Origin of the sequence: Halosubterraneus shenae, assembly GCF_050510935.1 — an archaeon.
In the GTDB taxonomy this organism is placed as follows: domain Archaea; phylum Halobacteriota; class Halobacteria; order Halobacteriales; family Haloferacaceae; genus JBDGPU01.
The window spans coordinates 281,125-506,314 of the sequence record NZ_JBNLVO010000003.1; the positions used below are offsets into that span (position 1 = coordinate 281,125).

Sequence of the window (225,190 nt, forward strand, 5' to 3'; positions counted from 1 at the left end):
CAGCCTCCTCGGCGTCGCCGGCGTCGACGTCACCCTGTACACGGTGACGACGGACGTCGTCGCGCGTGGGCTCGGCGGGCTACTCCTCGTCGGTCTCGTCGCGAAGCTCCGCGGGATCGGCCCCGTCGCCGAGGCCTGACTCGGCGCTAACGCCGAGGCCTGACCCGGCGCCACCACCGCTCTTTTATAAGACGATTTCACGCCAGGGGCAGCCACCGTATCGCGCTCACTCAGCGACGGCCGCGCTCGTCCCCGCCGGCGGCTCCCAGCGAATCACGAGCAGCACCAGGAACGCGCCCACGACAGCGATGCCTGCGAGCAACAGCCAGCTCGCCCGATAGCTCGTCGTATCCGCGAGGAAACCGAACGCCGGCGGGGCCACCAGCGCGCCGCTCGTCAGCGCGAGCTGGCCGCCGGCCGTGGCACCGCCCATGCCGTCGGCCGGGACGAGCGTCGCCATACAGGAGTAGTAGACCCCGGTACAGCCCAGGATGAAGAAGCCGAGCGTGGAGAAGGCGACCGCGGCCCCGAGTTCGGAGGTCGTCGACGCGACGCCGACGAACAGGCCGGCGCTGGCGACGAGCTGGCCCAGGAGCAGCCCGCCGATCCGGACCCGCGGTTCGCCGGGGAGCGCGTCCGAGAGCCACCCGAACAGCAGCCGGCCCGCGCTCCCGAACAGCTGGACGCTGGCGAGGACGACCCCGCCGTACGCGACGGTCGAGCCGACCGATTCGTGGACGTAGAGAACGGTGTACCCGGTCGTCGTGAACAGCGCCGCGCCGACGAACACGCCCGCGGCGACCAGCGCGAGGTACGGGCGGTTGTCCAGCAGCGTCCGGAAGTCCGGCAGCTCCGCGGCCGCGCTCCCGCCGCTGCCCCGGTAGAAGGTATAAAAGGCGCCCGCGACGACGACGCCGACGGCGCTCGCGACGAGGAACCCGGCCTGCCAGGCCCAGTAGCCCGCGAGCCCAGTCACGAGCAGTGCGCTGAGGCCGCTGCCCCCGGTGACGCCCACCTGCTTGATGCCAATCGCGGTGTTTTGTTTTCCGGCAGCGACGTTGTCGAAGATGGCCTTGTTCGTGCCCGGGATGGCGGTCCCGTAGACGGACCCGAGCACGAAGACGGCCGCGAGCAGTAGCGCGTACGACGGGGCCCCGGCCACGAGCAACGTCCCCGCCGCGAGGCCGAGGAGGCCGAGCGAGAGCGTCCGCCGCTCGCCGTAGCGGTCCGTCGCCACGCCGAGCGGGAGGAGAAACACCGCATAGCCCAGCGTGAGCGTCGTCACGACGAGCCCGACCTGGAAGCGTGTCAGCCCGAACGCCTCCCTGAGGAACGGCGTCGCCGCGAAGACGGTGTAGTAACAGAGACTCGCCGACACCTGCCACAGCGTCACCAGCGACACCCTTCGCCAGTACGCGCGGTCCATCGAGTATCGGTCCTTACCGGAGGGGGCCTCTGAGTATGTCGGTGACGGCAAGCGTCTCGCCGTCCGCTCGTCCCTCCTGACGACTGGTCGCTCCCGAACGAAACGACCATTAGCTGGGGTCGCGTTCGCTTTCGGCATGTCACTGGCAGCCGAGACCCGGGCGGCCGCCCGCGAGCGCCCGTTCCTCGTGACGGCGTTACGGGCCGGCGTCGTCAACTTCACCGCCGCGGCGGAGTGGCTGGCCGACGAGGTCGCGCTCGACGGCGACACCGAGGCGGTCGCGACGGCGCTCAGCCGCTTCGCCGACGACCTCCCCCCGCTGGAAGCGACGGGCCGTCGCGTCAGCGTCGCGATGCGGAGCGGCGTCGGAATCGTCGACATCGCGGACGGTGGAGCGGCCACCGGCGACGACCGCGACGGCCCCCCACTCCTCCGCGTCGGCGACACGGCCGTCGTTCCCGAGGGGGACCACACCGCCATCGTCGCGACCGGGGACGTCGACGCGGCCGCGCTCGCGAACGCCCTCGCCGTCGTCGCCACCGCCGACGTCGAGGTTCGCGCTGCCGGCGTCGGCGGCTCGACGCTGGTCGTCGTCGTCGGTCGCCGCGACGGCGCCGACGCGGTCCGGAAGGTGGAGGCCGCCCTCGAGCGCGTCCCGGATTTATAAGCGGAGTGGGGCGTCGTCGGTAGCGCCGTCGCGACCGCCGCCCTCGCGGTGCTTTACGTCCTTCCCGCCGACGACTTGCCACAGCTTTCGACATTTTCAAACGTCGGACGCGGGAACACATCCACGATGCCACTTTCCGTGACCAACACCCTGACAGGCGACACCGAGGAGTTCACGGCCGACGACGACGTCCTGCTGTACGTCTGTGGGTTGACGGTCTCGGACGACCCGCACCTGGGCCACGCCCGGCTGTGGGTTCACGCGGACATCGTCCACCGCTGGCTCGCTCACCTCGGCTATGACGTGCGCCACGTCGAGAACGTCACGGACGTCAACGAGAAGATCACCGCCCGCGCCGGCGAGCGCCCCGAGTGGGGCGGCGAGGCCGACGTCGCCGAGACGTTCACGGCCGAGGTGTTCGAGGCGATGCGCGGCCTCAACCTGGAGCGCGCGGAGGTGTACCCCCGCGTCTCCGAGCACGTCCCGGAGATCGTCGACCTCATCGAGACGCTCGTCGAGACGGGCCACGCCTACGAGGCCGACGGCTCCGTCTACTTCGACGTCACCAGCTACGAGGAGTACGGCAAGCTCTCGAACCAGGAGCTCGAGGAGCTGGAGGCGCAGGGCGAGCCGGACGAGCGCGCCGAGAAGCGCCACCCCTCCGACTTCGCGCTCTGGAAGGCCGGCGGCGTGAGCGAGGAGGCTGTCGAGGAGCACGCGAAACACGAGCACGAGGGCGCGCTCCCCGAGGGCCAGACCTGGGACTCGCCGTGGGGCGAGGGCCGCCCTGGCTGGCACATCGAGTGCTCCGCGATGTCGACGACGCACCTCGGCGACACGCTCGACATCCACATGGGCGGGCGCGACCTCGTCTTCCCGCACCACGAGAACGAGATCGCGCAATCGGAGGCGGCCACCGGCGAGCAGTTCACCCGGTACTGGCTCCACGCCGGCCTGCTGTCGATGGAGGGCGAGAAGATGTCCTCCTCGATCGGCAACTTCTGGACGGTGCCGGACGCGCTCGACGAACTCGGCGTCAACGTCATCCGGACCTTCTACGCCGGCGCGGCCTACCGGTCCGAGCAGGCGCTGACGGACGAAACCATCACGGAGGCCGAGCAGCGCTGGGAGCGCCTCTCACGCACCTACGACAGCGCCGTCGAGGCCGTCGACTCCGTGGACGCGCACACGAAGGTCGAGGACCACGCGCTCCGTGGCGCCGTCGAGGACACCCGCGAGGAGTTCACCGCCGCGATGAACGACGACTTCAACGTCCGCGAGGCGATGACCGCGCTGCTGGACCTCACCGACGCGGTGAACCGCCACCTCGACGAGGGGACCGAGTACGACTACCGCGGGCTGCGACGCGCCGTCGAGACGTTCGAGGAGCTCGGCGGCGACGTGATCGGCCTCCAGTTCGGGACCGAGACCGCGGGCGAGGCCGAGCTCGCCGAGGAGCTGGTCGAGCTCGTGCTCGACGTCCGTGAGGCGGAGCGGGAGGCCGGCAACTACGAGCGCGCGGACGAGCTCCGCGACGCGCTCGAGGAGGTCGGCGTCGAGGTGCAGGACAGCCCCGAAGGCCCGACCTACCGGCTCTCCTGAGACGGCCACGGGAGCCCGGGCGCGGAAGGTGACCGGGCGGCGGCCGGGTTTCGAATCACCATCCCGAACGGCGACAGCTACTTATTCCGACTCGGGCAACACGCAGTCGATGCGAAAGCGGCTATCGGCGTTCCGGGCCCGGGTCCGGGGGGAACTCGAGGCGGCCATCCGGGAGTCGCACACGCCGAGTGAGATCTCGGCGAGCTTCACCTTTGGCGTCTTCCTCTCGGTGTTCCCGACGCTCGGGCTCAACCTGGTCGTCTTCCTGCTGCTCGCGTGGCTCTCGGACCGGGTGAGCAAGGTCGCCCTGTTCGCGTCCGTCGTCGTCGTCAACCCGGTCGTCAAGTGGGGCCTCTACGTGGCCAGCTTCGCGGTCGGCGTCGCCATCCTCGGGAGCGTCGAGGGCGTCGCGATCGCCGACCTCTCCTTCCGGGCCGGCCCGGACGTCCTGACGCGGCTGCTCCTCGGGAGCCTGATCATCGCCGTGGCGGTCGTGGCTCCCTGCTACGCGCTGACCCACAGGTCGGTCGTCGCCTACCGCCGGACGGACGCGGCGGTCGTCGCGGAGGCTGCGGAGCTGATCGAACCCGAGGCCGACGTCGAACCGGTCATCGCCGAGCCCGAGGAGTGAGGCGGGGGTCGACAGCGCGGGCGGCGGCGCGCGGGTGGCGACGGCGACGGCGGTGCCGACGCTGGCGGCGACTGCGGCGACGGTGCCGACGCTGGCGGCGACTGTGGCGACGGTGCCGACGCTGGCGGCGACTGTGGCGACGGTGCCGACGCTGGCGGCGACTGTGGCGACGGTGCCGACGCTGGCGGCGACTGTGGCGACGGTGCCGACGCTGGCGGCGACTGTGGCGACGGTGCCGACGCTGGCGGCGACTGTGGCGACGGTGCCGACGCTGGCGAATACGCCTCGCGCCAGCGCTGGCCGGGACGAACGCCTCGGCAACCAACGTTTTCCACCAGCGTGACGGCAGGACCGACCATGAGCGAACCGTCGGCGGCGGAGTTTCGCGAACGGTGCCAGTCAGTGGTCGCGCAGCTGCGGCGCGCGCTCGGCGGTCTGATCACCCCCATCGAGCGACGTGTGACGCCCGGGCGGACCGCAGGCGTCGGGCTGGCCGGCGTGGTCGCCGGGCAGTACCTGCTCTACGTCGATCCCGCGACGACGATCACGTACGCGACGACGCTCTGGGTCAGCGTCCTCCTGTTGACCGGCGGCCTCCTGCTCGGATACGGAGCCGGAGCCGCGTAGGCCAGGCACTCGACTCGCCGCAGTCGGCGTTTTTATGTCGCCGCCGACCGTCAATACATGCATGGATCGAACGCTCTCGGACTTCGGCGTGTACGTGCTGGCTGGAGCGTTCGCGCTGGCCGTCTTCGTCGTGGCGCTTTTCACCCTCTCCTCGCGACTTGCGGGGGGCCTCGACCTGCGACAGGTGTTCGGGTTCGGCGTCGGCTTCCTGCTGTTCGTCGGCGTCTACTTCACCGCCTGGTGGATCTACACCGAGATCGACGCCCGTGAAGGGAATCCCCGGGAGTAGGGGCCGCGGTGCGGTCGGCTTACAGTCGCGACCGGGCCCGGTCGATCGCCGGCAACTGCACGTCGATGACCTCCGCGAGCGCGTCGGCCGCCCCGAGCAGCCACTCGACGCGCTCGACGCGCGACTCCAGGTCACCGGGCCCGATCCGGAACTGCTCGACGAGCTCCTCGACGCTCGCCCCGTCGATCCAGGCCGCGAGCAGCCGGGCCGTTTTCACGGACTCCAGCCACGCCTCGAAGTCGTCTGCCTCCGTCATCCCCGTCGTCAGCTCGGCGGCGTGCCGCCTGGCGAACTGGTACATGTCCGCGCGCTCCTCGTTGCCAAGGTAGGTGTCCTGCATGTCCGGCGTGTCGCAGACGACCTCCAGCACGGTGAGTACGGTCGCCTCCTCCATCGCGGCCGCAGTCCGGAGCCCGTCGACGATCCGCGTCCCGGTTTCGGGGCGAACGTACTGCTTCGACACCTGCGAGCCGAGCTCCGTCGCCGTCAGTGTCGGCTCGCCGGCCGTCTCGCGGACGACGAGGTCCATCTCCACGAGGTCGTCGACGGCCGTCGTCACGGCGTCGGCGAGTCCCGCGGCCCCGGCCTCCCGGGCGTAGAAGGTGGCTTCGAGGAGGTCGAGGATGCCGGCGTGGGTGTCCGCGAAGCCGCTTGCGACGACCGAAAGGACGTGCGTTCGGAGCGCGCCGGGGTCCGCGAGCTTCGACTCGACGGCCTCGGGGTCGGCGCCGACGTACCGCTCCGTCAGCTCCCCTTTCGTCGACTCGTCGCCGACGAGGACGGCCTCGCCATAGGGATCGAGCCCCGGCCGACCCGCCCGACCGCACATCTGCTGGACTTCGAGGACCGGCAGCGACTCCATCTCCGAGCCGGTGTACCTGGTCAGGTCACGGACGACCACGCGGCGTGCGGGGACGTTGACGCCGGCCGCGAGCGTCGGGGTCGCACAGAGACAGGCCACCTTCCGGTCACGGAAGGCGGCCTCGACGACGGACCGGTGCTCCGAGCGGAGCCCCGCGTGATGGAAGCCGACGCCGGCCCGGAGGCAGTCGGCGAGCCGCTGGCCGGTGTTCGTGCCGTCGAGGTCCGCCACGTCGTCGCCGACGGTAACGGCCGCGTCGCTCGCGTCCATCCGGGCGGCGAGGTTCTCCGTCGACAGGCGCTCGGCGAGGGCCTCGGCTTCGGCCCGGGAGCTGACGAACGCGAGACACTGGCCGCCGCCGTCGACGGCGTCACGGACGAGCGCCGCGGTCGCCTCCGTGTCGAGGTCGCGACTGTCGGGGAGTTCCTCCGCGGCAGGCACGTCGATAGTGAGTGTCGAGCCGTCGTCGAACTCGACGTCACCCTCGGCGTACACCCCGGTTCGGAGGTCGACCGGGCGCCACGTCGACTCGACGAGCTCGGCGTCGAGCCAGTCAGCGATCGCGTCGGGGTTGGCGACGGTCGCCGAGAGCGCGACGGTCTGGACGTCTGGCGCGCGCCGGCCCAGGGTCGCGAGCATCACCTCCAGGGTCGGGCCCCGACCCTCGGCACCGAGCAGGTGGACCTCGTCGACGACGACGCAGGCGAGGTCGTCGACCCACGTGGCGCCGTTCCGGATCGCGGAGTCGACCTTCTCCGAGGTGGCGACGACGACGTCGTTGTCGCCGAGGGCCGCGGCCTCCGAGTCGTAGTCGCCTGTCGAGATGCCGACGTCGACGCCCGGGAGCGCCGAGAACTCCTCGTACTTCTCGCTGGCGAGCGCGCGCAACGGGCAGACGTAGAGCCCCGGCCCGTCCGCGGTCAGCAGGGCCAGCTCCGCGATGAGGGTCTTCCCCGAGGCGGTCGGCACCGCGGCGACGACGTTGTCGCCGCGACAGACGCCGGCGTCGACGGCGGCGGCCTGTGGCGGGTAGAGCTCGTGGATACCCTCCGCCTCGAAGTGAGCGACGAGGTCGGCGGCGATCGGCAGGTCCCGGACGCGCATCTACGGGTATGTGGTGCGTGATCATTGATAAAGGCATGGCGGGACAGGGGTGAAAAGCCGGGTTTCTCAGTCGTCGAGCGTGCCTCTCTCGACGCCGGGGCCCTCCTCGACCCCGCGCTCGACGTGTCGCTCGCGGGCCTTCTCGACGAACTCCTCCGGCAGTTCGTCGATCTCGCCGGCCTGGACGCCCCAGAGCTTGGCGTAGAGTCCGTCGCGGTCGATGAGCTCGTCGTGCGTGCCGCGCTCGACGATCTCCCCGTCCTCGACGACGAGGACGTTGTCGGCGTCCTTGATAGTCGACAGGCGATGGGCGATAGTGAACGTCGTCCGGTCCTCGGAGAGCCGGTCGAGCGACCGCTGGATCAGCATCTCGGTCTCGGTGTCGACGGCGCTGGTCGCCTCGTCGAGGATGAGGATCTCCGGGTCCTGGAGGATGGTGCGGGCGATGGCGATCCGCTGGCGCTGGCCGCCGGAGAGCTTCACGCCGCGCTCCCCGATGCGGGTGTCGTACCCCTGCGGGAGCGACGAGATGAACTCGTGGGCCTCCGCGGCCTTCGTCGCCTCGATCACCCGCTCGCGCATCGCCTCGCTCTCGACGTCGTGGTCGACGCCCGTGAATCGGCCGTAGCGGATGTTCTCCGCGATGGTGCCGTCGAAGAGGTAGGTGTCCTGCGAGACGTAGCCGACGGCGCCCCGGAGGCTCTCGAGGGTCACGTCGCGGATGTCGTGCCCGTCGACGCGGATCGCGCCGTCGGTAACGTCGTAGAGGCGCAGGAGGAGCTTCAGGAGCGTCGACTTCCCGGCGCCGGTCGGTCCCACGAGCGCGACGGTCTCGCCCGGCTCAGCCGCGAAGGAGACGCCGTCGATGACGTACTCCTCGGCGTCTTCGGGGTCCTGCAGCGCGTTCTCCACGTAGGCGAAGGAGACGTCGTCGTACTCGACGTGCCCCTCGACGCCCGCCGAGTCATCGTCCCCATCATTGTCACCCTCACCGGCGGCCGCGAGGTCGACGGCGTCGGGGTCGTCGGTGATCCGCACCGGGATGTCCATCAGGCCGAACACGCGCTCGGAGGAGGCCTTCGCGTTCTCGTACTGGTCGATGATGTTCGAGACCTCGGCCAGCGGCGCGACGAACTGCTGGGTGAGGAAGATGAACGTGACGAACGTCCCGACCGAGAGGGTCGCGGTGAAGGGCCCCGGCGGCCCGCGGAACAGCCAGATGCCGCCGACGACGAAGGTGGCCGCGAAGGCGACGCCGGCGAGCAGTTCCATCCCTGGCCGGTAGACGTAGTTCAGCTTCAGGATGTCCATCGTGCGCCGGAAGTACGAGTAGGAGACGTCCTCGACGCGGTCGGTCTCGTATCCCTCCGTGTTCGAAGTCTTCACGAGCTCCACGCCCGAAAGCGCGTTCTCGAGGGCGGTGTTGAGATTGCCGACGACCTCGCGCTGTTCGACGTAGCGCGGCTCGACGGCGCGCATGAACCAGAACGTCAGCGCGAACATCAGGGGGACGGCGACGAGCGTGACGGAGGCGAGCTGTGCGTTGTAGTAGACGAGCACGCCCGCGATACCGAGCACCATCACGCCGAGGCGCGCGGAGTTCTGGAGCGCGTTGTCGAGGAACACCTCCAGGTTCGACGCGTCGTTGTTGAGGACGGACATCACTTCCCCGGTCTGCTTGTCGTCGAAGAACGTCATGTCCAGCCGCTGCATCTTCTCGAAGGAGTCGGTCCGGACCGCGTGCATCACGCGGTGCGCGAAGTTGTTCGCCGCGATGCCGTAGATCCACGTGAAGACGGCGGTGACGACGAACGCGCCGCAGATGAGGGCAGCCGAGAGGGTGAACTGTGCGAACTGATCGGTCGGGAGCCACGCGTCCGGGACGACGGGAAGCGTGTACGCCCCCTCGCCGGAGAAGATGGCGTCGATAGCGACGCCGAGGACGATCGGTGGGACGAGGCTCGCGACGCGCGCGACGACGTTCGCGAGCATCCCGAGGACGAGCCAGTGGGCCTCCGGCGCGCCGTACTCGCGGAAAAGGCGTACGAGCGGGCGGTCGACCTGGTCACGATAAACCTCGAACGCGCTGTCCTCGTCTGCTGCCATTGTCGATGAGACATCACGCACGCGTTTGTATCCGGCGGACCCGGAGATGGACGCGGCTTCCGGCCGACGGCGTGAACCGCCCGCGACCGGCCGTCGACCGAGACGGTCCTCGAACTATCCACTCCCACAAGGGATTTATTCAGGGGTGTCAAGGTAGAATTATGTTCTCTCGAAGACGCGCGTTACTAACGATGGCTGGCTCGGTCACGCTCGCCGGCTGTTCGGGCACGGATGACTCCGAAAGCACGAACGACGCGGGCACTTCCGAGAGGCGAACGGAAGCCACGACGACGGAAGTTGGGCCGAGCTGGCTGGATGGGACCGAAATCGACGGGGACGAGCTGCACGATCGCCACTACGAGTCCGTGTCGGCGGGCCATCCACCACTGCGGAAGCAGCTCCGCGTCGAGCGCACTGACGGCAATGCCGGGCTCGGTGAACTGGACTCGATCCACTATCGAACGGACATCACGGTGGACATCGGCCGGGCCCGCGACGAGGGAAAGCCGCCGTTGCGGTTCGAGGACGAGTATCGCGAGCGATCGGACGAGACGCGCGGCTACCGGTTCGCCTTCGGCAACAGCATTACGTACGACGTCAATGCCGAGGGTGACCCCGAAAGGGGCACAGCACAGTACAGCCAGTACGATCTCAATCAGGAACCACTGACGGGTGGCTGGCGGAATCTCGTTCTCTCGTATCACACGTTCACCTACGATGGCCAGGAGAGCCTCGACGGGACCGAGTACCACCGGTTCGTCAGCGACGAACTAGGCGACGCCGACGGCCTCGTCGCGCTCGTTGAGGACTCGGGCCAGCTGCGCCGCCTCTCCGGGACGACGCTCGTCGACGGCAACAACCGGACCGACCCGGATCCGGCCTCCGACGCCACTGCCGTCGTCGAGTTCGACTTCGACCTAGTCGCGAACGTCCCGGAGCCAGAACCGCCGGAGTGGGCGAGGACGGCGCCGTGGCTCCGCATTCGGGGGACCGACACGGCGGGCGTCTACGAGCTGTCTCACGAGGGTGGCGCGACGGTGCCGGCGGGCGGGTCCTTCGAGATCAGCTCCCACGACGCGAACGGCGAGGCCATCTCGTGGACCCGAGCAACCGACGCGGACTGGACGCCCGACGAGTCCCGGGTGCTCGCCTTCGTCGAGCGGAACGGCGCCGTCGAACCCCGGCTCGGTAGTGAGGTCCCGGACGGGACAGTCGAGCCGGAAACACCCCCGACCGTGCAGCGCGAAACGGCCGAGTACAAGCTAGGGATCGACGCTCGTTAATCCTGGGAGAATCAGCGGCCGCGGCTACTCGTCGACCGGCCGGTGCGGGTGGATCCGCGGGCCGTCGGGCGCGTCGGCGTCGACGCTCGCGACGACGCCGAACACGTCCTCAAGCAGCGCCTCGGTGACGACTTTCCGGGGCGGGCCCCAGTCGTACACCTCGCCGTCCTTCAGCGCGATGAGGTTGTCCGCGAAGCGGGCGGCCTGCGCGATGTCGTGGAGGACGACGGCGACGGTCGTGTCCGCCTCCTCGTTGAGCGTCCGGACGACGTTCATCACCCGGAGCTGATGCTGGAGGTCGAGGAACGTCGTCGGCTCGTCGAGCAGGAGCACGTCGGTGTCCTGCGCGAGCGTCATCGCGATCCACGCGAGCTGCTTCTGCCCGCCCGAGAGGTCGCCGACGGTCTTCTCGCGGAGGTCGTCGATGTCCGTCAGCTCGATAGCGCGGTCGACGGCCGCATCGTCCTCGGCCGAAACGGCGTCGAAGAAGCCGCGGTGGGGATACCGACCGTGGTACACCAGCTCCTCGACCGTGAGCGAGCCGGGCGCCTCGTTCTCCTGGGAGAGCAGGCCGACCTCGCGAGCGAACTCCTTGGAGTCGTAGTCGGCGACGTCGATGCCTTCGAGCATTACTGTCCCCGCCTCCGGCTCCAGCTGCGCCGAGAGCGTCTTCAGCAACGTCGACTTGCCGGACCCGTTCGGGCCGACGAGCGCCGTGATCTCGCCCGAGGGGATGTCGACGCGGTCCGTTTCGACGACCGGCGAGTCCGTGCTCGGGTAGCCGATGGCGAGCTCCGTCCCGTACAGCGCCGGCGTCCTCGCGTCAGCGGCCTCCTCGGCGGATTCGGCGGCACCGCGTCCGTCGCTGGCGACGGCGGTCGCGTCGCCATCGGTCGCGTCGCCGTCGGTCGCGTCGCCGTCGGTCGCGTCGCCGTCGGCGTCCGTGGAATCAGTATCAGGGGTGGTCGCGTTGGACTCGACATCAGTCGACGCCTCCCGTTCACTTCCGACGCCGGTCGCGTCAGTGCTGTCACCACTCATCAGAAATCACCCAGGTTCTGTTCGCGGCGCATCAGGTAGAGGAAGTACGGGCCGCCGACCAGTCCGGTCACGATGCCGACCGGGACCTGCGTCGGCGCCAGCGCGAGGCGCGCACCCACGTCGGCCGCGACCAGGAGGGCCGGGCCGACGAACAGGCAGCCGATCATCAGCCGTCGGTAGTCGGAGCCGATGAGGTTCCGGACCACGTGCGGGACGATGAGCCCGACGAAGCCGACGATGCCCGCGACGGCGATGGCCGCGCTCGCCGCGAGGATGGCGACCGCCGACAGCAGGAAGCGCGTGCGCTCGACGGACATCCCCAGCGACCGGGCGGTCTCCTCGCCCAGGAGCAGGACGTTGAGCTGGCGCGCCCCCGCGACGGCGAGACCGACGGAGAGGACCGTCCAGGGCAGCGCCGTCCGAACCTGCTCCCAGTCGGTGCCGGTCAGCGAGCCCGTCGTCCACGCGATGGCCGACTGGACGACGCCGACGTCGTCGGCGAAGAAGAACAGCCCCGTCTGGAGCGAGCCGAAGACGGTGCTGACGATGACGCCCGCGAGGACCAGCCGGACGGGGGAGGTACCCCCCTTCCACGCGATGGCGTAGACGATGAGGAAGGCGAGCGTGCCGCCGCCGGCCGCGACGAGCGGAAGGACGGAGGAGAGCCCGCCGAAGACGACGAGCGTCAGGAGGATGGCGAGGCCCGCACCGGAGGAGACGCCGAGGATGAACGGGCTCGCGAGCTCGTTGCGCGTGACGGCCTGGAAGATGGCGCCGGAGACGGAGAGACTCATCCCGACGAGGATGGCCACGACGACGCGCGGAAGTCGGATGTTCCAGACGATGAGCGACTTCCGCGAGAGGTCGACCTCCGTCTGCCAGCCGAACGTGTTAGCGAGGGTGTTCGCGACGTTCTCGCCCAGAAAGAACCGCGCCAGGAGGCCGGGACTTCCCCACACGGCGGGGTCGAGGACGGCCTGCCAGGCGTCCAGGACGGTCATATCGTAGGTCCCGAAGCTCACCTGTACCAGGCCGGCGAGCACCACGACGAGCGTGCTCGAGAGGGCGACGTAGACGAGCGGGTCGCCGAGGCGCGACGGCAGACCACCGACGCGGTCGAGCGGAGAAACCGCGGTATCGTCCGTCGGTTCGCCGCTCACACGACCACCTCCGTCGATGTCGGGTCGGTCCTCATGCGATGCTGCTTCATGCTTTTAGGCGGCCCTAACAACCAAAAAGGGCTTCGGTCCGCGGCATCGGCCGGAGTCGGATCGGAACGGAGAGCCGTACGCGAGAAGTCCGGAAGAAGAACCGTCGGCTGAAGGGGAGTCGCGTCGGGCGAAAGGAGGGCCGGGTCGAGCTGTCCGTTCGTTACTCGCCGTCGACGATGATCTCGGCGACGCGGTCGCGGTCGAACAGCTCACCCTCGAACGTATCGGGGAACAGCTGCTTGGCGGCGCGCTCGAGGTTGAACAGGTGCTGGATCGGGCCCTGGTAGATGGGGCCGCCGCGGAACACGCGGTCGTTCTTGACCGCGGTGAGGTCGCTCGCGACGTTGTGGTCCTTCATGTAGGAGACGACCGTGTCCTGGAACTCCTCGCGCGTCTTCGTCTCCTGGCCGCGCATGAGGATGACGTCCGGGTCGACCTCGAGCATCGTCTCGTAGTCGATGTACCCGCGCTCCGTGGTCGAGAGCCCCTCGATGCCGGTGCCGGCGAGTGCGTCCGAGATACCCAGGTCGTGCCACTGCTTCTTGTTCGTCCCCTTGTCCGTGAGCCGGTAGGGAGCGAAGGAGTCGGGCTCGTCGCCGGCGCCGAAGGTCAACAGGGCGTTCGGGCGCTGGTCGGCCGACGGGAGCTGGGACTGCACCTCCGCGACGTAATCGTCGTGGAAGGATTTGAACGCCTGATAGCGCTCCTCCTCCTGGAAGATCTCCGCGACCTTCTCGAAGGCCTCGTACAGGGAGTAGTAGCGGTAGTCGTGCCAGGTGTCCGTCCGGCGGAAGATCGTGTTCCCGATGAACGGCGAGACGTTCGACTCGATATCCTCGACGTCGTCCTCGCCCAGTCCGAAGAAGCTGTTATTCGTGAGCCATTTGGGGTCCGTCAGGTGAATGTCGACGCCGAGCTCGTAGTAGAGCTCCTTGTCGATCCCGCCGTCGCCGACGAGCTGGGTCAGCTCGTCTTTGTTGATCGAGACGCCTTCGAGCTCGTCGTACGCGTCCGTGTGATACCGCGGGACGTTGCCGACGGCCTTGAGTCCCTCACTGTGACCGAGTGCGACGCCCATGTCGGCGTAGCCCGGGAAGTAGGAGAGCCAGGTCTCCGGCACGGCGTCGAACTCGACGTCGCCGACCGGCGCCATGGAGACCGAGTACGGCTCAGTTCCGCTTTCGGTGGTCGTTTCCGTGGCCGCTTCGGTCCCGTTCCCGTCTTCCGATCCAGTGCAACCAGCCAGAGCCGCCAGCGTTCCGGCGCCGAGCGTGAGCGCCTTCCGCCGCGACACTCGATTGTCACGCATACTGTTTAGGCCACCCTAAAGAAATAAAAGGGTTGTGAATTTTAGGTTCGCCTAAATAGTCGTGCAAGATGTCCCATCGATGGGTTACCTCGTCGAATCCGCCCGGAAATCCGTTGACTAAGGGTTCCGGGTGGAGCTATTTGAGAGCCATGCTTCGGCGTCGTCCGTGCCCGAAGAAATTCGCGATCCGGTTCACGAACGTCCAGTATCGATCCGCCAGAGGCCCGGGTTTAACAGTCGCCGTCCATTACACGGAGCGTGGACGAACTCGTCGTGCGGACGGAGGTGTACGCCCCACAGCAGGAGGTGTACGACCTGCTCGAGGACCTGGAACGATACGACCAGTATTCGGAGCACCTGCGACGAGTACGCCGGTTCGACGGCGATGGGGGTGCGGGGACGCGCTACGCGCTCGAGTTCGCCTGGTGGAAGCTCACCTACACTGCCCACTCGGAGGTCACCGACGTGGACCCGCCGGACCGGATCGACTGGCGGATCACGAAGGACATCGACGCGCACGGGCAGTGGCGCGTCGAGTCCACGGACGGCGACGGTAACCGGGGCGAGGACGGAGACGAGACGGTGTGCGAGGTCGTCTTCGAGGTCAACTTCGATCCCGGCTCGGCCAACTCCGGCGCGCTCGACCTTCCGCTGATGGTCTCGTTCGACTGGGTGCTCTCGAAGGCGATCCCGCTGTTCCAGACCGAAGCCGAGCGCATCGTCGAGCGAGCGGTCGCGGACCTCGAGGGCCGCGAGCGGGACGTCGACCTCGACGTCAGGGTCGATTCCGACCACATCTAGGGGGTCGGTGGACGAGCCACCGCGGGCAACCACCGTGGGGCTGCGTGGCGCGGGCACCGCGAGTCGAAGCCCTTATACTTCAAACCGGGATACGTATGGATGCGAAGGCGGGCTCGTAGATCAGTGGTAGATCATCCCCCTGGCACGGGGAAGGCCCGGGGTTCAAATCCCCGCGAGTCCACTATCGTTTCTCATCGCAGTTAGGACATAGGTTACTCGTGACCAAGCTACAGCTATCCGGTTTTATAAGGAAAACCTCCAGGGTTATCCTCGATAGTGGGCACGATATTTCGTCGAGAGCTTTCTCTCTGCTACAGCTATAAAACGAGGTGTGGCTTCAATTATTTTCTACCACACCATAAACGTGGTAGTATTTTTATAGGATCCGTTTGATTCACGCTTCATGGGCCTATTCAGCAACGATGACACCAACGGCCGAGCAGAGAGGTTGGTTGCCAATGCACAAGGAAATTCTGTCACCTCAGACCGTCTTACCACGACGTCAACGGGGATGATGCAAAAGGACCTGTTTGCCGACGATCCTCTTTTATCTCATCTTCGTCCGGATGAGCAGCCGCAGTACTTCCTTTACAATGACACGAAAGGGATTACCCGGAATGGTACCACTGTAGGGGGTGGTAACGACGCTTCGTACCGGAGTATATGTCTCGTTACCGACCAACGAATTCTCTTTTTTACTGACGGTACAAAAGGCGAATCCCTCTCTGCAGCTCCGATTACGACTGTCGAGACCAAGAGTGGTCACATGAAGCACCGACTCACGATTATGACGCGGGAAAACGAGTACACGTTCTACGCAAATAATTCGCTAGATGAGGCTGAGCTACGGGCTTGTGGCGAGTACATCGAGTATCTGAGTGGAGCGACCGAAGCTAAAGAAACAGGCGAAGAGACAACGACTATCGAAGGACTTTCCGGAATTTGGGCAGGCGTCACCGAGACAGGACCGGTCGCTGAAGAGGCGATGGATGCGGAACCACAGGGTGCGTACGTCACGAGAGAGAATTTCGAGAAGGTGAAGAGTGTTTTGGATCCTGACGAGAAAATCCATTTCATAACCCGAGGGTCGACTGTTGACGTAGAAGGGTCAAGTGCTGGAAATTCACTGTTTGGGGACGATCGAAGCCGGAAAAGCGGCACCAAGGGGTGGGTTCGAGCCATTATAACGGACAAGCGAGTGGCGATCAAGGTACCTCAGGTGCTAGGAACCGACGAGCGCTCCGTTCCATACCCGAGCATCACCAGTGTCGACCTGGACACGGGCTTGGTCAACAAGCGATTAACACTCCAGACAGCAGGGCAGACCTATCATATAGAAGCTCATGAACCCGACAAAAGCGAGGTCCGGCAAGCTGTCCGATTCATTCGAGAGCAAATCGCAAAGGCGAACCAGCCAGACGTCGTCCAACAAGCCCCGGAATCCGAACCAGACCCGCTGGACCGCATCGAGAAACTGCAAGAACTCAACGAGACTGGTGTCATTTCCGACTCGGAATTCGAGGAGAAAAAACAAGACTTGCTAGATCAGGTGTAGATTGTCACACTGTGGACCCTCGACCTCCTGGTCAGGGATTAATGTAAGGGAAACCCGGCGCTTAATCCACCCAGGGTGACGGCGCTAACCTGGTAAGATAGTCGCCAACCTGCACCGTATACCTCAATTATTTGGGAATCTGGGTCAGATCGAATTCCAGTCAGAGCTCGAACTCCAGCCGGTCACCGACCTCGACGCCGTGATCCGTCGTCCAGTCGTAGACGACCTCCAGCACGTACTGACCGCGGCCGGGGTACTCCTGATCGTTGCCGTCCTCGTTCGGCCCGGGTGCGGGCGCGTGATGGATCTCTGTGATCACGCCCTCGTCGTCGGCGTAGACGATGTCGATCCCGAAGTCCATCTCCCGCATAACGTACGTGTGGTCGCCGACCTCGTCGTAGACGAAGATCATCCCCCGGTCCGACGGGAGCGACTCGGTGTCACTGAGCCCCGTATACCGGAGCTCCGGCGTGTCGGCGATGGCCGCCGTAACGCTCCCGAGCAGGGCGCCGTCCGGCGTTCGGGCGTCGACCTCGGTCGTCTCGTAGTCGGCATGCAGGCGTTCGGTCGCCGTCGACGCTCCGGAGGACGGGTTCGACTCCGCAGGCGTCTCCGTCGCGGTCGTTTCGCCGTCGCCCTCGGCGGGCGCGACGTCGCCTTCGAGACAGCCCGCGACCGAGGTTGCCGTTACGGCCGCGAGAAACGCGCGACGGGAGCGTCCGTCGAAGGGGGTGCCCATTGGGAGGGCGTTACGCGCGGCGACCCCTAAGCGTTGCCCGGGCGGCCGTCCTGAGAGTTGCCCGGGCGGCAGCCGTACTGGTACGAATCCGGTGGAGGCTCCGTCGAACGTCGGACATGGGCCGATCCGGCAGATGTCTGTCAACGGGAGAACTACTTCGAGCGAAGGCTTTTGCGTCGCCGCGGTTTTCTTGGAGGTATGAGATGCCGTGGGCAGTCGGAGGTACTCGGGTTCATCCTCCTGCTCGGGCTTGTGACCGCCGGCGTGACGGGCGTCGTCGTGCTCGGCTCCGAGGCCGTGAGCGACACGCGCCAGTCGATCACGAGCGGGACTGCCGAGCACGCGATGACGCAGTTCGACTCGAAAGCGTCACTCGTTGCCCACGGCGACAGCAGCTCCCAGAGCGCGACGCTCGCGGGGTCGTCGTCGGCCACCCGAACCGTCGATCCCGACCGCGGGTGGATGAACGTCACCATCCGTAACGAGAGCGATTCCGACCAGATCGAGGCACAGCTGATGAACGTCACCCTCGGCGCGGTCGTCTACGAGGACGGCGAGACGACGATCGCCTACCAGGGCGGTGGCGTCTGGCGGTCCGACACCGGCGGGAGCCAGATGGTCTCCCCGCCGGAGTTCCACTACCGCGGAACGACGCTGACGCTCCCGCTCGTCACCGTCGACGGCGATGGCAGCGTCAACGAGGACGTCCAGATCACCCAGAACGGGCCCTCGGAGAACGTCTACCCGAACGGGAGCTACTCGAACCCCCTCGAGAACGGCAAGATCGTCGTCGAGGTCCACAGCGAGTTCTACGCGGCCTGGGCCCGGTTCTTCAGCGAGCGAACCGGCGGGGAAGTCACGATCGACCACGAAAACGAGACGGCGACGATCACGCTCGTCACGCCCGCCGAAACGGAGCCCGTCGGTGCGGCACTCAGTTCGAGCGCGGCGGGCGACGAGCTGGAATTGTCAGGTGGAGGAAGTGGTGAGGATAAGCAGGCCTATGTCGACAGTTACAATTCATCAGGTGGAGGGAACTACAGCACCACCAAAACGGGGAACGGCACGGTCCGGGCCGCGGGTGACGTCGACATGTCGGGGAACGCGAAGATCCTCGGCAATATCCGCTCGGGTGGAAGCATTAGTCTGGGCGGCTCCGCGAACATCACGCGGACGGCGTACTGGACGACCGGATTCAACGTCAACGGGAACAAGGCGGAATACGGTGGCGAAGAGCAGATCAGCGGTGTCGAGGAAGCGAACGACGTCACGCCCTTCGTCAATAACCGGCTGGACAGTCTGGCCGAGGACAACGACAACGCGAAGACCTCCGCGATCGACACCAGCAGCGGCGACAGCTACCTCAACTTCTCCGGTAGCGATTCGGTAACGCTATCGGCTGACGACGGCACCAGGTACCATCTGAACAAGATCGATGCCGACAGCAAGGAGATCGTCATCGACACCAACGGGGAAGAGGTCGAGATCGCGGTGTCGGGCGGCATCTCGCTCGACGGCTCGACGATCCGGGTCGAGGGCGACGGTGTCGTCCGGTTCTACCTCGACGACGACCTCTCACTGTCGTCCGGCGCCGAGGTGACGGTTCCCGACGAGCGCTCGGAGGGGATGTGGATGTACGGCACGACGAACACGGACGTCAGCATGGAAGGGTCCTCGAGCGAGGAGAATCACATCCGCTTCGTCGGGGTCGTCTACGCCACGGGGCAGAGCGACTTCGACGTGAAGCACATGGACCTCTACGGCGGCGTCATCGCCGGCGACATGGACGTCGGCAACGGGGGGAGTATCCACTACGACGAGGCACTGGAAACGGCCCAGACCCTGCCCACTGACGCCGCGGTGCCGCGAGTCACGTATCTCCACATCTCGACGACAGAGATCCGCGTCGAAAACGACTGAGCGGTTCGCGGAAACGACATCGATCCGGGTTTGGCTTATAGAACGGTATTTCGGTGAAGGGGTCGACAGGAAGCCGGATCGCCCGGCCGGTCCGAGTTACCGTGAGGAGACGCGAACCCGCCGCGAGGTCGTCGCCACGGGGCCGGGAAACGTTCCGACGAGAATGCGGCACCCGACACGACGGTGACGACGCCGACCGCAATGTGGCTGGTCAGGAACTGAACTCGACGTCGATGACGCGTTTCGGGAGCGTGATGCTGTCAGTTTCGAACCAGTAGCTCACGTTGCCATCCGACGGATCGGAGTCTATCGCGTTCATCCCGCGCGATTCCATGTAGCGGCCCCACGCGTCGGCGCGTTCGGAGCTGATCGTCACCGTGACGTTCGCGCGAGCGGCGGAGCCGTTCGGCTCGAAGGAGCCGGTGACGCCGGGCGGGCGACCACGCCCGACGACGAGCATCGTTCCGGAACCACCGATCGACGTCTGGCCGTCCCCCTGAACAGTCAAGAGGAAGGGGATCACCGTCCGCTGTTCGTCGACGATCCAGTTCGGTCGCGATCGGATCACGGCATTGCCGCGGTCGCTCCGGACGATCGCGCCGAACGCCAGGGCGAACTCGGTCTCCTCCGTGGAGTAGACGATGGGCCGCGTCGAGGCGCTGAAGCTAGTGTTGCGACTGGTGTTGCTCGTATTTTCGACGTAGACGTCTATCGTCGTCGTGTCTGTCACCGAGAGCTGGCCGCCGGAGAGCTTGATCTCGGTCGCGCGACTCGGTGCGCCGTGATAGACGATGTCGTCGAAGTTGTCGTCGAGGACCTCGAAGGCGCGCTCCATGTTCGACGTCTGCTCGGCGTCGCGCGCGTCCTGCATCGCCGGGAACCCGACCGCGTAGACGGCGCCGATGGTCATCACGATCAGCGAGAAGACGAAGATGAACCCGAGCGTCTCGGTCTGTGCGCGATTCATGCCGAGCGCACCTCCAGTTCGCCGTCCGTGAGCACGATGCGCGCGTTGCCGCCGCGGAACGAGGTGTCGACGACGGGAGTGTCAACCGGCACAGTGACGGTTACGTCGACGTCGACGTTCCGCGCTTCGAGCCGGAGCGTCGCGGGATCGCCGTCCGAGACCGTCACGCGATAGCTCGACCCCGCAACCTGGCTCGGTGCCGTCAGTTCGACGCGAACCGTTTCCCCGCCGTTCGTCGCGAGCCGGTCAGCGGCGAGCATCTTCGAGGCGAACTGCTGGCCGATGACCTTCAGCTCCTCGTCGACGACGCTCTGCTGGCGACTCTCGACGGTCGAGCCGGCCGCCAGGATGAGTCCGCTCGCCAGCAACGCCGTTATCGACAGCGTCAGGACGTACGACAGCGTCGTCGAGACGGCGCGGTCGCCGTCCGTCGAGATGGTGCGGTCGTTACGCATCGGGCTCACCCCGCGCGACCCGCACGGTCGCTCTGTACTCGAGATCCGGCGAGCGGTAGGTGAGCTCCAGGTGAACGCTGTAGACGGCCGGGACGAAGCGCGGCGACGCGGTCGAATCCTCCAGGAGGAGGTCACCGATGTCGAGGCCGTCCTCGGTGCCGTTCACCGTGACCTCGTAGGTCCCGTTGGCCGCGTCCCCGTTCGCATATTGAAGGGTGTACGGATCCGCGATCGACTCACCCCAGTTCAGCCCGGGGCACTCCTCGCCGTTGATCGTCCCCGCCGTGAAGTCTATCGTCGCGTTCGTGGTGCTGACGGAGCACACTTCCTCCGCGTTAGCGGCGTTCACACCACCTGGCTTGACGGCGAGGGCTATGTCGTTCGTCGTCCGGTTCTCGTAGACGTACGCGTGCCATTCGTCGCCCGAATCTCCATCGAGAACGACGTGGAACGCGCCGTCGCTCGACGCGTTGGACGCGTTGGTGAGGACCAGACGGTCCTGCTCGACGGTCGCGACGTAGTTGCGCGTGTCCGTGACGTTCCCAGCGAGCGTCCAGTCCGTCGATCCGTCCTCCGCGGTGAAGTTCCGGCTGCTGTCGTTGTGGATGATAAGTCGCCCCTGCGAGTACGACGCTGCCGAGAGGTTCATCGACGCGATGATGCCGTTCTCCAGCCTCGTCCGTTCGAGCTGTCCGTTCAACACCTCGACGCTCGCCGAGACGTTCGATCGCACGTTGTCGTACGTGTCGTACTCGTTGGCGTTCTCGCGGTCGACGACGCCGCCAACTCCGTCGACGACGGTCGCCTCGTACGCCAGCACCTCCTCGTCGCCGACGTCGGGGTCGCGCGTCGCGAGGTTCTCCGTGTAGATAGCGGCGTTGACCAGCAGGACGAGCGCGATGAGCGCGACGCCGAGGATCAGCGCCGTCACGAGGACGAGCTGGGCTCGCTCGACGTCCGGGCCGTCGCGGCCGCGCGGAAGCCGTGACATTATATCCGCCATACGACGATGCGCACCTCCATGACGTTGAACAGCTCGCCGTCGGGGTCGACGTCCTCGGCGTAGTAGTCCCCCTGCGCCGACGCGTTCGCGACGGTCCGGTTCGTACCCTCGATAGTATCGTCGTCGAAGAGGACCACCGTCCGCGACGCCGTCGCCGCGTTGTCGCTCGGCGTCCCCATGTCGACCATCGACACCGTGTTCCGGCTCTCGTCGGGCGACCGGTAGACGACGTCGACGTTGAACGCGATGTTCCCGTCACCGAACGTCTCGTTCAGCGCCGCCCCGAACGGGGTCGGCGGGCCGCCGTTCGAGAACGTGCCACGGGGGCCGGAGTCCCGAAACTCGTTCCGGCTCGTGTTCCAGTACAGGACGGCCGGCTTCAGCTCGCCCTGCTCCGCGAGCGTCTCCAGCAGGCTCTCGCTGATCGCCATCTGCTGGTTCTCGATCTGCTGGTTCGACGTACTCGCGGACAGCGGCGTGACGGCCGTCGCCTGCAACGCGAACGCGACGGTGCCGAGGATGACCAGCGAGGCGACGAACCCCTCCAGCGTGTGTGCTTGCGCCCGCATCGTTACCACACCCTCACCTTCAGGTAGCCGCGGGTGTCATCCAGCAGGACGACGCGCTTCGCGGAGACGACGTTCGCCCCCGGACGCGGCGTGCCGCCGGCGGCAAGCCGGGTGTTCGCGTCGCCGACCTCCCTGATCGTGCCGTTCCCGTCTCTGATAGTGACGTTGAACGAAACCCCGGGGCTCGACACGTTCAGCGCCGCCGGCAGGTCCTCCGCGTCCATCCCGAACCGACAGCCGTCCGGCGCGGCCCCGTCGGCGTCGAAGAAGCCCTCCGTACAGGTGGCGTTGAGCGAGTACGCCGTTGGCGCGTCGATGAGCATATCCTGGGAGAGCTGGTCCGCGCTCCGGTCGGCGATGAGCGGGCGGTCGCTCGGCTCCGCCGTGAACGGGCCGACGATGGAGGGGATGAAGGCGAACACGAAGCCGACGACGATGAGGAAGCTGGCGACGCCGACGGCGTAATCGAGCGTCGTCTGTCCGCGACCCCGGGCGTCCCCGCCGCCGCTGGTTCCTGCCGCCATCATCCGACGTACACCCACGCTCCGAGTGCGAGCGTCATCAGGATCACGACGAACTTCACGCCGGAGATGATGTCCGCGCTGCGGATGTAGCCGCTGATGAAGCCGGAGAGGATCGCCTGCAGGGTGACGGCGTGGAAGAACAGCATCGACAGGAGGTCCGGGTCGACGCCGCCGCCGAAGTCCGGCCCCTGGCTGCTGGCGCTCCCGCCGCCACCGCCCCCGCCGCCGGCCTGCGAGGTGAGGTCGGCCATCACGTCGATGAACTGCGTCTGCAGGATCGCCATCACGCCGAGCAGCGTGACGTACGTCATCAGGATGATGGCGACCTGCATCCGGGTCCGGGAGATGCGCTCGCGCTGGATGTCGTCCTGGTTCTCGGAGGCCTGCGCCGCCGTTGTCAGGACGTCCGTGATCTGCGAGGACGCCTCCTGCGCCTCTGAGATGAGCTTCATCGTCCGCGCGAGCCGCGGGATCCGGTAGCGGTTGTTGAACTCGACCATCGCGTCCCGGAGGCTCATCCCGTAGTCGACCTTGGCGTACATGATCTCGAACTCGTCAGCGAGCTTGCCCGAGGAGGTGTCCGCGACTGTCGATATCGACTCTAACAGCGTCTGGCCCGTGTCGTTCGCGGACGAGAGCTTCCGCAGGTTATCGGAGAGCTTCCCGATGATCGCGTTCCGGGAGCGCTCGTGCCACTCGTGGAAGAACGCCAGCGGCACGAGGGTGAGGTAGATCGGCATGTACACCCAGATGAACGTGCTCCAGATCGGTCGCGAAACCCACGCATCCAGGGACAACGGTGCTTTCCCCGAGAGAAACGCCACCGAAACGAGCACGGTCGCAGCCGGCACCGTCAGCGCCAGCGAGTACAGCGGGTTCTCCTTCAGGAAGATGTGGGGCTCGGAGAGCAGCTGTCTGGTCTTGTAGCTCCCCTCACGGCTCTTGATCCGGTCGAAGACGCCGAACTTCCCGACGAAGCGCTCGATGAGCCCGAGGTGGGACAGCCCGCCCTTGCTCGACTCCTGCAACCGGGCGCTGCCCCCTTTCGGCTGGAGGACGCCGTCGCCGGGCTCGTCTTGCTTGACCGTCGAGACGAGGACCAGGAAACCGATGCCCGTCATCGGGATAAGGACGTAGACGGTCCCGTACAGCAGCATGTCCTGCCCCTGGCCGAGCATGCTCATGATGACGAGGATGATGATGAGCAGGAGCGGGAACAGCGAGAGCGTCATGTACATCTCGCCGAACAGCTCCAGCGTCTCCAGCGTCATCTCCTGCTGCTGTTTGGCGGTCCGCATGTGCTTGTCCTTCTTGTCGTTGAGGAACTGCTCCATGTCACCGCCGGAGTTGACGATGGAGAGCATGTCCGTCAGGAACTGCGAGAGCTCGTCCGACGGCGTCTCCATCGACTGCTTGCGCAGCGCGTTCCGGTAGTCGGTGCCGAAGTACTCCGTCTCGTTGACGATGCTCTGGAACTCCTTGGCCACCTCGCCGTACGTGTCCTCCGCGCCCGCCATCGCGCGGAGGATCTCCAGCTGGTTGAGCCCGCCGACCGAGAGCGCGTACATGAACGAGACGGAGTCGGCAAGGAGCATGTTGATCTCGCGTTCGCGCGCGGACGAACGGGAGTACGGCACCGCCAGGAGCCCGCCGAACCCGAGCGCGAAGCCGATGCTCCCGAAGACGAGCCCGCTGACGAGGACGGTCGACGGCACGACGAGCGCCCGGAGCTGCTGGGCGACGGCCTCGTTCGGCGCGGGGATCCCGATGGAGAACGCCTCCGGGGAGACGAGCCCCAGCGCGAAGATCGAGTAGCCGACCAGCGTGCCCAGGATCCAGAGGAAGAGCCCGACGATGAGGCCGATCCCGATCGCCCGCGACATGTACAGCTCGACCGTGTCCGCCATCCGCGACTCCGTCAGCTTCGTTTCGACGTCGGCGACGAAGTCGCCCTCGGGGTCGAACAGGAGCTGGAAGACCGGGTAGAACAGGTCCGCGAGGAAATCCGAGTCCCCGGATCCGCCACCGAAGCCGGACTCGAGACTCATCGCTCAGTCACCTCCGGACACGTAGCGACAGTGATCGCAACGGCGTCCGTGTGGAAGGTCGGTGCCGACATCCTTACTCCTCCTCGTCGGCGACGTCGCCGAAGCCCCACTCGTCGATGTCCGGTTCCTCGTCGGTGGTACCCGTGTCGCCCGTGTCGCCTGTGTCGCCCGCTTCCTCCCCAGCGCCGTCCGCATTGGTGTCTCCGGACTCCTCGTCGGGTTCCCCGATCGTGAACGGTTCGGGCCCGTCGCCCTCGTAATCCGAGGGTTCGGACGTCGACGCGTCGTCGGGATCGGCTGGCTCGAACGGGTCGGACTCCGCGGGGGTATCGAAGGCGTCGTCGGACTCCTCGTCGGCGTCGAGAACAGGATCGAACTCCGTGTCGCCGCCGATTATCGGGTCCGCCTCCGTCGACGCGTCGCCACCGAATTCGTCTGGCGACGTGAAGGGGCTATTCGCGTCGTCCTCGACGTCGCCCTCGTCGGTCGCCGGTGTCGAGTCCGAGGCTTCCGCCGAATCGGCGGCGTCCGCTGGGCCCGTCGCGTCCGCCGAGTCCGTAGCATCCGCCGAGTCTCCGGCGTCCGCGGAGTCAGCTGTGTCCCTTGGCTCCGCGGACTCGTCCGGCGCGTCTTCGCCGGACGCCAGCTCCGGCGTCTCGTCGCTCGCCTCGATCGAATCCCGCTCGGGCGGGACCGGCTCCTCGCCGGCGGTCGGGTCGGCGCCGCTGGGACCCTCTTCACCCGGCTCTTCGCCCGGCACCGGCTCCTCGTCGGCGAGTTCCTCGAGCGCGGGGCGGTCCGCCGTCGGCTCGGCCTCGACGTCCTGTTCCGGTTCGAGGTTCAACAGCGCCTTCGCGACGGACTCCGGCTGCTCGCCGCGGTACTTGTCGAAGAGGTCCTGGGCGTCCTCGAGGATCTCGGCCGCCTCCTTTTTCCCCTCCGCGTCCGGCTCCGGCCGCGGGACCATCTCCTCTTTCTCCTGATCGACGTTGATCAGGACCGACTCCATCTCGCGGAGGTCCTCCAGGGACCGTTCGAGCCCGTCGTTGGCCATCAGCGCGAGGATCGTCTCCGGGTCGTTGATGAACGCCTGGAACGTCGCGGCCACTTGCGCGTACGTGTTGAGTCCGCGGTCGATGAGGTACGCGAGGATCACCTGCCGTTTGAAGATCTCGTCGTCGAGCGTCTCCTGGTCCCACCCGCGGTCGAACTTGATCTCCTCCAGCGTGCTGGAGTCGCCCATCTTCAGGAACTCGTCCGTCTCAGCCTGCCACTGGAAGACGTCCTGGACGTTGATCTCGTCGTTCTCGGCGTCGTAGTGGTTGATCTCGGTGATCGTCTTCGACCGCCGGACCTTCTTGCCCTGCACGCGCGTCGACGACTGGATCGAGACGAGGTCCAGCGCCGTGAACATCGTCTTCGAGACGTTGATCGGTTCCGTGGTGAACCGCTTCAGGACCTCGCCGACGGAGTCGGCGTGGAAGGTCGTGTACGTCGTGTGTCCCGTCGACATGACCTGGAAGGCCGTTCGCCCCTCCTCGCCACGGATCTCACCCATGACGATGTAGTCGGGGCGCTGACGGAGCGCGGCCTCCAGCAGGTCGAACTCGTCGACGTCGCCCTTGTCGCCCTCGGTGAACGACGGGCGCGTGACGGAGGCGATCCAGTTCCGCTGGGGGAGCTCCACCTCGCGGGTGTCCTCGATGGAGACGATCTTCGAGTTCGACGGGATGAACAGCGAGACGGCGTTCAGGCTCGTCGTCTTCCCTGACGCGGTACCGCCGGCGAAGATCAGGCTCTTGTGGTTCTCGATACAGAGCCAGAGGAACGCCATCTCGTCCAGCGAGAAGGTGTTCCAGTTGATGAGGTCGATGGGCGTGAACGGGACGTCCTTGAACTGGCGGATGGTGTAGTTGGTTCCGTGGTCGGAGACCTCCCGGCCGAGCGTCAGCTGGGCACGGGAGCCGTCCGGCAGGGTACAGTCGACCTGTGGCGACCGCTTCGAGATGCCCTTCCCCGACCGCTGGGCGAGCTTGACGACGAAGTCGTCGAGCTCCTCCTCGCCGTGGTAGATGTTCGTGATGATCTGCTCGTAGTCGGAGTGGTAGACGAAGACGGGGGAGTTGTACCCGTCACACGAGATGTCCTCGACGTTGATGTCGTACTTGACGGGGTCGACGCGCTCGTAGCCGACGAAGTCGCGCTTGAGGAAGTACAGCAGCTTCTCGACCTGGTACTCGTTGAGCTCCTCGGGGTCCTCCTCGAGGACGGCCCACTCGGGTCTGGCCTCGATCCCATCGAGCCCGCTCTGGTCCTCCCACGGTGCCTCGTACCCCAGCGTCTCCGCGAGCTTCTTCCCCATCCCCTCGGTCGGGTCGATCCCGAACTTGTCGACGAGCGCGTTGCCGAGCCCGGTCGTGCGCTCACGCGAGTAGAGGTCGTATCGCTCCAGCAGTCGGTAGGTCTCGTCGTCGATGACGGACCGGCGGTGGTCCTCGTCGCCGCCGGCGATGGACTCGTCGGAGTACTTGATCGAGGTCCGGAGCTTGCCGGTGAGGTACTCCTGCAGCTCGTCCTCGATCTCGTTCATGTACGGCTGGATCGCGTAGTACTTCTTCTCGTTCTCCTTGGTCGAGTGGAAGATGACGACGAACGAGTAGGGCTTGTTCGCCCAGTAGCGCTCCTCCTCGCGGAAGTGCGACTTCTTCTCCAGTGGCACCGCCTTCTCGAGGTCGTAGCGGTTCACGAGCGTCGAATTCCCGGCGGCGTCGGTGAAGAACTCGTCCTCGTCCAGTTCCGGGTTGACGTCGACGGTCCTGTCGTCGACGACCTCCTTCAGTTCCTCACAGCGCTGTCCGGCCTGGGCGAGGGTGTTCTCCGTCAGGTCGGCGTCGAAGCCGAGCGCGTCCGACCTGTCGAACGGTTCGATCTCCCCATCGCTGTCGCGCGGGCGCGACCCGTCGTCCTCGTAGTAGTACTCGTGTTTGTAATGTTCCCAGAGGTACTCGCCTTTCGTGACCGGCGTCGTCTCCGGGTCCACGTACGACTCGAAGTACTCCTGGAACGACTCGGCACGGCTGCCGGCGCGACCGACGACCTCGCCCGTTTCCGTCGGGTGAAACCCGAGGAACTGCTCGGGGTCGACGGCGGTTCGGTCCCAGTCGGCGGCGGTGAGCCCAGCACTGCCGTCGCCCGGTTCCTCCCCCCAGCGGTCGCTGCCCGGCGCCGCGTCGAACCGTTCGTAGAGCGCGTCCGCATCCGACTCGTGCCCGTACTCACGCAGATAGTCGTCCCACGTGTACTCCCCGACGGTTGCGCCGCCGTCGGGGAACCTGCCCGTTTCCTCGCCCGGGGCGTCGCTGGCGTCGGCGTCGCCAGCCGCCGTTTCGCCTTCGAGCTCCGGGGTCTCGGAGCTATCGGCGTCCTCGGTAGCCATTACCGGAACCATTCGTTCGGCAGTCAAAAAGGCTTCCACCGTATCACCATGCCTCCTGACACGAACGGAACCCCTGCCGACCGACCCCAGCTGGCTCAATACCACGGCGAAACGACACCTCGTTTGCCCGAGGGCCAGGATTTATCAACTGAGTCTGGTTTAGGAGAGATACAGTTACGCTACCGAAGAGATGAGCGACAGCAGCCAGTCACTGATCGCGACGCTGTATGCCATCGACGTGGACAGCGAGGTCGTTGTCGAAACCGAAAGCGGCGACCGAATTACCGGGAAACCGTCGCGGATCGAACGCGACGAGGCCGGCGTTCGCGTGGAGCTCTGCCCGTACGACGGAAACGCCCCGCAGTATCGCGTTCGTGCGGATCGGACCCCTCTCGGCTGGCGGGCCATCACGGTCGAGCGGCGACCGCTACACGGCGACTGGAGCGAATGCGGACGACTCGCCGACCTGGTGGTCTGAGTATGCCGGTGAACACTCCCGGTTGGAGGAACGACCACCCGGAGAAGAACTCGCGAGGGCCCGGCACCGCAAGCGGCCTTTTAAATGTCGCGTACCGCCCCGGTCATAATCCAGAGACGGAAGGTGTTTCTCGATAACAGCTATGTCCGAACGCGCCGAGAACCAGGCCGACCCGGATGGGACTGATAAACCGGTGACCTCCCTCTTCGAACTCTATCGGAACCCGACCGCGGCACCGCTGGCTACCCTCGCGGCGACCGTCATTCTCGGGGCGTTCGGCTACCAGGCCGTGATCACAGCTCGAGCGACGTCGTGGTGGATGGGCGGGGTCGTCCTCCTGACATGCTATCTCGCGTATCGAATCGCCAGGGTCGGCTGGCGCTTCGAGAACGAGTTCGTCCGTGCCGAACTGCGAGCCGAATGCGTCGACGTCGACGACGCCGCGAGCGGGCATCCCGCGGACGACTAGCGTCGACCGCCGTCGCCGTCACCCTCGATAGGGAGTGCGCTCCCGCCTGTATCGCTGCGCGTGCCTGGCAGGGTTCGACTCCCGTTCCCCGGTGCTGTCGCTCACGGACAGCTCGCGACGGCATGGGCGTGGTGGAATTCGAACCACGGTCGTTCCGTTCGCTCCGCTCACTCAACTCTCTGATTCGAATCCCATTCCGGTTCGTTCCACGGTTCGCTCCGCTCACCGTTTCACTGCACGGGCGTGGTGGGATTCGAACCCACGATCTAGAAGTTAGGAACCTCTCGCCCTGTCCACTAGGCCACACGCCCAGGGGTGGTGTGAGGTATCGCGAGAAAACGGCCCGGGACGGCAGTACGCTTACTTCTCGGTCGCTTCCTCGGTTTCCGATTCGGAGTCGGACTCCGACTCGGACGTCGAGGATTCCTCGGTCGTGGACTCCGCGGAGGTCGAGTTCTCCTCCTCGGTCTTCCCGTCGCGCATTTCCTGCAGCTCTTCCTCTACCTCCTCGCGGCCTTTCTTGAACTCGCCCATCGCTTCACCAGTCGAGCGGGCGAGCTTCGGGATCTTGTTCGCACCGAAGAGCAGCACCAGCACGAGCAGGATGATGAGCAGCTCCGGGCCGCCGGGAATCGGGCCGAACAGTGGAATCGCGGTTACCATCTCTACCTCGCAGTAGCCCGGTCCCAATTATATGCTTTTTGCCTTTCGCAGTGGGAATCAAAATCCGGGGAGAGCCGTCCGTCCGTTCGAAATCCGGCGATTCGATCCGGCTTCGCCGAAGCCGAACGCCGGCCGTCCAGCAGGTTTCCCCTGTCGAAACGCTGAAACGCCGTTCGCACGATGACCGCGTATGGTTGCCACAGGCGACGACGCACCGACCTTCACCGCCGCCGTCGCGAACGGCGACATCGAACGGTTCGACCTCGCGGAGCACCTCGGCGACGGCCCGGTGGTGCTCGCCTTCTATCCGGCCGCGTTCTCGAACACCTGCACGGACGAAATGTGCACCTTCCGCGACGAACTGGACCGGTTCGCGGACGTCGGCGGGCAGGTCTTCGGGATCAGCACGGACCTCCCGCACGCGCAGCAGGCCTACCGGCAGCAGTACGACCTCCCGTTCCCGCTCGTCGCGGATCCGGACCACAACGCGATCGAGGCGTACGACGTCATTTCGGACTTCGCCGACCGTGGCGTCGAGGTCGTCGCCCAACGGTCCGTGTTCGTCGTTGACAGCGACGGCATCGTGACCTACCGCTGGCTCGCGGAACACCCCGGAAAGGAACCCGATTACGACGCAGTCGCGGACGCCGTCGCCGACGCGGTTTGAATATCGGTTTTTTAAGTTGGATTTCGCGGAATCAGTCGTTTCTTTATATACCACTCGGCGTGCGCAGCGAGCCGCAGCCACTGAGACGGTTGCTTTTATATGTAGTCTGGTATCTTTGCTCGTGACACCACTCAGAATGCCTTGAAAGCCCCAGCCGCTGAGCGGTCGCGCTGCTCGCTGCGCTCCTCACCCGGCTCACTCGCTACGCTCGTTCGCCGGGTTGCGGTGCTTACGTCGCAGGGCGTCCCGCGCAGCGGCTGCCCCTTTCAGTCCCGCCCGAGAGTGGTAGCCGGGCGTCGCGACCGGCGGTTCTTCGGCGGACGACGCTCGCCGGTTCCCCAGCGAGCGGTGCGGCTGCGGTTGGCGCGCGCGAGCAACGCGTGCGAGGGAGGCCGGTGGCGCGCCGCGCGGTGCGTGGCCGGCGCGCCCCGGCCGAGGCTGGGGAGGACTGAGGTGTTGCGGTTGCTGTGCGGTGGCGTCGCGATCGCGGTGCTGTTGCTGTCGCGGTTGCGGTGCTGTCCTGGTGGACTGAAAGGGCGATGGCCGGTCGCGGTGTAACGGAGTCGCTGCACCGACCTCTATCCACGGCGGGCGGTGCTGAGAGCCGTGGATATGTCGTGCAGCGACCGCGAGCGGCCGAGGGCTTTCTGGGTGTCTGCGTTGCTGTCGAGACTAGCAGCGTCTACACCTGTACAGCCAGTTTATAAGCAAGAGCGGCCGAGGGCTTTCTGGACGTTTGCGGTGCTGTCGGGAGCGAAACCGTATCACCTGTTCAAACCATTTAAAATAGCTGAGGAATATCCGAACTGGAACCTCGGCGACAGTAGAACCCCCGAAAGAGAAACCTCGATCTGGCAGTTCTCAAGAAAACGTCGCGCAGTTACAGCTCGACGCCGGAGGGGATCAGGCTCTCGCCACGCAGCAGATTGCCCTCGGCGTCGTAGACGAGGAACGTGCTCTTGTCGTAGGCGACGAGTTCCTCGCCGTCGACGACGATCTCCACGCGGTAGCGGCCCTCGTCGTCCGCCGACTGGCCGTACTCGCGGGCGGCGTGGATGAAGCGGAGGACGTCGTCTGCCTCCTCGTTCAGTTCGAGGATGAAGTCGCCCGTGACGCGGTTCGTGACGCCCACGACGCCCGCGGCGTCGGCGTCAGTGTCGAGCGACTCGCGGAGCCGGAACGCGACGTCGATCTCCTCGGCGTCGAGGAGATCGTCGTCGTGACCGGCGAACTGCTCCTGGAGGAGCCCCTCCGGACCGTGGAAATCGATCCGGACGAGCGGTTTCCGGGGTTCGCCACCCTCACGGACCCAATCCACGTTCTCGACCGCCAGATCGAAGTAGTCGCGCCGCATTAGATACGCGAATCTTGGCAGCGCTAATGTATGAACGTAACGCCCTCGGCGGTTGGTGCGACTCGAGCCACCAGCTCCCCGGCTCGGCCACGAAGCCCCCTTTCGCCGTCGTCGCCGACGGCATCTTTTATAAGGCCGCCCGGCTCCCTCCCTGTATGGTCTGGGTACGGTCGGAGTACGCCGGTGAACTCGCCGTCGTCTCCGCGTGGCTCGCGGCGGTCGTCCCGTGGAACGTCACCTACGCGTCCGCGGAAGGGCTCCCGGGGAAGATCCTCTATCTCCGCTTCCCGTTCTTCGAGGTACAGTACCTGATCGACTTCGAGATCAACGAGAACCAGTTCTTCCTCAACACGATCGGCGACGCGGTGAGCCAGCAGATCGGCCAGGGGGTCTTCGTCGCGTACGCGACGTGGCTCGCGGGCGCGGCCCTCGTCGGCCTCGCCGTGCTCGTCTCGATCGCCTACTACCTCGAGGAGGAGCGCGTCGAGGCCGGCCCGGTCGACCCGGTCCTGCTGATCGGCGGGCTCCTGACCGTCGCCGGCGTCGTCCTCGCGGTCGCCTCCTACCTCTTCGTCGCGCGCGGGATCCCGGGGTACCCGCTTCCCGTGGGCACCGTCCTGCTGCTCGTCCTCGGCGGAACCCTCCTGCGAGTCGACCAGCGGGAGGACGTCGATCCGGAGAGCGTCGACACCGAGGCCTGACGCGGCGGGCCGACGCCGGGACCGAACGCGGCGGGCCGACGCCGAGGCCTGACGCGTCGCGTTCGGTCATCACCCGTCGCCGCGGGGGCGATTTTAAGTCGGTCCCTCCACGAAGGAAGCACAACCAAGCGATGTCGGGTGATACCCGTGGGACGACCGGCGAGGAATCCACGTTGGAGACGCTTCGCCGCCGTGCCGTCCGAACGTGGGAGATGCTGCGTGGGTCCGACGTCGACGTCCGACCGTTCCGCCCGGACGAGGACGGCCCCCTTGCCACGTTCGATCCGCCGGAAGACCAGGAGGAGGTCGACCGCTACTGGGTGAACGCGCCGTACGCGTACGTCGTCATCACCTACGACACCGAGGAGAGCGAGCACCGGTACTACGCCGTCGAGCCGGAGATGGACGATTTCGAGCTGACGCTGCTCCGGCGCATCGTCGACGACATCCGCGACCCGCTGCTCTACCGGGAGGGCGTCGGCAACACGACCGAGGAGACCCTCAAGGACGAACTGGAGTCGCTGCTGGAGCAGTACGGCGTCGACGCCGGGATGGACACGTTCCACACCCTGCTTTACTACCTCTACCGCGACTTCCGGGGCTACGGGAAGGTTGACCCACTGCTAAACGACGGTCACATCGAGGACATCTCGTGTGACGGGTACAACCTCCCCATCTTCGTCTATCACGACACCTACACCGACGTCGAGACCAACGTCCAGTTCAGCGAAGAGGAGCTCGACAACTACGTCATCCGTCTGGCCCAGCAGTCCGGCCGCCACATCTCCGTCGGGAACCCGATCGTGGAGACGACGCTCCCGGACGGCTCCCGCGCGGAACTCGCGCTCGGCGAGGAGGTGACCCCTCGCGGGTCCGCATTCACGATCCGCCAGTACGCCGACGAGCCGTTCACCCCCATCGACCTGATCAACTACGACACCTTCTCCATCGAGCAGATGGCGTACTTCTGGCTCTGCATCGAGCACAACAAGAGCCTCATCTTCGCCGGCGGGACAGCCTCGGGGAAGACCACGTCGATGAACGCCGTCTCGATGTTCATCCCGCCACGGGCGAAGGTGCTCACCATCGAGGACACGCGCGAACTCTCCTTATACCACGACAACTGGCTCTCCTCGGTCACACGCGAGCGCCTTCACGAGGGGACCGACATCGACATGTACGACCTGCTCCGGTCCGCGCTCCGCCACCGGCCGGAGTACATCATCGTCGGCGAGGTCCGTGGCGAGGAGGCCGTCACGCTGTTCCAGGCGATGAACACCGGCCACACCACGTTCTCGACGATGCACGCCGACTCCATCGAAACGGTGATCAACCGGCTGGAGAACGAGCCGATCAACGTTCCGCGTGCGATGGTCCAGTCGCTGGACATGCTCTCGATCCAGACGCTCGTGCGCCAGGGCGACGAGCGCGTCCGTCGGGCGGAGGTCATCGGCGAGATCGGCGGGATCGACCAGCGGACGGGCGAGCTGGACTACTCCTCGGCATTCCGCTGGCGGCCGGAGTCGGACACGTTCGAGGCGAACGACTCCGAGCTGCTCTCGGAGATCCAGGAGGACCGCGGCTGGAGCCAGTCGAGGCTTCTTCGCGAGATCGACCGCCGCGAGCGGTTCCTCGAGCTGCTCCAGTCGCTCGGCGTGACCGGCTACCGCCGGTTCACCGCCCTGGTCAACGAGTACTACGCGGACCCCGAGCGGGTGATGGACAACCTCGAGGCGGAAGCCGAGTCGTCATGATCTGGCTGCTGCCGCTCCTCGTCGCGGTCGGGCTCTGTGCGGTCCTCGTCGTGCCGCTCGTCAGCCACCGGGCCAACCTGTTCGTCTCCCGGGTCGCGCTCTCGGTGTTCGGGGACTACGTCGCCGACGAGAGCCCGCGCAAGCAGGAGCAGCAGTCGGCGATGCGGGCGGCCCACACGGGCGGCACCCACCGGGTGTACGCGTCACGGACCCTCCTGTACGCCGGGGTCCTCGGCGTCGCGGGCAGTATCCTCGGGATCTACGTCGCCGGCGCGTTCCTCATGGTGATGCAGGTCAGCGTGGAAGCGATGCGGATGGTCCTGCCGTCGGCGCTCCACTTTCTCTCCAACCTGGCCCGGATCGAGCAGCTCGGTGCGGGGCAGATCTTCGTCCTGCTCCTCTTCTTCTCGGCGACGGTCGGGTCGCTGCTCGCGTTCGGTACCTACTACGCGCGCTGGGAGATCCTGAACCAGCGGGCGTACGCTCGCGGCTCGGAGATCGAGGCGTCGCTGCCGCGGACGGTGGCGTTTACCTACGCGCTGTCGCGGTCGGGCATGTCGTTCCCGGCGGTCATGGAGACCCTCGCCGAGAACGAGAAGGTGTACGGTGAGGCGGCCAAAGAGCTGAGCGTCGCCGTCCGCGACATGAACACCTTCGGCACCGACGTGCTCACGGCGCTCCAGCGCACCTCGGAGCGGACCCCGAGCGAGAACATGGAGGAGTTCGCGGAGAACCTCGCGAGCGTCCTCGGCTCCGGGCGGTCGATCTCGGAGTTCCTCCACGACCAGTACGAGCGCTACCAGGAGGAGGCCGAGGCCCAGCAGGAGCAGTACCTCGAGCTGCTCTCGACGTTCGCGGAGGCGTACGTCACCGTCCTCGTCGCCGGCCCGCTGTTCTTCATCACCATCCTCGTCGTCATCGGGCTCGTTCTCCAGGACACGCTGCCGATCCTCCGGATCGTCGTGTACGTCGGCCTCCCGCTGGCGAGCGGGGCGTTCATCGTCTACGTCGACAGCGTGACCGGGACCTATCGCGGGTCGAGTGGATCGGCGGTCGAGGGCGAGGGGATCGAGGAGGGGGAGTTTACCCTCCCCGACGGCGGGTACGGACCCAACCACGGGCCCCGCGACGTCGGCGACGAGTGGCTGGCGAGCCGCGAGCGGCTCGCGGAGTACGACCGACTCAAACAGGTCCTGCGGTGGGCCTCGCGGCCGAAGGAACTGGCCTACAGCGCGCCGGAGGTGTCGTTCATCGTCACCCTGCCGGCCGCGTTCCTCTGGATCGCCACGACGGCGACCCCGGTCCCGACGGACTCCGTCGTGGCGGCCGTACGCCGACTCGACAGCCCGTTCGTGCAGGCGACCATCTTCGTGCTCGGCGTCTACGCGCTCGTCTACGAGCTCCAGAAGCGCCGGACGCGCAACGTCGAGGCGGCGGTCCCGGACTTCCTCGACCGGCTGGCCTCCATCAACGATGCCGGGATGACCGTCGTCGCCAGCTTCCGCCGGGTGACCGGGTCGGACCTGGGCGCGCTGACGCCGGAGCTCGAGCGGACCTGGCGCGACATCCAGTGGGGCGCCGACGTCGAATCCGCGCTTCGTCGCCTCGAGCACCGCGTGGATTCGGCGATGGTCTCCCGGTCGGTCGCGCTCATCGTCAACGCGATGCAGGCCAGCGGCGACATCGCGCCGGTCCTGAACATCGCCGCCGACGAGGCGCGCGCCTCCCGACAGCTCCGGAAGGAACGGCGGCAGGTCATGCTGACGTACCTCATCGTCATCTACATCTCCTTCCTCGTCTTCATCGGCATCATCGCCGCCCTGACGGTCGCGTTCATTCCCGCCGTCGAGGAGGCTAGCCTCGGGGCCAGCGCGGGCGGCGTTCCCGGCGGGGTCGGTGGCGGGATCACCGAAGGACTCGGGGATATCGACGTCGACGCCTACGAGCTGATCTTCTTCCACGCGACGATCGTTCAGGCGACCTGCTCCGGTCTCATCGCCGGCCAGCTCGGCGAGGGGACCGTCCGGGACGGCGTGAAACACAGCGTCATCCTCCTGATCCTCTCGTACGTCTCGTTCATCTTCATCGGGCTGGTCTAGCGACGAACTCGGCCACCGGAGGGCCTCCTCCCGCGTTCCGAGGGCTCCCGCGTTCCGCGACCTCTTTGTGCGCCGGCGTCGAATCGGGAGGCATGGACCCGTCGCCGGCGCGGACGTACGACCGCATCGCTGGGCACTTCTCGAAGACGCGGGAGTATCCCTGGCCGGAGGTCGAGACGTTCCTCGACGGGCGGTCCGCGGACCGCGCGCTCGACGTCGGCTGCGGCAACGGTCGGCACACGGAGCTGCTGGCCGACTGCGCGACCGAGGCCGTCGGGCTCGACGCGAGCCGCGGGCTGCTGGCGGAAGCCACGTCGCGGGCGGCAGAGCGCGACTTCGGCGTCGCGGCCGCGTTCGTCCAGGGCGACGCCGCGACCCTGCCGCTGGCGACGGACGCGTTCGGGCTGGCGACGTACGTCGCGACGATCCACCACCTTCCCTCCCGGGAGGCGCGCGTTCGCAGTCTCGACGAGCTGGCGCGCGTCCTCGACGCCGACGGCGTCGGGCTCGTGAGCGCCTGGAGCACGGCCCACGAGAAGTTCGACCGCGAGGAGGGGTTCGATACGACCGTCGACTGGACGCTCCCGGGCGGCGAAACCGTGCCGCGCTACTATCACATCTATCATCCGGACGAGCTGCGGGCGGACGTCGCCGACAGCGACCTGGACCTGTCCTCGCTGTCGATCTCGAGCGGGAACTGTTACGCCGTCGTGCGGCCGACCGCGGAGAGTTCTCAGCAGTGATACTCGCGGCCGAAGCTTGAGGTACCCCGGTCGGCCCCTTCGAGGTAATGGTCGATTCGGACCGGTCCCTTCGCGAGCTGCTGCCGGCAGTGATACGTGAGAACAGGCTCCTGAAGTTCGGGCTCGCCATCGGGCTCGTCGTCGTGCTCATCGGCGGCGTCGGTGCCGTGACGTACGTCGAAACCACGGATCATCTCGAATCCGCGGCGGAGTCGGACTACACCGCCGTCGCCGAGCTCGGGGCGACGGAGATCAGCGCCTGGCGCGGGGACCGCAAGTCGTACACGAGCAAGGTCGCCGACAGTTACACGCTGTTGCAGGGTGGGACGTCGGCCCGGCAGTACCTGAACGACAAGCTCGAGACGGCGCCGGACGACGTCGTGGCGCTCCACTACGTCCGGAGCCGGGACAAATCCGTCGTCGCCTCCACGACGAACTCCATGGAGGGGACGACGTACGACCCGGACTGGCTGAAACGGGGCGAACACCTGCAGGACGGCGTCTCCGTCTCGGTTCCGCATCACCGGAACGGGCAGCGCCGCGTCGCCTTCGTCACCGAGGCCGGGTCCAGTCACGTGCTCGTCGTCGAGACCCACTTCGAGCCGGTTCTCGACGGGGTCCGGACGCCGACCGACGGGTCCTTCGTCACGATCGTGGACGAGAGTGGCCGGGTCCGCGCGGCCGACCGCGCGGACGTAGTCAGCTCCGAGTATCAATCGGAGGCGACCTGGGCGGCGATCTCGTCCGGGTTCGACGGGAAAACCGGCTTCGTCGCCAACTCGAAAGGCGATCTCGTCGAGGAGGACTACCTCATCGCGTACACTCAGGTTCCGAACACGAACTGGGTGCTGACGATCAACGTGCCGGAGTCCGAGGCGTACGCGCTCTCGGGGACGATCGCGGGATACCTCCTGCTCATCGTCGCGATCAGCATCGTCGGGCTCGGCGCGTTGGGCGTCGGCCTCGTACGTCCGACGGTCCGAGAGCTGGACCGCCTGGGAAACCGAGCTCGCGAACTCGAGCAGGGGAACCTCGACGTCGACCTCGAGACCGACCACGAGGACGAGATCGGCCGCCTGTACGCCTCCTTCGGAACGATGCGCGACTCCTTGCGGGAGCGGATCGCCGAGAGCGAGCGTGAACGCGAGCGGGCCCGCGAGGCGAAGGCGGAGAGCGAGGCGTTCGCGGAGCGGCTGGAGACCCGGGCGGGGGCGTTCGGCGACACGATGGCCCGATGTGCGGACGGCGACCTGACGGCGCGGCTCTCGGTCGAGCCGGACGACCCCGACGCACTCAGGGAGGTCGCGGACTCGTTCAACGAGGCGATGGCGGAGCTTGAGGCCACCGTCGCGGAGGTCGACGCCTTCGCGAGCGAGGTCGCGGCGGCCAGCGAGTCGGTCACGACGAGCGCGGCCCAGGCCGCCGACGCCGGCGAGGAGACGAGCGCCGCGGTCGACGAGATCTCCGCCGGGGCCGAGGAGCAGAGCGAGCAGCTCGCGGCCGTCGCCGGCGAGATGGAGGACATGTCCGCGACGATCGAGGAGGTCGCCGCCTCCGCGGACCAGGTCGCGAGCACCTCCCGAGCCGCCGCGAGCCTGAGCGAGGAGGGGCGAGCGGAGACCGGCGAGGCGGTCGCGGAGCTCCACGACATCGAGTCGCGGAGCGAGTCCGCGGCGGAGACGGTCCGAGAGCTCGAATCCGAGATGGAGGAGATCGGCACCATCGTCGACGCGATCACGGACATCGCGGAGCAGACCAACATCCTCGCGCTGAACGCCTCCATCGAGGCCGCCCGCGCCGGGGAGGCCGGCTCCGGCTTCGAGGTCGTCGCCGAGGAGGTGAAGTCGCTCGCGGAGGAGACCCGCGACTCGGCGGGCGAGGTCGAGACGCTCATCGCGGACCTCCGCGAGCAGACCGACGAGACGGTCGCCGAGATGACCGCGATCCGCGACGGCGTCGCCGAGGGGGTCGACACCGTCGAGAACGCAGAGGAGACCCTCGAACGGATCACCGAGCGCGTCGAGGAGGCCGACGACGGCGTTCAGGAGATCTCCAGCGCGATGGACGCGCAGGCGAGCTCCGTCAACGACGTGACCGGCGCTGTCGACGACCTCGCCGGGATCAGCCAGCAGACGACCGCGGAGGCGTCGACGGTCGCGGCCAGCGCCGAGGAGCAGGCCTCGACGCTCGGCGACGTATCCGCGCAGGCGCGCGACCTCTCGGACCGGGCCGCCGACCTGCAGTCGCTCGTCGACGAGTTCGACGTGGAGGCCGAGAGCGTGGACGTCGACGTCGCCGCCGACGGTCTCGAGAGCGATTCAGCCGTCGACAGCGACGGATACGCCGTCGGGGACGGGGGATCGACCGAGTTCGACTGGGCCGACGGCGAAGAGTAAGGCCCTTATTGGGGCGGTGATTTTGTCTACGTGCGCACCGGTGGTCTAATGGCAAGACCTTGGCCTTCCAAGCCAATGATCCGGGTTCAATTCCCGGCTGGTGCATTTTCCGAACGAAGTGAGGAAGATCGCCGAGCGGGATCTGTACCCTGAAAGTCGCAGCCCGAACCCGTCCGTCGAAGACGCAACGGAAGGTCCGGACCGTCTTTCTCCGGTTCAATTCCCGGCTGGTGCATTCTCCTAACCGGTAGTCGGAACTACGGTTTCTTTATTCAGAAAAGGGCTGAAACAGCCAGCACAATGTGACTGCTTATCGTTCGATAATTGGATGTAATTTTATATAGTCAAGGGGGCTACAATTGTTATGGGAGCCACCCGAAACACGAATGTCCGATACCCCGGTGGCCGCCGAGCGGCTTGGGGAGCACTCGGATTCATCATCAGCTACGTTCTCTGTTTGCCGGTGGCCATTATCAGGGGACCTCAATTGTTTAAGAACATAACTGTCTCCGTTCAAGATGAAACATTCCCGCTTAGCGATTTCGTGGCACCGGACCAGATCGCAGAGTGGGTTATCGCAGGTGGGTTGTTTTTCAACGCACAACTCGTACCGCTGTCGATCCCGATTGAGTATAATTCGCGCTCGGTTTCTGTGTGGGTTAACCTACTCATTGAAAACGGCGGTATCTATCTCATTGTCTTGCTAATCCCCGCGATTGTCTACGGTATTACGGGGGCATTAGCAACCCGTGACGAGGATACGACTAATCCGATCCGCAGAGCAAAACGCGCTGTCCTCCAATTCACAGGGTGCTTACCGTTGACTGTGATTGCCTTGTACTTGTTTAGTTTTCCCGTATCAGAGATGAGCGGAGGACCCGTCTTGCTGTGGGGACTCGTTATCGTTGGATTCCTCTATCCTGCATTATTCGGTGCTGTTGGAGGATATATCGCGGTTAAACGGGGGATGTAATGTGGGTTGGATGGTGATTGGTCGTGCGTTCCTCCGTTATACGGTGGTGTATGCAGGTACAATCGTCGGAGCCACAGCACTTGTCCTCCGAAACGAGTTGGCTATGCTCGGTATAGTTGGAATTGGGTTCTTTGTTCTCATGGTTGCTGGGAAAGGTGTTGGAGGAATTCAGTCTAGCACAATCGGGACAACCGCTGAATCCGCAATGTTCGAGTCAGGGAATATCAAGGCAGAACCCGCGAAGTCTATTCCGGGGGATGAGAAGCTGCTGTTATTTGGATGTGGGGTCGTTCTTCATGGATTTGCTGGACTAGTGCTGGTTGGGGAGCTGCTGATATAATCCACCAGATATCAAAACAGGACAATCAGCGCGCCTCTGACAAATGATTAAGTTGGCCCTCGGTTAAGAACCTCCGCAATTTATTCCTCAAGTAACCCGAGGAAGGTAATTTTCTTGGAGATAGGTTAATCAGGGTTAGACTTTACCTCAGCGTTTGACGACATATCCTCTACCTGCTGTCCGTAAAACTCTAATCCGAACTCCGCTGGTGCAGCGCCTGCCAAGCCAAGTAGAGCAAACTGTAACGAGGTGGCTGCAACGGTTCCAAGACCGACTGCGAGTGCAAACCATGACTGTACAATAAACAAATTGGAGGAACCGTTGATCAAACCAATAGCGAGCAACCAGAATAGATTGCCGACAGCTCCTCCCACCGCAAAGATACTGATTACCAGCGAATAGTCTTGTCCCACGTCGAGGTTCTTACCGAGCATGAATCCAAGGACCGTGATCATCGGAACTGCCAGGAGGAATGTTATTGTCTGACTCGCCATCGAATAGAATTGAATGGTCTGTCCGGTGGTTTCGAGATGTGGAAACCAGTGAACACCTCCTCCTCCCTGCTGAAGCGCGTTTGTGAATGCAGAGATGGTATATTCCAGTAGTGGTATGACAATTGCAAGAACAGCAGTCAATATCCCGGCTATTTTGACGTTCATGATTCCTCATTTAATTAGGATATATGAATAGATTGTCTCGAAATCGGCTCACTAAAAGAGGTATTTCCTTCCCAAAATAGATAGTAGACAATACCTTATCTGTTTGGAAAGCGTTCTGAAACAATCCGACAGAAAGGCTGTGCTTTGATCAGAATTGATTTGGTACGAGCTATGTACTTCTATTTATCAGTAGTCGGAAACACGGTTTCTTTATTCAGAAATAGCCTGAAACAGCCGTCACAGTGACACTGCAAATTCAGTAGTCCTTCAAAAACATTCTGTGGGTATTCCCTGCTCTATCGGGCCTGGAGATAGTTTCGACTCGTCCTGTTTGTACCCGCTTTCTACTGCCCGAAGCACCACCTTTTCATCAGTATAGTAGGAGGCGTAGATCGTAGACGAGTCTGCCTCAACTTGTCCATCATCTTGGTCTACCGAATAGCCATACTGGTACTTTAGCCGTCCACTTGCCATCGCGTTCGTGGTCTCATGGGCCCATGTTTCTTGAATGAAGACGCCTGCGGAGTCAAGGTCATTCCCATGTTGGGAATATAGGTCGTTCAGACGGTATGCGCGTTCGTACCCTTTCACGTAGGTGAGTACTGCCGATTCATCCGACAGAAACTCCGGTCTCTGTGGGTAGGTATACCGGTCGTACTCTCCTGGAGGATCGGCGTTTGGTGATGGCAAATCTGGTCGGTCTACGTCGTCACAATCATATATTGGCGTCTCTGTTACGGTACGATTCTGTGTATTACTATCGCTCTTATTCTTTGTCCCCGTCGCTGGCTCGGAGTTTGCACCCATGCACCCACTCAGTAGAGCGCCGACACAGGTGCTTCCGGCAACGAGAGCATCGCGTCGTTTCATTAATTTATCGTCACGGGGCGCCGGTAAGTGCTTTCCCCGGGCGATTTAAAACTATGAGACCGGTTAGCTCTCTACTACTGTTTTGCCTCCTCCTCGTTCAGTCACTTCTACAATATCCGGAACTGGTCCGTCGATACCAACCGTGACTCGATAAGAAACGTACTGAGCTATATCCTCGCACGTGTCGCTACCGTCATGTCGTCGGGCAAGGTGAATATCTAATCTATCATTCTCCTCGTCGTAGGTAGGCTCCTGAAGATCGGCCTCGTAACAAGAATTACCGATAGGATAGATTCCGACCGCGTGGACTTCATCCTCCTCGATACTAACTTCGGGGTCGTCATCCCATTCCTGGTTTACGGCAACGCCCGTCTGGAACTCGACGGTCGAGATGGGATCTGCTCTCCCTACTTGATCACCAAGACACCCAGTTACTGCTATTGGGAGGGCGGTTGCGAAGCCAGCGAGAACCTTTCGCCGATACATGTTAGCCCCCAAACATTCGGTAGTTAAATATTTTGTTCAGACTACGCAACTGGTGAGATTATCCACGAGGTAGAGGATTTTTCAGTACTACAAGAACTACGTCGAATTCGATTGGCTAAGATGGCCGGTTTGGACAGAGACCTCAAGTTGCAAGAATAACTTCCAAGTCCTCATTTGACATATTCAATAAAATTATGAAGGATCAGGCGCCACAAGGAATTAATTAGTAACGGATGTGTATAGTTTTATGAGAGAGCTGTTGAGAGCTAGAAACGCTGTCGCAGCACTGGGAATGCTTTTACTAACGGCACCTTGGAGTCTCCCAGCACTTGCTGGAATCGTGCTTCCTCGGGGCCCCTACCTGCTCTTTCTAACGCCTATTCTCGGGATGGCTGGGATCGTCTATCTTACAGCGGTCTGTTGGCAGTACTTCGTGGTCGACTCCGGGCAGTCGCCCAACCGCGCAGTTCAATTTACAATTGTCATTTTCCTTGCCATCAGCGCGGCAGTTGCGGTAAGTTGGGCTGGGGAACCGACTGTAGCTTTCGGACTCGAATTCTGGTCGTTGTTGCTCCCAATCCCGGTTCTCTTTATGTGGCTTTTTGCAGGAACAGCTCTTGCTAACGACAATGTCCAACAAGGTGCGTTGCTTCTCGGAATTCCGTCGGCCTTTGGTGTTCTAAGTGTCGGATTAGAAGGATCGTTCGGGCTGTTTATGATCTTTCTCTATATGTTTTTATACGGAGTACTCGGTCTTCCAGTCTTACTGCTTGGCTTCGCGAGAACACCTCATCTGTGAACCGGGTACCGAAAAGAGAGGTGCCTTCCGGACCAATATATCAATATCCGTTTAGTCAACGCAGGACTGGAATTGCCTCTGGGGTTGGATTACAGGCGGTAATTCACAACACTACTTTCGGTTATTATATTGCTTGACACCCTCTGTGATTACCATCGGAAATGTGACTTCCAAAATAATGGATTCCGAAATCGGAAAGAGACTGTTCGAGGATTCAAGCAACCACTGTGAATATACTTATTTCGTCTTCTTTTACGTAGACTCTCAGACCGTGGTTGTCGTCGACGGTATCTCCCGACCAATCGTGTTCCGTCTGCCTCGTGTAGCCCGATCCGGCCTCGACTCCTATAGTTATGTGCCCCGGTTCATCGAAAAGTGAAATATCGGCTCGAATGAACGAGGCAGACTCTGGGAGTTCCTTCGTCAGCACCAACTTTGGATCTTTTCCTTCGGGGACGAAAGTCACTCTGATCGTGATCTCAGCGGCGAGTTCGTTGCTTATTTTCAAATCGCGCGACGAATTATCTCGCCTCTTCGTTGAATCCGTCCTTGTCGATTTTTTTGTGGGCGGGTCTGTTTGGTTGGTTTCCTCCCTAGATGCACAACCAGCGAGACCAGCAACAGCAGTAGTAACACCGAGGAGGAATCGGCGGCGGTGCATGACTGGCGACTCTCTCGACTCAGGTAAGTACTTTCCTGAGCTGACTAATTCATCGGAGCCAATTCGCTGAAATATGTTAAGAGTAGAAGCTACCAAATATGAATTAATTACCGTTTGATCGCCAAATAGCACTTATAGAGTGGAATACACATCCAATCGTGCATAGGCGTCGACTGCTCTCCATCGTCGCTGGAAATTCCGTCCTCATCGACTGTTCAGGACGAGACACATCTTCAGAGACCGACGCCGCTGGAATCACTCCAGCAACGAAAGAGACAGACACCGAAGAAAATCAGTTCTCGGGGCTCGAAAGAATTTTTCCGGGTAGAACCCCACAAAGATTTTACCGGTATTGAATAATATTCTGACAATGATGCAACCTGAACGCCGGCGTGTATTGGCAGCTTTGGCTGGAATAACTACACTGGGAGGGTGTTCAACTAGTTCGGAATCTAACCCAACGAGTCCGAAACCGAACTCTACCGAAATAGAAACGACAACGCAGACGAGGCACCAGACAAAAACTGATACCCCGACACCCGAGGAAAAGAAAAAACATCTCTCCGATTCCGATCTGGAATTTCTCGTCACTGTTGTTCGTCAGCCAAGTGAGAATTCACCGGGGCGCATTCGCGCGGCGCTTACTAACCACATGAATGTCTCGCTCGAAGTCACTGGGGGCGACCCACTTCCAGTGGGAAAAAATATTCTTGATGCCGATAGAATAGACGCGTCGTCCCCTTTGATGTTGTTTCCTCAGCAGTCAGATACGAAAAACGAGTATATGAGTGCGGATTCTGGGGATCCGTTATCTATTGAGGATGCAATCTATGGAGACTGCTGGGCTATGCCTGACAATATACTTCAGACAGCTGCCGGAATGGGCCTGATTCTCTCGCCTAATGCTAGTGTGGTTGCAGATTATTTCCCACTGGCCCATCCCGGGGCTGATTGTCCAAAAGGAACCTACAGGGTGTACGGCGAGATAGCCATTGAGTCAGAAAATCGGTCTCAGGAAATTGTTGAAACAGAAATGGAAGTGGCCGTTGGAAAAGAAGATCTTCTTTCCGTTGATGGAACACTGTCGCTTCCAGAATCTTGAGACAAATTACGTATTCGTATCTGGAGAAGCGCACCGTAACGCCCGCAATTTGTCTATACTATCCATTTGGAATACTCTGTCTCACCCTGTGGATTGAATTGTAGAGTCACATTCCCGACAATTTATGTCCCCAAATACTCAGAAGTAGCCGTTGCAGGAAGCATGTGTACTGTTCAATCTCCCCTCTGTACTGACCGATTCGGGAGAACCGGTTTCGTTATCTACACTGAATATAGAAATCGGATTTCCCAGCTACTGTTACTGTAAACAGCGGGCCCCGAGCAGTGTGCAGATCTCGAAAGGAGCAGGATCCGGGACCGGACAGCCGGATCAGTCGCCGCCGCGCACGACGTGACCGTATTTAAACAGACCCACGAAGACGACGCCGCCGATCGCGTTGCCGATCGTCGCCAGCGACAGGAATATCCCGTAGTCGACCCAGGTGATCGTCGGTGACAGGAACACGCCGAACAGCACTTCGACGTTGCCGGCGATCGAGTGCGGCAGGTGGAGGAGCCCGATCGAGGCGGTGACGATCAGGATGACGACGATCCGGTTGACCGTCCCCTGCGCCGCCGTGAGGAGCCAGGCGAGCAGCCCCATCAGCCAGCCGGCGAGGATCCCGGCGACGAGGAGCCAGCCGGGGTCGTGGTCGACGAGCTTGTGGGCGATCTCGATGAACGCCTCCGGGGCGGCGACGCCGAGGTTCGGCATGAGCGTCACGACGAACAGCGTGAACAGCGCGCCGCCGACGATGTTGCTGACGAACACCAGCCCCCACAGGCGCGCCAGCTCGGCGACGGACGCTCGCCGGTCGAGGACCGGCATCACGGCGATCGTCGTGTGCTCCGTGAACAGCTCCGACCGACCGAGGATGACGAAGATGAACCCGACGGAGTAAGCGCTCGCCAGCATGATCTCCGTGCCGAGGTCGCCGTAGCCGCCGGCGGACAGCGTGAGTAGCACTGCCATCAGCAAGGGGCCGAAGCCGATGTCGAGGCCGGCGGACAGCCCGGCGAGGAAGACGCCCTTCGGGTCGCGCTTGATCTCGTGTTTCCCGGACTGGATCAGCGTCTCCAGCATCTCCGAGGTCGACGTATGGTCGACCGTCTGCCGGGTGTCGCTGCCTGAGTTGCTCACTATACGATCCGTAGGCGGCCTGGCCTCATGAAAGTAGCCAAACGGACGCCGGAACCGCCGGGAAGGCGACCGCCCTCCGGGAGCTCCCGGCCCCCGTTCGGTGCCGGTCAGCGACGACCGCCAGCGAGCTCGTTCGCCTCCGGGCGGAGCCGGAGCCGCAGCATCGAGATCGTTCCCACCAGCGGCCCGATCGCGAGCGGGACGAACGCCCACCGCCACCCGACCACATCCGCGACGAGGGGGATCAGCTGGATGGAGATGGTCGTCAGCAGGAACCCGATAGCCGTCTGCAACGTGAGCGCCGTCCCGACGTACGACTCCTCCGACAGCTCGGCGACGGCCGCGGAGAACTGGGCGGAGTCCGCGACGACCGCGAAGCCCCAGACCAGCAGGAACGGGACGAGCACGGCCAGCGACGAGCCGAAGACGACCCCCGCGGCGAGACAGGAGAGGCCGCTGACGACCATGCTCGCGCTGGTGATGTTCACCCGACCGAGTCGGTCCGCCGCCGATCCGGCGACCACGGCACCGCCGCCGCCGACCGCGATGGTGCCGAACGCGAGCAGCGAGGCGGTCGACGAGGGGTCGCCACCGCCGCCGTTCGCCGCGAGGCTCGCGAGGAGGTACGCCGGGATCCACGTCCAGACGGCGTACAGCTCCCACATGTGGCCGAAGTAGCCGCCGTTGGCCAGCATCGTCCCCCGGTCACGGAGGATCCGACCGATCGCGCTCGGGTCGAACGGCGCGGCCGGGGCCTGGTGCGGTCCCGGCTCGATCAGCAGCGCGAGCAGCCCACCCACCGTCGCCAGCGCGGCCGCGCCGTACAGCACGAAGCGGGGTTGCCCGACGCCGCCGACGGCCCGGATCAGGTGCGGCAGCGCCGACCCGACGGTGAGCGCGCCCACGAGCACGCCGATCGCGTACCCCCGGGCCTCCTCGAACCAGCCGGCCAGGATCTTCATCCCCGGCGGATACACGCCCGCGAGGACGATCCCGGTCAGGAACCGGAGCACGATAGCCGGCGTCGGCGAGTCGACTAAAGCCGCGATAACCGCGGTGAACGCCGCACCGGCTAGCGCCGACCCGGCGAAGAGGTAGCGAGGCGGGAGGGCGTCCGAGAGCGTAAGGACGGACGAGACGAACGCGCCGACGACGAACCCGAGCTGGACGGCGATGGTCAGCCAGGCGGTCTCGGTCGCCGTCATCCCCCACTCGGTGGCCAGCTCGGGGGCGGCCGCGGTCGCGCTGAACCAGAGCGACATCGCCAGCAGCTCCGCCACGGCAACTAAAAGCAGGGCGCGGCGCTTCCGGAACTGCGAGGGCTGGTCGCGCATCGAACATGTGTCGATCCCGGGCGGCACTGAAAAAGACCGCGCCGCCGAGCCCGCCTAGTCCGTGTCGGGGGCGACGTCGTCGGGGGTCGCCTCCGCCGCCAGTCCGGCCCTGTACGCCCCGCGCGCCTGCCAGGCGAACGCCGTGGTCGCGAAGGCGATGAAGCCCGCCGCGAGCAGGAAGCCGGCCTCGGTGGTGACGAAGTCCATCGTCGTGCCGACGAGCACCGGCCCGGCGATCTGGCCCACCTTCCAGGAGATCGAGCGCAGCGACATCGCGGAGGCGACGGAGTCGTACTCCTCGCCCTCCTCGACGAACAGGGCCATGCTCGCCGGGAGCCGGAGCGAGTCGGCAATGCCGAGCATCGAGTATGCGCCGAAGAGGGCGAAGAAGGCCCCGCCGAGCGTCTGCGTGTCGCCGAAGTACGTGACCGTCACCGGGTCCAGCGTCCCCTCGGCGGTCGCCGCGAGCGGGATCGCCGCCGTACCGACGCCGTAGAGGAACGCGCCGAGGGTGACGAAGTGGTGTTTGCTCCCGTATCGGTCAGTGAGGTCGCCGACGAACCCCTGCGTGAGCGACTTGGTCAGCTTCCCGCCGGCCATGATCCAGCCGATCGCGAACGCCGAGATGCCGAACGAGGTGCGCGCGTAGATGGGGAGAAAGATGATGACCGCCATTTTCCCCACGCTGAACGTGAGCCGGAAGGTGGCCAGCGCTCGCAACATCGGCAGCCCGAGCAGCGACCGGAACGTCTCCATGCCGCCGGCCTCCTCGGCGTCCTTCTGTCCGCCCGGGTTGTCGCGGAGGAACGAGAGGACGAGCAGAAACGTGGCGATCGTGACCACCGTCAGCACCACGTAGGTTTCGGTGAAGCCGTAGGCGTACAGCAGATAGCCCCCGATGACGTCGCCCGAGAGCGAGGAGAAGGAGGCGAACTGGTTGTAGGAGCCGAGCCAGCGGCCGCGTTCCCCCTCCGGACTGATCTCGCCGATGATCGTCGCGCCCGTGATCCACAGGACGCTCGCCCCGAGCCCCTGCACCATCCGGATCAGGACGATGTGGATGGCGTTCTCGACGAGCATGAACCCGAGGAAAACGACGACGTTGATGGCGAACCCGGCGAGCAGGTACCGCTTCGCGTTCCCGGTGTCGACTTTCCGCCCGAGCGGGAGGACGATGAGCAGCTGGACGAGGGCGAACCCGGTCCCGAACAGCCCCTCGACGAACCCGGTGGTGCCGAACAGGTCGGCGTACAGCGCCAGCGCGATCAGGATGGTCGAGAACGCCTGACTGCGGGCGAAGGCGGTCCCGGCCAGCGCCGCGAACTCCTTGTTGCGCAGGAGCCCGATCGAGTTCCCGAATCGTGTCACGGTAGCGGGTGAATCGACTGGTGGCTATTTAAAAAGACTCTCGATGCGATCGCGACTGTGGAGGGGTTCACACGTTACACCTTGCTAGCACCGGGGGAAGGGGTAACTCGATCGGATCCGGTGGATCGTTCCGGTTCGTTTCGCCTGAAACCGAGCGGGTTGGCCGCCGCCCCCTCCGACATCCGGGGTCTCGACGGCGCTCGGGGCCGCGCGGCGGCGAACGGGAAGACGCGCGGCGAGCGGGAAGACGCGCAGCGGCGAGAGGTGCCGGATGACGGCGAGCGCGAAGCCGCCCGACGGCGAGCGGTGCCGTTTCGCCGGCTACAGCTCGATCCGCTCGACCAGCGTGTCGCCGCCGTTGCCCTTGGTGTTGACGGCGACGATACGGATGTTGTCCTCCAGCATCGAGTCCCGGAGCTTCGCCTTCAGGAGGTTGTCGACCTGGTAGACGCCCGCGGCGTTGTTCATCTCGATCTCGACGCAGACGACGCTGTCGTCGCCCGAGCGCAGCGTCACCTGCTCGATCGCCTGCGAGGAGATGGTGTTGATACCGCGGCCGCCCTTCTCGTAGGGGATCCGCGACCGCCCGCGCTCCATGTCGAGCCCGTCGGCGATCCGGATGACCCCCGCTTCGCGGGTGAGCGGTTGCTCCTCGGTGTGGTGACAGAGGATCGCGTGTAACACCTCGGCCTTGACCCGGACCATCGCCTCCGTCTCGTAGAACTGCGGCAGGAAGCGGTCGAGCAGGTCCGCCGCGAGCGGGATCGAGTAGTAGGAGTGGTCGTCGCGGTGGACGACGTGGCCGATGTCGTGGATCGTCGCCGCGAGCGCGACGATCACCGCCTCGTCGGCCTCTTCGAGCCCCTGCTGGCTGGCGCCGTTGAACTCCACGCCGCCGCGTTTCAGCAGGTCGTAGAGCCGGAGCGCCCGGTTCCGGACGATCTCGATGTGTTTCGCGCCGTGGTCGTTGTATCCCATCCGCTGGACGGCGTTGACGTTTTGCGCCCGCAGGTACGTCTGGATCTCGGGGTCGTCCAGGAGGACCGACAGCACGTCGTTCACCTTCTCGTCCGGGAATGCATGGTCGGCGTCGGGGTCGTACTCCCGACGCTCGACGCCGTCGTCGTCGTCGAGGTCCGTCGTATCGCTCATGTCCCGACTCGACGCTCGCTGGAGTTAAAAGGGATGGCGTGATGCCTGGAGAGTTCGAGCCGTCGGGGCGGTTGTGCTTATAAATGAGGGCGTCTAGCGTCGCCGGCGACACCATTCAGAACACCCAGAAAGCCTAGTTGATGAGTGTTCTTGCTTATAAATAAAGTGGAGCGTCGCCGTCAGCGACGCCACTCAGCATGTCTTGAAAGCCCCAGCCGCTGAGCGGTCGCGCTGCTCGCTGCGCTCCTCACCCGGCTCGCTCCCTCACTTCGTTCGGTCGCTCGCCGGGATTGCGGTGCTAGCTTCGCAGGGCGTCCCGCTCAGCGGCTGCCCCTTTCAGTCCCACCCCGGAGTGGTTGCCGGGCGTCGCGACCGGCGGCTCTTCGGCGGTCGTCGCTCGCCGGCTGGCCGTCGTGCGGTGCGTGGCGGTCGGCGCGCGCGAGCAACGCGTGCGAGGGAGGGCGGGGCGCGCCGCGGTGGTGTCCTCGTGAGCGGAGCGAACGAGGGGCCGGAAGTCGCAGCCCGGCAGCCCGCTACCGCAGGCAGCTCGGACCGTCTTCCGAGGCGGTGCCGGCGCGCCCCGGCCGAGGCTGGGGAGGGCTGAGGCTTGCGGCAGCTGTGCGGTCGCGTTGCGGGCGCCGTTGCCGTCGCGGTTGCGGTCCTGGCGGACTGAAAGGGCGACGGCCGCTCGCGCCGGAGGGGAGTCGCTGAGACAGGCACTATCTGCGCGGGCGGTGCGGAGAGCGCAGATATCCTGCTTCGCGAGAAATCGAAGATTTCTCGGAGCCCGAAAATCTTCGATTTTCGGGACAGCGACCGCGAGCGGCCGAGGGCTTTCTGGGTGTTCGCGGTGCTGGCAAGCGCAGCAGCGTCTGCACCTGTGGATCCAGTTTATAAGCAAGAGCGGCCGAGGGCTTTCTGGACGTTTGCGGTGCTGTCGAGAGCAACAGCACCTGTGCAACGATATACAGCTTATAAGCAAGAAAGAACTCTCCAAAGGCATACGTCGCGGTCGAACGCGACAGCAACCCAGGCGACAGATCCGAACCGACCCAACCGGATGCGCTTATAAACCACGACACACTACGGGAAGGCGTGCGAAACGTAACGGATCGGACGCGGAATCCCTTCGGAATGACGCCGCCCTGTAGCGCGTACGTTCCCGGATTCGGCGACGCGAACGCGGATTTCCACGTCGTCGGGGACCACCCGGGCGTCCACGGCGGCCTCGACGACGCAGTCCCGTTCGCCGGCGAGCCGTGGTCGGCGGCCTTCTTCGACGCGCTCGTTCGCGGCGGGCTGCTCCGAGACGCGACGACGGGTGACCACCTTGCCGCCGACGAGGCACACGAGGCGGACGACGACGCCGCGGACAGTGCGGACGCCGTGGACGCCTTGGACGCCGCGGAGGCCGCGGACGGCGACCAGGCACTCGCGAGCGACGGCGACGGTCTGACCGACCGGACCGGCGAGTATCCGGTGACCGTCGACCGCACCTTCCTCTCGTACCTCCACATGTGCCTGCCGGAAGGCGAACCGTCCGCGGACGACTACGCGGACATGGACCGCTTCTTCGACGCGGAGCTCCGCGCCATCGCGGCCCACGTCCTCCTGCCCGTGGGCGAACGGGCAACCGAGCACGTCCTCGAACAGTACACGGCTCGCGCCCGCGACACCGAGGTCGACATGGAGACGCTCCACGGCCAGGAGATCCGGGGCTCGGGCTGGCTCGTCGTTCCAATCCGCGACCCGAGCGAGTGGGAGGCCGGCGACGCCGACCGACTCGTCGAGTCGCTACAGGAACTCCAGCGGACCGACTACCACCGCGAGGCTGACCTCGGACGGTTCCTTCCTGGCGACGAGCCGTATCTGGTCCGGTAGCTTTTATAACGCGTTTCCAGCGACGCGCATCGTTCGATCCGATCCCTCAGCCGCGCAGGTAGCGCCCGACGTCGACGAGGAACCAGAGCGCGGCGAGCAACGGGACGACGACGAGCGCGACCAGGTCCGCGGCGAGCGGCGCCGCGACCGCGGTCCGCGCGCCGACCCAGACGAGCGGGACCACGACGCCCGCGCCGTAGAGGTACGCGGTCCCCTGCCCGAACCTGACGACCGAGACCGTCACCGTCAGCGGCAGCGCCACCAGCCCGACCGGCACGAGCAGCGCCGGGATCACCTTGCCGGCCGTCGCCGCCTCGATCGCCGCGAGCGTGATGGCTACCGGGTCCGCCAGCGGCGACGGCGCGGTGAGTGCCCCGACCGGGTTCGCCTGCAGGGCCGCGATCGCCGCCGACGCGCCGTCGCTGGCGACGGTCGCGAACGCGCCGAGCCCCGCGAGGTAGCACAACAGCGCGACGATGGCCGCGATCCAGCCACGACGGAGTCCGACCCGGCGCGGACTGGGTGACGGGGAGGTCGTCCGGCCGGTCGACTGCCGGGTTCCGGTCCGGGTCGACGTGGACGCCCTGCCGGCCCCCGTCGAACCTGTGGAGGCTGTCGATCCGCTTCCGGTCCCGGTACGGGACGCCCTCGACGACGCGGAACCCGACGTGGAGCCCGACGCCGACGTCGATCTGGTGCTCGACGAGCGGTTCGACGAGGTATTCGTCGAGGTGCTCGTCGAGCTGTTCGACGACGCGCCCGCCGAGGATCCGCTGGACGCGCCGGCGCCGGATCCGGGACTCGACGTTCCAGAGGCGCTCCCGGTGGCTCCCGAACGAGTCCGGTTGGTCGCGGTCCCGGTGCCGCCGGTTCCCCGGCCGTACTCGGGCGAATCACCGTCGGAATCCGAGCCCGAGCCGGTGCCGGTAGTCTCATCGGCTCCGCTCCCGTTCTCGTCGCTCGAATCGGCCTCCTCGTTCTGGCCCGGGCGGGTCATCGTCGGGAGCCCGTCGAGGTGCTGGGCGACGTAGTCGCGGTGGCCGAGGCGGTCGTATCTGGCGCGCTCCTTCGAGCTGGTCAGCACGTCGCGCGCCTTGTTCAGCGTCGCGAACTGGTCAGTGGCCCGCGGGTCGTCGTTGACGTCCGGATGGTAGCGCGTCGCCTTGTCGCGGTAGGCGCGCTTGATCTCGTCCTCGGAGGCGTCCTCGTCGACCTCCAGCAGGTCGTAGAAGTCCGCGGGCATTCCCGCGTCGCTTGCCGCTCGGGACGTTAATAGGTACCGCCATCCAACGGCGGGCCGACCGGGAGCCCGACGAAACGTGGTCCCCGCCGGCAACGATTCAGACGTCGCCGGCGACGAGCGCGTCGACGTACTGCCCGACGTGGTCGTCCATCCGGCGTTTGAATCCCGCCTGCCTGGCGAGCCGGTCGAGCTCGCGGGAGACGTAGGTGCCGTACTGGACGGCCTTCTTGTCGGCGGTCCGGACCGACTCCGGGACGTCGCCCGCGGCCGCTCGGCGGAGGGCGATCTTCCGCTCCCCGGGCGTGGCGAGCAGGCCCTCCGGAAGGCGCAGCGCGGCGTCGACGACGACGTCGGCCAGCAGCGGCGTCACGGGCTCGACGCCCGCCGCCCGGAGCGCGAGCACGTCGCGTTCGAGCTGGTCGGGGAGCGTTCGGACCGTCTCCGTGCGCGCACCCCGGACCGTCTCGGCCGCGACCCGGTCGTCGTCCTCGGGCTCGACGACCTTGCTGTAGCCGCCGAACAGCTCGTCGGCGCCCTGCCCGAGCGCCAGCCGGTCGTACCCGTCGGCAGCGACGGCCTCGGCGGTCAGGTAGAGCGGCAGGGCGATATTGAGGTCCATCGGATTGCGGCGGCCGGTCGCGGCGACGAGTTCCGGGACGGCACGCCGGAGGTCCTCGTGGGTAATCTCGACGACGCGCAGGTCCCGGTCCATCTCGGCCGCGGCGTCGCGGGCGGCGGCCACGTCGTGACACCCCTCGAAGCCAGCGACGTAACAGGGGGCGTCGGGCACGCCACCGGCGACGAGCGCGGAATCGACGCCGCCGGAGAAGGCGACCGCGAGCCCGTCGGCGTCGGCGTTGGCGCCGACGGCGGTCGTCGCCTCCGTCAGCGCCGACTCGACCGCGTCCATCGCATCGGTCGGCTCAGCGGCGGGCGGATCCGGTAGCGCCAGCGCTTGCCGGCCACCGGTCCGAGTCAGGACTGCCCCCGCCGGGACTGACCGCGGGTCGTCGAGGTCGGTCGGGTCGAAGCTCCACGCTCCGTTCCCGTTCTCGTACTCGTCCTCACCCTCGTCATCGTCGGTCGCGGACTCCGGGGCCGCGAGCGACTCGGCCTGGTCGGCCTCGACGAACAGCGGCTCGCGGCCGAGAACGTCCCTGACCAGGGCCGGCCCGTCCGCGGTCGGCGGGTTCCGCAGGAGTCCCGCGAACCCGTCGCTTCCGGAGAGCGGCGTCGCGGTAGCCAGCGCCTCGCGGACGGCGTCGGGCGACGCACCGCGGAGCCGGGTCATCGAAGCTCCCGGAGCTTCCGGATGACGCGGCGCTTCGCGCCGCCGGCCGCCTGGCGGAAGGAGACGTGCCAGGGCGTGCGGCGGCCGAGGACGCTCGTCTCGCCGGCGGCGATGGCGTCGAGGATGGCCTCCGCGGACCGCTCCGTGGCGTCGACTTCGGTGACCGCCTGCCCGACCATCTCGGAGACGTGGGCGTCGCTGCCGGCGGTCATCGGCACGTCGTGAGCGACCGCGAAGCGCTCGGCCTGGCGGTTCGAGCGCCCCGTCAGCAGGCGGGAGTTGTACACCTCGATGGCGTCCGCGCTGGCGAGTTCCGCATCGGAGATGTGCGCGGCGACGCCGTGGCGCGACTTCTGGAAGGGATGGGGAACGACGGCGATCCCGCCCTGTTCGTGGATGCGGTCGAGGGTTTCCGTGTACGGGAGCCCGGAGGGGACGAGCTCGTCGATGCCGAACGCGAGCACGTGGCCGGCGGCGCTCGTCACCTCCATACCGACGATGCCGACGAGGCCGTAGTCGGCGGCCTTCTCCGCGGCCTCGCGGCTCGCGTCGATCTCGTCGTGGTCGGTGACGGCGATGGCGTCGAGGTCGACCGCTTCAGCCTGCGCTAACAGCATGTCGACCGGGTCGCGGCCGTCGTGCGAGAGCTCGGAATGGGTATGCAGCTCGACCGATAGCACGGGCGTCGCTATGGCAGGTTAGTTCAAAAGCGGTGCGGTCCGGGGGCTGTTTTCGCGCCGGGTCGAGAACGATTCGGCTTTCGTTCCGGAGTCCGAGCCGCTGTAGGGACTCCAACGACCTTTTTAAAATCTTGGCGTCGGCGTCGCCGGTATCATTATGCACCGTCCGCGTGCGGCTTGCGTATGGGCGATTCCTCGGAACGCGCACTGGCTCGCGACGACGTCACCTTCGAGTCCGCGTTCGCGTACGCGTTGAGCCCCGACATGCGGCGTCTCGTCATCGTGTTCCTGTTCGGCTGGCTGCTGTCCTCACTCGGTCTGGCGCTGTTCCTCCAGCCCTGGGTCCTGGTCGGTCACGGGGGGACGCTGCCACAAACGATAGCGATGATCGTCGGCCTCGTTGTGACCGTCGCCGGCGCTGCCCTTCTGTTCGGCGGACTCATCGGCGCGCTGTTCAAGACGATCGTCGACGCGAACACCCTGGCCGCGCACGCGGACGAGTAAATCTGGACACCCCGTAGCAGTCTCGATCCCGAACACCCCGTAGCAGTCTCGATCCCGAACACCCCGTAGCAGTCTCGACCCCCTTGTAGCGGCGACGGAGGACGTCGCGTTCGGCGGTTTCGAAAAACGATCCACGGACGTGGGTATGGAAAAGCATTAGAGTGGCCGAAGTAACCATACAAGTGAATGAGCCTGCCCGAATCGGATCGCGAGCTCGTGACCGCGGAGCTCGACCGGGAGCCGACGGCGGCGGAGGCGGCGCTGTTCGAAAATCTCTGGAGCGAACACTGCGCGTACCGCTCCTCCCGCCCGCTGCTCGGCGCCTTCGAGAGCGAGGGCGACCAGGTCGTCGTCGGTCCCGGCGACGACGCGGCTGTCCTCGCCCTCCCCGAGCCCGACGCCGCCGACCAGCCCCCGAGCGAACGCGACGCCGACGACTACGGCGATACCTACGTCACGTTCGGCGTCGAGAGCCACAACCACCCCTCCTACGTCGACCCGTTCGACGGCGCCGCGACGGGCGTCGGCGGCATCGTCCGCGACACGCTGTCGATGGGCGCATACCCCATCGCGCTGCTCGACTCGCTGTACTTCGGCGACTTCGACCGCGAGCACTCCCGCTACCTCTTCGAGGGCGTCGTCGAGGGCATCTCCCATTACGGCAACTGTATCGGCGTCCCCACCGTCGGCGGCAGCGTCGCCTTCCACGCCGGCTACGAGGGGAACCCACTCGTCAACGTCGCCTGCGTCGGCCTGACGGACGAGGACCGACTGGTCACGGCGACCGCGAAGGAGCCGGGCAACAAGCTCGTCCTCGTCGGCAACGCGACCGGGCGCGACGGCCTCGGCGGCGCCTCCTTCGCCTCCGAGGACCTCGCGGAGGACGCGGAGACCGAGGACCGGCCCGCGGTCCAGGTCGGCGACCCCTACTCGGAGAAGCTCCTCATCGAGTGTAGCGAGGCGCTCGTCGACGAGGACCTCGTGCTCGCGGCGCGGGACCTCGGCGCGGCCGGGCTCGGGGGCGCCTCCTCCGAACTCGTCGCCAAAGGCGACCTCGGCGCGGACATCGAGCTGGAGCGCGTCCATCAGCGCGAGCCGAACATGAAGGCGCTGGAGATCCTCCTCGCGGAGTCTCAGGAGCGGATGGTGTACGAGGTCGCGCCGGAGAACGTCGACCGCGTCGCCGAACTTGCGGGCCGGTTCGACCTCGGCTGTTCGGTCATCGGCGAGGTAACTGCGGGCAACTACACCTGCACGTTCGAGGGCGAGACGGTCGTCGACGTCGACGCCGAGTACCTCGCGGAGGGCGCGCCGATGAACGACCTCGCGAGCGAGGAACCGACCCAGCCCGAACGCGACCTGCCCGACGTCGACCTCGCGGACGCGTTCGAGGCGGTCGTCTCGAGCCCCTCCACCGCGAGCAAGCGCTGGGTCTACCGCCAGTACGACCACGAGGTCGGGGCGCGGACCGCCCGCAAGCCAGGCGACGACGCCGCCATCATGGCCATCAGGGAAGCGGGCGCGACGCCCGCCGAGAGCGACGACCCCGACGCGGGCGTCGGCCTCGCGCTCTCGTCCGGCGCCGTCCCGAACTGGACCGAGGCTGCACCCTACGACGGCGCTCGCGCGGTCGCGCTGGAGAACGCGACGAACCTCGCGGCCAAGGGCGCGGTACCGCTCGCCGCGGTCGACTGTCTCAACGGCGGGAACCCCGAGAAGCCCGACGTTTACGGCGGCTTCAAGGGCATCGTCGACGGCCTCGCGGAGATGTGCGCCGACCTCGATACGCCGGTCGTCGGCGGCAACGTCTCGCTGTACAACGACTCCGAGGCCGGCCCCATCGCGCCGACGCCGACGCTCGCGCTCATCGGCACGAAACGCGGCTACGACGCGCCGCCCGCGGCGCTCGCCGGCGACGCCGTCGACGACGCGGAACTGCTCCTCGTCGGCGCCGGCGGGGACGCGCTCGGCGGCTCGGAGTACCTCGCCCAGGTCGGCGGCGAGGACGCGTTCCCCGCCCTCCCCGACGAGCCGGGCTCGCTCGTGTCGACGCTCGCCGAGATCGCTCGCCACGACGCGACGCTCGCGACGCACGACGTCAGCGACGGCGGCCTCGCCGTCGCGCTCGCGGAACTGATCACCGAGGAAGCCGGCGCCGACGTCGAGCTTCCGGACCGCGTCGCGGCGTTCGACGAGACGCCCGGCCGGCTCCTCGTCCAGACGACCGATTCGGAAGCGGTGGCCGACCTCGCGGGCGACGTGCCCGTGCTCCGCCTCGGCGACCTGACGACCGACGGCACGCTCGACCTCACGGTCGGCGGCGACTCCGTGTCGGTCTCGGCAGATACGGTGCGGGAGCTACGCGACGTCATCGAGCGCGAGCTCGCCTGAGCCGTACCGCCAGTTGGCGTGGCTACGCCCCGCCGTCAATTCTCGTGGCTGAGCCACATCGGTTGAGGGAATCGAAAAATGAGGGGAACGAGCGTGCGAGTTCGGAAATTTCCGCCCGCGTCGCAGTGGTACCCACGCAAGTCCGGCGGTTCTGCCTAACTTCGGAGTTTTGCACCGATCCGTCGTCGCTCGGACCGATGCGTAGTGATCTTGTGAGTGAATGCCAAAAGATCTAATGGCCAGCAGTGCCGGCTGGATTTCGGCTCGCGTCCGCCGGGCCCAGCTGCTGGGTTCGGACCCACCCTTGCCGGCGACGGTCGCCGACGACCATCCGGCGTGTTCGAGCGTCGATGTTCGCGGACGACGCCGAGTAGCTCGGCGTTCGTCCTTCAGTCCGCGAGGGCTTCGGGTTCGGCGAACTCGACCGTGGTCCCCTCGTAGCGGCAGTCCTCGAGCGCATGTTTGGCGGCGATGCCCGCGTCGTGGGCGTTCGCACCGTGGCCGACGCCGACCTTGAGGTCGACACCCGCCTCCTCGTGCACGTGGTCGATAGCGCCCTGGTAGTCGGCTTCGGTCAGGTCCGGGCAGACCGAGATGATGTTGTCGCCGCCGACGAAGAAGGAGAGGGCGCCGTGTTCCTCGCGCATGTAGCGCATGAGGGAGGCGTATCCCTGCTCGATCTGGATGAAGGAATCGAACTCGTTGAGCTGGTCCGTGTACTTGCCCGTCGCGTCGTTCACGTCGAAGTGCGCGATGGCGAGGTCGTCGGCCGTGGTTTCGGCGAGGTACTCGCCCGCGAGCACCTCCGTCCGCGACTGGTCCTGGGCGCTGCCGGCCTCCTGGACGCGCTCCGTCGCCGCTTCGAGCGCCTGGATCGGCGACTCGGCGACGTTGACGCCGAGGCTGATCGTCACCGGGTAGCGGTTCCGGATCGACTCCTGGAGCTTGGCGTGCGCGTCGCGGTCGAGCCCGTTCGTCACCGCGACCATGTTGTCGAACCGGGTGAAGAAGACGTACGCATCGCGAGAGCCGACGAACTGCGCGAGGTCGGCGAACAGCCGCGACTGGAGCGTCTGTAGATCCATCTCTCGTCGGGGCTCCGGCGTCACCGTCCAGGGACCGTAGTTGTCGATCTGGACGAGTGTCAACTGGGTGGTCGTCACTGTGCCAGCGCTTGGACCTGGGGTCGTTTTACCCTTCCGTTATCCCCTCCTTGTGACGGATCACGCATCTGGAAAACATTGCCGGCGTCCGGGATCGGCACGGTAAACGGTTCGGGAGGAATGCTACCAGCTACCAAAGGCTTATTATCGAACGTCGAAACGTTACCCATATGGATGGGTTCGACTTTCCCTATGTCTGGCGCAGTAGCCCGGAACGTGAGGAGGCCGGCGACTTCGCGACCGACGAGGAAGACGAGGTCGTCGTGGTAGAAGGGCGCGTTACGCGCCCCGAAAGCCACGGGTAGCGCCGCCTGGAATCCGTCGAACGCTTTCCCGAAGCGAGAGCGGTTGACAACGGGGGAAGGGTGGCTGGCTGGGTGGCTGTCTGCCTGTCTTACTGTCTTACTTTTAAACCCCCGAGCTGCAGCCGTTCGATCGAGAACGAAAAAATCGGTGGCCGATGGCCGCGGCGGTGTCGCCGTTAGAACGCGCCGCCGTGGACGGAGACGTCCGCTTCGAGTTCGTCGCGCAGCGCGTCGTGGACGTGACAGATGCCCTCCGCGCGCCCGACGATCTCGTCGAAAGTTTCGTCGTCGAGGTCGGCCTCGACGTGGAGGTCGAAGTCGATCGACGCGAGGTCGTCGTCGTCGTCGAGTTCGGCCGAGGCGTCGATCTGGAGCTTGCCGAGGTCTTCCTCACCGCGCTGCTGGGCGCCGACGCGGAACGCCGGGATGAAACAGGAGGCGTAGGTGGCCACCAGCGCCGCGTTCGGGTTCGGCCCGGTTTCGTCGGTGGCGTCGATCTGGAGGTCGAAGTCGCCGACCTGGCTCGTACACGCGTACCCTTCCTCGCTAACGGTGGTGGTTTCGATGTCGGACATGACGACTGGATGCTTGGTCGCCGACCGCCTAAAGGTTGCTATGCGTCGCAGTAGCACGAGAAAAAGTCGGTGTCGACGGGGCGGGTCGACAGAGTGGGTCGACGGGTGACAGGGGACGGCCAAACGACCGACGACGCGCGGTCAAATGACTGACGACGCGCGGTCCACAGACCGACGCGGCGGGGTCGAACGGCCTACAGCCTGAACGTCTCGTCGCCGTCGAGGACGACGGGCTCGGCGACGGCGGCGCTGGCCCTGACCTCGCGCTGGAAGTCCTCCGTCTCGATTTCGATCGGCGGGAACGTGTCGTAGTGCATCGGCAGCACCGTCTCCACGTCGAGCCAGTCGGCGGCGACGGCGGCCTGTGCCGGCCCCATCGTGAAGTGGTCGCCGACCGGGAGCGCGGCGACGTCGGGTTCGAGGTACGCGCCGATGACCTCGCGCATCTCCACCATCAGGCTCGTGTCGCCGGCGTGGTAGAACGTCTTCGTCTCGACGTCGAGCTCGTGGGTCGGTCGCCCGTCGGAGATGACGTAGCCGGCCGGCATCCCGGCGGAGGTGCCGTAGCCGGTTTCGATGCCGTTCGAGTGGTCCGCGCGGACCATCGTCACGAAGGCGTCGCCGACCTCGACAGTGCCGCCGAGGTTCATCCCCATGCCGCCGACGGCGTCCTCGTAGTCGTAGTTGTCCTGCATGTAGCCGACCAGCTCGGGCGTCGCGATCAGCGTCGCGTCCTCGTAATGGTTCGCGTCGCTGATGTGGTCCGCGTGCCCGTGGGTCAGCAGGACGTAGTCGGGATCGAGCTCCTCGGGATCGGTGTCCGTTTTCGGGTTGTCGAAGAAGGGATCGATCAGGAGTTCGGTGTCGCCGACCGTCACGTGCCACGTCGAGTGGCCATGCCAGGTGAGTTCCATGAGTCGATTGGTAGTTTACGGCGAATCCTTATAAAAGTCGACTCCGGGTTGGCGTGGTTTTCCCGGTGAGATTGCCGCGTGAACTGAAGGTGGTAGTCGACTCACCTGACCACGGCCGCGAGCGTTCTTTCTTATAAATGGGATGGGGGTCTTCATTGTGGACGCACTCAGTACACCCGGAAAGCCCAGTCGATGACTGGTTGTGCTTATAAACAAACGTCGACGAAGCAGGCGACACCACTCTGCATCCCCAGAAAGCCCCAGCCGCTGACCGGTCGCGCTTATAAACAAACTTCTCTGTCGTCGCCGGCGACACCACTCAGCATGCCCAGAAAGCCCCAGCCGCTGACCGGTCGCGCTGCTCGCTGCGCTCCTCACCAGCTCACTTGCTCCCTTCGGTCGCTCGTTCGCTGGCTGCGGTGCCTGAGGCGAAGCCTCAGACTAGCGAGAGCTTCGCTCTCGCGTCGCTTGCGTCGCAGGGCGTCCCGCTCAGCGGCTGCCCCTTTCAGTCCCGCCCAGGAGTGGTGGCCGGACCTCGCATGTGCCGGTTGGGTGGCCGTCGACGCTCTCCGGCTTCCCGGCGTGCGGGGCGGAGCGGTCGGCGCGCGCGAGCAACGCGTGCGAGGGAGGCCGGTGGCGCGCCGAGGCGGTGCTGTTTCGGCGCGCCTCCGGCCGAGGCTGGGGAGGGCTGAGGTATTGCGGTTGCTGTGCTGTCGCGGTTGCGGAGCTGTTGCGGTCCTGGCGGACTGAAAGGGCGCGGCCGGTCGCGCCGCAGGGGAGTCGCTGAGACGGGCCCTATCCGCGGCGGGCGGTGCGGAGAGCCGCGGATATCCCGCTCAGCGACCGCGAGCGGCCGAGGGCTTTCATGCTGTTCTGGTTGAGTGTAGCAGCGTCTGCACCGGTCCTTCCAGTTTATAAGCGCGAGCGGCAGCAGCGTCTGCACCCGTTCTTTCGATTTATAACCGAGAGCGGCCGAAGGCTTTCCCGGTGTTTGCGGTGCTGTCGAGAGCAAGCCCGTATCACCTGCTCAACCCCGTTTATAAAGTGCGGCCGAGGTCTTCCCCGACGTTTGCTGAGCTTACAGTAGCCAGTCCCCCTGGTTCCGGGCATCCATCACCAGAAATTGCACTTCGCAAACCACAGTCGAGTACTCCCCGGAACCGGACGTCGACCGTGTCGCCGCAAGCCGATCCCTTTTGCCGGATGGCGTAGACGGGTACGTATGCACACCGCGCGATTCCGCGACCCGGCCGGATCGGTCCGTGAAGGAACCTACGACACCGACACCGAGACCGTCGCCTTCGGCGGCGAGGAGTACGCACTCGACGAGGTCGACGTTCTCCCGCCCGCGGACCCGACGAAGATCGTCTGCGTCGGGCTGAACTACGCCGACCACGCCGCGGAGCAGGACTCGGAGATCCCCGACCGCCCGCTCCTCTTCTTAAAACCGCCGAACGCGCTCTCGAGCCACGGCGACACCGTCGCGCTCCCCGCGGGGAAAGACCGCGTCGAGTGGGAGGCCGAGCTCGCGGTCGTCATCGGCGAGCAGTGCCGCAACGTCGACGCCGACGACGCGATGGACGTCGTCGCCGGCTTCACCTGCATGAACGACATCTCGAACCGCGACGACCAGCGCGTCGAGCAGAACTGGGTTCGCGGGAAGGCGTTCGACAACGCCGCCCCGCTCGGGCCCGTGCTGGCGACGCCTGAGGAGGTCCCCGCCGACGCGTCCGTCGAACTCCGGGTCAACGGGGAGACGAAGCAGGCCTCCTCCCGCGAGGAGTTCATCTTCGCCGTGCCGGAGCTCATCGAGGAGATCACGACCTACCAGACGCTCGAGGAAGGCGACGTGATCTCGACCGGCACGCCCGCCGGCGTCGGCCCGCTCTCCGACGGCGACACGGTCGAGGTCGAGATCGAGGGCGTTGGCGTGCTCGAACACGACGTCGTCGACCCCGACGAACACTGAGGGCTACCTCTTTCTGCGCGACTGCCCGTCGCCACCGGCCGAACCACATCGGGCACCCTTAAGGGCGCTCCCCTGCCACGTACGACCATGCAACCACGGGATCTCTCGACTCACTCGGAGTACGTTCCCGGCCGCGGCGTCGAGGAGGTCGCTCGCGACCTCGGCCTCGACCCCGACGAAGTCATCAAGCTCTCGTCGAACGAGAACCCTCACGGCGCCAGCCCGCAGGCCGTCCAGGCCATCCGGGACAACGCCGAGAAGATCAGCGTCTACCCGAAGGCCTCCCACACGGACCTGACCGAGCGACTCGCCGCGCAGTGGGGCGTCGCCGACGAGCAGGTGTGGCTCTCCCCGGGCGCCGACGGCTCGATCGACTACCTCTCCCGGGCAATGCTCGAACCGGACGACGACGTCCTCGCGCCGGAGCCCGGCTTCGCCTACTACGGGATGAGCGCGCGCTACCACCACGGCGACGTGAACAACTACGCGCTCTCGAAGGCGGACGACTTCGCGCAGACCGCCGAGACCGTCCTCGAGTCCTACGGCGGCGAGCGCATCGTCTACGTCACCTCCCCGCACAACCCGACCGGCTCCGCGATGCCGGTCGATGAGGTCCGGAAGCTCGCGGCGGCGACGGCCGAGGAGACGCTCGTCGTCGTCGACGAGGCGTACGGCGAGTTCGCCGAGGTCGACAGCGCCGTGTCGCTGGTCGAGGAGCGCGACGACGTCGCCGTCCTCCGTACGTTCTCGAAGGCGTACGGGCTGGCCGGGCTCCGCGTCGGCTACTGTCTCGTGCCCGAGGACTGGGCCGACGCGTACGCACGTATCAACACCCCCTTCGCCGCGAGCGAACTGGCCTGCCGCGCGGCCCACGCCGCCCTCGACGACGACGACCACGTCGCAACGAGCGTCGAGACGGCCAGGTGGGCGCGCGAGTATATCCGCGAGGAGCTCGACGCGCCGACGTTCGCCTCCGAGGGGAACTTCGTGCTCGCCGAGGTCGGCGACGCGGAAGCGTTCAGCGAGGCGGCCCAGCAGGAGGGCGTCATCATCCGCGACTGCTCCTCGTTCGGGCTGCCGGCCTGCGTCCGCATCTCGACCGGCACGCGCGAGGGGACGAAAGCAGCCGTCGACACGCTCAACGACGTCCTCGCAGCCCTCGAACTCGGGGTGCACGCGCAATGAAGCTCGCCGTCACTGGCACGCCCGGCACGGGCAAGACCAGCGCGACGGAGCACCTCGAGGACGAGTACGACGTCATCCACCTCAACGAGCGCATCAAGGACGACGAGTCGCTCTGGATCGAGCAGGACGAGGCGCGCGGCGGCTCGCTCGTCGCCGACCTCGACGCCCTCGCCGCGGAGCTGGGCGACTGGTCCGGCATCCTCGAGTCCCACCTTGCGCACTACTTCGACGCCGACGACGTGGTCGTGCTGCGCTGTACGCCCGAGCAGATCGAGACGCGCCTGCTCGAGCGCGGGGAGAGCGAGGCGACGGCCCGGGAGAACGCCGAGTCCGAGGCGCTCGACGTCGTCCTCACCGAAGCAGTGGAGGAGCACGGCGAGGACCACGTCTACGAGATCGACACGTCGGAGCTAACGCCGGAGGAAGTCGCCGCCGAGATCGAGCGCGTCGTCGCGGGCGACCGCGAGCCGAGCGCCGGCGAGGTCGACTTCATGGAGTACCTATGACGGGGCCGGGGGAGCGAACGCGACCGGACCGCACGGGGGGCGACCGATGACCCTCGACCAGCTCCGCCCGCTCGCGGACCGCCTGCTCGGGCCCTGGGTGACGGCCGCCGACCGGATCGGGCTGACCCCGGACCAGGTAAGCGTCATCGCGTTCGGCGCGGCCGTCGCCGCGGGAATCGCGTTCGCGGTCGCGACCCCCGTCGCCTACGCGCTCGGCGCGTTTCTCGTGTTCATGAACGGCTGGCTCGACATCGTCGACGGCGCGCTCGCGCGGAAGCAGCTCGTCGCCAGCGAGGGCGGCGACCTGCTCGACCACGTGCTCGACCGCTACGCCGACATCCTCATCATTGCCGGCCTCGCGGCGGGCGTCGACGCCTACGCGCTCGGCCTCGCCGCGGTCACGGGGGTGCTGATGACCTCCTACCTCGGGACCCAGATCCAGGCGGTCGGGCTCGGCCGGGAGTACGGCGGCCTCCTCGGGCGCGCGGACCGCCTCGCGCTCGCGGGCGTGACCGGCGTCGTCGCCGCGATCCACCCGGATCCCTTCGTCGCCGACCTCGGGGTCGTCGGCCTCCTGCTCGTCCTGTTCACCGTCGTCGGGCACCTCACCGCGTTCCAGCGGTTCTGGGGCGCCTGGCAGGACCTGTAGGGCCGCGTTCCCGCCGATTTTGTGGAGGATCCGACCCAATGGGCAGTTTGATCAGTCCTCGGCAGAGTTCCAGCCAAGAACCACGCGGAACCGGGGGTTCAAAAGGCTCCATCAACTATCGGTCGGTATGGCGACATTCGAACTCAAACTGTCCGACGACGTCTACTCGGAATTCCAGCAGCTCGCGGAGCAGGAGTTCGTCTCCGAGGAGCAGGCGGCCGAGGAGCTCATCTCGTCGGGGATCGAGGCGTATAACGTCACGATCGTCGACGACGACCGCGAGACGGATATGGTGACCGGCGCGGAAAACAACCTCTTCGATACGGCCGAGGACCCCGGCAGCATCGAAGACGACCGCCTCTAGGCCGACCCATTGCTGCTTGCGCGACGGTGCATACCGAGTAGCGACTGCTATTTTCGTACCGTTGCGGCCTGGGCTACGTATAGGCAGGTGGACTGCCGAGTTGACCGACGGGTGCGACACCACTCGGCACGCCCAGAAAGCCCCAGCCGCTGAGCGCTCGCGCTGCTCGCTGCGCTCCTCACCCGGCTCGCTCACTGCGTTCGTTCGCCGGGTTCCGGTGCTTACGTCGCAGGGCATCCCGCTCAGCGGCTGCCCCTTTCAGTCCCACCCGGGAGTGGTGGCCGGGTGTCGTTCGCGGCGGCCACCGGGCCAGCGTCGTGCGCCGGGCAGCCGGAGCGCGTTGCAGCTGCGGTTGCGGTGATGTCGCTGTCTCGGTCGCGGTAGCGGTGCAGTCCTGGCGGACTGAAAGGGCGACGGCCGCTCTCGTGAGCGAAGCGAACGAGACCATGGAAGACGCAGCCCGGACCTGTCCGTCGGGCGGTGCGGAGAGACGCAACGGAAGCCCGGACCGTCTTCCAGTGGTCGCGGTGTAACGGAGCGACCGCGAGCGGCCGAGGGCTTTCTGGGTGTTTGCGGTGCCGTCGAGCGCAGCAGCGTCTGCATCTATTAAACCGGTATATAAGCAAGAGCGGCCGAGGACTTTCAAGAAGTCTGCGTTGCCATCCAGCACGACAGCATCTACACCTTGGCAATCAGCTTCAAACGAAGATTGATCCAGTACAGCAGCCACTCCACCGAAATACACACTAACCCGATACCAAACCCCGAATTCGAGCACGTACTCGAATGCTCCTCAATATTCGTCCAACATCGCCTACCCTTTTTACGTGGAGACGGACTATCCGTATCTATGAGCGGGAAGCCGTCGGTCGACGAGTACATGACGCGGGACGTCGCCACCGTCACGCCCGACGATACGGTTGCGGAGGTTTCGAAGCGGATCGTAGAGAGCGAGGGCCACAACGGCTTCCCGGTAACGGAGGGGAGACAGGTTCACGGGTTCGTCTCGGCGCGGGACCTGCTGCTCGCGGACGACGACGCACTGATCTTCACCGTGATGAGCGACGACCCGGTCGTCGCCCATCCCGAGATGAACGTCACCGACGCCGCGCGCGTCATCCTCCGCTCGGGGATCCAGAAACTGCCCGTCGTCGACGACGCCGGCAACCTGGTCGGGATCATCTCGAACACGGACGTCATCCGGTCGCAGATCGAGCGCGCGACGCCGGAGAAGGTCGGGAAGCTGATGCGCACGCTCCAGCAGATCCACAGCGTCGACCTCGACCAGGAGCGCCGGGAGGTCGAGCTCGACGAGCTCACGCCGACGCAGGCGAAGGTGTACGCCGACGAGCTCGAAGGGCGGCGCTACGAGCTGGAACACGGACTCGCGGAACCGCTCGTCGTCATCGACAACGGCGGCGAGCTCTACCTCGCGGACGGCCACCATCGCGTGATGGCGGCCAACAAGACGGGCCTCGAGGAGATGGACGCCTACGTCATCGTCCTCGACGAGCCGGTCGAGCTCGGCATGGCGACGACGGCCGAGAACGAGGGGCTCGACTCGCTCGAGGACGTCGAGATCGTCGACTACGCCCGCCATCCGCTCGTCGAGCGGACGAAGCGGTTCCAGTGATCGAGGGCCCGCCCGAAACCGTAGCCGAACGCGGTATCGCTACTTCTCGAGGTCGTACTCGGCCTGCCACTTCTCCACGAGCGCGTCCGCGTCCGGCTCCTCCGAGAACGATTGCCGTTCGTACCGTCGTTCGTCTTCGGCCTGCTCCATCACGTCGAGACGGACGACGAACCCGCCGTCGCCGCGCTCGCGTTTACGGATCGTCGCGTAGTCGTCGCTGCGCTCCCACTCGGTGACGTGCTCGGAATCGCGCTCCAGCGTCCAGCTCATACCCGACAGTCGCGGCCAGTCCGGTAAAAAGGCCGGATTCCGGGGCCGACTCGTCCCGCGCCGCTCCTGTGCCGCTCCCGCGCTGTTGTTCAGGACCGGCGCGGTGCAGTCCCCTGCCGGCAGAACGGACAGACGGCGTAGCCCAGGTCGTCGTACGGCACCTGGGTCGACGCCGCGGTCACGTCGCAGTTCTGGCATTCGAAGGTTCCCACACCATCCGATGACATAGGTGAATTGACAACAGCAACGCACATAATGAGATCGGCCAACAGTCTTGGGAGCGACGGTAACGACCGTCAACGGGTCGATCACTCCGTCTGCGATCGTGGGGTCGCCGTCCCGGAAGTTTATAACCGAACACGGGCCCAGGGTATCCCATGACCACCTCCAACTCGGCCAGCGGCCCCTACGCTCAGCGGATCGAGGCCGCGAAGCGTCGCCTCCGCGACGGCGCCGGCGACGCGATCGTCCTCTTCCCGAGCAACAACCTCCTGTACACGACCGGATTCGACGAATCGCCCGGTGAACGGCACCTGTTCCTCGTGATTCCCGCGGACGGGGACCCCGTCTTCTTCGCCCCCGCGCTCTACGAGACCCAGCTTCGCGAGGAGACGACCGTCGCGGACCTCCGGACGTGGACCGACAGCGACGACCCCGCCGACCGACTCCGAACCCTCCTCGCCGAGCTGGACCTCCGGGATGGCCACCTTCTCGTCGACGACGAGATGTGGGCGCTGTTCACCCAGGACCTCCGCGAGGCCGCGCCCGAGGCGACGTTCGGGCTCGCGAGCGAGGTACTGGCGGACCTGCGCGTCCGGAAGGACGAGGCCGAGCTCGACGCGATGCGACGGGCCGCCGACGTGGCCGACGCGGTCGTCGACGATCTCCGAGCACTGGGCGACGACGCGATCGGGATGAGCGAGACTGCGCTCGCGGAGTACGTCGAGGACCGGCTCGAGGCACACGGTGGAAGCGGCGTCTCCTTCGCGACGATCGTCGGCGCCGGGCCGAACGGCGCGAAGCCGCACTACCACCACGGCGAGACGGAGATCCAGCCGGGCGAACCCGTCGTCCTCGACTTCGGCACCCGCGTCGACGGCTATCCCTCGGACCAGACGCGGACACTCGTGTTCGGCGACGAGCCCGACGACACCGTCCGGGAGGTACACGACCTCGTCCGCGAGGCACAGCACGCCGGCGTCGACGCGGTCGAACCCGGCGTCACGGCCGCCGACGTCGACCGCGCGGCGCGCGAGGTCATCGAGGATGCGGGGTACGGCGACGAGTTCATCCACCGAACGGGTCATGGCGTCGGCCTCGACGTCCACGAGGAGCCGTTCATCGTCGCCGGCAACGACCGCGATCTCGAACCCGGGATGGTGTTCTCCGTCGAACCCGGCATCTACCTCCCGGACGAGTTCGGCGTCCGGATCGAGGACCTCGTCGTGGTGACCGAGGACGGCTGCGAGCGGCTCAACACAACCGACCGCGGCTGGAAAACCGCCGGACCGAACTGAGCCGGCGCCGTCGGTCCCTCGAACGAGCGCGGCGCCGTCGAGGGGGCGGTCGACCGCGTCCGCACCGACCGGGAGGTCGGCGTACAACGCCTCGTCCGTCACTACGACGTCGAGTACTGCGCGTCGAGATACGTCCGGACGAGCTTCGCCTCCACGCGGCGGAGATGCTCGTGAAACGTCGGTGGCGAGATGTCGAGGGTCGCGGCGATTTCCTTCGCAGACGCGGTGCGGGGCCACTCGAAAAAGCCGGCGTGATACGCCGACTCGAGGACCTCCTGCTGGCGGTCCGTCAGCGACTGCTCGAGGCCCGTCCGGAGCTGGGCGTCCGGTGGCCCAGTGCGCGCCCGCTCCGCCTTGGCCCGGAGCTGCGTCGCGGGATAGACGGACCGGATCCGGTCGAGGATCGAGCGGACGTCGACGGCTCCCGGTAGCTCGACGGTCGCCTCACCGCTGCCGTCCGTTCCGGTTGCGCCGACGAGGACGCCACCGCGGTCGGCGACGATCTCGGCCACGGTCCGCCGCTCCGGAACGACGCGCACGACGCACTCCTCGCCGCCCTCGGTGACGACAGTGAGATCGGCGCCGACCTCGGCCGCGTGACGCCGAAGCGCGTCGAGGTCACTCGCGTCGGCCCGGAGGAACGCGGCCAGCGAGTCCCCGCTCTCGACGACGCCCTGGAGTGACACCTCGCCGTCCGTCGCTTCCGACGCCGCGACGACGAAGGGGCCAGGCTCCGGGAACGCGAGGTCGAGTTCGACGACGGTGTCGCTCAACAGGGCACGCCGCCGCTCGGCGACGCTGATCGCGTAGGCGATCGTCTCCCCGAGTTCGCCGAGGACGGTCCGCTCCGTCTCGGCGAAGGCCTCGGGTCGGGGCGCGTACACGCAGAGGGCGCCGTACGAGCGCCCGCGGTACGACAGCGGGATCGCGGCGGCTGACTCGAACCCTCGCTCGATCGCCGCGTCGCGCCAGGCCGCGTAGTCGGGGTCGTCAGCGATGCGCTGGGCGACGATCACCTCGTCTTCCGCCACGGCGGTCCCGGCCGTCACGTCGTCACTGTTTCCGGCGTCCGTCGGCCGCACGTCGAGGTAGTCAGCGCCCTCGCCGGCCGCCGCTTTCGGCTCGACGCCGGCGGTCGTCGGGTCCACGTCGCCGATCCACGCGAAGCGATAGGGCTCGGCGCTGGCGAGGTGCTCGCAGACGGCCCGCTCGATCTCCTCGCGGGTCTCGGCCCGGACGAGCGCCTCGTTCACGTCGCGGATGACCTGGTTGACGTGGTTGAGCTCCCGCAGGCGCTCGGCCTGGCGTTCGAGCCCGCGCTCGCGACGCCGGCGCTCCGTGACGTCGCGACCGATCCCCGCGAGCGCGACCGGTTCGCCGTCGACCTCCAGCAGCTTCCCGGTGAACTCGTAGGGGATCCGGTCGCCGTCGGCCGTCAGGATCCGCCCGGTCTCCTTGACCTCGCCTGCCCGCAGCACCTGTTCGATCGCCGCCCGTATCTCGTCGCGGTCCTCCTCGACGACGAACTCGACCGGCGCCATCTCGGCGACGGCGTCGTCGTCGTAGCCGGTCACCCGCGTCAGCGTCTCGTTCCAGGCCAGCATCGACCCCTCGAAGTCGATGACGTACAGCATGTCGGAGAGGTGGTCGGCCGCTTCTAACAGCAGGTCGTCGACGTCGAGGTCGACACCCGCGGAACCTTCTGCGGGCGACTTCCCGGCAGGCTCGGACCGACTCGCTGTGTCGACCAGGCGTTCGATGACCGCGTTCGCCTCCCGGGCGACGGCCGCCGAGTCGCCGTCGATCCGGACGACGGCGTCGGCGCCCGCGTCGAGCGCGCTTTCGGCTTCCGCGCCCGTTTCGTGAAAGCCGACGACCGGCGTCTCCGGAGGCTCGTCGCTGCCAGCGTCGATGAGGCGGCCTTCCGGAGTCGCCAGCACCGAAGCAGGGGCGAGCAGACAGGAGATTGCCCCGTCGATAGCGTCTTCGAGCTGGGCATCGACCGGGTTTCGTCGAATTCGCCACTCGTGCGTCGTCGCGAGCTCGTCGAGAACGGCCTCCAGCCGCTCGTCCGCCCCGACGGCGAGCACGGTGTTCCCGGAGACCATGGGCGCCGTATCGGTTCGAACGGCATAAGTTGCACTCCGCCGGCAGCGAGGGACCGGAAACAGCCGGCGAGAGCTCGTTACTCCCGTTCCGGCGCCTCGGGATCGACGGTGACCGCCATGTCGACAGCGCGAACGGCTGGTCGGTCGGCATCGGGGTCGCCGCCTGGTGGCAACGCGACGAGCGGGTTCACGTCCAGCTCGGTTATCGCCGGGAAGTCGGTCGTGTCCAGACCGGCCTTGTTCCCGAACGAGACGACGTCGAGGACGGCCGACGGCGGCGTCGCGACGACCGCGAGGTCCGCGTCGGTTTCGCCAACGTCGTCGACGGCGGGGACGCCGAGCACCTCGTTGTGAGCGGGCGTGACCGGGACCACGTCGCCCGCGAAGTCCTCGAGGAGGTTGGCCGTGACCGCGCGGCCAACGGCGCCCTCGCGCGGCGTCGCACCGACGACGGCGACGGAGTCGGGGTGGAAGAGGGCCGAGATCGATCCCATTGGATCGAGTCTTCGCGGGACGGCCGGTAAAAAGGGCTGGCCGGTATCGACGGCGCGGCCCCAGACTTTCGTGGGACTATTTACCCCCACCCATCCAACGCTCCCACAATGCTATCGGGGGTCAACGTCGCGCTGGGCGTGACGGGGAGTATCGCGGCCGTCACCACCGTCGAACTCGCACACGAGCTCCGCCGCCGCGGCGCCTCGGTCCGCGCGGTGACGACGCCGTCGGCGACGAACATCGTCCACCCGTGGGCCCTGGAGTTCGCGACCGAGCACGACGTCGTCACGGAGGTCACCGGCGACGTCGAGCACGTCGAGCTCTGCGGGCGCGACGGCTGGGCGGACGTCCTCCTGATCGCGCCGGCGACGGCCAACACCGTGGGCAAGATGGCCGGCGCGATCGACGACACGCCGGTCACGACCTGTGCGACGACCGCGCTCGGGGCCGACACCCCCGTCGTCGTCGCGCCGGCGATGCACGAACCGATGTACGACCACCCTGGCGTGCTGGGTGCGCTGGACACCCTCGAATCGTGGGGCGTGACCTTCGCCGACCCCCGCGTGGAGGAGGGGAAAGCCAAAATCGCCGACGAGGAGGCGATCGTGACGGAGGTCGCCCGCGCGACGACGCCGGATTCGCTCGCGGGCAACCACGTCGTGGTGACCGCGGGAGCGACCAAGGAGTACATCGACCCCATCCGGATCATCACGAACCGCGCCTCGGGGAAGACGGGCCGCGCCGTCGCCCGCGCGTGCTACGTCCGCGGCGCGGACGTGACCCTCGTCCACGATGGACCGGAAGTCCCGTACGCCGACGTGCTCCGGGTCGAGACCGCCGACGAGATGCTGGAGGCGACGACCGCGGCGTGTGCGACCGGCGACGCGCTCGTCTCCGCCGCGGCCATCTCGGATTTCACCGCCGACGCCGTCGGGGAGAAGATCCGGTCCGGGTCGCCGCTCTCCCTGAACCTGGAACCGACGCCGAAGCTCATCGACACCGTCCGGGAGCAGTACCCCGACCTCCCCATCGTCGGCTTCAAGGCCGAGACGTCCGGCGACGACGCGGCGATGATCGAGGAGGCCGTCAAGCTCCGCGACCGCGTCGGGCTGGCGTTCGTCGTCGCCAACGACGCGAGCGTGATGGGGGAAGACGACACGCGCGTCCTGCTCGTGGGCGAGGCTGCAAGCGAGACGACGCAGGCCCAGCTCGTCGGCGAGGGCGACGCGGCCGGCGTCGAGGTCGTGTCGGGGACGAAGAACGTCGTCGCGGGCCGCGTCGCCGACAAGCTCGGACGCGTGCTGGCGGCGGAACCGTAACCACGCGTCCGGTCACGACCGGTCGCAGGTGGAGTCAGGGGTGACCGTAGTCGGAGAGATAAGAAGTGTTTTGACCGTGCCGAAAGACTCCCCGTGTGAGAACTATTCATGGAATCCGATCTATCGATCGCCGACCAGTACGGGGGTGATCCCGGTGGCTGATTCCGGGATCCTCGTGCCGGTTGAGCAAACCGGCACGTTGCGTGCGACGGTCACGCACGCGGTCGAAGCGGCTATCTCCGAAGGGCCACCGGAGATCCATTTCGTCTACGTCGCGTCCTGGCGCAACGAGGACCCGGGTTCGGAGCGTCGACTCAGCCAGGCACAGGAGCTGCTCGACGACGCGGTCCGCTGGGCCGAGTACGACCAGGAGGAGGCGGGCGCGGACGGCGACGTGACGCTCCAGACCGCGATCGTCGGCACCGACGAGTACCTCTTCGGCGCGGAGCAGTACGCCGAACAGCTCGTCGCGTACGCCGAGGAACAGGGGCTCGGCGAGATCGTCCTCGACCCGGAGTACTCGCCGGTCGGCACCCGCGCGCTGCTGCGGCCGCTGGAGTACGAGCTCGCGCGGTCGTCGATCGACGTGCGGGAGGCGCCGGTCGACCGGCCATCCCGCCGCGCACAGCTGGTCAGCGAGATCAACTTCGTCCGGTTCGCCTCGATATTCGGCGTTTCCTTCGTCTTCTACTTGATCCTGGGCGACCCGACGTACACGTTCGACCTCATTACGGGCGTCGCGTCCGCGACGATGACCGCCATCGCCCTCTCCCGCGTCTCGCTCAGCAGCGACCCGACGTTCCCGGGCTCGTTCATGCGGCTGGCACGACTCGCTATCTACGTCCCCGTCCTCCTCTTCGAGATCCTCAAGTCGAACGTCGTGATCGCGGCGGTGATCCTTCGGCCCTCGATGCCGATCGAACCGCGGATGACCCGCGTTCGCTCGCTCGTCGGGAGCGGGCTCCCGATCACGACGCTGGCGAACTCGATCACGCTCACGCCCGGGACGCTTACCGTCCGCGCTCGCGACGAGAACCTCTACGTCCACGCGCTGATCCCCTGGGCCCGCGAGGGGCTGTTCGCGGGCTCGCTGGAGCGATGGACCCGCTTCATCTTCTACGGCCGGTCGGCCGCTCGGCTGCCGACCCCCGAGGAGCGCGGCGACTGTCACGTCCTCCAGGGGCCCGAAGCCGACGAAGCGCTGCCGGACCCGACGCGCGCGAGCCGGACGCCGGCCACCGACGGCGGGCAGTCGGCGACCAGCGATGCTGACGAGACCGTCGAAGGCGACGATGGCGACGGCCACGGCGACGGCCACGGCGACGGAGGTGCCCGATGAGCATCGCCGACGTGGCCGTGGTCGCCGGCTACACCGTGGGCGACCTGCTGCTGGCGACGGCGACTGGGCTGGTCGTCATCGCCATCGGCATGTTCTACCGGGCGATCCGCGGGCCGACGACGCAGGACCGCGTGCTGGCGGTCAACGTGCTCGGCACCAATACGGTCGTCATCCTCGCGCTGCTCGGGGCCGCCCTCGAGGAGCCGACGTTCCTCGACATCGCCCTGGTATACGCGCTGTTGAACTTCCTGATGGCGATCGCCATCTCGAAGTTCACCGTCGAACGGGGTGGTGTGCTGTGAGCACGCTCGAGCTCGTTCGGGTCGGGCTGGTCGTGATCTTCGCGGCCGCCGGCCTGTTCTTCACGTTCGTCTCGATGGCGGGCGTGATCCGGCTCCCCGACGTCTTCGCGCGGGCCCACACGGCGTCGCAGGCCGACACCCTCGGGGCCGGCTTCGGGCTGGCCGCCGTCGCGCTGGTGATGTACCCCGACCCGGGCACGGTCAAGACCGTCCTCCTGCTGTTCTTCATCTTCGTGACGAACCCGACGGCCGCCCACGCCATCGCGCGGGCCGCCTTCGAGGACGGGCACGTCCCCTGGACGGAGACGCCCGGGGACGAACCCGACCGGGGCGCGGTCGGTCAGGGGTCCCAGGCTGGAGAGACGGGACCCGAGGAACCGGAGTCGAAACCAACTGCGACCGACGTTCGAACGGAGGGTGAATCATGACCGTCCCGCTACAGTTCGCGGTGACGCCTATCGAGGCCTCGCTGATGCTCTTCGTCCTGTTGACGGCGATCGTGACGGCGCTCGCCCGGGACGTGCTCGCCGCGATCATCGTCTTCGGCGCGTACAGCTTCGGGATGGCCGCGCTGTACACGTTCTACCGCGCGCCCGACGTGGCGCTGACCGAAGCCGCGGTCTCGGCGGGGATCACCACGGTCCTCCTGCTGCTGACGATCGCGAAGACGTCGCGGATCGAGCACGAGGTGACCTACAGCTCGATCAACTGGCCGGCGCTGGGGGCGGTCGCGCTGCTCGGCGTCGCCATCGCGTCGACGCTGTCGTCGATCCCGGCCGTCGGTGACCCGACCGCCGCGGTCTGGTCGGACGAGGCCGTCACGCAGTACTACATCGCACAGACGTACGCCGACACCCACGTCGACAATACGGTGATGGCCGTGCTGGCCGGCTACCGTGGGTTCGACACCTTCGGCGAGGCCGTCGTGGTCTTCGCCGCTGGCGTCGCGACCATGCTGGTACTCCACAGGGAGAGCTTCACATGACCGACGACGAGACGAACATCGACGAGAGTGGCTCCGGCGACGGTCCGACCGACGGCGACTCGGCCGAACGCGACTCGGCCGAACGCGACTCGGCCGAACGCGACTCGGCCGACAGTGACCTCGCTGACGAGGGTCGAGAGCCGACGATATCGCCCATCGAGCGCCAGCGGAGCCCGTACACGGAGAGCCAGGTGATCATGTCGGCTGTGAAGGTGATGGCCCCGTTCGTGTTCACGTTCGGGCTGTTCATCACGTTCCACGGGGCCGACTCGCCGGGTGGTGGCTTCCAGGGCGGGGCGATCATCGCGGCCGTCATCCTGATGATCGCGTTCGCGTTCGGCATCGAGGCGACCCGCGAGTGGCTCAGCAACGCCGTCGTCGTCGCGCTCGCGGCCGGCGGCGTCGTCGTCTTCGGGGGTATCGGCGTCGTCGCGCTCGCGCTCGGCGGCAACTTCCTCGAGTACGCGCGGCTCCCGATCAAGAACCCGGTCAAGTACGGGATGGAGGCTATCGAGATCGGCGGCATCGCCGCCATCGTGAGCGGCGTCCTCGTCGGGCTCTTCTTCCTGCTCGCGGCCGGCTTCGCCACCGCGGAGGTGAACGAATGATAGAGATCCTCGCAACCAGACACGCCTACGCGACGTTCACGATCCTGCTGTGTATCGGCCTCTATATGATGATCGCCAACAAAAACCTCGTGAAGAAGATCATCGGCCTCAACCTGTTCCAGACGGCCATCTTCCTGCTGTTCATCGCCTCGGCGTACGTCCAGGGCGGGAAGATCCCAATCGTCCCGAAGGGCAAGGTCGCCGGCGAGACGTTCGTCAGCCCGCTGCCCCAGGTGCTCGTGCTGACCGCCATCGTCGTCGGCGTGAGCCTGACTGCCGTCGGCCTCGCACTCTGTATCCGGATCCACGAGGAGTACGGCACGCTCCGCACCGACGCGCTCCGGGAAGCGATGCGCGAGGAGGACGTCCTGCCGGGCGAGGAGTCCGCCGCCGAACCGGACGTCGTGACCGACGGCGGGAACGTCGCTGACGGCGGGAACGTCGCTGACGACGGAAACGCCACCCACGACGGAGGTGAGTCCCGATGATCGAGGCCCTGATCCCGCTGCTCGTCGTAGTTCCCATCCTCGCGGCGGTGATCCCGCTCGTGGCCGGCCTGTGGTACGAGAACGTCGGCTGGTCGATCGCGGCAGTGACGGCGACGGTCCTGTTCGGGCTCGCGGCGTGGATCGCCCGGAGCGTCTTCGCCGGCGGGCGCATCGTCCACGAGCTCGGCGGCTTCTCCCGGCCCATCGGCATCGAGCTGGTCGCCGACGAGCTCTCCGCGATGCTCGTCCTGCTTAATGCCGCGGTCGTCCTCGGCGTCCTCGCGTTCGCCCGGACGGCGGGCCCGCGCGGGAACGCCTTCTACTCCGGCTACCTGCTGCTGGCCGGCGGCGTGATGGGCGTCGCGCTCACCGGCGACGTGTTCAACCTGTTCGTCTTCCTCGAGGTGACGAGCCTGACCACGTACGCGCTCGTCGCCTCGGACCGGTCGGGCGCGAGCGCCTACGCGTCGCTGAAATACCTCATCGTCGGCACCGTCGGCGCTTCGCTGTACCTCATCGGCGTCGGCTACGCGTTCCTCGCGACGGGGACGCTGAACATGATCGACTTACGCCAGCAGCTCGCCGCGGTCGGCTACGGCGACCCGCTGGTGCAGGCCGCGTTCGGCTTCGTCGTCGCCGGCTTCCTCATCAAGATGGCCGTCTTCCCGGTCCACGTCTGGCAGCCGGACGCGTACCAGCGCGCCCCCGACACCGTGACGACGTACATCTCCGCGCTCGTCTCGACGGGCGCCGCCTACGCGCTCATTCGCGTGACGTACGGCGTGTTCACCGTCGAGTTCCTGCGCGCGAACGAGGCGTTCACCACCGCGATGCTCGTGGTGGCCGGGACGAGCATCGTCGCGGGCAGCACCCTTGCCGTCACGCAGACGGACCTCAAGCGGGTGTTCGCCTACTCCTCCGTGGCGCAGTTCGGGATGATCGCCGCCGCCGTCGCCATCGGTAACCGGACGGCGCTGCTCGGCGCGATGATCCACCTCGTCGGCCACGGCCTGCTGAAAGGCGGGCTGTTCCTCGGTGCCGGGCTGCTCCGGCAGACCTACGACGTGCGGACGGTCGACGACCTCGCCGGCCTCGCGCGGACGGCCCCGTACACGGCCGGCGGTATCTCGGTGCTCGGCCTCGCCTTAGTCGGCGTCCCGCCGTCCGTCGGCTTCGTCGGCAAGTGGTACATGGCCCTCGGCGCCGTCGAGGCCGAGGCCTGGGGGATCGCAACGGTGATCTTCCTGAGTACGCTGCTGTCGCTGCTGTACGTCGGGCGTATCGTGGAGCAACTGTACTTCGGGGAGGCGAGCACCGACGCGGCGGCGACGGAACCGGAACCGGCCCCGGCGTCGAGCGCGTCCGACCAGCGACCCGCCAGCGACGGCGGCGTCCGGGCGCCCGCCGGTGACGCGTCCATCGCCGAGATGGCGTCGCCTCGTGTGCCGCGTGCCGGGCTCGCCGTGCTGGTCCTGGCAGTCGTCGCCGCCGTCGCGCTCGGCTTCGCCGGCGTGGCATTCGCGGACGTCCTCGACCCGGTCCTCGGGAGGTTCTTCGCATGACTGAAGTGATAGATTATCGTCCCCTGGCTGCGGTGCTGGTATCGCTGCTCGCGACCGTGTTCATCGTCGCCTCCTACCGGCGACCGAACCTCAGGGAGGCGTGGACGATCCTCGCGGCCGTGACGAAGTTCGGGCTCATCGCGTCGATGGTCCCCGGCGTCCTCTCCGGGACCGTCTACGTTTCGCCCATCGCGTCGTTCCTGCCCGGGATCAGCCTCGCGCTGCAGGCCGACCCGCTCGGGCTGCTGTTCGCGATGCTCGCGAGCCTGCTGTGGATCGTCACCTCCTTCTACAGCATCGGTTACATGCGCGGGCTCGACGAGCACGCGCAGACGCGCTACTTCGCGTCGTTCGCGGTGTCCGTCTCCGCGGCCGTCGGCGTCGCGATGGCGAGCAACCTCCTCGCGCTGTTCGTCTTCTACGAGCTGCTGACGGTCGCGACGTACCCGCTCGTCGGCCACGACGAGACCGACGAGTCCCGGGCCGCCGGCCGGAAGTACCTCGCATACACCTTCGCGGGCGGCGTCTCGGTGCTCGCGGGCACCGTCGGCGTCTACTTGCTGACGGGCACGGTGACGTTCACGCCCGGCGGCATCGAGGGCCTGAGCGCGGTCGACACGAACGTCGCGCGCGCCCTGTTCGGCCTCCTCATCGCCGGCTTCGGCGTGAAGGCGGCGCTGATGCCCGTCCACTCCTGGCTGCCGGACGCGATGGTCGCGCCGACGCCCGTCTCCGGCCTGCTGCACGCCGTCGCAGTCGTCAAGAGCGGTGTCTTCGGCATCGCACGGGTCGTCCTCGAGGTCTTCGGCCCGGACACCGTGAGCGCGCTCGGCGTCGGCGTCGTGCTCGCCGCCGTGGCCGCGTTCACGCTGACCGTGGCGAGCGTGATGGCGCTCCGGCAGGACAACCTGAAGCGCCGGCTGGCCTACTCGACAGTGAGCCAGCTCTCGTACATCGTCCTGGGGCTGGGCATCGGCGTGAGCGCCGGCGGGACGAACGCGCTGATCGGCGGGCTGCTCCACATCCCGGCGCACGCGTTCATGAAGCTCACCCTGTTCTTCTGTGCGGGGATCCTCCACGTCGAGACGCATACGGACGCCATCAGCGACATGGCCGGCATCGGGAAGCGGATGCCGCTGACGATGAGCGCCTTCGCCGTCGCCGCGGCCGGGATGGCCGGCATCCCGCTCGTCGCCGGCTTCGTGAGCAAGTGGTACCTCCTGCTCGGCAGCGTCGGCGCCGGCGGCGCGGTCTTCGCCGTCGTGCTGCTCATCTCCGGCGTCCTGAACATCGCGTACTTCTGGCCCATCGTCTACACGGCCTTCTTCGAGTCCCCCGACGACAGCGACACCAAACCGCTACTCTCCGGCCCGTTCGGCGGCCGCTTCGCGCTGGCGACGGACGGCGGCAAGTTCACGCTCGTGACCGACGGCGGGAATCCCGTCGACGTTGAGGACGAAGACGACGAAGACGACGAAGACGACGAAGCCGCGGAGCTCGAGGACGTCGACGCCGGCGTTCCGGTCGACGACGCCGAGGAACTGGAGGAAGCGCTGGAGGATGTCGACATTGAGAACGCCGACGCCGACACGCCAGAGGAGTACCTCCAGGACTCGCCCGGCGAGTACGCGGTCGATCGCTACCCGAGCGACCACATGACCGGGAACTCCGGGGACGAGGAAGCGGCAGCCGGTGACGCCGCGGGCGAGGTCGGTCGTGCAGGCGACGACGCCGCAAGCGACCACCACGACGACGCCGGCGACCACCACGACGACGGCCACCATCACGGCCCACCGCCTGGCGGCTGGACGGAGTCGAACTGGCGCGGCGGCGAAAGCACCTGGTTCATGCTGGGGCCGATCCTCGCGGCCGCAACGGGGTCGCTCGTGCTTGGCGTCGTTCCACACACGGCGGTGTTCCTGCGGATCGTCGAGCTCATCGTCGCGAACGCAACGGGGGTGGCCGTCTGATGGCGGCTGACTCCCTGCTCACGGCGGCCTTCCCGGCGCTGCTCGTGCTCGCGGCGGCCGTCGTCCTGCCGCTGCTGAGCCGGCGCGTCGGCCACGCACTCGGCGCGCTGGTGACCGGCGCCGTCGTGCCGTGGAGCGTCCTGGCGCCGGCCGGCGCCCACCTGCCGGTCAGGCTATTCGGCTTCGAGGCGTACCTGTTCAACGTCGACCCGTTCTCGCGGCTGATGGGGATCATCTTCGGCCTCATCGGCGCCATCGCCATCCTCTACTCGTACGCGAGCGAGGCCGAGAACGTCCAGACGGCGTTCGCGATGTCGTACGTCGGCTCCAGCCTCGGGGCCGTCTTCGCGGGCGACTGGCTCTCGCTGTTGTTCTTCTGGGAGCTGATGGCCGTCACCAGCACACTGCTCGTCTGGCACTACGGCGGCATCGCCGTGCGCGCCGGCTTCCGGTACGCGCTGCTGCACGGTATCGGCGGGAGCCTGCTGATGGGCGCGATCATCTGGCATTACGTCGAGGTCGGCACGTTCCTCTTCGCCTCGGTCCCCGGTGGACCCGAGGTAGCGGGGATGGCCGCGGGTGTGCCCCAGCTGCTCGCGGCGCTGGGCATCGGCGTCAACGTCGGCTTCATCGGGCTGCACGCCTGGCTGCCCGACACCTACCCGCGCCCGCACATCGCGGCGAGCGTCTTCCTCTGCGTCTACACCACGAAGACCGGCGTCTACGGGATGTACCGCGCGTTCCCGGAGGGCCAGCTCGCCATCGCGTACATGGGCGGGGCGATGGCCGTCTTCGGCGCCGCCATGGCGCTGCTCCAGAGCGACATGCGCCGCCTGCTCTCCTACCACATTCAGTCGCAGGTCGGCTACATGGTCGCCGGCGTCGGGATCCCGAAGGCGCTGGCGACCGCGGGCGCGTTCGGCCACGTGTTCAACCACATCCTCTACAAGAGCCTCCTGTTCATGACCGTCGGCGTGGTCATCTACCGCACCGGCGAGGAGAGCCTCAAGAAGGTCGGCGGGCTCGCCCGTGAGATGCCGATCACGGCGATCACCTTCACCATCGCGGCGCTGTCCATCGCCGGCTTCCCGGGCTTCAACGGCTTCGTCAGTAAGGGGATGGTGATCGGCGCGGCCCACAAGAAGCACCTCGACGTGCTCTGGTACCTCCTGCTGGCCGGGGGCGTCGGCACCTTCCTCTCGTTCATCAAGCTCGGCTACCACGCCTTCCTCCACGGCGAGTACGAGGGGACCGTCGCCGACGCGAACCGCGGGCAGTCGGTCGCGATGATCAGCGTCGCGGCCCTCTGTGTGGTCTACGGGCTCGTCCCGGACCTGCTGTTCGACATCATCCCGCTCTCCGGCGAGTTCGAGTTCCACGTCTTCACCGTCGGCCACATCGTCGAGGGGCTCGTGCTGGCACTGCTCGGCGTCGTCGGCTTCGCGGTCCTGAAGAAGCCGCTGAAGAGGGTCGGACGCGTGCCGGACGTCGACGCGCTGTACAACCGGGCGGCCTTTTACGGCGGCCGCGCGCTCGTCGTCGGCGTGACCGAGACGTACGCCGCCGTCGACCGCGGCGTCGTGGGCACCGTCAAGAGCGTCGAGCGCGTCGGCGCGAACCCGCGCTCGTACGCGAAGCAGATCGGCATCACCGAGGACATCCGCGCCGGCATCGGTCGCGGCGTGATGATCGTGACGGTGGTGACCGCGCTGGCGCTGCTGGTCCTGCTGAACCTCTGATTCGTCGCGGTCGACGCTTTTTGGGTGGGTTCGTCGTTTTTTATCGTTAGCTGAAGCGTCGTTTGCGGGATCTCTCAGCGTGGTTTAAATCTCCGAGTCTCTGCGCGCTCGCGCTTATAAATAAAGTCAGTAATCGTCGGCAGTGACACCACTCAGCCCACGTAGAAAGCCCCGACGGCGAGCAGCTCGTGCTTATAAACTAAGACGACCTTCAGCACTAGCAACACCACTCAGCATGCCCAGAAAGCCCCAGCCGCTGAGCGCTCGCGCTGCTCGCTGCGCTTCTCACCCGGCTCGCTCCCTTCGGTCGCTCGCCGGGTTCCGGTGCTTGCGTCGCAGGGCGTCCCGCTCGCCGGCTGCCCCTTTCAGTCCCGCCCCGGGAGTGGTGGCCGGGCGTCGCTCGCGGCGGCTGAAGCGCCGACGACGCGAGCCAGCTGTCCGGCGTGCGGTGCGGGGCGGCCGGCGCGCGCGAGCAACGCGTGCGAGGGAGGCCGGCGCCGAGGCGGTGTCCTCGTGAGCGGAGCGAACGAGGGGCCGGAAGTCGCAGCCCGGACCCGTCCGTCGTAGACGCAACGGAAGCCCGGACCGTCTTCCGAGGCGATGCCGGCGCCGGCCGAGGCTGGGGAGGGCCGAGGCTTGCGGTAGCTGTGCGGTCGCGGTGCGGTTGCCGTCGCGGTCGCGGTCCTTGCGGACTGAAAGGGCGACGGCCGGTCTCGTGAACAGCGAGAGACCGGAGGTCTCTCGGGCAGCCGGCGCGCCGTCGCCGCGCCGGCGACGAAGTGAACGAGAGCTTGGAAGTCGCAGCCCGGCAGCCCGCTACTGCAGGCAGCCCGGACCGTCTTCCAGCGGTCGCGCCGAAGGGGAGTCGCTGAGTCAACCCCTATCCGCGCGGGCGGTGTCTTCGCGAGCGCAGCGAGCGAAGGCCAGAAAGTCGCAGCCCGGACCCGTCCGTCGAAGACGCAACGGAAGCCCGGACCGTCTTTCGAGGCGGAGAGCCGCGGATATGTCGCGGAGCGACCGCGAGCGGCCGAGGGCTTTCTGGGTGTTTGCGGTGCTGTCAAGCGCAGCAGCGTCTGCACCTGAGCTTCCGACTTATAAATAAGAGCGGTCGAGGGCTTTCTGGGTGTTTGCGGTGCTGTCAAGAGCAAGTCCGTATCACCTGACCAAATCTACTTATAAAGAGAGACCGGACGCTTGCCGGCTTTGGCTCTTCAGAACGATTCATTCGCTTCGCAATACAGGACCCGCATCCCCAAAATCCGATCTCGCTCACTGTCAGCCCCTCGCATCGGGGGCCGATGATCGTCAGCTTTTATCCTCCGGTTGGTGTACCTGCGACATGGACCAGTTGCGGCAGTCGCTCCTCGACGCGCCGATCATCGAGAAAGGAGATTACGAGTACTTCGTCCACCCGATTAGCGACGGGGTTCCGATGCTGGAGCCGGAGCTCCTCCGCGAGATCGTCATCCGGATCATCCGGAAGGCGGAGCTCGAGAACGTCGACAAGATCGTCACGCCGGCCGCGATGGGGATCCACATCTCGACCGCGCTGTCGCTGATGACGGACATCCCGCTCGTCGTCATCCGCAAGCGCCAGTACGGCCTCGAGGGCGAGGTCCCCCTCTTCCAGGAGACGGGCTACTCCGAATCCGAGATGTACATCAACGACGTCGCCGAGGGCGACCGAGTCCTCGTGCTCGACGACGTGCTCTCGACGGGCGGCACGATGAAGGCCATCCTCGACGCGCTCACGAACGACGTCGGCGCGGAGGTCGGCGACGTTCTGGCAGTGATCAAGAAGGCCGGCGAGAACGAGCTCGACGACACCGACTACGACGTGAAGACGCTGATCAACGTCACCGTCGAGGACGGCGAAGTGATCATCGTCGACGAGCACGGCGACGGATAGGTCGAACCGGCCCGGACTGGATCGGTCCGGACTGTACCGGATCCCGACTGCGGACGCCACCTTTTCGCGGTCGCCGACGTCGATCCCGTACTGTCGAGAATACGAGTAGTTGGCGTCAGTCCACCCGATCGATTGACCGATATCCGCGCACAGGCGCCGTGCCGTTATGTCGCTGAACGTCCTGACAGATCCTGGAACAACGCCGTTTTTGAGTCTCCCGCCCCGTGATCTATCCGTATGACAAGCGCACTGTTCGTCGTCAGCGAGGACGGCTACTGGGGCGAGGAATGTATCGAGCCGCTCACGTCTCTGGAGGACGCCGGCGTCGACGTCACCGTGGCGACGCCGACCGGCTCGCCGCCGGTGGTCGACGAGCGCTCCGTCGACCCCGACACCGTCGGCGAGGAGACGGCCGAGGAAGTACTCGACGTCCACGAGAACCACCCCGGCCTCAACAACCCGGAGCGGGTCGCCCGCGTCTCCGCGGCCGACTTCGACACGGTGGTCTTCCCCGGCGGCCACGGCACGGCGTGGGACGTCAATCAGGACCGGCACGCGCGCCAGCTCCTCCTCGACGCCGTCGCCGGCGACGAGGGGAACGCGCTGGTTGTCTGTCACGCTGTCGCCATCCTCGCGTTCACGCGCGAGGCCGACGGCTCGTTCCTGGTCGACGGCCGCGACGTCACCGGCTTCCCGAACGCATGGGAGGAGGACATCGTCGACGAGGACGACCTGATGCCGGACGGGCGCAAGCTCCCCTACTGGGTGGAGGACGAGGTGAAGGCCGCCGGCGCGAACTGGGACGCCGAGCTCGACGCCGACACGAGCGTCACCGTCGACGGCGACCTCATCACCGCCCGTGGCCCCGGTTCCTCCGCGGCCGCGGCCGAGACGCTGCTCGAGGAACTCGGCATCGACGCGTAAGCTGTCCGGAGCGTCCGCTTTTTTGAACGCCGTCGCTATCCGGTGAGCGACTGCCGTCGCGATGGGCGAGAACCGCCGTCGCGATGGGCGAGAACCGCCGTCGCGATGGGCGAGAACCGCAGTTGCGAACCGCGAGAGTTGCTATCGAACGGGGAGTTCAGGCAGCGTCGAGGCCGACCTCAGGCCTCGGATTCGATCGTGAACGCCGGCTCCGCGATGTTCTCGGATTTACACTCCGGACAGCGGGAGGGGTAGTTCACCGGGTCGTCGAAGCGGTCGAACCCGCAGTCGTTACACGCCGGCGTGGCGACGAGGAACTCCTCGTCTTCCTCGACCGACTGCGCGACGTGTTCGAGGTGCTCGTAGACGACCGGCGTCGGCAGCGCCAGCGTCTCGGCCAGCTCGCTGGCCGTCGCCGGCGACTCGCGTAGTTCCTCGGCGATGCGCTGGCGCGTCGTCGACTCCATGCCCCCCGTTCGTGACTCGGGGTTATAAACCGCCTGTCGAGGGGCCAACCGCACGCGGCAAGCGGGCTTCGAGTCACAAGAACCATAACGTCGGATTTGAAAGGAAGACCATGAAGGCGGTAGTACTGGCGGGAGGGTACGCAACACGTCTGTGGCCGATCACGAAGCACCGACCGAAGATGTTTCTCCCGGTCGGTGAGAACACGGTCATCGACGAGATCTTCGCGGACCTGGAGGCCGACGACCGGATCGACGAGGTGTTCGTCTCCACGAACGACCGGTTCAACGGCGAGTTCCAGGCGTATCTCGACGAGAGCGACTTCGAGAAGCCCAAACTGTCCATCGAGGACACGACCGAGGAGGACGAGAAGTTCGGCGTCGTGGGCGCGCTCGCCCAGCTCGTCGACCGCGAGGGGATCGACGACGACCTCGTCGTCGTGGCCGGCGACAACCTGATCAGCTTCGACGTCGGCGAGTTCGTCGACTTCTTCCAGGCGAAGGAGACGCCGACGATCGCCGCGTACGACGTCGGTAGCCGCGAGCGGGCGAAGTCCTACGGGCTCGTCGAGCTCGAGGGCGACGAGGTCGTCGACTTCCAGGAGAAGCCCGACGACCCGAACTCCACGCTCGTCTCCATCGCGTGTTACGCGTTCCCCCAGGATTCTCTCTCACTGCTCCAGACGTATCTCGAGGAAGGCAACAACCCGGACGAGCCCGGCTGGTACATCCAGTGGCTCCAGAATCGGGGCGACGTCCACGCGTTCACGTTCGACGGCGCCTGGTTCGACATCGGCACGGCCGAGAGCTACCTCGACGCGGTCGAGTACGAGCTGGGCGGCGAGGCGCTCGTCGACGACGCCGCGACCGTGACGAACAGCGAGATCGGTGACAACGTGCAGGTGATGGCCGACGCCACCGTCGAGAACTCGGAGCTCGAACGCGCCGTCGTCTTCCCGGGAGCGACGATCCGGGACTCGGCGATCGAGAACTCCATCGTCGACACCGAGGCCCACATCGTCGACGTCGACCTCGCGGGCTCGCTCATCGGCGAGCATACGACGATCACGCCCGGCGAGGGCTTCTGAGGGCCTGGCGGTCGCCTTCGCGAACCGAGTAGAGTTGCTCTTCCGCCGCCTACTCCGCCAGCGACGCGTCGGTGATCTGCAGGTGCCCGCGCGTCCCGTCCCAGACCGTGTCGTACTCGAGGTCGATGGCGCGGTCCATGTGGGGGCCGTCGGTGACGAACGTCTCGAACTCGCCGCCCTCGCCGATGACGTGGACGCCGTACTCCTCGTTCAGTTCCCGGAGCTCGTCGAGGGCGCCGTGGTCGAGCGTTCGCCCGAGCCACGACTCGTCGAGCCCGTACGCCGCGACCTGGATGATCGTGATCTCGAAGCCGGCGTCGATCATCTCCTCGGCGAGCGTTTCGGGATCGCGCTGCCACAGCGGGGCGAACAGGTCGATACCGAGCCGGTCGCACATCGCCTCGATGCGGCTGGTCTGGAACTCGCTCTCGACGGCGCCGGCGGTGACGCCCGCGAGGTCGATCTCGGTCGCCAGCTCCCGGAGGGCGGCTTCCATCGGCTCGACCTCCGCGTCGCCCTGGGCCCCGGAGTCGCGGACGTCGTCGGCGCCGAAGTCGTCGGGCTCGACGTCGACGAGCTCGATGCCGATGCTCTCGGCGGCGAGGCTGGCGAGCTCCGTCGCCGGCGTGTGGTACATGTAGGAGTCGCCCTCGGGATGCACGGTCAGCAGTCGCGACACGTCCATCCCCTCCTCCAGCGCGCGGTACAGCGCCCACGAGGAGTCCTTCCCGCCGGAGAACAGGCTCACCCACTCGCCATCGTTCATACCGAGCGTACGCGCAGGGGCGTTAAACAGCCAGCGGTCCGATGGCGACGGCAGCACCGTCCGATGGCGACGGCAGCGCACGAAAAACCCGGACCGCGTCAGAACAGCCCGACGTTGAGCGCGTAGGGCCACGGCGCCCCGCCGATCGCGAGGAGCGCGAGGGCCGCCCCGAACCCAGTGACGTTCTTCAGGAACTGCGTCATCTCCGACTGCTTCTCCTCCGGGTCCTCCATCGTCCAGAAGTCGTGCATCTGGACGGCACCGACGAGGAGGAACGTGGCCAGCGCCCCCGCCGACAGGACGGGGAACGCGCCGACGGCGATACCGAGGCCACCGAAGAGCAGCATCCCACCCGAGACGAGGACGGCCGCACGCGGGTAGGGAACCCCCTTGAACTCCGCGTAGCCGACCATGCTGTCGGTGTCCATGAAGTGGTTAAGCCCCATGAACGCCAGCACGCCGCCGAACAGCAGTCGGCCCAGCAGGAACAGCTCGGCCGCGCCCGTACCGCCGAAGGCTTGCACCACGACCGCGCTCATCGATCTCCACCCCTCGTTATCGCTGGTTGTCGGTTTCGAGACATTCCAGCCGGAATACTCCGGTGACACTTAAATCATTTATTGCAGATCGGTGTGAATGTTTTATATCTCCTGCAGATATTGTGTCGGAACTGCTTCTTTGTTCAACCGGGATCCTTCCGGAGCGGAGTTCCGGAGCGGAGTTCCGGAGCCGGTGGGCGGGAGCGAAGATCAGGAGGAGTCCGCGGCCGCCTCGCGACTGCTCTCCAGCGCGTCCGGGTGGACCTCGGCGGCGTCGACGGCGACCTCGCGGAACGCGGGCCAGTCCTCGTCGTCGACCGCGGCCGCCGCGGAGAGGTCGCCGCCGGCGATCCGCTCCAGCGTCCGCCCGTACTCGCCTTTCAGCGTCACGAAGGCGTCGCTCAGCTCCGGCGACAGCTCTTCGGGATGTTCGACCTCCAGCCGCTGTCCCTGCTCGACGTTTCGGATGATGAGCTCGATCTCGCCGGCGTCGATCGCGTCCGCGATCCGCGCTACCGCTGATTCGTCGTCCATAGCGGAGGCCACGTGGGGCGGACCTGTAAAAGCGACCGCCGAACGGAGCGTACCAGCGTCCCGCCGGCGCTCTCACTCGACGTCGACGCGGGGGTCGAGCCACACGTACAGCACGTCCTGCAGCAGGTTCCCCAGCACGCCGAGAACGGCGACGAGCAACGTCGCCGCCAGGACCACGCTGATGTCGCGGTCATGGATGGCGCCGTACGCGAGGGCACCGGCTCCGGGGAGCCCGAAGACCGCCTCGACGACGTAGACGGTGACGAGGAGGAGCGCCACCCCTTCGATACAGAACAACGAGACGAGCGGGAGCGCGGCGTTCCGCAGGACGTGGCGGGCGAGGTCCCGGGACCCGGCCCCGCTGGCTCGCAGGGTCCGGACGAACTCCGCGGGCACGTACTCCAGCGCCTCGGCCCGGGTGTACCGTGCTTGCACGGCGAGCAGGTTCGCACAGACGACGGCGGCGGGCAGGATCATCGACTGGAGGTTGTCGGGGTGCCAGAGCCCGTACCGGTCGTCCCACGCGACCTCGACCCAGCCGAGCTCGTGGACAGCGACCGCGATGGACATCTCGCCGAGCCAGAACACGGGGAGGCCAAACCCGGAGTAGACGGCCGCCGCGATCGCTTTGTCGAGGTAGCCACCGCTCCGCATGGCGGTATAGATCCCGGTCCCGACGCCGACGACCGTCGACACGAGAACCGCCGGCAGCACGTAGAGAGCAGTCACCGGGATCGTCTCGCGGAAGGCCTGGGTCACCGGCTTTCCCCCGAGCGTCGTGCCGAGATCCAAAACGAGATACGAGGAGAGCCACAGCCAGTAGCGCCTGTACAGGGGCAGATCGTAGTTGCGGGCCTGGCGGTACGCCTCGACCGCCTCGCCGCCGGCAACCCACGCTACGAGCACCTCGTTCGGGTCGGGCGTGAGCGCCACCAGCAGGAACGTCCCCGAGATGACGACCCAGACGGCCACGATCGACCAGACGAGGCGTTTGAACACGTATCGTCGCATTGAACGCTGGGGGAACCCAGTATCAGGTGTTCCATAAGTCCCCCGGTGACTGTAGGCCGGATTTTACCTTTGGGAGTATTTAACACTCATAACCGTGACTGCCGGATACATGTGCGGAGATACCGAACGCGAGATAGTTGCAAACGGTCCGCAACGGACACCGTAAGTCGATGACGGCGAGCGACGACGGGTCGGCTGGGTCGGGCCACGCCGTCGAAACGGCGTCGACGGCCGACGCCCAGCCGACGTTCGAAACAGTCGAGCTGGGTGAGGGAACGACCCGGTGGCGGCCGGCCGCGACGACGGCCACGTTCGTCGCCGGCGCGACCGTCCTGGTCGCGCTCGCGACCTACCACCTGCGGGTCCTCCCCGAGGGAACACCGCTGTACGGGTCCTTCGTGCCGTCGATCATCGACTGGCTCTACTGGCTCTCCACGTGGTCGATCGTGTCGTATCTGGTCGTTCCGATGATCCGAAGCCGGGGGCTCGTGGCCCACTACTGGCGTCACCTCCGGCGCAATCGCGTCGCCGTCGCGAGTCTGATCTACCTCGGCCTGTTCGGCGTCGTCGCCACCGTGGGCCCCCACGTCGTCGGGGGGCCCGCGGAGCCGGTGTTCGGAACGGCAGGCGCGCGGGAGCCACTCCCCTCTCAACCGCCCGTCGGGTTCAGCGTCTCGAATTCCCTCGTCTTCTGCGGGGAGAACCTCGTCGATGGCCGGTGCGTGGGCACCTGGCAGTACCCGTTAGGGACCACGGCCACGGGCGACGACGTGCTCAGCCGGATCGTCCACGGGATGAACGTCGCGCTCAAGGTGGTCGTGATCTCCGGGACGCTGATGGTCCCGCTCGGCGTCGGCGTCGGAACCATCGCCGGATACGTCGGCGGACGCGTCGACGACGCCCTGATGCGTTACGTCGACGTCCAGCAAGTGCTTCCGGCCTTCTTCATCGTGCTCCTGTTCCTCGTCATCCACGACGGCGGGCTGCTCCTGCTCGTGCTGGTCTTCGGGCTGCTCAACTGGGGCGGGATCGCCCGTCTCGTCCGCTCGGACGCGCTGAAGACCCGCGAGGAGGGGTTCGTCTGGGCGGCGCGGAGTGCGGGCGCGCGTCCCCTCCGGATCGTGCGTCGGCACATCGTCCCGAACACCTCCAGTACGATCCTGACGGCGATCACCCTGCAGTTGCCGCTCATCGTGATCATGGAAACGACGCTGGCGTACCTGTTCTCCCGGGGCCGGGTCGGGGCCGCACGCGCCTCCATCTGGCAGGTCGACCTCTCGTGGGGGTGGACCATCGCGCTCGGCTTCTCGGATCGCGCCTTCCCGACGCTGTCGTGGTGGGTCGCACTCGCACCGGGGATCCTGCTGCTGGCGACGACCGTGAGCCTCAGCCTGCTCGGGGACGCCATGCGGGACGCGCTCGACCCGCGGGTGGAACGATGACCGACCCGCTGCTCGCGGTCGAGGACCTCCACGTCCAGTTCGACACGCCGGACGGGACGCTCCGCGCCGTCGACGGCGTCTCCTTCACCGTCGACCGCGGCGAGACCGTCTGTCTCGTCGGCGAGTCGGGGTCGGGCAAGACCGTCTCCTGTGAGGCGCTCACCGGCCTCCTCCCGACGCCCCCGGGTGAGGTCACGCAGGGGACGGTCCGGTTCGACGGCGCGGACCTGACGACCTACTCCGAGACGCAGCTCCGAGCGGTCCGCGGCGACCGCATCGCGCACGTGTTCCAGAACCCGCAGGGCGCGCTCGATCCGGTGTACACCGTCGGGGAGCAGCTCGTCGAGGCGATCGGGTACCACCGGGACGTCTCGAAGGCGGCCGCCCGCGAGCGCGCCATCGACCTGCTGGACCGGGTCGGCATCCCCACGCCCGGCACGCGCGTCGACGAGTACCCCCACGAGTTCTCCGGGGGGATGAAACAGCGCGTCGTCGTCGCGCTCGCCCTGACGTGCGAACCCGACCTGCTCGTCGCGGACGAACCGACGACGGCGCTGGACGTGACGACCGAGGCGCAGCTGCTCGACCTCCTCGCGGACCTGCAGGCGGAGTTCGACATGGCGATCCTCTTCGTCACGCACGACCTCGGCGTCGTCGCCGAGATCGCTGACCGCGTCGTCGTCATGTACGGCGGCAAGGTGATGGAGCAGGGCGACGTGTTCGACGTCTTCGACCGGACCGCCCATCCCTACACGGCCGCGCTCATGAAGGCGCTCCCGGGCAAGGGCGCGCTCCAGCCGATCGGCGGCGACCTCGTCGACCCCGTCGACCCGCCGGACGGCTGCCGGTTCGCGCCCAGGTGCGAGCACGCGACGCCCGCCTGCACGTCCGGCGGCCAGCCCCCCCTCTACGCCACCGGTGACGGACGACGCGCGCCCGCGGACGACGAGGTCCACGGCGACGCCACCGCCGGCCACAGCGCCTCCTGCGTCTACTACGGCCCCCACCACGACCGCGACGACCTCGACCTGGAGAGTGATTCCGATGCGTGATCCGACTCGGGGCGACGGCGACGGCAACGGCGACGGTGACGGCGACGGCGGTTCCGAGCCGCTGCTCCGCGTCGACGACCTGGAGAAGCACTACCCGATCACGAGTGGGCTCCTGCAACGGGAAACGGGACGGGTCCGCGCCGTCGACGGCATCTCCTTCACCGTCGACCGCGGCGAGACCGTCGGGATCATCGGGGAGTCCGGGTGCGGGAAGTCGACCGCGGCGACCTCGCTGCTCCGCCTCGAGGAGCCGACCGGCGGCCGGATCGCGTTCGACGGCGAGGACGTTCGCGGCTTCGACGACGCCGAGCTGCGGGCGTTCCGGCGGCGCACCGGCATGATATTCCAGGATCCGACGGGGAGCTTCGACCCGCGGATGACGATTGGCGAGTCCATCGCGGAACCGCTCCGCGTTCACGGCGTCGCCGACGCGGGGACGCGCCGGGCGGTCGTCGAGGACCTGCTCGAGCGCGTGGAGCTGCCGACGGAGACGTTCGACCGATACCCGCACAAGCTCTCGGGCGGACAGAAGCAGCGGGCCGCGCTGGCCCGGTCGCTCGTCGTCAACCCGGACCTGCTCGTCGCCGACGAACCCGTGAGCGCGCTCGACGTGAGCGTGCAGGCGGAGATCCTCACGCTGCTCGACGAGCTCCAGGCCGACCTCGGGCTGGCCACCCTCGTCATCAGCCACGACATCGGCGTCGTCCGCGAGATCTGTGACCGGGTCCACGTCATGTACCTCGGCGAGATCGTCGAATCCGGGCCGACCGAGGCCGTCCTCGCGGACCCACAGCACCCGTACACGCAGGCCCTGGTCGCCTCGGTGCCGACGCCGGACCCCCACGCGCCGGACCGCGACGTGACCCTGTCGGGCGACGTGCCCGACGCCGCGAACCCGCCGAGCGGCTGCTCGTTCCACCCACGATGTCCGTCCGTCGTGCCGCCGGCGTCGCTGGAGCTCCCCGAGGAGCAATGGCGACCTGTCTACGACTTTCGGCTCACGCTCGCCGCCGAGGACGTCGACCGCACGGCGCTGGCGACGAGCGCCGGCGTCGACCCCGCGGCCCTCGACGTGGCGGCGCTTCGCGCGGAGTTCGCCCTCCCGGCAGAGCTCCCGGACGAGTCGGCCGACGAGGCGCTGGCGGACGCGCTCTCCGCGGCCGTCGCCGGCGACGTCGACGACGCGCTCGACGCGCTGTCCCCGTTCGCCTCCATCTGCGAGCGCGAGGACCCCGACCCGCGACCGACGCCCGCGGGCCGGTCCGTGCCGTGTCACCTGTACGAGCCGGAGGGTGAGTGAGAAAGGGCTGCGTCGCGCCGAACGGCGAAACGCCGGGTCAGGCCTTTTTAAATCCGGCCGCGGCGCCGACGGCGAACCCGCCGCCCATCGGGATCGCGTTGGCCATCTCCAGCAGGTAACCGCTGGCCTGTGCGTCGATCTGGCTGGCCTCCGGCGTGATACCGGCGAGCTTGCTCCAGTTCATCTGGAGGACGCCGCGCGTTTCGAGGTACGTGAACATGGCCAGCTGGAGGCCGGCGAGCACGGCGATGACCTTGGCGATCTTCTTCGCGGCGTAGCCGGTGACGAAGCCGAGCAAGCCACCCATCGTGATCTCCCCGCCCACGGGGAGTAGTGATTCGATGCCTACCATGTTGCTCCTTCAACAGCCGTACGGCAAAGGGGTTTGGTCACAGTCTCGGCGTCCGGGATGGGCCCGAGAAGGGGGTCGACGTCGGCGCCAACGTCTGACCGAGAGCGACGGCAGTGGGTCGTCGTGGTCGAGCGTGCTGATCTACGCACGGAGGGAGAAGGCGGCTACGCACGGAGGGAGAAGGCGGCTACGCACGGAGGGAGAAGGCGGCTACGCACGGAGGGAGAAGGCGGCTACGCACGGTGGGAGAAAGCGGCTTCGCTCGGGGTATCTGGCGCTCTACAGAGGAGAACAGCAGAGAGCTGTCGTCCGGTTACTCGGAGATGAACTCGTTGTCGCGCCAGTCGACGCCGCCGTTGCCCTCGCCGTTGCCCTGGGGGCTCTCGACGACCTCGACGGAGGCGGGCCGGTCCTCGCCCTCGACGATGCGGGTGGCGGAGAGCTCGCCGTCCTTGTCCGTGATCGCCGTGAGCGTGCCCTTCTCGGCCTGGAGGGCGATCTCGCGGAGGACGAGGAACATCGGGTACTGCAGCGCCGTGTTCTGGAGGACCGTTTCGCGGTCGCCCTTGAAGCAGGCGAACTCGACGAGCTCGGAGGGAATCTCCTCCTCCTCGTCGTCCATCCACTGGGGGCCACCGGCCCGCGGCGGCTCCTCCTCGTAGACGCGCGTCTCCGTGACGGAGGCCTTCAGCTGCGCCGTGGGCGTGTACTTGCTGATGGACTCGTCGTCGGAGACGGCCTTGATGATGAGTGTGTTGTTACGACGAGTGATGTTCACGTCGTCGATCTCCGGGGGTAGCTCCGGATCGTTCTCGAAGTAGTCCTCTACGTCTTCGAGTGGCAGTTCGAGCGTCGAGTGAAGTCGGAACACGCGGCCTGACATGGGTAATGTGGAATGGGTGGTCGGATGATCGAGACACCGAAGTGACGACCGTACCTACCAGAAGTACGGCTCGTAGCCTTATAGGGTCTGTCCTTAGGGACACTCCGGGAACGCCGTTTCAATCAGACGGTCGAAACCTCGCGCCAGCGGGCGTCGAACGACTACTCGACGTCGAGGGTCTCCTCGAGCTCGCCGCGCTCGTCGAGCTCCGCGAGCACGTCGCTGCCGCCGATGAACTCGCCGTCGACGAACGCCTGCGGCGTGGTCTCCCAGTCGCTGTGGGATTCGAGTGCCTCGCGAAACTCCGGGAGCGCCGGCAGGACGTCGACCGTTTCGAACTCGTCGACGTACTGCGAGATGAGGTTGACCGCGCGCTGGGAGTAGCCGCACTGCGGCATGAGCCGGTTCCCCTTCATGAACAGGACGACGTCGTTGTCGGCGATCGCCTCGTCGACCCGCTTTTGAACCTCCTCGGCAGACAGCTCGCTCTCGGGACTGAACGTCATACCTATCCATAGGCGGCCGGACAGGAAAGGGGTTGCGCTGTCAGCCGTCGAGGCCAACTACTCCACCCTGGACACCCACTGCTCGGCCAGCATTTCCTCGAGACAGGCCTCACAGAGCTCCAGCTCGAGGCGCTTCGACTCTCCGCGCTGGCGCTCGAAGTGGAGACGATGGACACCCGAATCCGCCTCCCCGCCACAGTTGATACAGGTCATTGCTCACTGGACTTCACATTTAGTTACCTACTTGTCACTTTCGGTCGCAAATGCTGTGACGTCGCTGCCGTCGCCGACTCGGTCTTCGCTGCCGTCGCCGACTCAGTCGCCGCGTTCGACGCGGACGACGTCGATCAGCGAGTAGACCGGAACGCCGTCGATCTCCTCGGCGCCGCCCTTGTCGGCCAGCACGCAGCAGGCGACGGGGTCGCCGCCCTCCGCGCGGATCGCTTCGACCGTCTCCTGCATCGTCGTGCCCGACGTGACGATGTCGTCGACGACGTAGCACTGCCGGTCCCGGATTCCGGCGAAGTTCCGGGAGAAGCCGCCGCCGCGTTCCGCGATGGCGCCCTCCTCCCACTGGTGTTTGGCCGGCGCGTAGGTCGCGATGTCCGTGTCGAGCGCGCGACCGATGGCCGTCGCCAGCGGGACGCCGGCCTTCTCGATGCCGACGGTGAGATCGACGACGTCCCCGTCATCGCCCCCGTCGTCCCCGGCGGCGCCGTCCTCGACGCCGCCGTTCTCGGCGGCCATCAGGTCCGCCATCGCCTTCGCGGCGTACGTGAGCCGCGAGGAGTCGCGACCGATCGCTGACCAGTCGACGTGGATGTCCGAGGTCGGAGTGGGCTCCGTGCCGGTCTGGACCTCCGTCGCCTCGGTGGTGTCGGCCCGGTCGACGAGCCAGCTCGCCGTCTCGCGGGAGACGTTCAGTTCGTCCGCGATCTCGCCTTTCGAGAGCCCGCGACCCGCCAACTCGGCGGCGCTGGCGATGAGGTCGTCGACGTTCTTCATGTGACGTGCGTTCGACGGCCGATTTAATAGGCGTGTCGTCGGCGATAGGCGAGTTCGTCTGTGTGCGTCGTTCTGTAGAGAGTGGAGAGATAGCTGGAGGTCCTCAGCTGCACGTTATAAGTAGGTTCGTTCGGGTGATACGGTCTTGCTCTTGACAGCACCGCAAACGCCCAGAAAGCCCTCGGCCGCTCGCGGTCGCTGAGCAGGATATCCACGGCTCTCCACACCGCCCGCCGTGGATAGTGCCTGTCTCAGCGACTCCCCTCCAGCGCGAGCGGCCGTCGCCCTTTCAGTCCGCCAGGCCAGCACCGCAACCGCGACAGCGACAGCACCGCACGGCTCCCGCAAGCCTCGGCCCTCCCCAGCCTCGGCCGGGGCGCGCCGGCTCCGCAACGCACCGCGCGGCGCGCCCCGCCCTCCCTCGCACGCGTTTCTCGCGCGCGCCGACCGCCCTGCACCGCGATAGTCTGGCAACCGCCGCTCGCGACGCCCAGTCACCACTCGCGTGCGGGACTGAAAGGGGCAGCCGCTGAGCGGGACGCCCTGCGAAACTAGCACCGCAACGGCGAACGAGCGAAGCGAGTGAGCCGTGAGGAGCGCAGCGAGCAGCGCGAACGCTCAGCGGCTGGGGCTTTCTGGATGTGCCGAGTGGTCTCGCCCGCGACGATAACCGATTTTATTTAAAAGCGCGAGTATTCAGCAGTTGGGTTTGAGGATCATGAGTCCAGTCGCTAAAGACGACGAACCAACCCGTTCATCGATTCACGTGTTCGAAAACCTCTCACGGCAGGACAGACTTTTGTAACCGTCGTGGGCAAACGTAGTAGACGTGTGCACGCTCGTTCTCGCCTGGCAGGTGTTCGCCGACGCGCCGGTCGTCGCCGCCGCGAACCGCGACGAACGGTTCGACCGCCCAGCAGAGCCGCCGTCGGTTCGGGAGGGTGAGTCGACGCGGGCGGGCGAGCCGACGGTCGTCGCTCCCCGCGACGCCGAGGCCGGCGGAACGTGGGTCGGCTGCAACGACGCCGGCGTCTATGCGACCATCACGAACCGCTGGCTCAGCGAGGACCGCGAGGGCGACCGGTCACGCGGGCTGCTCGTCGACGACTGTCTCGACCACGACTCCGCGGCGGCGGCCGTGCGCGCGGTCGAGCGCGAGCTCGACGAGCGCGAGTACGACGGCTTCCACCTGGTCGTCGCCGACGAGTCCGGCGCGTTCCTCGTCGCCAACGACGGCCGCGTCGACGTGACGCGGCTCGACCCCGGTGTCCACGTCGTCGTCAACGTCGGCGGCGTCGTCAACGGTCGCGGCCGCTTCACCATCCCCGAGCGTCGGCAGGCGGTCGGCGAGCGACAGGCCGAGAACGCCCGGCGGCTCGGCGACCGCCTCCGGCCGGATCCCGGCGAGGCGGCCGACGACTGGCTCGACCGCGCGGGGGCAGCACTCGGCGACCACGACGCCGGCGTCTGCATTCACCGCGAGGGATTCGGGACGCGATCGAGCTCGCTCGTCCGGGTCGGAGCTGGCGGCGAAACGCGGTTCGAGTTCGCCGATGGGCCGCCCTGCGAGACCGCCTTCGAGCCGGTCGACCTCCCGCGGTCGTTCGGAGACGGCCACTGACTCGCCCGGCGCGAAACGCGGACCGCAACGCCGGCGACGACCGCGAAGGTCACCTTTAAGCGAATCGCGGCCGGCCTACAGAACATGAGTGTTTCCGACCTCGAGGCCGACCTTTCCGAGGACGAACAAGCGGGGCTCGAGCTCATCCGCGAGACTGGTGGGATCCACCAGAGCAACTTCTGGAAGGAGCTGGACGTGTCCTCGCGCAAGGGGAGTCGGATCGCGGAGTCGCTGGAGGAGTCCGGCCTCATCAAGCGCGAGGAGACGGTCTTCGAGGGGCACAACACCTACTACCTGGAGCCCGCGGCCCGGGACCTCGACTTCTCGCTTTTGATGGCGGGCGACATGCTCTCCCCGTTCATCGGCGAGGAGGAGGTCGACGAGCAGTCCGACTCGTTCTCGCAGTGGCTGATGAACCTCGCGTACGAGGAGTACTGAGCCGTCGCCTCGGCCTGAAGGGTTGTTTTTCCGCCGTCGACCGTTCCCGCCCGCACAGCGCCCACACAGCCACCGCTCAGTCCGTCGGGAACTCGTCCGAGGTCGGCGCCATCGTCGGCGGCGACGGCGCCTCCTCCAGCGTCTCGAAGAAGCGCCCCGCGATGATGTCCTCGATGATGTCCCGGAGCGTCTCCTGTGAGTCCTCGTCGACGTCGCCCAGGATCCCCAGCGGGACCTGCGCGCCGGCCATGTCCGCGTGCCCGCCCGCCGAGCCGACCTGCCCGAGCGCCTCGCGGAGGGCCTCGCCGACGTCGACGTCGGCGCCGCGAGCCCGCGCGGACGCGTAGACGACGCCGTCCATGTACCCGTAGACGAGCGTGATCGTGACGTCCTCGAGGTTGAGTAGCTTCTCGGCCGCCTGGGCCAGTGTGTCGCGGTCGCCGATCGACCCGACGCAGGACGCGACGGCCGAGCCCTGGATCTCGCGGTTGCGGATCGCCTCCGCGAGCGTGTCGAGCGTGTCCGGGCTCACGCTGGGGCTCTCCACGCGCTCGAGCGTGTCCTCGTCGGCCTGCACGAGCAGCTCCGCGCCGGCCTCGAAATCGGCCGTGGACACCTCCCGGACGAAGTCCTGTGTGTCGACCCGGATGCCGAACAGCAGCGCCGTTGCCAGCTCGCGATCGGGGTCGATACCGAGCTGGTGGAAATACTCCGCGATTTGAGTGCTCGTCGCGCCGATCTCGGGCCGCACGTCGATGAACGTCGCCTCCACCGGCCCGCGTGGCGGGTGATGATCAACGACGACGTCGACGGCCGTCTCCTCCGGCAGGCTGTCGTTGATCCCGGGACGGGAGTGGTCGACGAGCGCGACGCCGTCGTAGTCCGCCAGGTCGATCTCGTCGAGGTGCCGGAGCGGTAAGTCGAGGAGGTTCACCAGCGCGCGGTTCTCCTGGTGGGCGATCTCGCCGCCGTAGCAGGCGACCGCCTGCACGCCGACCGCCTCCGCGATCCGGGCCAGCCCGAGCGCGCTCGCGATGGCGTCCGGGTCCGGATTGTCGTGCGCGACGACCGCCAGCGGCCCGGAAAGGTCCCGGAGCACGTCGAGGAGCCTGGCCATCCGTTCGTCGGTGTCCGGCCCGGCGGCCTCGACCACGCTGTCCGCAAGCGTTCTGACCGGGTCGATCACCTCGTCGGCGAGCTCGGCCATCGCCGCCCGCTGGTCGGTGGTGGGGTCCGCGCCGGTGTACCCGATGACCATCGCCGCCGGGAACCGCTCCCTGGCGCGCTCGGCGGCCGCCAGGTTGCGCTCGGGGTCGTCGCCGGCGACGATGACCACGTCGACGTCGGCGGGGTACGCGTCCGCGTCCGTCGGCGCGGCCTCCGTCGCGGAGACGTTCTCCTCGCGCAGCGTCGTGATCCAGCCGGTGTCGTCGGTCACGACGAAGAGCTCGCCGGCGCGCTCGCTCGCGCGCTCGACGAGCGTGTGGCCCACCGAGCTACAGCCGAGGACGAGCCGCCGTAACATAGCCGAAGTGAGTCCCTGCGTGCCCTAAACGCTACCGTCCTCGCTATTCGTGAATCGCGGAGGTTCGGATTGTGTAGTGGTTGTTGTGGGCGGTAGCAACTGGGACGACGGGCGATGTGGAGATGCCGAGCGTTTGTACTTATAAACAAATCCGGCTATCTCAGCTTGTGACGCCACTTGGCACACCCAGAAAGCCCCAGCTGGCGAGCTGTCGCATTTATAAACATATTCGGTTAGCGTCGCTGACGATACCACTCAGGATGTCCAGAAAGCCCCAGCCGCTGACCGGTTGCGCTGCTCGCTGCGCTCTTCACGGCTTACTCGCTTCGCTCGTTCGCCGTTGCGGTGCCTGAGTCGAAGACTCAGACTAGCGAGAGCTTCGCTCTCGCGTCGCTTGCGTCGCAGGGCATCCCGCTCAGCGGCTGCCCCTTTCAGTCCCACCCGGGAGTGGTGGCCGGGCGTCGCTCGCGGCGGCTCTTCGGCGGTCGTCGCTCGCCGGCTGGCCGGCCTGCGGAGCGGTTGGCGCGTGCGAGGGAGGCCGGCGCCGAGGCGGTGCGGTTCCGGCGCCGGCCGAGGCTGGGGAGGGCCGAGGCTTGCGGTAGCCGTGCGGTGCTGTCGCTGTCGCGGTCCTGGCGGACTGAAAGGGCGATGGGCGCTCGCGCCGCAGGGGAGTCGCTGCGCCGACCCCTATCCACGGCGGGCGGTGTCTTCGCGAACGCAGCGAGCGAAGGCCAGAAAGTCGCAGCCCGGCAGCCCGCTACTGCAGGCAGCCCGGAACGTCTTTCGCGGCGGAGAGCCGCGGATATGTCGCGCAGCGACCGCGAGCGGCCGAGGGCTTTCTGGGCATTGGCGGTGCTGTCGAGAGCAAGACCGTACCACCTGTTCAAACCGGTTTATAAAGAGCGGTCGATGGCTTTCTGGGCGTTTGCGGTGCTGTCGAGACCGATACCGTACCACCTGTTCAAATCAGTTTATAAAGAGCGACCGGTGGATTTCTGGAAAGCTCCGCTCACGTCACCGACATCTACCGCTCAGCTGGTTTTTAAATAACATTCAGACCTCGTCAAAGTCATTATCGCCCACCCGAGTCGACTTCTCTCAACCTTCAAGAAAAATCCGCAACCCTCGAAAAAGAGGAATTACGGGAAGATCGCGGCCGCGACCGACTGCGCGGTCTCGATGACCGGCCCGAAGCCGGGCAGGATCAGCACGGTCGCGACGGCGGCGAACAGCACGGCGGCGTACAGCGCGGTCGGGCGGTCGTCGAGGGCCGACAGGTCACCGGATGGCTCCTCGATCCAGAGTGCCTTGACGACGCGGCTGTAGTAGTACAGCGAGAGGACGCTGTTCAGGGCGCCGACGGCGGCGAGCCACCAGAAGCCGTTGAACACGGCCGCCATGAACAGGAAGTACTTCGAGAAGAACCCGCCGAACGGGGGGAGCCCCGCCAGCGAGAACATGAAGACGGTCATCGCGAGGGAGGCGATCGGCGCCTTCGTCGCGAGGCCGTTGTAATCCTCGAAGGTCCGGCCGACGCCCCAGTGCTCGACCAGGGCGACGAACAGGAACGCGCCGGTGTTCATGAACCCGTAGACGAGCAGGTGCGCCATCGCAGCGCCCATCACGTCGCCGTTGTGGGTCCCACCGGCCGACAGCGCCGCGAGGCCGATGAGCGCGTAGCCGGCGTGCCCCACGGAGGAGTACGCGAGCATGCGCTTCACGTTCGACTGCACGGCGGCGGCGAAGTTCCCGAGCGTCATCGTCGCGATGGCGACGACGGCGAACGCGAGGCCCCAGTCGATGCCCGCGGCGGTCGCGGCCCCGAGCGGGAACGCCTCGACGAACACGCGGAAGGCGACGGCGAAGCCGGCCGCCTTCGACGCCGAGGAGAGGAACGCGCTCACGGGGGCGGGCGCGCCCTCGTACGCCTCCGGCGCCCAGAAGTGGAACGGGACGGAGGCAGTCTTGAACGCGACGCCACCGAGCACCATCACGACGCCGAGGCCGGCGACGCCGGCCAGGTCACCGATGTCCTGGAATGCGGCGGCGACGTCGCCCAGGATCAGCGAGCCCGTCGCGGCGTAGACGAGCGAGATACCGAACACGAAGATGGCGGAGGAGACGGCGCCGACGAGGAAGTACTTCAGTCCCGCCTCGACGCTCCCGCGGTTCTCCTTCAGGTACGCGACCAGCGCGTACGACGGCAGCGACGCCATCTCCAGCGCGACGAAGATGACCGCCAGCGAGTTCGCCACCGAGAGCAGCGCCATGCCGGTCGCGGCGAACAGCATGAGCGAGTAGAACGCGCCGGGGTCCTCGTGGTCGGCGAGGTAGTCGTGGCTCGCGACGACGACCAGGGCCGTCACGGACGCAAAGATGGCCGTGAAGAACAGCCCGAGGCCGTCGACCTTGATCGCGTCGGCGAACAGCAGGATCTCGCCGCCCGTCGCCGGCTGGCCCGTGCCAGCGGCGAGGAACCAGGCCGTCAGGCCCAGCGAGGTGAGCGCGCCGACCGTGCCGACGACGGCCAGCGGCGTGTTCGAGCGGTTGTCCGGGTTCAGCGTGTCGGCGAGCAGCAGCACCAGCCCGGTGACCGCGAGGGCCAGGGCCGGCGCCAGTGCCGTCCATTCAGCGAGTTGGGTAGCCATTAGTTGGCACCTCCGTCGATAAGCGGCGTGACAGCGTCACGGATCATCTCGAAGAACAGGTCCGGGGCGACGCCCAGCACGATGATCGCCAGCAACAGCGTCGCCAGCGGGATCGTGTCCTGCAGCGGCGCCTGCCCGACCTCGTAGTCGGTTTCGAGCTCGTAGGGCCCGAAGAGGACGCGCTGCATGGCCAGCAGCAGGTAGCCGGCGACGATGACGATACCGAACATCGCGGCGGCCGTGAAGACGGGCATCAGCCCGCCAGCGACGGTGGAGCCGAAGGAGCCGACGAAGATGAAGAACTCCCCGGCGAAGCCAGCCATCAGCGGGAGGCCCATGTACGCGAACGCGCCGGCGACGAGGATGCCCATCGCGACGGGCATCCGGTCGGCCAGCCCGGACATGTCCCCGACCATCCGCGTGTGCGTCTGGTTGTAGAACACGCCGACGGACATGAACATCAGCCCCGAGATGAGGCCGTGCGCGACCATCTGGAACGTCGCGCCGCCGAGCCCGTACTCGGTGAACGCGAGCAGGCCCAGGATGACGTACCCCATCGACGAGACGGAGGAGTACGCGACGATGCGCTTGAAGTCCTTCTGGGCCAGCGCCAGCATCGCGCCGTAGATCACCGAGATGACGGCGAGGGCGGCGATGGGCACGGCGAGCGTCTGCGCCTGGTCCGGCAACATTGTGAAGTTGAACCGGAGCAGCGCGTACGTCCCCATCTTCAGGAGGACGCCGGCCAGCACCACCGACACCGGCGTCGGCGCCTCGACGTGAGCGTCCGGCAGCCAGGTGTGAACCGGCACCATCGGCACCTTCACCGCGAAGCCGAAGAACATCGCGACGAACGACGCGAGCGCGACCGTCGACGGCGCGATGCCGTAGAACGAGCCGATCCCGCCGTCCGCGATCGCCTGCGTGATCGCCGGCAGGCCGAACGTGCTCACGCTGTCGCCCAGCGAGAACACGAGCGACGTGAAGCCGATGAACATGATCAGCGAGGCCGCGTTCGTGTACACGAAGAACTTGATCGCGGCGTACTTCCGGCGCGGGCCGCCCCAGACGCCGATGAGCAGATACATCGGGACGAGGACGGCCTCCCAGAAGATGAACCAGACGAAGAAGTCCAGCGCGGTGAACACACCGATCAGGTTCGCCTCCATGAACAGCATCAGGCCGTAGAACTGGCCGAGCCGCTCGCTGATGGGCGTCCACGCCGACAGGATCGCCAGCGGGACGAGGAACGTCGTCATCACGATCAGCGGGAGGCTGATGCCGTCGACGCCGACGAACCACTGCATGGTGTAGCCGCCGACGGTGAGCCAGTCCTGCTGTGTTGCGAACGCGATCTCGCCGCCCGTCAGGGCGTTGCCGACCGCGTCGAACCGGGACCACATGTAGAGACTCCCGACGAAGGGAATCAGACTGAGCGCGAACGCGAGCTTGTGTGCCCACTCGTCCGGAGCGAGCATCACGAGCAGCGCGCTCACGAACGTGACGGCGATGAGCGTTTCGATTATCACAGGAACCACCCCCCGAGAACGCCCAGGACGACAATGAGCCCGATGAGGCCGATGGTGAGCATCGCCGCGTAGTTCGTGACGATGCCGGTCTGGATCTTCCGGATGCGGTCACCGCCCGCGAGGCTGACCGAGGAGATCCCGTTGACGACGCCGTCGACGATCCCCTGGTCGAACGTGTCGGCCACGCCGGCGACGTCCTGCGTCCGGTAAGCGAGCCACACCTGCAGTTCGTCCTGGTAGTAGTTGTTGTACAGTACGTCCTTGATCCCGCCCAGCTTGGCGGTGTGCTCCGTCGGCTGCGCGACGTTGTAGAGCTTCCACGCGACGAGCAGCCCGAGCACGGCCAGGCCGAGCGAGAGGCCAGCGCCGATGAGCATCGTGGCCGTCTCGCCGCCGGCGATGTACGACGCGTGGTACGGGCCGACCTCGTGGTAGTGGTGCGAGGAGAGCCCCTCGATGCCGCCGAAGTCGTTGTTCAGCCAGCGGTGGAGGAAGTCGATGTCCTTCAGGCCGAACAGCTTCTTCACCGGCACCATGTTGACGACGCCGGCGACGACCGCCAGCGAGCCGAGCACCGTGAGCGGCCCCTTCACGTTCCAGCCGACCGGCTCGGGATCACGCGCCGTGTCCGAGCGTGCGTCGCCGTGGAACGTCAGGAAGACCATCCGGAACGTGTAGAACGCGGTGACGGGCACCGCGAGCAGGCCCATGATCCAGCCGCCCAGGATGAGCGGCGTGTCGAGCCCGTGAACGAGCGCCTCGAAGAGGATCTCGTCTTTCGACCAGAAGCCGGCGAACGGGAAGATGCCCGCGAGCGCGAGCGAGCCCGCGAGGAACGTGTAGTAGGTGACGGGCATCTTCGACTTCAGCCCGCCCATGTCCCACATGTCCTCGTTGTGGTGCATCGCGATGATGACCGACCCGGCGCCGAGGAACAGCAGCGCCTTGAAGAACGCGTGGGTCATCAGGTGGAAGACCGCGGCCACGTAGCCGCCGGCCCCCAGCGCGAGCATCATGTAGCCGTACTGCGAGATCGTCGAGTACGCGAGCACCTGCTTCAGCTCATCCTTGACGACGCCCATCGTCGCCGCGAACAGCGCCGTGAAGCCGCCGATGAAGGCGATCACCGCCATCGTCGTCGGCGTCAGCGCGTAGAAGCCGTACATCCGCGCAACGAGGTAGACGCCGGCCGCGACCATCGTCGCTGCGTGGATGAGCGCGGAGACGGGCGTCGGACCCTCCATCGCGTCGGGGAGCCAGGTGTGCAGCGGGAACTGGGCGGACTTGCCGACGACGCCGCCAAGAATCAGCAGGCCGACGACGGTGAACCACGACTGGGCCGCCATGCCGAACGGCGTCCAGGCGTCGAACTCGCCGTTGAGCGCCTGCTCCGCGAGGTGCGGGAAGGAGTGCTCCCCGGCGAAGCCGGCGGAGCCGAAGGTGACGAACACCGCGACGACGCCGACGAGGAAGAAGTAGTCACCGAAGCGGGTGACGAGGAACGCCTTCTTCGCCGCCGACGCCGGCCCCGGCTGTCGGAAGTGGAAGCCGATGAGCAGGTACGAGCAGAGCCCGACCAGCTCGAAGAACATGAAGGCCAGAAGCAGGTTGTCGGCGACGACGAACCCGAGCATCGAGGCCGTGAACAGGCCGAGCCCGGCGTAGTACCGCGGCAGTCCCGTCTCGCCCTCGTCGTTCATGTAGCCCAGCGAGAAGACGTGGACCAGCGTCGCGACGAGCGTCACGATGACGAGCATCAGCGCCGACAGCGGGTCGATAAGGACGCCGAACGTGAGCTCGAACTGCTCGCCGCCCGCCCACGTGTACAGCGTCTCGTTGTACGCGTCGCCGCCAGCGACGGCCGCGGCCGCCCACAGCGACAGCACGAACGAGCCGGCCGTCGCGGCGATGCCGGGGATGGCACCGCCCTTCGGCAGGGCGTCGCGGAAGGCTAAGGCGACGAGGAACGATACGAACGGCAGCAGGACGATCGCCGGCACGTAGTCGAACGCTACCATTTCACCACCTCATCTCCGTTGGAACAGTCACGTCTGTGTCACCAAAGTTGCGATACAGCACGAGGATAATGCCGATCCCGATGGCGACCTCGGCGGCAGCCAGCGCGATCACGAACAGGGCGAACACCTGACCGGTCAGGTCGCCGTAGAACTCCGAGAAGGCGACGAAGTTGATGTTCGCCGCGTTGAGCATGAGCTCGACGCTCATCAGGAAGAAGAGCGCGTTGCGCCGGGTCAACACGCCGAAGAGGCCGATACAGAACACGGCCGCGGCGAGCACCAGGTAGTACTCCGGCGGGAGCATCAGCGCTCACCTCCGTCGTCGACCTTCCGGCCGCGCGTGAACGCGCCGCCGACGGCCGAGATGACGCTGCCGCCCTCCTCGCGCTTCGCGAGGTAGAGGGCGCCGTCAACGGCGACGTCCAGCGTCAGCGCGACGATGATGAACGCCGCCAGGAAGCCCTCGGTGGCGGCCGCGAGACTGCCGACCTCGAGGTCGAGCAGGGCGTACCCGATGTTGTGGGTGATCGTGTCGGCGGCCTCGCCCGACAGCTCGAAGCCGGTCGGCGTCCCGAAGTCGGCGCCCACGAAGACGGCGCTCATGACGCCGAACAGCAGGAGCGCCGCGAGCCCGGGCACCAGCCCGCGCTCCTCGACGCCCCCGACGTCGCCGGCGCCTTCGGCAGCGGCGCCCGCGTCGCTGGCGTCCGAGTCGCTACTCATGCGCTACTCACCTCCGTTTCGTTCGATCGCGTGAGCATCACGGCGAACGTGATGAGAATGAGGACCCCGCCCACGTAGACGAGCACCTGCATGGCGGCGAGAAACTCCGCCTGTAACATCACGTAGTGCACCGCGACGCTCAATAGGGCCGCACCCAGGAGGAGGGACGCGTGGAACACGTCCTCCACGAGTACGACGCCCAGGCTGGCCGCCACTGTGACCAGGGCGAACAGCGCGAACGCGATGGTTTCAAGGACCATTGTATGTGTCTCCTTTGAGATTCCCTTTGAAGATTTCGAGAACGGCTCGCTGCCGTTCCCGAAACTATTGGTAGTCGACCTCCCCGTCACCCTCGCCGACCCACGCACTGCGGTCGGGGTTGCGGGAGTTGAGCGGGTCGATCCCCTTGTACCAGGGGACGTTCTTCAGCTGTTCTTTGTTGTACACGAAGTCGTCCTTCGTGTCCGCGGTGAACTCGAAGTTCTGGGTCAGCAGAATGGCGTCGACGGGACAGACCTCCTCGCAGAGCCGGCAGTAGATACACTGGCCGATGTGGAGGTTGTACTCCTCGCCGTTCCGCTGGTCGTCCATCACGATCTGGATCGTGTCGTTCGGACAGACGTTCTCACACTGCCGACACCAGATACACCGCTCCTGACTGAACTTGTGGACGCCACGGAAGCGCGGGCTCACCTCCGGAGCTGTCTCCGGATACTCGACCGTGAAGGTCTTGCCGTTGAGCGCGTGCTTCATCGTGGTTGCCATGGATTTGAGCAGTCCGATCATTAGACGATCACCCCCACGAGTACGGCCGTGAGGACCAGGTTCGCGAACGACAGCACGAGCATTCCCTTCCAGCCGATCTCGATCAGCTGGTCGATGCGGACCCGCGGCAGCGCGGACCGGCACCACTGGGTGAACAGGAAGAAGGCCCAGATCTTCACCACGAACCAGATGAAGCTAATGCTCTCCGGGCCGGGGCCGGCCGCGCCCCCGAGGAACGCCGTCGTCATGATGGCGCCGCCGAGGAACACGTGGAGGAACTCGCCCAGGTAGAACAGCACGAAGTAGACGGAGGAGTACTCCGTCTGGTACCCGGCGATGATCTCCGTGGGCGCCTCCGGGATGTCGAACGGGTTCCGGCCGATCTCCGCCATGTTGGCGACGAGGAACAGCAGGAACGCGAACGGGTTCACGAACGCGTACCAGGACGGCACGGCGAACCCGGCGACGGTGAACAGCGTCTCCTGCTGCACGGCAACGATCTCGCCCATCCGGAGCGAGCCCGCGAACACGACGACGGACATCGCCGTCACGATGAGCGGGATCTCGTACGCCAGGTTCTGCGCGACGGCGCGGAGGCCACCGAGCAGCGAGTACTTGTTGTTCGACGCGCGCCCGGCCATCACCAGCGAGAGCGAGGCGATGGAGGCGAACGCGAACACGACCGCGAGCCCCGATTCGGGGTCCGCGAGGTGGATGTTGAACGGTCCGAGGTGGCCCATCGGAATGACGGCGAACCCAAGCAGGGCCGACGCCGGCAGCACGATGGGCGCGAGGTCCCAGGTCGGGCGGTCGACGCCCTCCGGCACGATGAGCTCCTTCGAGAGGAGCCGGACCGCGTCGGCGACGATGATGAACAGCCCGAACGGGCCGATGCGGTTGACGGCGATGCGGTCGGTGAACGCCGCCGTGATCTTCCGTTTCGCCCACGGGCCGGCGACGCCGGTCATTGCGAGCATGATATTGCCGACGACGAACGCGGCGATGGCCGCGCCGACGAGCTGCCCGGCGAGGCCGGAGAGCCCGAGCAGGTTCGCGATCTGCTCAGGGAACAGCTGAGCCGGCACCGCACCGGCGGTCACGACGCCCCCGGTCATTAGCGGTCGACCTCCCCGAGGACGATGTCCAGGCTGCCGAGCGCGGCGACCACGTCGGGGATGTACTCCCCGTTCGCCATCTCCGGCAGCGTCTGCAGGTTCGAGAAGCACGGCGAGCGGATCTTGAAGCGACCCGGCTTCTCCGTGCCGTCAGAGCGCATGTAGATACCGAGTTCGCCCTTCGCGCCCTCGACGGCGCGGTAGATCTCCTTGTCCTCGTCCGGGCGGATGGTCCGCGGGACGTTGGCCTGGATGTTCCGCTCCTCCTCGGGCCAGTCCTCGAGCAGGTCGACACACTGCTCGATGATCTTCGCGGACTCCTCGACCTCGCGCAAGCGGACGAGCAGGCGCGCGTAGTTGTCGCAGCCGTCCTCGGTGACGACGTCCCAGTCGAGCTCGTCGTAGTAGCCGTAGGGGTCGTCACGGCGCAGGTCGTAGTCGACGCCCGAACCGCGCAGCACCGGGCCGGTGGCGCCGTAGTCCTTCGCGACCTCCGGCGGCAGGATCCCCGTGTCGATCGTCCGCAGCTGGAGGATCTCGTTGGAGGTGATCATGTCGTGGAACTCCTCGACCGCCTCCGGAAGCTCGTCGAGGAAGTCGCGCGTGTTCGAGAAGAACTCGTCGCGCGGCTCCGGCAGGTCCCAGACGACGCCGCCGAGCCGGAAGTAGTTGAACATCAGCCGCTGGCCCGTCAGGTCCTCGAGGATGTTCTGGACCTTCTCGCGCTCGCGGATGGCGTACATGAAGATGGCCGTGAAGTCGCCGTAGACGTCGAGCGCGAACGTCCCGACTGCGAGCATGTGCGCGGCGATCCGGCACAGCTCCGCGCCCATCGTCCGGATGACCTGGGCGTACTCCGGCACGTCGATGTCGGCCATGTCCTCGGCCGCGCGGGCGTAGGCCCACTCGTTGAGCAGCCCCGCCGAGATGTAGTCCCAGCGGTCCGGGTACGGCATGATCTGGTACCGGTAGGTGCTGTTCTGGGCCATCTGCTCCTCACAGCGGTGGAGGTAGCCGATGTCGGACTCGACGTCGGCCACCTGCTCCCCGTCCAGCGTCGTCTTCAGGTGCAGGACGCCGTGGGTCGCCGGGTGGTGCGGCCCGATGTTGAGGAACATCGTGTCCGAGTCGTCCTCGGCCTCGTGGTCCTCCTGCAGCGGGTTCGCGTGCTCGCGCAGGGGGACGATCTGCGGGTGGTCCTCGTCGTAGTCCTGGCTGAGCGGGTGGCCCTGCCAGGTCTCCGGCAGGAGGATGCGGCGCAGGTCGGGGTGGTCGTCGTAGTCGATCCCGACGAGGTCGTACGCCTCACGCTCGTGCCAGTCGGCCGTCCGGAACACCGGTTCCGCGGACTCGGAGACCGGGTTCTCGGGGTCGGCGGGGACGACGACGCTGACCTCGTCGGTCGGGTCGTCGAACTTCTTCAGGTGGTAGATCGACTCGTACCGGTCGTCGTACTCCTGTGCGGAGACGCACGAGAGGTGGTCGTAGCCGGCCTCCTCCTTCAGCGTCGAGAGCGTGTCCTGGACGGCGTCCGGGCGGATGACGAAACCGGGCGCATTGACGTGCTCCTCGCGGTCGAGGACGTTCTCGCCCAGCAGGGCGGCGAGCTCGTCGGGCTCGTCCGCGGTGAGTTCGGCGGTGCCCACGTCCGTCTCGGATTCTGGTTCTTCCAGGCTCATGGCGAATCAGCGAAGTCGTATCGCATCACGAGGTCGTCCTCGTCGATCTCGTCGGCGAGCTGGTCGACCAGCTCGTCGCGCTCCAGATCGGAGAACTGTTCGAGCTCGTACGGCTTCACCGTCACCGGCGAGGACTCGCCGTTGGCGACGCGCTCCTGCAGCTTGGCGACGCCGTACACCAGCGCCTCGGGGCGGGGCGGACAGCCCGGGACGTGGATGTCGACCGGGATGACCTCCTCCGCGCCCTTGATGACGTTGTAGCCATCCTGGAACGGGCCACCGGAGATGGTACACGAGCCCATGCCGATGACGAACTTCGGCTCGGGCATCTGGTCGTACACGCGCTTCATCCGCGGGGCGAACTTCGAGACGATCGTCCCGGGGACGATGATCACGTCCGCCTGCCGCGGGGACGCGCGTGGCACACCGGCGCCGAAGCGGTCGAGGTCGTGTTTGACCGCGTAGGTGTGCATCATTTCGATGCTGCAGCAGGCGATCCCGAACTGCAGCATGAACATCGAGGACCCGCGGACCCAGTTCATGAACTTGTCGAACTTCGTGAGGATGAACGGGGAGGAACCGAGCGTCTCACGCAGCCGCGAGTTGAACCGGTTGTCCTGGCCCGACATCCGGGCCTCTCGGGTCTTGGTTTCTACGGCAGATTCGTCCGTACGGAAAGGTTGGTCACTACTCATGTCTGGTCACGCTCCGTCTTGCGGCGCGTTGCACGGGGACTGCGAGTCCATTCGACTGCTCCGTTGCGCCACGCCCACACGAGCCCGATAGCGAGGATTCCGACGAAGGCAAGCATCGGCCAGAGAACCCGCGTCAGCGGGACCCCTGCATCCAGCGCGGGGCGGAAGACGACGGCCCACGGGAACAGCAGCACGGTTTCGATGTCGAACACGACGAACAACAGCGCAACCATGTAGTACTGGATGTTGAACCGGGCCTGTGCGGGACCCGTCGGTACCTCACCGGACTCGTAGACGGCCTTTTTCCCTTGCTCTGGCACACTCGGACGGAGAAGCGCTGACACTGCCATCATCCCTAACGGAATGACCAGGCCAACGACCGCCAGTGCGCCGATAGCTATCCAATCGCTCATATAGGTCTCCGTAACGTGCGCGACTTTGACTGGCCGGTACATAAGCGTTGATTCTCGCACGCGCGGGCATACCGCCGGACTCAAGAGGACTCTCCGCTATTCGGGTCGAGATGACTGGGTATCGGTCGTTTCAGAGCGAGGAAACGATGTGAGCGCTCGCGGTGGTCTTGCTTATAAACAGAGTATTCTGAAAGATGGGGTACGGCTATCGCAGAAGCCCTCGGCCGCTCTTGCTTATAAACTGGATCTGCAGGCGTAGACGTTGCTGCGCTCGACGGCACCGCAAACATCCAGAAAGCCCTCGGCCGCTCGCGGTCGCTGAGGGACATATCCGCGCCTCTCAGCACCGCCCGGCGCGGATAGGGGTCGCCTCAGCGACTACGCTACGCCGCGACCGGCCGTCGCCCTTTCAGTCCACCAGGACCGCAACCGCGACCGCGACAGCCACAGCACCGCAAGGCTACCGCAAGCCTCGGCCCTCCCCAGCCTCGGCCGGCGCCGGAACCGCACCGCCTCGGCGCCGGCCTCCCTCGCACGCGTTAATCGCGCGCGCCACTGCAACCGCGCAGTGACCGCCCGCCAGCCGCCGCGAGCGACGCCCCGGCCACCACTCCGGGGCGGGACTGAAAGGGGCAGCCGCCGAGCGCGAAGCCCCGCGACGCAAGCACCGAGCCAGCGAACGAGCGAAGCGAGTGAGCTGACGAGGCGCGCAGCGAGCGGCGCGAGCGTCTCGGCGGCTGGGGCTTTCTGGGCATGCCGAGTGGTGGCGACTTCGGAGCCAGCCGGTTCTGTTTATAAAAGCGACCGCTCAACGACTGGGGCTTTCTGGGCATGCCGAGTGGCATCGCTCACGACGACCCAACAGTATCGTCACGATCCATCCCCTTCCACGGACTCCTCCTCGATCTCCTCGAGTCGGTCCTCGAGTTCGTCGAGTCCCTCCTCGTCGACGCTCCCCCAGTACGCGACGACGACGATCGAGATCAGGAACACGATGCCCCAGCCCAGCGTCTCGTACGCCGCGGGCACGTACTCCGTGAAGATCCCGTCGATGACCCCTTCCAGCGAGAAGACGATGATCACGGGGCCGACGACCTCCCGCGGCAGGAAGTGGTCGACGTACGCTCGCAGCTTGCGCGTGGTCGTGCTCATACCGACCCATCCGAGGCCAGGAATAAATGATCCGCCGTCCTCCCCCGCTCAACCGAGCCCGCCCAGCCGCCGGCGACAGAGGAGGTCGGTCAGACGTCCTCGGGGGTCACGCCCGGCGGCACGAGCAGGCAGAGCCCGAGCATGCCGGCAGCGATGCAGCCCAGCAGGAGAAACGCCTCGTCGAAGAAGCCGGCGTCCGCCAGCGCACCCACAACCGTCGGACCGCCGGCCCCGACGCCCATGTAGCCCGTTCGCAACGCGCCGAGGCCGGTGCCCTGGACGGTCTCCGGGAGCGCGTCGGTGAGGAACGTCAGCGTGACCGTGCCGTACCCGAGCACGCTGCTCGCCAGCGCCGTGACGCCGACGACGGCGACGAACCCGTCGACGAACGGGAGCAGGAACAGCGCGACCGTGATCCCGACCAGCAGCACCGGCAGCGACCGTCGCAATCCGTACTCGTCGTACGCGGACCCCGCAAGCGGCTTGACGAGGATCCCGAGCGCGAAGAAGCCCCCGAACAGCGCCGTCGCGGTCGTCGGCGCGATACCCTTCGCCTCGACGAGGTACGTCGGATAGAAGGCCGTAAACGACTGCCAGACGGCGTATCCGAGGGTCTGGATGGCCACGACGAGGAGGACCGGCTGGCTCCGGAACGCCGTCGCGAGTCGGGCGACCGTGTCCCGGAGCCCGTCCGGATCGTCGCTCCCCGGAGGGTCCTCCCCGTCCGGATCGTCCGCCCCATCCGGGTCGGCGTTGCCACCTGAACCGTCGCCGCCGTCGCGGACGTTCCCGTTCGAGACCACGAGGTGGAGCGCGACGGCGGCGACGAGGAACAGCGGCACCGCGACGGCGATCCCGGCCTGCCAGGCGACAGCGACGGCGAGCAGGCCGGCAGCCGGGGGTAACACCGAGTTGCCGAGGTCGCCCGCCGCCATCGTCAGCCCGATAGCCGTGCCGTCGTGGTCCGGGTAGAGCTCCGAGAGGAGCGTGAAGCGGGCGACGCCGTACAGCGCGGTTGCGAACCCGAAGGCCAGGGTCGCCCCAAAGACGAGGGCGACGCTCCCGGCCGCGACGACCGCGGCCAGCAGGACCGCGGAGACGACCGAGCTGACTACCAGCACCCGCCCCTCGTCGACGTGGTCGTCGAGCATCCCGCCCGGCAGCTGCCCCAGCGCGTATGCGGCCCAGAGCCCGCTGATGAGCAGGCCGGCGGTGGTCAGGTCCAGCTCGAAGGCGGTCCGGAGATGCGGGAGGACCGCCGGGTACATCATCCGGACGCCGAGCGAGAGGAACCAGCCGGCGGCGACCGCGACGAGGACCGGCCCGCGTCCCCCGCGCCACAGCTCTGCGGCGACCTCGGGGACGTTCGCGAGCCACTCGATCAGGCGTGACGGCACGCTCGAAGGAACCCACCGGTACCCCGTTACGTTTGTGGGTACCGGTGGGAATCGCCACGCTGATCGGTCCTCCGGGAGGGACGGCCGCACTGGGTGTCCCCGCCCCCGAGAATACAGATCGACGGCTACGGGGCCTCGATCGGACCCCGACGGTGTGCGCGCGGGCGACGTGTTACTCAGTTACGCAAAACAGTATCTGGTCGTGAAGAAGGCACTACTTAATACGTATATGAAAAGAACCTCCGACCCAATGCGTCCCTGCGACAACTGCGAGCGAGAAGATCGCGTGGCGGATACCTACTTTCTCGAGCTGGATACGGTCACTGACGGACCGCGGGAGCTGGAACTGACGCTTTGCGACCGGTGTGCGGACGAGTTTCTCTCTGAGGAGTGGATAGAGGAGAGGGAAGCCGGACCCGCTCGCTGACCCAAACCGACCCGTACGCGGTCGATCGGCGGCCATCCGAATTCCCTGCCGCTCACCCTCCGAACTGCCCCCTCGACGTCGCTCCGCCGCGCCCTACCGCTTCGACATCGCGCTCCCGTCCGCAGTTACTCCTCGCTTCGCTGGCGTCGCTGGAACGCCTCGATACCTTCGTCGTGTAACGCCGCGGAAACCTCGGCGACGTCGCCCTTGAGGTCCTCGTGATAGCCGACGAGGCGCTCCTCGATCGCCTCGTGCTCGCGGGCGAGGACCTGCGCCGCCGACAGGCCGGCGTTGAACGACTTCCCGGCGTCGACGGCGACGAGGGGCGCGCCCGTCGGCATCCCGATGACGCTGTCGACGGACTTCTCCTGCACCGGGACCCCGATGACGGGGACCGGGAACGCCAGCGAGGCCGTCATATTCGGGAGGTCCGCCGACTTCCCGCCCGCGCCGGCGATGATGACGTCGATCCCGCGGTCCGCCGCAGTCTGCGCGTACGCCTCCATCAGCTCCGGCGTGCGGTGCGCGGAGACGACGTAGCTCTCGAACGTGAACCGCTGGGCGGGCGGCTCCTCGAAGTCGGTCTGCTCGGCGAAGCCGAGCTCGGTGAGCGCGTCGAACGCGCCCTCCATCGTCGGGAGGTCCGAGTCCGAGCCCATGATGATCCCGACGTCGGGGGTCGTTTCCGGGTCGGCGTGCTGTGCGGCTTCGGCTTCCAGTCGGTCGATGAGGTCCTGAACGGTGGTCATGAGGGTATGTGGAGTCACTCAGCGATATTTGATAAACGATTATCGGTCGTCGTCAGTCGCGTTCGAAGGTCAGGCCGTCGCGGAGCGACCGCGCACGAGCGAGCAACTCACCGGGGTCGACGGCGGATCCGGTGAGCGTGAGGTGGCCCATCTTCCGAAGCGGGTACACCTCGCGCTTGCCGTACCAGTGCATCGCGGCGGTGTCCTCGTCGAGCACGCCGTCGACGCCGCGGAGCGTCGCCGTCGTGCGCTCGTCGACGTCGCCGAGGACGTTGGCGGTGACCGCGGGCGCGACGAGATCCGTCGAGCCGAGCGGCCAGCCGAGGACGCCCCGGACGTGGTTCTCGAACTGCGAGGCGCGGGCGCCCTCGATGGTCCAGTGGCCGGAGTTGTGGGGTCGCGGCGCGATCTCGTTGACGAGGATCTCGCCTTCCGTCGTCTCGAACAGCTCGATACCGTAGGTGCCGCGGCCGTCGAGGAGTTCGAGCACGTCGCGCGCGACGGACTGCGCGCGGTCGCGGACGGGGTCGGTCGCCCGCGCGGGCGACACGCTCTCTCGGAGGATCTCGTCGCGGTGGATCGTCTCCGTCACCGGGTACGTCCGGATCTCGTCGGCGCCGACGACGCCGATGACCGACAGCTCGCGCTCGAAGTCGACGAGCCGCTCGGCCATCGCGTTGCCGCCGATCTCCTCCAGGGCCGCTTCCGGGTCGTCGCCGGGCTGGACCGGCAACGTGCCCCGACCGTCGTAGCCGCCCTCCCGCGCCTTGAGCATGACGCCGCCCATGTCGTCGACGGCGGATTCGAGCTCTCCGGGTGTATCGACACCGACGAACTCGGGGACCGGGATCCCGGCATCCGCGAGCGTCTCCGTCTGGACGAGCTTGTCCTGGATCGTGCGGAGCGTCGCCGGATCCGGGTGGACCGGCACGTCGTACTCCTCGCTGACGGCGTCGAGGACGTCGGGGTCCGCGAGCTCGATCTCGAACGTGAGGACGTCCACGCGCGATGCCAGCTCCCGGATCGTGTCGGGGTCGTCGAACGCGCCGACGACCTGGTCGCTCACGACCGGCGCGGCGGGGCAGTCCGGCGTCGGGTCCGACACCACGACCTCGACGCCGAGCGGCGCTGCGGCTTCACCGAGCATCCGACCGAGCTGGCCGCCGCCAACGACGCCCAGCGTCGGTCCTGGTAACGAGACCGTCACACCGGGAAATGGGCTACAATACTGTATAAATCTTCCCACAGTCGACGACAGAATAGGCACAAGTATGGATCGAGATGCGGACAGGGTCGATCGCCAGCGACGTCGGTCCGAGTGGCTCACCTCGTCACTGCCGCCGTGGCGAACACTCGGAAACGCAATCGCTAGCGACGTCGTGAATCCAGAGCGGACCGGCCGGCTCGCCGCCGAACCTGACTGCCCCAAGCCTCTCAGGAGTCGTCGGAGACGGCCTGCAGTTCGGACTTCTCGAGGTAGAAGGTGACCTCGAAGCCCCACTGGCGGAGCTGGTGGGACCGGGCTTCGTACCCCTCCAGGTGCGGGTCGACCTTCTCCCGGTTCGAGGTAACGACGATGACGACGGGCGGTGCGTCGTCGAGGGCCGTCCGCATGTTGCTGGTGGCGGAGACGCTGCTCACGTTCGCGTTCGCGCGTTCGAGGTACCACGGGAGGGGAAGCCGGTCGTACCAGCCGCCCGCGGCCGGCTGGCGGTCGGCGAGGGACTCGTTGCTCAGGTAGAACGCGTTCTCGCGCGTGCTCGTGTCGCTGCCGACGAACAGCACGTCGACGCCGTCGTCGTGGTTGGCCGCGATCGCCTCGATGTCGGTGATCGTGTCCTTCGCCTCGTTGTGCGGCTGGGCCCACTGGATCATCGCCTCGTGGTCCGGGTTCGTCGAGTTCCAGTAGGCGGCGTTCGGCGCGACGACGCCGGTCGTCGCGACCAGCAGCACCAGCGCCGCGAGCGCGGCGGTCTCCCGGTCGGCGGCGTCGAGCGCGGCCCGCCCCTCGCGGACGACGTACGTCAGCCCGACCGCCGCGGGCACCGTCAGCGGGAGCACGATGTGGACGCCCGACCACGGCGCGTTGATGTCGGTCGCCGCCGGGTAGCCGACCAGGCTCGCGAGCGCCCAGTACGTCGCGAACGCGACGAACGCCCGGTTTCGCCCGGCGGGAGTACCCTCGCCCGAGCGACCGTACCCGTCGACGACGAAGCCGACGAGCGCGAAGACGATGGCGACCGCGGCGCCGTGCGTCAACGTCGTGATCTCGTGGAAGAGGTAGGTCAGGTACGGGTTCTCCTGCATCTCGCCGGAGAGCCAGAGGTTCCCGAGCTCCTCCGCGGCGCCGATGGTCGCCGCGTGGAGGACGCCCGACCACTGGCCGGGCGACGCCAGCGCCTGCGAGAGCTCCGGGCGGGGCGCGTAGAAGAAGACGGTTACGGCGAGGAAGGTGAGGGCGACCCCGACGACGTGGACGGCGACGAACGCGAGCGGGTGGCGGGCCGCCACCGGGTGCTGCGCGCCGGCTGCATCCGCGACCGCGCGCTTCAGGCCGGCCCACCACGACCACACCGTCTCGCGGACGCTCGCGCCCCCGTGCGTCGCGCGAACGAGTCCGTGGTCGGTGACAAGCGCGCCGGCCCCGAGGAAGCAGAGCACGTAGAGGATCGTGTTCGCCTTCGTCGCCAGCGACAGCGCCAGGAACGCGGCACCGGGGTAGAGGTACCACACCCGGCGCGTGTCGATGGTCCGGACGGCGAACCCGAGCGCGACGACGGCGTAGGCGCCCACCAGCACGTCGTTGCGCATGAACCGCGAGTAGTAGACCAGCAGGGGGTTGACGGCGAGCAGCGTCGCGAGCGCGACGAGTTCGCCCCGGTCGAGGTGTTCGCGAAACAGCCAGACGGCGAGCGGGAGCAGCCCGCCGGTCAGCGCGACGACCAGCCGCGCGGTGAAGTCGGTCGCGCCGAGGAGGTTGAACACCGGCCCGTTGACGACGCGGAGGAACGGGCCGTGGATGATCGGCGCGAACTCCATGTGGCCGGTCTTGGCGTACCGCACCGCCCAGTACCCGACGCGGCCCTCGTCCCAGTGGAAGATGCGTTCGCCCAGCTCGACGAGCCGGAGGGCGAGCGCGAGGACGGTGACGCCGACCAGTGCGAGGAGCGTCCGCTGGTCGGCGGAGAGTCGATCCGGGAGGGAGGGCCCCGACTGCGACATTACCCGTGGGTCCTTTCGAGGGAATACAACTCTTGTGTTCCTGCCCGAGTACGTCCGGGAAGCGAAGGACGAGGATGGCGGGTAGATGGGGAGGTAGCGTGGCCGGGCTTACCCCGGGGCGACGATCTCGATCTTTACGTCGTCGAAGCCTCCAGAGTAGAGCGCGTAATATCCTGGTCATCTGGCGATTAGTACTTAAAAGAAGACACGTTCGGTCCATCGCGGGCCATCGCCGGGGGTCGTCGACTTCCCGTTATTCCGTATATCGCAATTCAGTTTGTGGAGCACCATGAGGAGACGGGCGCTGCTGTGCTTGACAGCATCGCGAACTCGCGGTAAGCCCTCGATCATTCTTTATAAGCTATTTAAACAGGTGATACGGTCTTACCCTCGACAGCACCGCAAACACCCAGAAAGCCCACGGCCGCTCTTGCTTATAAACTGGATGCACAGGTGCAGACGCTGGTACACTCGACAGCACCGCAAACGCCCAGAAAGCCCTCGGCCGCTCGCGGCCGCGCCCTTTCAGTCCGCCAGGACCGCGACAGCACCGCGATAGAGACAGCACCGCACGGCTACCGCAAACCTCAGCCCTCCCCAGCCTCGGCCGGCGCCGGAACCGCACCGCCTCGGCGCCGGCCTCCCTCGCACGCGTTACTCGCCCGCGCCACCGCAACCGCGCCGCGACCACCCGACAGCCGCCGCGAACGACGCCCGGCCACCACTCCTGGGTGGGACTGAAAGGGGCAGCCGCTGAGCGGGACGCCCTGCGACGTAAGCACCGAGCCAGCGAACGAGCGACCGAAGGGAGCGAGTGAGCTGTCGAGCGCGCAGCGAGCAGCGCGACCGCTCAACGGCTGGGGCTTTCTGGGTGTCCCGAGTGGTGTCGCCAGCGACGACGGCCGACTCTGTTTATAAGCGCGACCCAGAATCGGCCTGGGAGTAGCGGTCCGACGAGTATTCTAACACGTAACCAGGTTACGAAACGGAAGAACCGCTACAAAGACAGACGGAAACCCGGCACCAAAATCGCAATCAGTCGTGCCTGAACGCGCGGTCGCCGGTGAACACCATCGCCATGTCGTGCTCGTTCGCGGCCTCGATGACGTCCTCGTCGTTCACGGAGCCGCCGGGCTGGATGACTGCCTCGATGCCGGCCTCCGCGGCCTCCTCGATGGCGTCCGGGAACGGGAAGAAGGCGTCCGAGGCCATCACGGCGCCCTCCGCGGACTTGCCCTCGGCGTCCTTCTCGGCCTTCATTGCGGCGAGCGTGACCGCGTCGACGCGGGAGACCTGCCCCATGCCGACGCCGACGGTTTCGGTGCCCGTCGCGAAGAGGATCCCGTTGGACTTCACGTGCTTGAGCGTCTTCCAGGAGAAGACCATCGTCTCGAGCTCCGCGTCGGTCGGCTCGCGCTCGGTGACGACCTCGAGGTCGTCGGCGGTCGGTGACTGGAGGTCCCGCTCCTGGACGAGCCGCCCGCCGACGATGGGCTTCTCCGTGTGCTTCTCGGTGAATCGCTCGTCGCCCTCGCCGAGCGGGCCGACGTCGAGGACGCGGAGGTTGCTCTTCTCGCGGAGCACGTCGAGCGCGGCGTCGGTGTAGCCGGGCGCGACGACGACCTCCTTGAACGACTCCGTGATCGACTCGGCGGTGTCGACGTCGCAGGTGCGGTTCAGGGCGACGATGCCGCCGAAGGCGCTCTTCGCGTCGGTGCGGAGCGCGCGGTCGTACGCGTCCGCGAGCGAGTCACCAACGGCGCAGCCCGCGGGGTTCGTGTGCTTGATAACGGCCGCCGCCGGGTCGTCGAACTCCTTGACGAGCCCGAGCGCGGCGTCCGCGTCGTTGTAGTTGTTGTAGCCCATGCCCTTCGCGCCCTCGTTCAGCTGGGGCGCGTCGACGACGGTCGCCTCCTCGCAGCTTGGGTCGGCGTAGAGCGCGGCGTCCTGGTGCGGGTTCTCGCCGTAGCGAAGCTCCTCGGCGCGGTCCTCGGACGTATACCGGCGCTGCGGGAACGCGCCACCAGTGTCCCCCTCGACGGTCACCGTCGCGTCCTCGACCGTCACGCGGTCCTCGGCGAACCAGCGCACGGCCCGCGGGTAGGCGGTGAACTCCGCTTCGTATAGCACTCTTTCCTTTAACGCGTCCACGTCGTCGTCCTCGTACACCGGCACGGGCTCCTGGGTGACGATGGGCCCGCCGTCGACCTCCTCGGTGACGACGTGGACCGTGCAGCCGGAGGTTCGAGCACCGGACTCCAGGACCTGCTCGTGGGCGTCGGTACCGGGGAACGCCGGCAGGAGCGAGGGGTGGACGTTCAGCGTCGTCGGCGCGTCGTCGAGGAACTCGTCCGTGAGGACGCGCATGTAGCCGTCCAGACAGACGACGTCGAAGTGGTAGCCGTCGAGGCGGTCGAGGATCCGTCGTTCGTGGGCCTCGCGCGATTCGCCCGCCTCGCGCTCGACGACCTCCGTCGCGATCCCGCGCTCGGAGGCGCTCTCGAGCACGGGCGCGCCGTCATTGTTCGACAGCACGACCGACAGCTCGGCGCCGCCGGGCGCGACGTCGTCGAGGTGAAGCAGGTTCCGTCCGCGGTTGCTGGCCAGACCGGCGATCTTCATATTGCATCGATCCGGCGCGCCGGTGATAGGGATTGCGGTCGAAGCCGGGTAAATACACACGTACGCGTATAACAACTACACTGTACTCCCAAAGATGCGGACAACATACCCACAAACGTGTGTTTCACCATCGACACGCTTTTGCGCCGTCCGTGGGGACACTCGACCATGACAGAGCCGAACGACGCCAACGCCGACACCGACACGGATACCGACGCCGGCGGCGCGGGCGACGCTGTCGAGTTCGCCGATCTCCCCCGAAGCGACCCGCTCTCGGCCGTCTCGCCGCTCGACGGCCGCTACGCCGGCCGCACGACCCCGCTGGTTCCGTACGCGAGCGAGGCCGCGCTCATGCAAGCGCGCACTCGCGTGGAGGTCGAGTACCTCATCGCACTGGCCGATCTCGACGCGGCGCCGCTCGTCCTCGAGGCCGACGCGCGGGCCGCACTCCGCGGACTCTACGAGGAGTTCGACGGCGAGGACGCCCAGCTCATCAAGGACCTGGAAGTCCGCGGTGCCGAGGGGTACAGCGCGACGAACCACGACGTGAAGGCGGTCGAGTACTTCCTCCGGATCCGCCTTGACGAGGCCGAGGCCGCCGGCGTCGTCGCGGACGCCGAAGCCATCTACCCGTGGATCCACTTCGGGCTCACCAGCGAGGACGTGAACAACCTCGCGCAGCGCCTGCTCGTCAAGCCGGCCGTCGAATCGGTGCTCGTGCCCGCCATCCGGGAAGTCCGGGACGCGCTCGTCGACCTCGCGCACGACTACGGCGACGTGCCGATGCTCGCTCGGACCCACGGTCAGCCCGCGACACCCACCACGTTCGGCAAGGAGATGGCTGTGTACGCCTCGAGGCTCGGACACGCGCTCGGACGCCTCGCGGACGCGACCGACGACGTCTCCGGGAAGCTCGCCGGTGCCTCCGGGACCTACGCCGCCCACGACGCCGCGTACCCGGACGTCGACTGGGAGGCGTTCTCGGCGTCGTTCGTCCGGAATCTCGGCTTCGAACACGAACCGCTGACGACGCAGGTGAACCCCTGTGACGACCTCGCGGCCGTCTTCGACGCGCTCCGCGGCGTCAACAACGTCCTGCTCGACCTCGACCGCGATATCTGGCTGTACGTCTCCGACCGCTACCTCGGCCAGCGCACCGTCGAGGGCGAGACGGGATCCTCGACGATGCCGCACAAGGTGAACCCGATCGACTTCGAGAACAGCGAGGGCAACCTCTCGAAGGCGAACAGCGACCTGACGTTCCTCGCTGACTACGTGACGACCTCCCGGCTCCAGCGCGACCTCTCGGATTCGACCGTCAAACGGAACATCGGCGCCGCGTTCGCCCACTGCCTCATCGGCTACTCGAAGACCGAAAGCGGGCTCGGGAAGATCGTGCCCAACGAGCAGGTGATGCGCGAGGAGCTGGAGGCGACCCCGGAGATCATCGGCGAGGCCGTCCAGACGATCCTCCGCCGCGAGGGCGACACCGACGCCTACGAGCGCGTCAAGGAGCTCACTCGCGGCCGCGAGGTCACGCTCGCGGACTTCCAGGCTCTCTTCGACGACCTCGACGTGAGCGAGGACGTCCGCGCGGAGCTGAAGGCGCTGACGCCGACGGGGTACACCGGCGTCGCCGACGAGCTGGCGGATTCGGTGGAGTAGCCCATCGGTAGGCCGTTCTCGCGTCGTCTTCTCAATCCCTTCAGAAGCATCGCCGTCGAGTCAGCCGGACGCGATAAATCGCATACCACGATAGCAAATCTGCAATACCTCGGGATGGCACCCTGTTTCGGCAACTGCTCGAAGCGACAGGTCTGCCGGGCCGCTACTCCCACTCGGCGACCGCCCTGACGGGCGCGCCGTCGCCCTCGCGGACCGGAAGCGGAAACGCGTACAGCGTGAACCGCTCCGGCAGCGACGCGAGATTCCGCAGGTTCTCGACGATGGGAAGCCCGGCACCGAGCAGCTCGTGGTGCGTCGGAACGCCGGTCGGCTCGTCGGCAGCCGGTTCGACCGAAGTTCCACTCACGCTGGGCGTCGGGTCCGGACCGAACGTGTCGAGCCCCACGCCGACGCCCGCCTCGCGACAGCGCGCCGCGAATGCCCGAGTCAGATACGGGTGGTCGCGGTAGCGCGGCTCGTTCCAGTGGTCCTCCCACCCGGTGCGGAGCACGAGGAGGTCGACGTCGCGGTCACCGTCCGAGCCGAGCCCGGACGGAAACGCATCCGAATCGATCGCTTCTCGCGGATCACACGGCGCGAGGTCGACGAGTCGGGCTTCGAACACCCACTCGTCCACGTCGCGCTCGTCGAGCGTCTCGCCGTCGGGTTCGGTGTGCCGGGGCGCGTCGACGTGGGTCCCGGTGTGACTCCCGCAGCGGAGCGCCTGCACCGAGTAGCCGTCGCTCTCGTGGGTTGCGTGCGCCGACACCGACACCTCGGGGTCGCCGGGGTACGTCGGCATGCCCGACTCGATCGACCGTGAGCAGTCGCGGAACACGTCCGGGAGAACGGGCGGCTACGGGAAAAGCCCCCAGCGACCTCACTCGAGGTCGTAGATAGCGGGCCGCCGGTCGCCGAGCGCGTCGTCGTACTCGGTAAAGGCCTTCTCGCGCGCGACGTTGACGTCGACGGTCCCGGTGAGGGTCGCGTCGCGGTCGACCGGGGCCGGCCCCGCGGAAACCATCGCGTCGGCGTCGACGACGAGGCTCTGGCCCTCGAAAGTCGTGCCGCGCTCGGTCCCGGTCCGGTCCGCGCAGGCGAGCCCGACCCGGTGCGAGCTCGCGCGGGCGACGGCGAGGTGCGCGCCGCGCGTCCAGCCCCCCGGTCGCTCCTCCCCCTCGACGGTCGGCCAGTTCGTCGGGAGCGCGATCAGGTCGGCGCCGGCGCGCGCCTGCGTCGTCGTCGCACCGGGGAACCAGACGTCGTTGCAGATCTGCACGCCCAGCCGGCCGAAGGGCGCGTCGAAGACGGGCAGCTCGTCGCCGGGCTCGAACCACCGTTTCTCTTCGTTCCAGAGGTGCGTCTTCCGGTAGACACCCTCGAGCCCGTCGGGGGAGACGACTGCGGCAGAGTTGTAGCGCGTGCCGTCGCTGCCGAGTTCCGGAAACCCGCCGACGACCCACGCGCCCGTGGCCGCCGCGGCATCGGTCCACGCCTCTATGGACGGGCCATCACGCGGTTCCGAGAGCTCGCGGACCTCCTCGTGGGACTCGAAGACGTAGCCGCTGGTGACGAGCTCGGGGAGGACGACGAGGTCGACGTCGCCACGATCGTCGGCATCGCCGCCGTCGCCGGCGGCGTCGTGAATCGCTGCAACCGTCCGCTCGCGGTTGGCCCCGACGTTCCCGAACTCCGGCGCGAACTGGACGGTCGCGACGGTGACGTCCTCTGGATTGGGGGAGTTGGAGGAGTCCTCGGTCATGAAATTTCAGGAAAGCAGCTCTCGAAGGGCCCGCGTCGCGGCGTCAGCGGCCCACTCGACCTCGCGTACGCGGACGTACTCGCGCTCCGAGTGCGCGACGGCGCCCTCGTCGTCGGCGAGGTCGCCTGGGCCGAACACGACGGTCGGGGCCGGGGCGAAGTAGCTCGCTTCCGTCGCGGCGGAGAAGGGGCGAACGTCGCCGCCGCGGTCGGCTGCCGCGTCCGGCGCCGTCGTCTCCCTCGCCGCCTCCGCAGCGTCGGCGACGACCTCGACGAGCTCGTGGGTCGGCTCGGTCGCGAACGCCTCGAGGAACGGCGACTCGCGCTCGGTGAACGCGAACGCGACGCCGACGTCGTCGGCGACGGCGTTGGAGACGGCTGCCTCCAGGTCCTCCCCGAACTCGTCGGCTGTCTCCGGTGGCACGCTCCGGCGGTCGACCGTGATGGCGCAGTCGGCCGGGACCTGGTTCGTCGCGCCGCCGCCCTCGACGACGGTCGGCGTGAGCTTCGGGGCGCCGAGCTGGTCGTGGGGGGTCGCGTCGGCGTCGAACGTCCGGATCGCGGCCAGGGCGTCCTCCGCGGCCGCGATGGCGTTGACGCCGGCCTCCTCCGCGGCGTGCGCGGTGACACCGGAGAGGTGGACCGTCCCCTCGAAGCGCCCCTTCGCGGCCGAGCAGACGTCGAGACCGGTCGGCTCGCCGACGACGTAGCAGTCGCCGTCGAGCGAGGGCGCGGTGTCCGGGAGCTGCCCGGTCAGCGCCGCGGCGCCGAGCGAGAGCGTCTCCTCGTCCGGCGTGATCGCCAGCGAGAGTTTGCCCCACTCGGGCTCAGTGCGGAGGAACGCCGCGACGAGCGTCGCGATCTGCGCCTTCGCGTCACAGGAACCGCGCCCACGGATCACGTCGACGCCGGACTCGCCGGCGACGGTCGCGTCCGCGTCGCGCTCGAAGGCGACGTGCGGCGAGACGGTGTCGACGTGTGTGTTCAGGACGACGTGCGGGCCCGCGTCGGGGTCCGGCGACGATTTCGTCGCAATCACGTTGCCCGCGTCGTCGACAGTCGCGTCGATACCGAAGTCGCCCAGCGTCGCCACGAGGAAGTCGCGGGCGTCGGTGACGCCGTCGTGTGAGGGGATCCGGACGATGGATTCGAGAAAGGCGATCGGATCGAACGCGTCGCCCGAGAGCGGCGGGTCCCCGGGGTCGCGGTCCTCGGGATTGCGGTCGTCGGAATCTCGGTCCTCCGGAGTCGTGGCAGGGGGTTCCTCGCTCATCGGTTGCCAGCATCGAATTCACCGGCTCCGTCGCGGACGACCGGGCCGGCGAGCGTCGCGGGCCCCGTCTCCGGAACCGTCGTTTCGAGCTCCCCGCCCGGCGGTCGCGTGCGGACCGTTTCATCGTCGACGAGTCCCAGGTGGGACGCGACGGCGGCGACGGCGACGGCGCCGGTGCCGCAGGAGCGCGTCTCGCCCTCGACCCCACGCTCGTACGTGCGCTGGTCGAAGGTCGGGACGTCCGTCGTTCCCGCCGTCTCGGCGCGGCTCGCGAAGTTGACGTTCGCGCCCTCCGGGAACACGTCGGCGTGCCGGATCGGCTCGGCGGCGTCGTCGACGTCGACGGCGTCCACGTCGTCGACGAACGCGACGGCGTGGGGCACGCCGGTGTTGACCGCGGTGACGGTGAAGCCGCCGAGGTCGCGCTCGACGAACCCCTCGTCGCTCTCGACGGGGACGCGGGCGGGGTCGAACGCCGGTTCGCCCATCTCGATCTCGACGTGGTAGCGGTCTTTGTCAGCGTCGGCAGCGTCGGTGGCGTCGGCGTCGCCGTCTTCGCCCTCGACAGGTTCGATCGTCGCGTGACGCGTGCCCGCCTGCGTGTCGATCATGAACTCCGTTTCCCCGGTGCGTTCGTGAGCCCAGGCGGCGACGCAGCGCGCGCCGTTGCCGCACATCGCGGCCGTGGAGCCGTCCGGCTGGACGAGCGTCATGTTCACGCGCGTCGGCTCCCCGGTCGACTCGATGTCGAGGAAGAGGACGCCGTCGGCGCCGCGTCGACCGTCGACGACGGTGCCCGTGTCGCGGTCGCAGTGCCTGCGGGCGAACGCGCGGCGGTTCCGTAGCGGCGCGTTCGCGTCGACGATGAAGAAGTCGTTGCCCGTCCCGTGGTACTTCGCAAACGGGACGATGGAGCGCTGGCTCATCGTTCCACCCGGGTGAGGTCGTCGAGGGTCTCGCGGCGTCGGACGACCCGGGCGTCGCCGTCCTCGAGGGCGACTTCCGCGGGTCGTGGACGCGAGTTGTACTGTGAGGCCATTTCGTATCCGTAGGCGCCCGCGATCCCGATGGCGAGGAGGTCCCCGCGCTCGGGCTGCGCGAGCGGTCGCTTCGTACCAAAGACATCGGCGCTCTCACAGATAGGTCCTGCGACTGTGACAGGGGTTTCCTCGCGGTCACCGCCCGAGAGGTTCCGGATCGGGTGGTAGGCGTCGTACATCGCGGGCCGGAGCAGGTCCGTCATCCCGGCGTCGACGCCGACGACGGTCTCCTCGGCGGTCGGCTTCGTGGTGTTGACCGTCGTCAACAGAACGCCGGCGTCGGCGACGACGTAGCGGCCGGGTTCGACGGCGAGCGTGGCTTCCGTGGGGGCGCCGTCGGCATCAGCGTCGGCAGCCGTGTCGGCACGCGGAACCCGTCCGAGCGCCGAGCGCGTCGCCTCGGCGACGTCCTGCAGGTCGAGTGGCGGCGCGTCCTCCTCGTACGGCACGCCGAAGCCGCCGCCGACGTCGACGTACTCGAGGTCGACCGGGTCGGCCCCGGTCGCGTCCCCCGCCTCGTCCGGCGTCGCGAGCGAGCGCGCGAGCTCGCCCATCCGCGAGACGAGCTCGCGGTGGCTGTCGAGCTGTCCCGCGTCGATACCGGAACCGGCGTGGGCGTGGATGCCGACGACGTCGAAGCGCTCGTCGGCCTCGCGGACAACCTGTGCCGCGCGGTCGTAGGGGACGCCGAACTTCACGTCCGCGCCCGTCCGCACCTTCTCGTGGTGGCCGGCGCCGACGCCGGGATTGACCCGGACGCAGACGCGCCCGTCGTAGCCGCGCTCCGCGAGCCGGTCGAGCGTGTCGGCGGCGCCGACGGTGATGGTGAGGCCGGGTTCCTCGTTCCAGGCCGAGACGGCGTAATCGAGGTCCCGCGCCGGGGGGTTCACCGCGGTGTAGTGGACGCGGTCGCCCGGGAAGCCCGCCGCGAGCACGCGGTCGAGCTCGCCCGCGGAGGCGCACTCGGCGTCGAGGCCGGCCTCGCGGACGGTCTCGAGGACCGCCTGGCCCGTGTGGGCCTTCACCGCGTAGCGCACGTCGGCGTCCGGGAACGCGTCGCGGAGTCGCGCGCAGTTCTCGCGGACCCGGTCCAGGTCGACGACGTACAGCGGCGTGTCGTGCTCGCTCGCGAGCGCCTGGAGGCGGTCTGCGTCCCAGTCCGCGAGCCGGCGAACGGACGGATTCTCGTCGGTCGCTGTCGATGCCGCCTCGGAGGTCGGGTCGCTCATTCCCGGAGCGCGTCCTCGCGCTGGGTCGCCTCGAGCGTCTCCTCCTCGACGTGGGTCGCGACGACCGCGGGCTTGTACGCGCCGCCCTCGATGAGGTCGTGGTCGCCGACCGAGGACTCGACCATCCGCGTGAACGCGCGACGGTCGCTCGGCAGGTGGCCGTAGTAGACCTCCTCGTCGACGAGGTCGTAGACTGGGATGCGCGGCGTCAGGAGCGTGTTCTCCCCGACGACGGAGTTCTCGCCGACGCGGAAGCCGGAGGTGACCCGGCAGCCCGCGCCGAGGGAGACGCCGTCCTCGATGATGACCGGTGCATCCTCGACCGGCTCGAGCACGCCGCCGATGAGCGTGTTGGCGCCGAGCTTGACGTTCTCGCCGAGCTGCGCGCAGGAGCCGACCGTGTCACAGGAGTCGACGAGCGTCCCGTCGCCCACGTACGCGCCGACGTTGACGAACGAGGGGCTCATCATGATACAGTCGCTGCCGAGGTACGCGCCGCGGCGGATCGTCGTCCCGTCTGGCGTGTTTCGCGTGCCGCGTTCGCCGAGGTCCTCGGTCTGGCGCAGGGGGAGGACGTCGTAGTAGGTGACGTCGCCGTACTCGCGGGCTTCGGTCTGCCGAAGGCCAAAGTTGAGCAGGATGCCCTCCTTCACCCACTCGTTGGCCTCCCAGGAGGTGACGTCGTCGCCGGTCTTCTCCGCGGCGCGGACGTCGCCGGCCTCGATCGCCTCGAGGAAGGCGTCGAGGACGGCCTCGTCGTCGGCGGTGGTTTCGTCGGCCGTGAGGCCGTTCTGATAGCGATGCCAGAGGTCGGATACGTCGGCTTCGAGTGTCATGTGTACGTGTGTGGAGAGGCGGCGTTTTTACCCGTCGATGCGGTCACGTGTTGCGGCCGGCTGGCGGGCCGGCGCGCGGGCCGGGCGAGCGGTCGAGCATCGTCGCTCACGAGTCGACGACGTCGTCGAACCCGTACCAGCCCGGCTCGCGCCCGGTCAGCCAGACGGCGGCGTCGAGCGCGCCGGCGGCGAACACGCCGCGGTCGCCAGCGCGATGGGTCAGCTCCAGCACTTCGTCGTTGCCCGCGAGCAGGACCTCGTGCTCGCCGGTCACGTCTCCGGCGCGGCGCGCGTGAACGCCGATCTCGGACTCGCTTCGGGGTGCTTCTCCCTCGCGGCCGTGGACGCGCTCGTCGAGGTCCGTGCGGACGTCCTCCACGTCGTCGAGCAGCGTGTTCGCGGTGCCCGAGGGCGCGTCGCGTTTGCCGTTGTGGTGGGTCTCCGTCAACTCGACGTCGTAGCCGGGGACCGCTGCGACGGCCTCGCGGACCGCACGCCGGAGGGCCGCGATACCGCGCGAGAAGTTGGCGGCCTTCAGGACGGGGACCTCGTCGCTTGCGTCCCGGACGCTGTCGAGTTTCGCGTCCGAGAAGCCGGTGGTTCCGGTGACGAAGGCGACGCCCTCGTCGGCGCAGATCTCGGCGTAGTCGACGGCGGACGCCGGGCCCGTGAAGTCGACGAGGACGTCGGCCTCGACGGCCGCCAGGCGGTCGGCGAAGTGGTCGGCGAGTTCGACCTCGACGCCGGCGACGGCGGCCGTCTCAGAGCGGTTGACCGCCAGCACGACTTCGACGTCCTCGCGGTCGACGGCGGCCTCGATCACTTCCGCGCCCATGCGACCGCCCGCGCCGGTGACCGCCAGGCGGACGACCTCGGTACGAGTCTTCACGTCCGGGCGGTCCTCGACGTCGGCGTCGCCGATCGTGTTGCCGTCGGCGGTCGCGTCCGCGTGGTCCGTTGTGTCCGCGCTATCGGTCGTCTGGGCGCCGTCCGTCCCGTTCGCCTCGTCGCCGGCGCCGGGGTCGTTCGCGCTCATCGCGCGACCTCCGTCGGGTCGGGCTCGCCGCCCTCGTACTCGGCGAGGAGGTCGGCGAGGGCCTCGCGGTGCTGCTCGGAGAGCCGCGTCAGCGGCGAGCGGAGCGACGGGCCGCCCATCCCGCGGATGTGCATCGCCTCCTTCACCGGGATCGGGTTGGTCTCGACGAACAGCATCCGCATCAGCGGGCCGAGCTCGTGGTGGAGGTCGCGTGCGCGCTCGTAGTCGCCCGCGAGCGCCGACCCGACCATCGCGCAGAAGCGCTCGGGCTCGACGTTCGCGGTGACGCTGATCGTTCCCGTGCCGCCGACGGAGAGAACCGGCAGCGTCATGCCGTCGTCGCCCGAGAGGACCGAGAAATTCTCCTCGCGCGTGCGCTCGACGACCTCGCTGATCAGGTTGAGGTCGCCGGAGGCGGCCTTGTAGCCGACGACGTTCTCGTGTTCCGCGAGTCGGGCGGTGACGTCGACGGGGATCGACTGGCCCGTGCGCGAGGGGACGTTGTAAACGATCTGCGGGAGGTCGACCGCGTCGGCGACCGTTGTGTAGTGCTCGTAGAAGCCCTCCGCTTCGGGCTTATTGTAGTACGGGGAGATGAGCAGGAGGCCGTCCGCGCCCGCGTCGGCCGCGCGCTCGGACAGCGAGAGCGCCTCCGCGGTGTTGTTCGAGCCGGTGCCGGCGACGACGGGGACGTCGTCGACGGCCGAGGTCACGGTCTCGATGACGTCGATGTGCTCGTCGTGCGAGAGCGTCGCCGACTCGCCGGTGGAGCCAACGGGGACGACGCCGTCGACGCCCGCGGCCTCGAGGTACTGGGCGTTCTCGCGCATCTGTGCGTGGTCGATGTCGCCGTCCTCGGTGAACGGCGTGGTCATTGCCGGATAGACGCCTTCGAAGGGTGTGTGTGTCATGTGTCTGGTGTCGACTGCGATGGGTGGTAGTTGTGAACGGAACGAGCGCGCGCCGAGATGCCCGGAACGGGGTCGCCACTCCCGCCTGAGGGCTCGTTACGCGCGTTTTTTCGAGAAGAACCGCGTCGCTTCGGGGGTCGGCGTGTCGGGAGTGGACGCGGACACTGTCACAGATAGCGAAACGGCGGTATCAGTCTTATAAGTTGTGTCTGCTCCCGGATTTCGCGGCAGAAATTGTGATCCGCGAGTGGGTGCAGTTTGATTCTGGTCGCTCTTGCTTATAAATCGAGAGTTCAGGTACAGACGCCGCTACACTAAACGCCAACAGCGGGAAAGCCCTCGACCGCTTTTTATAAGCTGGTTTAAACAGGTGATACGGGCTTGCTCTCGACAGCACCGCAAACACCCAGAAAGCCCACGGCCGCTCGCGGTCGCTGAGCAGGATATCTGCGCTCTCCGCACTGCCCGCGCAGATAGTGCCTGTCTCGGCGACTCCCCTCCGGCGCGACCGGCCGCGCCCTTTCAGTCCGCCAGGACCGCGACAGCAACCGCGACCGCGACAGCACCGCCACCGCAACCGCGACGGCACAGCAACCGCAGTTCCTCAGTCCACCCCAGCCTCGGCCGGGGCGCGCCGGCACCGCACTCCACGGCGCGCCCCGCCCTCCCTCGCACGCGTTGCTCGCGCGCGCCGACCGCCCAGCACCGCACGCCGGACAGCCGGGTACGACGTCAGCCCACCAGCCGCCGCACGCGACCCCCGGCGACCACTCAGTGGGCGATACTGAAAGGGGCAGCCGCTGAGCGGGACGCCCTGCGACGCTAGCACCGCAACCCGGCGAGCGAGCGACCGGAGGGAGCGAGAGAGCCGGGTGAGGCGCGCAGCGAGCAGCGCGACCGCTCAACGGCTGGGGCTTTCTGGGCATGCTGAGTGGTCTCGCAGGCAACGCCAGCCGGATTTATTTATAAGCGCAACCGCTCAGCACCGGAGGCTTTCCCCGCATGCTGAGTGATGTCGCCTGCGACGGCGACAGAGCGAACGAAGTCTTGAGGTCGCGCAACGATCTGAAACTCCCGTCACGATAATCGCCCGCACATTTATGGTGGAATCCGCGGGAAGGTTCCACGAACACCGTTCCCATTTACCGATGTCCGACCACGATCCATCCGACACACTCCCAGATCTCTCCGGTAGCACAGCTATCGTCACCGGCGGCGGCCGCGGCATCGGCCGCGCGATCACCCTCGGGCTCGCGGAAGCGGGCGCGGATGTCGTCCCCTCAGCACGGACGAAACGCGAGGTCGAGACCGTCGCGGAGGAGGCCCGCCAGATCGGCGTCGACGCTCACGGCATCACCGCGGACGTGACCGACGACGACGCCGTCGACCGACTCGTCGCGGACACCGTCGAGGAGTTCGGCGGCGTCGACGTCCTCGTCAACAACGCGGGCTTCAATCCCGGGCACGCGCTCGGGACGCCGGGCGAAGCCAGCGCGGAGGGCGTCGAGGACGTCCTCGACGTCAACCTCCGCGGCGCGTTCCGGACGGTCCGAGCCGCCGCGCCGCACCTGACGGAAGCGAACGGTTCCGTCGTCAACGTCGCCAGCGTCGCGGGGCTCGTCGGTCTCCCGCGTCAGCACCCCTACGTCGCGTCGAAGCACGGCCTGGTCGGGATCACCAAGAGCATGGCCCTCGACTGGGCGCCGGACGTGCGCGTCAACGGCGTCGCGCCGGGCTACGTCGCCACGGAGCTCACCGAATCGGTTCAGGAGAACGAGGACGTCCACCAGTCCATCGTCGACCGCACGCCGCTCGACCGCTTCGCGGACCCGGCCGAGATCGCCGGGCCCGTCGTCTTCCTCGCGAGCGACGCGGCGAGCTTCGTTACCGGCGAGACGCTCGCCGCGGACGGCGGCTGGACCGCGCGCTGAGAGCGCCCGATGACCGCTCTCCACGCGACATCCAGTTCTTATATGCGAGTCCGGCGAAAACTTCCGATATGACCGAGATTCATCCGAATCAGCGCGTCGCCGTGCTGGCGGACTCGCAGAACCTCTATCACTCCGCGCAGTCGATGTACTCGCAGAACATCGACTACTCCGCGCTGCTGGAGAAGGCCGTTCAGGACCGGAACCTCACGCGCGCCATCGCGTACGTCATTCGCGCCGACTCGCCCGAGGAGGAGAGCTTCTTCGAGGCGCTGCGCGACATCGGCTTCGAGACGAAGATTAAGGAGATCAAGACCTTCCCGGACGGGACCAAGAAGGCCGACTGGGACCTCGGGATGAGCCTCGACGCGGTTACGCTCGCGAATCACGTCGACACCGTCGTGCTCTGTACCGGCGACGGCGACTTCGCCCGGCTCTGCTCGCACCTCCGGCACGAGGGCGTCCGCGTGGAGGCGATGGGCTTCGAATCATCGACAGCGGACGAGCTCGTCGAGGCCGCCGACACCTTCATCGACCTCGCAGAGCGCAAGGAGACGTTCCTGCTGTGAGCCGACGCGAGCCGGACCGCGTCGATGCGCTGCTCGAGCGCCTCGCACTGCCCTTCGTCTTCGGCATGGCACTCGGTGTCGCCGTCGGCCGACAGCTCGGATCGAGCCTCCTCTCGGTCGCGCTGTTCAGCCTGGTGGTCGGCACGGTGCTGTTCGCGCTCTTCGCCTGGCTCCGCCTGCGGATCGCCGACCTCCCCGAGTGACGACCACCCGAGGACTCGAAAGCGTCCGAAGCGTCCGAAGCGTCCGAAGCGTTCGGAACCGCTTTCCGCGGCGCGCCGGTAGCCCGATCCATGACTGACGCGGAAGATCTCGCGGATCTACGGGTGAGCGCCGACTACCAGTTCGGTGCGGGCGCGGGCGACGCGCTCTTCCCCCCGGAGGAGGCGCTGTCGATCCGGCGGTCCAGCGGCGGCCGCCCGCGACAGGTCCTCGCCGGCGACGTCGACCCCTCCGGCGGCGACGAGGGGCAGCGGCTCGTCTCCTACGGCACCGACGGGCGGTTCACGCTCGGACTCGCGGGTGGCAGACGGCTCAAGAAAGCCCTCGATCCGCCCGCCTACCGGGTCGTCGTTGGCGAGGAGAGCGAACCGTTCGTGCGCGACGGGAAGAACACGTTCGCGAAGTTCGTCCAGCGCGCCGGCGAGGAGATCCGGCCGGGCGACGAGGTGCTCGTCGTCGACGACGAGGACGAGCTGTTCGCCGTGGGGCGCGCGGAGCTGGCCGGCAGCGAGATGCTGGACTTCGACAGCGGCGTCGCGGTCAAAGTCCGGAAAGGCGCGAGTCGGGAGTAACCGCGAGTCGACTTCCGCTTCGTCGCGTTCGAGGTGGATCTCCGCTTTAGATCAGGCTCGCGAGGCCGACCGCTTCGAGGAGGGGAACGCCGGCAACGACCGAACCGACCAGGTAGCCCGCGATGGACCCGCCGTTGAGCAGGGGGAGCCCGGCCTGCGCGCGACCTTTCATCACGAAGTGCATCAGCACGAGTAGTCCGGCGATCGTGCCGCCCATGGCGAATACCGCCGGGAGGTTGAGCGAGACGAGCAGGAGTTCGAACGTCGGCGCCGGCGAGAAGGAGACCGCGCTGGCGACGAGGACCGCCGGGATGACGGCGTCGCCGAGGCCGATGAAGAACGCGTCGCGGTCCGGCTCCTCGGGGGGTTCGCCCTCGGGCTCGGTGGCCCAGTCGGGCTCCTCGTCCCCTACCTCGACCTCCGCGTGCGTGGTTATCTCCGCTTCCGCCCTCGTCGCGGGTTCCGTCTCCGTGTCGGCTGCCGCGTCCGTTTCCGTCTCGGCTGCCGCGTCCGCCTCTGTCGGCACCTCCGTCTCCGTTTCGGCCTCCGCTTCCGTCGTCTCGTGGACGTCCGCCGCCCCCGAGAAGTCGTCCTCGAACAGCGAGTAGGAGGCCGTCAGCGGGATCACGAGCACGACCGGGATCTGGAGGTCCATCACACCCTCCGCGAGCGAGAGCATGTGCTCGGTGCCGTAGACCGAGATGGCGTCGTAGACGGCGAGCGCGGTCAGGAGGATGAGTGCCGGGAGGAGGCCGAAGGAGATCCCGAACAGCCCCGCCGCGCCAGCCCCCATCACGATACCGGCCGCGTCGATGACGTACCACTCGGGATAGACGAGCAGGGCGAGCGAGACGGCTGCAGCCGGCAGAACGCCGAGCGTCGGCGACAACAGCGCGCCGAAGACGTACCAGGCCATGAGGCCGGAGACGGCGACGATCACGAGGCGGACCGCCCAGTCGAGTTCGAACCGGAACGCGGCGAGCATGAGCACGGTCGCGCCGAGCACGGCGCCGATGTAGACGACGCTGTTCGCCGGGTCCTGCGGGTTCTCGACGGGCTCGTAGCCGCTGGCGACGAACTCCGGCACGAGCGCGAGCGCCCCCAGCTGGATCAGCACGAACAGAACGACGGCGAAGCCGACGCCGCGGTACTCGCGAGGAAGCATCTACCGGAGTCTCGGTATGCTCCCGCTTTGTAGTTGTGTTCTGGAACAGTTAGGAACCGTGTGGGACGCCGCCGGCGCGACGACGCTACGGACCGCCTAAGTCGCCGTTTACGAACACTCTCCTTTATAAATGGGGACGGTCGCAGTCGCGAGCGACACCACTCGGCACATCCAGAAAGCCCCAGCCGCTGAGCGCTCGCGTTTATAAACAAATTCGACTGGTGCTACTTGCAACACCACTCAGCATGCCTTGAAAGCCCCAGCCGCTGAGGCGGTCGCGCTGCTCGCTGCGCGCCGCACCCGGCTCGCTCCCTGCGGTCGCTCGCCGGGTTGCGGTGCTTACGTCGCAGGGCGTCCCGCGCAGCGGCTGCCCCTTTCAGTCCCGCCCACTGAGTGGTCGCCGGGCGTCGCTTGCGGCGGATGGTGGACTGTCGCGGTGCGGGGGCGGTTGGCGCGCGCGAGCAACGCGTGCGAGGGAGGGCGGGGCGCGCCGCGGCGGTGCTGAGCCGGCGCGCCCCGGCCGAGGCTGGGGAGGGCTGAGGTATTGCGGTTGTGGTGCGGAGCTGTCGCGGTGGCGGTTGCTGTGCGGTGTCGTCGCGGTAACGGTTGCTGTGCGGGGTTGTCCTGGCGGACTGAAAGGGCGATGGCCGCTCTCGTGAGCAGCGAGAGACCGAAGGTCTCTCGGGCAGCCGGCGCGCGTCGCGCGCCGGCGACGAAGCGAACGAGACCATGGAAGTCGCAGCCCGGCAGCCCGCTACTGCAGGCAGCCCGGAACGTCTTCCAGTGGTCGCGCCGAAGGGGAGTCGCTGAGCCGACCCCTATCCGCGCCGGGCTGTGTTTTCGTGAACGCAGTGAACGAAGGCCAGAAAGTCGCAGCCCGGCAGCCCGCTACTGCAGGCAGCCCGGACCGTCTTTCGTGGCGGAGAGCCGCGGATATGTCGCTCAGCGACCGCGAGCGGCCGAGGGCTTTCTGGATGTTTGCGGTGCTGTCGAGTGCAGCAGCGTCTGCACCTGTTCATTTGACTTATAAGTGGGAGCGGCCGAGGACTGTCTCGGTGATTGCGTTGCTGTCGAGTTTAGCAAGGTCTGAATCTCATTAAACACTCCAGAAGCAGGAGCAATCGAGGGCCCTCCGCCGGCTACATATAAATCAAGCCCACTTCAAAACGCCCGTCCGGACGAGTAATAGCTATCTCGCGTAGAGCTTCGTGTCCAGCATCGAGGCCAGCGTCACCGAGTCGTGGGGCGTCACGGCAACGTACGGCCGGTCGACCGGGCCGAAGACGTCGACGACGCGGCCGACCTCCGAGAGCGACTCGTCCACGACCATCGCGCCGATACCGGGGGGCTGCTCGCCGCTGCCGACGCGGGCGATCGCGAGTCCCTGTGCCGTCCGGACGACTTCGCCGACGCGCTCCATGGTTACTCCCGGAGGATGTCGACGTAGGCGGCGACCGCCTGGATGAGGTCGTTCTTCGTCGTGTCCTCGGTCCCCTTGACGACCACCCGCCCGCGCGGCTCGTACTCGCGGGAGTAGGTCTTGTCGCGCTCGATGACGGCGTCGTACCCGACCTGCTGGACGGCCTCCGCGATCTCGTCGACCGTCGGGTCCTCGACCGACTGGTCCTCGGCGACGCGACGACCCTCGGACCGCGAGAGGTCGCGGTCGATGTAGGCAGGGTAGATGACGTTCTCGACCATACCGGAGGAGCGAGCGCGGCGCGTAAGGCGGTTTCGACTCGGACGGTTTCAGTCCGGGGTCGATGCGGTCGCTTACGCGTCGACCCGGGCGGCGACGAGCGCGGCGGCAAGCATCGCGACGAACGCGGCGGTGACGCCGAAGCCTGGCGCCGACCCCTCACTCGTCTCGGTCGCGTCGTTCGTTTCCGTCGGCTCCGCGGTGGCCGTCGGCGTCGCGGTCTCCTCGGTTGCCTCGACTTCGCTTTCGGCTTTCACGGAAACCTCGGACTTGGCGACGTACGTGTCCTCACTGTACAGGTCGCTGTGGACCTGCGCCGTCATGTTGTGCGTCGTGTAGACGACGCTCCGCGGGGCCGGCTGGTTGAGCCAGCGCGTCTCGAGGTAGATGGAGTTGTTCTCCTCGCCCGCGGTCGTACTCGCGTACGGCTCCTTGTCGAGCATCGTCGCGTTCCGGTCGTTCACCACGATGTACCCGGGGTCGAGTTTGAGAATGACCTCGTCGGAGAGCTGCGGGTACCCGGTGTGGTTCTGCGCGGCGACGTTGTTCGTGCCCGCAATCCGGAACATCGCGTTGATGAACGTATCGCCGGCGGCGACGTAGCCGCCGCCGAGCGGATAGAGGACGTCCGGCTGGTCGGCGTCGGCGGTGACGTCGGCGACCGCGTCGACGTTCGCCTTCATCCACGCGTTCGCCTCGGCGGCGCCCTCACAGTTGCCGGTGAGCTTGCCGATGCGCGTCGTCTTCTTCGCGATGTCCTCGACGGTCTTCGCCTCGCGCAGGTGGTACACCGTCAGGCCGGCGTCGCGCATCGCTTCCACCGAGGAGGTCTGGGTCGCGTTCGGGGCAAGCACGAGGTCGGGCTGGGTGCCGACGACCTTCTCGACGCTGACGCCGAACTCGGCGGAGACGTCCGTCCGCGACTCGGCGCCGTCGAGATACAGCGCGTACTGGGTCAGGCCGACGACCTGCGCCTGCCCGCCGATCTCCCACATCGTCTGGGCGGCGGAGGGGTTCGTCGTCGTGACGCGTTCGGGTCGCTCCTCCATGGTTATCTCCTCGCCCGTCGCGTCGGTCACGGTGACGGGGAACTCACACTTCTCGTACGTCGCGTCCGGCTGGGTGGCCGCTGCGTGCCCCGCGGCCCCGCCGACCAGCGAGGTCACGAGCAGCAGCGCGGTCACCAGCGCGATGATAGATCGCATCGTCGATAGGTCGAACGTAGTCCAATAAGTATTTGGCTACTGCAAGCCGGTTTGTGAACCGAATGCGCACGCTGACGCGGACCGCAACCTGGTCGGCCGGCCTGACGGCGCTGCTCGCCGTCGTGGTCACCGTCAGCGCTGGGCTCGGTCCGGTTCCCGTCCCGCCATCCGAGGTCGCGAAAGTGCTGTTGAACGCGCTCGCGGTCCCGGCGTCGGCCGAGGTCGCCGTCCGCACCGCCCCCGGGCCGATCATGGTTCCACACGTCGACGTCGGCTTCCAGCCGCTGTTCAGCTACGAGGTCAAGGGACTCCACGAGCAGATCGTGATGCAGGTCCGGCTCCCGCGAATCCTTCTCGGGGGCATCGTCGGCTTCGGGCTCGCGGCGGCCGGGACCGTCATGCAGGGGTTCTTCCGGAACCCCATGGCCGACCCGTCGATCATCGGCGTCTCCTCCGGCGCCGCCACGGGTGCGGTCGCGTTCATCGTCTTTCCGTTCGCGTTTCCGTTCTGGCTGGGACTCCAGGGGGCCGCGTTCGTCGGCGCGCTCCTGGCCGCGTTCGGCGTGTACGCGATCGCGACGCGGAACGGACGGACCCCGGTCGCGACGCTGCTGTTAGCCGGCGTGGCCATCCAGACGTTCCTCGGCGCCGTCATCTCGTACATGCAGCTGCAAGCGGAGGAGAGCCTTCGCCAGGTGGTCGGCTGGTTGATGGGCCGCCTCGCGAACTCGACGTGGGAAGAGGTGACGGCAACGGTGATCGTCGTCCCCGTACTGTACCTGGTCCTGCTCGGGTACGCCCGCGACCTCAACGTGCTGCTGCTGGGCGAAGAGGAGGCCCGCGGGCTGGGGATCGAGGTCGAGCGCACCAAGCGCGTGCTGCTGGCGGTGTCCTCGCTCATCACTGCGGCTGGCGTCGCCGTCACCGGCATCATCGGCTTCGTCGGCCTCGTCGTTCCCCACATCATGCGCCTGCTGGTCGGCCCGGACCACCGGATCCTGCTCCCGACCGCGGCGCTCGCGGGTGCCTCTTTCCTGGTCGCCGCCGACACCGTCGCCCGCCTCGGGAGCGCGGAGATCCCGGTCGGCATCGTCACGGCCGCCGTCGGCGCGCCCTTCTTCCTGTTCCTGTTGCGTCGTCGCGAGGTGCACGAGCTATGAGCGAGCGCGAAGGAAAGCGGAAGGAGGCGTTCGCGGGCAACGTCGGTACGAGCACGGCCGAGGGTGCTGGGTCGACCGCGGACGAGGGCGCTGGGTCGACCGCACGCGGAGAGGGCCACGAACGGGCGCCAACGGGGGAAGCCGCGAACCCCATCGCCCCCGATGTCGGCGAGGTCGGCCTCTCCGCAAGCGATCTCACCGTCTCCTTCGGCGACGTCCCCGTGCTGAAGGGGGTCGACGTCGACGTCGACCCGGGAACGTTCGTCGGCCTCGTCGGCCCGAACGGCGCGGGCAAGACGACACTGCTGCGCACGTTGCGCGGGACGCTCTCCCCGGAGAGCGGTGAGGTGTCCGTCGGCGGCGACGCGATCGCCGCGTTGTCAGCCCGCGAAGCGAGTCGGCGGGTCGCTTCCGTTCCGCAGGACACGGCGCTGTCGTTCGACTTCACGGTCGAGCAGGTCGTCGAGATGGGCCGGACGCCACACCAGTCGCGATTCGGCGGTCGCGACGCCGAGGACACGGCCGCCGTCGACGCTGCCATGGAGCGCACGGCGGTCGCCCAGTTCGCGGAGCGACCGATCACGTCCGTCTCGGGGGGCGAACGCCAGCGCGTCCTCCTCGCTCGCGCGCTCGCACAGGCAACGCCCGTGTTGCTCCTCGACGAACCGACCGGGAGCCTCGACGTCAACCACGCCGTGCAGACCCTGGAGCTCGTGAGCGACCTCGTCGCGGAGGGGCGAACCGCCGTCGCGGCGATCCACGACCTCAACCTCGCGGCTCGCTACTGCGACGAGCTGGTGTTGCTGGCGGACGGAGAGGTCCGGGCAGCCGGGCCACCGACCGACGTGCTCACGGCCGAGACGCTCCGGGACGCGTTCGGTGCCCGGACGCTCGTCACGGACCAGCCGGGGACGGACGCCCCCCTCGTGACGCCGCTCGCGGAGGTGGACCCCAGCGATCGGCGCGTTCACGTCGTCGGCACGGGACCGCGGGCGGCGACCGGGATCGCCCGGCTCGCCGCCGCCGGCTTCACGGTTTCAGCCGGCGTTCTCCCCGCGGGCGATGTCGCGGCAGCGCGCGCGAGCGACGTCGACGCCGAGACGGCGGTCGTCCCCGCGTTCGCGGTGATCGACGACGAGGCAGCGGCGGACGCCGTCGCGCTCGCCCGAGAGGCCGACTGCACGGTCGTCGTCGGGGAGCCAGCGGCCCGCAACGACGAGGTTGCCACTGCCGTCACGTCCGGCCGGAGAGTGGTCGTCGACGCGCCCGAGGTTTCAGGGCGAGAGGCGTCCCTGGCGGATCTCCCGGCTGCCGTTCAGGCTGTGCTCTCGGAAGCCGACGACGCGGAATAGCTCCGACGACCGAGCGGCGTCGCCCGCGACGGAGAGCTACCGAGACGGCCTGCCCCGGAAAACGCCACGGCTTAAACGGTCGGGGTCCTCCTTCCGGCAATGAGCGTACCCTGCGTCGCCGTCGCCCGCGAGCGCGGCGAGGAGGTCCGCGAGCAACTCGCGGCCGTCGGCGTCCTCGACAGCGACCACGAGATCGCCGTCGAGGACGGGACGATCTACGTCCCCGTCACCGACCCGGACGCGGTTCCGCCCGAGCTGCGCGAGAGCGTGGTCGAACGCCCCGCCGAGCGACGCGAGCAGCCCACGATGCCCGCGGACGTCCTCGGCTACGAGCCGTCGCTCGAGCGTCTCGGCGACATCGTCATCCTCGACGAGGACGACGCCGAGCGCGCCAGGGATATCGCCGACGCGGTGATGGACTCGGACATCCCCTGCGAGACGGTCGTCAACCGCGCCTCGCCCATCGAGGGCGAGCTGCGCGTGCGCCAGTGGGACGTCCTCGCCGGCGACGGCACGGAGACGGTTCACCGCGAGTACGGCCACGAGTTCCTGCTCGACATCGCGGAGGTGTACTTCTCCCCCCGGCTCGCGACGGAGCGCCACCGCGTCGTCGAGCAGGTTGAGGCCGGGGAGCAGGCGTTCGACATGTTCGCCGGGGTCGGCCCGTACGCGATCCCGATGGCGAGCGCAGGCGCCGAGGTCGTCGCCTGCGACCTCAACCAGACGGCGATCGACTACCTCCGGGAGAACGCCGAGCGCAACGACGTCGCGGACCAGGTGACCGCCGTCGCGGGCGACGTTCGCGAGGTCGCCGCCGACTGGACCGGCTGGGCCGATCGGATCGTGATGAACCTCCCCCACTCGGCTGATGAGTTCCTCGACACCGCCGTCGCGCTCGCGGGCGAGGAGTGCGTCCTCCACTACTACGACATCCAGCACGAGGACGACCCGTTCGGCCCGGGCGAGGACGCGATCCGCGAGGCGGCGGCCGCGGCCGACGAGCCGTACGAGGTCACCGTCGAAACCGAACACGTCGTGCGCTCGTACGCGCCACACGAGCACAACGTCTGTCTGGACGTGCGGCTGCGGAAGCAGTGACGCCAAATCCCGCGTCCGTCGGTCGACGCGTCGGTCGACGCCGCCTCGACCTTAGAAGAAGGGTCGCAGGACGATCAGTGCGACGCCGGCCGAGATGACGCCAGTCAGGAACAGTATGCCGATGATGGCCATCCGTCGCCAGGTGAGGTTATCCGGATCGAGTGGATTAGCTACCATACGTCTCCGTACACGAGCCCGGTCTTGAACCCTTCGAGAGCGACTGAGCGGCCGTTCGTCGGCCGCCGCCGCGGCGCCGGCCCGGACTCGTGAACCGAACTCGGGTCCGGACTCGGATCGGCACTCGGGCCCGGACTCGAATCGGCACTCGGGTCCGGACTCGGGACCGCACCGTCGACCGCGGTCGTGCGTGCGGGACCGTAACGCGGGCCGGTGATTTCGGAACCCTTATTTTCTTCATCGGGATACAAAGAAGTGGACGCGCCGGAGTAGCTCAGCTGGCAGAGCGATTCCTTCGTAAGGAATAGGCCGGGGGTTCAAATCCCCCCTCCGGCTCTTTCTAACGGAACTGCCGTAATGCACAGATATAGCGGCTGTTACTCAGCTTCTCTCTCCCGGGGAGGGCTTCACAATTGAAGCCCTTACGATGATACTTTTGCCGGGTTTCTACATCGTCATTTGCTGTTCTGACTGAACTCCAGCCGCACGTTCCTGCTGTTTTTCGAAATGAATCATGTGGAAATGTTAAATAGGCGATTCTACAAATACCCATTGTCGAATGGTCGGCCTCCAATTGCTATTCGGTGTTATTACGGTAATTGCGGCACTCATATCGCTAATCGTAGGACTTCCAACTCTCAGTAGATATTTCATCTACTACTGGCATACAGCAGATATCAAAATTTCATTTGAAACCCGTGACTGTCCTCTCTTTTGGTTAGAATTGGTGAACACTGGGATGAATTTCCACAACAGGGACTCGGTTCGTTATAAGATTGAATATGAGATCAGGATTAATCGAGCTTGGGAATACGACTCTGATGAGATAAACAAACAGTATCACACACAGACTCGGGGAAAGTGGCACGTTCACGCTAAGGAAGAATTTGCAGACCGTGATATCATTCTGTCGGCGGACAGCGCCGACGTTACTACGCAACGCGGGGTTCCTAGATTTCCGCTGACTCCACAAAGCGAATCCGCTATCGTTGAAATATGGGTATATCCCACCGTTGAGGCGTCTGAATTTGGTCTCCCTGAGTTCTTTGGAGAGATTACCCTTCAGCCGGTCAAGAAACGATGTGTTGTTACCGATGATTTAGAGGTCATTTTCGAACAGCACACGGAGAGGTATCGGTTAGATCAACTACATAAGACAATGGCAGAGCATATTGAGGAATCACACCCAGGGGGAGATGTTGAGGCCGCTTTAAGAGAGAGATTGGATACACATAATTAGATAACTCTAAAATATTCTCTCCGTCGCTCTGCCTTCTCATCGTGACATCCCTTATCGTAGTGCTTATAGAGTACCCAGTCAGTCATATTCACTCGCTCGCCCGTCACGTCTTTCGGTTGACCTGCATTGCGAGCCGCCGTTACGTATCCACGTCGTAGTAGGTGGAGGCTGGCCGAGCCGGGGTTCCGGTTATCTACACGGGGTTTCCGCAGGTTTAGGGACTCTTGGGTCCGCTACGCCACCATGGCACGCACACAGTCCGACGAGGCGGTCGGGGGCGACGACGTCCTCGAGGCCCTCGCCTCGCTGCCCTCCTTCCACCACCCGGTCGCCTCCCACGACGGCGAGCAGGTGGCGGTGTACTACGACGACACCGGCCGCAACGAGCTCCACCTGATCGACGTCGCCACCGGCGAGCGCCGCGTCGTCAGCGACGGGACGGTCCCGCGGAGCGCCCGCTGGTACCTCAAGTGGAGCGCCGACGACGAGCGCGTCTACTTCCACATGGACGAGGACGGCAACGAGCAGAACGACGTTCACGCCATCGACCGCGACGGCAACGTGGAGCCCGTCGTCGAGAAGGACGGCCAGAACGTCCTCGCGAGCGTCGGCGACGACGGCGAGACGCTCCTCGTCGCCTCCAGCGCGGAGGGGCAGATGAACGTCTACCGGCACGACATCCCGTCGGGCGAGACGACGAAGGTAACCGACTACGACCGCGCCGTAAGCGCGCCGACGCTCGCGCCCGGCTGCGAGCGCTTCGCCTACGCGACGAACGAGGCGGACGACTAACAACCAGGACGTCTACGTTGCCGACGTCGACGGCTCCGACGCGCGCAATCTCGACATCGGCGACACGGGCGCCGAAGCGACGCCGGTCGACTGGGGCCCGGACGGCGAGACGCTGCTCGTCGCCGACAACTCCACGGACCTCTCGCGGGCCGGCGTCTACTCCTTCGAGACGGACGGCGTCACCTGGTTCGGCGCGGGCGAGTACGAGGAAAGCCCCGAGGGGTTCATCGAGGACGGCGACCGCTTTCTCGCGACCCGCACGCGCGAGGCCGCGGAGGTCCCGGTCGTCTACGACGTCGAGACCGGCGAGGCCACGGAGTTCGACGTCCCCGAGGGCGTCGCCGGCTTCGGCGGCCCCGGCGGCACGGAGCTCGCGGACGGGCGCGTCCTCCTTTCCATCACGACGCCCGAGGAGCGACCCGAGCTGTACGCCTACGAACTCGCAACCGGCGAACGCGAGACGTTGCTCGCGGCCGACTACGGCGACCTCGACCCGGACCGCTTCGCGGACGCGGAGTACTTCCGGTTCGACTCCGCCGGCGTCGCGGACGCGCCACAGGCCACCGAGGTCGGCGGCGGCGATGACGAGCTCGAGATCGGCGCGCTGCTGTACGACGCCGGCGAGCGCCCGTCGCCGCTGATCGTCAACCCGCACGGCGGCCCCCGCGCGGCCAGCCAGAAAGCGTTCGACCTGTACACGCAGTTCCTCGTCTCGCTCGGCTTCTCCGTGCTGCAGGTGAACTACCGCGGCTCCACCGGACGCGGCCGCGAGTTCGTCGAGACCTTGTACGACGACTGGGGCGGGGCCGAACAGGCCGACGTGGCGACCGCGACCCGGCACGTTCTCGACGAGTACGACTGGGTCGACGACGAGCGCGTCGTCGTCTTCGGCGGCTCCTACGGCGGGTACTCCGCCTACTGGCAGCTGACCCAGTACCCCGACCTCTACGCGGCCGGCATCGCGTGGATCGGCGTCACCGACCTCGAGGACATGTACGAGAACACGATGCCGCACTTCCGGACGGAGCTGATGGAGAAGTACCTCGGCAGCCCCGAGGAGAACCCCGAGCTGTACCGCGACCGGAGTCCCGTCACGCACGTCGAGAACCTCGAGGACCCCCTGCTGATGGTCCACGGCGTCAACGACCGGCGCGTGCCCGTCTCGCAGGCGCGCATCTTCGAGGACGCGCTGGTCGATGCCGGGTACGAGGAGGGAGAATCGGGCGACTACGAGTACGTCGAACTCGGCGAGGAGGGGCACGCTTCTTCCGATATTAGTCAGAAAATTCGTCTGTTCCGGATCCTGGAGGACTTCCTGAACAGGCGAGTATAGGTTCTTGAGGGCGGTTTGGGTGGTTTCTTTTATCCTTCTAAAACCTCCGTCAGATTCTATTTATAACTCGAGTTTAGAGCGGCAGAGGTTGCTGTAGTCAGTCACGAGAGCCGGAAAGCCCTCTATCGGACTTCATAAGCAGGTTTGACCAGGTTGTGCAGTCTTGCTTTTGTTAGCACAGCGAGCATCCAGAAAGCCCCCGTCTTCTCTTTATAAGCAAGGATGAACAGGTGATACGGTCTTGCTCTCGACAGCACCGCAACCACCCAGAAAGCCCTCGGCCGCTCGCGGTCGCTGAGCGACATATCCGCGCCTCTCCGCCACGAAAGACGGTCCGGGCTTCCGTTGCGTCTTCGACGGACGGGTCCGGGCTGCGACTTTCTGGCCTTCGCTCGCTGCGCTCGCGAAGACACCGCCCGGCGCGGATAGTGGTCGCCTCAGCGACTTCCCTTCGGCGCGACCGGCCGTCGCCCTTTCAGTCCGCCAGGACCGCGACCGCGACGGCAACCGCGACCGCACAGCAACCGCCACCGCGACAGCACCGCACAGCAACCGCAATGCCTCAGCCCTCCCCAGCCTCGGCCGGGGCGCGCCGGCACAGCACCGCACCGCTCGGCGCGCCCCGTCTTCCCTCGCACGCGTTACTCGCGCGCGCCACCGCACACCGCACCGCGACCACCCGGCAGCCGCCGCGAGCGACGTCCGGCCACCACTCTTGGGCGGGACTGAAAGGGGCAGCCGCTGAGCGGGACGCCCTGAGACGCTAGCACCGCAATCCCGGCGAAGGAGCGACCGGAGGGAGCGAGTGAGCCGGGTGAGGAGCGCAGCGAGCAGCGCGACCGCTCAGCGGCTGGGGCTTTCTGGGCATGCTGAGTGGTGTCACAAGCTCCGAGAATCAAGAAGCCACTTAAAACGGGAATCCTGGTCAATTCAACGATCGGACCGACCAGCCCCACATCACGCCTTTTGACATCCTCCCCGCCCTGAAGGGCGAGGATTCCCGAGCGGTGGGATATTACGGTTCGCAACCCACCTGTTCCCTCGGGTGGAACGACCCAGAGGTTTGATTGAACAGGTTGGCTACTGGCCGTGCCAAACGACCGTTACTCATATCCTCTGTTGGAGGACTCTGAGCTATCTTTCTCCGAATGTTCACCGCACCATTCACGTCTGCGTTCATCATCGCACCGCACGAGTCACAGACGTACAATCCACGCTCCACACGATTCGCGTCACGCTTCCGGCCACAGCACGAACACGTCTTGCTCGTGTCGCGCTCGCTCTTACGGTCTACGAGGATCCCGTGTTCTTCTGCCTTGTATTCGAGCAAGCGTGTGAAGCGGTCGAACTCCCAGCCGTGGAGTTTCTTGTTCCCACGCTTGCCCCAGTTCCGTGAGTCTCCGTTCTCGTCTTCACGGATCTCGCTCAAGTCGCCAACAGCGATGCGACCGACTTCGTGGTCAATGCACTGCTCTACGACGTGCTTGGCGAGGGCGTGCAAGAAGTGGTCTTTCCGCCGGGACAACTTCTGACGGGCACGAAGCGCACGGCGTGACGGGCCGTTCTCGCCTTCAGTGTCGTACTCGTCGCGGGTGAAGTAGTGCTTGTCTTGCTTGAGTACGCTCCCCGGATACAACTCGGCGTCCCCATCGTCGTAGGCGATGGCGACGTAGTTCTTGATGCCGAGGTCGATACCCGCCGTGTTGTCGCCGGGAGCGTCCTCGACGGGAATTTCGACTTTGCAGACGAGGTGGAGTTCCCAGCGGTCGCCGTTCCAGACGGCTCGCACCTGCTGGATGTTCTCCACGGTCACGTCCGGGCGTGTCTCGTACTCACAGAGGATGAAGTCTGAGCGGTGGTTCTTCAGGTTGAACCCCTTACTCAGTCGGAGTTGGTTGTGCTTTTCGTCGTGCTTGATGCCTTTCTGCTTCCACGTGACAGTGGAGCGTGGGTGGTTGTCGCCGTGTTTGCGGTAGCCAGGTGGGTTGGCGTCCTCGTCTCCGCGTTGGCGTGCTTTGTACCAACTGGTGAACGACTCAGCAAGCTCTTCGAGAACTCGCTGACTTGACTGAGAATGTAGGTCACTGTATCGTTCGTGTTCCTTGAGTTCGGATTTGAGTTCGCCGTCGTCGGGGATTTCCCCGTCTTCATCCCACCGGCCTTGCGTGTAGTATCGGGCGACGTTCCACAGTTTCGACGCGGAGAACCCGCACTGGTCGAGGTCGTCACTCACCTGCTGGTGGTTGACGAGTTTCGCTCGATAGGTGCGGGTTGTCTCCAGCATCGGACTGTGTACATAACCAGTTATGGAAGATTGAATGGTAATACTACCGACTGGGCGTGGAATATCCAGTAGTGCCATCGAACGTGGTTAAGAGAGGGGTTGGCGGCTGTATCCCCGCCCTGAAGGGCGGGGGCTTTAGCCTTGCAACATCCATAAGGCCATGAACACCGCAAAACGGAGTATGCTCACCTTCATCGGACTCGGCCTCTACGACGAGCGGTCCATCACCGTCGAGGGGCAGGCGGCCCTCCGGGACGCGGACCGCGTGTTCGCGGAGTTCTACACCAGTCGGCTCGTCGGCGCCGACGTCGCGGACCTCGAGGAGTACCACGACGTCGACGTCGAGGTCCGGCCGCGCGAGGGCGTTGAACAGGACCCGGAACCGATCCTCGACGCCGCGGAAGAGGCGGACGCGGACGTCGCGTTCCTCACCGCCGGCGACACGATGATCTCGACGACACACACGGACCTGCGACTCCGCGCCGAGGAGCGCGGCATCGACACGCGCGTCATCCACGGCGTCACCGCCCAGTCCGCGGCGTCGAGCCTCACGGGCCTCCAGAACTACCGGTTCGGAAAGGCTGCGACGCTGCCGTTCCCGTACGCGCACGGCGCGGAAGGGGTTCCGGACAGCGTTATCGAGACCATCGAGGCGAACCGCGAGCGCGGGCTCCACACGCTCGTCTACCTCGACATCAAGGTCGGCTCGGGCCCGCGCGGGCGCCGCGACGCCGACCACGAGGAGTACATGACCGCCGACTACGCCGCCGAGATGCTCGCCGAGGGCTGGGACGACGTGCTCGCGGTCGCGGTCGCTCGCGCCGGAAGCCCCGAGGTCGTCGTCGAGGCCGACCGCCTCTCCGCGCTGGCGACACGGGACTTCGGCGACCCGCTGCACATGCTGATCATCCCCGGCGACCTCCACCACGTCGAGGCCGACGCGCTACGGGGACTGGCGGGTGCGCCCGCGGAGCTCGTCGACGAGGACTGAGGGCGCGAGGAGGGCGGAACAGTCGAAGCGGCCGCGAGCTGGCGCTCTTTTAAATGCTACACGCGCGTCCCGGTCGGGTCGGCGCGCTCGACCGGCTCGCGCGGGAGGTCCATCGACTCCAGCAGGTCGTGTTCCTCGCCCGTGAGGACGTAGAGCACGTCCTCGAGGACGATGACGAGCTCCGGAAGCTCGCGGGCGACGAGGTAGGTGATACCGACGAGCGCGACGACCGCGAGCAGCTGGCTGATGATGCGGTCCGAGATGAGGAAGGAGACGCGGAAGGGGTTCTCCGCGCCGAAGAGGAACAGCACGGCGTCGGGGTACCAGTGCATCAGCTGGTTGCCGTACGCGATGTTGATGAACGTCGTCCGGGCGATGTTGAGGACGTAGATGATGGGGATGGCGACGCCGAGCGCGCGGACCTTCCGCACCAGGGGGGCCTTCACCGCCGCGATGAGGCCGCCGAAGATGGCCATGCTCCCGATGCCCGTGCAGGCGAGGACGGTGTGGACGAGGATGCGACGGTCGCCGCCCGGGAGGAGCCACTCGAAGGTCGCGTGGTACCCCTCCGGGCTCTCGATGAGCGTCGGCGAGTAGCCGACGAGGTTGATCGCCCACATCGTCTGGCTGGCGACGAGCTCGATGAACACCCGCCGGGGCTCCGGGATCGTCACGCCGGCGACGGTCACCGCGGGGATGGCCGTGAACGGCAGGTAGATCAGCAGCATGAACATCACCGCGCGGGTGAGCAGGAACAGCGTGTCGCGGCCGGCGTACAGCAGGTAGCCGGCGTACGTACACGCGGGCAGCGCGACCAGTGCGAGGATCGCCTCGACCCAGCTCTGGTGCTCGAACGCGAAGTACGGGACCAGGGAGAGCCAGAAGACGCCGAATATCGCCCACGTGATCGCGGCGAGGGTCCGACCGCTCTCGTGGCCGCGCCTGGTCAGCAGCGTGGCCGTCAGGAAGAGGAGGGCGACGACCCACGCGAACTGGATCGTGTCGGGCGTCGACGCGGGTTGCAACTGGGCGACGACACCGAGCATGTCCGTAGATCGGTGGTCGGCGAATAAAGCCCTTGTCGTTAGCCGTGATCGCGACGCACGAGCGATGGTGCGCGGCGTCGGTCATCGGGCCCCGGGCGCCACCGATAACCTGCCGGTGGTCGGTTACTCCGCGTCGCTCGCGTCGGCCGCGTCGCCCGCCTCACCCTCCTCGGGACTCCAGTCGGACCCGACCCGGTCGTACCCCATCATCGAGGGCCCCTCGTGCTCCGTGAAGACGACCTTCATGTTCGGCGTCGGCACGTCGAACTCGTCGGCCGCGAGGTCCATGACAGCGCGGGCGAACGTCCGTTTCCGGTCCGCCGACCGCCCCTCCCGGACGTCGGCGTCGAGAACGAGGAGGTCGCCGTCCGTCTCCCGGCCGAGGGAGAGCTCCGCTTGCGACCGTTCGCGAATCACGACTGCGGCGTGGCTCGTGCCGGTCTGCATGATCTCGCTGTACAGCTCGCGGACGGTGTCCGCGAACTCGGTCTGCTGGGCTGGCGGGAGCTCCAGGGTCGTGTCGAACTGCAGCAGGGGCATTGTCGGATACTGTGGGAGAAGCCCGATAAAGCTGGTTCAGTCCGACCGGCGTCGAGGACCTCGTGGTCGTCGCTCGGGATCGAGAGCGCTGTCGCTTTGCGGTATGAGTGCGATAAAGAATGCGGCAAGGAGCTGACCCGTGAGGGTCAGTGGTTACTCGAGGTCGTTACTCGTCGCGACGCGTCGCGAGGAGCGCGGCAGCGAGCATCGCGACCAGTGCGAGGATGGCGCCGAAGCCAGGCGTCTCACCCTCCGTGGTCGTCGTCGGCTCTTCCGTCGTTGCCGGCGCTTCCGTCGTCGTGGTTTCCGTTGCGGTTGCCGTCTCGGTTGCCGTCTCGGTGGCGGTTGCCGTCTCGGTTGCCGTTGCGGTTTCCGTCGGCGTCGCCTTCGACTCGACGACGACACCGTCCGCAGAGGCACTGAAGTCTGCCTGCCGGACGCTCACCGTGAACTCGTCATCCACGGATGCGTCTTCGAAGTTGAATTCCGCAGACCACGTGCCGTCAGCTTCGACCGTCACGCTCTGCGTCTTGATGAAGCCAGGCTGGACGCCGGAGGCCGAACGCACGCGCAGCGTGAACTCGCTGCCCGGTGCGACGTTCGTCGTTCCGGTGACCGTCTGGTTCTCCGCTACCTCGACTTCGACCGTCTCGGAGTCGAACTCACCAGTCGGGTCCTCGTAGGTGAACTGCGAGGTCACGTGCTGGTAGTGGTCCTCGGGCGAGGAGTCGTCGTCCGACGTGTCGTAGTCGAGCAGACGCTTGTCGTCGACCGTCATGCGGACGTTGAACACGTCACCGTCCGCAATCTCGCGGTCGCTGTTCTGGAGCACGACTTCGCTCGTGTCCATTACCACGTAGTACGTCTCGTTGTTTTCGTCCGCAACAACCGAGAACGCACCCTCGTCGAGGCTTGCGCCCACGTCAACCGTCTTGCGTTCCTTGTTCGGGTCAGTCGAGTCCGAGGTCTGGCGCACGCGCAGTGCGAGGCCGTCCTGGTTGAGGCCACCGCGAACCGCAGCACCGAACGCTGCCGTCGCGTTGTCCTCACCCGTCGCGTCGAGCAGGCCACCGAGACCGGAGGCCGTGAACTGGTGGACCAGCACGTCGTTGCCCGCCAGCGTCTCCGTCTGCGTCAGGCTATCCTCGTCGACTGCCGTCGTGATCTCCTCGGTCGAACCGAGGTCCGTGTCAGACGGCGCTCTCCACAGCTGGAGGCTGTCCGTCGAACGCGACTCGATCACGAGCGTGCCGACCGTGTCGGCGTTGTCGTTCTCGATCTGGTCGAAGCCGGTGCCGCTGAGCTGCATCTCGTAATCGCCCTGCTCGAGAATGCCCGACACGTCCGTCGTCTGGTCGAATCCAGTGACTTCCGCGTCGGTGTCAGCGTCCGTCCACGCAACCGACTCGCCTTCCTGACCAGCGGTGTACGTGTTGAAGTAGACCGTCACCGAGTCCTGCCCGTTCGCGTCGACCGTGATGTTGGCCTCGTAGCCAACCGTCTCTTCGTCACCAACGCGCAGGTAGGCGACTTCCTGGTCACCCTCGAACGTGAGCGTGATCTCGGACACATCGCCCTGGTTCTCCGTCACAATCTGCTCCTCGAAGTCGACCTCACCGGAGGCGACTTCCGACACCGTGATGGTGGCGGACTCGTCGGTCACACCGGAGCTGAGGTCCGTCACTTCGACCGTGTAGTTACCGGGATCCTGTGCGGAGAAGGTGTAGGACGCCTCACCGGAACCGTCCAGCGTGGCTTCCTGAGAGGTGACGACTTCGCCATCGGAGTTCAGGAGATCGATAACGACATCACGGTCGCCAGCGTTCGCGCTGACAGTGCCCGTGATCTCGTCATTTTCCGTCACTTCCGTGCTGTCTGCCGTCGTGCTCAGGCCCAGATCGCGGACCTGAAGCGAACTCTCGATGCTGCCGTTGTTACTGAAGTCGATGTCGTAGGTGTCGAGGCTGCGGTCCGCAGTGTTGAACAGGAACACTTCACTGTTCTGACCCGTGGACCCCTCGAAGAAGTACGAGCTCTCCTGACCTTCGACCGAGATGTCGAAGCCGGTACCACTACCGACGAGGGCGACACTCGATCCCTGGTAGGCCGTCTCGTTGCTGCCTTCAACGACCGTGGCGCCCGCGAAGCGGACCGTCGCGTTCGTGTCGTTGATGTAGGCGTTCGTGTCGTCGTGGGTGACGCCGTCGATGTTCACGGTGGCCACTTCGGGGTAGGCCTCATCCGTGTTCAGAATGACCTGACCATCGTTATTGGCGATGGAAGCACCGGAACCGTCATCGATTGTTTCGAGCACGTTCCCGTCGTCGTCGTACAGCGTGAACGTGGCACCAGAGATGTCGACGTCGTTCTGGTTGAACGCGATCTCCACAACCGGGTTACCGGAACCGTTCCGGTCGTAGTGGATCGGACTCTTCACCGTGTCCAGGTTCGCGTTGACTAGGTCGAAGTTGAACTGGGTGTCGGATCCTGCATCCTCAGCACCCAGGTTCAGACTCACCGACTGCGCCTGAGCGTTCGTCGTTGTCAGGTTGGCAGTAATGGTGAGCTCTTCGGTGTGGCTATTACTGGAATCTGTGTTGTTGAGATCGAACGTGTACTCATCGCTGGCCAGATTCTCGTTGGTAGCCTTGATGTTGGTTCCGTTAGTGACGTTGATGTCATTGACGGTAACCCCATCCGGATACCCGCTAAGGTCCAGCGTAACGTTCTCTTCAGCGCCTGCATCTAATCCGACCTCAAAGGTCAGGTTCTGTTCTACCGGATCCTGTCCAGTCTTCACGTCGTCGGCGCCCGTGGCGGTCCACGTAGACGCAGACGCAGCCCCAGCTCCCGCGAAGGAGATCGGGACAGCGAAGACGGACAAGACCATGATTGTAGCGAGGAACAGTGCGCGTCCCTTGCTACGATAGTTTGTGTCGTCTGTCATTGTTAGTTAGTTGTTGCAATCGGCGACAGAACCTTTCTCCCAGCTTGGCAAGAACGTCCATCGTTTGCACGTCCTTGCTGAATTTGGTCCGGGATACTCACTGCTGCCACCATGGGTAGGGGTACGGAGAAAACCAGTAGTCGTCGTTATAAATACTTTGTGTTGGAGTGTCCGGTTGTGAAGTCTTGCCACTCCCGATAACACGGGTTTGAATGCTTCAGACGAGTTTTGGTGCCACTGGTCCAGCACCTGTGCAGTCACTCTCTAGTTCGTGATTACTCGATAAAGAATACGGCAAGGACTGACCCGAGAGGGTCAGTGGTTAGTCGTTAGTTGTCGCGGCGGGTCGCGAGGAGCGCGGCGGCGAGCATCGCGACCAGTGCGAGGATGGCGCCGAAGCCAGGCGTCTCACCCTCCGTCGTGGTCGTCGGCTCTTCCGTTGCCGTCGCGGTCGCTTCCGTCGTCGTGGTTTCCGTCGCGGTTGCCGTCTCGGTGGCGGTTTCCGTTGCGGTTTCCGTTGCGGTCTCCGTCGGCGTTGCCGTCGACTCGACGACGACACCGTCCGCAGAGGCACTGAAGTCTGCCTGCCGGACGCTCACCGTGAACTCGTCATCCACGGATGCGTCTTCGAAGTTGAATTCCGCAGACCACGTGCCGTCAGCTTCGACCGTCACGCTCTGCGTCTTGATGAAGCCAGGCTGGACGCCGGAGGCCGAACGCACGCGCAGCGTGAACTCGCTGCCCGGTGCGACGTTCGTCGTTCCGGTGACCGTCTGGTTCTCCGCTACCTCGACTTCGACCGTCTCGGAGTCGAACTCACCAGTCGGGTCCTCGTAGGTGAACTGCGAGGTCACGTGCTGGTAGTGGTCCTCGGGCGAGGAGTCGTCGTCCGACGTGTCGTAGTCGAGCAGACGCTTGTCGTCGACCGTCATGCGGACGTTGAACACGTCACCGTCCGCAATCTCGCGGTCGCTGTTCTGGAGCACGACTTCGCTCGTGTCCATTACCACGTAGTACGTCTCGTTGTTTTCGTCCGCAACAACCGAGAACGCACCCTCGTCGAGGCTTGCGCCCACGTCAACCGTCTTGCGTTCCTTGTTCGGGTCAGTCGAGTCCGAGGTCTGGCGCACGCGCAGTGCGAGGCCGTCCTGGTTGAGGCCACCGCGAACCGCAGCACCGAACGCTGCCGTCGCGTTGTCCTCACCCGTCGCGTCGAGCAGGCCACCGAGACCGGAGGCCGTGAACTGGTGGACCAGCACGTCGTTGCCCGCCAGCGTCTCCGTCTGCGTCAGGCTATCCTCGTCGACTGCCGTCGTGATCTCCTCGGTCGAACCGAGGTCCGTGTCAGACGGCGCTCTCCACAGCTGGAGGCTGTCCGTCGAACGCGACTCGATCACGAGCGTGCCGACCGTGTCGGCGTTGTCGTTCTCGATCTGGTCGAAGCCGGTGCCGCTGAGCTGCATCTCGTAATCGCCCTGCTCGAGAATGCCCGACACGTCCGTCGTCTGGTCGAATCCAGTGACTTCCGCGTCGGTGTCAGCGTCCGTCCACGCAACCGACTCGCCTTCCTGACCAGCGGTGTACGTGTTGAAGTAGACCGTCACCGAGTCCTGCCCGTTCGCGTCGACCGTGATGTTGGCCTCGTAGCCAACCGTCTCTTCGTCACCAACGCGCAGGTAGGCGACTTCCTGGTCACCCTCGAACGTGAGCGTGATCTCGGATACGTCACCCTGGTTCTCCGTCACAATCTGCTCCTCGAAGTTGACATCTCCTTCAGGAGCCTCGGAAACTGTCACAGTATCGGATGAGACAGTGACACCAGAACGGAGATCAGTAACTTCCACTGTGTAGTTTCCAGTTTCTTGAGTACCGAGATCGAACGCTACATCACCTTGCCCGTCGAGAGTGTACAGGTCAGAGGTTACACTCTCTCCATCCTCATTGAGCAAAGTGATACGAACCTGCCGATCTCCGGCATTCGCTTCGACATCACCGGAGATCGATTCGGTCGTATCTATAGCTGTGTTATCGAGAGTAGCACCGAGTCCAAGTTCTCGAACACGAACACTCGTATCTACAGCTCCGCCGTTAGCAGTGATATCGTAGGACCCCAGATTCTTGTTTGCGGTGTTGAACCTGAAGACCTCACTATTTTTGCCGGTGGATCCCTCGAAGAAGAACGACCCGTCTAACTCTTCGATTTGGACATCGAAGTTAGTTTGTGGACCGGAAGAGCTGTCAACGATTGCAACCTGGGAACCCTGGTACGCGGTACGGTTCAGGTCAGCGGCACTATTCTGATCGACAGTAACAGCGGCGAATACAACGTTACGTTCCTCTACAGTGAACTCCTCATTGTCATTCGCAGCAGTTACTCCGGAGACGTTGATTGTCTCTACTTCTTCGATGAGTTCGTCTCCAACATCAATCACGACCTGTCCACTGTCCGCATTCGTTGTGTTAAGGTCAGTATTGTCGAATTGGTATTCCTCGCCACTCGAAGTGTGAACCGTGAACTTTGCGTTGCTCGCATCGACATCACGGTCGAAGGCGAGCTCGATCACACCGACAGTATTCTGCTGGTTAGTCGTTCTGTCGTAATGGGTGACCTTGTTCAGTTCAGGAACACCCTTTGCTTGTTCAATGTCACTTCCGATACTGAAGCTCCCAGACTTACTGTTGGTCGCGTCTGGAGCGTTTCCGTTATTCGGGTCGTAATTACTGTTTGTCGTGGTACTAGTAGACGCAGCGACGTCGTATTTAATGCCGGAGACTTTATCGGCATTACTAGCATCGAAGCTGGAGATATTGAGATCGACCTCTGCGTTATGGTTTGTGTCACTGGATATCTGAATCTCAATAACCTGATAGTCGTTAGTCGTGTAGACGTTCACTCCAGAGACGGATCCAGACCCTGAAACGACACTTGCATCGGATGAACCAATGCTGCTAACATCTACACCATTCTCCGACAGGTCAGTAACGTTGACGTAGATATTGTAATCTGCACTCCGGTCTGCTTCCACGAGACCACTCTGGTCTACCTGAATACCGGAGACAGTCTGGGAATTATCGTTGTCCATCGCGATATCTCCAGGGGACCCACCGGATGAGATAAGATCAGTCAGAGAGAAGGTGAAGGTCTTTGAGATACTCGCATTTTGGGCCTCAATCGGATACGAAACTGATTTTGTGTGAGGTGAGGCTCCTGCAGTATTATACGTAACATCAACAGTAACGCCAACATCGGTGTGATTTGCAGATCCATCTTCGGTTGCAGTGATGTTGATAAGATCACCAGAGACGGATTTACCGACATTGACATCGCTGTTATTACTGGATACGCTCACGCTTTCAATAGTCGCACCAGTACTGGTCAACTCAGATGTATTTATTACGAAGGTTTCTGTGTCACCACTATCGATGTCAAATGTGAAATTCAGTTGCTGATTTGCATTCGAACTTTGTGATTCTACGTCTGTCGCACTATCGGCTGTCATGTTACTTACCGTCGCCGCCGCACCGCCTGCAAATCCCAGGGGGATTGCGACGACAGACAGTATCATCACCATTGCAAGGAACAAAGCACGTCCCTTACTACGGTATTCTGTATTCGTTGTCATAGTTGTGTATTGTTTTTCGTAGCGCGGTTTTTCGGACTACTACTGACGATAATAACCTTCGCTAGGTCGTCATAGTTACTCAACCCCGCTTTAGGGTAGGGGTGCATGTCTAGGTTCCTACAACGTACATTAAATGTTTTGTGTCCGCATTCTAGTTTGGCTATCAACAATTCACAGAACGTTCTAATTCCAAGAATGGACCCAAGCTTGAATCCCGTATTATATTCGGAAGTACCGATCCAAAATTAGAAAGTAATGACTCAACTCCGCATTTGAGTAATCTTTTTTGAAACGTCGAACTTGACCTCCAGTACGGGACGACCCAGAGCGTCGCTCCCCCTGACGACGCTTCGTCCCGTCATTGCCAGACCCCGACCCACCGGGCGGCTCCCACCCGGTTCTCACTGTAGAGCCGCTGGGGGCAACGTTTTTGACGCTGGTTGTGCATAGCTAACACGTCGGGGGTCTGGCATGCCTTCTGGAACTCCCCGACCGGTTCCGCGCCGTCGGGACTCGCCGCCCGGTCCCGACTCCCGGAATCGCTGACCGGCGACTACTCGACGTCCTCTTCCCTCAAACCGCTCTCGCTACTCGACAGCACCGCTCGAGTCCGAAAAGCCGCTCAAAAGCCCCGCGGTTCCGCGGCCGGCGTCTCTACTCCCGCGTCAGCAGCTCGATCTCGTGGCCGTCCTGGTCCTTCGTGAACGCGTAGTTGTGGTCGCAGGACTCGGGGTCGCGGTAGTCTTCGGCCTCCCGGGTCATCAGCGTCTCCCAGGCGTCGTCGAGGTCGTCAACGCGCACGCACACGTGGCCCCACGCGTCGCCCATCGTGTACGAGCGCCCGTCGTAGTTGTACGTGAGCTCGATGGCCATCGCCTCCTCGGCGGCGTCCTCGGGCTTCAGGAAGTAGTTCGAGAAGGTGTCGGACTCCCAGCGGCCGGTGTGCTCGTACTCGAACTTGCGGGTCCAGAAGCCGAGCGCCTCGTCGGCGTCCTCGACGCGGATCATCGTGTGGTCGAGGCTCCACTTCGCGCCGTGGTCGCGCTGGACGATCTCGATCTCGTGGCCGTCCGGGTCCTTGACGAACGCGTAGCGCCCGCCGCAGGACTCGGGGTCGCGGTAGTCCTCGACGCCCGCCTCCATGAGCTGGTCGTACGCGGCCTCGAGCTCGCCCTCGGGCACGCGAACCGCGATGTGGCCCCAGGCGTCGCCCATCTCGTAGGTGTGGTCGCCGTGGTTGTAGGTCAGCTCGAGGACGGCGCCCTCGTCGTGGACGTCCTCGGGGCCGAGGTAGACGTTCGTGAACGTCTCGGCCTCCCAGCGGCCCTTCTCCTCGTAGTTCAGGTGCGTCTGGTACCAGTCGAGGCTCTCCTCCAGATCCTCCACGCGCATCATCACGTGGTCGAGCACGCCGTTCATACACACGGGTATTCGACGGAACGGCGAAAAGCATACCGAACGCGGAATTATCCTTCCTCGTCCTGCACTGTTGGAGCGTCCGTGGCTGGGCTTTATAAGTATACTAGCAGAAATGAGATATTCTTGCTCTTGAGGGCACCCTAAACGCTCGGAGAGCCCTCGACCGATCGCTATGCATGGGTTGGTTCAGGTGATACGGACTCGCTCTTAACAGCACCGCAAACACCCAGAAAGCCCTCGGCCGCTCTTTTGAAGCGGATTTGAACAGGTGATACGGTCTTGCGCTCGACAGCACCGCAAACAGCCAGAAAGCCCTCGGCCGCTCGCGGTCGCTGAACGACATATCCACGCCTCTCAGCACCGCCTGGCGTGGATAGAGGTCGATTCAGCGACTCCGTTACACCGCGACCGGCCGTCGCCCTTTCAGTCCGCCAGGACCGCGACAGCTACAGCACCGCGACCCCAACCGCAATCCTCAGTCCTCCCCAGCCTCGGCCGGGGCGCGCCGGCCCCGCACAGCTCGGCGCGCCCCGGCCTCCCTCGCACGCGTTGCTCGCGCGCGCCAACCGCTCCGCAACGCACGCCGGGAAGCCGGCGAGCGTCGACAGCCGCTCAACCGCCGGTCGCGACGCCCGGCAATCACTCGGTGGGTGGGACTGAAAGGGGCAGCCGCTGAGCGGGACGCTCTGCGACGTAAGCACCGCAATCCCGGCGAGCGACCGAACGGAGTGAGGGAGTGAGCCGGGTGAGGAGCGCAGCGAGCAGCGCGACCGCTCAGCGGGTGGGGCTTTCTGGGTGTGCCGAGTGGTGGCGCCCACGACAACAACCGATCAAACCACGCAGAAAGCAACCGTCTCAGCAGCTGGGGCTTTCCGGGGGTGCCGAGTGGTGTCACCTGCGACGGATGCCGACCTCGTTTATAAGCGCAAACAGTCAGCGCCTGCAGCTTGCGAGGGTTACTGAGTGGTCTCGTCGGCAACGGAGTTAGTCCGTATTTATAAACAGAAGCGCCCGAAGGCGGAGAGTTCCACACTCGGGAGAGTACCGTCACGAGCGTCGCAAGCGACGACGAGTGAGTGCTATCGCTCGCCGGGCGTGAAGATCGCGCGGACGTCCGCCCGGTACATCACACCAACAACGGCCCAGGTACCTGCAGCCCCGATCGGCAGCACGGAGAACAGGCCGGCGTCGAGCCCGACGCCGAACCGGTGGGCCACGCCGAGCGTGACCCAGAAGGTTGCGATGCCAGCCAGCACGAGCACGCCGCCGGTGACCCGCCGGTCCTCGCGGCCGACGGTCGCCCCGAGCAGCGCGCTCGCCAGCGCGACGGCGTGGAGTCCGAGCGCGAGCGGCCACGCCTGGATCGACTTCGGGAGCGAGCCGAACGAGCGCGGCTGCTCCGCGAAGAACGTCCACAGTGGATACGCGTGCGTGCTCGCGTCCGCGAACGGCGTCACGAGGTGGAGGAAGCCCCACTGCATCACGAGCGTGAACCGGTCCGGCCCCGCCTCGATAGCCGTCACGGGAACGAACACCAGCGCGGCGATCGCGAGGACGGCGCCGAGCGAGCTGGTCGCTGCGCTCTCTCGAGGGGGGTCGTCGTCAGCGCGATGCGGTAGCGAATCGGTAGACATGGAGAGGGGAGTGACTGTGTCTGATTCGACGACGCTCGGGCCGGCTTACTTCCGCGCGACGATGCGGAGGACGTCCTCGTCGGCGAGTTCGTGGGTCTTGCCGACCTGCTGGTCCTCGTGTTCCGCGCTCTCGCCGGAGACGCGCGCGAACTTGAACCGGTCCTCGAACTGGCCGCCGATCTTCTTGCAGGCGTCCTCGACGGTGGCGCCCTCGTAGAGGATCAGCGGTTCCTCGTAGTCGACGCCGCGACCCGGCTTGTCCATGTAGATCCGGATGAGGCCGAGCTCCTCCCAGAGGCGCTCTTTGAGGCCGTCGAGCCCCCGCTCCTTCTCCGCGGAGATGAACACGCACTCCTCGGGGTCGAGGTCGCGCTCGCGCAGCTCCTCCTTGACGGTCGGGAGGTAGTCGCGGTCGATGAGGTCGGCCTTGTTGACGGCGACCATCGACGGGAGGTACTCCCGGTTGTCCATCACGCCGTCGATAAGTTCGTCGATGGTGACGTCGTGGGGGATGGTCACCTTCGCGTTCACGTAGCCGTGCTCGCGGAGGACGTCCTTGACCGTGTCCTCGCCGATCGAGACGTCGTCACCGAGCGTCACCTGGATGCCGTCCTTGTGCGTCTTCCGGACGTTGATGTTCGGCGGCTCCTTGTCGAGCCGGATGTTCGTCGCGTACAACTCCTCGGAAAGACGGTCGTAGTGCTCGATCTCGAAGACGGACAGCAGGAAGACGACGAGGTCCGCGGTCCGGACGACCGAGAGGACCTCCTTCCCGCCACCGCGGCCGCCGGCCGCGCCCTCGATGAGGCCCGGGACGTCGAGCAGCTGGATGTTCGCGCCGTTGTACTTCAGCATGCCCGGGTTGACGTCCAGCGTCGTGAAATCGTACGACCCGGTCTCGCTGTCCGCGTTCGTCAGCGCGTTGATGAGCGTCGACTTGCCGACGCTGGGGAACCCCACGAGGGCGACGGAGGCGTCGCCGTGCTTCTCGACGGCGTACCCCTGCCCGCCACCCGCGGAGGACTGGTTCTCCAGCTTCTCCTTCTTCTCCGCGAGCTTCGCCTTCAGCCGCCCGATGTGGCTCTCGGTGGCCTTGTTGTATGGCGTGTTCGCGATCTCCTCGCGGAGTTCGTCGATCTCCTCCTCCAGTCCCATTACACAATACTCGGCTATTGCCGTCGTTAAACCTGTTCCTTCCACCCCGACGAGCGCCCCTCGACCCTGCCCGCCGGCGATCTACAGGCAGTTCCGGCACTCGACGGTTTTTTCCGTGAATTGGCTCGGGCGACCGCGGCCGACAACCCGTATAAGAACGCTCCGCTTTCTTTCGGCGTCCGGCGTTTCGATAGAATTTTCAGTCACACACGGTTCACTCGAAGCGTCGAATGCCGGAACCGGCACACCTCCGCGACAGCACGCAGATCGTCCTCCCCTGTGACACCCTCGAAACGGTCCGTGAGGACCTCGAATCGGAGTTCACCGTCACCGTCGCCCGGAGCGACGACCTGTGTCGGATCATCGGCAGCCCCGTGGAGATCAAAGACGTCAGCGAGTACCTGACGCGACACGGGATCCCCATCGCCTGAGTCGTCGCGAGCGACGACGTTCGTCCCGACTCCCGCCGGTTCCGTTTCTCTCCGACTCTGGTTCCGTTTCTCTCCGACTTCGCTGGCGCCGCGCCCGCCAGGGACCTGCTCGTGCTACAGGTCGTACAGTGCCGTGAACTTCTCGTGGACGTAGTCGCTGAAGTAGTCGGCCGTCAGCGGCTCGCCCGTCGCCATCTCGATGAGCTCCGGCGTCTCGTACCGCTGGCCGTAGCGGTGGACGTGCTCCTTCATCCATTCGCGGATCGGGTCGAACTCGCCGTCGCGGACGAGTCCGTCGACGTCGAGGTCCTCGCGGATCGCGTGGTTGAGATGGGCGGCGACGATGCTGCCGAGGGTGTACCCCTGGAAGGCGGCGAACCCGGAGGTCCAGTGGATGTCCTGCAGACAGCCCTCGGCGTCGGTGTCCGGCGTCACGCCGAGGTACTCGTCCATCTTCTCGTTCCAGAGCGTGGGAATCTCGTCGACGTCGACGTCGCCCTCGACGAACGCCTGGTCGATCTCACACCGGAGGATAATGTGCATGTGGTAGGTGAGCTCGTCGGCCTCGACTCGGATGAGGTTCTCGGGGTAGATCCGGTTGGCCGCCTCGTAGGCTTCCTGGGCGGTCAGGTCCTCGACGCCGTCGAGGTGCGTCTTGAGCTCCGGGAGGAACGCCTCCCAGAACGGTTTGGTGCGACCAACGTGATTCTCCCAGAAGCGCGATTGTGACTCGTGGATGCTCCGGCGGGACTGCCCCACCGGCTCGCCGTATCGGTCCTGTCGGAGCCCGAGCTGGTAGCTCGCGTGGCCGTACTCGTGGATCGTCGCCGTGAGCGCGTCGAGCGGGTCGTCAGGCTTGAAGCGCGTCGTTATGCGCGCGTCGAACTGGTTGCCCGCCATGAACGGGTGTGGCGCGGTGTCGAGTCGCCCGCGCGACTCGTCGTAGCCGAGGAAGTCGAGCGCGGCCTCACACAGCGCGCGCTGGTCGGCCTCCGGGTACTCGCCCTCGAAGGGCGTCGCGAGCTCTCGGCCCGAGGACCGGATCTCGTCGACGAGCGGCGGCAACTCCTCGCGCAGCCGGTCGAACAGCGCGTTCATCGTCTCCAGCGAGATGTACGGGTGGCCGTCCTCGTACATCACCTCGTATGGGGGCTTCTCGGGGTCGATCTGCTCGGCGCGCTCGATGCCGAGGTCGCGGATCCGTTCGAGCCGTGGGGCGAACAGCTCGAAGTCGTCCTCGGCCTTCGCCTCCTGCCAGATCTCCTGGTTCTCGGCGGCGACCTGGGAGATCTCCTCGATCAGGGCACCGTCGACATCGGCCTTCCGCTCGTGCTCCCGCCGGATCTCGCGGACGTTCGCCGCCTGTTCGTCCGAGAGCGCCGCCGACGCGACGGCGGCGAGCCAGTCGGCCACCTCCTCGTCGACGAGGAGCTCGTGGCTGGTCGCGGAGATGGCCGAGAGCTGCTCGGACCGCCCGGGCGTGCCACCCTCGGGCATCATCACCTGCTGGTCCCAGTTGAGGAACATCGACGCCTGTCGGAGGTTCGATATCCGTCGGTAGCGGTCGATAAGGTCGGCGTACGCTGGCGGCGAGTCGCGCGCGTCACTCGATGGCATGAATCGTGGCGCGAGCCCGGTATATAAAGAACCGCGGAAAGCGGAAAGAGAGCGATAGCGGAGTGAAACGACCTCGGTCGGTTTAGCCGCCGAGGTCGACGACCAGCCGCACGGCAATGACGAGCACGAGGAGCAGCCCGACCGAGAGCGAGCCGACGACGACGCCCTGCGCGTTGCCGAGGCCGCGCTGGCGAGTCCCCGCGTACGAGCTGATGAAGACGAAGCCGAGGATGAGCAGTCCGACGATCGCGTAGACGATGTTGAAGAAGGTCGCCCCGAGCGACTCGGAGATCCCGAAGCGGCCGACCGCGAGGGCGGGGAGGAGACCTACCGCGAGCGCGCAGCCGACGAAGACGATCGCCCAGACTGCCGGGGACTGCGCGAGCGAGCGCAGGCTCTCGGCGATCGCCTCGTATCGGTCTCCGGTCTCCTTGGTCGGCGGCTCACGCCGGATGCCCAGTCGCGCGACGGCCATCGCCGTCGCAACCACGAGCAAGCCCATCAGTACCGTGCTCAGAAGTGTTAGCGAAACCATTGCTGAATACGTTCCTCGTTAGCGGAAGGTCAGTATCTGTGTACTAATAGCCTTCGTATATCGACTGCGATCCCGACGACGAGGACGCTACAAAAGAGCTAAGTGCGGCTTGGCCTACCTTCCGACCAAGGGCCGACAGAAGACATGATTGAGTCACTATTATTGGCACAAGCGTCGGGTGGCGTCCGTGCCCAGGCGGCGGTCTTCAACGAGATCTTCACCGTCTTCCTGGGCCTCGGCACGCTCGTCGGCGTCGTCGTGGTCGCGTACACGCTGTACAACGCGTACAAGTACCGTGACCGCGGCGAGGTCGGTGAAAAGGAAGACGTTCCCGTCCTCGGCGAGCTGCCGACCGGACAGGGAGGGCCGAAGGCGAAGAAGCTCTTCCTCTCGTTCGGTCTCAGCGCGATCGTCGTGATCAGTCTCGTCGTCTACGCGTACGGACTGCTCCTCTACGTCGAGGAAGGACCCTCCGAACAGAACGTCGAATCGGACATGGAAGTGGACGTCGTCGGCTACCAGTTCGGCTGGGAGTTCCAGTATCCGAACGGCGCCACGGCACAGAACACGCTTCGCGTCCCCCAGGACGCGGTGATACGATTGGACGTCACGTCGAGAGACGTCTGGCACAACTTCGGGGCACCGGAGTTACGCATCAAGTCCGACGCGATCCCCGGACAGACCTCGGAGACCTGGTTCTCGACGCAGGGCGAGGACCTGAGCCAGAACGAGACGGTTAGCTACAAGGTGAAGTGCTACGAGCTCTGTGGCTCCGGCCACTCCTACATGGATGGAGAGATCATCGTAATGAACGAAACCGACTTCGACAAGTGGTACAAGAGCCAGGCGCCAGAGACGACGAACTCCTCGAGTACCGGCAATAGCTCGGACGAGAGCAGTAGCTCGGAGGATGGGGGGCACTAACGATGTCGGGACTGCCACCGACGACCTCCGTCAAGCGCTGGCTCGTTACGACGAACCACAAGGACGTCGGGCTGCTCTACACGATCACGGCGCTGTTCTTCCTGCTCTTCGGCGGGACGCTCGCGCTGCTGATCCGCCTCCAGCTCTGGACGCCCGGAGCGCAGGTGCTCTCCGGCGCCGCCTACAACGAGGCCGTCACCGCCCACGGGTTGGTGATGGTGTTCTGGTTCCTCTCCCCGCTAGCGTTCGGCTTCGCGAACTACTTCATCCCGCTCCAGATCGGGGCTGACGACCTGGCGTTCCCGCGCCTGAACGCGCTGTCGTACTGGATGTACCTGTTCTCCGGGGTCCTCCTGGGTATCAGCTTCTTCCAGGGCGGCACGCTCAACGGCGGCTGGACGCTGTACGCCCCGCTGAACCTCCCGATGTACACGCCGAGTATCGGCTCGACCGGGGCCATCCTCGCACTGACGATGTTCATCATCGGCTCCACCGCCTCGACGGTGAACTTCCTGACGACCATCCACCATTCGCGCGCGGAGGGTATGGGTCTCATGGACATGCCGATGTTCACGTGGGGTATGCTGGCGACCACGTGGATGATGCTGTTCGCGTTCGCCGCATTCCTCTCCGCGCTGCTGATCCTCTCGGCTGACCGCATCATCGGGAGCCTCTACTTCTCGGCGACCGAGGGTGGCTCACTGCTGTGGGGCCACCTCTTCTGGTTCTTCGGCCATCCGGAGGTGTACATCGTCTTCTTCCCGGCACTCGGGGTCATGCTGGAGCTGTTCCAGACGTTCTCCGCTCGCCGGCTCGTCGGGCGCAAGTGGGTCATCATCGCCATCTGTCTGATCTCCGTCCAGTCGTTCCTCGTCTGGATGCACCACATGTTCCTGACGACGATCAACCTGGAGATCAAGACGCTGATGATGGCGACCACCATCGGGATCTCGCTGCCCTTCGACCTGCTGGTGTTCGCGATGATCTACACGCTGATCAAGGGGCGGATTCAGTTCACCACGCCGTTCCTCTTCGCGTTCGGCGCGCTACTACTCTTCATCCTCGGGGGCATCACCGGCGTCTTCCTCGGCGCCATCGTCCTCGACTACGAGTTCCGCGGTACCTACTGGGTCGTTGCGCACTTCCACTACGTGATGTTCGGGGGTGCGACGGCCCTCTTCGGCGGCGCGTACTACTGGTACCCGAAGGTCACCGGGAAGATGTACGACGAGTTCCTGGGGAAGGTCCACTTCGTGATCTTCTTCATCAGCTTCAACATGGTGTACTTCTCCATGTTCCTGGGCTGGGAGACGCCGCGCCGCGTCTTCGAGTACAACCCCGCGTTCACGACGTTCCACCGGATCGGGACGATCGGGGCGTTCATCCTGGGACTCTCGTTCTTCATCATGTTCTACAACTTCGCGAAGTCCTTCGTCGCCGGCCCCGACGCCGACGACAACCCGTGGGACTACACGCGAACGGCGGAGTGGGCCATCTCCTCGCCGCCGCCGCTGGAGAACTGGGACGGCCGCCCCTCCTACGCCTCCGGCAAGCTCGAGTTCGTCAAGGACGCGGTCGCCGACGGCGGTCACGGTCACGGTAACGAGGCCAGCAACTACGTGCTCGCGGACGAGGTCGACCACCCGAGCCACGCCAGCATCTGGCCGCTCATGCTGTCGCTGGCGACGGGGATCTTCCTCTTCGGGCTCACCGGTATCCGGAGCGCGGTCGACGTCACGCAGACGGAAGCCCTGCTGAGCACCGGCATCTCGATCGTCAACCCGGTGTACCCCGTCGCCTTCGTCGCGGGCACGTTCCTCCTGATCTGGAGCGGCGTCCGCTGGGGGCTCGAGGACTTCTACGCGCCGCCGATGGGGATCGCCGAGCGCTGGCCCTTCGAGGGCATCGAGAAGGTGAAGCTCGGCATGTGGTTCTTCCTCGCGTCGGACGTCATCGTCTTCGGCGCGTTCATCTCCGCGGCCGTGTTCATCCGCGTCAACGCCGGCTGGCGGACGTGGGAGCCGCTCCCCGCCGCGCTGCCGGGGCTCATCAACACCATCGTCCTGCTGACCTCGTCGTTCACGGTCATCCTCGCGCTGGTGTTCGCGCGCCGCGAGAACCGGACGGGGCTGCTCGCCAGCCTCGGCGCGACGCTCGTGGCCAGCATGACGTTCCTGGCCATCAAGGGCTGGGAATGGCACCACGAGATCTACGACAAGAACATCACGCTGACGCACAACCCGCACGGTGACCCGGTGCAGTCCTCGATCTACTACATCACCACCGGTCTTCACGGGATCCACGTCATCGGTGGCATGCTCATCGCCGGCTTCCTCCTGTACCGCGCCTACAATGGCGCGTACATGAAGGACTCGCGGCCGGTCGAGTACTTCGGCCTCTACTGGCACTTCGTCGACATCGTCTGGATCTTCCTGTTCCCGCTGTTCTACCTGTTCTGAGGGGATTCCCCTCAGGCGGTTTGCGGCCGTTTGCGATTCTTCGTTTTTGTATTACCGGCGAAGTGGCAGTAACGCCGTCCGTTGTGCTCGGTGCGGCCACGTGGTAGTGACTGGTCCAACAGTGACTCGGACTCGTCGCGTGAGAACGCACGACCTAAGCCGTTCCTCGCCCAAGGCGGTCCATGAGCGACACGCTGGTTCGGCGGCTCCGGATCGCAGCGATCGTGTTTGGGACGATCACGGTCGGGATCCATCTCTTTCACACGACCTACGGCGGCGCGGTGCTACCGATATACCTGACTGCGGGCAACATGGCCGATCCGCGGCCGCTCGCGTTCCTGCTGGGGAGCTTCGCCATCCTGTTCTGTGGCATGCTTGCGTATTACGATGTCGCACGCGGTCCGGCGTACCTCGCTATCGCGGCCGTCTCGCTGACGTTCGTCGTCGGGTTCGGCATCTGGCACACGTTCTTGGACCACGGCGGCTTCTGGCCCGGCCTGAGCTCCTACGGACACGACACGCGGCACCCGCTCGTGATCGTCTTGGACCACCTGCTCTCGGATACCCTCGCCCTGGTCTCGAAGATCGCCGAGGTCGGATTAGCCGCGGCGTCGCTGGGGCTGTACCGGCTGGACGCGGACTGAGAGTGGATTACGGAGCCGACGAGCGCGGAGTGACGGCAGGTATATACGTTCGAGCCACCCAGATCGAGCCATGCTCCCCGACGTGCTGTTCTCGGAGACGTTCCTCCGCGGGGTCGTCGCCGCGATCGCCGGCACGCTCTACTGGGTCGGTGGACCGGTCGTTGCCTACCTGCTGTACAAGCGCTGGCGGGGGGTCGACCGCGACGACGATCCTGCCGGCATGAACGCCACCGACCACGACACCGACGGGTAAGGGTCGGCGGTCCCGTTCGTACGAGTGCGCCCGGGCGGTAGCGAAATCGGGACGGTATCTTCACTCGGAGGAACTGCCAGCGACCGAGGAGAGCCCTCGGCAACCGGGCAATGCCGCGGTGATTCGGTAAATCCTTAAACCAGCGAACTAACGGTCATGTACGAAGCATGGCTACGGACTCCATCAAATTCTATACAGGGATCTACGTCGCGTTGATGGCTCTCGCGACTCTGAACTACATCCTCTTCGAGAGCGGACTCGACTTCGCGTACAGCGTCGCGTTCGGCGGCACGATGGTCATCGCCGCCGCGAAGACGCTGCTCGTCGTGGGGTACTTCATGCACCTCCGCTGGGAGAACAAGTCGCTGAGCTACCTGATGACACTCGCGCTCGCCCTCACGCTACTGCTGATGGCGGCCGCCTCGTACTCCATCTCGTAACGCGCGACGTCCGATCCCTGTTTTCCGCCGCTTCGTTCCGACTCACCTGCTCCCAGACGTTTCTCCGCACTGGCCTGCCCACTTGCATCGGCTCCACTCGCGCGTCCTCGCACGACCGCACCGACCGCGCCGACTGTTCCACGCATTGACCCCGAGCCGTTCTCGCTTCGCTGATTCGACGGTCGATCTTCGGTCGGACTCGGGCCGCGAGCGCTACGGTCCCGGGCCGAGGAGGGGAACCCCCGATGAGTGGCAGGAACCCGTCGATGTCGACGTCGAGAGATGGTCTGCCGTGAGCTGGCACCCGCATTGAACTGATGCCAAAAACCAAACCGGATGCGGTCAAACACCCACCCATGTATCACGTACTACTGGGCGTGGACGACGACGAGAAGCTGGCCGAGGACATCGCGGACGAGATAACGAACCTGCCGGGCGAGCCGGAAGACGTCTTTGTCTCGGTATTCCACAGTTTCGTCGACAATCCGGCCGGCGCGTCGGCGACGCAGGTCGGACCGGTCCGCCGCGCGACCGAGCGCCTCGAGGCGGCCGGCTACGACCACGAGGTCCTGGAGGGCAGCGGGGACCCGGCCGAGGCCATCCTCCAGACGGCCGGCAACGAGGACGTCGACGCCATCGCCATCGGCGGGCGCTCGCGGTCGCCGGCCGGGAAGGCGCTGTTCGGCAGCGTCGCCCAGACGGTGATCCTCAACGCGGACCGCCCGGTCATCATTGCGGGGAAGGCAGAGGACTGACGCCGTACCCCCAGCTGGCTCCCGGCTCGAAGCCCGTTAGCCCCCGCCCCGGCGGCCGACGCCGGACGGTGGCGACACCCACGGGAGCCGGCAGAACTTTTGTGAGAGCGGTCGGTACACTCCTACATGGAGCTCAGAGAGGCGACCCCGGAAGACGTCGAGGCGATCAGAGCCGTAGCGCACGCGTCGCTGACGGAGTCGTACGGGCACGCCGTCGACGAGGACCTCCTCGAGGAGGCCATCGACGGCTGGTACGACCCGGACGAGCTCAGCGAGGACGTCGTGACGCCCCGGGTCGTGTTCCCCGTCGCCGTCGAGGACGGCGAGATCGTCGGGTTCGCGGAGAGCTACGTCGTCGAGCACGTACGCGAGCGGGTCGGCGAGATCGACTGGCTCCACGTCCATCCGGACCACCGCGGCGAGGGTATCGGGTCGGAGCTCCTCGCCCGGGTCGAAGCCGAGCTCCGCGAGGCCGACGTCGACCGCATCGAGGGCCGCGTCCTCGTCGCGAACGAGGCCGGCACGGGCTTCTACGAGCGCGAGGGCTACGAGCAGGGCGACGACCGGACGATAACGGTCGGCCGCGAGACGTTCCACGAGCGCCGATACGTGAAGGACCTCACGGCGGAGCCCGGCACGCCGGAAACCGCGGTCTACACCGCGCCCGACGGCGAGCGCGTCCACGTCGCGTACGAGGAGAGCGAGCGTGGCTCCGACGGCGCCTTTTACGCCGCGTACCTCGACGAGAACCACGAGGACAAGTACGGCTACTTCTGTGGCAACTGCGAGAGCCTGGACACCGCGGTCGACACGATGGACCGGATCGAGTGCAACGACTGCGGCAATCGCGGGAAACCGTCCCGCTGGGACGCCGCGTACCTGTAGAGAACGGTTTTTCTCCGCGCGGGCAACCTTACGCGTCGGCGCCGAGGTAGAAGGCGTCCGGACCGTGGTCGTCCTGCCAGGCGAACGCGAACAGTCGCCGTGACGGCAGCCGCGCTAACGGCTCCGCAGCGACGCTCCCGCTCTCGCCGGTGTGGGCCGCGGGCGCGTCGACCGGTTCGCCGGTGACGCCGTCGAACAGCGCCCCGCCGGAGTCCGCGCTCGCCCGGAAGCCGCCCGGGGCGTCGCGCCACTCGTAGCCCGGGTTCTCGAACGCGTGGATCCCGTCCTCGGTCGCGAAGACGACGACGTCGACGCCGCCGACGGTCGCGGTGACGACGCCCCGCTCGTGCCCGGCGGCGCCCGGCGACTCGTCGTCGCCGGCGACGACGCGGCGCGGGAACCCGAGCGCGTCGCCGGCTATCTCGACGCCGAGGACGACGTCCTTCGGGTCCAGATCCTCGCGGTCCCACTCGCGGGTGCCGGTGCCGCGATGGGCGTCGAGGCCGAAGCCCTCCGTCTCGAAGTACGCCTCGTAGGGGGCCTCGTCGTACTCGATCGGTTCCGGGTCGGGGGCGTCGCCGGCGGCCTCGCTCTCGCCGCCGGGGCGCGCCAGCACGTCGCCCGCCGGGTAGTCGTCGCGGAATCGCTCCCACGTCGTCAGGCTCGCCGGGCGCACGTCGAGTTCGGTGCCGGCGAGCGGCCCCGCGATGGCCTCGCCGAGGGACTGTTTCCACTCGGAGTCGGTCTCGCGGTCGTACATCACGAGGTCGTCGGCCGCGAGCTTCCCGGAGACGCCGAAGGTCAGGACCTCGGGCGCTTCTCCGTCGCCAGCCGCTTCGACCCGGCGGTCGTAGACGACCGCGGAGCCACAGAGCGGGCACCAGGTGACCGCGATCGGAACCCCACCCAGCCGGTCGTTGACGATCTCGTGATAGTGGAGGTAGCGGACCGGATACGCACGAGCAACGGTCCTGGTCTCAGTATCGGCACCGCTCTCCGCCTCGACGGTGACGGCGATCACCTCGTCCGCGGGGTCGCCCTCGTAGGTCCCGGCGTATTCGGGCTCGTCGACGCTCGGGATCGCGTCCCGCGGGATTACCTGTTCGACGTCGAACTCCCGGGCCTCCCCGGTCGCGCGCTCGGAGTCGGTCACGATTACTCCTCGTGGTGAGCGTCGAGCGCGAACTCGATCCGCTCCTCGTCGCTCCCCTTCGTCTCGCGGCCCGTGACGACGACCTCGCCGATCTTCTCGGTGTTGGAGACGTGGGTCCCGGCGCAGGCGGTCCGGTCGTAGGGGTCGTCGCTGCCGTCGGCGCCCGCGATCTCGACGATCCGGAGTTCAGTGATCGAATCGGGGAGGAGGTCGATGCGCGTGCGGTCGGTGTCGAGTTCGGCCTCCGCCACCTCGCGGTCCATCGTGTAGTGGTCGACGTCGCGTGCGTCGGCGACCAGCTCGTTCAGGCGGTCCTCGACGTACTGGAGGTCCTCGTCGCTGAAGCGGTCGTACTCGGCGTCGAGGTGGGCGTGGTCGTCGTACAGCTGGTTGCCCGTCGTCCGTGCGTCGAACTCCTCCAAGAGGAGCGCGGAGAGGAGGTGCTGGGCCGTGTGGTACTGCATGTGTGCATATCGGCGGTTCCACTGGAGCTCCCCCGTGACGGTCGTCCCCGGCTCCGGGAGGTCGAGCCCGGCGTCGCCGCCGAGCTGGGCGTCGTTCGCGACGGCGCCGTTCTCGGGCTTGACGGTGTGGTAGATGGTGTCCTTCTTCTGCACGTCGGTGACGCGCCAGCGGTCGCCGTTCGCGGTGATGAACCCGGTGTCGTTCGGCTGGCCGCCGCCCTCGGGGTAGAAGTGCGTGCCCTCGAGGACGAGTCGGTCGTCCAGCGATCGCTCGACGGTCGCCTCGAACTCCTTGACGTAGCTGTCTTCGAGATAGCGCTGCTCGGTCATGCCGGAGGGAAGTCGGTGTAGCTACTTACCCCTTTTCGACAGCACCCCCGCTTTCCGATAGTGGTCCGTCCGGGGCAGCGAATAAAAACGAAGTCCGGCACCGAACCGGCAAAACCAGCTGAGGGAACCCGCACGCTCGGCAGCAATCGACCCACATAAGGGTGTCGTAACGACTAAGAACGGAACTCCCCTTCTTGTACCTAATGAACGAAGAATCGCACGCGAACGGGAGGTGTGGCCGTGGGGGTTGAGATTAAGGAGTCCGCCGTCTCCGCCGAGGAATTCGCCGACATGGAGGAGTTCGTCCACGACTACCTCGCCGCCAGCGTCGAGAGCGAGGACGACGGCGGGCGCATGCGCTGGTACCCGTGGCACTCCGCCGACTACCGGTTCAACCACATTCGCAACGTCGTCGACATCGCCGAGAACATCGCCGCCGAGGAGGGCGCCGACGTGGACGTCGTCCGCGTCGCCGCGCTGTTTCACGACGTTGCCAAGCTCGAAGCCGAACAGGACGTCCACGCCGAGGCCGGCGCCCGCGTCGCCCGGGAGTACCTGCGGACGCGCGGGGACTACCCCGAGTCCTTCGTCGAGGAGGTCTGTCAGGCGGTCGAGGACCATTCCTACCAGGGCGACCTCGACGACGTCTCGCTGGAGGCCCAGTGCCTGATCGAGGCCGACGTGCTCGACAAGGTCGGTGCCAACGGCACCGCGCTGATGCTCCTCCGTATGGGCTACGAGGCCCGGACGCACATGGACGCCGCGAAGATGGTCGACCGCGTGCTCGAGCGCGGCCGCGACCACATCGACCGCGTCCAGTCGGACACCGCCGAGAGCATTGCGCATCGGCGCGTGAAGCGGGTCAAGTGGTTCCGCGAATGGCTCGAGGACGAAGTGACGGAGATGGACCGCGAGGGCGTCGACGACCGCTGATCAGTCGGCCTTGACAGTACTCCTTGGCTGGCTGTTACGGCGGACGTCATGGACAGCGACCCGCTCTTTATAAGTAGTGTTTGATGGTGAGACGATCGCGATCTCGACAGCACCGCACACTTCTCAAAATCCCTCGGTCGCTCGCCAAGCGCGGATTTACACAGGTGATACGGACACGTGCTGGACAGCACCGCAAACACCCAGAAAGCCCTGGGCCGATCGTTGTGCGCAGGTTTGGACAGGTGGGACGGGCTTGCGCTTGACAGCACCGCAAACGCCCAGAAAGCCCTCGGCCGCTCGCGGTCGCTGAGCGACATATCCACGGCTCTCAGCACCGCCCGCCGTGGATAGGGGCCGGCTCAGCGACTCCCCTACGGCGCGACCGGCCGTCGCCCTTTCAGTCCGCCAGGACCGCGACCGCGACAGCACCGCGACCGCGACAGCACCGCGACGGCAACAGCACCGCGACAGCAACCGCACCGCAACCGCAATCCTCAGCCCTCCCCAGCCTCGGCCGGGGCGCGCCGGCCCCGCACCGCATCGGCGCGCCACCGGCCTCCCTCGCACGCGTTGCTCGCGCGCGCCAACCGCTCCGCACCGCACGCTGACCAGCCAGCGAGCGACGCAGGCCAGCCAACCGCCGCACGCGACGGCCCGGCCACCACTCCTGGGTGGGACTGAAAGGGGCAGCCGCTGAGCGGGACGCCCTGCGACGCAAGCACCGAGCCAGCGAACGAGCGAAGCGAGTGAGCTGGCGAGGCGCGCAGCGAGCAGCGCAACCGCTCAGCGGCTGGGGCTTTCTGGGTGTGCCGAGTGGTGTCGCGAGCAACAACAGCCCATCTTGTTTATAAGTGCGACTGGTCAGGGGCTGGGACTTTCTGGACATGGTGAGTGGTGTCGCCAGCGACGTGGGGCGACCGTTTTTATAAGCGCGGCCGTTCGGCTTCCAGGGCTTTCCGGACGTGCCGAGTGATGTCAGTAGCGACGACCGAACAAGCGAACCTTAGTCGAGATACCAATCGCTCTCTCGCCAAGAACTGCGATCAGAAAACGCCGCCAACGACGATCCGGATTAAAAAAGGCAACCAGCGAGTCGACTTAGTAGAACTCGCGAACGAGGTCCATCGCGTCGTCGGGCGCGCCCTCGGGGATGTCGGACATGTCCTCGGTGACGCCGTGACGCTCGCTGTACGGGACGGAGTTCTCGTCCTGGTAGACGACGCCCTGGTACTCCTTCTCGGAGTCGAGGATGACGTCCTTCGCGGCGTCGTAGTCGGTCGGGTCGTGGTCCTCCTCCTTCAGGTCCACGAGGTTGTCGCGGAAGTAGTCGTACGTGTCGACGTCGTTGAACGTGACACACGGCGAGTAGACGTTGACGAAGCCGAAGCCGTCGTGCTCGATGGCCTCCTGGATGATCTCCTGGTGCCGGAGCGCGTCCGAGGAGAACGACTGCGCGATGAACGAGGCCCCGCTGGCGAGCGCCAGCGCGTGGGGGTTGACCGGGGGCTGCTTCGGCCCTTCCGGCGTCGTCGACGTCTCGAAGTCCTCGCGCGAGGTCGGCGAGGCCTGGCCCTTGGTGAGGCCGTAGATCCGGTTGTCCATTACGACGTACGTCATGTCGACGTTGCGCCGGACGGCGTGGACGAAGTGGCCCGCGCCGATGGAGTAGCCGTCGCCGTCGCCGCCGGCGACCATCACTTCGATGTCGGGGCGGGAAAGCTTGACGCCCGTGCCGACGGGGAGCGCGCGTCCGTGAACGCCGTGGAGCGCGTAGCTGTGCATGTACGTGCCGATCTTGCCGGAACAGCCGATCCCGGCGACGACGAAGGTGTTGTCCGGGTCGTTGCCCGTCTCCGCCAGCGCCTTCATCATGCCGTTCATCGTGCCGAAGTCACCGCAACCCGGGCACCAGGTCGGCTGCTTGTCGGATTTGAAGTCAGTGAATCGAACGTCGGAACTCATGTGTTAGGCCTCCAGGGTCTGCTTGATCTCGGTTGCGAGCTCGTCCGCCTTGAATCGGACGCCCGTGTACTTGTTGATGCGGTCGACGCGTTCCAAGACGTCGTGCTCGACGATGTCCGCGAACTGCCCGCTCTCGTTACACTCCACGACGACGGTCCGCTCCGCCGCGTCCACCGCGTCCGAGAGGTCCGGGCGCGGGAAGATGTAGGGAACGGAGACGACGCGCACGTCGATGCCCTCGTCGTCGAGCATGTCGAGCGCCTCGACGAGGGCGCCCTCGTTGGACCCCCACGTGATGACGAGATTGTCGGCGTCCTCGGACCCGAACTCGCGCGGGCTCCAGTCCTCGCGCTCGCGGGCGGTGTCGACCTTCCGGTTGCGCTTGTCGACCTGCTCGACGCGCATGTCCGTCTCCTCCGTCCGGCGGCCGAGCTCGTCGTGCTCGAGGCCGGTGGACATGTGCGCCCCGCCGTCGGTGCCGGGGATGGAGCGCGGCGAGATGCCGTCCTCCGTGATCTCGTGCGGCTTGAACTGCTCCTTCTCGTTCATGTGGTCGCCGATGGTCTCCTCGTCGACGAGCTTCCCGCGGTCGATCTCGACCTCGTCCATGTCGAACGTGTCCGGGGAGAACGTCTGCTCGGTCACGGCAAGCGAGAGGTCGGCGGTGAGGTACACCGGCGTCTGGTACTTCTCCGCGAGGTTGAACGCCTCGACGGTCTTCCAGAAGCACTCGGCAATGGTGGTCGGGGCGAGGACGAACCGCGGGATCTCGCCGTGGCCGCCGTACAGCATCCCCTCGAGGTCGCCCTGCTCCTGCTTGGTCGGCATCCCCGTCGAGGGACCCGAGCGCATCACGTTACAGATGACCAGCGGCGTCTCGCTGGTCGCGACGAGACCGAACGTCTCGGTCATCAGGTCGATACCGGGACCGGACGTCGCTGTCATCGAGCGGGCGCCCGCGCGGGCGGCGCCGAGCGCCATGTTGATCGCGGAGAGTTCGTCTTCCGCCTGCACGACGTGGCCGCCGTACTGCTCGATGCGACCCGTCAGGTACTCCATCACGTCCGTCGCGGGCGTGATCGGGTAGCCCGAGTAGAAGCGGCAGCCGGCCGCGATGGCGCCCATACCGATCGCCTCGTCGCCGTTGAGGAGGACGTAATCGTTGTCGGTCGTGTCGAGGTCGTACTCGGGCTCGACCTCGAACTCCTCGGCGACGTACTCCTGTCCGTTGCGCGCGGCGGTCTTGTTGTTCTCGACGAGCTTCTGGCCCTTGTCCCCGAAGTTCTTCTTCAGGGCCGAATCGAGGTTCTCGATCGGGAAGTTGGTGACCTCACATGCGGCGCCGAGTGCGACGACGTTGCGCATGATGGCGCCACCGGCTTCCTCCGCGAGTCGCTTGAGCGGGACGTCGAGGCCGATCATCCCCTCGGGGATCTCGACGTCCTCCATCGTGGTCCGCTCGCCGTCGTAGATGATGACGGACCCTTCGTGGAGCTCGTCCAGATTCTCCTCTATCGTCCGCGGGGTCAACGCGATCAGGACGTCCAATCGGTCGACGACGCTCTGTACCTTGTCGACTGACGTCCGCACCTTGTACGCGGTGTACCCGCCTCGGATTCGCGACGCGAAATCCTTGGAGGTGAAGACGTGTCGACCCGCACGGGAGAGTGCCTGGGCAAAGATCTTACCCGTCGAGGCGATACCGTCCCCAGCCTCGCCACCGACGGCCCAGTTGAAATCCGCTGCCATGCTATCTCGGTGGTTCCACAGCACGAATCAAAAGGCTTCTGAAAGCCCCCACGGTGCGGATCTTGACGAACGACGAGATCGAACGGCGAATGGCAAATGCAACGGAGAAAAGATGGCATATATTGTGATCCTAGTGGGTGTATGTTCGATCTAGTGGCCGGACGTGAAGACGTCGTGCGACATCTGATCGGCATTTGTCGATATTCCCGGCGAATACCTCGACTATATCGACGATACAGTAGCATGATGTCGACAGCTGTCGATAGAGTTCCGGTCGAGAAGCCGGTTCGCCCGGGCGAGTGGTCGCCGAACAGCCCCCGGCGACGCCGACGTTTCGACGGGCGGCCCGGACCGCCGAGCTCGCCGCGGTGTCGGCGCTTGTCGGTACCCGCGAGTCGCCGCCGAGGAATTCCCCCGAGCGACTCCCTGTGAGCCAGCCGTTGCGAGCGAGCGCGCGCCACGCCGAACGTCGGTCTATCCGAGGCCTCGACGATCCGAAACCGCTCGTTCGAGCATAAACGTGACATTTACTGGATATGAAAAGCCGGACTGGGATGGGATCGGATCCGAAAATCCAACCAGACGTCCCGTTGTCCCACGAATTTCTATCGGAAATAATGGGGGGTCGGCCGGGGATTCGTCGGTTTTGTCCCGATTCGAACAATATCATTAAGTGATCGCTTTCGAAACGGCTGGGTCCACAGGTGGTGACCGATGACCGAACAGGAAACGTCGTGCGTCCGGTGTGAGCGACCGGCCGGGTTCAACCGGGTCGTGGTCGATACCGTCGTGAACGAGGAGCTCGGCGGGTTCTGCCGGGACTGCGAGGAGGAGACGTTCGGCAGAGTTCTCGCGGCTGCTGCCGACGACGGTGACGAGTGCCTGCTCTGCTCCCGCGACGGCCATCACGCGATCGCGGCCTGGCAGTCCGCCCCGCGAACCGGCCTCGACGACACCATCGTCGTCGGCGTCGAGTACGAGGTCGCGACCCACACGCCGCGACTCTGTGACGAGCACTTCACCGAGCTGTGTCGGCGACGAGAGAACCCCCCACGGGTACGGAGGGGACCGAGTGACTGATCTCGTCCAGACCGGCGTCCGCCGGCACGCCGACTGGATGGCCCAACCCGACGACCGCCTCCTGGAGCACCTGCTGCTTGAAGGGGTGCGCCGACGGTTCCAGCTCCGCGAGGAGTTCGCCGAACGCGATCTCCACTATCCGGACAAGTACCTCGAGTTCCGGCTCGAGAAACTCCGGGAGTACGGGCTGGTCTCGCGTCGGCAAAACGGCGCCTACGCGATCACGGACGACGGGCGCGCGTATCTCGCCGGGGAGTGGGTCCCCGAGAGCGAGGAGGGCGAGTCCCGGGCCTGAACGGGCACCCGCGTCACCGACGCGCGCAGGCTCGTCCGCGAACGGCATCCTCTTTTAACGTCCCGTCGTACGGGGCGTATGGACGCTACGGTTACCGTCACCGCAGTCGAATCCGTCGGGCCGGACACGGTCGCCATCCGCTTCGAGACACCGGAGGAGTTCTCGGCCGAACCGGGCCAGTTCGTCAAGCTCACGGGCACCGTCGACGACGAGGAGTACTCGCGCTTCTACACGCTCTCCTCGCCGGACATGACGGCGACGTTCGAGACGACGATCGGGGTCGACCCCGACGAGGGCGGCCCCTTCTCGGTGTACCTCGCCGACCTCGAACCGGGCGACGAGCTCGAGATGTCCGGGCCGTATGGCTCCGACTACTACGAGGGCGAGTCCCACGTCGTCGTCCTCGCCGGCGGTCCGGGGGTCGGTCCTGCGGTCGGCATCGGCGAGCGGGCCGTCGAGGACGACAACGAAGCGGCGATCGTCTATCGGGATTCCGAGCCCGCGCACGGCGACCGCCTCGACGCGCTGGCGGAGCTGGGGGCGACGATCGAGGTCATCGACGACGACGAGGAGCTCGCGTCCCACGTCGACGACGTGCTCACAGGCGAGGCGGGCGAGCAGGTCTTCGTCTACGGCTTCGCCGACTTCGTCGACGAGGCCGAAGCCGCTATCGAGGCCGCCGGCGGCGACGTCGACGGCGCGAAGGTCGAGAACTTCGGCTAGGCTGAATTCGAGCGATAGGCCGCTTCTCGGGTGTCATTTTCTTCGGGTAACTGACTATCGTCGCGAGCGACACCGCTCAGCATGGCGGGAAAGTCCCAGCCGCTGAGCGGTCGCACTTATAAATAGGATCGGCTGTCGTCGCTGCCGACACCACTCGGCACGCCTTGAAAGCCCCAGCCGCTGAGCAGTCGCGCTGCTCGCTGCGCGCCTCGCCGACTCACTCGCTTCGCTCGTTCGTCGGCTCGGTGCTAGCGTCGCAGGGCGTCCCGCGCAGCGGCTGCCCCTTTCAGTCCCACCCAGGAGTGGTTGGCCGGCCGTCGCGCGCGGCGGTTCGTCGGCGGTCGCCGCTCGCCGGCTGGCAGGCGTGCGGTGTGGAGCGGTGCGGTCGGCGCGCGAGCAACGCGTTCGATGGAGGGTTGGGGCGCACCGCGGCAGTGACCTCGTGAGCTGAGCGACCGAGGGCTTTTCGGGTGTTTGCGGTGCTCCCGGGTGCATGCCCGTATCATCTTCCCAACCATTCGTTTATAACGAGCGACCGAGGGCTTTCGAGGGTGTTGCGTTGCCGCCGACCGCTGGACTGTATCATCCGGTCAATCCGACTCAGACCAAGCACCCGAATATTGACCAAACCGTTCCGATCAGACTACGCAGAGTCCGCATCGGCAGGATCAATCCGGTTACAGAACGAGCGGTGACGGCTTAGTATATAAATGAATGACGCTCTACACGTCGCCAGCCATCGCACGGAACAGTTCGTCCTCCAGCGCGTCGCGGTCGACGGCGTCTTCCACTTCGTCGCCGGCCGCGTCGAGGTTCGGGGATATCCTGCCGCCGCCCATCCGTGCGTGGCCGCCGCCGCTGCCGTTCTGTACTTCCTCCAGCGCCTCCTCGATCGCCTTGCCCATGTGGACGCGGTCGTCACGGGACCGCCCGGACAGGTGGACCGTCCCGTCGCGCTCGCCGACGACGACCACGGCCGTCACGCCCTCCAGCTGGATGAGCTCGTCCGCGGCCTGCGGGATCGCGTCGACGTTGTTCACGGAGCCGACGTCGGCGACCGCGAAGGAGCCCTCGACCTCCCGACCGGCGATCGCCCGGGCCTTGACCTCCAGTACTTCGGCGTCGACGGCGGGGTTCGCGATGCGGTCCAGTCGGTCCTGATCGACGGCCGGGTAGAGGTAGCTCGCCGCCTTGAAGTCGGCGTCGCTGGCCCCGACGGTCAGGTGCTTCGTGTCCGTCAGGATCCCGTACAGGAGGCCCGTCGCCGTGATCGTCGGCAGCGTGTAGTCGCCGTCTGTCTCGCTCGCGTGCCTGTCCGGCGGGACGGGCGTCGCGCCGTTGTCCTCGAAGTACTCGGCGACGATGGAGGCCGTCGCGCCGTAATCCGTTCGGACGTCGGTGAACTCCTCGCCGGCACCGTCGCCGGGGTGATGGTCGACGACGGCGAGCGGCAGGACCCCGTCGGAACCGGTGAACCCGCGGGGCTCGTTGTGGTCGACGAGGACGACGGATTCGGCCGCGAGTTCGGTGACGTGCTCGACTCGGTCGAGCTCGAGGTCCAGCACCGTTCGGAACGCCCGGTTCTCCTGGTGTCGGATCTGCCCCGGATACTGTATCGTCGCCTCGACGTCGAGCTGGTCCGCGAGCGCGGCGACCCCGATCGCCGCCGCCATCGCGTCGGGATCCGGATTCGGGTGCATGAGCACCGCGATCTCGTCGTGGCCCGCCAGCAGCCGGCGGAACGTGATGCCGGCCGGCCGACGCAACCGGAGGAACGCGTACGCGCTCCCCAGCACGACGACGGCCGAAAGTACGGCCGCAACGGCGAGTTCGGGGTTCTGACGGACGAACGTCTCCAGCGACCGCCAGGGCTTGCCGGCCACGAGGGAACCCGCCATGCACACTCCCGGATTACTCCCCGACACAAGTAGTTCCCGGCATTTTTCACACCTCAGAGACGACAAAATACCCGAGTGTTCGGAGAATTCACCGACTAGAGCCGAGTTAGTCGGTCGATTCGCCCCGTGAGCGGTCGGCGACGTACGCCTCGACGGCAGCCTGGTAGCCGCTCCGGAACGTCGGATGCTCGAACTCGTAGCCGAGCGATCGAAGGTAGTCGTTCGAGCAGCGCTTGCTCGTTCGAATCCGCCGCTTGGCCGGCTCCGTGAGCCCCTCGGCGGCCAGCCGCTCGGCCTTCGACTGCTTTGCCGGCGGCTCGACGCCGCAGGCGTCCGCGAGCCAGTCCGCGAACGCGTGTTTGTCGGCCGGTTCGTCGTCGACGACGAGGACCGGTTCCCCGCGTGCCTGGTCCGACTCGAGGAGGAACCGCACGGCGCCAGCGGCGTCGTCGCGATGGACCATGTTCAGGTACCCCGCCGTAACCGGGCCATCGAGATAGCGTTCCAGCCGATAGCGACCCGGACCGTACAGCCCCGCGAACCGCGCGACGGTCCCGTCGATGCCGACGTCCGCCGTCGCCTCTACCGCGATCCGTTCGGCTTCGACGAGGACCTCGGTCTTCTCGGTCGTCGGATTCAGCGGCGTCGACTCGTCGACCCACCCCCCGTCGTGGTCGCCGTAGACGCCCGTCGAGGAGGTGTAGATCAGTCGGTCGACCCCCGTCGAGCGTCCCGCGTACTCGTCGACGACGTTCCGAAGCCCGTCGACGTACACCTGTCGGGCCGCGTCCGCGCCGCGACCGCCCGAGCTCGCCGCGAACACCACGGCGTCGGCGTCCGGGAGCGACGCCAGCGACGCCGGCTCCGTCGCGTCCGCCTGCACCGGGTCGAGTCCAGCCTCGGTGACGGCGTCGAGCCCGTCAGCGGAGCGTCTGACTCCGGTCACCTCGTGGCCCCGGTCGCGGAGCTGGTGACCGAGTTCGAGACCGACGTAGCCGCAGCCGACGATGACGACGTGCATTACTGCTTGCGCGCCTCGATGACGCCGTGGATCTCGGCGAGATGGGCCAGCGTCATCGACGTGCGCCCCTCCAGGGCCTGCTGGACCTCCTGCCCGGTGAGATCGACGTCGATCGCGCCCGCGATCGTGTCGACGTCGAGGACGGCCGTCGTCATCCCCATGAGGAGGTGGTCACGCAGTTCGGCCTCGATCGCGGCCGCGTCGCGGTCGTGGGTCAGCGCTATCACCGACGCCGCTTCCTCGACGGTCAGCGTGGGAACGGTCCCGTCGGCGATCGCTTCGGCCGTCTCGGCGTCGATCTTCGTCTCGGCGACCACTTCGTCGACGTCCGAGGCCGTGACGGCGTCGCGGACCATCGTCTCGTACGCCGCCTGCAGCGCGTCCGGCTCCGTGCCGGCGTCAGCCGCTACTTCGTGGAGCATACACGCTGTCGGCGATGGGTGCGGAAAACGACTGCGGTCCGCCGGATGATCGGCCGTCGTTCGGGGCTGCTGGGCCTGCCAGTCCTGCCAGTTCCGCCGGTCCCGTCAGCTCTCGTCCGCCCGCCACGTCCTCGGCGTCCGACGTAGCGTCGACGATCCTGTCACTGGGCATGGATCTGATGTCCCGGGTTTTCCCGGCTTCGCATTTCTCGCCCACCCCATCGGGACAGGGCCACCCGGGCGACGTTTCGGTCCGGACGCCGTCGACGTCGCCGACGCCCGGTGGGCCCGGCGGTACCGCGACGACGACGACCGTTCCCGTCTCGAATCGAACCGGGTCGGTGTGGCCGAGCAGCACCGACTGGTTACCGACTTCGACGGTGACCGCCCCCGCCTCGCGAACGTACCTGAATCCCTGCCCGGGCGGTCCCGTGTCGGCACGGAGTTCGAACCGCGGATACGCTCCGGCGACGTCGACCCGCCAGGCGTTGACCGTCGCGTACCAGTAGCCGGGTACTGGCGTCACCGGCAGCCCGGAACTCACGCTCCGGATCGTCTTCGGCGCCCAGCGCTCCTGGATGGAGGCGCTCGCCGCGTCCACCCGTCTGGTGACCTCGGCCTCCAGCGTCTCGCGGGCGATGCCGCGGGCGCGAGTAGCCGTGTCGTTCGTCAGCTCGACCGGAACCCTGACCGCGTCGCCGTCGGCGGCCGCCGCGACGTCCACCCGAAGCCGGGACGCCAGTACTGCTCGCTGCCCGGGCGAGAGGTCAGTGCGAGCAGCGGTTTCGGCTGCGACGGCGGTCGCGTAGCTCCCGTTCCCCATGGCAACCGCGAGCCGCCCGGTCCCGTTCCAGCGCGCTCTCGCCGCGGCGAGCGTTGCTCGCCGTTCGCGCGCAGTGAGCGGGGTTTCCGCACGTAACGTGACGGCTGCGGCGTCCTCGACGACAGCGATCGACTCCGCGACACTGGCCGACAGCTCCCTTCGGTCAGCCCGGAGCTCCGGGTCGCTCTTTGCGGTCAGCGCTCGATCCGCCGCGATCAAGGCTCGCCCACCCTGCGCGAGCCGCACGGTCTCGCCGTCGCCAAGCAGTCGCCCGACGATACTCGACGCGACGTCTGCGGTCGGGAGCGTCACGTAGTTGACGTTCCGGGTGGCCAGGGGCCGCACTCGCTCGTCGGCGGGAATCCCGTTCACATTGCGGCCGGAGACGACCGTTCGAGGCAGGTATCCGGGAGCTCCCCGCGGCGTGAACGCGACGTCGCCACCGGGACCCGCGGCACCGATAATGAACGACTCCGGCTGCTCTCCCCCGGTGCTGGCCCCGACGTACGCGCTGACCGACGCGTTTCCGAGGCCAGTTACGTCGACGGTGTCGTCGATGGCCGTCGAGGTTTCCGCGTCGGTCGCCGCCCGGGCTTCCAGCTTCGCGAGAACTGCGTCGACGTAGGCAGCACGCGCTGCGACCCGCGCTCGGTCCGACGCGCCGTCGTACGTCGCGGGGGCGTCGACAAGCTTCGCACGGCGGTCGCGGATGGCCGCCGCCAGCCGGCCGTAGGGGTCCGCCTCGCCGCTCGCAACGCGGCGCATGGCGACCCTCGTTTCGGCTTCGCGCACCTCGTTCCGAAGCGCGGCGAGGTCAGACCGGATCTGCGAATCGAGGTTCGCCGGCCGATCTGCAGTGAGCGTCGTTCGTCGGGTCACTCCATCGGTGGAGACCGCGGCGCGGGCGACGGCGTCGACGTCCGTCGCACCGATCTGCTGCCGTGCCGCACGCGGGGCGTCCGCGAGGTTCGGACCGCCCGCCCAGCCGCCGGGTTCGAACGTCGGAGCTGTCGGGCGGTCGGGCGCACCTGCTCGCGGCGCGTAGGTGCCGTCGACGACGACAACCACGCGGAACCGCTCCACCCAGCTCGCCCGCGTGCGGCGCTCGTCGCGTCCGTCCGTCCATCGACGGACTGCTTCGTGCTGCACCGTCACGATTCGCGCCGACGTGCCGAAGCCAGTCGCGTCGTCGTCTCCGGCGTTCCTTCCGCTCGCCCCGGTATCCGCGTCGGCGACGGTCGTGGAGGTCGCGACGGATTCCTCGACGAGCGTCCAGTTCTCGCCCGGCGGCGTCGGCTCGTCCCGGGTGTCACCAACCTCGACCACCGAGGCCTGTAACGATGCCTCGACGCGATACGCGTCTCGGGCGATCGAGTCGAGGTCGTCGACAGTCCGCAGGAAGGCCGCGTCCGCGCTTCGGTCGACGGAGACCGTGCGCACTCGCTCCGAGCGGTTCGGCTCGGCCGGCAGCCCAGTTCCCGTGGCCGGCCCGTCGAGGACGGCGTCCGTCCACCGCCGCTCGTCGAGCTCGGTCGGCGCAAGGAGGTCGGTCATTCCCGTTCGGAGGGTCGCGCGCCGAACGCCAGCCGCGGCGCCGGGGTCGCTCCGGCCGAATACAGCCCGCTGCTCCCTGGCGATCGCGGCGTTCGTCGAGAGCTCGACGTGCCGGTTCGCGAGGACGTTCTGGATCGGCGCGCCCGAGTACTGGGCGTACCCTCGCGCCCAGACCATCGGATACAGACTCGCCGTGAGTCGGCGACCGAGTCCGGGGCCCGCGGTCGGGTCGCGGTTGAGTCGCCGTTCGAACCGCCGGGTCCGCTCGTGGGCCGCCAGGACCGGGACGGGAACGACCACGGTGCGGTTCCGTGACTGCGTCGAGACGACGCGACCGTCACGCCTGGCGACCGTCGTCACGTTGCGGTGCGTGACCGCGAGCGCGGTCCCGTTCGCGACGTGCTCGATGGCGACGCGCTCCCGCGCCGCTGCCAGGTCGCTGCGGTCAGTTATTGCCGGCGTTCGAGTAACGGCCGTCACCGACCCCCGTCGCGTCTCCGTCGCGGCCAGGGACTCGCCGACGGCGAGCGCGATCCGGATCTTGAGTGCGTCCTCGAAGGCCGTGTCGTTTCGAACGGCCCCGACTGTGCTGTTCTCAGTCGAACGCGTGACTGGCTCGCGAGCAGCGTCGCGCGCCGCGGCGGCGACGGCCTGTCGCATCGCCGGCGTCGCCGCCGCGTTCGCACCCTCGACTGCCTGCTCGACCTGTCGGTCGACGGCAACCGGGCCGCTCGTCGCGAGACTCCCCGCATACGTCGCGCTGGAAACGAGCAAGAGCACGCCGATGAGGGCGAACGGTATCCGTGCCCGGTCGTCGGCGGCAAGCGAGATCCGTCGTCGCTCACGCATGTGACCACCGCCGAACGACGATCCGAACGTACTCCGACTCCGATCCGGCGGGAACCGAGAACGCGGCGACGGCCACGTCGGCGTCCCGGGGTGGCTTTGGTCCGACGGCGACCTGGGCCGGGTGTTCCTCGTCCGAGCGATCCTCGCCCGAGTGCTCGCTATCCGAGCGACCCGTGGGTCGCGCGACGACCCGAGTGCGTGAACCGATTCGGGTGCTAACGAGGTCGAGGACTGCTTCCGAGTAGCTCGGGGCCTCCGAGACGCCAGCGGACCCATCGCCAGCGGACCCATCGCCAGCGGACCCATCGCCAGCGGACCCATCGCCAGCGACGGCAGGGTCGTCCTCGGTTCCGGACGGCTCCCTAGCCGGGGCGGAACCGCTCGCATCCGTCGCGAGTGCGGCGTTAGCGAGCAACACCGAGAGCGTCGCCTGGTGGCGCCGTACCCGCTCGCCCTCCTCGTTCGAGACGGTGAAGCGCACTGTGCCGGTGACCGTCGCGATCCGGTCCGCCGTCGCCTGCGCGTCCGGCGCGTCGCCGGCTGGAGCCGGACCGCCCGCGACGAGCGTCCCGACGCTCGCGGAGACGCAGAGGAGGAAGACGGTAACGTCGAGCACGGTGCTCGTCACCGCCGGACCACCACTCGAAGCTCCCCGGCACGTGTTTCCCCGGGATTCACTCGAACTGAGACAGCGCCGGTCGCGACGTCCGCTGTCTCGGGGAACGGCCGGGTCGTGTCGGCCGTACCCACCGTCCAGCTGCGATTGCGGGTGACGAGCGCCACGCCGACGTCGGCATCGGACGGTGCCTCCTCGGGTACTGTCAGCCGGGTCGGGTGCGCGACGCCACCGGAGACGACGTCGTCGTGGACCGCCTCGAACAGCAGCGTTGCTCGCTCTCGGTCCCGGTCCGGTGCGGCGTCGGCCAGAGCGCCGGCGTACAGCGAGAGGGCGATGCCGACCAAAGTCAGCGCGACGAGCGCCGGGACCGGTTCCACCTGTCCCCTGGTCCTCGCGAGCGCCCCCGTCGACTCATCCGACGAGCGTGACACGCGTCTCACCCCAGTGAACCTGCCGCACTCGGAGCCGATCCGGCGCTGGCTGCCAGCCTGACTCTGCCGAGCGTGCGGCCGACGCTGCCCTCGCGAACCCCGTTGCGTTCGCGAACACGCTGGACGGCGGTATGCCCCGGAGGACGCGTTCGAGCCGCTCGTCCTCGCCAACAGGCGTGACGGGTGCGAAGAGGAACGTCGCGGTCGTGGTCCCCGCCCCGTTTCGCAGGGAGATCCGGGTCGACGAAAGTCGCAGCCGCTCGGCCGCGATGCCGTGCTCCGCAGTCGCCGGGTGCTCCCCGCCGGCGACGGCGTCGACCGTATCGGCGGCGCCGGCCGCGTCCGGTGGCGGCTGCAGGGGGAGCGAGACGCTGGTGGCGAGGACCGCCACGCTCACGACCGCGATACCGACCCAGGCGTACCAGCCGTCGACCGGGAGTTCGAGCATAGCGCCGTTGGTCGCGGTTTGGTATATAAACGTTCACAGGAGGTGACTCGCCGCGACGAAGGCGACGAGGTACGTCGCTGTCGCCGTGGGGAGCGCGAGCCCCACGCGATAGCCGACGAGCGTGCGGTCGAAGCCGCGCTCAAGCGTCGTCGACAGCGCAACCAGAATCGCGGCCAGGAGGAGGACGTAGACGCCGACGATGCGGCCGATCGTGGCGACCGGAATCGGGGCGGCCCCGGTCGTGGCCGGGAGGCCGGTCGGGTCCGCGGACGTGGTCGCGGTCGAGGACGCCGCGTTCGCGGCCGCCCCCAGTCCGGCAGATCCCGTACCCGGATCCATGCCGGCAGCGAGCGCGACGGTCGCACCGCCCACGAGCGGGCCGAACACGGTCGCCGTGTTCGCCAGCGTGCTCGTGACGGTCGCGAGCTGGCGTGTCGCCTCCCGGTCGAGCGCAGTCAGCCGGTCGAGCTGGTCCGCGAGTTCGACGATGACGTCGCCGGCCGGCTCGCCCTCGCGTCCGGCGACGGCCAAGAGCTCGACGGCGCCGCGGATCCGCGGGCTCGACGTCGACGTCGTCGGCCCTGCTTCGCCGCGAAACGCGTCACCGACGCCGACGCGAAGCAGCTGGCTCCGTCGCGCGGCCGCTCGAAAGAGCTCGCCGGTCGGTCCCGACACGGCCTCGCCAGCGCGCGCAACGGCCTGCTCGACCGCGACGCCCTCGGCGACCTCGCCGCCGACGATCGTCAGCGCGTCCGACAGCCCCGACTCGACAGCCCGAATTCGGTGGAGAACGCGCCGTCGCGGGCGCGTGACGACGAGCAGCGCGACGCCTGTTCCCCCACCGGCTGCGGCGAGCGGTGCGGCCCAGGGAACGACCAGATGCCTCGCGAGCAGCCAGAGGATCCCGGCCGTCACCAGTCCGGCGAGGGTCGCCTCCGTGCGCCGGTTCGGAACGTCCGGATGACTCCCGTCGATCCGTGGCGGCGGGAACGCCACCGGCCGGCGTTGCAGTAGCCAGGCGCTCGCCGCGAGGAGGCCGAACGGGAGCAGGACGACGTAGATCAGCGTCATCACGCCCGCGCCGATCGGCGCGCCCGCGGCACGAGCTGCCGGCAGCAGAGCGACGAGGGCGAGCGGCAGGAGGACGCCGAACGCGTAGATGGCCGAGACGGGACCGCGAACGTCGCCGACGAAGGCTCCCATCCGATCCGTCGCGGCGTCGACGACGGTTGTCAGGGCCCGGTCGAGCGCGCGGTCGCGTCGCTCCGGCGGCGCCGCGGCCGCGGACCGCAACCGCGTGGCCGCGCGCTCGACGGCCGGAAACCATTCCCGCCACTCGGCGACGAACGGCCGCAACCCCGGTCCCGGGTCCCCGGCCGACCGCCGAACGTGCTTCTGCAGGCTCTCCGCGAGCGGATTCGACCCCGTTCTGGCGGCGAATCTGACGGCCCGCTCCGGCGAGGGCTCGATGCGCATTCGGAGAACGGCGCGACCGAGGAGGTCCGGGGCAGTCCCGAGCGCCCGCGTTCGGCGCACGTCCGCGAGCCAGATCGGAAACTGGTGGGATAGGTGCGTAACCGCCAGGAAGGCGAGGAGGCTCCCGAGAAGGCCAGCGCTGGGACTGGTGAGTACCGACGTGAGGCTACCCGCGAGTGTCGCGACGCCGATCCCGACAGCGTAGCCACCCCTGACGACCGTCTCGCGCTCGAAATTCGTGTCGAGGAACGTCAGCGCACGACCAAGCTCGTCGGTATCGCCCTCGGCACCGCCGGCCCTCCCGGCGGTCGGGTCGGCTTTTTCGCCCCCGCCCGATTCGCCGGGCGTCGTGCTCATAGCACTCCCTCCCCCGGCTCGTCGACCACGTCCTCCGGGCGTGTGCGCCCGGCCTCGGCGAGCGTTCCGATCCGTTCGCCTCGCGAGGAGATCGCCGTTCGGACGTCGTCGTAGGTCTCCGCGGGGCCGGCAAGGTCCGCAACGAGGCCGCTGTTGCCGCGGTCGATACGGCCCGACGGCACCAGTTCGTCGTCCTCACGCTCGAAGAGGGGATCGATGACGACGCCGTCGCGACCCCTGGAGACCTCAGTGATCGTCCGGACCTCGTGGTCCGCGAGCGTCACCAGGAGGTCAGTGCTCGCGAACGACGACGGCGGGACGTCGAGGTCGGTGACGACGCGTTCCCTGACGGCCGCCGCCGTCTCGCCGTGGATCGTGCCGAGCACCGTGTCGGTCCCGGCGCCCACGCGCATCGCCTCGTAGAGGGACGACGCCTCGCTCCCGCGAACCTCACCGACGACCAGCGCGCCGTCACCGAGCCGAAGCGCCGTTCGGACGGCGGCGGTCGGTGAGGGCTCCGGCCCGTCACCGGCGTCGACGCGGAGTCGCTGGACGTCTCGTCCCGCCTCGCGGAGCGCTGCCGCCGGCAACTCCGGTGCGTCCTCGAGGAGGATCGATCGCGTGCCGGCGTCGAGTTCCCAGAGCAGCGCGCCGAGCGTCGTCGTCTTGCCGGCCCCTCTCCCGCCCGCGACGAGGCCGGCCACGCCGCGCGAGACGGCGACCGAGAGCAACCCGGCGGCCGCAGGGGAAAGCGTCCCGCCCGCGACGAGTCGCGGGAGCGTCCAGGCCTCGACGTCGTTCCGGCGGAACGCGAACGCGAGGCCCTCGCTCGCGGGCTTCGTCGTCGCCGCGACCCGAACCGGACCGCCAGCCGTCTCGAGCGTCGCGTCGAGCGTCGGCGAGGCCCGGGAGAACCCGCTCCCGCTCGCCCGCCGGAGCCGTGAGGCCAGCGTCGCGGCGCCGACCGGCGGAATACGGACGTTTGTCCGCAGTCGCTCCCCGTCGACGACGGCGGTAAGCGGAGTCTCCGCGATGGGTGGCGTAAGGAACGCGTCCGAGACGCGGTCGTCCGCGAACACGTGATCGAGCATGCCGTGACCGGCGGTGTGTCGCCGGAGCGCGTCGGTCAGATCCTCGACCGGGTCCTCGGGCCCGGCAACGGCGCGGACCGCACGGCCGGGCGCTCGCTGACCGCCGGCCTCCGCTGACAACAGTCGGGTTTTCGCGGCCGCGAGCGTCGCGTACGCGTCCGCGTCGAGGTCGCTTTCGGGCGGCGTGAGGTGGTAGTAGCGGAGCGGGTCGTCGTCGTAGAGCCGGACCGTCGCGTCGGTCGCCGTCGTCCAGCGGTCGACCAGTTGGGCGTCCGCCGGCAGGCGCGTCGCGACGCGGGCCGTCGAGACGCTGGGGCCCTCGAACGCCCGGAGGGCTTGACGGTAGTCGTCCGTGGCAGCCTGTGCCGCCGCGAGCCCGGTTTCGGCAGCGATCCGCGCAACAGGATCGGCCCGCCCGCAGGCCTCGCGAGCCGCGGCGAGCGGGTCGCGGGCAGCGAGTTCAGCCAGTCGCTCGTCGTGGAACGCCACCTGCTCGCGAAACCGGCCGGCAGCGAGCAGGAGGCCGGCGGCGCCGTCGGCGTACACGCGGTCGAGGCCGGCCGTCGACGTGACGACCACGTCGGCGTCCCGGTCCGTGAGCGCGTCAACGACCGTCGCGCGGCACGCCGACGACTCCGCGAGGTTCCCGTCGCCCTGACAGTCCGCCGCGTCGACGCCGAGGACGACTCGGTCGCCGACGCCGAGCCCCGTCGGCTCCCGGAACTCCGGGGTACAGCGGCAGCCGGCGACGTCGCGCTCGCTGATTCCGGGCGCGCGGTCCCGCAACCGGTCGAGTAGTGACATGGGGCGGGTTGCTGCGGTTTCGGGTTTAAGTCTCCGTGCCGATCGAGCCGGCCTCGACCAGTTCGACGACCGAGGCGTTGCCGACGCGGACGTATCGGAGCCGGAGCCGGACCAGCGAGTCGGAGAGCCGGAGCGGCCCGTTCGGGGCCCGCAGGTCGGCGCCGGGGAAGCGACGAACGGTAGCATCGTCGCCCCGGATCCGATAGACGAGGGCCGCGTTGCAACCCTGCGTGTCGGCCTGCGCGACGTCGAGAACCACGCTGGGACAGCCGATCGCCGCGGTGTCGAGTGGCGCAGTGCCGAACCCCTGCGGGAGCCGAAAGCGGACCGTCGTCCGGGCTGCGAGCTCGCGGTCGGTAACCGCCGTCGACTCGGATTCGAGTTCGGCCGCTGTTCGGGTGAGCTCCCTCGCTATCGACCCGAACTCCTCGTGCGTGGACTGGACTCGTGCCGCCTCGAGCGGCGGGAGGGCGGTCGCGAGCAACGCGACGGCCACGAGGACCGCGAGGACTGCACGGATCACAACACGTCGCGGAGTCGTGTGAGGATGCCGTCGTCGCCGCCGTCGCTGTCGTCGCCGCCGTCGCTGTCCCCGCTGTGGCTGCCGTCGGGGATCGCTGCTGCAACCGCCGGTTCGTCCGCGTCCGGGCCGAACGGCCGGTCACCGGTCGCGTGGCCGACCGCAGCGGCGACCTCACCGTCGCCCGCGCCGCTGGTCGTTCGTTCCGGCTGCTCGTCGGGGACTTCCGATTGTGTCGCCGAACTCTTCGCGGTGGCCCTGGCTCGTGTGTCGATGTCGCGCTCGGCGGTGTCGAGTGTCGCATTTCGCTCCGTGCGTTCGGCGATGGCGAGCGCCAGGTCCGCCCGCTGCTCGACCTCCTCGTTGACTGCGCGGACGCTGCCGACGTACCCGCGGAGCGCCTGCGTCGCGGCGTCGAGTTCGTCCAGGCGGGCCTCGACCTCCTCGACGCGCTTCGTCAGGTCCTCGAGTCGCCGGTCGCGCTCGGCCGCCGTCGAGAGGTCGGCAACGGACCCCTCGTCCGTGATCGCCCGCTCGACCGCGGCGAGCCGCTCGGTCAGGTTCCGGTCGGTCGTGGATCGATCCGGTGCCGCTGTCGCGTGCTGGGTCGCGCCGTCGCCGTCGAGCCCCTCGGAATCCGACATACGGTGGGTGGCTCGGAATCGTATTTAAACCTCCGTCAGGGTTCCGTAGCCTTCGATGGAGAACCGACCGCGGGAACGGGGGACGATGGGACCGGGAGAGCGCCGGAAAAAGGAAGACAGCGAATTAGACGTGCAGTTCGCCCTTACCGGAGAGGACGGTTACGTCCTCGGCGTCGGTGTGGTCCGTGTCGAGCCAGTGGGGAACGAAGTTCCGCTTCTGGAAGTCCTCGCGTTCGTCCTCCGTGCCGATGGTACACCACAGCTGGACCTCATCCGGGCCGTGCCAGTCGCCCTGGCGGTCGACGGCGAAGCAGACTTTCTCCTCACCCTCGTACTCGATGACGGCGTCCCGGCGAATTCCGGGGTCTCCACGGATGATGAGCTTTTGCATGAATCGGCGTTTGGGTGATGGCCGCTTAACCGCTTCGATACGCTCAACTCGCGGCATCGACGCGGGGCTCCGGCACGCTCCGGGACGCGAACGCAACCCACGGGGTCGAGAGCCAAACCGCTTTACGTCATCCAGCACTACGGTGCTGCAATGGCGACGTGCGACGAATGTGGGGAGTACGAGAACCTCCCGTACCAGTGTAATCGGTGTGGGAAATCGTTCTGCTCCACTCACAGACTGCCGGAAAGCCACGACTGTCCGGGGCTCAACGAGTGGGACGATCCCTCCGGCGTGTTCGAGAGCGACTTCGAGGACTCGGTGAGCGGCGCCTCCGCGTCCTCGGATGCCGGCCTCGTCGACCGCATCCGCGGCCGGCTCGATCGGGAGCTGTCGACCGGCGGCGTGCTGGGGTACTTCAGGGGTAACGCCGTCTACGCGCTGCTGGGGGCGATGTGGATCACGTTCCTCCTCCAGTTCGTCGTCCTCGCGCTGTTCGGATCGACGGCGTTCCGGAGCATCTTCACCCTCTCGACCGCGCATCCGGAGTACGTCTGGACGTGGTTCACGTCCATCTTCTCCCACGGAAGCCTCTATCACATCGCGGCGAACAGCATCGTTGTGTTCTTCTTCGGCCCGCTCGTCGAGCGAGCGATCGGGTCAAGGAAGTTCACCGCGTTCTTCCTCGGGAGCGGCGCGGCGGCCGGCCTCGGCCACATCCTCTTCGAGCTGGCACTGGGCGGGTCGGCGAGCGTCCTCGGGGCCAGCGGCGCCGCGTTCGCGATCCTGGGCGTCCTGACGATCCTCCGGCCGAACATGGAGATCCTGCTGTTCTTCGTCATCCCGATGAAGCTGAAGGTGCTCACCTACGGCATCGCCGCGATCTCGATCCTGTTTGTCATCCAGCCGTCGCTGGCGGTGGCCGCCGGCTTCGGCGGTATCGCTCACCTCGCGCACCTGATCGGCTTCGCGATCGGCCTCGCGTACGGCAAGCGCATCGAGGGCAACGTCCGGTCGACCGGTCGCGGTCCGAGCATCCGCGGCCCGCGCGGCCCCGGTGGTCCGGGTGGGCGATTCTAACCCTCGATGACGGACCATAGTGCAGGCAGAGATGACGGTCTCGACCTCGCCCATTCGGAGTTCGCCCCGGACCCGGAGCTCACCCACGACGAGATGGAAGAGCTGCAGCGATCGATCGCGACGGCGGCGACCTTCGAGGACGAGATCGCGTTTGACGCGGCCGACGTCGCGATCGAGGACGCCTACGACATCTCGGACACCGTCCCAGACCCCGTCGACCCCGAGCACGCCATCGGGCTCGACACGGACGCGCCGGTCGTCGTCGGCGTGGACCAGGCGTTCCTCGAGGACGAGGTCGTCTCCGCCATCGTGGCGCTCCAGGACGGCGCCATCATCGAACGCACGCACGCGGTCTCGCCACTGTCGATCCCGTACATCCCCGGGTTGCTGGCGTTCCGCGAGGGCGGGCCGATCCTCGACGCCTTCGAGACGCTCTCGGTCGACCCGGATCTGGCCGTCTTCGACGGCTCCGGGCGGATTCACTACCGACAGGCCGGGATCGCGACGCACATCGGCGTCACCCTCGACCTCCCGGCGGTCGGCGTCGCGAAGAGCCTCCTCTGTGGCGAGCCGGACGAGTCGGTCGACGAGCGCCCCGAGGGCTGGGCGACCCCGATCCGTGCCGACGACGAGGTCGAGGCCCCGAACGGGACGGTCCTCGGGCACGCGTTCCAGTCGCGACAGTATCCGAACAGCCGGCGGATGAACCCCCTCTACGTCAGCCCCGGCCATCGCGTGTCGGCCGAGACGAACCTGGAAATCGTCGAGGCGCTCACCGCGACGTACAAGCTGCCGGTGCCGACCCGACTGGCCGACGCCTATGCGGACCAGGTGAAGCGGTCGTACACCGACGGCTAAGTCCGGACGGGTGACGGGTGAAAGGCCGGCTCGGCCTACTCGTCGTGGATGAAGACCAGCCGTTTCTCGTCGGTGTTGCAGAGACAGAGGTTGATCCCCTCCCGCGTCGCGCCGAGCTGCTGCCAGCCGTGGTCGCTGACGAGCAGCGTCTGGAAGACCCCGCGGTCGCAGTCCGGATTCGGGCAGCCGACGCCCGCGGCGTTCGAGTAGACGTCGGTGCCGCCCTCCGACCGCTGCCGAACGAGCCCGTCGGTCAGCTCCTGGAACTCCTCGTCGGAGATACCCTTCTCCGTGGTATCGTCTGACATGCTCCACGATTATTCATGGAGGGTTAAAACCGGTTGCATCTACCCATGTGCTGCCGCTGATTAGTCGAACGCTTCGTGCAGGGTCTCGTTGGCGACACAGCTCAGCGTGTCGAGAAGGGCCAATCCATCGAGCATTCGCGCTTATAAATGAGACCGGCTCTCGTCACAAGCGACACCACTCAGCATGTCCAGTAAGCCCCAGCCGCCGAGGCGGTCGCTTTATAAACGAGATTGGCAAGCATCGTTGGCGACACCACTCGGGACACCTCGAAAGCCCCAGCCGCCGAGGCGGTCGCTTTATAAACGAGATTGGCAAGCATCGTTGGCGACACCACTCGGGACACCTCGAAAGCCCCAGCCGCCGAGGCGGTCGCTTTATAAACGAGATTGGCAAGCATCGTTGGCGACACCACTCGGGACACCTCGAAAGCCCCAGCCGCTGAGGCGGTCGCGCTGCTCGCTGCGCTCCTCACAGCTCGCTCCCTTCGGTCGCTCGCTGATTGCGGTGCTAGCGTCGCAGGGCGTCCCGCGCAGCGGCTGCCCCTTTCAGTCCCGCCCGGGAGTGGTGGCGGGGCGTCGCGAGCGGCGGCTGGGTCGCCGGCGACGCGCGCCGGCTGTCCGGCATGCGGTGCGGAGCGGGCGGCGCGCGCGAGTGACGCGTGCGAGGGAGGCCGGGGCGCGCCGCGCGGTGCGGTGCCGGCGCGCCCCGGCCGAGGCTGGGGAGGGTCGAGGCTTGCGGTTGCTGTGCGGTCGCTGTCGTGGTGCGGTTGCTGCGGGGTCGCGGTCCTGGCGGACTGAAAGGGCGATGGCCGGTCGCGCCGAAGGGGAGTCGCTGAGACAGGCACTATCTGAACCGGGCGGTGCGGAGAGGTTCAGATATCCTGCTCAGCGACCGCGAGCGGCCGAGGGCTTTCTCGGTGTTTGCGGTGCTGTCCAGCGCAGCAGCGTCTGCACCTGTAAATCCAGTTTATAAGCAAGAGCGGCCGAGGGCTTTCCCCGTGTTTGCAGTGCTGTCCAGCGCAGCAGCGTCTGCACCTGTACATCCAGTTTATAAGCAAGAGCGGCCGAGGGCTTTCCCCGTGTTTGCAGTGCTATTAAGAGCAAGATCGTGTCACCTATCCAACCTCACTTATAAAACGACAGAGAGCAGGTCACACCGATGAGACTGCAATAACACAGCCGGAGGTCACCAGATCACGTCACCGACAACGCCAAATCAGACCAGCAGCAGAATGACCTCACTCACCGAGGAGACGATCGTTTCCCAGACCGAGAACCCCGTCGCCAGCGCGAGCAACGTATCCAGGCCGAAGAACGCGAACAGGGTCGCCCCGAAGAAGTGCCCCTTCCGCCGGTCGAACGTCTGCGAGAACCGGTAGAAGAACAGCGCGTTGACGATGCTCACGGGGATGATCGCGAGCATCTCGCCGACCCAGATCCCGGGGTGCGCCCCGTACTGGATCGCGAGGCCGATCGTCACCAGCTGCGTCTTGTCGCCGAACTCGCCGGCCGCCATCATCACGAAGATGGGCAGGAAACCGCCCATGTAGTCCGGGACCTCGCCGACGACCGGCAGCGTCAGGTTCTCGACCTCGGCGACGCCGCCGTCCGTCGCACCCTCGTCCGCCCCGATGTCCGCGACGTCGCCGTTCGGTGCCGAGCGGTACAGCAGGACCGCGAAGAGGAGGAACAGCGCGGCGGTGATCAGGTCGAGGATCGTCGGCGGCAGCATCCCCTTCACGGCGCTCCCGAACCAGATCTCGAGGGCCGTCCAGCCCGCGAAGGAAGCGCCGGCGGCCGAGACCACGACCGCCGGGTGGTACCGCGTGGAGAGCCCTGCGATGAGGAACTGTACCTTCTCCCCCGGGAGGACGGCCAGCTGCGCGGTCGCCGCGATGACGACGATCTCGAAGAAGCCGACCATCAGCGATCACCCTCCCGGGAACCTCGGCCGCGACCGAATCGCTCGCCTGTGGCGACTACCCGGCGCGTCGCCGAACGAACAACCATACTGCTACGAATTAGACGAGTCTAATCAATAAATCTGACCCTCCGAAAACCTCCTGCCGGCACTCGACGCGCGGGCCGTCGAGATGCCACCGCGTCAGTTGCCGCTGAACGCCCGGGTCAGTTGCCAGTGAAATCGATCCGGGAGTCGCCGGCGGAGTCGTCGCGTTCGGCGGCCCCGACGCGCAGGAACTCGTAGTCGTCGTCGGTCAGGACCACGTCGCCGTCGACGACCTCGACGGCAACCGTTTCGAGCGACGAGCCCTCACAGGGGCCGAAGTTGCAGTAGCCGCCGTCCTTCTCGAACGTCGCGCCGTGCTTCTGGCAGAAGATCTCCTCGTTCCGGACGTAGGCGCCGTCACCCTTGTCGAGCCGGACGTCGGTCCAGTGCTGGCAGTAGTTGCGGAACGCCACCACGCTGTCGTCGCCGAGCCGCGTTAGCATCACCTCGACCTCGGGGTCGGCCTCGGTGCCGCCGTCGGCCGGCATCACCTCGGCGTCCGGGCCCGGACGAAGGGTGACGAGCAAGGTGCTATCGGCCGGAACCTCCTCGGCGGCGACGATCCGCGCGTCGTCGTCCATACTCGCGACTGGGAGATGGGCCGGTTTGAACGTTTGGAGACGCGCGGGCGACGGAAAAACGAGTACCGCGACCGAACCTCAGGCGCCCGGAATCCCGAAGGCACCGACGCCCAGCTGGAGGACGCTGTTGAGCACGAACAGGATGGCCAGCGCGGCCACCCACGCGATGGCGCCGATGATCCCGGCTTTCACCCAGCCGCCCGGGTAGCGCCACTTGATGACGCCGACCCAGACGACGAGCGCCAGGAGCGGGCCGACGAGCGGGATCCACGAGGTGAGCGCCCAGGCGATGGCGCCGATGAGCGCTGTGATCACGGCGTGAGAGTAGTCGTCGACGCCGACGACGAACTTCGCACTGATGAAGATCGCGAGCCCACCGACGAGCAGCGCGACGAGGAAGGACACGAGCGATCCGACGAATGGAACAGGCATGCTCGTTATTTTCGCAGGCAGACATGTATAGGTGGCGGCCTACTCACCGCCAATCGACACACACCAAAACGGCTATTTGACGCTCTTTGAAACCGATATTAGCCAATTCCTGGCCGTGCTGCACAGACTGTCTTCAGGACAACCTTCCGTCATGTCAGAAGTCAGTCGTAGAAGTTCGTCTCGATCCGCTCGTCGAACAGCCGGGATAGCAACTTCGTCACCGGGCCGACTCGCTGGCCGTCCCCGTCGGCCCCGCCCGCCGATTCGGGCCCGACGTCGATCCCGTCGACGGTCGTCACGGGGCGGATCTCCCACGTCGAGTTCGTGAGGAACACCTCGTCGGCCGCGCGGACGTCAGCCGGGGTGTACTGTCCCTCCTCTACGGGGATTCCCTCCTCGGCGGCGAGGTCGATAACGACGTCGCGCGTGATCCCCGGCAGCACCGGCCCGTCGAGCGAGGGAGTTCGCAGCGCCGTCCCGTCGACGAAGAAGAGGTTGCTCGTGGCGCCCTCCGCGACGTGGCCGTCGTCGTCGAGCATGAGCGCCTCGTCGGCGTCCGAGGTCCGCAGCTCCAGCCGCGCGAGGATCCCGTTCAGGTAGTTGTGCGTCTTCGCGTCGCTGGGGATAGCCCGGTCCGAAACGCGGCGCGTCTTCGTCGTCTGCAGCGTCGCGGGCCCATCCCAGATCGACTCGCCGTCGACGCCGCCGCGCGGGAGCGGTGAGACGTAGACGACGACGGTCGGGTCGACGTCAGGGTCGGGGTCGAGCTTCCCGGGCTGGACGCCCCGCGAGATCGAGAGCTTCACGTACGCCTCCGCGAGGTCGTTGGCCGCGAGCGTCTCGTCGATCCGGTTCCGGAGCGTTGCGTCCGAGAGCCCGTGGTCGAGCTGGAGGGTCTCGCAGGTGTTCCGTAGCCTGTCGGCGTGTGCCTCCCAGCGGAAGACGTCGCCGCCGTAGGCACGCATCGTCTCGAAGGCGGCGTCTCCGTACATGAACCCGCGATCCCGGACGTCGACGGTCGCCTCGTCCGCCGGAACGACCTCGCCGTCGACGTTGAAGCGGAGTGCTGCCTCGTCAGCGTCGGCCTCGCCAGCGACGGCGTCAGCGTTGGCCTCGCCAGCAACGTCGTCAGTCATCCTCGTTCACCTCCTCGTCCCGGTCGACGGCTGCAAAAATGCCATTGCTTCCGGGATCGCAGCCGGCGACGAAGTTCTCGACCATCGTCTTGCCCGCGTCGGTGAGGATGCTCTCTGGATGGAACTGCACGCCGACGTGCGGCCGATCGCGATGCCGGACGCCCATCACGACCTCGCGCTCGTCGGTCGTCGTCGCGACCTCCCGAAGCTCGGTGGGCAGGTCCTCGCGGTCGACGCACAGCGAGTGGTAGCGCCCGACGGCGACGCGGTCGGGGAGCCCGGAGAAGATCCCGCGACCGTCGTGCTCGACCGTCGACGGCTTGCCGTGGACGACGGTCGGCGCGTGGCCAACGGGTGCGCCGAGATGGGCACACAGCGCCTGGTGCCCGAGGCAGACGCCGAGGACGGGCACGTCGAGCGCCCAGACGTCCATCGAGACGCCGGCCTCCTGCGGCGTTCCCGGGCCGGGCGAGACGACGACCCCGTCCGGGTCGAGCGCGCGCACGTCCGCCAGGTCGACGGCGTCGTTCCGGCGGACCGTCACCGCGCCCGCGAACTCGCCGACGTACTGGACCAGGTTGTAGACGAACGAGTCGTAGTTGTCGACGACGAGAATCCGCGCGTCGCTCTCGCCGGCGCCGGGTCGCCAGCCTGCGGGAGGTTCACTACTCATCGCTCCGCCCCTCCACGCGCAGGTCGCTTTCCGCGAGCGCGTCGTCGATGGCGGTGACCAGCGCCCGGCCCTTCGCGAGCGTCTCCTCGTACTCCGCGTCCGGATCGGAGTCGTGGACGATCCCCGCACCCACCCGGAGGTGGTACTCCTGGGCGTGACGCACCAGCGTCCGGATGACGATGTTCAGCGTCGCGCGGCCGTCGAAGCCGAAGATCGCCATCGACCCGGTGTAGGGGCCGCGGCGCGTCGCCTCCAGCTCGTCGATGATCTCCATCGTTCGCGGCTTCGGCGCGCCGGTGATCGTGCCGCCCGGGAACACCGCGCCGACCGCGTCGGCGACGCTCACGTCCGGCCGGCCCGTCCCCTCGACCAGCGAGACGAGGTGCATCACCTCGGAGTAGCGGTCGACGCGGCGGTACTCCGGGACCTCGACGGTGCCGAACTCGCAGACCTTTCCGAGGTCGTTGCGCTCGAGGTCGACGAGCATCGCGTGTTCGGCGCGCTCCTTCTCGTCGCCGGTGAGTTCGGCCGCCAGCGCCCGGTCCTCGGCCGCCGTCTCGCCGCGCGGGCGCGTCCCCGCGATGGGCTCCGTGACGAGGCGGTGCCCGTCCGCGACCTCGTCACCTTCCCCGGGCTCCCGTTCGAGCAGGAGCTCGGGACTCGCGCTCACGAGGTCGACGCCCCGACCGTCCCAGCCGAACTCGACAAGCCCGGAGTACGGCGCGGGGTTGACCGCCCGGAGCGCGTCGTAGGCCGCGACGGGATGGACTGCCGCGGGGGCTGTCAGTCGCTGGGAGACGTTCGCCTGAAACGTGTCGCCGGCACGGACGTACTCCTGGACCCGGCGGACGCGGTCGGCGTATGCCTCGCGGCCGCAGTCGCTCTCGAACGTCGCGCTGGTACCGGCCGCGGGCGCCTCCCCGGTCGTCGGCTCGCCGGCCCGGATCCGCTCGATCAGGCTCTCGGCGCGGGCGACGGCCTCGTCGTAGCAGTCGGCGAGCGCGTCGCTCGTCCGGTCGTCCGCACCTGCGGGGATCTCCGGACAGCAGGTGACCCGGAGCGTGACCTCGCCCTCGGTCGGGCATTCCCAGGCGACGAGCCGGTCGAACACCGCGAGTTGGAGGCGGGGCAGTCCGCGGTCGTCGACGGCGCCGGAGACCTCGCTGTGATCGCCCTCGCTGGAGCCGGGGAGGTCCTCCAGTTCGCGGGCGACGTCGTAGGAGAGCCAGCCGAGCGCGCCACAGGGGTACGGGACGTCGCAGTCGCCGCGGACGAGGTCCTCGCCGGCGAGGACGCCGTCGAGGGCAGCGAGCGTCGGCGCGTCGCGTCGGTAGTCGCCCGTTCTCTCGCCAGTATCTGCCACGACGGCGTCGGACGACACCTGGACGCGCTCGACGGGGTCGACGCCGAAGTAGCCCCAGCCCGACTGCCCGCCAGTCGTTTCGAGGAAAACGCCGCCGGGGCCGTCGCGGGCACGCCGGTAGGCGTCAAACGGGTCCGCGACCGTCGTCCGGAGCTCGACCGGGACCCGCGCGCCGGCCGGGGCGTCGGCCGCGGCCTCCCGGAACGTCGCGGCGTCGGTCCGGACGGAGAAGCTCATAGCTCCACGGTCGAGAGGTGTCGATGAAACAGTTATGGTGTCGGCCGGTGCCCGGGTCGGCCGCTATCTGCTGCCCGGTTCGGTGTCTCGGCCTTCTGCCGTCGGCCGTCGACCATCGGCTGTCGGTCGTGGCGGGAACGCCTACTCCTCGTTTGCCCGGTCGATCCAGGTCGCTGCCCGGTTCTCGCCGACGCTCGCTTGCTCCCCGACTTCGGCCGGATCGGCTTCCGCGAGGTCGGCGACCGTCTCGATCCCCATGTTGGAGAGCCGCTCCGCGTACGCCGGGCCGATGCCCTTGATCGTGTCGACGGACGCAGCCGACTCACCGGGCACTTCCGCCTCTTCTTTTTCCGGGCCGGCCGCCTCGGCGACCTCCGCGGCCTCCGCCGTCTCCTCGGCCGCTTCCTCCTCGCCGACGAGGCTCTCCGTCGACGCGCTCGCGTCGGTTGGCTCCGCGACCGGCTCCGATACCTCCTCGGTTTCGCCCGCCTCGCCCGCTTCGCCCGCTTCGCGCTCGATGGTGACTTCGGCCTCGGCGCCGGCCGTCTCCTCGGCTTCGGCAAGACCCAGTTTCTCCTTGAGCTTCTGGAGCAGTGTCATCAGGCAACCCTATGTGAGGCGGGTATTTAAAAACCCGCGGCAGCGCGCGCCCTCAGAGCCGGTCGCGGAGCGCCGCGTTCATCGCCTCGACCGGCGCCGGCTCGTCGGTCCAGATCTCGAACGCCTCGACGCCCTGGAACAGCAGCATCCACGCGCCGTCGATGGTCGTGGCGCCGGCCGCGTCGGCCGCCCGGAGCAGGCGCGTCTCGATCGGCGTGTACACCGCGTCGAGCACGGCCATGTCGGCGTGGAGCAGCTCCTCGGGGACCGGCGTCTCGTCCGATTCCATCCCCACGCTCGTCGCGTTGACCAGTACGTCGGCCGCGGGGACCTCCGCGGAGAGGGTGTCGAGGCCGCCGCCAGTCGCGCCGGGAACCTCGGCCGCGAGCGACTCGGCCTTCGCGGCCGTTCGGTTGGCGACGTGGACGTCCGCGGCCGCGTCCGCGAGGGCGAACGCGGCCGCGCGGCCCGCGCCGCCGGCACCCACGACGACGGCGTCCGCGCCGGCGAGGGCGACGTCGTGGTGTGTGAACGCGCGCTGGACGCCGGCCGCGTCGGTGTTGTAGCCGCGAGGCGTCGAGGCGCTCTCGTCCGGTTCGCTCGCCCTGTCGCCGTCGAGGACGGGTCCGAAGTCGACGGTGTTGACCGCGCCGATCCGCTCGGCAAGTGGGTCAGGGTCGACGTGGGCCAGCACGTCCTGCTTGAACGGGATCGTCACGTTGAGTCCGCGGACGCCGAGCGCGGCCGCGCCGTCGAGCGCGGTCGCCAGCGCGTCCGGGTCCGGCTCGAAGGTGACGTAGCGGGCGTCGATCCCGCGCTCCTCGTACCCGGCTTCGTGCATCGGCGGCGACAGTGAGTGTTCGACCGGATTCCCGATCAGTCCGTACACGTCCATGGGTGGCGTTTAGCCACCGGATACGTGAAAGCCTCGCTCGCGGGCTGATGAGCCACACGATTGCCGGTACTCGTCGGTGAGAAGCAGAACACATAGGTAGTCCCTTCAGTTGCTATGAGGCATGAGTACGCTGCGACACCCACTTACAGCTCTCGCCCTGGCGGCCTGTTTGTCGGTCCCGTGGATGATATTCTGGGGCGGCGGCACCGTTGACAGCCTCGGCGTCGGATCGGTCGTCGCCGTCAGCGGACTCGCCGTCCTCGGCGCGTCGTTCCTGCTCGCGTGGGGCGCCGAGACGGCGGAGAAAGACGTCCCGCGCGGCTTCGCCATCGCCGTGCTGGCGGTGCTTGCAGTCGCCCCCGAGTACGCGGTCGACGCCCTCTACGCGTACACCGCGGGCGCCAATCCGGGCGACACGGAAGCCGCGAACCTCGCCGTCGCCAACATGACCGGCGCGAACCGGATCCTGATCGGGCTGGGCTGGGCCGGGATCGCGCTGTTCGCGATCTACAAGACCGCGAAGGCCGGCCACCAGGACGCCGTGGAGTGGAAGGAGGGCTTCCTCACCGACGCGGTCATCCTCGACCGCTCTATCGCCACCGAGGTCGCGTTCCTGACGGTCGCGACCCTGTACGCCTTCCTGGTGCCGCTCACGGGCGGGATCAACATCGTCGACACGGTCGTCCTCGTCGGCCTCTACGTCGCCTACATCATCATCACGCTGCGGGCCGACGTCGAGGACGACGAGGTCCACGTCGGCGTCCCCGCGTACCTCCAGCAGTTCGTGAAGCCGCTCCGCGCGGCGACCGTCATCACGCTGTTCGCGTACTCCGGCTTCCTGATCATGACGGCTGTCGAGCCCTTCGCGCACGGGCTGGAGAGCCTGGGGAAGGACCTCGGCATTCCCGCGTTCTTCATGATCCAGTGGATCGCTCCGCTGGCCAGTGAGAGTCCGGAGCTGATCGTCACGGTCTACCTCGTGAACAAGGCGCGGTCGACCGCCGCGTTCAACGCGCTCATCTCCTCGAAGCTGAACCAGTGGACGCTGCTCATCGGGACGCTCACCGTCGTCTACAGTATCGGGCTCGGACGCTACGGTGCACTCCCCTTCAACAGCAAGCAGGCCTGGGAGATCTGGCTGACGGCCGGCCAGAGCCTGTTCGCGCTCTCTATCCTGCTGAACTTCCGGATCAGCATCCGGGAGGCGCTGACGCTGCTCGTCCTGTTCCTCTCGCAGGTCTTCATCGAGTTCTACCTCATCCAGACCATGCCCGAACTCGAGACCATCTTCGTCCTGCAGGCGTACACCGCGGTGTACGTCGTCGCCGCGCTCGGGATCAGCACCCGGCGCGTCGCGGACATTCAGGACATCCTTCGACGGACGGTCGGCCGCGCGCGCGGCCGGGACATCGCTGCGGACTGAGGCCGCTCGCGATTTGGTGAGGTTGGGTTCGTTTTCAGGAGGTTAGACCGCTAGCGGCGTCGCTCTGTCCTCCCCGCCATACACAGAAGGCTCAGCCGCCGAGGAGGGCCTCACTTATAAATGGAATCGGCCATCGCTGCGACAGACACCACTCAGCATGCCGGGAAAGCCCCAGCCGCGGAGGCGGTCGCGCTGCTCGCTGCGCTCCTCACCCGGCTCACTCCCTCACTCCGTTCGGTCGCTCGCCGGGATTGCGGTGCTAGCGTCGCAGGGCGTCCCGCTCAGCGGCTGCCCCTTTCAGTCCCGCCCGAGAGTGGTGGCCAGGCGTCGCTCGCGCCGGTTGGTCAGCGGTCGTCGCCTGCCGGCTGGCCGGCGTGCGGTGCGGGGCGGCCGGCGCGCGCGAGCAACGCGTGCGAGGGAGGCCGGTGGCGCGCCGCGGGGGCGGTACCGGCGCGCCCCGGCCGAGGCTGGGGAGGACTGAGGTATTGCGGATGCTGTGCGGTGGCATTGCAGTCGCGGTGCTGATGCGGTCGAGGTCCTGGCGGACTGAAAGGGCGATGGCCGGTCGCGCCGCAGGGGAGTCGCTGCGACGACCTCTATCCACGCCGGGCGGTGCTGAGAGGCGTGGATATGTCGCGCAGCGACCGCGAGCGGCCAAGGCCTTTCGAGCAGTTTGCGGTGCCGTCGAAAGCCGGACCGAATCCCCCGAAATCCGCATAGAACCACCGAAGATCGCGCACGAACGCAACGCTGTCAGCGATCAGAGATCCGATCGAAACGCCGTATTCACGGATACTCCGGCGCGTCCCGCAGCCCGAGCGCGTGGCCGAGTCGCTCCCGCCAGGACGGCTCCAGCACCTCCCAGGCGATGGCGTCGACCTCCGAGCGGTCGAATCGGTCGTCCGCGAGCGCGTCGGCGAGCCAGTCGCGCCAGGCCGACTCCGAGAGGAGGCCCGCCGAGTTGGGACCCCACTGCGTTTCGAGCTCCGCCACGTCGTCGAAGGGAACGTCCATCCCGGCGCCGCCCCAGACCAGCGGCGAGAGCTTGAACGCGTACTCGTCGGCGTCCAGCGGGACGTATCGGTACGGATAGTCGTTGAAGAGGAAGACGTCCGACGGCGTGACGTGGTCGCCGTTCGGCAGTTCGAGCGTCGCTGTCATGCCCCGGAATTGGGGTTCCGGACTGAAGGGCCCACCGTTCAACACCCCGCCAGCTGTCTGGCGGAACCGTGCCGTGCGCGCTGCTACTCCGGCGTCACGAACCGGCGCTCGATACGACGCCGGTCGGCCCGGAGCCCGTCGGCGAGCTGCGAGAACTGCGCCAGAACCGGGTAGTTCGTCTCCGGCAGGGAGCTGTACAGATACTCGTATAGCGGCGGCCCGTCGTCGGTCTCCATCGGCGGGTCCCGAAGCTGGTCCTGTCGGGACGCGACGGCGTCGTCACAGCGCGCCTCCAGCTGTGACAGGCGGGTCCAGACGTCGATCGCGGCGTCGAAGGTGACCGCTCGGGAAACGCCCTCGAGGTGGTCGAGGAGGTTTCGCCGCTCCCGGTCGATGGTCGACAGCGTCGCCTCCGCGTCGTCGAGCGCGTCCAGCTCCTCGTCGATGGCGTCGATCAGCTCGACCCGGTTCGCGCGGGCCTGCCGGCTCCGGGTGACGAGAGCCGACTGGAGCCCCGAGGAGAGCGACTTTCCGGAGACGGTCGCGACGGCCGTGTCGTAGCCCAGCTCCTCGGCGAGGCTCTCGGCAACGGTGTCGTCGTACTCCTCCTCGTAGTGCGGGACGGCGGTTACCGTTTCGCGATAGGCGTCGACGACCCGCTCGAGGTCCCGATCCCAGCCGCTGTCGACGCGCCGCCCGCTTTGCATCCTGATGGCGCCCCCGGCGTTCGCGGGTGCTCCGTCAGCCGACGGGGGCCCGTGCCCAGCGTCCTCCTGCCCGGTTGCGTCGGTCGGCGAGAGCCCGGCGACGCGGTCCGCGAACTCCGCGAACGCGTCGCGCTCGTCGGCGACCCGCCGACGCTCCTCGCGGCAACAGCTTCGCGCCTCGTTGACGTAGGCGAACGCGGCGAAGCAGCCGAGAGCGACGAAGAACACGGCCGTCACCACGGCCGGGTCGAGCAGCACCTCGGAGAGCTCGCACCGAAGCGACGAACAGCCGGCCCGGGTCGGATCCGTCTCCTGGACCCTGAACGTCACTTTGGCGACCGTGTACGATCCCATGCGTGTTGGTAACAAAGCAAGGCGTCAAAACCTTTCCGTCCAGCACGTTCACCTGCCGGTTGTTCGGACACCCCGGTGGCCCCCCAAAGCTATTCGTAAGGGGATCCCCACGGACGGACGTGGACCGAGATGCCCTCCTCGTCGTCGGGGTCGCCCTCCTCGCCGTCGTCGCCCTCGGCGTCGCAGCGGCGACGATCGACACCGCCGTCGATCCCGGCAGCGGGAGCGGCGTCGAAAGTGGCGGCGGTGACGAGGCCGGTACCGGCAACGGCGGCGGAGACACCGACCTGAGCGGGGACAGCGAGGCATCCGGAACGCACGTCACGGCGCTGGTTCCGTGCCAACCCTGGTTGCGCTCGTTACCGGTGTACCTCGGGATGCTCGGCCTGATCGGCCTCTTTTTCGGCCTCACGTACCGTGACACGGGCTCCGTCTTCGCCAGCGTCGTCGTCGCCAACGCATTGTTCATCCCCGTCGGCCTCTTCTGGTTCCTGTTCTCGGAGTGTGGGACGGGCGGCTCACAACAGGACATACTCAGGCTCGGCCTCGGCAACGACACGACCGGAGATATCCTCCCCCAATCGGGTGGCCCAGGTGGCGGCGAGACCGCGGCGGAGGTCGTCTCGACGCCGACGGTCGTTTTCGGGCTGCTCGTCGTCGTCGCGATCCTCGCGAGCGTCGTCCTCCTGTTTACGGCCGGCCGCGACGACGAGGGGGCACCGGCGTCGACCGTCCCGGACGACGAGGGGCGTGACGGAACGAAACTGGCGGCGGTCGGGCGGACGGCCGGACGCGCAGCAGACCGCATCGAGGAGGACGCCGACGTCGACAACGAGGTGTTCCGCGCGTGGCGCGACCTCACCGAGCACCTCGACGTGGACGCGCCCGAATCGAGCACACCTGCGGAGTTCGCCGCGGCCGCCGTCGACGCCGGCATGGATCCCGAGCAGGTCGACGCGCTCACGGCGGTGTTCGAGTCGGTGCGGTACGGCGGCGCCGAGCCGACGGCCGAGCGCGAGCGGCGCGCCGTCGAGGCACTCCGCGCGATCGAGGCGTCGCAGTCGGGTGATGCGGAATGAATCGGCGGGGTGCTGCCGCGTGATTCGTCGAGGTGGTGCTCCGTGAGACCGCTCGCCGTCCTCGGTGCCGGCACGGTCGTCGCCGGCTTCGTCGTGCTCCTCGAGCGCGGTCTTGCCGGGTTCTTCGACTTCAGCTACACCTTCGTCACGCTCGTCGGCGCACTCGCGGTGCTGCAGGGGCTCCGCTACGCTCTCGGCCGGCGCAAAGCCGAGCGCGAGTCGGTCGACCTCGGCGAACCGGAACGTCGCTACACCGTGGCCGTCCCCGGCGACGACCTCGACGAGCGCATCCGTCGCTCGTCCGGGCGCACGCGCGGCGCGAACCGCGCCAGGGGGCGGATCCGAACTCGCCTTCGCGACGTTGCCACGGCCGAACTCGTCGCAAAGGGCGACTACACGCCGACGGAGGCCGAGGAGGCAGTCCGGGACGGTACCTGGACGGACGACGCCGCCGCGGCCGCGTTCCTCTCGGAGACCGCCACGATGCCGCTCCGAGAGGCCCTCCGAGCGCGCCTGGCCGGGAAATCCTCGTTCCGATTCGGGCTCTCCCGGACCCTCGCGGCACTCGAGGAGGCCGAGCCATGAGCGAGTCAGACGACGGCGGCACGGGCGTCATGGCGCTCCGGTCGTTCGAGACCAACCGGTGGACCGGTGTCGCCGGCGTGACGCTCCTCCTGCTCGGGGCCGGCGTGTTCACGCGGGAGGCGGCGCTCGTCCTGGCCGGCGCAGTCGGCGTCGGCTACGCCGCGTTCGCACGCTATGGCGACGCGCCCGTCGCCGAGCTGTCGGTCCGGCGGTCCATCGCGGACCGGTCGCCGAGCCCCGGCGACGAGGTGGACGTCGCAGTCACGGTCACCAACGTGGGCGACGGGACGCTCGCGGACCTCCGGCTCGTCGACGGCGTGCCGGACGCTCTCGAGGTCACCGACGGCCCGGCGCGGATGGCCACCGCGTTGCGACCGGGCGCGAGCGCGTCGTTCCGCTACACCGTCCGAGTCGTGCGCGGCGAGCACGTCTGGGACGACGTGCGCGCCGTCACGCGCGACCCGAGCGGGGGGACCGAGCGCGAGACGCAGCTCACCCGTCGGACGACGCTCCGGTGCACGCCGGAGCTCGACGTCGGCGCCGACCTCCCGCTGCGCGGGCTGACGACGCAGTTCCACGGCCGCGTGCCCACCGACGTCGGCGGCTCCGGCGTGGAGTTCTATGCGACGCGGGAGTACCGCCGCGGGGACCCGCTCCGCCGCATCGACTGGAACCGTCGCGCGCGAACCGGCGAGCTGGCGACGCTGGAGCTCCGCGAGGAGCGCTCCGCCAACGTGGTGATCGTCGTCGACGCACGCGAGGAGGCGTACCTCGCGAGCGACCCGGAGGCGACGAACGCCGTCGAGCAGAGCGTCGAGGCGGCTAGCCAGCTGTTCCGGGCGCTGCTCGACGGCGGCGACCGCGTCGGCATCGCCGCCATGGCGCCGACGGACTGCTGGCTCGCGCCCCATGCCGGCAGCGAGCACGAGGCCCGCGCGCGGGAGCTGCTCGGGACCCACTCAGCGCTCGCCCCGACGCCGTCGGAAGGCGTGTTCTACCCATCGCTGTGGCTCCGTCGTCTCCGGCGGCGCCTCCCGAACGACGCGCAGATCATCCTCCTCTCGCCGATGTGTGACCGCTACGCCGCCCGGAGCGCGAAACGGCTGGACGCGCACGGGCACCTCGTCACCGTCCTCTCGCCGGACGTCACCGCCGAGGGGACGGCCGGCCGGCGCATCGCGCGCTTCGAACGCACCGAACGCCTCCGCGACCTCCGCGGCCGCGGCATCCGCGTCGTCGAGTGGCGCGAGGACGAACTCCCGAGCGCCGTCGCCGGCGCGAACCGGCGGTGGCAACGATGACGGAGATCGACCGGCGCCCGCCGACGACGGGCGTCGCGTTCGCGACCAGCTTCGCGTTGCTCGCGGCGGTCGCGACGGCCGCGGTCAGCCTGCAAGGAGCCGCCGGCGTCGGGGTCGCGGTCGTGCTCGTCGCGGTCGGGCTGGTCCGCCGGTCACACGCAGCGCTCGCCTGGGCCGTCGCCGTCGGCGCAGCCGGGCTGGTCTTCGCGGCGACGAGCGGCGGCGGCGCCGGTGGGGCCGCTGGCGGTGCCGGCGACGTCCTCGGCCTCCTCGTCGCGGCCGTCGCGCTCGCCGTCGCGTGGGACGTCGGCGACCACGCGCTGTCGCTCGGAACGACCGTCGGCCGGAACGCCAGATCCGCGCGCAATCAGTTCGTCCACGCCGGAACCTCCCTGCTCGTGGGGACGCTCGCGGCCGGCGTCGGCTACGGAACCTACGTCTCCGCGGCGGGCGGACAGCCGATTGCCGCGCTGGTGTTCCTCCTGTTCGGCGCTATCGTGCTCGTCTCCGCGTTCCGGTGAGGAGTCGGCGGGGTGTCGCTGGCGTCGAAATCCCACCCTATTTATAAATGCGACCGCCAGCGGCTGGGCGTTTCGAGGTGCCCCGAGAGATGTCGCTCGCGAGGACCCTCAGGCAACCGGAGAAGAGCGCTCGACGAACGGAACGACCACGAGAGCACCGCCCCGCCAGCCACGACGGATCAGGCGTGGTCGGATTCGCGCTCCCGCTCTCGAACCTGCTCCTCGCTGGCCTCTCTCTGTGGGGTCTCGCCGTCGTCACTCTCCGCCTGCCGAGCGCGTTCGGCGGCGAGTTCGCGGTCGATGTCGTCCTCGACGGCGCCGAGCGGCGTCACCGTGACGACGTTGCCGCCGCCGGGGTCGACGACGAGTACCTCCTCCCCCTCCTCGATGGTCTCGTCGTGCGAATGGGCGGTGTAGTACGGGTTGAAGCCGGCACCGGCGATCTTGACCTCGCCGCCCGTCGGGGTCACGGTCTCGGTCACGCGGCCGGTTTTCCCCTTGAGCGAGCTGCTGTCGCGGGTCTGGGGCTGTCCCTTCCCGCCGTAGATATCCAGCTCGTGGTAGCCGTAGAACGCGAGGCCGCCGAAGAGGAGGACCAGCAGGCCGAGGACGAACGGACTCGCCAGCGGGCCGAGCGCCAGCCCGACGAGGCCGGCGCCGAGCAGGGCGATGCCGACGACGATGAAGTTGGCACCGGGCGCGATCGCCTCCGCCACCGCCAGCAGCAGCCCGGCCGCGAGCAATAGCAGCGGCAGCGTCTCGGGGCCGACCAGGTCCAGCTGTAACAGCAACTCCATGCCCGAACCTTGGGATGCTACCGGATTAAGTTGTGGCCCGGGAAGCACCCGAAGAAGTGCGGCCGTATTACGGCGGTCGAACGCCCGTGACTAGAGGAAGATCGTCAACACTGCACCGACCGCGACCGCGACGCCGAGCGCGACGAACACGGCGTGTTCGGGGTTCACGCTCTCGGGTTCGATCGGCCCGCCGCCCGGGCTCGTCTCCTCGACTATCCCGTCGGGCCCCACCTCGTCGAGACTGAACTTCCACTGCTCGTCCTCGTTCGACTCGCTCGCGTCGGCGGACGCCGCGACCTCGTCGTCGCCCGCGTCGGGATCCGGCTGGTTCGCGCGACTCATGTCCCGCCGTAGTCGCTTGACTGATAAAGGGCTGGCGGGAGCAGGGGTCGATTACGGTCGCTGCGCGCTGCCGACGACGTCGCCGTCGTACACGACGCCACGTTCCCCGTCGACGGTGACGGTGTCGCCATCCGTGACCGTTCCCGGGAGCGAGACGCCCGATATCATCGGAACGCCGAGTTCGCGGGCGATGACGGCTGGGTAGCCAGTCATCCCCGACTCCGCGGCGACGATGCCCCCGATCCGCGAGACGTCGCCGACGAACTCCGCGTCGAACCCCGTCGGCAGCACGAGGATAGCGCCGTCGGGGAGGTCGTCGCAATCGACGTCCGGGCTTTCACCACCGCTACTGCCGGCCACACCGTCACCGCCGCCACCCACACCGCCACCGCCGCCACCACCGCGCGCGCCGCCACGCTGCGCGACCGGGCCCGCGGAGCGGCCGTCCACGACCGCGGTCCCGGCCGCGATGGCCTCCGCCGCGACGTGGACCTTGAGCGTGTTCGTGGTGTTCGTCCCCTCAAGCCCGGTCAACATCCCGGAGAGGACGACGAGGGTGTCGCCGGACTCGGCGGCGCCGACGTCGATGGCGGCGTCGACGGCGTCGTCCATGACGCGCTCGATGTCCTCCGCGTAGCCGGTGTACTTCGGGCGAACACCCCACGAGAGCGCGAGCTGCCGGCGGACGCGGTCGTTCGGCGTGGTGGCGACGACCGGGACCGACGGCCGGAACATCGCGGTCTTGCGGGCGGTGAAGCCGGATTCCGAGACGGCGACGACCGCGGCCGCGTCGACGTCGCGAGCGAGGTACCGGGCCGACCGCGCGAGCGCCTCCGTGCGCGACCCCTCGGCCGCGCTCGGGATCCGTTGCTCGCGCGTCTCCGCGTACTCGTCGCTGGCCTCGATCTCCGAGACGATCCGGTCCATCGTCTCGACGACGGTGACCGGATGGTCGCCGACGGCCGTTTCCCCGGAGAGCATGACCGCATCGGTGCCGTCGAGGACCGCGTTCGCGACGTCGGAGGCCTCCGCACGCGTCGGGCGCCGGGAGTGAACCATCGAGTCAAGCATCTCCGTCGCCGTGATCACCGGGACGCCCTCGTCGACGCAGGTCCGGATGATGCGCTTTTGAATGACCGGCACGTCCTCCAGCGGGCACTCCACGCCGAGATCGCCGCGGGCGACCATCACGCCGTCGGCGGCGTCGACGATGCCATCGAGGCTCTCCACGGCCCCGGCGCGTTCGATCTTCGCGATGAGAGGGATATCCTCGCCGCCGTGAGCCTCCAGGCGGTCCGCGATGCGGTACACGTCCTCGGCGTCGCGGACGAACGACGCGGCGACGAAGTCCGCGTTCGCCTCGGCCGCGAGCTTGAGCTCGGCCTCGTCGCTTTCGGTGATCAGGTCGACGTCGACGGCCACGCCGGGGAGGTTGACTCCCTTCCGCGACCCCAGTTCGCCGCCGGAGTCGACGGTGGCGACGACGGTGCCGTCGTCGCGGACGCGCTCGACGGTCGCCTCGATGCGGCCGTCGTCGAGGAGTATTCTGTCGCCCGGTTCGACGCTCTCGATCGAGTGGGAGAGCCCGACTTCCGCGGGCGTCGCGGTGTCGCCCTCGACGAACAGTACCTCGCTGCCCGCGTCGAGGTGGATCGGCTCGTCGATCTCCGCCGTCCGGATCTCCGGCCCCTGGAGGTCGACCATCACCGCGAGCGGGTCGTCGACGTCGCTGTCGACGGCGCGGACGCGCTCGATGACGTCCCGGCGGTGGGCCGTCGTCCCGTGGCTGGCGTTGAGTCGCGCGACCGACATGCCGGCGTCGGCCAGCGCGCTAATCGTCTCCCTGTCGTCCGACGCGGGTCCGAGCGTACAGACGATCTTGGCGTTGCGCATGGCCCGGCCTTTGCGGTAACGACTCAAAAAGGCAGGCGATGTGGCGAAGACTCGCGACCGCGGTTGGACGAGGGCGATTCGACCCGGACGGCCACAGCACATTTTGGCCCCCCGGGCGCAGAAGGGGACATGCAGCACTTCGGTCAGGACGTCGTTGGGATGCCGGTCGTCGACACGCACGGCGTGGACATCGGCCGGGTCACTGGCATCGAGGACGGCTACGCGACGCTGAAGTCCGACACCGGGCTCGCCTCGCGCATGGAGGCCGCGCTCTCACCGCCGGAGGTCGACGGTCTCGCGATCGCGCCCGAACAGGTGGTCGAGCACACAGACGAGTATCTCCGGCTGGACCTCGAGGTCGACGAGGCGTAGCGCCGGAACTCCCGGATCGGTCGCCATCAGTACTGTTTTTCCCGCGGGCCACTCGCTTCCGACAATGACCGAGCGGCTCACCTGTTACGCCTGCGGGACGACGGTCGCGACGCCCGCCGCGCCGCGCTGTGACTGCGGCGAACCCCGGTGGTACGAGACGGATGCGAGCGGCTTCGACTGGCCGACCGACCTCGATGCGGGCACCTGGGCCGCCGCGGAACTCCTGCCCGCTGACCCGCCGGACGCCGGCATCGGGACGGCGAGCGGCGGGACACCGCTGGTCCGGACGCCGACGCTCGACGAGTACGTCGGCGCGGCGGTCAGCGTGAAAGACGAGGGCCTGAACCCGACCGGCTCGTTCAAGGACCGCGGCACGGCCGTCGGCATCGAGGTCGCGCGCGAGGCCGGCGACGACGCCGTCGGCACTGTCTCCCACGGGAACATGGCGATGTCGACGGCGGCGGGGGCGACGGCCGCGGGCCTCGACTGCGTCGTCTGCGTCCCCGCGGACATCTCCGACGAACGCCTCCGGAACATCGCGCGCTACGACCCGCGGATCGTTCGCGTCGACGGCGACTACGGCCAGCTCTACTACGACGCGCTCGAGATCGGCCGCGAACGCGGCGTTCGCTTCGTCAACTCCGACAGTCCCGAGCGCGTGGCGGGCCAGAAGACGACGGCCCTGGAGGCGCTCGTCCAGCATCGCGACCGCGCGGGCGACGTGCCTGACGCCCTCGTCCTGCCGGTCTCCTCCGGCGGCCACGCCAGCGGCGCCTACAAGACGCTGCTGGAGCTGGAGACGGCCGGGTTGCTGGCGCCGAGCGAGGTGCCTCGCCTGTATCTGGTACAAGCAGCTGCGTGCGCACCGATCGCCGAGGCCGACGAGCGGGGGCTGGAGTCGGTCGAGCGCGTCGAGAAGGGCGAAACCGTCGCGTACTCGATCGCAAATCCCGACCCGCCGAGCGGGACGCGGGCCCTGCACGGTGCTCGTGAAACCGGCGGCGGCGTCGTCGCCGTCGACGACGAAGCGATCCTCCACGCGAAGCGGCGACTCGCGGGCGACGCCGGACTGACCGTGGAGGCATCGTCGGCGACCTCGGTGGCGGGCGCGCGAAAGCTGGTCGCGGCCGACGAGATTAGCAGCGACGAGGCCGTCGTCTGCGTCGCGACCGGATCCGGGTTCAAGGAGTCGGTCTCGGCCGTCGACGACGTGGACGCGGAGACGGTCTCTCTCGCGGATCTCGGGGACGCCTTATAAATAGACCCCCGGATTGCCTGGCCTCCCGCCCGGACGTTTATCACGGAGAACGCGGCCAACCCGGCCCGTGATCTGAACAGCAACCCCCGATTCGACGAGGCGGGAGCGCGGTGATCGGTCGGGGGACTGCGAAGCCCGCCTGTTAGCTAGCGAGCGCGGACACACCGCGACGGGAGGGCTGGCCCGTCGTTCACGGCCGTGCGTAGCCGCTTGTCCGTCTACAGTGGTGGTCGTGCTCGGCTACAGCGTGTAGTCGTACTCGGCTACAGCGTGTAGTCGTGCTCGCCGGTTTCCGACTCCAGGAACGCGGTGAGCAGGTCGATCGTCGCTTCGACGTCCTCGCCGCGGGCGGTCTCCGTGACCGTGTGGAGGTATCGCGTTGGGATCGAGATGGCGCCGACCGGCTTCGCGCCGTTCGTGTTCTGGAAGCCCGCCGTATCCGTGCCACCGGCGGGGAGGACCTCGATCTGGTGCTCGATGTCCTCGGTTTCAGCGACCTCGCGGATCCGCCTGTGGACCTTCGGGTTCGTGATGACGGAGGAGTCCTTGAGCTTGATCGCTGTTCCGTCGCCGAGATCGGTGACTGCGTCGGCCTCGTCCTCGATCTGGGGCACGTCGTTGGCAACCGTGACGTCGAGTGCGACCGCCAGGTCCGGGTCGACGTCGACGCCGAGCGCCTGGGCGCCGCGGAGGCCGACCTCCTCCTGGACCGTCGCACAGAAGTGGATCGTCACCTCGGGATTCTCGATCTCGCGGGCCGCTTCCAGCATCGTGAAGAGGCAGACGCGGTCGTCGAGCGCCTTGCCGGTGACGCTGTCACCCATCTTCTCGGTCGTCTGCTCCAGCGTCACGAGGTCGCCGACCGAGACGAGCTCCTCGACCTCCTCGGCGTCGCGACCGAGGTCGATAGCGACGTCTTTTACCTCGTCGTCCTTCTCGCGCTGTTCCTCGGTGAGCGTGTGCGGCGGGACGGAGCCGATGACGCCGGTGACGTCGCCGTCGTCAGCGTGGATCGTCACGCGCTGTGCGCGGAGCACGCGGGCATCCCACCCGCCGAGGGCGTCGACCTGGACGAAGCCCTCGTCGGTGACGTGCCGCACCATGAACCCGATCTCGTCCATGTGCGCCGCGACGGCGACCGAGTAGTCGCTGTCGCCCTCGATAGTGCCGACGACGTTGCCCATCGCGTCCGAGCGGACCTCGTCGACGCTGTCCTCGAATTCCCTCCGAACGACGTCCCGAACCCGGTCCTCGTAGCCGGGGACGCCACTCGTTTCGGTCAGTTCCTGCAGCAGCGGAAAGTCGAAGTCGAACGACATACGCGCATGTCTCGTCGCCGGCGGCTTAACGACGAAGGATCCGGATCCGGGATAAATCTACAACCCGAGACGAGTTTACTGGAGTACCGCAATCCTTTTGCCCGCTGTGTGGGAGGACAGGTGTATGACCGACGTTGAATCCGGACTCCGTGCGCAGTTTATCGAGGCTTTCGAAGGCGCAGATTTCCCGGTCGAGAACCAGATGGACCTCGTCCCCGCGCTGCCCGACGGTCCGTCGACGACGTTCGAGGCGGAGAACCACAGCTTCACCGCGATGGAGCTGGCGGCGAAGCTCGGTGACCACCAGGAGTTCCCGTACGATACGCCGGAGCAGCTCGCGGACGACATCATCGCCGGGCTGAAGAAGGAAGGCCTGATCTGATCGGTAGCTTTCGACCGGGCCGCTCGTCGTCGCGACTGCTTCCTGGCCGATTCTATCGTTTTCGGATGGTCCGCCGGCACGCCGCGGTCGGACCACCCTCGTCGCTCCGTGGGTAACAGGACGTTCTTACGCCAGCGACCCGTAGTACGCCCGTGGTCGTCGACATCGCAAGTCCACTGCCGCCGTGGCTGGCTGCGGGGGTGGTGATGGGGCTCCTCGCAACGCTCGTCGTCGTAGCCGTTTTCGTCCTCGGCGACCGGATCCTCCCGGCAGCCCGGCAGGAGCGAGCCGACCGAGTCGACGGCGAGTCGCGTCGACACGCCCAGATCCGGCGGTATCTCCAGCGGATCGACGAACCGTACGCGGAGCGGGCGACGGTCGACGGCGTGGCGGTCGCCTTCTATCTGCCGGCGCGGGACGTCGCGCTCACGTTCGACGTGAAGGCGTTCTTCCGGCTGGAAGCGACGGCGACGCGCGTCGTCCTCTGTGAGCACGAGCTCACGACGGCCGGCCTGGGCCGGCGACTCCCGTTCGAGGTTCCGGAGCCGGACCCGGTCGAACCGGCGCCGGCGGACCCGGTCGCGGCCGCGTTCGACGTGCTGGACCTCTCGAGATCCGCCGACGTCGACGAGGTGAAGCGAGCGTATCGGGGGCGAGTGAAGGAGGTACACCCCGACCAGGGTGGCGACGAAGCCGAGTTCAAACGCGTCAGGGAAGCGTATGCGACGGCACGGAACCACTGTGATTGACCCACTGATGGCGGGATGGGCGTCGCCGTGAACGGACTCTCGCTCCGGGGCCGGGCGCTCTACGTCGACGACGCCGACACCCTCGTTGTCGCCGACCTCCACGTCGGCCGGGACGAGTCGTCGAACGTCGAGCTACCGCTCGGGGAGCAGTCGGACCTCCGGGAGCGACTGCGGGGACACCTCGACCACTTTCAGCCGGAAAGCGTCGTCTTCGCGGGCGACACCCTGCATGCGCACGGAGCCGCATCGGCGGCGAGCGTCAGGAGACTCCGCGAGCTGGCGGCGACCTGTCGGGAGCGCGGCGCCGACCCCGTCTTCGTCGCCGGCAACCACGACGGCACCCTGAACGACCTCCGGAGCGAGGACGTACACGAGAAGTACGCCGTCGAACAGGGGGACGACGCGTCGACCGCCGGCGGAACGGTCGTTTGCCACGGTCACGAGTCGCCGGCGAGGGACGCGGACCGATACGTCGTGGGACACGACCATCCGACGATCGAGATCGAGGGCGTCCGGCAACCCTGCGTGCTCTTCGGGCCCGGAGCGTATCGCGGGGCTGACGTCGTGATGCTCCCGGCGTTCTCCCGGCTCGCACCCGGGGTCGTGGTCAACGGGATGCGCTCGAAGGAGTTCCAGTCGCCGCTGGTCACCGACGCGGACGTGTTCCGGCCGATCGTCTACGACGGGGACGCGTCGGAAGCCCTCGCGTTCCCGCCGTTAGGGGAGTTCCGCGAGCTCTTGCGAGGTGAGTCCGTCCCGTCCTGTCCCGTCCCGTCCCGTCTCGGCCGAGAGGGAAGTGCTTAGTCGCCGGCGCGGAAACCTGCGTGCATGAAGACGACGGCGGCGTTCCGCGGACTGGAGTGTACGGACTGCGGCACGGTCCACGACGCGTCGATCGCGGGCACGTGTCCGGACTGTGGCGGCGCGACCGATCCGGTGTACGACTACGGGTCGGTCGACGTCGACGACCTGACCGACGCGAGTTCTCCGGCGGGGATCTGGGCGTTCGACGCGCTCCTCCCGTTCGACGAGGCCGACGCGATCAGCGCCCGCGAGGGCGGCACGCCCCTCGTCGACGCCGACCGACTCGCCGACGAGCTCGGCGTCGACTCGGTGCTCATCAAGGACGAGGCACGGAACCCGACCGGGACGGTCCTCGACCGCGGCTTCGCCGTGGCCGTTTCCGGGACCGTCGCGCGGGCCGGGGGCGTCGGCGACGGCGAAGTGGAGACCAGCGAAGGGAGCGACGGCGCCGAGGTCGACGTCGAACCGCTCGCGTGCGCGAGCCCGGGCAACGCCGGGCAGTCGATGGCGGCCTACGCCGGTCGGGCGGACCTGCGCTCCTACGCGTTCGTCCCCTCGCGCTGCGCGTTCTCGAACAAGGCCATGACGAACGTCCACGGCGGGGAGATGCAGGTCGTCGGCGGACGGTTCCCGGACGCCGCGGCCGCAGTCGAGGAGCGACTCGCGACCGCGTACACCGACCTCGGCGCGTTCGCGACGCCGTATCGACACGAAGGCGCGAAGACACTCGCGTTCGAGGTCGCTGCGGCGCTCGACTGGGCGGCCCCGGACGCGGTCGTCGTCCCGACGAGTACCGGCGAGGTGGTCGTCGGCGTCGCGAAGGGCTTCCGCGAGCTCGAGGAGCTCGGCGTCCTCGAGGAGACGCCAAAGCTCGTCGCCGCGCAGCCGACTGGCTGTGCCCCGATCGCGGGCGCGCTGGAGAACGATCTCGTCTCCCCCGAGCCCGTCGAGCATCCGGACACCATCTGTGGCGAGCTGGAGATCCCGGAGCCGGCCGGCGGCGAGCGCGCCATCGACGCGGTTCGCGACTCGGGCGGGACGGGCGTCACGGTCGACGACGACGACGTCCTCGAGAGCGCGGTCGCTGTCGCGCAGAACGAGGTGCTGGAGATGGGAGCGGCCGGCGGTGCGGCCCCGGCCGGCGCCTGGGCGCTGGCCCAGGACGACTGGTTCGACGACGACGACACCGTCGTACTCGTGAACACCGAGGCCGGGCTGAAGACACCGGACGTCCTCCGAAGCCACCTGATGGGCAAGGGGATCTGATCCGGGTCGGCAGCCGTCGGCCGCGCGGCCGTTCACCGACTACGAGGCGAGAGCTACCGGGTCTCGGCGCGCTGTCGACTCGAGACGGCGTTTCTCTTTATAGAGAGATGACGGGCAGAGAGCTGGCGCGCCCGGAAGCACGGGGGAGGACCGTCACATGCCCGGCCGCGATCCGCTGCTGACGTCCTCCTGTCCCAGCGCCTGCTTCAGGAAGTTCATCCAGCGTTTGGTGTCGGCTTGCTCCTGCCGCCGGGCCTCCTGCTCGAGGTCCGGGGCGTTCAGCTGTTCGAGCGCGTTCAGCGCGCGGTCGATGCCGATGATCGCGTCCGCCAGCTCCTCGCCCTCCTCGTAGCTGACCTCGTTCTCCTCGATCGGTTCGAGTCGCTCGATTCGCTCCCGGCGCAGATTGCGCTTCGCCTGCTCGACGCGCTCGCGCTCGCCCGGCGGGATCGTGTCGCGTCGCTTGATCTCGAAGACGAACGTCTGGAGCTCGATCTCCTCGCCCTGCACGTCGATCTCGTCCGGGATCGACGCGCCGACCGTCGCGGCCTCCCGCTCCACGCGCTCGAGGAGCTGTTTCCGTTCGTACTCCTTCACTGCGCGATCGTAGGGTGTGGACCCTCTTTGCTCCTTCGGGCTGGGGGCCCGGAGGGTCCGGACGGGGGTTGCGGGTTCCGTGTCCGGGCTGGGGTTCCGGGCTGTGGGTCCGGGTTGGGAGTTCCAGGCCGCCATCGTTCCGATAGACGACGTTAAGCCGCCGGCGTGTGAAGGATCGCTATGGAACCGCTGGAAGCCGAGCTCGAGCGCGCCCGCGACCTCGACGTCGCGGACCTGGCAGACGCGATCGAGTCGATCGGCTTCGAGTGCACGCGCTGTGGAGCCTGCTGTAAGGGATACGACCCCGAGGCCGAGTCGGACGGCTGTCACGGTGGCGGCGCGGAGAGCTCGGAAGACGGCGACGACGGCGACGGCGACGACCGAGAGGAGTCCGTCGACGCGGGGGACGCCCCCAAGCCGGAACCGCACACGGCGACCGTGTTCCCCGACGAGGTCCGCGAGCTCCGCGACGAAGGCACTGACTCGCTCGAGGCGGACTACGACTGGCGTGATATCGCGCGCCCGATGCCGTACGGTCTCGATGAGACGGACGGCGGCCTCGAGGGCGAGACGTTCGAATGGGCGCTCCAGACCGACGCCTGCGGCGACTGCACCTTCTACGCCGAGGAGGACGGCCAGGGCGCCTGCACGGTCCACGACTCGCGACCGCTCATCTGTCAAACGTACCCCTTCAGCGTCGCGCTCGGCGGCACGAGCCAGCCGATGGGCGAGGCGGTCGACGAGCAGGGCATGGTCCGCGCCCACGAGTGTGAGGGGCTCGGACGCGACATCGACCGCGACGAGGCCGTGGAGCTGGCCGCCGCGCTCAAACGGCGCGCGATCCGGGAGATCGAGGAGGCGATCGGCGTCCGCGAGAACTACGACCCGACGGCCGCGGAGGGTACCGACGCCGACGTCGTCGTCTTCGACTCCGAAGGCGCGAAGCGAGCGGACGGAACGCCGCTCGACGACGACTGAGGAGAGTTCCGTGTGGTTCCGCTCGGTTTCGGTCGACTACCGATTGTTCAGGCCAGGCCGATCTTCTCGCGGTACTGGCCGTGCTCGCGCTCGAACACTTCCATGATCTCGCCCATCGTCGCGTAGGCCTTCACGGCGTCGACGATGTACGGCATCACGTTCTCGTCGCTCTCGATGGCGTCGGCCAGCGCGCTCAGCGTCGCCTCGATCTCCTCGTCGTCGCGGTCCTCCTTGACGGATTCGAGGCGGGCGAGCTGCCGCTCGCGGGTCGTCTCGTCGACGTGGAGCAGCTCGGGCTTCGTGTCCTCCTCGATCTCGTACTTGTTGACGCCGACGACCGTCTCGTCGCCCTCGTCGACGCGCTCCTGGTACTCGTAGGAGGCCTCCTGGATCTCGCGGTGGAAGTAGCCCTCCTCGATCCCCTTCAGGACGCCGTCGCGGACGGAGCCGTCGCCCATCTCGCGGATCTCCTCGATGTACTCCATGGCCTGCTCTTCCGTCTCCTCCGTGAGGCTCTCGACGGCGAAGGAGCCGCCGAGGGGGTCGACGATGTCGGCGGCTCCGGACTCCTCCGCGATGATCTGCTGGGTCCGCAGGGAGACGCGGACCGCCTGCTCGCTCGGGAGCGCGAGCGCCTCGTCGTAGGAGTTGGTGTGGAGGCTCTGCGTGCCGCCGAGGACGCCGGCGAGCGCCTGGATCGTCACCCGGACGATGTTGTTCATTGGCTGCTGGGCGGTCAGCGACTGGCCGGCGGTCTGGGTGTGGAACTTCAGCTGCTTCGAGGCGTCCTTCTCGGCGTCGTACCAGTCGTCCATGACCCGGGCGTAGATCCGACGCGCAGCGCGGAACTTCGCGACCTCCTCGAAGATGGAGTTGTGCGAGTTGAAGAAGAAGGAGAGCTGCGGCGCGAAGTCGTCGACGTCGAGCCCGCGGTCGAGACAGTCCTCGACGTACGCGAAGCCGTCCGCCAGCGTGAACGCGAGCTCCTGGATCGCCGTGGACCCCGCCTCGCGGATGTGGTACCCCGAGATCGAGATGGGTTTGAACGCCGGCGTCTCCTTTGAGGCGTACTCGATCGTGTCCGTGACGAGATCGAGGGACGGCTCCGGGGGGATCACCCACTCCTTCTGTGCGATGAACTCCTTCAGCATGTCGTTCTGGAGGGTCCCGCGCACCTCGTCGCGGGGGACGCCCTGCTGGTCGGCCAGCGCGATGTACATCGCGTAGATGACCGGCGCGCTCGGGTTGATCGTGAACGAGGTCGACACCTCGCCGACGTCGATGCCGTCGAACAGCACCTCCATGTCGCGAAGGGTGTCGACGGCGACGCCCTCCTTGCCGACTTCGCCGATGGACATCGGGTCGTCGGAGTCGAGGCCCATCAGCGAGGGCATGTCGAAGGCGGTCGAGAGGCCGGTCTGCCCGTTCTCGATGAGGTAGTGGAACCGCTCGTTCGTCTCCTCCGCCGTGCCGAACCCGGCGAACTGGCGCATCGTCCAGGTGCGCCCGCGGTACATCGTCGGGTAGACGCCCCGCGTGTACGGTTCCTCGCCCGGGAAGCCCAGGTCCTCGCCGTAGTCGAGGTCGTCGACGTCGTTCGGGCCGTAGATGCGGTCGACTTCGAGATTCGAGACCGTGGCGAACCGGTCCTTCCGCTCGCCGTGCTTTTCGAGGACGGGATCGAGCGTCTCCGACTCCCACTCGTCCCGGGCCTCGCGTATCTCGGCGAGCTCCTCCTCGTCGTACATACGGCTCGTTTCCGAGTGCGTAATCTTAAGCTTTGTTTGTAATATTTCGAACCCCGCGATACTTGTGTGGAACCGCTGTGCGGGGAGAGGGAAAACTGGATGGAGCGAGCGAGACGCCACCTGCAACGTCCGCTTTTATAAATAACGTCGGCTATCGTCGCCGACGACGCCACTCAGGGTCTCTGGAAGGTCACAGCCGTCGATCAGTGTGCCGCCCGCTCTGCTCCCCACCCGGCTCGTTCCCTCCGGTCGCTCGTTCGTCGACCGCGAGGCCCGCGGCGAAGCGCGAGGCGCCGAGACCGTCGCTCGCGCGGCGCTTCCGCAGCGGAGGGGCTACGACCAGCCGAGACCTGTCGAGGCGTTCGGTCGCTGTCGAGTGTCCCACCTCCGCGCCCGAGCGTTCAGTTTAAAAGCAGTAGCGGCCGAGGTCGTTCGAGCGATTCCACAGGTCCACTCGCACGCACTCGCCTGATCCGTCGCGGGAGCGGACCGTTCGAGCGGACGACGGCGACACCACACAGGTTGTGCAAAACACCTATTCCGAGTCGGGACCTGGGTACTCGCAACGATGTCCGACAGCGACGAGACCGAGACGTGGCCGGAGCTGGCGATCGGGATGTACGACCGGCTGACGGGTCGCGGCGCGACGATAACCTACGAGTTCGACGACCTCCGGGTCGACGTACCGAACCGGGTCGGCGAGGAGTCGAAGCACGCGGAGTGGCACCTCGACGGGAAGCTCTCCGTCACGACGACCGACGAGGAGTGAGCCGACCGCTCGCCGTCGACGCGGAACTGACGCTGAGACACGACGGCGAAGAGATCGCGGTGTGGGACGACGCGGACGCGCTCGTGGTCGACGCCCCGTCCTACGGCGCCGCTCGGGCGCTGTTGCGGACGATCGCGGGAGCGCCAGCGCCCCCGGCTGCGCTGTTCGGCGTCGCATCGACGTCCAGCGAGTCCGGAGTCGAGACCGACGCCGCAACCGCCGCTGCGAGCGGGCCCGAACCGGCGACCGACGGGACGAGCAGTCTCGAACCGGCAACCGACGGAAAGAGCGCCCACATCGGGGCGGCAGGGAATTTCGACCTCGACGCGGCGCTTGACCGCCACGACCTCACCGTCGAGATCCGGGTTCGGGACGCGATGGTCGCGCGACTCGGGGCCGACGCCACTCCAACCGGCCTGGACCGCTGGCTGGCAGCGCGCTTACTGCCCGTTCCGGCAGCCATCAGCCTTCGCGGGGTCCTCGTCGCGGCGGCTCGACGCGTGGGATAGTGTTAGGTGGTCGGAGTTGGAAGACACACCGAAATGAATCGCACAGTCGACGCGGCCGAGGAGGAGGAGGAATCCTGGCTGGAGGTCCTCGACGACCTGCTCGACGAGGAGATCGACCGGGACGAGGCGCTCGAACTGACGGCCGAGGACCTCGAGGTCGACGTCCCGCTCCGATTCGGCGAGGACTCGCCGCACGCGAAGTGGGGCTTCGACGGAACGGTTCGCGTCAGCGTGGAGGGGCCGAGCGGACCGCTCGCGGACTGGCTCCGGTTCTGGTACGAGCGGAGCGACTCCTCGCCGAGCGACCTCGCCGACGCGGAGTCGGAAGCGAACTCGGAACGCCGAGAAGGCTAGGTGAGTAGCCGGCAGCTCAGGGCCGCTGCTGGAAGGTGACGACCGTCCCCAGGGCGTCCTGTCCGTCGACCGATTCGGTCGCGACGTCGAGGCCGAGCACGTTCTCCTCGCCGACGGCCTCGTCGACGATGGCCCGCAGCGCGTCGGCCTCGGCGTCCGGCTGCCGGATCGCGACCCGGACCTGCCGGCGGTTCACTGTCACGTCGCTCACGTCGTACTCGGTCGCGTCGAACGCGGACCGGAGCTGCGTTTCGATGTCCGACATACGCCCACGTTGACCCCGCCGGGTTATAAGGGGTGCGCGACGGGGGCAGCCCTGTCAAGCGGGGTCGTTCGCTACAGCCCGAGCAGCTCCCGGGCCTGCGCGGGCGACGCGACCTCACGGCCGAGCTCCTCCGCGATGCGGACGACGCGCTCGACGAGCTGCGCGTTGCTCTCGGCGAGCTCGCCCTCGCGATAGTAGACGTTGTCCTCCAGCCCGACGCGGACGTGGCCCCCGAAGAGGATCCCCATCGTCGCGAAGGGGAGCTGATGGCGGCCGAACCCGAGCGTGTTGAACTGCGCTCCCGCGGGGAGGTCGTCGATCGACGTGAGGAAGTTGCGGGGCGTCGGCCGCGTGAGGGTTCCGGGCCCGAAGATCAACGTGGCGTAGACGGGATCCGCGAGCTCCCGTCGGTCGATCAGCCCGTGGACCTCGTTCAGGTGGCCGTCGTTGAACACCTCCAGCTCGGGCTTGATGCCGCGTTCGACCATCTCCTCGTGCAGGGAGTCGACCAGCGCGCGCGTGTTCTCGCTCGTGAGGTGGTCGTACCGGTTCAGCGGCCCCATGTCGAGCGAGGCCATCTCCGGCGGCGGGTCCGTCCGAAGCGGCTGGTGGCGGACCTCGTCGGGCGCGCCCGTCCCGCCGGTCGAGTGCTGGATGATCACGTCGTCGGCGTATCGCCGCACAGCGTCGTCGATCGCCTGGAACCGCTCCGTCGCGAACGAACGCTCGCCCGAATCGGTTCGAGCGTGCAGGTGGACGACGGACGCGCCGGCGGCCTCGGCCGTCGCGGCCGCCTTCCCGATCTCCTCCGGCGTCTCGGGCAGCTCCGGATGCGCTTCCTTCCCGTGGACGCCGCCCGTCAACGCCGCCGTGATAATGAGCGGGTCGTTCGCGAGGTAGTTCTCGTAGCTCATCGGTCTTGCTCCGCGTCGCCGGCCGCCGCCCCCGACGCTGCCTCGCGGAAGATCTCGCAGTGCGCCTCGTGTGAGAGGTCGTACCGGTCGTTGCAGACGTCGGCACGCATCGGCTGCACGAACTTGTCAGCAGCGGTACAGTAGGCGCGTTCGGTGTCGAACTCGCGGTCGTCGGTCGCGCTCCGATACGCCAGATACGGGCAGGCCATACTCGGGTATGCGGAGCCACCACCAAAACCGTTGGCTCGGCGGACTCACGGCGTTCGCGACCTGGCGGGAGTCACCGAAATGACAGTTCACACCAAACCTATGTCGTCTCGCTGGAGAGGGTTCCACGAGTAGATGTCGACCGATGACCCTGAGCAGTGGATCGTCGCCACCGAGGACGCCAAGACGCTCCCGGTACAGGAGCTCCTGACGGGTCGCGGGTTCGTCTCGGGCAAGAGCGGGAGCGGCAAGAGCAACACCGTCAGTGTGCTCTGCGAGGAGCTTTTGGCGGCGAACTTCACGCTGCTCATCGTCGACACCGAGGGCGAGTACTTCGGCCTGAAGGAGGAGTACGAGCTGCTCCACGTCGGCGGCGACGAGTTCGCCGAGGTGCAGGTCGGCCCGGAGCACGCCGAACAGATCGCCAGCGTCGCCCTCGAGAAGAACGTGCCCGTCATCCTGGACGTCTCGGGCTACGACGACACGGACGTCTCCGAGGAGCTCATCGCGGCGGTTATCGACGAGCTGTACACCAAGGAGAAGCGCCTCCGGAAACCGTTCCTCCTCGTCGTCGAGGAGATGCAGGAGTATCTCCCGCAGACGGGTGGCTCCTCCGAGCTCGCCGAGCTCCTCGA

At 67.0% G+C, this 225,190-nt stretch carries 211 protein-coding genes, 4 tRNA genes and 4 pseudogenes (2 of these 219 running past the window's edge); 97 read left to right on the top strand and 122 right to left on the bottom strand.

The window, feature by feature from the left end; translation table 11 throughout:
- A protein-coding gene (locus tag ACQE3M_RS07755; protein ID WP_430505023.1) for a TRAP transporter permease crosses the window boundary here: on the top strand, positions 1–139 show its final stretch. The gene continues 2,735 nt to the left of window position 1, outside the view; 139 of the gene's 2,874 nt are visible here — the last part of the coding sequence; its start codon lies off the left edge, out of view; it ends in the stop codon at positions 137–139.
- An 87-nt stretch (positions 140–226) separates the two neighbouring features.
- Here ACQE3M_RS07755 and ACQE3M_RS07760 read toward each other — a convergent pair whose 3' ends face one another.
- Entirely contained in the window at positions 227–1,426 is a 1,200-nt protein-coding gene (locus ACQE3M_RS07760) for an MFS transporter (RefSeq protein WP_430505024.1), read from the bottom strand.
- Between the two features lie 136 nt (positions 1,427–1,562).
- Here ACQE3M_RS07760 and ACQE3M_RS07765 point away from each other — a divergent pair, with 136 nt between their 5' ends.
- From ACQE3M_RS07765 to ACQE3M_RS07790, 6 genes are all read left to right on the top strand, one after another.
- Positions 1,563–2,093, top strand: coding sequence for a DUF7523 family protein (locus tag ACQE3M_RS07765; RefSeq protein WP_430505025.1), 531 nt, complete (start codon positions 1,563–1,565; stop codon positions 2,091–2,093).
- A 126-nt stretch (positions 2,094–2,219) separates the two neighbouring features.
- Entirely contained in the window at positions 2,220–3,695 is a 1,476-nt protein-coding gene (cysS, locus tag ACQE3M_RS07770) for a cysteine--tRNA ligase (RefSeq protein WP_430505026.1), read from the top strand.
- A gap of 109 nt (positions 3,696–3,804) precedes the next feature.
- Positions 3,805–4,326 (top strand): DUF2062 domain-containing protein, encoded by a 522-nt coding sequence (locus tag ACQE3M_RS07775; protein ID WP_430505027.1) that lies wholly within the window; start codon positions 3,805–3,807, stop codon positions 4,324–4,326.
- 34 nt (positions 4,327–4,360) lie between these two features.
- A complete protein-coding gene (locus tag ACQE3M_RS07780) occupies positions 4,361–4,669 on the top strand; it encodes a RodZ family helix-turn-helix domain-containing protein (protein ID WP_430505028.1) in 309 nt (102 codons plus the stop codon).
- Positions 4,670–4,683: 14 nt separating this feature from the next.
- Entirely contained in the window at positions 4,684–4,953 is a 270-nt protein-coding gene (locus ACQE3M_RS07785) for a hypothetical protein (protein ID WP_430505029.1), read from the top strand.
- A 61-nt stretch (positions 4,954–5,014) separates the two neighbouring features.
- Positions 5,015–5,242 carry a hypothetical protein gene (locus ACQE3M_RS07790; RefSeq protein WP_430505030.1) on the top strand — a complete coding sequence of 76 codons (228 nt, stop codon included), beginning with the start codon at positions 5,015–5,017 and terminating at the stop codon, positions 5,240–5,242.
- A gap of 19 nt (positions 5,243–5,261) precedes the next feature.
- On the opposite strand, the gene ACQE3M_RS07795 is transcribed toward ACQE3M_RS07790, so the two are convergent.
- Together ACQE3M_RS07795 and ACQE3M_RS07800 are read right to left on the bottom strand one after the other, a co-directional pair.
- Entirely contained in the window at positions 5,262–7,208 is a 1,947-nt protein-coding gene (locus tag ACQE3M_RS07795; RefSeq protein WP_430505031.1) for a DEAD/DEAH box helicase, read from the bottom strand.
- A gap of 66 nt (positions 7,209–7,274) precedes the next feature.
- Positions 7,275–9,314 (bottom strand): ABC transporter ATP-binding protein, encoded by a 2,040-nt coding sequence (locus tag ACQE3M_RS07800; RefSeq protein WP_430505032.1) that lies wholly within the window; start codon positions 9,312–9,314, stop codon positions 7,275–7,277.
- Positions 9,315–9,505: 191 nt separating this feature from the next.
- Between ACQE3M_RS07800 and ACQE3M_RS07805 the strand changes: the two genes are divergently transcribed.
- Complete coding sequence (locus tag ACQE3M_RS07805; protein WP_430505033.1) at positions 9,506–10,597, top strand: hypothetical protein; 1,092 nt, start codon at positions 9,506–9,508, stop codon at positions 10,595–10,597.
- Positions 10,598–10,621: 24 nt separating this feature from the next.
- Here ACQE3M_RS07805 and ACQE3M_RS07810 read toward each other — a convergent pair whose 3' ends face one another.
- From ACQE3M_RS07810 to ACQE3M_RS07820, 3 genes are all read right to left on the bottom strand, one after another.
- On the bottom strand, positions 10,622–11,638 hold the full coding sequence (locus tag ACQE3M_RS07810; protein ID WP_430505034.1) for an ABC transporter ATP-binding protein: 1,017 nt from the start codon (positions 11,636–11,638) through the stop codon (positions 10,622–10,624).
- A complete protein-coding gene (locus ACQE3M_RS07815) occupies positions 11,638–12,798 on the bottom strand; it encodes a FecCD family ABC transporter permease (protein ID WP_430505035.1) in 1,161 nt (386 codons plus the stop codon). Before ACQE3M_RS07815 ends, ACQE3M_RS07810 begins: the two co-directional genes overlap by 1 nt.
- Before the next feature lie 211 nt (positions 12,799–13,009).
- The gene (locus ACQE3M_RS07820) at positions 13,010–14,158 is read right to left on the bottom strand and encodes an ABC transporter substrate-binding protein (protein WP_430505036.1); all 1,149 of its coding nucleotides are present in this window, start codon (positions 14,156–14,158) and stop codon (positions 13,010–13,012) included.
- A gap of 258 nt (positions 14,159–14,416) precedes the next feature.
- Between ACQE3M_RS07820 and ACQE3M_RS07825 the strand changes: the two genes are divergently transcribed.
- The 3 genes from ACQE3M_RS07825 to ACQE3M_RS07835 all read left to right on the top strand — a co-directional run bounded on the left by ACQE3M_RS07825 (position 14,417) and on the right by ACQE3M_RS07835 (position 16,514).
- Entirely contained in the window at positions 14,417–14,959 is a 543-nt protein-coding gene (locus ACQE3M_RS07825) for a type II toxin-antitoxin system RatA family toxin (RefSeq protein WP_430505037.1), read from the top strand.
- Positions 14,960–15,068: 109 nt separating this feature from the next.
- Positions 15,069–15,140: transfer RNA gene (locus ACQE3M_RS07830), tRNA-Ala, on the top strand.
- Between the two features lie 222 nt (positions 15,141–15,362).
- The gene (locus tag ACQE3M_RS07835) at positions 15,363–16,514 is read left to right on the top strand and encodes a PH domain-containing protein (RefSeq protein ID WP_430505038.1); all 1,152 of its coding nucleotides are present in this window, start codon (positions 15,363–15,365) and stop codon (positions 16,512–16,514) included.
- A 160-nt stretch (positions 16,515–16,674) separates the two neighbouring features.
- On the opposite strand, the gene ACQE3M_RS07840 is transcribed toward ACQE3M_RS07835, so the two are convergent.
- Positions 16,675–17,253, bottom strand: a complete 579-nt coding sequence (locus ACQE3M_RS07840) for a DUF192 domain-containing protein (protein WP_430505039.1) — start codon at positions 17,251–17,253, stop codon at positions 16,675–16,677.
- A 198-nt stretch (positions 17,254–17,451) separates the two neighbouring features.
- Between ACQE3M_RS07840 and ACQE3M_RS07845 the strand changes: the two genes are divergently transcribed.
- The gene (locus ACQE3M_RS07845) at positions 17,452–19,173 is read left to right on the top strand and encodes a DUF7289 family protein (protein WP_430505040.1); all 1,722 of its coding nucleotides are present in this window, start codon (positions 17,452–17,454) and stop codon (positions 19,171–19,173) included.
- Positions 19,174–19,384: 211 nt separating this feature from the next.
- Here ACQE3M_RS07845 and ACQE3M_RS07850 read toward each other — a convergent pair whose 3' ends face one another.
- From ACQE3M_RS07850 to ACQE3M_RS07880, 7 genes are all read right to left on the bottom strand, one after another.
- On the bottom strand, positions 19,385–20,140 hold the full coding sequence (locus ACQE3M_RS07850) for a DUF7289 family protein (protein ID WP_430505041.1): 756 nt from the start codon (positions 20,138–20,140) through the stop codon (positions 19,385–19,387).
- Entirely contained in the window at positions 20,137–20,595 is a 459-nt protein-coding gene (locus ACQE3M_RS07855; RefSeq protein WP_430505042.1) for a DUF7266 family protein, read from the bottom strand. Before ACQE3M_RS07855 ends, ACQE3M_RS07850 begins: the two co-directional genes overlap by 4 nt.
- Positions 20,588–21,586 carry a DUF7261 family protein gene (locus ACQE3M_RS07860; protein ID WP_430505043.1) on the bottom strand — a complete coding sequence of 333 codons (999 nt, stop codon included), beginning with the start codon at positions 21,584–21,586 and terminating at the stop codon, positions 20,588–20,590. The genes ACQE3M_RS07855 and ACQE3M_RS07860 overlap by 8 nt, the downstream gene beginning before the upstream one ends.
- On the bottom strand, positions 21,586–22,167 hold the full coding sequence (locus tag ACQE3M_RS07865; protein WP_430505278.1) for a DUF7288 family protein: 582 nt from the start codon (positions 22,165–22,167) through the stop codon (positions 21,586–21,588). The genes ACQE3M_RS07860 and ACQE3M_RS07865 overlap by 1 nt, the downstream gene beginning before the upstream one ends.
- Positions 22,168–22,169: 2 nt before the next feature.
- A complete protein-coding gene (locus ACQE3M_RS07870; RefSeq protein ID WP_430505044.1) occupies positions 22,170–22,691 on the bottom strand; it encodes a DUF7287 family protein in 522 nt (173 codons plus the stop codon).
- Positions 22,691–24,739, bottom strand: a complete 2,049-nt coding sequence (locus tag ACQE3M_RS07875; protein ID WP_430505045.1) for a type II secretion system F family protein — start codon at positions 24,737–24,739, stop codon at positions 22,691–22,693. Before ACQE3M_RS07875 ends, ACQE3M_RS07870 begins: the two co-directional genes overlap by 1 nt.
- Before the next feature lie 73 nt (positions 24,740–24,812).
- A complete protein-coding gene (locus tag ACQE3M_RS07880; RefSeq protein WP_430505046.1) occupies positions 24,813–28,175 on the bottom strand; it encodes an ATPase, T2SS/T4P/T4SS family in 3,363 nt (1,120 codons plus the stop codon).
- A 190-nt stretch (positions 28,176–28,365) separates the two neighbouring features.
- Here ACQE3M_RS07880 and ACQE3M_RS07885 point away from each other — a divergent pair, with 190 nt between their 5' ends.
- Positions 28,366–28,653, top strand: coding sequence for a hypothetical protein (locus ACQE3M_RS07885; RefSeq protein WP_430505047.1), 288 nt, complete (start codon positions 28,366–28,368; stop codon positions 28,651–28,653).
- Between the two features lie 142 nt (positions 28,654–28,795).
- Positions 28,796–29,122, top strand: coding sequence for a hypothetical protein (locus ACQE3M_RS07890; protein WP_430505048.1), 327 nt, complete (start codon positions 28,796–28,798; stop codon positions 29,120–29,122).
- Between the two features lie 238 nt (positions 29,123–29,360).
- Here ACQE3M_RS07890 and ACQE3M_RS07895 read toward each other — a convergent pair.
- Positions 29,361–29,433, bottom strand: a tRNA-Arg gene (locus ACQE3M_RS07895).
- A gap of 49 nt (positions 29,434–29,482) precedes the next feature.
- A complete protein-coding gene (gene tatA, locus ACQE3M_RS07900) occupies positions 29,483–29,785 on the bottom strand; it encodes a twin-arginine translocase TatA/TatE family subunit (protein WP_430505049.1) in 303 nt (100 codons plus the stop codon).
- A gap of 190 nt (positions 29,786–29,975) precedes the next feature.
- On the opposite strand from tatA, the gene ACQE3M_RS07905 reads away from it, so the two are divergent.
- Complete coding sequence (locus ACQE3M_RS07905; RefSeq protein ID WP_430505050.1) at positions 29,976–30,452, top strand: redoxin domain-containing protein; 477 nt, start codon at positions 29,976–29,978, stop codon at positions 30,450–30,452.
- 880 nt (positions 30,453–31,332) lie between these two features.
- Here ACQE3M_RS07905 and ACQE3M_RS07910 read toward each other — a convergent pair.
- Positions 31,333–31,806 carry a DUF5793 family protein gene (locus ACQE3M_RS07910; protein WP_430505051.1) on the bottom strand — a complete coding sequence of 158 codons (474 nt, stop codon included), beginning with the start codon at positions 31,804–31,806 and terminating at the stop codon, positions 31,333–31,335.
- A gap of 155 nt (positions 31,807–31,961) precedes the next feature.
- Between ACQE3M_RS07910 and ACQE3M_RS07915 the strand changes: the two genes are divergently transcribed.
- The 8 genes from ACQE3M_RS07915 to ACQE3M_RS07950 all read left to right on the top strand — a co-directional run bounded on the left by ACQE3M_RS07915 (position 31,962) and on the right by ACQE3M_RS07950 (position 40,812).
- On the top strand, positions 31,962–32,507 hold the full coding sequence (locus ACQE3M_RS07915) for a DUF7549 family protein (RefSeq protein WP_430505052.1): 546 nt from the start codon (positions 31,962–31,964) through the stop codon (positions 32,505–32,507).
- 131 nt (positions 32,508–32,638) lie between these two features.
- On the top strand, positions 32,639–34,261 hold the full coding sequence (locus ACQE3M_RS07920) for a type II/IV secretion system ATPase subunit (protein WP_430505053.1): 1,623 nt from the start codon (positions 32,639–32,641) through the stop codon (positions 34,259–34,261).
- Complete coding sequence (locus tag ACQE3M_RS07925) at positions 34,258–36,360, top strand: type II secretion system F family protein (RefSeq protein WP_430505054.1); 2,103 nt, start codon at positions 34,258–34,260, stop codon at positions 36,358–36,360. Before ACQE3M_RS07920 ends, ACQE3M_RS07925 begins: the two co-directional genes overlap by 4 nt.
- Positions 36,361–36,452: 92 nt before the next feature.
- Entirely contained in the window at positions 36,453–37,103 is a 651-nt protein-coding gene (locus tag ACQE3M_RS07930; protein ID WP_430505055.1) for a class I SAM-dependent methyltransferase, read from the top strand.
- 47 nt (positions 37,104–37,150) lie between these two features.
- Entirely contained in the window at positions 37,151–39,499 is a 2,349-nt protein-coding gene (locus ACQE3M_RS07935) for a methyl-accepting chemotaxis protein (protein ID WP_430505056.1), read from the top strand.
- A 34-nt stretch (positions 39,500–39,533) separates the two neighbouring features.
- Positions 39,534–39,604: transfer RNA gene (locus ACQE3M_RS07940), tRNA-Gly, on the top strand.
- A gap of 259 nt (positions 39,605–39,863) precedes the next feature.
- On the top strand, positions 39,864–40,472 hold the full coding sequence (locus tag ACQE3M_RS07945) for a DUF7978 family protein (RefSeq protein ID WP_430505057.1): 609 nt from the start codon (positions 39,864–39,866) through the stop codon (positions 40,470–40,472).
- A gap of 13 nt (positions 40,473–40,485) precedes the next feature.
- Positions 40,486–40,812: a DUF8070 family membrane protein gene (locus ACQE3M_RS07950; RefSeq protein ID WP_430505058.1), complete on the top strand. Its 327-nt coding sequence runs from the start codon at positions 40,486–40,488 to the stop codon at positions 40,810–40,812.
- 125 nt (positions 40,813–40,937) lie between these two features.
- Here the strand turns inward: ACQE3M_RS07950 and ACQE3M_RS07955 are convergent, their stop codons facing one another.
- From ACQE3M_RS07955 to ACQE3M_RS07965, 3 genes are all read right to left on the bottom strand, one after another.
- On the bottom strand, positions 40,938–41,471 hold the full coding sequence (locus ACQE3M_RS07955) for a hypothetical protein (protein ID WP_430505059.1): 534 nt from the start codon (positions 41,469–41,471) through the stop codon (positions 40,938–40,940).
- Between the two features lie 267 nt (positions 41,472–41,738).
- On the bottom strand, positions 41,739–42,341 hold the full coding sequence (locus tag ACQE3M_RS07960) for a hypothetical protein (protein WP_430505060.1): 603 nt from the start codon (positions 42,339–42,341) through the stop codon (positions 41,739–41,741).
- Positions 42,342–42,404: 63 nt separating this feature from the next.
- Positions 42,405–42,827 carry a hypothetical protein gene (locus ACQE3M_RS07965; protein ID WP_430505061.1) on the bottom strand — a complete coding sequence of 141 codons (423 nt, stop codon included), beginning with the start codon at positions 42,825–42,827 and terminating at the stop codon, positions 42,405–42,407.
- Positions 42,828–43,074: 247 nt separating this feature from the next.
- On the opposite strand from ACQE3M_RS07965, the gene ACQE3M_RS07970 reads away from it, so the two are divergent.
- Positions 43,075–43,626 carry a hypothetical protein gene (locus tag ACQE3M_RS07970; protein WP_430505062.1) on the top strand — a complete coding sequence of 184 codons (552 nt, stop codon included), beginning with the start codon at positions 43,075–43,077 and terminating at the stop codon, positions 43,624–43,626.
- A gap of 214 nt (positions 43,627–43,840) precedes the next feature.
- On the opposite strand, the gene ACQE3M_RS07975 is transcribed toward ACQE3M_RS07970, so the two are convergent.
- Positions 43,841–44,287 carry a twin-arginine translocation signal domain-containing protein gene (locus ACQE3M_RS07975; RefSeq protein ID WP_430505063.1) on the bottom strand — a complete coding sequence of 149 codons (447 nt, stop codon included), beginning with the start codon at positions 44,285–44,287 and terminating at the stop codon, positions 43,841–43,843.
- A 370-nt stretch (positions 44,288–44,657) separates the two neighbouring features.
- On the opposite strand from ACQE3M_RS07975, the gene ACQE3M_RS07980 reads away from it, so the two are divergent.
- Complete coding sequence (locus ACQE3M_RS07980) at positions 44,658–45,389, top strand: hypothetical protein (protein WP_430505064.1); 732 nt, start codon at positions 44,658–44,660, stop codon at positions 45,387–45,389.
- Positions 45,390–45,719: 330 nt separating this feature from the next.
- Here the strand turns inward: ACQE3M_RS07980 and ACQE3M_RS07985 are convergent, their stop codons facing one another.
- The 4 genes from ACQE3M_RS07985 to ACQE3M_RS08000 all read right to left on the bottom strand — a co-directional run bounded on the left by ACQE3M_RS07985 (position 45,720) and on the right by ACQE3M_RS08000 (position 50,383).
- Positions 45,720–46,472, bottom strand: coding sequence for a formate/nitrite transporter family protein (locus ACQE3M_RS07985; RefSeq protein ID WP_430505279.1), 753 nt, complete (start codon positions 46,470–46,472; stop codon positions 45,720–45,722).
- A 164-nt stretch (positions 46,473–46,636) separates the two neighbouring features.
- Positions 46,637–47,863 (bottom strand): MFS transporter, encoded by a 1,227-nt coding sequence (locus tag ACQE3M_RS07990; RefSeq protein WP_430505065.1) that lies wholly within the window; start codon positions 47,861–47,863, stop codon positions 46,637–46,639.
- Positions 47,864–47,917: 54 nt separating this feature from the next.
- A complete protein-coding gene (locus ACQE3M_RS07995) occupies positions 47,918–49,231 on the bottom strand; it encodes an MFS transporter (RefSeq protein ID WP_430505066.1) in 1,314 nt (437 codons plus the stop codon).
- A 321-nt stretch (positions 49,232–49,552) separates the two neighbouring features.
- Positions 49,553–50,383, bottom strand: coding sequence for an HD domain-containing protein (locus ACQE3M_RS08000; RefSeq protein ID WP_430505067.1), 831 nt, complete (start codon positions 50,381–50,383; stop codon positions 49,553–49,555).
- A 1,095-nt stretch (positions 50,384–51,478) separates the two neighbouring features.
- On the opposite strand from ACQE3M_RS08000, the gene ACQE3M_RS08005 reads away from it, so the two are divergent.
- Complete coding sequence (locus ACQE3M_RS08005) at positions 51,479–52,264, top strand: uracil-DNA glycosylase family protein (protein ID WP_430505068.1); 786 nt, start codon at positions 51,479–51,481, stop codon at positions 52,262–52,264.
- A gap of 46 nt (positions 52,265–52,310) precedes the next feature.
- Here the strand turns inward: ACQE3M_RS08005 and ACQE3M_RS08010 are convergent, their stop codons facing one another.
- From ACQE3M_RS08010 to ACQE3M_RS08020, 3 genes are all read right to left on the bottom strand, one after another.
- Positions 52,311–53,507 carry a DnaJ domain-containing protein gene (locus ACQE3M_RS08010; RefSeq protein ID WP_430505069.1) on the bottom strand — a complete coding sequence of 399 codons (1,197 nt, stop codon included), beginning with the start codon at positions 53,505–53,507 and terminating at the stop codon, positions 52,311–52,313.
- A gap of 97 nt (positions 53,508–53,604) precedes the next feature.
- Complete coding sequence (locus tag ACQE3M_RS08015) at positions 53,605–54,798, bottom strand: asparagine synthase C-terminal domain-containing protein (RefSeq protein ID WP_430505070.1); 1,194 nt, start codon at positions 54,796–54,798, stop codon at positions 53,605–53,607.
- Positions 54,795–55,478 carry a PHP domain-containing protein gene (locus ACQE3M_RS08020; protein WP_430505071.1) on the bottom strand — a complete coding sequence of 228 codons (684 nt, stop codon included), beginning with the start codon at positions 55,476–55,478 and terminating at the stop codon, positions 54,795–54,797. The genes ACQE3M_RS08015 and ACQE3M_RS08020 overlap by 4 nt, the downstream gene beginning before the upstream one ends.
- Positions 55,479–55,661: 183 nt before the next feature.
- On the opposite strand from ACQE3M_RS08020, the gene ACQE3M_RS08025 reads away from it, so the two are divergent.
- Together ACQE3M_RS08025 and purL are read left to right on the top strand one after the other, a co-directional pair.
- Positions 55,662–55,982: a hypothetical protein gene (locus ACQE3M_RS08025; protein ID WP_430505072.1), complete on the top strand. Its 321-nt coding sequence runs from the start codon at positions 55,662–55,664 to the stop codon at positions 55,980–55,982.
- A 186-nt stretch (positions 55,983–56,168) separates the two neighbouring features.
- A complete protein-coding gene (purL, locus tag ACQE3M_RS08030; protein ID WP_430505073.1) occupies positions 56,169–58,373 on the top strand; it encodes a phosphoribosylformylglycinamidine synthase subunit PurL in 2,205 nt (734 codons plus the stop codon).
- A 389-nt stretch (positions 58,374–58,762) separates the two neighbouring features.
- Here purL and ACQE3M_RS08035 read toward each other — a convergent pair whose 3' ends face one another.
- A complete protein-coding gene (locus ACQE3M_RS08035; protein WP_430505074.1) occupies positions 58,763–59,536 on the bottom strand; it encodes a GTP cyclohydrolase III in 774 nt (257 codons plus the stop codon).
- 170 nt (positions 59,537–59,706) lie between these two features.
- Here ACQE3M_RS08035 and ACQE3M_RS08040 point away from each other — a divergent pair, with 170 nt between their 5' ends.
- On the top strand, positions 59,707–59,841 hold the full coding sequence (locus ACQE3M_RS08040) for a hypothetical protein (protein WP_430505075.1): 135 nt from the start codon (positions 59,707–59,709) through the stop codon (positions 59,839–59,841).
- 176 nt (positions 59,842–60,017) lie between these two features.
- Here the strand turns inward: ACQE3M_RS08040 and ACQE3M_RS08045 are convergent, their stop codons facing one another.
- On the bottom strand, positions 60,018–60,416 hold the full coding sequence (locus tag ACQE3M_RS08045; protein WP_430505076.1) for an OsmC family protein: 399 nt from the start codon (positions 60,414–60,416) through the stop codon (positions 60,018–60,020).
- A gap of 194 nt (positions 60,417–60,610) precedes the next feature.
- Positions 60,611–61,330 (bottom strand): metal-dependent hydrolase, encoded by a 720-nt coding sequence (locus tag ACQE3M_RS08050; RefSeq protein ID WP_430505077.1) that lies wholly within the window; start codon positions 61,328–61,330, stop codon positions 60,611–60,613.
- 1,222 nt (positions 61,331–62,552) lie between these two features.
- Between ACQE3M_RS08050 and ACQE3M_RS08055 the strand changes: the two genes are divergently transcribed.
- The 6 genes from ACQE3M_RS08055 to ACQE3M_RS08080 all read left to right on the top strand — a co-directional run bounded on the left by ACQE3M_RS08055 (position 62,553) and on the right by ACQE3M_RS08080 (position 67,636).
- Complete coding sequence (locus ACQE3M_RS08055; RefSeq protein WP_430505078.1) at positions 62,553–63,299, top strand: fumarylacetoacetate hydrolase family protein; 747 nt, start codon at positions 62,553–62,555, stop codon at positions 63,297–63,299.
- 87 nt (positions 63,300–63,386) lie between these two features.
- Positions 63,387–64,484, top strand: a complete 1,098-nt coding sequence (hisC, locus tag ACQE3M_RS08060) for a histidinol-phosphate transaminase (protein ID WP_430505079.1) — start codon at positions 63,387–63,389, stop codon at positions 64,482–64,484.
- A complete protein-coding gene (locus ACQE3M_RS08065; RefSeq protein ID WP_430505080.1) occupies positions 64,481–64,990 on the top strand; it encodes an adenylate kinase family protein in 510 nt (169 codons plus the stop codon). Before hisC ends, ACQE3M_RS08065 begins: the two co-directional genes overlap by 4 nt.
- A 46-nt stretch (positions 64,991–65,036) precedes the next feature.
- A complete protein-coding gene (locus ACQE3M_RS08070; RefSeq protein WP_430505081.1) occupies positions 65,037–65,639 on the top strand; it encodes a CDP-alcohol phosphatidyltransferase family protein in 603 nt (200 codons plus the stop codon).
- A 127-nt stretch (positions 65,640–65,766) separates the two neighbouring features.
- Positions 65,767–66,003 carry a DUF7120 family protein gene (locus ACQE3M_RS08075; RefSeq protein ID WP_430505082.1) on the top strand — a complete coding sequence of 79 codons (237 nt, stop codon included), beginning with the start codon at positions 65,767–65,769 and terminating at the stop codon, positions 66,001–66,003.
- 850 nt (positions 66,004–66,853) lie between these two features.
- Entirely contained in the window at positions 66,854–67,636 is a 783-nt protein-coding gene (locus ACQE3M_RS08080; protein ID WP_430505083.1) for a CBS pair associated ParBc domain-containing protein, read from the top strand.
- Positions 67,637–67,675: 39 nt separating this feature from the next.
- On the opposite strand, the gene ACQE3M_RS08085 is transcribed toward ACQE3M_RS08080, so the two are convergent.
- The gene (locus ACQE3M_RS08085; RefSeq protein WP_430505084.1) at positions 67,676–67,906 is read right to left on the bottom strand and encodes a DUF7543 family protein; all 231 of its coding nucleotides are present in this window, start codon (positions 67,904–67,906) and stop codon (positions 67,676–67,678) included.
- 89 nt (positions 67,907–67,995) lie between these two features.
- Entirely contained in the window at positions 67,996–68,133 is a 138-nt protein-coding gene (locus ACQE3M_RS08090) for a hypothetical protein (protein WP_430505085.1), read from the bottom strand.
- 150 nt (positions 68,134–68,283) lie between these two features.
- Here ACQE3M_RS08090 and ACQE3M_RS08095 point away from each other — a divergent pair, with 150 nt between their 5' ends.
- Positions 68,284–69,423, top strand: a complete 1,140-nt coding sequence (locus ACQE3M_RS08095; RefSeq protein ID WP_430505086.1) for a M24 family metallopeptidase — start codon at positions 68,284–68,286, stop codon at positions 69,421–69,423.
- 101 nt (positions 69,424–69,524) lie between these two features.
- On the opposite strand, the gene ACQE3M_RS08100 is transcribed toward ACQE3M_RS08095, so the two are convergent.
- Both ACQE3M_RS08100 and ACQE3M_RS08105 read right to left on the bottom strand, forming a co-directional pair.
- A complete protein-coding gene (locus tag ACQE3M_RS08100) occupies positions 69,525–71,531 on the bottom strand; it encodes a bacterio-opsin activator domain-containing protein (RefSeq protein ID WP_430505087.1) in 2,007 nt (668 codons plus the stop codon).
- A 227-nt stretch (positions 71,532–71,758) separates the two neighbouring features.
- Positions 71,759–72,025, bottom strand: a pseudogene (locus tag ACQE3M_RS08105) (CoA-binding protein); the annotation flags it as partial.
- A 108-nt stretch (positions 72,026–72,133) separates the two neighbouring features.
- Between ACQE3M_RS08105 and coaBC the strand changes: the two are divergent.
- From coaBC to ACQE3M_RS08165, 12 genes and pseudogenes are all read left to right on the top strand, one after another.
- The gene (gene coaBC / locus ACQE3M_RS08110; protein WP_430505088.1) at positions 72,134–73,345 is read left to right on the top strand and encodes a bifunctional phosphopantothenoylcysteine decarboxylase/phosphopantothenate--cysteine ligase CoaBC; all 1,212 of its coding nucleotides are present in this window, start codon (positions 72,134–72,136) and stop codon (positions 73,343–73,345) included.
- Positions 73,346–73,499: 154 nt separating this feature from the next.
- Complete coding sequence (locus ACQE3M_RS08115; RefSeq protein WP_430505089.1) at positions 73,500–74,684, top strand: monovalent cation/H+ antiporter subunit E; 1,185 nt, start codon at positions 73,500–73,502, stop codon at positions 74,682–74,684.
- Positions 74,681–74,986, top strand: a complete 306-nt coding sequence (locus ACQE3M_RS08120; protein ID WP_430505090.1) for a cation:proton antiporter — start codon at positions 74,681–74,683, stop codon at positions 74,984–74,986. The genes ACQE3M_RS08115 and ACQE3M_RS08120 overlap by 4 nt, the downstream gene beginning before the upstream one ends.
- Positions 74,983–75,306: pseudogene (gene mnhG / locus ACQE3M_RS08125) on the top strand (monovalent cation/H(+) antiporter subunit G); the annotation flags it as partial. The gene ACQE3M_RS08120 and the pseudogene mnhG, both read left to right, overlap by 4 nt.
- 104 nt (positions 75,307–75,410) lie before the next feature.
- Entirely contained in the window at positions 75,411–75,971 is a 561-nt protein-coding gene (locus ACQE3M_RS08130) for a DUF4040 domain-containing protein (RefSeq protein ID WP_430505091.1), read from the top strand.
- A pseudogene (locus tag ACQE3M_RS08135) lies at positions 75,968–76,564 on the top strand (MnhB domain-containing protein); the annotation flags it as partial. The gene ACQE3M_RS08130 and the pseudogene ACQE3M_RS08135, both read left to right, overlap by 4 nt.
- Before the next feature lie 11 nt (positions 76,565–76,575).
- Positions 76,576–77,067: a cation:proton antiporter subunit C gene (locus ACQE3M_RS08140; protein ID WP_430505092.1), complete on the top strand. Its 492-nt coding sequence runs from the start codon at positions 76,576–76,578 to the stop codon at positions 77,065–77,067.
- Entirely contained in the window at positions 77,064–78,629 is a 1,566-nt protein-coding gene (locus ACQE3M_RS08145; RefSeq protein WP_430505093.1) for a monovalent cation/H+ antiporter subunit D family protein, read from the top strand. Before ACQE3M_RS08140 ends, ACQE3M_RS08145 begins: the two co-directional genes overlap by 4 nt.
- Positions 78,626–80,599 carry a cation:proton antiporter gene (locus ACQE3M_RS08150; protein ID WP_430505094.1) on the top strand — a complete coding sequence of 658 codons (1,974 nt, stop codon included), beginning with the start codon at positions 78,626–78,628 and terminating at the stop codon, positions 80,597–80,599. Before ACQE3M_RS08145 ends, ACQE3M_RS08150 begins: the two co-directional genes overlap by 4 nt.
- Positions 80,599–82,338, top strand: a complete 1,740-nt coding sequence (locus tag ACQE3M_RS08155) for a Na(+)/H(+) antiporter subunit D (RefSeq protein WP_430505095.1) — start codon at positions 80,599–80,601, stop codon at positions 82,336–82,338. The genes ACQE3M_RS08150 and ACQE3M_RS08155 overlap by 1 nt, the downstream gene beginning before the upstream one ends.
- A 1,339-nt stretch (positions 82,339–83,677) precedes the next feature.
- The gene (hpt, locus tag ACQE3M_RS08160) at positions 83,678–84,247 is read left to right on the top strand and encodes a hypoxanthine/guanine phosphoribosyltransferase (protein ID WP_430505096.1); all 570 of its coding nucleotides are present in this window, start codon (positions 83,678–83,680) and stop codon (positions 84,245–84,247) included.
- A gap of 237 nt (positions 84,248–84,484) precedes the next feature.
- Complete coding sequence (locus ACQE3M_RS08165) at positions 84,485–85,171, top strand: type 1 glutamine amidotransferase domain-containing protein (protein WP_430505097.1); 687 nt, start codon at positions 84,485–84,487, stop codon at positions 85,169–85,171.
- A 179-nt stretch (positions 85,172–85,350) separates the two neighbouring features.
- Here the strand turns inward: ACQE3M_RS08165 and ACQE3M_RS08170 are convergent, their stop codons facing one another.
- Positions 85,351–85,638 carry a transcriptional regulator gene (locus tag ACQE3M_RS08170; RefSeq protein ID WP_430505098.1) on the bottom strand — a complete coding sequence of 96 codons (288 nt, stop codon included), beginning with the start codon at positions 85,636–85,638 and terminating at the stop codon, positions 85,351–85,353.
- A gap of 110 nt (positions 85,639–85,748) precedes the next feature.
- Between ACQE3M_RS08170 and ACQE3M_RS08175 the strand changes: the two genes are divergently transcribed.
- Positions 85,749–86,723 carry a sugar phosphate nucleotidyltransferase gene (locus tag ACQE3M_RS08175; RefSeq protein WP_430505099.1) on the top strand — a complete coding sequence of 325 codons (975 nt, stop codon included), beginning with the start codon at positions 85,749–85,751 and terminating at the stop codon, positions 86,721–86,723.
- A 49-nt stretch (positions 86,724–86,772) separates the two neighbouring features.
- Here the strand turns inward: ACQE3M_RS08175 and ACQE3M_RS08180 are convergent, their stop codons facing one another.
- The 4 genes from ACQE3M_RS08180 to ACQE3M_RS08195 form a co-directional block, all read right to left on the bottom strand.
- Positions 86,773–87,489 (bottom strand): diphthine--ammonia ligase, encoded by a 717-nt coding sequence (locus tag ACQE3M_RS08180; protein WP_430505100.1) that lies wholly within the window; start codon positions 87,487–87,489, stop codon positions 86,773–86,775.
- Positions 87,490–87,587: 98 nt separating this feature from the next.
- Positions 87,588–88,028: a DoxX family membrane protein gene (locus tag ACQE3M_RS08185; protein ID WP_430505101.1), complete on the bottom strand. Its 441-nt coding sequence runs from the start codon at positions 88,026–88,028 to the stop codon at positions 87,588–87,590.
- Between the two features lie 210 nt (positions 88,029–88,238).
- The gene (locus ACQE3M_RS08190; protein ID WP_430505102.1) at positions 88,239–88,562 is read right to left on the bottom strand and encodes a hypothetical protein; all 324 of its coding nucleotides are present in this window, start codon (positions 88,560–88,562) and stop codon (positions 88,239–88,241) included.
- A 72-nt stretch (positions 88,563–88,634) separates the two neighbouring features.
- A complete protein-coding gene (locus ACQE3M_RS08195) occupies positions 88,635–89,573 on the bottom strand; it encodes an ABC transporter permease (protein ID WP_430505103.1) in 939 nt (312 codons plus the stop codon).
- Positions 89,574–89,743: 170 nt separating this feature from the next.
- Between ACQE3M_RS08195 and ACQE3M_RS08200 the strand changes: the two genes are divergently transcribed.
- Genes ACQE3M_RS08200 through ACQE3M_RS08210 form a run of 3 tightly spaced genes read left to right on the top strand, consistent with a single transcriptional unit; the run spans position 89,744 to position 93,367 of the window.
- Positions 89,744–91,015, top strand: coding sequence for an ABC transporter permease (locus ACQE3M_RS08200; protein ID WP_430505104.1), 1,272 nt, complete (start codon positions 89,744–89,746; stop codon positions 91,013–91,015).
- Positions 91,012–92,067 (top strand): ABC transporter ATP-binding protein, encoded by a 1,056-nt coding sequence (locus ACQE3M_RS08205; RefSeq protein WP_430505105.1) that lies wholly within the window; start codon positions 91,012–91,014, stop codon positions 92,065–92,067. Before ACQE3M_RS08200 ends, ACQE3M_RS08205 begins: the two co-directional genes overlap by 4 nt.
- Entirely contained in the window at positions 92,060–93,367 is a 1,308-nt protein-coding gene (locus ACQE3M_RS08210; protein WP_430505106.1) for an ABC transporter ATP-binding protein, read from the top strand. Before ACQE3M_RS08205 ends, ACQE3M_RS08210 begins: the two co-directional genes overlap by 8 nt.
- A gap of 37 nt (positions 93,368–93,404) precedes the next feature.
- Here the strand turns inward: ACQE3M_RS08210 and ACQE3M_RS08215 are convergent, their stop codons facing one another.
- The 5 genes from ACQE3M_RS08215 to gfcR form a co-directional block, all read right to left on the bottom strand.
- Positions 93,405–93,719 carry an FUN14 domain-containing protein gene (locus ACQE3M_RS08215; protein ID WP_430505107.1) on the bottom strand — a complete coding sequence of 105 codons (315 nt, stop codon included), beginning with the start codon at positions 93,717–93,719 and terminating at the stop codon, positions 93,405–93,407.
- Positions 93,720–94,032: 313 nt separating this feature from the next.
- A complete protein-coding gene (locus ACQE3M_RS08220; RefSeq protein ID WP_430505108.1) occupies positions 94,033–94,602 on the bottom strand; it encodes a DUF7110 family protein in 570 nt (189 codons plus the stop codon).
- Positions 94,603–94,763: 161 nt separating this feature from the next.
- Complete coding sequence (locus tag ACQE3M_RS08225) at positions 94,764–95,108, bottom strand: glutaredoxin family protein (protein ID WP_430505109.1); 345 nt, start codon at positions 95,106–95,108, stop codon at positions 94,764–94,766.
- 57 nt (positions 95,109–95,165) lie between these two features.
- Positions 95,166–95,321, bottom strand: a complete 156-nt coding sequence (locus ACQE3M_RS08230; RefSeq protein WP_430505110.1) for a hypothetical protein — start codon at positions 95,319–95,321, stop codon at positions 95,166–95,168.
- A gap of 102 nt (positions 95,322–95,423) precedes the next feature.
- Entirely contained in the window at positions 95,424–96,113 is a 690-nt protein-coding gene (gfcR, locus tag ACQE3M_RS08235) for a transcriptional regulator GfcR (RefSeq protein ID WP_430505111.1), read from the bottom strand.
- 829 nt (positions 96,114–96,942) lie between these two features.
- Here gfcR and ACQE3M_RS08240 point away from each other — a divergent pair.
- Positions 96,943–97,734, top strand: a complete 792-nt coding sequence (locus ACQE3M_RS08240; RefSeq protein WP_430505112.1) for an NRDE family protein — start codon at positions 96,943–96,945, stop codon at positions 97,732–97,734.
- Positions 97,735–97,818: 84 nt separating this feature from the next.
- Positions 97,819–98,172 carry a helix-turn-helix transcriptional regulator gene (locus tag ACQE3M_RS08245; protein ID WP_430505113.1) on the top strand — a complete coding sequence of 118 codons (354 nt, stop codon included), beginning with the start codon at positions 97,819–97,821 and terminating at the stop codon, positions 98,170–98,172.
- 76 nt (positions 98,173–98,248) lie between these two features.
- On the opposite strand, the gene ACQE3M_RS08250 is transcribed toward ACQE3M_RS08245, so the two are convergent.
- The 14 genes from ACQE3M_RS08250 to ACQE3M_RS08315 all read right to left on the bottom strand — a co-directional run bounded on the left by ACQE3M_RS08250 (position 98,249) and on the right by ACQE3M_RS08315 (position 113,831).
- Positions 98,249–99,697: a DHH family phosphoesterase gene (locus tag ACQE3M_RS08250; protein WP_430505114.1), complete on the bottom strand. Its 1,449-nt coding sequence runs from the start codon at positions 99,695–99,697 to the stop codon at positions 98,249–98,251.
- Between the two features lie 1,139 nt (positions 99,698–100,836).
- On the bottom strand, positions 100,837–102,345 hold the full coding sequence (locus ACQE3M_RS08255) for an NADH-quinone oxidoreductase subunit N (protein ID WP_430505115.1): 1,509 nt from the start codon (positions 102,343–102,345) through the stop codon (positions 100,837–100,839).
- The gene (locus ACQE3M_RS08260; RefSeq protein WP_430505116.1) at positions 102,345–103,874 is read right to left on the bottom strand and encodes a complex I subunit 4 family protein; all 1,530 of its coding nucleotides are present in this window, start codon (positions 103,872–103,874) and stop codon (positions 102,345–102,347) included. The genes ACQE3M_RS08255 and ACQE3M_RS08260 overlap by 1 nt, the downstream gene beginning before the upstream one ends.
- Positions 103,871–105,892 (bottom strand): NADH-quinone oxidoreductase subunit L, encoded by a 2,022-nt coding sequence (gene nuoL, locus ACQE3M_RS08265; RefSeq protein WP_430505117.1) that lies wholly within the window; start codon positions 105,890–105,892, stop codon positions 103,871–103,873. Before nuoL ends, ACQE3M_RS08260 begins: the two co-directional genes overlap by 4 nt.
- Before the next feature lies 1 nt (position 105,893).
- Positions 105,894–106,196 (bottom strand): NADH-quinone oxidoreductase subunit NuoK, encoded by a 303-nt coding sequence (gene nuoK, locus ACQE3M_RS08270; protein ID WP_430505118.1) that lies wholly within the window; start codon positions 106,194–106,196, stop codon positions 105,894–105,896.
- The gene (locus tag ACQE3M_RS08275) at positions 106,196–106,615 is read right to left on the bottom strand and encodes a hypothetical protein (protein WP_430505119.1); all 420 of its coding nucleotides are present in this window, start codon (positions 106,613–106,615) and stop codon (positions 106,196–106,198) included. The genes nuoK and ACQE3M_RS08275 overlap by 1 nt, the downstream gene beginning before the upstream one ends.
- Positions 106,612–106,875 (bottom strand): NADH-quinone oxidoreductase subunit J, encoded by a 264-nt coding sequence (locus ACQE3M_RS08280; protein ID WP_430505120.1) that lies wholly within the window; start codon positions 106,873–106,875, stop codon positions 106,612–106,614. Before ACQE3M_RS08280 ends, ACQE3M_RS08275 begins: the two co-directional genes overlap by 4 nt.
- Before the next feature lie 64 nt (positions 106,876–106,939).
- Positions 106,940–107,401, bottom strand: a complete 462-nt coding sequence (locus ACQE3M_RS08285) for a NuoI/complex I 23 kDa subunit family protein (protein ID WP_430505121.1) — start codon at positions 107,399–107,401, stop codon at positions 106,940–106,942.
- Positions 107,401–108,495, bottom strand: coding sequence for a complex I subunit 1/NuoH family protein (locus ACQE3M_RS08290; RefSeq protein WP_430505122.1), 1,095 nt, complete (start codon positions 108,493–108,495; stop codon positions 107,401–107,403). The genes ACQE3M_RS08285 and ACQE3M_RS08290 overlap by 1 nt, the downstream gene beginning before the upstream one ends.
- Positions 108,495–110,174: an NADH-quinone oxidoreductase subunit D gene (locus ACQE3M_RS08295; RefSeq protein ID WP_430505123.1), complete on the bottom strand. Its 1,680-nt coding sequence runs from the start codon at positions 110,172–110,174 to the stop codon at positions 108,495–108,497. The genes ACQE3M_RS08290 and ACQE3M_RS08295 overlap by 1 nt, the downstream gene beginning before the upstream one ends.
- Positions 110,171–110,869: an NADH-quinone oxidoreductase subunit B gene (locus ACQE3M_RS08300; protein WP_430505124.1), complete on the bottom strand. Its 699-nt coding sequence runs from the start codon at positions 110,867–110,869 to the stop codon at positions 110,171–110,173. The genes ACQE3M_RS08295 and ACQE3M_RS08300 overlap by 4 nt, the downstream gene beginning before the upstream one ends.
- A complete protein-coding gene (locus ACQE3M_RS08305; protein WP_430505125.1) occupies positions 110,866–111,282 on the bottom strand; it encodes an NADH-quinone oxidoreductase subunit A in 417 nt (138 codons plus the stop codon). The genes ACQE3M_RS08300 and ACQE3M_RS08305 overlap by 4 nt, the downstream gene beginning before the upstream one ends.
- Before the next feature lie 870 nt (positions 111,283–112,152).
- Positions 112,153–112,434 (bottom strand): hypothetical protein, encoded by a 282-nt coding sequence (locus ACQE3M_RS08310; protein WP_430505126.1) that lies wholly within the window; start codon positions 112,432–112,434, stop codon positions 112,153–112,155.
- An 89-nt stretch (positions 112,435–112,523) separates the two neighbouring features.
- Positions 112,524–113,831, bottom strand: a complete 1,308-nt coding sequence (locus tag ACQE3M_RS08315; RefSeq protein ID WP_430505127.1) for an MFS transporter — start codon at positions 113,829–113,831, stop codon at positions 112,524–112,526.
- Between the two features lie 286 nt (positions 113,832–114,117).
- Here ACQE3M_RS08315 and ACQE3M_RS08320 point away from each other — a divergent pair, with 286 nt between their 5' ends.
- Positions 114,118–114,258, top strand: a complete 141-nt coding sequence (locus tag ACQE3M_RS08320; protein WP_430505128.1) for a hypothetical protein — start codon at positions 114,118–114,120, stop codon at positions 114,256–114,258.
- Between the two features lie 125 nt (positions 114,259–114,383).
- Here the strand turns inward: ACQE3M_RS08320 and purE are convergent, their stop codons facing one another.
- The 4 genes from purE to purH form a co-directional block, all read right to left on the bottom strand.
- A complete protein-coding gene (gene purE / locus ACQE3M_RS08325) occupies positions 114,384–115,007 on the bottom strand; it encodes a 5-(carboxyamino)imidazole ribonucleotide mutase (RefSeq protein WP_430505129.1) in 624 nt (207 codons plus the stop codon).
- Positions 115,008–115,059: 52 nt separating this feature from the next.
- A complete protein-coding gene (locus ACQE3M_RS08330) occupies positions 115,060–116,214 on the bottom strand; it encodes a 5-(carboxyamino)imidazole ribonucleotide synthase (RefSeq protein WP_430505130.1) in 1,155 nt (384 codons plus the stop codon).
- A gap of 227 nt (positions 116,215–116,441) precedes the next feature.
- Entirely contained in the window at positions 116,442–118,229 is a 1,788-nt protein-coding gene (locus ACQE3M_RS08335; RefSeq protein WP_430505131.1) for a flippase activity-associated protein Agl23, read from the bottom strand.
- Positions 118,230–119,264: 1,035 nt separating this feature from the next.
- On the bottom strand, positions 119,265–120,851 hold the full coding sequence (purH, locus tag ACQE3M_RS08340; RefSeq protein WP_430505132.1) for a bifunctional phosphoribosylaminoimidazolecarboxamide formyltransferase/IMP cyclohydrolase: 1,587 nt from the start codon (positions 120,849–120,851) through the stop codon (positions 119,265–119,267).
- A gap of 168 nt (positions 120,852–121,019) precedes the next feature.
- On the opposite strand from purH, the gene purB reads away from it, so the two are divergent.
- The gene (gene purB, locus ACQE3M_RS08345; RefSeq protein ID WP_430505133.1) at positions 121,020–122,516 is read left to right on the top strand and encodes an adenylosuccinate lyase; all 1,497 of its coding nucleotides are present in this window, start codon (positions 121,020–121,022) and stop codon (positions 122,514–122,516) included.
- A 163-nt stretch (positions 122,517–122,679) separates the two neighbouring features.
- On the opposite strand, the gene ACQE3M_RS08350 is transcribed toward purB, so the two are convergent.
- The 8 genes from ACQE3M_RS08350 to dapA form a co-directional block, all read right to left on the bottom strand.
- On the bottom strand, positions 122,680–123,354 hold the full coding sequence (locus ACQE3M_RS08350) for a cyclase family protein (RefSeq protein ID WP_430505134.1): 675 nt from the start codon (positions 123,352–123,354) through the stop codon (positions 122,680–122,682).
- A 42-nt stretch (positions 123,355–123,396) separates the two neighbouring features.
- Positions 123,397–124,278: a nitrilase-related carbon-nitrogen hydrolase gene (locus tag ACQE3M_RS08355; RefSeq protein WP_430505135.1), complete on the bottom strand. Its 882-nt coding sequence runs from the start codon at positions 124,276–124,278 to the stop codon at positions 123,397–123,399.
- Positions 124,279–124,284: 6 nt separating this feature from the next.
- Positions 124,285–125,550, bottom strand: a complete 1,266-nt coding sequence (locus ACQE3M_RS08360) for a M20/M25/M40 family metallo-hydrolase (protein WP_430505136.1) — start codon at positions 125,548–125,550, stop codon at positions 124,285–124,287.
- Positions 125,547–126,476 (bottom strand): diaminopimelate epimerase, encoded by a 930-nt coding sequence (gene dapF / locus ACQE3M_RS08365; protein WP_430505137.1) that lies wholly within the window; start codon positions 126,474–126,476, stop codon positions 125,547–125,549. The genes ACQE3M_RS08360 and dapF overlap by 4 nt, the downstream gene beginning before the upstream one ends.
- Positions 126,473–127,819, bottom strand: coding sequence for a diaminopimelate decarboxylase (gene lysA / locus ACQE3M_RS08370; protein WP_430505138.1), 1,347 nt, complete (start codon positions 127,817–127,819; stop codon positions 126,473–126,475). Before lysA ends, dapF begins: the two co-directional genes overlap by 4 nt.
- Positions 127,816–128,655, bottom strand: a complete 840-nt coding sequence (locus ACQE3M_RS08375; RefSeq protein ID WP_430505139.1) for a 2,3,4,5-tetrahydropyridine-2,6-dicarboxylate N-succinyltransferase — start codon at positions 128,653–128,655, stop codon at positions 127,816–127,818. Before ACQE3M_RS08375 ends, lysA begins: the two co-directional genes overlap by 4 nt.
- 106 nt (positions 128,656–128,761) lie before the next feature.
- Positions 128,762–129,691, bottom strand: coding sequence for a 4-hydroxy-tetrahydrodipicolinate reductase (gene dapB, locus ACQE3M_RS08380; protein WP_430505140.1), 930 nt, complete (start codon positions 129,689–129,691; stop codon positions 128,762–128,764).
- The gene (dapA, locus tag ACQE3M_RS08385) at positions 129,688–130,602 is read right to left on the bottom strand and encodes a 4-hydroxy-tetrahydrodipicolinate synthase (protein ID WP_430505141.1); all 915 of its coding nucleotides are present in this window, start codon (positions 130,600–130,602) and stop codon (positions 129,688–129,690) included. The genes dapB and dapA overlap by 4 nt, the downstream gene beginning before the upstream one ends.
- A 1,148-nt stretch (positions 130,603–131,750) precedes the next feature.
- Between dapA and ACQE3M_RS08390 the strand changes: the two genes are divergently transcribed.
- From ACQE3M_RS08390 to ACQE3M_RS08405, 4 genes are all read left to right on the top strand, one after another.
- The gene (locus tag ACQE3M_RS08390; RefSeq protein WP_430505142.1) at positions 131,751–132,533 is read left to right on the top strand and encodes an SDR family NAD(P)-dependent oxidoreductase; all 783 of its coding nucleotides are present in this window, start codon (positions 131,751–131,753) and stop codon (positions 132,531–132,533) included.
- A gap of 68 nt (positions 132,534–132,601) precedes the next feature.
- A complete protein-coding gene (locus tag ACQE3M_RS08395; protein WP_430505143.1) occupies positions 132,602–133,099 on the top strand; it encodes a LabA-like NYN domain-containing protein in 498 nt (165 codons plus the stop codon).
- The gene (locus tag ACQE3M_RS08400) at positions 133,096–133,302 is read left to right on the top strand and encodes a hypothetical protein (protein WP_430505144.1); all 207 of its coding nucleotides are present in this window, start codon (positions 133,096–133,098) and stop codon (positions 133,300–133,302) included. Before ACQE3M_RS08395 ends, ACQE3M_RS08400 begins: the two co-directional genes overlap by 4 nt.
- A 90-nt stretch (positions 133,303–133,392) precedes the next feature.
- Positions 133,393–133,893 carry a PUA domain-containing protein gene (locus ACQE3M_RS08405; RefSeq protein ID WP_430505145.1) on the top strand — a complete coding sequence of 167 codons (501 nt, stop codon included), beginning with the start codon at positions 133,393–133,395 and terminating at the stop codon, positions 133,891–133,893.
- A 46-nt stretch (positions 133,894–133,939) separates the two neighbouring features.
- Here the strand turns inward: ACQE3M_RS08405 and ACQE3M_RS08410 are convergent, their stop codons facing one another.
- From ACQE3M_RS08410 to ACQE3M_RS08425, 4 genes are all read right to left on the bottom strand, one after another.
- Positions 133,940–135,058 (bottom strand): presenilin family intramembrane aspartyl protease PSH, encoded by a 1,119-nt coding sequence (locus ACQE3M_RS08410; RefSeq protein ID WP_430505146.1) that lies wholly within the window; start codon positions 135,056–135,058, stop codon positions 133,940–133,942.
- Positions 135,059–136,247: 1,189 nt separating this feature from the next.
- The gene (locus tag ACQE3M_RS08415; protein ID WP_430505147.1) at positions 136,248–136,478 is read right to left on the bottom strand and encodes an H/ACA ribonucleoprotein complex subunit GAR1; all 231 of its coding nucleotides are present in this window, start codon (positions 136,476–136,478) and stop codon (positions 136,248–136,250) included.
- A gap of 2 nt (positions 136,479–136,480) precedes the next feature.
- Positions 136,481–136,759, bottom strand: coding sequence for a signal recognition particle subunit SRP19 (srp19, locus tag ACQE3M_RS08420; RefSeq protein ID WP_430505148.1), 279 nt, complete (start codon positions 136,757–136,759; stop codon positions 136,481–136,483).
- A 72-nt stretch (positions 136,760–136,831) separates the two neighbouring features.
- The gene (locus tag ACQE3M_RS08425; protein WP_430505149.1) at positions 136,832–137,962 is read right to left on the bottom strand and encodes a PGF-CTERM-anchored ABC transporter substrate-binding protein; all 1,131 of its coding nucleotides are present in this window, start codon (positions 137,960–137,962) and stop codon (positions 136,832–136,834) included.
- 62 nt (positions 137,963–138,024) lie between these two features.
- Here ACQE3M_RS08425 and btuC point away from each other — a divergent pair, with 62 nt between their 5' ends.
- The 3 genes from btuC (at position 138,025) to ACQE3M_RS08440 (ending at position 141,572) form a co-directional block, all read left to right on the top strand.
- On the top strand, positions 138,025–139,122 hold the full coding sequence (gene btuC, locus ACQE3M_RS08430; protein ID WP_430505150.1) for a vitamin B12 ABC transporter permease BtuC: 1,098 nt from the start codon (positions 138,025–138,027) through the stop codon (positions 139,120–139,122).
- The gene (locus ACQE3M_RS08435; RefSeq protein WP_430505151.1) at positions 139,119–140,474 is read left to right on the top strand and encodes a heme ABC transporter ATP-binding protein; all 1,356 of its coding nucleotides are present in this window, start codon (positions 139,119–139,121) and stop codon (positions 140,472–140,474) included. Before btuC ends, ACQE3M_RS08435 begins: the two co-directional genes overlap by 4 nt.
- 99 nt (positions 140,475–140,573) lie before the next feature.
- Positions 140,574–141,572, top strand: coding sequence for a class I SAM-dependent methyltransferase (locus tag ACQE3M_RS08440; RefSeq protein WP_430505152.1), 999 nt, complete (start codon positions 140,574–140,576; stop codon positions 141,570–141,572).
- A 51-nt stretch (positions 141,573–141,623) separates the two neighbouring features.
- Here the strand turns inward: ACQE3M_RS08440 and ACQE3M_RS08445 are convergent, their stop codons facing one another.
- Positions 141,624–141,749, bottom strand: a complete 126-nt coding sequence (locus ACQE3M_RS08445) for a hypothetical protein (protein WP_430505153.1) — start codon at positions 141,747–141,749, stop codon at positions 141,624–141,626.
- A gap of 263 nt (positions 141,750–142,012) precedes the next feature.
- On the opposite strand from ACQE3M_RS08445, the gene ACQE3M_RS08450 reads away from it, so the two are divergent.
- From ACQE3M_RS08450 to ACQE3M_RS08460, 3 genes and pseudogenes are all read left to right on the top strand, one after another.
- A tRNA-Thr gene (locus tag ACQE3M_RS08450) sits at positions 142,013–142,085 on the top strand.
- 223 nt (positions 142,086–142,308) lie between these two features.
- Entirely contained in the window at positions 142,309–142,989 is a 681-nt protein-coding gene (locus ACQE3M_RS08455) for a hypothetical protein (RefSeq protein ID WP_430505154.1), read from the top strand.
- A gap of 243 nt (positions 142,990–143,232) precedes the next feature.
- A pseudogene (locus ACQE3M_RS08460) lies at positions 143,233–145,114 on the top strand (S9 family peptidase).
- Positions 145,115–146,129: 1,015 nt separating this feature from the next.
- Here ACQE3M_RS08460 and ACQE3M_RS08465 read toward each other — a convergent pair.
- Positions 146,130–147,398, bottom strand: a complete 1,269-nt coding sequence (locus ACQE3M_RS08465; protein ID WP_430505155.1) for an RNA-guided endonuclease InsQ/TnpB family protein — start codon at positions 147,396–147,398, stop codon at positions 146,130–146,132.
- A gap of 181 nt (positions 147,399–147,579) precedes the next feature.
- Here ACQE3M_RS08465 and dph5 point away from each other — a divergent pair, with 181 nt between their 5' ends.
- Positions 147,580–148,389, top strand: a complete 810-nt coding sequence (gene dph5 / locus ACQE3M_RS08470) for a diphthine synthase (RefSeq protein WP_430505156.1) — start codon at positions 147,580–147,582, stop codon at positions 148,387–148,389.
- A 56-nt stretch (positions 148,390–148,445) separates the two neighbouring features.
- On the opposite strand, the gene artA is transcribed toward dph5, so the two are convergent.
- The 7 genes from artA to ACQE3M_RS08505 all read right to left on the bottom strand — a co-directional run bounded on the left by artA (position 148,446) and on the right by ACQE3M_RS08505 (position 160,753).
- The gene (gene artA, locus ACQE3M_RS08475) at positions 148,446–149,435 is read right to left on the bottom strand and encodes an archaeosortase A (protein WP_430505157.1); all 990 of its coding nucleotides are present in this window, start codon (positions 149,433–149,435) and stop codon (positions 148,446–148,448) included.
- A 123-nt stretch (positions 149,436–149,558) separates the two neighbouring features.
- A complete protein-coding gene (locus tag ACQE3M_RS08480; RefSeq protein ID WP_430505158.1) occupies positions 149,559–149,975 on the bottom strand; it encodes a tautomerase family protein in 417 nt (138 codons plus the stop codon).
- Between the two features lie 166 nt (positions 149,976–150,141).
- Positions 150,142–152,922 (bottom strand): BGTF surface domain-containing protein, encoded by a 2,781-nt coding sequence (locus ACQE3M_RS08485; RefSeq protein ID WP_430505159.1) that lies wholly within the window; start codon positions 152,920–152,922, stop codon positions 150,142–150,144.
- 329 nt (positions 152,923–153,251) lie between these two features.
- Positions 153,252–156,545 (bottom strand): BGTF surface domain-containing protein, encoded by a 3,294-nt coding sequence (locus ACQE3M_RS08490; protein ID WP_430505160.1) that lies wholly within the window; start codon positions 156,543–156,545, stop codon positions 153,252–153,254.
- 654 nt (positions 156,546–157,199) lie between these two features.
- The gene (locus tag ACQE3M_RS08495; protein WP_430505161.1) at positions 157,200–157,964 is read right to left on the bottom strand and encodes a VOC family protein; all 765 of its coding nucleotides are present in this window, start codon (positions 157,962–157,964) and stop codon (positions 157,200–157,202) included.
- A gap of 1,079 nt (positions 157,965–159,043) precedes the next feature.
- Positions 159,044–159,598: a TIGR04206 family protein gene (locus ACQE3M_RS08500; protein WP_430505162.1), complete on the bottom strand. Its 555-nt coding sequence runs from the start codon at positions 159,596–159,598 to the stop codon at positions 159,044–159,046.
- Positions 159,599–159,643: 45 nt separating this feature from the next.
- A complete protein-coding gene (locus ACQE3M_RS08505) occupies positions 159,644–160,753 on the bottom strand; it encodes an OBG GTPase family GTP-binding protein (RefSeq protein WP_430505163.1) in 1,110 nt (369 codons plus the stop codon).
- A gap of 230 nt (positions 160,754–160,983) precedes the next feature.
- Between ACQE3M_RS08505 and ACQE3M_RS08510 the strand changes: the two genes are divergently transcribed.
- A complete protein-coding gene (locus tag ACQE3M_RS08510; RefSeq protein ID WP_430505164.1) occupies positions 160,984–161,184 on the top strand; it encodes a VNG_1110C family protein in 201 nt (66 codons plus the stop codon).
- A gap of 114 nt (positions 161,185–161,298) precedes the next feature.
- Here the strand turns inward: ACQE3M_RS08510 and ACQE3M_RS08515 are convergent, their stop codons facing one another.
- Together ACQE3M_RS08515 and ACQE3M_RS08520 are read right to left on the bottom strand one after the other, a co-directional pair.
- Entirely contained in the window at positions 161,299–162,801 is a 1,503-nt protein-coding gene (locus tag ACQE3M_RS08515) for a carboxypeptidase M32 (RefSeq protein WP_430505165.1), read from the bottom strand.
- Between the two features lie 82 nt (positions 162,802–162,883).
- The gene (locus ACQE3M_RS08520) at positions 162,884–163,303 is read right to left on the bottom strand and encodes a hypothetical protein (RefSeq protein ID WP_430505166.1); all 420 of its coding nucleotides are present in this window, start codon (positions 163,301–163,303) and stop codon (positions 162,884–162,886) included.
- A 177-nt stretch (positions 163,304–163,480) separates the two neighbouring features.
- Here ACQE3M_RS08520 and coxB point away from each other — a divergent pair, with 177 nt between their 5' ends.
- From coxB to ACQE3M_RS08555, 7 genes are all read left to right on the top strand, one after another.
- A complete protein-coding gene (gene coxB / locus ACQE3M_RS08525; protein ID WP_430505167.1) occupies positions 163,481–164,260 on the top strand; it encodes a cytochrome c oxidase subunit II in 780 nt (259 codons plus the stop codon).
- A 2-nt stretch (positions 164,261–164,262) separates the two neighbouring features.
- On the top strand, positions 164,263–166,719 hold the full coding sequence (locus ACQE3M_RS08530; protein WP_430505168.1) for a cbb3-type cytochrome c oxidase subunit I: 2,457 nt from the start codon (positions 164,263–164,265) through the stop codon (positions 166,717–166,719).
- A gap of 182 nt (positions 166,720–166,901) precedes the next feature.
- Positions 166,902–167,363: a hypothetical protein gene (locus ACQE3M_RS08535; protein ID WP_430505169.1), complete on the top strand. Its 462-nt coding sequence runs from the start codon at positions 166,902–166,904 to the stop codon at positions 167,361–167,363.
- Between the two features lie 70 nt (positions 167,364–167,433).
- Positions 167,434–167,616 (top strand): hypothetical protein, encoded by a 183-nt coding sequence (locus tag ACQE3M_RS08540; RefSeq protein ID WP_430505170.1) that lies wholly within the window; start codon positions 167,434–167,436, stop codon positions 167,614–167,616.
- Positions 167,617–167,783: 167 nt separating this feature from the next.
- Complete coding sequence (locus tag ACQE3M_RS08545; RefSeq protein WP_430505171.1) at positions 167,784–168,056, top strand: cytochrome C oxidase subunit IV family protein; 273 nt, start codon at positions 167,784–167,786, stop codon at positions 168,054–168,056.
- Between the two features lie 356 nt (positions 168,057–168,412).
- Positions 168,413–168,811, top strand: coding sequence for a universal stress protein (locus ACQE3M_RS08550; RefSeq protein WP_430505172.1), 399 nt, complete (start codon positions 168,413–168,415; stop codon positions 168,809–168,811).
- A 126-nt stretch (positions 168,812–168,937) separates the two neighbouring features.
- Entirely contained in the window at positions 168,938–169,696 is a 759-nt protein-coding gene (locus ACQE3M_RS08555) for a GNAT family N-acetyltransferase (RefSeq protein WP_430505173.1), read from the top strand.
- 28 nt (positions 169,697–169,724) lie between these two features.
- On the opposite strand, the gene ACQE3M_RS08560 is transcribed toward ACQE3M_RS08555, so the two are convergent.
- Together ACQE3M_RS08560 and ACQE3M_RS08565 are read right to left on the bottom strand one after the other, a co-directional pair.
- Complete coding sequence (locus ACQE3M_RS08560) at positions 169,725–170,849, bottom strand: DUF3179 domain-containing protein (RefSeq protein WP_430505174.1); 1,125 nt, start codon at positions 170,847–170,849, stop codon at positions 169,725–169,727.
- A 2-nt stretch (positions 170,850–170,851) separates the two neighbouring features.
- Entirely contained in the window at positions 170,852–171,643 is a 792-nt protein-coding gene (locus tag ACQE3M_RS08565) for an alanyl-tRNA editing protein (protein WP_430505175.1), read from the bottom strand.
- 240 nt (positions 171,644–171,883) lie between these two features.
- Between ACQE3M_RS08565 and ACQE3M_RS08570 the strand changes: the two genes are divergently transcribed.
- Positions 171,884–172,576, top strand: a complete 693-nt coding sequence (locus ACQE3M_RS08570; protein WP_430505176.1) for an HD domain-containing protein — start codon at positions 171,884–171,886, stop codon at positions 172,574–172,576.
- Positions 172,577–173,674: 1,098 nt separating this feature from the next.
- Here the strand turns inward: ACQE3M_RS08570 and ACQE3M_RS08575 are convergent.
- Both ACQE3M_RS08575 and ACQE3M_RS08580 read right to left on the bottom strand, forming a co-directional pair.
- Complete coding sequence (locus tag ACQE3M_RS08575) at positions 173,675–174,538, bottom strand: 2-oxoacid:ferredoxin oxidoreductase subunit beta (RefSeq protein WP_430505177.1); 864 nt, start codon at positions 174,536–174,538, stop codon at positions 173,675–173,677.
- Positions 174,539–174,541: 3 nt separating this feature from the next.
- Positions 174,542–176,287: a 2-oxoacid:acceptor oxidoreductase subunit alpha gene (locus ACQE3M_RS08580; protein ID WP_430505178.1), complete on the bottom strand. Its 1,746-nt coding sequence runs from the start codon at positions 176,285–176,287 to the stop codon at positions 174,542–174,544.
- A gap of 714 nt (positions 176,288–177,001) precedes the next feature.
- Here ACQE3M_RS08580 and ACQE3M_RS08585 point away from each other — a divergent pair.
- From ACQE3M_RS08585 to ACQE3M_RS08595, 3 genes are all read left to right on the top strand, one after another.
- The gene (locus tag ACQE3M_RS08585; RefSeq protein ID WP_430505179.1) at positions 177,002–177,367 is read left to right on the top strand and encodes a hypothetical protein; all 366 of its coding nucleotides are present in this window, start codon (positions 177,002–177,004) and stop codon (positions 177,365–177,367) included.
- Complete coding sequence (locus ACQE3M_RS08590) at positions 177,360–177,662, top strand: hypothetical protein (RefSeq protein ID WP_430505180.1); 303 nt, start codon at positions 177,360–177,362, stop codon at positions 177,660–177,662. Before ACQE3M_RS08585 ends, ACQE3M_RS08590 begins: the two co-directional genes overlap by 8 nt.
- A 78-nt stretch (positions 177,663–177,740) precedes the next feature.
- On the top strand, positions 177,741–178,385 hold the full coding sequence (locus ACQE3M_RS08595; protein ID WP_430505181.1) for an FAD-dependent oxidoreductase: 645 nt from the start codon (positions 177,741–177,743) through the stop codon (positions 178,383–178,385).
- A gap of 722 nt (positions 178,386–179,107) precedes the next feature.
- Here ACQE3M_RS08595 and ACQE3M_RS08600 read toward each other — a convergent pair.
- From ACQE3M_RS08600 to ACQE3M_RS08655, 12 genes are all read right to left on the bottom strand, one after another.
- Positions 179,108–180,283, bottom strand: coding sequence for a DHH family phosphoesterase (locus ACQE3M_RS08600; RefSeq protein ID WP_430505182.1), 1,176 nt, complete (start codon positions 180,281–180,283; stop codon positions 179,108–179,110).
- 106 nt (positions 180,284–180,389) lie between these two features.
- Positions 180,390–181,304 (bottom strand): SDR family oxidoreductase, encoded by a 915-nt coding sequence (locus ACQE3M_RS08605; RefSeq protein ID WP_430505183.1) that lies wholly within the window; start codon positions 181,302–181,304, stop codon positions 180,390–180,392.
- Positions 181,304–181,726, bottom strand: a complete 423-nt coding sequence (locus ACQE3M_RS08610; protein ID WP_430505184.1) for a DUF5791 family protein — start codon at positions 181,724–181,726, stop codon at positions 181,304–181,306. Before ACQE3M_RS08610 ends, ACQE3M_RS08605 begins: the two co-directional genes overlap by 1 nt.
- Positions 181,704–184,952 carry a DUF7286 family protein gene (locus tag ACQE3M_RS08615; protein WP_430505185.1) on the bottom strand — a complete coding sequence of 1,083 codons (3,249 nt, stop codon included), beginning with the start codon at positions 184,950–184,952 and terminating at the stop codon, positions 181,704–181,706. Before ACQE3M_RS08615 ends, ACQE3M_RS08610 begins: the two co-directional genes overlap by 23 nt.
- The gene (locus tag ACQE3M_RS08620; RefSeq protein ID WP_430505186.1) at positions 184,945–185,580 is read right to left on the bottom strand and encodes a DUF7284 family protein; all 636 of its coding nucleotides are present in this window, start codon (positions 185,578–185,580) and stop codon (positions 184,945–184,947) included. The genes ACQE3M_RS08615 and ACQE3M_RS08620 overlap by 8 nt, the downstream gene beginning before the upstream one ends.
- Positions 185,577–185,948: a DUF7285 family protein gene (locus tag ACQE3M_RS08625; RefSeq protein ID WP_430505187.1), complete on the bottom strand. Its 372-nt coding sequence runs from the start codon at positions 185,946–185,948 to the stop codon at positions 185,577–185,579. The genes ACQE3M_RS08620 and ACQE3M_RS08625 overlap by 4 nt, the downstream gene beginning before the upstream one ends.
- Before the next feature lie 34 nt (positions 185,949–185,982).
- On the bottom strand, positions 185,983–186,450 hold the full coding sequence (locus tag ACQE3M_RS08630; protein ID WP_430505188.1) for a DUF7283 family protein: 468 nt from the start codon (positions 186,448–186,450) through the stop codon (positions 185,983–185,985).
- A 33-nt stretch (positions 186,451–186,483) separates the two neighbouring features.
- Positions 186,484–188,283, bottom strand: coding sequence for a type II secretion system F family protein (locus ACQE3M_RS08635; protein WP_430505189.1), 1,800 nt, complete (start codon positions 188,281–188,283; stop codon positions 186,484–186,486).
- Entirely contained in the window at positions 188,280–190,178 is a 1,899-nt protein-coding gene (locus tag ACQE3M_RS08640; protein ID WP_430505190.1) for an ATPase, T2SS/T4P/T4SS family, read from the bottom strand. Before ACQE3M_RS08640 ends, ACQE3M_RS08635 begins: the two co-directional genes overlap by 4 nt.
- A gap of 25 nt (positions 190,179–190,203) precedes the next feature.
- Positions 190,204–190,701 carry a DUF7311 family protein gene (locus ACQE3M_RS08645; protein ID WP_430505191.1) on the bottom strand — a complete coding sequence of 166 codons (498 nt, stop codon included), beginning with the start codon at positions 190,699–190,701 and terminating at the stop codon, positions 190,204–190,206.
- Positions 190,698–191,342 (bottom strand): DUF7310 family coiled-coil domain-containing protein, encoded by a 645-nt coding sequence (locus tag ACQE3M_RS08650; protein ID WP_430505192.1) that lies wholly within the window; start codon positions 191,340–191,342, stop codon positions 190,698–190,700. The genes ACQE3M_RS08645 and ACQE3M_RS08650 overlap by 4 nt, the downstream gene beginning before the upstream one ends.
- 124 nt (positions 191,343–191,466) lie before the next feature.
- Positions 191,467–191,733 carry an HAH_0734 family protein gene (locus ACQE3M_RS08655; protein WP_430505193.1) on the bottom strand — a complete coding sequence of 89 codons (267 nt, stop codon included), beginning with the start codon at positions 191,731–191,733 and terminating at the stop codon, positions 191,467–191,469.
- A 150-nt stretch (positions 191,734–191,883) separates the two neighbouring features.
- On the opposite strand from ACQE3M_RS08655, the gene ACQE3M_RS08660 reads away from it, so the two are divergent.
- Together ACQE3M_RS08660 and ACQE3M_RS08665 are read left to right on the top strand one after the other, a co-directional pair.
- Positions 191,884–192,810, top strand: a complete 927-nt coding sequence (locus tag ACQE3M_RS08660) for a rhomboid family intramembrane serine protease (RefSeq protein ID WP_430505194.1) — start codon at positions 191,884–191,886, stop codon at positions 192,808–192,810.
- Positions 192,811–192,816: 6 nt separating this feature from the next.
- Positions 192,817–193,668 (top strand): endonuclease V, encoded by an 852-nt coding sequence (locus ACQE3M_RS08665; protein WP_430505195.1) that lies wholly within the window; start codon positions 192,817–192,819, stop codon positions 193,666–193,668.
- 35 nt (positions 193,669–193,703) lie between these two features.
- Here the strand turns inward: ACQE3M_RS08665 and ACQE3M_RS08670 are convergent, their stop codons facing one another.
- The 9 genes from ACQE3M_RS08670 to ACQE3M_RS08710 all read right to left on the bottom strand — a co-directional run bounded on the left by ACQE3M_RS08670 (position 193,704) and on the right by ACQE3M_RS08710 (position 201,901).
- Positions 193,704–193,976, bottom strand: a complete 273-nt coding sequence (locus ACQE3M_RS08670; protein WP_430505196.1) for a DUF7385 family protein — start codon at positions 193,974–193,976, stop codon at positions 193,704–193,706.
- 1,216 nt (positions 193,977–195,192) lie between these two features.
- Positions 195,193–195,900 carry a TMEM165/GDT1 family protein gene (locus ACQE3M_RS08675; protein ID WP_430505197.1) on the bottom strand — a complete coding sequence of 236 codons (708 nt, stop codon included), beginning with the start codon at positions 195,898–195,900 and terminating at the stop codon, positions 195,193–195,195.
- A 203-nt stretch (positions 195,901–196,103) separates the two neighbouring features.
- Positions 196,104–196,565 (bottom strand): Rieske (2Fe-2S) protein, encoded by a 462-nt coding sequence (locus tag ACQE3M_RS08680; RefSeq protein ID WP_430505198.1) that lies wholly within the window; start codon positions 196,563–196,565, stop codon positions 196,104–196,106.
- A 78-nt stretch (positions 196,566–196,643) separates the two neighbouring features.
- A complete protein-coding gene (locus ACQE3M_RS08685) occupies positions 196,644–196,997 on the bottom strand; it encodes a hypothetical protein (protein WP_430505199.1) in 354 nt (117 codons plus the stop codon).
- 161 nt (positions 196,998–197,158) lie between these two features.
- Complete coding sequence (locus ACQE3M_RS08690) at positions 197,159–198,133, bottom strand: aminotransferase class IV (protein ID WP_430505200.1); 975 nt, start codon at positions 198,131–198,133, stop codon at positions 197,159–197,161.
- Positions 198,126–198,806: an anthranilate synthase component II gene (locus ACQE3M_RS08695; RefSeq protein WP_430505201.1), complete on the bottom strand. Its 681-nt coding sequence runs from the start codon at positions 198,804–198,806 to the stop codon at positions 198,126–198,128. Before ACQE3M_RS08695 ends, ACQE3M_RS08690 begins: the two co-directional genes overlap by 8 nt.
- The gene (locus ACQE3M_RS08700) at positions 198,799–200,406 is read right to left on the bottom strand and encodes an anthranilate synthase component I family protein (RefSeq protein ID WP_430505202.1); all 1,608 of its coding nucleotides are present in this window, start codon (positions 200,404–200,406) and stop codon (positions 198,799–198,801) included. Before ACQE3M_RS08700 ends, ACQE3M_RS08695 begins: the two co-directional genes overlap by 8 nt.
- A gap of 141 nt (positions 200,407–200,547) precedes the next feature.
- Complete coding sequence (locus ACQE3M_RS08705; RefSeq protein WP_430505203.1) at positions 200,548–201,006, bottom strand: helix-hairpin-helix domain-containing protein; 459 nt, start codon at positions 201,004–201,006, stop codon at positions 200,548–200,550.
- 52 nt (positions 201,007–201,058) lie between these two features.
- The gene (locus tag ACQE3M_RS08710; RefSeq protein WP_430505204.1) at positions 201,059–201,901 is read right to left on the bottom strand and encodes a shikimate dehydrogenase; all 843 of its coding nucleotides are present in this window, start codon (positions 201,899–201,901) and stop codon (positions 201,059–201,061) included.
- A 121-nt stretch (positions 201,902–202,022) separates the two neighbouring features.
- On the opposite strand from ACQE3M_RS08710, the gene ACQE3M_RS08715 reads away from it, so the two are divergent.
- On the top strand, positions 202,023–203,324 hold the full coding sequence (locus tag ACQE3M_RS08715) for a sodium:calcium antiporter (protein ID WP_430505205.1): 1,302 nt from the start codon (positions 202,023–202,025) through the stop codon (positions 203,322–203,324).
- A gap of 786 nt (positions 203,325–204,110) precedes the next feature.
- On the opposite strand, the gene ACQE3M_RS08720 is transcribed toward ACQE3M_RS08715, so the two are convergent.
- Both ACQE3M_RS08720 and ACQE3M_RS08725 read right to left on the bottom strand, forming a co-directional pair.
- A complete protein-coding gene (locus ACQE3M_RS08720; RefSeq protein WP_430505206.1) occupies positions 204,111–204,485 on the bottom strand; it encodes a hypothetical protein in 375 nt (124 codons plus the stop codon).
- 83 nt (positions 204,486–204,568) lie between these two features.
- Positions 204,569–205,546 carry a DUF7260 family protein gene (locus ACQE3M_RS08725; RefSeq protein WP_430505207.1) on the bottom strand — a complete coding sequence of 326 codons (978 nt, stop codon included), beginning with the start codon at positions 205,544–205,546 and terminating at the stop codon, positions 204,569–204,571.
- A 119-nt stretch (positions 205,547–205,665) separates the two neighbouring features.
- On the opposite strand from ACQE3M_RS08725, the gene ACQE3M_RS08730 reads away from it, so the two are divergent.
- The 4 genes from ACQE3M_RS08730 to ACQE3M_RS08745 are packed head-to-tail and all read left to right on the top strand — an operon-like array spanning position 205,666 to position 209,032.
- Complete coding sequence (locus ACQE3M_RS08730; RefSeq protein WP_430505208.1) at positions 205,666–206,625, top strand: DUF4129 domain-containing protein; 960 nt, start codon at positions 205,666–205,668, stop codon at positions 206,623–206,625.
- Positions 206,626–206,667: 42 nt separating this feature from the next.
- On the top strand, positions 206,668–207,210 hold the full coding sequence (locus ACQE3M_RS08735; RefSeq protein ID WP_430505209.1) for a DUF7269 family protein: 543 nt from the start codon (positions 206,668–206,670) through the stop codon (positions 207,208–207,210).
- Entirely contained in the window at positions 207,207–208,511 is a 1,305-nt protein-coding gene (locus ACQE3M_RS08740; RefSeq protein WP_430505210.1) for a DUF58 domain-containing protein, read from the top strand. Before ACQE3M_RS08735 ends, ACQE3M_RS08740 begins: the two co-directional genes overlap by 4 nt.
- The gene (locus tag ACQE3M_RS08745) at positions 208,508–209,032 is read left to right on the top strand and encodes a DUF7519 family protein (RefSeq protein ID WP_430505211.1); all 525 of its coding nucleotides are present in this window, start codon (positions 208,508–208,510) and stop codon (positions 209,030–209,032) included. Before ACQE3M_RS08740 ends, ACQE3M_RS08745 begins: the two co-directional genes overlap by 4 nt.
- 179 nt (positions 209,033–209,211) lie before the next feature.
- Here ACQE3M_RS08745 and ACQE3M_RS08750 read toward each other — a convergent pair whose 3' ends face one another.
- From ACQE3M_RS08750 to pyk, 3 genes are all read right to left on the bottom strand, one after another.
- Complete coding sequence (locus ACQE3M_RS08750) at positions 209,212–209,829, bottom strand: NfeD family protein (RefSeq protein WP_430505212.1); 618 nt, start codon at positions 209,827–209,829, stop codon at positions 209,212–209,214.
- Between the two features lie 90 nt (positions 209,830–209,919).
- Positions 209,920–210,171 carry a DUF7312 domain-containing protein gene (locus ACQE3M_RS08755; protein ID WP_430505213.1) on the bottom strand — a complete coding sequence of 84 codons (252 nt, stop codon included), beginning with the start codon at positions 210,169–210,171 and terminating at the stop codon, positions 209,920–209,922.
- 51 nt (positions 210,172–210,222) lie between these two features.
- On the bottom strand, positions 210,223–212,064 hold the full coding sequence (gene pyk, locus ACQE3M_RS08760; protein WP_430505214.1) for a pyruvate kinase: 1,842 nt from the start codon (positions 212,062–212,064) through the stop codon (positions 210,223–210,225).
- A 129-nt stretch (positions 212,065–212,193) separates the two neighbouring features.
- Between pyk and ACQE3M_RS08765 the strand changes: the two genes are divergently transcribed.
- Both ACQE3M_RS08765 and ACQE3M_RS08770 read left to right on the top strand, forming a co-directional pair.
- Positions 212,194–212,436 carry a hypothetical protein gene (locus ACQE3M_RS08765; protein ID WP_430505215.1) on the top strand — a complete coding sequence of 81 codons (243 nt, stop codon included), beginning with the start codon at positions 212,194–212,196 and terminating at the stop codon, positions 212,434–212,436.
- 64 nt (positions 212,437–212,500) lie between these two features.
- Positions 212,501–213,694 carry a threonine synthase gene (locus ACQE3M_RS08770; protein WP_430505216.1) on the top strand — a complete coding sequence of 398 codons (1,194 nt, stop codon included), beginning with the start codon at positions 212,501–212,503 and terminating at the stop codon, positions 213,692–213,694.
- 263 nt (positions 213,695–213,957) lie between these two features.
- Here ACQE3M_RS08770 and ACQE3M_RS08775 read toward each other — a convergent pair whose 3' ends face one another.
- On the bottom strand, positions 213,958–215,013 hold the full coding sequence (locus ACQE3M_RS08775) for a M42 family metallopeptidase (protein ID WP_430505217.1): 1,056 nt from the start codon (positions 215,011–215,013) through the stop codon (positions 213,958–213,960).
- Positions 215,014–215,137: 124 nt separating this feature from the next.
- On the opposite strand from ACQE3M_RS08775, the gene ACQE3M_RS08780 reads away from it, so the two are divergent.
- The 4 genes from ACQE3M_RS08780 (at position 215,138) to ACQE3M_RS08795 (ending at position 218,214) form a co-directional block, all read left to right on the top strand.
- A complete protein-coding gene (locus ACQE3M_RS08780; protein ID WP_430505218.1) occupies positions 215,138–215,395 on the top strand; it encodes an MTH865 family protein in 258 nt (85 codons plus the stop codon).
- Between the two features lie 152 nt (positions 215,396–215,547).
- Positions 215,548–216,144: a J domain-containing protein gene (locus ACQE3M_RS08785; RefSeq protein WP_430505219.1), complete on the top strand. Its 597-nt coding sequence runs from the start codon at positions 215,548–215,550 to the stop codon at positions 216,142–216,144.
- A gap of 27 nt (positions 216,145–216,171) precedes the next feature.
- Positions 216,172–216,948 carry a metallophosphoesterase gene (locus tag ACQE3M_RS08790; protein WP_430505220.1) on the top strand — a complete coding sequence of 259 codons (777 nt, stop codon included), beginning with the start codon at positions 216,172–216,174 and terminating at the stop codon, positions 216,946–216,948.
- A 24-nt stretch (positions 216,949–216,972) separates the two neighbouring features.
- Positions 216,973–218,214, top strand: a complete 1,242-nt coding sequence (locus ACQE3M_RS08795; RefSeq protein WP_430505221.1) for a threonine synthase — start codon at positions 216,973–216,975, stop codon at positions 218,212–218,214.
- Between the two features lie 153 nt (positions 218,215–218,367).
- Here the strand turns inward: ACQE3M_RS08795 and ACQE3M_RS08800 are convergent, their stop codons facing one another.
- Positions 218,368–218,811, bottom strand: coding sequence for a DUF5788 family protein (locus ACQE3M_RS08800; protein WP_430505222.1), 444 nt, complete (start codon positions 218,809–218,811; stop codon positions 218,368–218,370).
- Between the two features lie 180 nt (positions 218,812–218,991).
- On the opposite strand from ACQE3M_RS08800, the gene ACQE3M_RS08805 reads away from it, so the two are divergent.
- The gene (locus ACQE3M_RS08805; protein ID WP_430505223.1) at positions 218,992–219,789 is read left to right on the top strand and encodes a YkgJ family cysteine cluster protein; all 798 of its coding nucleotides are present in this window, start codon (positions 218,992–218,994) and stop codon (positions 219,787–219,789) included.
- A gap of 47 nt (positions 219,790–219,836) precedes the next feature.
- On the opposite strand, the gene ACQE3M_RS08810 is transcribed toward ACQE3M_RS08805, so the two are convergent.
- A complete protein-coding gene (locus ACQE3M_RS08810) occupies positions 219,837–221,537 on the bottom strand; it encodes an acyl-CoA mutase large subunit family protein (protein ID WP_430505224.1) in 1,701 nt (566 codons plus the stop codon).
- A gap of 568 nt (positions 221,538–222,105) precedes the next feature.
- Between ACQE3M_RS08810 and ACQE3M_RS08815 the strand changes: the two genes are divergently transcribed.
- Genes ACQE3M_RS08815 through ACQE3M_RS08825 form a run of 3 tightly spaced genes read left to right on the top strand, consistent with a single transcriptional unit; the run spans position 222,106 to position 223,169 of the window.
- Positions 222,106–222,306: a hypothetical protein gene (locus ACQE3M_RS08815; protein ID WP_430505225.1), complete on the top strand. Its 201-nt coding sequence runs from the start codon at positions 222,106–222,108 to the stop codon at positions 222,304–222,306.
- A complete protein-coding gene (locus ACQE3M_RS08820; RefSeq protein ID WP_430505226.1) occupies positions 222,303–222,815 on the top strand; it encodes a hypothetical protein in 513 nt (170 codons plus the stop codon). Before ACQE3M_RS08815 ends, ACQE3M_RS08820 begins: the two co-directional genes overlap by 4 nt.
- A gap of 33 nt (positions 222,816–222,848) precedes the next feature.
- Positions 222,849–223,169 carry a hypothetical protein gene (locus ACQE3M_RS08825; protein ID WP_430505227.1) on the top strand — a complete coding sequence of 107 codons (321 nt, stop codon included), beginning with the start codon at positions 222,849–222,851 and terminating at the stop codon, positions 223,167–223,169.
- A 16-nt stretch (positions 223,170–223,185) separates the two neighbouring features.
- Here ACQE3M_RS08825 and ACQE3M_RS08830 read toward each other — a convergent pair whose 3' ends face one another.
- The 3 genes from ACQE3M_RS08830 to ACQE3M_RS08840 form a co-directional block, all read right to left on the bottom strand.
- Positions 223,186–223,434, bottom strand: coding sequence for a hypothetical protein (locus ACQE3M_RS08830; RefSeq protein WP_430505228.1), 249 nt, complete (start codon positions 223,432–223,434; stop codon positions 223,186–223,188).
- A gap of 71 nt (positions 223,435–223,505) precedes the next feature.
- A complete protein-coding gene (locus ACQE3M_RS08835; RefSeq protein WP_430505229.1) occupies positions 223,506–224,348 on the bottom strand; it encodes a beta-keto acid cleavage family enzyme in 843 nt (280 codons plus the stop codon).
- A complete protein-coding gene (locus ACQE3M_RS08840; RefSeq protein ID WP_430505230.1) occupies positions 224,345–224,557 on the bottom strand; it encodes a hypothetical protein in 213 nt (70 codons plus the stop codon). Before ACQE3M_RS08840 ends, ACQE3M_RS08835 begins: the two co-directional genes overlap by 4 nt.
- 133 nt (positions 224,558–224,690) lie before the next feature.
- Here ACQE3M_RS08840 and ACQE3M_RS08845 point away from each other — a divergent pair, with 133 nt between their 5' ends.
- Positions 224,691–225,190, top strand: partial view of an ATP-binding protein gene (locus ACQE3M_RS08845; protein ID WP_430505231.1) — the beginning only. Its footprint extends 1,018 nt past the window's final position; 500 of the gene's 1,518 nt are visible here — the first part of the coding sequence; the start codon lies at positions 224,691–224,693; its stop codon lies beyond the right edge, outside the window.

Bases quoted from the DNA above. Each gene is read 5' to 3' on its own strand.
- ACQE3M_RS07760 (WP_430505024.1), bottom strand. From the start codon at position 1,426: ATGGACCGCGCGTACTGGCGAAGGGTGTCGCTGGTGACGCTGTGGCAG.
- ACQE3M_RS07765 (WP_430505025.1), top strand. From the start codon at position 1,563: ATGTCACTGGCAGCCGAGACCCGGGCGGCCGCCCGCGAGCGCCCGTTC.
- cysS (WP_430505026.1), top strand. From the start codon at position 2,220: ATGCCACTTTCCGTGACCAACACCCTGACAGGCGACACCGAGGAGTTC.
- ACQE3M_RS07775 (WP_430505027.1), top strand. From the start codon at position 3,805: ATGCGAAAGCGGCTATCGGCGTTCCGGGCCCGGGTCCGGGGGGAACTC.
- ACQE3M_RS07785 (WP_430505029.1), top strand. From the start codon at position 4,684: ATGAGCGAACCGTCGGCGGCGGAGTTTCGCGAACGGTGCCAGTCAGTG.
- ACQE3M_RS07790 (WP_430505030.1), top strand. From the start codon at position 5,015: ATGGATCGAACGCTCTCGGACTTCGGCGTGTACGTGCTGGCTGGAGCG.
- ACQE3M_RS07795 (WP_430505031.1), bottom strand. From the start codon at position 7,208: ATGCGCGTCCGGGACCTGCCGATCGCCGCCGACCTCGTCGCTCACTTC.
- ACQE3M_RS07800 (WP_430505032.1), bottom strand. From the start codon at position 9,314: ATGGCAGCAGACGAGGACAGCGCGTTCGAGGTTTATCGTGACCAGGTC.
- ACQE3M_RS07805 (WP_430505033.1), top strand. From the start codon at position 9,506: ATGGCTGGCTCGGTCACGCTCGCCGGCTGTTCGGGCACGGATGACTCC.
- ACQE3M_RS07810 (WP_430505034.1), bottom strand. From the start codon at position 11,638: ATGAGTGGTGACAGCACTGACGCGACCGGCGTCGGAAGTGAACGGGAG.
- ACQE3M_RS07820 (WP_430505036.1), bottom strand. From the start codon at position 14,158: ATGCGTGACAATCGAGTGTCGCGGCGGAAGGCGCTCACGCTCGGCGCC.
- ACQE3M_RS07835 (WP_430505038.1), top strand. From the start codon at position 15,363: ATGGGCCTATTCAGCAACGATGACACCAACGGCCGAGCAGAGAGGTTG.
- ACQE3M_RS07840 (WP_430505039.1), bottom strand. From the start codon at position 17,253: ATGGGCACCCCCTTCGACGGACGCTCCCGTCGCGCGTTTCTCGCGGCC.
- ACQE3M_RS07845 (WP_430505040.1), top strand. From the start codon at position 17,452: ATGAGATGCCGTGGGCAGTCGGAGGTACTCGGGTTCATCCTCCTGCTC.
- ACQE3M_RS07850 (WP_430505041.1), bottom strand. From the start codon at position 20,140: ATGAATCGCGCACAGACCGAGACGCTCGGGTTCATCTTCGTCTTCTCG.
- ACQE3M_RS07855 (WP_430505042.1), bottom strand. From the start codon at position 20,595: ATGCGTAACGACCGCACCATCTCGACGGACGGCGACCGCGCCGTCTCG.
- ACQE3M_RS07860 (WP_430505043.1), bottom strand. From the start codon at position 21,586: ATGTCACGGCTTCCGCGCGGCCGCGACGGCCCGGACGTCGAGCGAGCC.
- ACQE3M_RS07865 (WP_430505278.1), bottom strand. From the start codon at position 22,167: ATGCGGGCGCAAGCACACACGCTGGAGGGGTTCGTCGCCTCGCTGGTC.
- ACQE3M_RS07870 (WP_430505044.1), bottom strand. From the start codon at position 22,691: ATGGCGGCAGGAACCAGCGGCGGCGGGGACGCCCGGGGTCGCGGACAG.
- ACQE3M_RS07875 (WP_430505045.1), bottom strand. From the start codon at position 24,739: ATGAGTCTCGAGTCCGGCTTCGGTGGCGGATCCGGGGACTCGGATTTC.
- ACQE3M_RS07880 (WP_430505046.1), bottom strand. From the start codon at position 28,175: ATGGCTACCGAGGACGCCGATAGCTCCGAGACCCCGGAGCTCGAAGGC.
- ACQE3M_RS07885 (WP_430505047.1), top strand. From the start codon at position 28,366: ATGAGCGACAGCAGCCAGTCACTGATCGCGACGCTGTATGCCATCGAC.
- ACQE3M_RS07890 (WP_430505048.1), top strand. From the start codon at position 28,796: ATGTCCGAACGCGCCGAGAACCAGGCCGACCCGGATGGGACTGATAAA.
- tatA (WP_430505049.1), bottom strand. From the start codon at position 29,785: ATGGTAACCGCGATTCCACTGTTCGGCCCGATTCCCGGCGGCCCGGAG.
- ACQE3M_RS07905 (WP_430505050.1), top strand. From the start codon at position 29,976: ATGGTTGCCACAGGCGACGACGCACCGACCTTCACCGCCGCCGTCGCG.
- ACQE3M_RS07910 (WP_430505051.1), bottom strand. From the start codon at position 31,806: ATGCGGCGCGACTACTTCGATCTGGCGGTCGAGAACGTGGATTGGGTC.
- ACQE3M_RS07915 (WP_430505052.1), top strand. From the start codon at position 31,962: ATGGTCTGGGTACGGTCGGAGTACGCCGGTGAACTCGCCGTCGTCTCC.
- ACQE3M_RS07920 (WP_430505053.1), top strand. From the start codon at position 32,639: ATGTCGGGTGATACCCGTGGGACGACCGGCGAGGAATCCACGTTGGAG.
- ACQE3M_RS07925 (WP_430505054.1), top strand. From the start codon at position 34,258: ATGATCTGGCTGCTGCCGCTCCTCGTCGCGGTCGGGCTCTGTGCGGTC.
- ACQE3M_RS07930 (WP_430505055.1), top strand. From the start codon at position 36,453: ATGGACCCGTCGCCGGCGCGGACGTACGACCGCATCGCTGGGCACTTC.
- ACQE3M_RS07935 (WP_430505056.1), top strand. From the start codon at position 37,151: ATGGTCGATTCGGACCGGTCCCTTCGCGAGCTGCTGCCGGCAGTGATA.
- ACQE3M_RS07945 (WP_430505057.1), top strand. From the start codon at position 39,864: ATGGGAGCCACCCGAAACACGAATGTCCGATACCCCGGTGGCCGCCGA.
- ACQE3M_RS07955 (WP_430505059.1), bottom strand. From the start codon at position 41,471: ATGAACGTCAAAATAGCCGGGATATTGACTGCTGTTCTTGCAATTGTC.
- ACQE3M_RS07960 (WP_430505060.1), bottom strand. From the start codon at position 42,341: ATGAAACGACGCGATGCTCTCGTTGCCGGAAGCACCTGTGTCGGCGCT.
- ACQE3M_RS07965 (WP_430505061.1), bottom strand. From the start codon at position 42,827: ATGTATCGGCGAAAGGTTCTCGCTGGCTTCGCAACCGCCCTCCCAATA.
- ACQE3M_RS07970 (WP_430505062.1), top strand. From the start codon at position 43,075: ATGAGAGAGCTGTTGAGAGCTAGAAACGCTGTCGCAGCACTGGGAATG.
- ACQE3M_RS07975 (WP_430505063.1), bottom strand. From the start codon at position 44,287: ATGCACCGCCGCCGATTCCTCCTCGGTGTTACTACTGCTGTTGCTGGT.
- ACQE3M_RS07980 (WP_430505064.1), top strand. From the start codon at position 44,658: ATGATGCAACCTGAACGCCGGCGTGTATTGGCAGCTTTGGCTGGAATA.
- ACQE3M_RS07985 (WP_430505279.1), bottom strand. From the start codon at position 46,472: ATGCTGGAGACGCTGATCCAGTCCGGGAAACACGAGATCAAGCGCGAC.
- ACQE3M_RS07990 (WP_430505065.1), bottom strand. From the start codon at position 47,863: ATGCGCGACCAGCCCTCGCAGTTCCGGAAGCGCCGCGCCCTGCTTTTA.
- ACQE3M_RS08000 (WP_430505067.1), bottom strand. From the start codon at position 50,383: ATGAGCGATACGACGGACCTCGACGACGACGACGGCGTCGAGCGTCGG.
- ACQE3M_RS08010 (WP_430505069.1), bottom strand. From the start codon at position 53,507: ATGCCCGCGGACTTCTACGACCTGCTGGAGGTCGACGAGGACGCCTCC.
- ACQE3M_RS08015 (WP_430505070.1), bottom strand. From the start codon at position 54,798: ATGACCCGGCTCCGCGGTGCGTCGCCCGACGCCGTCCGCGAGGCGCTG.
- ACQE3M_RS08025 (WP_430505072.1), top strand. From the start codon at position 55,662: ATGGGCGATTCCTCGGAACGCGCACTGGCTCGCGACGACGTCACCTTC.
- purL (WP_430505073.1), top strand. From the start codon at position 56,169: ATGAGCCTGCCCGAATCGGATCGCGAGCTCGTGACCGCGGAGCTCGAC.
- ACQE3M_RS08040 (WP_430505075.1), top strand. From the start codon at position 59,707: ATGGATGGGTTCGACTTTCCCTATGTCTGGCGCAGTAGCCCGGAACGT.
- ACQE3M_RS08045 (WP_430505076.1), bottom strand. From the start codon at position 60,416: ATGTCCGACATCGAAACCACCACCGTTAGCGAGGAAGGGTACGCGTGT.
- ACQE3M_RS08050 (WP_430505077.1), bottom strand. From the start codon at position 61,330: ATGGAACTCACCTGGCATGGCCACTCGACGTGGCACGTGACGGTCGGC.
- ACQE3M_RS08055 (WP_430505078.1), top strand. From the start codon at position 62,553: ATGCACACCGCGCGATTCCGCGACCCGGCCGGATCGGTCCGTGAAGGA.
- hisC (WP_430505079.1), top strand. From the start codon at position 63,387: ATGCAACCACGGGATCTCTCGACTCACTCGGAGTACGTTCCCGGCCGC.
- ACQE3M_RS08065 (WP_430505080.1), top strand. From the start codon at position 64,481: ATGAAGCTCGCCGTCACTGGCACGCCCGGCACGGGCAAGACCAGCGCG.
- ACQE3M_RS08070 (WP_430505081.1), top strand. From the start codon at position 65,037: ATGACCCTCGACCAGCTCCGCCCGCTCGCGGACCGCCTGCTCGGGCCC.
- ACQE3M_RS08075 (WP_430505082.1), top strand. From the start codon at position 65,767: ATGGCGACATTCGAACTCAAACTGTCCGACGACGTCTACTCGGAATTC.
- ACQE3M_RS08080 (WP_430505083.1), top strand. From the start codon at position 66,854: ATGAGCGGGAAGCCGTCGGTCGACGAGTACATGACGCGGGACGTCGCC.
- ACQE3M_RS08085 (WP_430505084.1), bottom strand. From the start codon at position 67,906: ATGAGCTGGACGCTGGAGCGCGATTCCGAGCACGTCACCGAGTGGGAG.
- ACQE3M_RS08090 (WP_430505085.1), bottom strand. From the start codon at position 68,133: ATGTCATCGGATGGTGTGGGAACCTTCGAATGCCAGAACTGCGACGTG.
- ACQE3M_RS08095 (WP_430505086.1), top strand. From the start codon at position 68,284: ATGACCACCTCCAACTCGGCCAGCGGCCCCTACGCTCAGCGGATCGAG.
- ACQE3M_RS08100 (WP_430505087.1), bottom strand. From the start codon at position 71,531: ATGGTCTCCGGGAACACCGTGCTCGCCGTCGGGGCGGACGAGCGGCTG.
- coaBC (WP_430505088.1), top strand. From the start codon at position 72,134: ATGCTATCGGGGGTCAACGTCGCGCTGGGCGTGACGGGGAGTATCGCG.
- ACQE3M_RS08120 (WP_430505090.1), top strand. From the start codon at position 74,681: ATGAGCATCGCCGACGTGGCCGTGGTCGCCGGCTACACCGTGGGCGAC.
- ACQE3M_RS08130 (WP_430505091.1), top strand. From the start codon at position 75,411: ATGACCGTCCCGCTACAGTTCGCGGTGACGCCTATCGAGGCCTCGCTG.
- ACQE3M_RS08140 (WP_430505092.1), top strand. From the start codon at position 76,576: ATGATAGAGATCCTCGCAACCAGACACGCCTACGCGACGTTCACGATC.
- ACQE3M_RS08145 (WP_430505093.1), top strand. From the start codon at position 77,064: ATGATCGAGGCCCTGATCCCGCTGCTCGTCGTAGTTCCCATCCTCGCG.
- ACQE3M_RS08150 (WP_430505094.1), top strand. From the start codon at position 78,626: ATGACTGAAGTGATAGATTATCGTCCCCTGGCTGCGGTGCTGGTATCG.
- ACQE3M_RS08155 (WP_430505095.1), top strand. From the start codon at position 80,599: ATGGCGGCTGACTCCCTGCTCACGGCGGCCTTCCCGGCGCTGCTCGTG.
- hpt (WP_430505096.1), top strand. From the start codon at position 83,678: ATGGACCAGTTGCGGCAGTCGCTCCTCGACGCGCCGATCATCGAGAAA.
- ACQE3M_RS08165 (WP_430505097.1), top strand. From the start codon at position 84,485: ATGACAAGCGCACTGTTCGTCGTCAGCGAGGACGGCTACTGGGGCGAG.
- ACQE3M_RS08170 (WP_430505098.1), bottom strand. From the start codon at position 85,638: ATGGAGTCGACGACGCGCCAGCGCATCGCCGAGGAACTACGCGAGTCG.
- ACQE3M_RS08175 (WP_430505099.1), top strand. From the start codon at position 85,749: ATGAAGGCGGTAGTACTGGCGGGAGGGTACGCAACACGTCTGTGGCCG.
- ACQE3M_RS08180 (WP_430505100.1), bottom strand. From the start codon at position 87,489: ATGAACGATGGCGAGTGGGTGAGCCTGTTCTCCGGCGGGAAGGACTCC.
- ACQE3M_RS08185 (WP_430505101.1), bottom strand. From the start codon at position 88,028: ATGAGCGCGGTCGTGGTGCAAGCCTTCGGCGGTACGGGCGCGGCCGAG.
- ACQE3M_RS08190 (WP_430505102.1), bottom strand. From the start codon at position 88,562: ATGGACGACGAATCAGCGGTAGCGCGGATCGCGGACGCGATCGACGCC.
- ACQE3M_RS08195 (WP_430505103.1), bottom strand. From the start codon at position 89,573: ATGCGACGATACGTGTTCAAACGCCTCGTCTGGTCGATCGTGGCCGTC.
- ACQE3M_RS08200 (WP_430505104.1), top strand. From the start codon at position 89,744: ATGACGGCGAGCGACGACGGGTCGGCTGGGTCGGGCCACGCCGTCGAA.
- ACQE3M_RS08205 (WP_430505105.1), top strand. From the start codon at position 91,012: ATGACCGACCCGCTGCTCGCGGTCGAGGACCTCCACGTCCAGTTCGAC.
- ACQE3M_RS08210 (WP_430505106.1), top strand. From the start codon at position 92,060: ATGCGTGATCCGACTCGGGGCGACGGCGACGGCAACGGCGACGGTGAC.
- ACQE3M_RS08215 (WP_430505107.1), bottom strand. From the start codon at position 93,719: ATGGTAGGCATCGAATCACTACTCCCCGTGGGCGGGGAGATCACGATG.
- ACQE3M_RS08220 (WP_430505108.1), bottom strand. From the start codon at position 94,602: ATGTCAGGCCGCGTGTTCCGACTTCACTCGACGCTCGAACTGCCACTC.
- ACQE3M_RS08225 (WP_430505109.1), bottom strand. From the start codon at position 95,108: ATGACGTTCAGTCCCGAGAGCGAGCTGTCTGCCGAGGAGGTTCAAAAG.
- ACQE3M_RS08230 (WP_430505110.1), bottom strand. From the start codon at position 95,321: ATGACCTGTATCAACTGTGGCGGGGAGGCGGATTCGGGTGTCCATCGT.
- gfcR (WP_430505111.1), bottom strand. From the start codon at position 96,113: ATGAAGAACGTCGACGACCTCATCGCCAGCGCCGCCGAGTTGGCGGGT.
- ACQE3M_RS08245 (WP_430505113.1), top strand. From the start codon at position 97,819: ATGAGTGTTTCCGACCTCGAGGCCGACCTTTCCGAGGACGAACAAGCG.
- ACQE3M_RS08250 (WP_430505114.1), bottom strand. From the start codon at position 99,697: ATGTTACGGCGGCTCGTCCTCGGCTGTAGCTCGGTGGGCCACACGCTC.
- ACQE3M_RS08255 (WP_430505115.1), bottom strand. From the start codon at position 102,345: ATGGCTACCCAACTCGCTGAATGGACGGCACTGGCGCCGGCCCTGGCC.
- nuoL (WP_430505117.1), bottom strand. From the start codon at position 105,892: ATGGTAGCGTTCGACTACGTGCCGGCGATCGTCCTGCTGCCGTTCGTA.
- nuoK (WP_430505118.1), bottom strand. From the start codon at position 106,196: ATGCTCCCGCCGGAGTACTACCTGGTGCTCGCCGCGGCCGTGTTCTGT.
- ACQE3M_RS08275 (WP_430505119.1), bottom strand. From the start codon at position 106,615: ATGAGTAGCGACTCGGACGCCAGCGACGCGGGCGCCGCTGCCGAAGGC.
- ACQE3M_RS08280 (WP_430505120.1), bottom strand. From the start codon at position 106,875: ATGGTCCTTGAAACCATCGCGTTCGCGCTGTTCGCCCTGGTCACAGTG.
- ACQE3M_RS08285 (WP_430505121.1), bottom strand. From the start codon at position 107,401: ATGATCGGACTGCTCAAATCCATGGCAACCACGATGAAGCACGCGCTC.
- ACQE3M_RS08290 (WP_430505122.1), bottom strand. From the start codon at position 108,495: ATGACCGGGGGCGTCGTGACCGCCGGTGCGGTGCCGGCTCAGCTGTTC.
- ACQE3M_RS08295 (WP_430505123.1), bottom strand. From the start codon at position 110,174: ATGAGCCTGGAAGAACCAGAATCCGAGACGGACGTGGGCACCGCCGAA.
- ACQE3M_RS08300 (WP_430505124.1), bottom strand. From the start codon at position 110,869: ATGAGTAGTGACCAACCTTTCCGTACGGACGAATCTGCCGTAGAAACC.
- ACQE3M_RS08305 (WP_430505125.1), bottom strand. From the start codon at position 111,282: ATGAGCGATTGGATAGCTATCGGCGCACTGGCGGTCGTTGGCCTGGTC.
- ACQE3M_RS08310 (WP_430505126.1), bottom strand. From the start codon at position 112,434: ATGAGCACGACCACGCGCAAGCTGCGAGCGTACGTCGACCACTTCCTG.
- purE (WP_430505129.1), bottom strand. From the start codon at position 115,007: ATGACCACCGTTCAGGACCTCATCGACCGACTGGAAGCCGAAGCCGCA.
- ACQE3M_RS08335 (WP_430505131.1), bottom strand. From the start codon at position 118,229: ATGTCGCAGTCGGGGCCCTCCCTCCCGGATCGACTCTCCGCCGACCAG.
- purH (WP_430505132.1), bottom strand. From the start codon at position 120,851: ATGAAGATCGCCGGTCTGGCCAGCAACCGCGGACGGAACCTGCTTCAC.
- purB (WP_430505133.1), top strand. From the start codon at position 121,020: ATGACAGAGCCGAACGACGCCAACGCCGACACCGACACGGATACCGAC.
- ACQE3M_RS08355 (WP_430505135.1), bottom strand. From the start codon at position 124,278: ATGACCGAGGACTCCTCCAACTCCCCCAATCCAGAGGACGTCACCGTC.
- ACQE3M_RS08360 (WP_430505136.1), bottom strand. From the start codon at position 125,550: ATGAGCGAGGAACCCCCTGCCACGACTCCGGAGGACCGAGATTCCGAC.
- dapF (WP_430505137.1), bottom strand. From the start codon at position 126,476: ATGAGCCAGCGCTCCATCGTCCCGTTTGCGAAGTACCACGGGACGGGC.
- lysA (WP_430505138.1), bottom strand. From the start codon at position 127,819: ATGAGCGACCCGACCTCCGAGGCGGCATCGACAGCGACCGACGAGAAT.
- ACQE3M_RS08375 (WP_430505139.1), bottom strand. From the start codon at position 128,655: ATGACACTCGAAGCCGACGTATCCGACCTCTGGCATCGCTATCAGAAC.
- dapB (WP_430505140.1), bottom strand. From the start codon at position 129,691: ATGAGCGCGAACGACCCCGGCGCCGGCGACGAGGCGAACGGGACGGAC.
- dapA (WP_430505141.1), bottom strand. From the start codon at position 130,602: ATGACACACACACCCTTCGAAGGCGTCTATCCGGCAATGACCACGCCG.
- ACQE3M_RS08390 (WP_430505142.1), top strand. From the start codon at position 131,751: ATGTCCGACCACGATCCATCCGACACACTCCCAGATCTCTCCGGTAGC.
- ACQE3M_RS08395 (WP_430505143.1), top strand. From the start codon at position 132,602: ATGACCGAGATTCATCCGAATCAGCGCGTCGCCGTGCTGGCGGACTCG.
- ACQE3M_RS08405 (WP_430505145.1), top strand. From the start codon at position 133,393: ATGACTGACGCGGAAGATCTCGCGGATCTACGGGTGAGCGCCGACTAC.
- ACQE3M_RS08410 (WP_430505146.1), bottom strand. From the start codon at position 135,058: ATGCTTCCTCGCGAGTACCGCGGCGTCGGCTTCGCCGTCGTTCTGTTC.
- ACQE3M_RS08415 (WP_430505147.1), bottom strand. From the start codon at position 136,478: ATGGAGCGCGTCGGCGAAGTCGTCCGGACGGCACAGGGACTCGCGATC.
- srp19 (WP_430505148.1), bottom strand. From the start codon at position 136,759: ATGGTCGAGAACGTCATCTACCCTGCCTACATCGACCGCGACCTCTCG.
- ACQE3M_RS08425 (WP_430505149.1), bottom strand. From the start codon at position 137,962: ATGCGATCTATCATCGCGCTGGTGACCGCGCTGCTGCTCGTGACCTCG.
- btuC (WP_430505150.1), top strand. From the start codon at position 138,025: ATGCGCACGCTGACGCGGACCGCAACCTGGTCGGCCGGCCTGACGGCG.
- ACQE3M_RS08435 (WP_430505151.1), top strand. From the start codon at position 139,119: ATGAGCGAGCGCGAAGGAAAGCGGAAGGAGGCGTTCGCGGGCAACGTC.
- ACQE3M_RS08440 (WP_430505152.1), top strand. From the start codon at position 140,574: ATGAGCGTACCCTGCGTCGCCGTCGCCCGCGAGCGCGGCGAGGAGGTC.
- ACQE3M_RS08445 (WP_430505153.1), bottom strand. From the start codon at position 141,749: ATGGTAGCTAATCCACTCGATCCGGATAACCTCACCTGGCGACGGATG.
- ACQE3M_RS08455 (WP_430505154.1), top strand. From the start codon at position 142,309: ATGGTCGGCCTCCAATTGCTATTCGGTGTTATTACGGTAATTGCGGCA.
- ACQE3M_RS08465 (WP_430505155.1), bottom strand. From the start codon at position 147,398: ATGCTGGAGACAACCCGCACCTATCGAGCGAAACTCGTCAACCACCAG.
- dph5 (WP_430505156.1), top strand. From the start codon at position 147,580: ATGCTCACCTTCATCGGACTCGGCCTCTACGACGAGCGGTCCATCACC.
- artA (WP_430505157.1), bottom strand. From the start codon at position 149,435: ATGCTCGGTGTCGTCGCCCAGTTGCAACCCGCGTCGACGCCCGACACG.
- ACQE3M_RS08480 (WP_430505158.1), bottom strand. From the start codon at position 149,975: ATGCCCCTGCTGCAGTTCGACACGACCCTGGAGCTCCCGCCAGCCCAG.
- ACQE3M_RS08485 (WP_430505159.1), bottom strand. From the start codon at position 152,922: ATGACAGACGACACAAACTATCGTAGCAAGGGACGCGCACTGTTCCTC.
- ACQE3M_RS08490 (WP_430505160.1), bottom strand. From the start codon at position 156,545: ATGACAACGAATACAGAATACCGTAGTAAGGGACGTGCTTTGTTCCTT.
- ACQE3M_RS08495 (WP_430505161.1), bottom strand. From the start codon at position 157,964: ATGAACGGCGTGCTCGACCACGTGATGATGCGCGTGGAGGATCTGGAG.
- ACQE3M_RS08500 (WP_430505162.1), bottom strand. From the start codon at position 159,598: ATGTCTACCGATTCGCTACCGCATCGCGCTGACGACGACCCCCCTCGA.
- ACQE3M_RS08505 (WP_430505163.1), bottom strand. From the start codon at position 160,753: ATGGGACTGGAGGAGGAGATCGACGAACTCCGCGAGGAGATCGCGAAC.
- ACQE3M_RS08510 (WP_430505164.1), top strand. From the start codon at position 160,984: ATGCCGGAACCGGCACACCTCCGCGACAGCACGCAGATCGTCCTCCCC.
- ACQE3M_RS08515 (WP_430505165.1), bottom strand. From the start codon at position 162,801: ATGCCATCGAGTGACGCGCGCGACTCGCCGCCAGCGTACGCCGACCTT.
- ACQE3M_RS08520 (WP_430505166.1), bottom strand. From the start codon at position 163,303: ATGGGCTTGCTCGTGGTTGCGACGGCGATGGCCGTCGCGCGACTGGGC.
- coxB (WP_430505167.1), top strand. From the start codon at position 163,481: ATGATTGAGTCACTATTATTGGCACAAGCGTCGGGTGGCGTCCGTGCC.
- ACQE3M_RS08530 (WP_430505168.1), top strand. From the start codon at position 164,263: ATGTCGGGACTGCCACCGACGACCTCCGTCAAGCGCTGGCTCGTTACG.
- ACQE3M_RS08535 (WP_430505169.1), top strand. From the start codon at position 166,902: ATGAGCGACACGCTGGTTCGGCGGCTCCGGATCGCAGCGATCGTGTTT.
- ACQE3M_RS08540 (WP_430505170.1), top strand. From the start codon at position 167,434: ATGCTCCCCGACGTGCTGTTCTCGGAGACGTTCCTCCGCGGGGTCGTC.
- ACQE3M_RS08545 (WP_430505171.1), top strand. From the start codon at position 167,784: ATGGCTACGGACTCCATCAAATTCTATACAGGGATCTACGTCGCGTTG.
- ACQE3M_RS08550 (WP_430505172.1), top strand. From the start codon at position 168,413: ATGTATCACGTACTACTGGGCGTGGACGACGACGAGAAGCTGGCCGAG.
- ACQE3M_RS08555 (WP_430505173.1), top strand. From the start codon at position 168,938: ATGGAGCTCAGAGAGGCGACCCCGGAAGACGTCGAGGCGATCAGAGCC.
- ACQE3M_RS08565 (WP_430505175.1), bottom strand. From the start codon at position 171,643: ATGACCGAGCAGCGCTATCTCGAAGACAGCTACGTCAAGGAGTTCGAG.
- ACQE3M_RS08575 (WP_430505177.1), bottom strand. From the start codon at position 174,538: ATGAGTTCCGACGTTCGATTCACTGACTTCAAATCCGACAAGCAGCCG.
- ACQE3M_RS08580 (WP_430505178.1), bottom strand. From the start codon at position 176,287: ATGGCAGCGGATTTCAACTGGGCCGTCGGTGGCGAGGCTGGGGACGGT.
- ACQE3M_RS08585 (WP_430505179.1), top strand. From the start codon at position 177,002: ATGACCGAACAGGAAACGTCGTGCGTCCGGTGTGAGCGACCGGCCGGG.
- ACQE3M_RS08595 (WP_430505181.1), top strand. From the start codon at position 177,741: ATGGACGCTACGGTTACCGTCACCGCAGTCGAATCCGTCGGGCCGGAC.
- ACQE3M_RS08600 (WP_430505182.1), bottom strand. From the start codon at position 180,283: ATGGCGGGTTCCCTCGTGGCCGGCAAGCCCTGGCGGTCGCTGGAGACG.
- ACQE3M_RS08605 (WP_430505183.1), bottom strand. From the start codon at position 181,304: ATGCACGTCGTCATCGTCGGCTGCGGCTACGTCGGTCTCGAACTCGGT.
- ACQE3M_RS08610 (WP_430505184.1), bottom strand. From the start codon at position 181,726: ATGCTCCACGAAGTAGCGGCTGACGCCGGCACGGAGCCGGACGCGCTG.
- ACQE3M_RS08615 (WP_430505185.1), bottom strand. From the start codon at position 184,952: ATGCGTGAGCGACGACGGATCTCGCTTGCCGCCGACGACCGGGCACGG.
- ACQE3M_RS08630 (WP_430505188.1), bottom strand. From the start codon at position 186,450: ATGCTCGAACTCCCGGTCGACGGCTGGTACGCCTGGGTCGGTATCGCG.
- ACQE3M_RS08635 (WP_430505189.1), bottom strand. From the start codon at position 188,283: ATGAGCACGACGCCCGGCGAATCGGGCGGGGGCGAAAAAGCCGACCCG.
- ACQE3M_RS08640 (WP_430505190.1), bottom strand. From the start codon at position 190,178: ATGTCACTACTCGACCGGTTGCGGGACCGCGCGCCCGGAATCAGCGAG.
- ACQE3M_RS08650 (WP_430505192.1), bottom strand. From the start codon at position 191,342: ATGTCGGATTCCGAGGGGCTCGACGGCGACGGCGCGACCCAGCACGCG.
- ACQE3M_RS08655 (WP_430505193.1), bottom strand. From the start codon at position 191,733: ATGCAAAAGCTCATCATCCGTGGAGACCCCGGAATTCGCCGGGACGCC.
- ACQE3M_RS08660 (WP_430505194.1), top strand. From the start codon at position 191,884: ATGGCGACGTGCGACGAATGTGGGGAGTACGAGAACCTCCCGTACCAG.
- ACQE3M_RS08665 (WP_430505195.1), top strand. From the start codon at position 192,817: ATGACGGACCATAGTGCAGGCAGAGATGACGGTCTCGACCTCGCCCAT.
- ACQE3M_RS08670 (WP_430505196.1), bottom strand. From the start codon at position 193,976: ATGTCAGACGATACCACGGAGAAGGGTATCTCCGACGAGGAGTTCCAG.
- ACQE3M_RS08675 (WP_430505197.1), bottom strand. From the start codon at position 195,900: ATGGTCGGCTTCTTCGAGATCGTCGTCATCGCGGCGACCGCGCAGCTG.
- ACQE3M_RS08680 (WP_430505198.1), bottom strand. From the start codon at position 196,565: ATGGACGACGACGCGCGGATCGTCGCCGCCGAGGAGGTTCCGGCCGAT.
- ACQE3M_RS08685 (WP_430505199.1), bottom strand. From the start codon at position 196,997: ATGCCTGTTCCATTCGTCGGATCGCTCGTGTCCTTCCTCGTCGCGCTG.
- ACQE3M_RS08690 (WP_430505200.1), bottom strand. From the start codon at position 198,133: ATGACTGACGACGTTGCTGGCGAGGCCAACGCTGACGCCGTCGCTGGC.
- ACQE3M_RS08695 (WP_430505201.1), bottom strand. From the start codon at position 198,806: ATGAGTAGTGAACCTCCCGCAGGCTGGCGACCCGGCGCCGGCGAGAGC.
- ACQE3M_RS08700 (WP_430505202.1), bottom strand. From the start codon at position 200,406: ATGAGCTTCTCCGTCCGGACCGACGCCGCGACGTTCCGGGAGGCCGCG.
- ACQE3M_RS08705 (WP_430505203.1), bottom strand. From the start codon at position 201,006: ATGACACTGCTCCAGAAGCTCAAGGAGAAACTGGGTCTTGCCGAAGCC.
- ACQE3M_RS08710 (WP_430505204.1), bottom strand. From the start codon at position 201,901: ATGGACGTGTACGGACTGATCGGGAATCCGGTCGAACACTCACTGTCG.
- ACQE3M_RS08715 (WP_430505205.1), top strand. From the start codon at position 202,023: ATGAGTACGCTGCGACACCCACTTACAGCTCTCGCCCTGGCGGCCTGT.
- ACQE3M_RS08720 (WP_430505206.1), bottom strand. From the start codon at position 204,485: ATGACAGCGACGCTCGAACTGCCGAACGGCGACCACGTCACGCCGTCG.
- ACQE3M_RS08725 (WP_430505207.1), bottom strand. From the start codon at position 205,546: ATGGGATCGTACACGGTCGCCAAAGTGACGTTCAGGGTCCAGGAGACG.
- ACQE3M_RS08740 (WP_430505210.1), top strand. From the start codon at position 207,207: ATGAGCGAGTCAGACGACGGCGGCACGGGCGTCATGGCGCTCCGGTCG.
- ACQE3M_RS08745 (WP_430505211.1), top strand. From the start codon at position 208,508: ATGACGGAGATCGACCGGCGCCCGCCGACGACGGGCGTCGCGTTCGCG.
- ACQE3M_RS08750 (WP_430505212.1), bottom strand. From the start codon at position 209,829: ATGGAGTTGCTGTTACAGCTGGACCTGGTCGGCCCCGAGACGCTGCCG.
- ACQE3M_RS08755 (WP_430505213.1), bottom strand. From the start codon at position 210,171: ATGAGTCGCGCGAACCAGCCGGATCCCGACGCGGGCGACGACGAGGTC.
- pyk (WP_430505214.1), bottom strand. From the start codon at position 212,064: ATGCGCAACGCCAAGATCGTCTGTACGCTCGGACCCGCGTCGGACGAC.
- ACQE3M_RS08765 (WP_430505215.1), top strand. From the start codon at position 212,194: ATGCAGCACTTCGGTCAGGACGTCGTTGGGATGCCGGTCGTCGACACG.
- ACQE3M_RS08770 (WP_430505216.1), top strand. From the start codon at position 212,501: ATGACCGAGCGGCTCACCTGTTACGCCTGCGGGACGACGGTCGCGACG.
- ACQE3M_RS08775 (WP_430505217.1), bottom strand. From the start codon at position 215,013: ATGTCGTTCGACTTCGACTTTCCGCTGCTGCAGGAACTGACCGAAACG.
- ACQE3M_RS08780 (WP_430505218.1), top strand. From the start codon at position 215,138: ATGACCGACGTTGAATCCGGACTCCGTGCGCAGTTTATCGAGGCTTTC.
- ACQE3M_RS08795 (WP_430505221.1), top strand. From the start codon at position 216,973: ATGAAGACGACGGCGGCGTTCCGCGGACTGGAGTGTACGGACTGCGGC.
- ACQE3M_RS08805 (WP_430505223.1), top strand. From the start codon at position 218,992: ATGGAACCGCTGGAAGCCGAGCTCGAGCGCGCCCGCGACCTCGACGTC.
- ACQE3M_RS08810 (WP_430505224.1), bottom strand. From the start codon at position 221,537: ATGTACGACGAGGAGGAGCTCGCCGAGATACGCGAGGCCCGGGACGAG.
- ACQE3M_RS08815 (WP_430505225.1), top strand. From the start codon at position 222,106: ATGTCCGACAGCGACGAGACCGAGACGTGGCCGGAGCTGGCGATCGGG.
- ACQE3M_RS08825 (WP_430505227.1), top strand. From the start codon at position 222,849: ATGAATCGCACAGTCGACGCGGCCGAGGAGGAGGAGGAATCCTGGCTG.
- ACQE3M_RS08830 (WP_430505228.1), bottom strand. From the start codon at position 223,434: ATGTCGGACATCGAAACGCAGCTCCGGTCCGCGTTCGACGCGACCGAG.
- ACQE3M_RS08835 (WP_430505229.1), bottom strand. From the start codon at position 224,348: ATGAGCTACGAGAACTACCTCGCGAACGACCCGCTCATTATCACGGCG.
- ACQE3M_RS08840 (WP_430505230.1), bottom strand. From the start codon at position 224,557: ATGGCCTGCCCGTATCTGGCGTATCGGAGCGCGACCGACGACCGCGAG.